Source organism: Methanolobus sp., from assembly GCF_016278365.1.
GTDB lineage: Archaea > Halobacteriota > Methanosarcinia > Methanosarcinales > Methanosarcinaceae > Methanolobus.
Window position 1 is genome coordinate 1 of record NZ_JADQBZ010000005.1, and the last position, 230,686, is coordinate 230,686.

At 45.3% G+C, this 230,686-nt stretch carries 232 protein-coding genes and 3 tRNA genes (1 of these 235 cut by a window edge); 101 read left to right on the plus strand and 134 right to left on the minus strand.

Features of this window, described 5'->3' with window-relative positions:
- Positions 1-70 precede the first annotated feature (70 nt).
- The 3 genes from QZZ22_RS05060 to QZZ22_RS05070 all read right to left on the minus strand — a co-directional run bounded on the left by QZZ22_RS05060 (position 71) and on the right by QZZ22_RS05070 (position 4,292).
- Positions 71-2,722, minus strand: coding sequence for a tetratricopeptide repeat protein (locus tag QZZ22_RS05060; RefSeq protein ID WP_292463183.1), 2,652 nt, complete (start codon positions 2,720-2,722; stop codon positions 71-73).
- A gap of 248 nt (positions 2,723-2,970) precedes the next feature.
- Entirely contained in the window at positions 2,971-3,627 is a 657-nt protein-coding gene (locus tag QZZ22_RS05065) for an alpha/beta family hydrolase (protein WP_292463184.1), read from the minus strand.
- 2 nt (positions 3,628-3,629) lie between these two features.
- Entirely contained in the window at positions 3,630-4,292 is a 663-nt protein-coding gene (locus QZZ22_RS05070) for a phosphoribosyltransferase (RefSeq protein ID WP_292463185.1), read from the minus strand.
- A gap of 250 nt (positions 4,293-4,542) precedes the next feature.
- On the opposite strand from QZZ22_RS05070, the gene QZZ22_RS05075 reads away from it, so the two are divergent.
- The 9 genes from QZZ22_RS05075 to comE all read left to right on the plus strand — a co-directional run bounded on the left by QZZ22_RS05075 (position 4,543) and on the right by comE (position 13,853).
- Positions 4,543-7,737, plus strand: coding sequence for a tetratricopeptide repeat protein (locus QZZ22_RS05075; RefSeq protein WP_292463187.1), 3,195 nt, complete (start codon positions 4,543-4,545; stop codon positions 7,735-7,737).
- A gap of 53 nt (positions 7,738-7,790) precedes the next feature.
- Positions 7,791-8,462, plus strand: coding sequence for an HAD family phosphatase (locus QZZ22_RS05080; RefSeq protein WP_292463188.1), 672 nt, complete (start codon positions 7,791-7,793; stop codon positions 8,460-8,462).
- Positions 8,463-8,479: 17 nt separating this feature from the next.
- Entirely contained in the window at positions 8,480-9,211 is a 732-nt protein-coding gene (locus QZZ22_RS05085) for a hypothetical protein (RefSeq protein WP_292463189.1), read from the plus strand.
- 210 nt (positions 9,212-9,421) lie between these two features.
- The gene (locus QZZ22_RS05090) at positions 9,422-10,678 is read left to right on the plus strand and encodes a cysteate synthase (RefSeq protein ID WP_292463190.1); all 1,257 of its coding nucleotides are present in this window, start codon (positions 9,422-9,424) and stop codon (positions 10,676-10,678) included.
- Positions 10,675-11,439, plus strand: coding sequence for an ATP-binding cassette domain-containing protein (locus QZZ22_RS05095; RefSeq protein ID WP_292463191.1), 765 nt, complete (start codon positions 10,675-10,677; stop codon positions 11,437-11,439). Before QZZ22_RS05090 ends, QZZ22_RS05095 begins: the two co-directional genes overlap by 4 nt.
- Entirely contained in the window at positions 11,436-12,134 is a 699-nt protein-coding gene (locus QZZ22_RS05100) for a GTP-binding protein (RefSeq protein ID WP_292463192.1), read from the plus strand. Before QZZ22_RS05095 ends, QZZ22_RS05100 begins: the two co-directional genes overlap by 4 nt.
- A 3-nt stretch (positions 12,135-12,137) precedes the next feature.
- A complete protein-coding gene (locus tag QZZ22_RS05105) occupies positions 12,138-12,770 on the plus strand; it encodes a (Fe-S)-binding protein (protein ID WP_292463193.1) in 633 nt (210 codons plus the stop codon).
- The gene (gene comD / locus QZZ22_RS05110) at positions 12,764-13,282 is read left to right on the plus strand and encodes a sulfopyruvate decarboxylase subunit alpha (protein WP_292463194.1); all 519 of its coding nucleotides are present in this window, start codon (positions 12,764-12,766) and stop codon (positions 13,280-13,282) included. The genes QZZ22_RS05105 and comD overlap by 7 nt, the downstream gene beginning before the upstream one ends.
- Positions 13,283-13,289: 7 nt before the next feature.
- Positions 13,290-13,853, plus strand: a complete 564-nt coding sequence (comE, locus tag QZZ22_RS05115) for a sulfopyruvate decarboxylase subunit beta (RefSeq protein WP_292463195.1) — start codon at positions 13,290-13,292, stop codon at positions 13,851-13,853.
- Here comE and QZZ22_RS05120 read toward each other — a convergent pair.
- From QZZ22_RS05120 to mdh, 6 genes are all read right to left on the minus strand, one after another.
- Positions 13,822-15,117 carry a methanogenesis marker 16 metalloprotein gene (locus QZZ22_RS05120; RefSeq protein ID WP_292463196.1) on the minus strand — a complete coding sequence of 432 codons (1,296 nt, stop codon included), beginning with the start codon at positions 15,115-15,117 and terminating at the stop codon, positions 13,822-13,824. The genes comE and QZZ22_RS05120 overlap by 32 nt on opposite strands.
- 62 nt (positions 15,118-15,179) lie before the next feature.
- Positions 15,180-16,313 (minus strand): hypothetical protein, encoded by a 1,134-nt coding sequence (locus tag QZZ22_RS05125; RefSeq protein ID WP_292463197.1) that lies wholly within the window; start codon positions 16,311-16,313, stop codon positions 15,180-15,182.
- 91 nt (positions 16,314-16,404) lie between these two features.
- Positions 16,405-17,355, minus strand: coding sequence for a tyrosine--tRNA ligase (locus QZZ22_RS05130; RefSeq protein ID WP_292463198.1), 951 nt, complete (start codon positions 17,353-17,355; stop codon positions 16,405-16,407).
- A gap of 78 nt (positions 17,356-17,433) precedes the next feature.
- Complete coding sequence (locus QZZ22_RS05135) at positions 17,434-18,210, minus strand: tRNA(His) guanylyltransferase Thg1 family protein (RefSeq protein ID WP_342765079.1); 777 nt, start codon at positions 18,208-18,210, stop codon at positions 17,434-17,436.
- Positions 18,167-18,436 (minus strand): PRC-barrel domain-containing protein, encoded by a 270-nt coding sequence (locus QZZ22_RS05140; RefSeq protein ID WP_292463199.1) that lies wholly within the window; start codon positions 18,434-18,436, stop codon positions 18,167-18,169. Before QZZ22_RS05140 ends, QZZ22_RS05135 begins: the two co-directional genes overlap by 44 nt.
- Before the next feature lie 105 nt (positions 18,437-18,541).
- Positions 18,542-19,456, minus strand: coding sequence for a malate dehydrogenase (mdh, locus tag QZZ22_RS05145; protein ID WP_292463200.1), 915 nt, complete (start codon positions 19,454-19,456; stop codon positions 18,542-18,544).
- 148 nt (positions 19,457-19,604) lie between these two features.
- On the opposite strand from mdh, the gene QZZ22_RS05150 reads away from it, so the two are divergent.
- The 4 genes from QZZ22_RS05150 to QZZ22_RS05165 all read left to right on the plus strand — a co-directional run bounded on the left by QZZ22_RS05150 (position 19,605) and on the right by QZZ22_RS05165 (position 23,784).
- A complete protein-coding gene (locus tag QZZ22_RS05150) occupies positions 19,605-20,360 on the plus strand; it encodes a ribonuclease H-like domain-containing protein (RefSeq protein WP_292463201.1) in 756 nt (251 codons plus the stop codon).
- Between the two features lies 1 nt (position 20,361).
- Positions 20,362-22,164, plus strand: a complete 1,803-nt coding sequence (gene uvrC / locus QZZ22_RS05155) for an excinuclease ABC subunit UvrC (protein ID WP_292463202.1) — start codon at positions 20,362-20,364, stop codon at positions 22,162-22,164.
- Between the two features lie 75 nt (positions 22,165-22,239).
- Positions 22,240-22,974, plus strand: coding sequence for a glucose-6-phosphate isomerase family protein (locus tag QZZ22_RS05160; RefSeq protein WP_292463203.1), 735 nt, complete (start codon positions 22,240-22,242; stop codon positions 22,972-22,974).
- A 57-nt stretch (positions 22,975-23,031) separates the two neighbouring features.
- Positions 23,032-23,784, plus strand: coding sequence for a DUF128 domain-containing protein (locus QZZ22_RS05165; protein WP_292463204.1), 753 nt, complete (start codon positions 23,032-23,034; stop codon positions 23,782-23,784).
- A gap of 47 nt (positions 23,785-23,831) precedes the next feature.
- Here QZZ22_RS05165 and QZZ22_RS05170 read toward each other — a convergent pair whose 3' ends face one another.
- Both QZZ22_RS05170 and QZZ22_RS05175 read right to left on the minus strand, forming a co-directional pair.
- The gene (locus tag QZZ22_RS05170) at positions 23,832-25,214 is read right to left on the minus strand and encodes a DHH family phosphoesterase (protein WP_292463205.1); all 1,383 of its coding nucleotides are present in this window, start codon (positions 25,212-25,214) and stop codon (positions 23,832-23,834) included.
- Between the two features lie 21 nt (positions 25,215-25,235).
- Positions 25,236-25,721: a hypothetical protein gene (locus QZZ22_RS05175; protein WP_292463206.1), complete on the minus strand. Its 486-nt coding sequence runs from the start codon at positions 25,719-25,721 to the stop codon at positions 25,236-25,238.
- A 97-nt stretch (positions 25,722-25,818) separates the two neighbouring features.
- Between QZZ22_RS05175 and QZZ22_RS05180 the strand changes: the two genes are divergently transcribed.
- Positions 25,819-25,998, plus strand: a complete 180-nt coding sequence (locus QZZ22_RS05180; RefSeq protein ID WP_292463207.1) for a hypothetical protein — start codon at positions 25,819-25,821, stop codon at positions 25,996-25,998.
- A 14-nt stretch (positions 25,999-26,012) separates the two neighbouring features.
- Positions 26,013-26,438 (plus strand): secondary thiamine-phosphate synthase enzyme YjbQ, encoded by a 426-nt coding sequence (locus QZZ22_RS05185; protein WP_292463208.1) that lies wholly within the window; start codon positions 26,013-26,015, stop codon positions 26,436-26,438.
- Between the two features lie 78 nt (positions 26,439-26,516).
- Here QZZ22_RS05185 and QZZ22_RS05190 read toward each other — a convergent pair whose 3' ends face one another.
- A complete protein-coding gene (locus QZZ22_RS05190) occupies positions 26,517-26,918 on the minus strand; it encodes a DUF1699 family protein (RefSeq protein ID WP_256622472.1) in 402 nt (133 codons plus the stop codon).
- A gap of 551 nt (positions 26,919-27,469) precedes the next feature.
- On the opposite strand from QZZ22_RS05190, the gene QZZ22_RS05195 reads away from it, so the two are divergent.
- On the plus strand, positions 27,470-28,216 hold the full coding sequence (locus QZZ22_RS05195; protein WP_292463210.1) for a hypothetical protein: 747 nt from the start codon (positions 27,470-27,472) through the stop codon (positions 28,214-28,216).
- Between the two features lie 25 nt (positions 28,217-28,241).
- Here QZZ22_RS05195 and QZZ22_RS05200 read toward each other — a convergent pair whose 3' ends face one another.
- The 6 genes from QZZ22_RS05200 to QZZ22_RS05225 form a co-directional block, all read right to left on the minus strand.
- Complete coding sequence (locus QZZ22_RS05200) at positions 28,242-28,997, minus strand: ParA family protein (protein ID WP_292463212.1); 756 nt, start codon at positions 28,995-28,997, stop codon at positions 28,242-28,244.
- 113 nt (positions 28,998-29,110) lie between these two features.
- A complete protein-coding gene (locus tag QZZ22_RS05205; RefSeq protein ID WP_292463214.1) occupies positions 29,111-29,461 on the minus strand; it encodes a helix-turn-helix domain-containing protein in 351 nt (116 codons plus the stop codon).
- A gap of 65 nt (positions 29,462-29,526) precedes the next feature.
- Positions 29,527-31,200: a tRNA uridine(34) 5-carboxymethylaminomethyl modification radical SAM/GNAT enzyme Elp3 gene (locus QZZ22_RS05210; RefSeq protein ID WP_292463215.1), complete on the minus strand. Its 1,674-nt coding sequence runs from the start codon at positions 31,198-31,200 to the stop codon at positions 29,527-29,529.
- Positions 31,201-31,231: 31 nt separating this feature from the next.
- Positions 31,232-32,260: an AAA family ATPase gene (locus tag QZZ22_RS05215; protein WP_292463216.1), complete on the minus strand. Its 1,029-nt coding sequence runs from the start codon at positions 32,258-32,260 to the stop codon at positions 31,232-31,234.
- A 31-nt stretch (positions 32,261-32,291) separates the two neighbouring features.
- Positions 32,292-34,001, minus strand: a complete 1,710-nt coding sequence (locus QZZ22_RS05220; protein ID WP_292463217.1) for a preprotein translocase subunit SecD — start codon at positions 33,999-34,001, stop codon at positions 32,292-32,294.
- On the minus strand, positions 33,998-34,900 hold the full coding sequence (locus tag QZZ22_RS05225) for a protein translocase subunit SecF (protein WP_292463218.1): 903 nt from the start codon (positions 34,898-34,900) through the stop codon (positions 33,998-34,000). Before QZZ22_RS05225 ends, QZZ22_RS05220 begins: the two co-directional genes overlap by 4 nt.
- A gap of 104 nt (positions 34,901-35,004) precedes the next feature.
- Here QZZ22_RS05225 and QZZ22_RS05230 point away from each other — a divergent pair, with 104 nt between their 5' ends.
- Complete coding sequence (locus QZZ22_RS05230; RefSeq protein ID WP_292463219.1) at positions 35,005-35,454, plus strand: cytidine/deoxycytidylate deaminase family protein; 450 nt, start codon at positions 35,005-35,007, stop codon at positions 35,452-35,454.
- Here the strand turns inward: QZZ22_RS05230 and QZZ22_RS05235 are convergent.
- From QZZ22_RS05235 to QZZ22_RS05245, 3 genes are all read right to left on the minus strand, one after another.
- Entirely contained in the window at positions 35,451-36,212 is a 762-nt protein-coding gene (locus QZZ22_RS05235) for a coenzyme F420-0:L-glutamate ligase (RefSeq protein ID WP_292463221.1), read from the minus strand. The genes QZZ22_RS05230 and QZZ22_RS05235 overlap by 4 nt on opposite strands.
- A gap of 220 nt (positions 36,213-36,432) precedes the next feature.
- Entirely contained in the window at positions 36,433-36,894 is a 462-nt protein-coding gene (locus QZZ22_RS05240; protein WP_292463222.1) for an Hsp20/alpha crystallin family protein, read from the minus strand.
- A gap of 168 nt (positions 36,895-37,062) precedes the next feature.
- A complete protein-coding gene (locus QZZ22_RS05245; RefSeq protein ID WP_292463223.1) occupies positions 37,063-38,265 on the minus strand; it encodes a cofactor-independent phosphoglycerate mutase in 1,203 nt (400 codons plus the stop codon).
- A gap of 387 nt (positions 38,266-38,652) precedes the next feature.
- Between QZZ22_RS05245 and QZZ22_RS05250 the strand changes: the two genes are divergently transcribed.
- From QZZ22_RS05250 to QZZ22_RS05260, 3 genes are read left to right on the plus strand one after another with little or no spacing between them, the layout of a single operon-like run.
- Positions 38,653-40,059, plus strand: coding sequence for an aspartate kinase (locus QZZ22_RS05250; RefSeq protein WP_292463224.1), 1,407 nt, complete (start codon positions 38,653-38,655; stop codon positions 40,057-40,059).
- A gap of 2 nt (positions 40,060-40,061) precedes the next feature.
- On the plus strand, positions 40,062-41,063 hold the full coding sequence (gene purM, locus QZZ22_RS05255) for a phosphoribosylformylglycinamidine cyclo-ligase (protein ID WP_292463225.1): 1,002 nt from the start codon (positions 40,062-40,064) through the stop codon (positions 41,061-41,063).
- A 15-nt stretch (positions 41,064-41,078) separates the two neighbouring features.
- Complete coding sequence (locus tag QZZ22_RS05260; protein WP_292463226.1) at positions 41,079-41,360, plus strand: DUF1894 domain-containing protein; 282 nt, start codon at positions 41,079-41,081, stop codon at positions 41,358-41,360.
- A gap of 25 nt (positions 41,361-41,385) precedes the next feature.
- On the opposite strand, the gene QZZ22_RS05265 is transcribed toward QZZ22_RS05260, so the two are convergent.
- The 11 genes from QZZ22_RS05265 to QZZ22_RS05315 form a co-directional block, all read right to left on the minus strand.
- Complete coding sequence (locus QZZ22_RS05265; RefSeq protein WP_292463227.1) at positions 41,386-41,949, minus strand: hypothetical protein; 564 nt, start codon at positions 41,947-41,949, stop codon at positions 41,386-41,388.
- A gap of 92 nt (positions 41,950-42,041) precedes the next feature.
- The gene (mtrH, locus tag QZZ22_RS05270) at positions 42,042-42,998 is read right to left on the minus strand and encodes a tetrahydromethanopterin S-methyltransferase subunit H (RefSeq protein ID WP_292463229.1); all 957 of its coding nucleotides are present in this window, start codon (positions 42,996-42,998) and stop codon (positions 42,042-42,044) included.
- 19 nt (positions 42,999-43,017) lie between these two features.
- Positions 43,018-43,266 carry a tetrahydromethanopterin S-methyltransferase subunit G gene (gene mtrG, locus QZZ22_RS05275; protein WP_292463230.1) on the minus strand — a complete coding sequence of 83 codons (249 nt, stop codon included), beginning with the start codon at positions 43,264-43,266 and terminating at the stop codon, positions 43,018-43,020.
- Between the two features lies 1 nt (position 43,267).
- Positions 43,268-43,495, minus strand: a complete 228-nt coding sequence (locus QZZ22_RS05280) for a tetrahydromethanopterin S-methyltransferase subunit F (protein WP_292463231.1) — start codon at positions 43,493-43,495, stop codon at positions 43,268-43,270.
- 5 nt (positions 43,496-43,500) lie between these two features.
- A complete protein-coding gene (gene mtrA / locus QZZ22_RS05285) occupies positions 43,501-44,226 on the minus strand; it encodes a tetrahydromethanopterin S-methyltransferase subunit A (RefSeq protein WP_292463233.1) in 726 nt (241 codons plus the stop codon).
- Between the two features lies 1 nt (position 44,227).
- Positions 44,228-44,542 (minus strand): tetrahydromethanopterin S-methyltransferase subunit B, encoded by a 315-nt coding sequence (locus QZZ22_RS05290; protein WP_292463234.1) that lies wholly within the window; start codon positions 44,540-44,542, stop codon positions 44,228-44,230.
- The gene (gene mtrC / locus QZZ22_RS05295; RefSeq protein ID WP_292463235.1) at positions 44,539-45,384 is read right to left on the minus strand and encodes a tetrahydromethanopterin S-methyltransferase subunit C; all 846 of its coding nucleotides are present in this window, start codon (positions 45,382-45,384) and stop codon (positions 44,539-44,541) included. The genes QZZ22_RS05290 and mtrC overlap by 4 nt, the downstream gene beginning before the upstream one ends.
- A gap of 1 nt (position 45,385) precedes the next feature.
- Complete coding sequence (gene mtrD, locus QZZ22_RS05300; RefSeq protein WP_292463595.1) at positions 45,386-46,096, minus strand: tetrahydromethanopterin S-methyltransferase subunit D; 711 nt, start codon at positions 46,094-46,096, stop codon at positions 45,386-45,388.
- A 5-nt stretch (positions 46,097-46,101) separates the two neighbouring features.
- Positions 46,102-47,013, minus strand: coding sequence for a tetrahydromethanopterin S-methyltransferase subunit E (gene mtrE, locus QZZ22_RS05305; protein WP_292463236.1), 912 nt, complete (start codon positions 47,011-47,013; stop codon positions 46,102-46,104).
- Between the two features lie 245 nt (positions 47,014-47,258).
- Entirely contained in the window at positions 47,259-47,654 is a 396-nt protein-coding gene (locus tag QZZ22_RS05310) for a DUF5402 family protein (RefSeq protein WP_292463237.1), read from the minus strand.
- Complete coding sequence (locus QZZ22_RS05315) at positions 47,651-48,682, minus strand: peptidase U32 family protein (protein WP_292463238.1); 1,032 nt, start codon at positions 48,680-48,682, stop codon at positions 47,651-47,653. The genes QZZ22_RS05310 and QZZ22_RS05315 overlap by 4 nt, the downstream gene beginning before the upstream one ends.
- Positions 48,683-48,767: 85 nt before the next feature.
- On the opposite strand from QZZ22_RS05315, the gene QZZ22_RS05320 reads away from it, so the two are divergent.
- Positions 48,768-49,580 (plus strand): sugar phosphate isomerase/epimerase family protein, encoded by an 813-nt coding sequence (locus QZZ22_RS05320; protein WP_292463239.1) that lies wholly within the window; start codon positions 48,768-48,770, stop codon positions 49,578-49,580.
- Here the strand turns inward: QZZ22_RS05320 and QZZ22_RS05325 are convergent.
- Positions 49,577-49,999: a universal stress protein gene (locus tag QZZ22_RS05325; protein WP_292463240.1), complete on the minus strand. Its 423-nt coding sequence runs from the start codon at positions 49,997-49,999 to the stop codon at positions 49,577-49,579. The genes QZZ22_RS05320 and QZZ22_RS05325 overlap by 4 nt on opposite strands.
- A 75-nt stretch (positions 50,000-50,074) precedes the next feature.
- Between QZZ22_RS05325 and QZZ22_RS05330 the strand changes: the two genes are divergently transcribed.
- Positions 50,075-50,560: a DUF5806 family protein gene (locus QZZ22_RS05330; protein ID WP_292463241.1), complete on the plus strand. Its 486-nt coding sequence runs from the start codon at positions 50,075-50,077 to the stop codon at positions 50,558-50,560.
- A gap of 39 nt (positions 50,561-50,599) precedes the next feature.
- Here the strand turns inward: QZZ22_RS05330 and QZZ22_RS05335 are convergent, their stop codons facing one another.
- On the minus strand, positions 50,600-50,860 hold the full coding sequence (locus QZZ22_RS05335; protein ID WP_292463242.1) for a hypothetical protein: 261 nt from the start codon (positions 50,858-50,860) through the stop codon (positions 50,600-50,602).
- Between the two features lie 105 nt (positions 50,861-50,965).
- Here QZZ22_RS05335 and QZZ22_RS05340 point away from each other — a divergent pair, with 105 nt between their 5' ends.
- Positions 50,966-51,262 (plus strand): signal recognition particle protein Srp19, encoded by a 297-nt coding sequence (locus tag QZZ22_RS05340; protein WP_292463596.1) that lies wholly within the window; start codon positions 50,966-50,968, stop codon positions 51,260-51,262.
- Between the two features lie 128 nt (positions 51,263-51,390).
- On the opposite strand, the gene QZZ22_RS05345 is transcribed toward QZZ22_RS05340, so the two are convergent.
- The 6 genes from QZZ22_RS05345 to QZZ22_RS05370 form a co-directional block, all read right to left on the minus strand.
- The gene (locus QZZ22_RS05345; protein ID WP_292463243.1) at positions 51,391-51,570 is read right to left on the minus strand and encodes a preprotein translocase subunit Sec61beta; all 180 of its coding nucleotides are present in this window, start codon (positions 51,568-51,570) and stop codon (positions 51,391-51,393) included.
- A 94-nt stretch (positions 51,571-51,664) separates the two neighbouring features.
- Complete coding sequence (locus tag QZZ22_RS05350; RefSeq protein ID WP_292463244.1) at positions 51,665-52,684, minus strand: S-methyl-5-thioribose-1-phosphate isomerase; 1,020 nt, start codon at positions 52,682-52,684, stop codon at positions 51,665-51,667.
- Between the two features lie 240 nt (positions 52,685-52,924).
- Complete coding sequence (locus QZZ22_RS05355) at positions 52,925-53,479, minus strand: DUF308 domain-containing protein (protein WP_292463245.1); 555 nt, start codon at positions 53,477-53,479, stop codon at positions 52,925-52,927.
- Between the two features lie 191 nt (positions 53,480-53,670).
- Positions 53,671-54,165, minus strand: coding sequence for a DUF1269 domain-containing protein (locus tag QZZ22_RS05360; protein WP_292463246.1), 495 nt, complete (start codon positions 54,163-54,165; stop codon positions 53,671-53,673).
- Positions 54,166-54,221: 56 nt separating this feature from the next.
- Positions 54,222-55,022 (minus strand): hypothetical protein, encoded by an 801-nt coding sequence (locus tag QZZ22_RS05365; RefSeq protein ID WP_292463247.1) that lies wholly within the window; start codon positions 55,020-55,022, stop codon positions 54,222-54,224.
- Positions 55,022-55,648 (minus strand): LURP-one-related family protein, encoded by a 627-nt coding sequence (locus QZZ22_RS05370; protein WP_292463248.1) that lies wholly within the window; start codon positions 55,646-55,648, stop codon positions 55,022-55,024. The genes QZZ22_RS05365 and QZZ22_RS05370 overlap by 1 nt, the downstream gene beginning before the upstream one ends.
- A gap of 602 nt (positions 55,649-56,250) precedes the next feature.
- Between QZZ22_RS05370 and QZZ22_RS05375 the strand changes: the two genes are divergently transcribed.
- From QZZ22_RS05375 to QZZ22_RS05390, 4 genes are all read left to right on the plus strand, one after another.
- Complete coding sequence (locus QZZ22_RS05375) at positions 56,251-56,598, plus strand: LEA type 2 family protein (RefSeq protein ID WP_292463249.1); 348 nt, start codon at positions 56,251-56,253, stop codon at positions 56,596-56,598.
- 96 nt (positions 56,599-56,694) lie between these two features.
- A complete protein-coding gene (locus QZZ22_RS05380) occupies positions 56,695-57,228 on the plus strand; it encodes an LEA type 2 family protein (RefSeq protein WP_292463250.1) in 534 nt (177 codons plus the stop codon).
- 48 nt (positions 57,229-57,276) lie between these two features.
- On the plus strand, positions 57,277-57,657 hold the full coding sequence (locus QZZ22_RS05385; protein WP_292463251.1) for a hypothetical protein: 381 nt from the start codon (positions 57,277-57,279) through the stop codon (positions 57,655-57,657).
- Positions 57,658-57,845: 188 nt separating this feature from the next.
- Positions 57,846-59,432: an MFS transporter gene (locus QZZ22_RS05390; protein ID WP_292463253.1), complete on the plus strand. Its 1,587-nt coding sequence runs from the start codon at positions 57,846-57,848 to the stop codon at positions 59,430-59,432.
- 37 nt (positions 59,433-59,469) lie between these two features.
- Here the strand turns inward: QZZ22_RS05390 and QZZ22_RS05395 are convergent, their stop codons facing one another.
- Both QZZ22_RS05395 and QZZ22_RS05400 read right to left on the minus strand, forming a co-directional pair.
- Positions 59,470-60,510: an AI-2E family transporter gene (locus QZZ22_RS05395; protein ID WP_292463254.1), complete on the minus strand. Its 1,041-nt coding sequence runs from the start codon at positions 60,508-60,510 to the stop codon at positions 59,470-59,472.
- A 102-nt stretch (positions 60,511-60,612) separates the two neighbouring features.
- Positions 60,613-61,128 (minus strand): DUF308 domain-containing protein, encoded by a 516-nt coding sequence (locus QZZ22_RS05400; protein ID WP_292463255.1) that lies wholly within the window; start codon positions 61,126-61,128, stop codon positions 60,613-60,615.
- Positions 61,129-61,570: 442 nt separating this feature from the next.
- On the opposite strand from QZZ22_RS05400, the gene QZZ22_RS05405 reads away from it, so the two are divergent.
- Positions 61,571-62,179, plus strand: a complete 609-nt coding sequence (locus QZZ22_RS05405) for a hypothetical protein (RefSeq protein ID WP_292463256.1) — start codon at positions 61,571-61,573, stop codon at positions 62,177-62,179.
- A 5-nt stretch (positions 62,180-62,184) separates the two neighbouring features.
- Here QZZ22_RS05405 and QZZ22_RS05410 read toward each other — a convergent pair whose 3' ends face one another.
- The 7 genes from QZZ22_RS05410 to QZZ22_RS05440 all read right to left on the minus strand — a co-directional run bounded on the left by QZZ22_RS05410 (position 62,185) and on the right by QZZ22_RS05440 (position 69,983).
- On the minus strand, positions 62,185-63,279 hold the full coding sequence (locus tag QZZ22_RS05410) for a mechanosensitive ion channel family protein (RefSeq protein WP_292463257.1): 1,095 nt from the start codon (positions 63,277-63,279) through the stop codon (positions 62,185-62,187).
- Positions 63,280-63,321: 42 nt separating this feature from the next.
- Positions 63,322-64,623, minus strand: a complete 1,302-nt coding sequence (locus tag QZZ22_RS05415) for a cation:proton antiporter (RefSeq protein ID WP_292463258.1) — start codon at positions 64,621-64,623, stop codon at positions 63,322-63,324.
- A 129-nt stretch (positions 64,624-64,752) separates the two neighbouring features.
- On the minus strand, positions 64,753-65,661 hold the full coding sequence (locus QZZ22_RS05420) for a bile acid:sodium symporter family protein (RefSeq protein WP_292463260.1): 909 nt from the start codon (positions 65,659-65,661) through the stop codon (positions 64,753-64,755).
- Between the two features lie 36 nt (positions 65,662-65,697).
- Complete coding sequence (locus QZZ22_RS05425) at positions 65,698-67,236, minus strand: arylsulfatase (RefSeq protein ID WP_292463261.1); 1,539 nt, start codon at positions 67,234-67,236, stop codon at positions 65,698-65,700.
- A gap of 45 nt (positions 67,237-67,281) precedes the next feature.
- Entirely contained in the window at positions 67,282-68,661 is a 1,380-nt protein-coding gene (locus tag QZZ22_RS05430) for an anaerobic sulfatase maturase (protein ID WP_292463262.1), read from the minus strand.
- Positions 68,662-68,878: 217 nt separating this feature from the next.
- Complete coding sequence (locus tag QZZ22_RS05435; RefSeq protein ID WP_292463264.1) at positions 68,879-69,367, minus strand: DUF1269 domain-containing protein; 489 nt, start codon at positions 69,365-69,367, stop codon at positions 68,879-68,881.
- Positions 69,368-69,416: 49 nt separating this feature from the next.
- The gene (locus QZZ22_RS05440) at positions 69,417-69,983 is read right to left on the minus strand and encodes an LURP-one-related family protein (protein WP_292463266.1); all 567 of its coding nucleotides are present in this window, start codon (positions 69,981-69,983) and stop codon (positions 69,417-69,419) included.
- A gap of 311 nt (positions 69,984-70,294) precedes the next feature.
- Here QZZ22_RS05440 and QZZ22_RS05445 point away from each other — a divergent pair, with 311 nt between their 5' ends.
- Positions 70,295-72,121, plus strand: a complete 1,827-nt coding sequence (locus QZZ22_RS05445; protein WP_292463267.1) for an HD domain-containing protein — start codon at positions 70,295-70,297, stop codon at positions 72,119-72,121.
- A 12-nt stretch (positions 72,122-72,133) separates the two neighbouring features.
- Entirely contained in the window at positions 72,134-72,886 is a 753-nt protein-coding gene (locus QZZ22_RS05450; RefSeq protein WP_292463268.1) for a tRNA (adenine-N1)-methyltransferase, read from the plus strand.
- A 9-nt stretch (positions 72,887-72,895) separates the two neighbouring features.
- Here QZZ22_RS05450 and radB read toward each other — a convergent pair whose 3' ends face one another.
- Entirely contained in the window at positions 72,896-73,564 is a 669-nt protein-coding gene (radB, locus tag QZZ22_RS05455) for a DNA repair and recombination protein RadB (RefSeq protein WP_292463597.1), read from the minus strand.
- A 378-nt stretch (positions 73,565-73,942) separates the two neighbouring features.
- Between radB and QZZ22_RS05460 the strand changes: the two genes are divergently transcribed.
- The 6 genes from QZZ22_RS05460 to QZZ22_RS05485 all read left to right on the plus strand — a co-directional run bounded on the left by QZZ22_RS05460 (position 73,943) and on the right by QZZ22_RS05485 (position 83,401).
- Positions 73,943-74,194, plus strand: coding sequence for a glutaredoxin family protein (locus tag QZZ22_RS05460; protein ID WP_292463270.1), 252 nt, complete (start codon positions 73,943-73,945; stop codon positions 74,192-74,194).
- 127 nt (positions 74,195-74,321) lie between these two features.
- Positions 74,322-76,625 (plus strand): anaerobic ribonucleoside-triphosphate reductase, encoded by a 2,304-nt coding sequence (gene nrdD / locus QZZ22_RS05465; protein WP_292463598.1) that lies wholly within the window; start codon positions 74,322-74,324, stop codon positions 76,623-76,625.
- A 5-nt stretch (positions 76,626-76,630) separates the two neighbouring features.
- Positions 76,631-77,419, plus strand: coding sequence for an anaerobic ribonucleoside-triphosphate reductase activating protein (locus QZZ22_RS05470; protein WP_292463271.1), 789 nt, complete (start codon positions 76,631-76,633; stop codon positions 77,417-77,419).
- 63 nt (positions 77,420-77,482) lie between these two features.
- Positions 77,483-78,334, plus strand: a complete 852-nt coding sequence (locus QZZ22_RS05475; RefSeq protein WP_292463273.1) for a DUF4349 domain-containing protein — start codon at positions 77,483-77,485, stop codon at positions 78,332-78,334.
- Positions 78,335-78,468: 134 nt separating this feature from the next.
- Entirely contained in the window at positions 78,469-79,458 is a 990-nt protein-coding gene (gene thiL, locus QZZ22_RS05480; RefSeq protein ID WP_292463274.1) for a thiamine-phosphate kinase, read from the plus strand.
- A 49-nt stretch (positions 79,459-79,507) separates the two neighbouring features.
- Complete coding sequence (locus tag QZZ22_RS05485) at positions 79,508-83,401, plus strand: S-layer protein domain-containing protein (RefSeq protein WP_292463276.1); 3,894 nt, start codon at positions 79,508-79,510, stop codon at positions 83,399-83,401.
- A gap of 23 nt (positions 83,402-83,424) precedes the next feature.
- Here QZZ22_RS05485 and QZZ22_RS05490 read toward each other — a convergent pair whose 3' ends face one another.
- On the minus strand, positions 83,425-83,952 hold the full coding sequence (locus tag QZZ22_RS05490) for a helix-turn-helix domain-containing protein (protein WP_292463277.1): 528 nt from the start codon (positions 83,950-83,952) through the stop codon (positions 83,425-83,427).
- Positions 83,953-84,103: 151 nt separating this feature from the next.
- Between QZZ22_RS05490 and QZZ22_RS05495 the strand changes: the two genes are divergently transcribed.
- From QZZ22_RS05495 to QZZ22_RS05505, 3 genes are all read left to right on the plus strand, one after another.
- A complete protein-coding gene (locus tag QZZ22_RS05495; protein WP_292463279.1) occupies positions 84,104-85,117 on the plus strand; it encodes an ABC transporter substrate-binding protein in 1,014 nt (337 codons plus the stop codon).
- A gap of 82 nt (positions 85,118-85,199) precedes the next feature.
- The gene (locus QZZ22_RS05500) at positions 85,200-86,027 is read left to right on the plus strand and encodes an ABC transporter permease (protein ID WP_292463280.1); all 828 of its coding nucleotides are present in this window, start codon (positions 85,200-85,202) and stop codon (positions 86,025-86,027) included.
- Positions 86,028-86,786: an ABC transporter ATP-binding protein gene (locus QZZ22_RS05505; protein ID WP_292463282.1), complete on the plus strand. Its 759-nt coding sequence runs from the start codon at positions 86,028-86,030 to the stop codon at positions 86,784-86,786. It begins immediately after the preceding gene.
- A 13-nt stretch (positions 86,787-86,799) separates the two neighbouring features.
- On the opposite strand, the gene QZZ22_RS05510 is transcribed toward QZZ22_RS05505, so the two are convergent.
- Entirely contained in the window at positions 86,800-87,228 is a 429-nt protein-coding gene (locus QZZ22_RS05510) for a polymer-forming cytoskeletal protein (RefSeq protein WP_292463283.1), read from the minus strand.
- Between the two features lie 240 nt (positions 87,229-87,468).
- Here QZZ22_RS05510 and QZZ22_RS05515 point away from each other — a divergent pair, with 240 nt between their 5' ends.
- A complete protein-coding gene (locus QZZ22_RS05515) occupies positions 87,469-89,472 on the plus strand; it encodes a PAS domain-containing sensor histidine kinase (protein WP_292463284.1) in 2,004 nt (667 codons plus the stop codon).
- Here QZZ22_RS05515 and QZZ22_RS05520 read toward each other — a convergent pair.
- The 4 genes from QZZ22_RS05520 to QZZ22_RS05535 form a co-directional block, all read right to left on the minus strand.
- Entirely contained in the window at positions 89,447-90,166 is a 720-nt protein-coding gene (locus QZZ22_RS05520) for a hypothetical protein (RefSeq protein ID WP_292463285.1), read from the minus strand. The genes QZZ22_RS05515 and QZZ22_RS05520 overlap by 26 nt on opposite strands.
- Before the next feature lie 91 nt (positions 90,167-90,257).
- Positions 90,258-91,091, minus strand: coding sequence for an Mrp/NBP35 family ATP-binding protein (locus QZZ22_RS05525; RefSeq protein WP_292463286.1), 834 nt, complete (start codon positions 91,089-91,091; stop codon positions 90,258-90,260).
- Positions 91,092-91,181: 90 nt separating this feature from the next.
- The gene (locus QZZ22_RS05530) at positions 91,182-91,493 is read right to left on the minus strand and encodes a DUF134 domain-containing protein (protein ID WP_292463287.1); all 312 of its coding nucleotides are present in this window, start codon (positions 91,491-91,493) and stop codon (positions 91,182-91,184) included.
- 83 nt (positions 91,494-91,576) lie between these two features.
- Positions 91,577-92,377 carry an undecaprenyl-diphosphate phosphatase gene (locus QZZ22_RS05535; protein ID WP_292463289.1) on the minus strand — a complete coding sequence of 267 codons (801 nt, stop codon included), beginning with the start codon at positions 92,375-92,377 and terminating at the stop codon, positions 91,577-91,579.
- 402 nt (positions 92,378-92,779) lie between these two features.
- On the opposite strand from QZZ22_RS05535, the gene QZZ22_RS05540 reads away from it, so the two are divergent.
- The 6 genes from QZZ22_RS05540 (at position 92,780) to QZZ22_RS05565 (ending at position 96,537) form a co-directional block, all read left to right on the plus strand.
- Positions 92,780-92,959 carry a hypothetical protein gene (locus QZZ22_RS05540; protein WP_292463290.1) on the plus strand — a complete coding sequence of 60 codons (180 nt, stop codon included), beginning with the start codon at positions 92,780-92,782 and terminating at the stop codon, positions 92,957-92,959.
- An 80-nt stretch (positions 92,960-93,039) separates the two neighbouring features.
- Entirely contained in the window at positions 93,040-93,393 is a 354-nt protein-coding gene (locus tag QZZ22_RS05545) for a DUF1622 domain-containing protein (protein ID WP_292463291.1), read from the plus strand.
- Positions 93,394-93,505: 112 nt separating this feature from the next.
- On the plus strand, positions 93,506-93,928 hold the full coding sequence (locus tag QZZ22_RS05550; protein WP_292463293.1) for a metal-dependent transcriptional regulator: 423 nt from the start codon (positions 93,506-93,508) through the stop codon (positions 93,926-93,928).
- Positions 93,929-93,992: 64 nt separating this feature from the next.
- Entirely contained in the window at positions 93,993-94,955 is a 963-nt protein-coding gene (locus QZZ22_RS05555) for a zinc ABC transporter substrate-binding protein (RefSeq protein ID WP_292463294.1), read from the plus strand.
- Complete coding sequence (locus QZZ22_RS05560; protein ID WP_292463295.1) at positions 94,956-95,705, plus strand: ABC transporter ATP-binding protein; 750 nt, start codon at positions 94,956-94,958, stop codon at positions 95,703-95,705.
- A gap of 13 nt (positions 95,706-95,718) precedes the next feature.
- A complete protein-coding gene (locus tag QZZ22_RS05565; RefSeq protein WP_292463296.1) occupies positions 95,719-96,537 on the plus strand; it encodes a metal ABC transporter permease in 819 nt (272 codons plus the stop codon).
- Positions 96,538-96,562: 25 nt separating this feature from the next.
- Here QZZ22_RS05565 and QZZ22_RS05570 read toward each other — a convergent pair whose 3' ends face one another.
- Together QZZ22_RS05570 and QZZ22_RS05575 are read right to left on the minus strand one after the other, a co-directional pair.
- On the minus strand, positions 96,563-97,240 hold the full coding sequence (locus tag QZZ22_RS05570) for a TfuA-related McrA-glycine thioamidation protein (protein WP_292463297.1): 678 nt from the start codon (positions 97,238-97,240) through the stop codon (positions 96,563-96,565).
- A complete protein-coding gene (locus tag QZZ22_RS05575; RefSeq protein ID WP_292463298.1) occupies positions 97,237-98,514 on the minus strand; it encodes a YcaO-related McrA-glycine thioamidation protein in 1,278 nt (425 codons plus the stop codon). The genes QZZ22_RS05570 and QZZ22_RS05575 overlap by 4 nt, the downstream gene beginning before the upstream one ends.
- 212 nt (positions 98,515-98,726) lie before the next feature.
- On the opposite strand from QZZ22_RS05575, the gene QZZ22_RS05580 reads away from it, so the two are divergent.
- The 3 genes from QZZ22_RS05580 (at position 98,727) to QZZ22_RS05590 (ending at position 101,346) form a co-directional block, all read left to right on the plus strand.
- Positions 98,727-98,882 (plus strand): hypothetical protein, encoded by a 156-nt coding sequence (locus QZZ22_RS05580; RefSeq protein WP_292463299.1) that lies wholly within the window; start codon positions 98,727-98,729, stop codon positions 98,880-98,882.
- 41 nt (positions 98,883-98,923) lie between these two features.
- Positions 98,924-100,105, plus strand: coding sequence for a cysteine desulfurase (locus QZZ22_RS05585; RefSeq protein ID WP_292463300.1), 1,182 nt, complete (start codon positions 98,924-98,926; stop codon positions 100,103-100,105).
- A gap of 125 nt (positions 100,106-100,230) precedes the next feature.
- Positions 100,231-101,346 carry an ORC1-type DNA replication protein gene (locus tag QZZ22_RS05590; RefSeq protein WP_292463301.1) on the plus strand — a complete coding sequence of 372 codons (1,116 nt, stop codon included), beginning with the start codon at positions 100,231-100,233 and terminating at the stop codon, positions 101,344-101,346.
- An 18-nt stretch (positions 101,347-101,364) separates the two neighbouring features.
- On the opposite strand, the gene QZZ22_RS05595 is transcribed toward QZZ22_RS05590, so the two are convergent.
- The 10 genes from QZZ22_RS05595 to QZZ22_RS05635 all read right to left on the minus strand — a co-directional run bounded on the left by QZZ22_RS05595 (position 101,365) and on the right by QZZ22_RS05635 (position 113,160).
- Positions 101,365-102,090, minus strand: coding sequence for a SprT family zinc-dependent metalloprotease (locus QZZ22_RS05595; protein WP_292463302.1), 726 nt, complete (start codon positions 102,088-102,090; stop codon positions 101,365-101,367).
- The gene (locus QZZ22_RS05600; RefSeq protein ID WP_292463304.1) at positions 102,087-105,287 is read right to left on the minus strand and encodes a type I restriction endonuclease subunit R; all 3,201 of its coding nucleotides are present in this window, start codon (positions 105,285-105,287) and stop codon (positions 102,087-102,089) included. The genes QZZ22_RS05595 and QZZ22_RS05600 overlap by 4 nt, the downstream gene beginning before the upstream one ends.
- A gap of 12 nt (positions 105,288-105,299) precedes the next feature.
- Entirely contained in the window at positions 105,300-105,830 is a 531-nt protein-coding gene (locus tag QZZ22_RS05605; protein WP_292463305.1) for a hypothetical protein, read from the minus strand.
- Positions 105,831-106,072: 242 nt separating this feature from the next.
- The gene (locus tag QZZ22_RS05610) at positions 106,073-107,053 is read right to left on the minus strand and encodes a restriction endonuclease subunit S (RefSeq protein ID WP_292463306.1); all 981 of its coding nucleotides are present in this window, start codon (positions 107,051-107,053) and stop codon (positions 106,073-106,075) included.
- 69 nt (positions 107,054-107,122) lie between these two features.
- Positions 107,123-107,500: an ORF6N domain-containing protein gene (locus QZZ22_RS14070; RefSeq protein ID WP_342765081.1), complete on the minus strand. Its 378-nt coding sequence runs from the start codon at positions 107,498-107,500 to the stop codon at positions 107,123-107,125.
- Entirely contained in the window at positions 107,490-108,530 is a 1,041-nt protein-coding gene (locus tag QZZ22_RS05615) for a virulence RhuM family protein (RefSeq protein WP_292463307.1), read from the minus strand. The genes QZZ22_RS14070 and QZZ22_RS05615 overlap by 11 nt, the downstream gene beginning before the upstream one ends.
- Entirely contained in the window at positions 108,527-110,095 is a 1,569-nt protein-coding gene (locus tag QZZ22_RS05620; RefSeq protein WP_292463308.1) for a type I restriction-modification system subunit M, read from the minus strand. The genes QZZ22_RS05615 and QZZ22_RS05620 overlap by 4 nt, the downstream gene beginning before the upstream one ends.
- Entirely contained in the window at positions 110,079-110,678 is a 600-nt protein-coding gene (locus QZZ22_RS05625) for a restriction endonuclease subunit S (RefSeq protein ID WP_292463310.1), read from the minus strand. The genes QZZ22_RS05620 and QZZ22_RS05625 overlap by 17 nt, the downstream gene beginning before the upstream one ends.
- 462 nt (positions 110,679-111,140) lie before the next feature.
- On the minus strand, positions 111,141-112,790 hold the full coding sequence (gene thsA, locus QZZ22_RS05630; protein WP_292463311.1) for a thermosome subunit alpha: 1,650 nt from the start codon (positions 112,788-112,790) through the stop codon (positions 111,141-111,143).
- Positions 112,791-112,986: 196 nt separating this feature from the next.
- Positions 112,987-113,160: a DUF5350 domain-containing protein gene (locus QZZ22_RS05635; protein ID WP_292463312.1), complete on the minus strand. Its 174-nt coding sequence runs from the start codon at positions 113,158-113,160 to the stop codon at positions 112,987-112,989.
- 166 nt (positions 113,161-113,326) lie between these two features.
- Here QZZ22_RS05635 and QZZ22_RS05640 point away from each other — a divergent pair, with 166 nt between their 5' ends.
- Positions 113,327-114,085, plus strand: a complete 759-nt coding sequence (locus tag QZZ22_RS05640) for a YkgJ family cysteine cluster protein (RefSeq protein WP_292463313.1) — start codon at positions 113,327-113,329, stop codon at positions 114,083-114,085.
- A gap of 38 nt (positions 114,086-114,123) precedes the next feature.
- Here the strand turns inward: QZZ22_RS05640 and QZZ22_RS05645 are convergent, their stop codons facing one another.
- The 8 genes from QZZ22_RS05645 to QZZ22_RS05680 all read right to left on the minus strand — a co-directional run bounded on the left by QZZ22_RS05645 (position 114,124) and on the right by QZZ22_RS05680 (position 123,648).
- Positions 114,124-115,230, minus strand: coding sequence for a TIGR04013 family B12-binding domain/radical SAM domain-containing protein (locus tag QZZ22_RS05645; protein ID WP_292463314.1), 1,107 nt, complete (start codon positions 115,228-115,230; stop codon positions 114,124-114,126).
- A 1-nt stretch (position 115,231) separates the two neighbouring features.
- The gene (locus QZZ22_RS05650) at positions 115,232-115,645 is read right to left on the minus strand and encodes a DUF126 domain-containing protein (RefSeq protein WP_292463315.1); all 414 of its coding nucleotides are present in this window, start codon (positions 115,643-115,645) and stop codon (positions 115,232-115,234) included.
- Positions 115,635-116,822, minus strand: a complete 1,188-nt coding sequence (locus tag QZZ22_RS05655; protein ID WP_292463316.1) for an aconitase X catalytic domain-containing protein — start codon at positions 116,820-116,822, stop codon at positions 115,635-115,637. The genes QZZ22_RS05650 and QZZ22_RS05655 overlap by 11 nt, the downstream gene beginning before the upstream one ends.
- A 28-nt stretch (positions 116,823-116,850) precedes the next feature.
- Positions 116,851-118,113, minus strand: a complete 1,263-nt coding sequence (locus tag QZZ22_RS05660; protein ID WP_292463317.1) for a UbiD family decarboxylase — start codon at positions 118,111-118,113, stop codon at positions 116,851-116,853.
- 133 nt (positions 118,114-118,246) lie between these two features.
- A complete protein-coding gene (locus QZZ22_RS05665; protein WP_292463318.1) occupies positions 118,247-119,059 on the minus strand; it encodes an ATP-binding cassette domain-containing protein in 813 nt (270 codons plus the stop codon).
- Between the two features lie 93 nt (positions 119,060-119,152).
- The gene (locus QZZ22_RS05670) at positions 119,153-120,445 is read right to left on the minus strand and encodes a TIGR00341 family protein (RefSeq protein ID WP_292463319.1); all 1,293 of its coding nucleotides are present in this window, start codon (positions 120,443-120,445) and stop codon (positions 119,153-119,155) included.
- A 68-nt stretch (positions 120,446-120,513) separates the two neighbouring features.
- Positions 120,514-122,949, minus strand: coding sequence for a PAS domain S-box protein (locus QZZ22_RS05675; RefSeq protein WP_292463320.1), 2,436 nt, complete (start codon positions 122,947-122,949; stop codon positions 120,514-120,516).
- A gap of 177 nt (positions 122,950-123,126) precedes the next feature.
- A complete protein-coding gene (locus tag QZZ22_RS05680; protein WP_292463321.1) occupies positions 123,127-123,648 on the minus strand; it encodes an N-acetyltransferase in 522 nt (173 codons plus the stop codon).
- Positions 123,649-124,058: 410 nt separating this feature from the next.
- On the opposite strand from QZZ22_RS05680, the gene QZZ22_RS05685 reads away from it, so the two are divergent.
- Together QZZ22_RS05685 and QZZ22_RS05690 are read left to right on the plus strand one after the other, a co-directional pair.
- A complete protein-coding gene (locus QZZ22_RS05685) occupies positions 124,059-124,250 on the plus strand; it encodes a CxxC-x17-CxxC domain-containing protein (RefSeq protein WP_292463322.1) in 192 nt (63 codons plus the stop codon).
- Between the two features lie 153 nt (positions 124,251-124,403).
- Positions 124,404-124,592 (plus strand): hypothetical protein, encoded by a 189-nt coding sequence (locus QZZ22_RS05690; RefSeq protein WP_292463323.1) that lies wholly within the window; start codon positions 124,404-124,406, stop codon positions 124,590-124,592.
- An 86-nt stretch (positions 124,593-124,678) separates the two neighbouring features.
- Here the strand turns inward: QZZ22_RS05690 and QZZ22_RS05695 are convergent, their stop codons facing one another.
- The 5 genes from QZZ22_RS05695 to QZZ22_RS05715 all read right to left on the minus strand — a co-directional run bounded on the left by QZZ22_RS05695 (position 124,679) and on the right by QZZ22_RS05715 (position 129,460).
- Complete coding sequence (locus QZZ22_RS05695; protein ID WP_292463324.1) at positions 124,679-124,873, minus strand: YwbE family protein; 195 nt, start codon at positions 124,871-124,873, stop codon at positions 124,679-124,681.
- 35 nt (positions 124,874-124,908) lie between these two features.
- Complete coding sequence (locus QZZ22_RS05700) at positions 124,909-125,697, minus strand: helix-turn-helix domain-containing protein (RefSeq protein WP_292463325.1); 789 nt, start codon at positions 125,695-125,697, stop codon at positions 124,909-124,911.
- 25 nt (positions 125,698-125,722) lie between these two features.
- Positions 125,723-126,808 carry a hypothetical protein gene (locus QZZ22_RS05705; RefSeq protein WP_292463326.1) on the minus strand — a complete coding sequence of 362 codons (1,086 nt, stop codon included), beginning with the start codon at positions 126,806-126,808 and terminating at the stop codon, positions 125,723-125,725.
- Positions 126,805-129,105 (minus strand): RND family transporter, encoded by a 2,301-nt coding sequence (locus tag QZZ22_RS05710; protein ID WP_292463327.1) that lies wholly within the window; start codon positions 129,103-129,105, stop codon positions 126,805-126,807. Before QZZ22_RS05710 ends, QZZ22_RS05705 begins: the two co-directional genes overlap by 4 nt.
- A 100-nt stretch (positions 129,106-129,205) precedes the next feature.
- On the minus strand, positions 129,206-129,460 hold the full coding sequence (locus QZZ22_RS05715) for a hypothetical protein (RefSeq protein WP_292463328.1): 255 nt from the start codon (positions 129,458-129,460) through the stop codon (positions 129,206-129,208).
- 263 nt (positions 129,461-129,723) lie between these two features.
- Here QZZ22_RS05715 and QZZ22_RS05720 point away from each other — a divergent pair, with 263 nt between their 5' ends.
- A complete protein-coding gene (locus tag QZZ22_RS05720; RefSeq protein WP_292463329.1) occupies positions 129,724-129,939 on the plus strand; it encodes a CxxC-x17-CxxC domain-containing protein in 216 nt (71 codons plus the stop codon).
- Between the two features lie 404 nt (positions 129,940-130,343).
- On the opposite strand, the gene QZZ22_RS05725 is transcribed toward QZZ22_RS05720, so the two are convergent.
- Positions 130,344-130,417, minus strand: a tRNA-Thr gene (locus QZZ22_RS05725).
- 101 nt (positions 130,418-130,518) lie between these two features.
- Here QZZ22_RS05725 and QZZ22_RS05730 point away from each other — a divergent pair.
- From QZZ22_RS05730 to hisC, 9 genes are all read left to right on the plus strand, one after another.
- Positions 130,519-131,073: an aldolase gene (locus tag QZZ22_RS05730; protein WP_292463331.1), complete on the plus strand. Its 555-nt coding sequence runs from the start codon at positions 130,519-130,521 to the stop codon at positions 131,071-131,073.
- Between the two features lie 66 nt (positions 131,074-131,139).
- Complete coding sequence (locus QZZ22_RS05735; RefSeq protein WP_292463332.1) at positions 131,140-131,793, plus strand: CDP-alcohol phosphatidyltransferase family protein; 654 nt, start codon at positions 131,140-131,142, stop codon at positions 131,791-131,793.
- A gap of 43 nt (positions 131,794-131,836) precedes the next feature.
- Complete coding sequence (locus QZZ22_RS05740) at positions 131,837-132,268, plus strand: archease (protein WP_292463333.1); 432 nt, start codon at positions 131,837-131,839, stop codon at positions 132,266-132,268.
- A gap of 172 nt (positions 132,269-132,440) precedes the next feature.
- Complete coding sequence (locus QZZ22_RS05745) at positions 132,441-133,907, plus strand: RtcB family protein (RefSeq protein ID WP_292463334.1); 1,467 nt, start codon at positions 132,441-132,443, stop codon at positions 133,905-133,907.
- Between the two features lie 391 nt (positions 133,908-134,298).
- Complete coding sequence (locus tag QZZ22_RS05750; protein ID WP_292463335.1) at positions 134,299-134,733, plus strand: PUA domain-containing protein; 435 nt, start codon at positions 134,299-134,301, stop codon at positions 134,731-134,733.
- 77 nt (positions 134,734-134,810) lie between these two features.
- Positions 134,811-135,731 (plus strand): polymer-forming cytoskeletal protein, encoded by a 921-nt coding sequence (locus QZZ22_RS05755; protein ID WP_292463336.1) that lies wholly within the window; start codon positions 134,811-134,813, stop codon positions 135,729-135,731.
- Between the two features lie 53 nt (positions 135,732-135,784).
- On the plus strand, positions 135,785-136,129 hold the full coding sequence (locus tag QZZ22_RS05760) for a hypothetical protein (RefSeq protein WP_292463337.1): 345 nt from the start codon (positions 135,785-135,787) through the stop codon (positions 136,127-136,129).
- Between the two features lie 124 nt (positions 136,130-136,253).
- Positions 136,254-137,429, plus strand: a complete 1,176-nt coding sequence (locus tag QZZ22_RS05765; RefSeq protein WP_292463338.1) for an acetylornithine transaminase — start codon at positions 136,254-136,256, stop codon at positions 137,427-137,429.
- Positions 137,416-138,507, plus strand: coding sequence for a histidinol-phosphate transaminase (gene hisC / locus QZZ22_RS05770; protein ID WP_292463339.1), 1,092 nt, complete (start codon positions 137,416-137,418; stop codon positions 138,505-138,507). The genes QZZ22_RS05765 and hisC overlap by 14 nt, the downstream gene beginning before the upstream one ends.
- On the opposite strand, the gene QZZ22_RS05775 is transcribed toward hisC, so the two are convergent.
- From QZZ22_RS05775 to artA, 4 genes are read right to left on the minus strand one after another with little or no spacing between them, the layout of a single operon-like run.
- Complete coding sequence (locus tag QZZ22_RS05775) at positions 138,496-138,861, minus strand: dihydroneopterin aldolase family protein (RefSeq protein ID WP_292463340.1); 366 nt, start codon at positions 138,859-138,861, stop codon at positions 138,496-138,498. The two genes, hisC and QZZ22_RS05775, sit on opposite strands and share 12 nt — an antisense overlap.
- On the minus strand, positions 138,858-139,559 hold the full coding sequence (locus tag QZZ22_RS05780) for an archaetidylserine synthase (protein ID WP_292463341.1): 702 nt from the start codon (positions 139,557-139,559) through the stop codon (positions 138,858-138,860). Before QZZ22_RS05780 ends, QZZ22_RS05775 begins: the two co-directional genes overlap by 4 nt.
- Positions 139,560-139,564: 5 nt before the next feature.
- Entirely contained in the window at positions 139,565-140,293 is a 729-nt protein-coding gene (locus tag QZZ22_RS05785; RefSeq protein WP_292463342.1) for a phosphatidylserine decarboxylase, read from the minus strand.
- Positions 140,294-141,115, minus strand: coding sequence for an archaeosortase A (gene artA, locus QZZ22_RS05790; RefSeq protein WP_292463343.1), 822 nt, complete (start codon positions 141,113-141,115; stop codon positions 140,294-140,296).
- A 64-nt stretch (positions 141,116-141,179) separates the two neighbouring features.
- Between artA and QZZ22_RS05795 the strand changes: the two genes are divergently transcribed.
- From QZZ22_RS05795 to priL, 4 genes are all read left to right on the plus strand, one after another.
- Positions 141,180-141,596 carry an NUDIX hydrolase gene (locus QZZ22_RS05795; RefSeq protein ID WP_292463344.1) on the plus strand — a complete coding sequence of 139 codons (417 nt, stop codon included), beginning with the start codon at positions 141,180-141,182 and terminating at the stop codon, positions 141,594-141,596.
- Complete coding sequence (locus tag QZZ22_RS05800) at positions 141,574-141,894, plus strand: transcription factor S (RefSeq protein ID WP_292463346.1); 321 nt, start codon at positions 141,574-141,576, stop codon at positions 141,892-141,894. Before QZZ22_RS05795 ends, QZZ22_RS05800 begins: the two co-directional genes overlap by 23 nt.
- A gap of 152 nt (positions 141,895-142,046) precedes the next feature.
- The gene (locus QZZ22_RS05805) at positions 142,047-142,784 is read left to right on the plus strand and encodes a DNA polymerase sliding clamp (RefSeq protein WP_292463347.1); all 738 of its coding nucleotides are present in this window, start codon (positions 142,047-142,049) and stop codon (positions 142,782-142,784) included.
- A 7-nt stretch (positions 142,785-142,791) separates the two neighbouring features.
- Complete coding sequence (priL, locus tag QZZ22_RS05810; protein WP_292463348.1) at positions 142,792-143,859, plus strand: DNA primase regulatory subunit PriL; 1,068 nt, start codon at positions 142,792-142,794, stop codon at positions 143,857-143,859.
- A gap of 20 nt (positions 143,860-143,879) precedes the next feature.
- Here the strand turns inward: priL and QZZ22_RS05815 are convergent, their stop codons facing one another.
- Positions 143,880-145,196: a cobyrinate a,c-diamide synthase gene (locus tag QZZ22_RS05815; protein ID WP_292463349.1), complete on the minus strand. Its 1,317-nt coding sequence runs from the start codon at positions 145,194-145,196 to the stop codon at positions 143,880-143,882.
- Positions 145,197-145,279: 83 nt separating this feature from the next.
- On the opposite strand from QZZ22_RS05815, the gene moaA reads away from it, so the two are divergent.
- On the plus strand, positions 145,280-146,215 hold the full coding sequence (gene moaA / locus QZZ22_RS05820) for a GTP 3',8-cyclase MoaA (RefSeq protein WP_292463350.1): 936 nt from the start codon (positions 145,280-145,282) through the stop codon (positions 146,213-146,215).
- 2 nt (positions 146,216-146,217) lie between these two features.
- Positions 146,218-146,367 (plus strand): hypothetical protein, encoded by a 150-nt coding sequence (locus tag QZZ22_RS05825; protein ID WP_292463351.1) that lies wholly within the window; start codon positions 146,218-146,220, stop codon positions 146,365-146,367.
- Positions 146,368-146,422: 55 nt separating this feature from the next.
- Here QZZ22_RS05825 and surE read toward each other — a convergent pair whose 3' ends face one another.
- From surE to QZZ22_RS05840, 3 genes are all read right to left on the minus strand, one after another.
- Entirely contained in the window at positions 146,423-147,211 is a 789-nt protein-coding gene (gene surE, locus QZZ22_RS05830) for a 5'/3'-nucleotidase SurE (RefSeq protein ID WP_292463353.1), read from the minus strand.
- Positions 147,212-147,288: 77 nt separating this feature from the next.
- The gene (locus tag QZZ22_RS05835) at positions 147,289-147,705 is read right to left on the minus strand and encodes a hypothetical protein (RefSeq protein WP_292463354.1); all 417 of its coding nucleotides are present in this window, start codon (positions 147,703-147,705) and stop codon (positions 147,289-147,291) included.
- A gap of 42 nt (positions 147,706-147,747) precedes the next feature.
- Positions 147,748-148,041 carry a hypothetical protein gene (locus QZZ22_RS05840; protein ID WP_292463356.1) on the minus strand — a complete coding sequence of 98 codons (294 nt, stop codon included), beginning with the start codon at positions 148,039-148,041 and terminating at the stop codon, positions 147,748-147,750.
- A 280-nt stretch (positions 148,042-148,321) separates the two neighbouring features.
- On the opposite strand from QZZ22_RS05840, the gene alaS reads away from it, so the two are divergent.
- The 4 genes from alaS (at position 148,322) to QZZ22_RS05860 (ending at position 154,033) form a co-directional block, all read left to right on the plus strand.
- Positions 148,322-151,099, plus strand: a complete 2,778-nt coding sequence (alaS, locus tag QZZ22_RS05845; RefSeq protein WP_292463357.1) for an alanine--tRNA ligase — start codon at positions 148,322-148,324, stop codon at positions 151,097-151,099.
- An 8-nt stretch (positions 151,100-151,107) separates the two neighbouring features.
- Positions 151,108-152,448, plus strand: coding sequence for a gas vesicle protein GvpD P-loop domain-containing protein (gene gvpD, locus QZZ22_RS05850; RefSeq protein WP_292463358.1), 1,341 nt, complete (start codon positions 151,108-151,110; stop codon positions 152,446-152,448).
- A 92-nt stretch (positions 152,449-152,540) separates the two neighbouring features.
- Positions 152,541-153,599, plus strand: coding sequence for a response regulator (locus QZZ22_RS05855; RefSeq protein ID WP_292463359.1), 1,059 nt, complete (start codon positions 152,541-152,543; stop codon positions 153,597-153,599).
- A 59-nt stretch (positions 153,600-153,658) separates the two neighbouring features.
- Positions 153,659-154,033 carry a response regulator gene (locus tag QZZ22_RS05860; protein ID WP_292463360.1) on the plus strand — a complete coding sequence of 125 codons (375 nt, stop codon included), beginning with the start codon at positions 153,659-153,661 and terminating at the stop codon, positions 154,031-154,033.
- Between the two features lies 1 nt (position 154,034).
- On the opposite strand, the gene QZZ22_RS05865 is transcribed toward QZZ22_RS05860, so the two are convergent.
- Positions 154,035-155,051, minus strand: coding sequence for a methyltransferase domain-containing protein (locus QZZ22_RS05865; protein WP_292463361.1), 1,017 nt, complete (start codon positions 155,049-155,051; stop codon positions 154,035-154,037).
- 451 nt (positions 155,052-155,502) lie between these two features.
- On the opposite strand from QZZ22_RS05865, the gene QZZ22_RS05870 reads away from it, so the two are divergent.
- The 6 genes from QZZ22_RS05870 (at position 155,503) to flaJ (ending at position 161,884) form a co-directional block, all read left to right on the plus strand.
- Entirely contained in the window at positions 155,503-156,816 is a 1,314-nt protein-coding gene (locus tag QZZ22_RS05870) for a FlaD/FlaE family flagellar protein (RefSeq protein ID WP_292463362.1), read from the plus strand.
- Positions 156,806-157,237, plus strand: coding sequence for a hypothetical protein (locus QZZ22_RS05875; protein WP_292463363.1), 432 nt, complete (start codon positions 156,806-156,808; stop codon positions 157,235-157,237). The genes QZZ22_RS05870 and QZZ22_RS05875 overlap by 11 nt, the downstream gene beginning before the upstream one ends.
- Positions 157,238-157,324: 87 nt before the next feature.
- Complete coding sequence (locus QZZ22_RS05880) at positions 157,325-157,831, plus strand: flagellar protein G (RefSeq protein WP_292463365.1); 507 nt, start codon at positions 157,325-157,327, stop codon at positions 157,829-157,831.
- A gap of 11 nt (positions 157,832-157,842) precedes the next feature.
- On the plus strand, positions 157,843-158,538 hold the full coding sequence (locus tag QZZ22_RS05885; RefSeq protein ID WP_292463367.1) for an ATPase domain-containing protein: 696 nt from the start codon (positions 157,843-157,845) through the stop codon (positions 158,536-158,538).
- Positions 158,539-158,557: 19 nt separating this feature from the next.
- Positions 158,558-160,219, plus strand: coding sequence for a type II/IV secretion system ATPase subunit (locus QZZ22_RS05890; RefSeq protein WP_292463369.1), 1,662 nt, complete (start codon positions 158,558-158,560; stop codon positions 160,217-160,219).
- A 9-nt stretch (positions 160,220-160,228) separates the two neighbouring features.
- Entirely contained in the window at positions 160,229-161,884 is a 1,656-nt protein-coding gene (flaJ, locus tag QZZ22_RS05895; protein WP_292463370.1) for an archaellar assembly protein FlaJ, read from the plus strand.
- Positions 161,885-161,954: 70 nt separating this feature from the next.
- Here the strand turns inward: flaJ and QZZ22_RS05900 are convergent, their stop codons facing one another.
- The 21 genes from QZZ22_RS05900 to QZZ22_RS06000 all read right to left on the minus strand — a co-directional run bounded on the left by QZZ22_RS05900 (position 161,955) and on the right by QZZ22_RS06000 (position 185,233).
- Positions 161,955-162,956, minus strand: a complete 1,002-nt coding sequence (locus QZZ22_RS05900; RefSeq protein WP_292463371.1) for an isocitrate/isopropylmalate family dehydrogenase — start codon at positions 162,954-162,956, stop codon at positions 161,955-161,957.
- Positions 162,953-163,843 carry a hypothetical protein gene (locus QZZ22_RS05905; RefSeq protein ID WP_292463599.1) on the minus strand — a complete coding sequence of 297 codons (891 nt, stop codon included), beginning with the start codon at positions 163,841-163,843 and terminating at the stop codon, positions 162,953-162,955. Before QZZ22_RS05905 ends, QZZ22_RS05900 begins: the two co-directional genes overlap by 4 nt.
- 34 nt (positions 163,844-163,877) lie before the next feature.
- Positions 163,878-164,366 (minus strand): 3-isopropylmalate dehydratase, encoded by a 489-nt coding sequence (locus QZZ22_RS05910; protein ID WP_292463600.1) that lies wholly within the window; start codon positions 164,364-164,366, stop codon positions 163,878-163,880.
- A 119-nt stretch (positions 164,367-164,485) separates the two neighbouring features.
- On the minus strand, positions 164,486-166,993 hold the full coding sequence (locus QZZ22_RS05915) for an oligosaccharyl transferase, archaeosortase A system-associated (protein ID WP_292463373.1): 2,508 nt from the start codon (positions 166,991-166,993) through the stop codon (positions 164,486-164,488).
- A gap of 79 nt (positions 166,994-167,072) precedes the next feature.
- Entirely contained in the window at positions 167,073-167,942 is an 870-nt protein-coding gene (locus tag QZZ22_RS05920; RefSeq protein WP_292463374.1) for a glycosyltransferase family 2 protein, read from the minus strand.
- 56 nt (positions 167,943-167,998) lie between these two features.
- Complete coding sequence (locus tag QZZ22_RS05925) at positions 167,999-168,934, minus strand: GDP-L-fucose synthase (RefSeq protein ID WP_292463376.1); 936 nt, start codon at positions 168,932-168,934, stop codon at positions 167,999-168,001.
- Positions 168,935-168,952: 18 nt separating this feature from the next.
- Positions 168,953-169,903: a GDP-mannose 4,6-dehydratase gene (locus QZZ22_RS05930; RefSeq protein ID WP_292463377.1), complete on the minus strand. Its 951-nt coding sequence runs from the start codon at positions 169,901-169,903 to the stop codon at positions 168,953-168,955.
- Positions 169,896-171,032, minus strand: coding sequence for a glycosyltransferase family 1 protein (locus QZZ22_RS05935; protein ID WP_292463378.1), 1,137 nt, complete (start codon positions 171,030-171,032; stop codon positions 169,896-169,898). The genes QZZ22_RS05930 and QZZ22_RS05935 overlap by 8 nt, the downstream gene beginning before the upstream one ends.
- Positions 171,029-171,817, minus strand: a complete 789-nt coding sequence (locus QZZ22_RS05940) for a class I SAM-dependent methyltransferase (protein WP_292463379.1) — start codon at positions 171,815-171,817, stop codon at positions 171,029-171,031. Before QZZ22_RS05940 ends, QZZ22_RS05935 begins: the two co-directional genes overlap by 4 nt.
- Positions 171,818-171,865: 48 nt before the next feature.
- A complete protein-coding gene (locus tag QZZ22_RS05945; protein ID WP_292463380.1) occupies positions 171,866-172,666 on the minus strand; it encodes a hypothetical protein in 801 nt (266 codons plus the stop codon).
- 209 nt (positions 172,667-172,875) lie between these two features.
- A complete protein-coding gene (locus QZZ22_RS05950) occupies positions 172,876-174,105 on the minus strand; it encodes a hypothetical protein (RefSeq protein ID WP_292463381.1) in 1,230 nt (409 codons plus the stop codon).
- A 15-nt stretch (positions 174,106-174,120) separates the two neighbouring features.
- Positions 174,121-175,236, minus strand: coding sequence for a glycosyltransferase family 1 protein (locus QZZ22_RS05955; RefSeq protein ID WP_292463382.1), 1,116 nt, complete (start codon positions 175,234-175,236; stop codon positions 174,121-174,123).
- 120 nt (positions 175,237-175,356) lie between these two features.
- The gene (locus QZZ22_RS05960) at positions 175,357-176,127 is read right to left on the minus strand and encodes a class I SAM-dependent methyltransferase (RefSeq protein WP_292463383.1); all 771 of its coding nucleotides are present in this window, start codon (positions 176,125-176,127) and stop codon (positions 175,357-175,359) included.
- Positions 176,124-177,311: a glycosyltransferase gene (locus QZZ22_RS05965; RefSeq protein ID WP_292463384.1), complete on the minus strand. Its 1,188-nt coding sequence runs from the start codon at positions 177,309-177,311 to the stop codon at positions 176,124-176,126. Before QZZ22_RS05965 ends, QZZ22_RS05960 begins: the two co-directional genes overlap by 4 nt.
- Positions 177,301-178,362, minus strand: a complete 1,062-nt coding sequence (locus tag QZZ22_RS05970) for a hypothetical protein (protein WP_292463385.1) — start codon at positions 178,360-178,362, stop codon at positions 177,301-177,303. The genes QZZ22_RS05965 and QZZ22_RS05970 overlap by 11 nt, the downstream gene beginning before the upstream one ends.
- A gap of 13 nt (positions 178,363-178,375) precedes the next feature.
- On the minus strand, positions 178,376-179,278 hold the full coding sequence (locus QZZ22_RS05975) for an FkbM family methyltransferase (protein WP_292463386.1): 903 nt from the start codon (positions 179,276-179,278) through the stop codon (positions 178,376-178,378).
- Positions 179,279-179,355: 77 nt separating this feature from the next.
- Positions 179,356-180,666 (minus strand): flippase, encoded by a 1,311-nt coding sequence (locus QZZ22_RS05980; RefSeq protein ID WP_292463387.1) that lies wholly within the window; start codon positions 180,664-180,666, stop codon positions 179,356-179,358.
- A 74-nt stretch (positions 180,667-180,740) separates the two neighbouring features.
- A complete protein-coding gene (gmd, locus tag QZZ22_RS05985) occupies positions 180,741-181,778 on the minus strand; it encodes a GDP-mannose 4,6-dehydratase (RefSeq protein ID WP_292463388.1) in 1,038 nt (345 codons plus the stop codon).
- Positions 181,779-181,806: 28 nt separating this feature from the next.
- Positions 181,807-182,733 carry a UDP-glucuronic acid decarboxylase family protein gene (locus QZZ22_RS05990; protein ID WP_292463389.1) on the minus strand — a complete coding sequence of 309 codons (927 nt, stop codon included), beginning with the start codon at positions 182,731-182,733 and terminating at the stop codon, positions 181,807-181,809.
- Positions 182,734-182,744: 11 nt separating this feature from the next.
- A complete protein-coding gene (locus tag QZZ22_RS05995; RefSeq protein WP_292463390.1) occupies positions 182,745-183,755 on the minus strand; it encodes a sugar phosphate nucleotidyltransferase in 1,011 nt (336 codons plus the stop codon).
- Positions 183,756-183,859: 104 nt separating this feature from the next.
- Positions 183,860-185,233: a mannose-1-phosphate guanylyltransferase/mannose-6-phosphate isomerase gene (locus QZZ22_RS06000; RefSeq protein WP_292463391.1), complete on the minus strand. Its 1,374-nt coding sequence runs from the start codon at positions 185,231-185,233 to the stop codon at positions 183,860-183,862.
- Between the two features lie 325 nt (positions 185,234-185,558).
- On the opposite strand from QZZ22_RS06000, the gene QZZ22_RS06005 reads away from it, so the two are divergent.
- The 8 genes from QZZ22_RS06005 to QZZ22_RS06040 all read left to right on the plus strand — a co-directional run bounded on the left by QZZ22_RS06005 (position 185,559) and on the right by QZZ22_RS06040 (position 198,132).
- A complete protein-coding gene (locus QZZ22_RS06005; protein ID WP_292463392.1) occupies positions 185,559-186,401 on the plus strand; it encodes a sulfide/dihydroorotate dehydrogenase-like FAD/NAD-binding protein in 843 nt (280 codons plus the stop codon).
- Positions 186,401-187,774 carry an NADPH-dependent glutamate synthase gene (gene gltA, locus QZZ22_RS06010; protein ID WP_292463394.1) on the plus strand — a complete coding sequence of 458 codons (1,374 nt, stop codon included), beginning with the start codon at positions 186,401-186,403 and terminating at the stop codon, positions 187,772-187,774. Before QZZ22_RS06005 ends, gltA begins: the two co-directional genes overlap by 1 nt.
- 113 nt (positions 187,775-187,887) lie before the next feature.
- Positions 187,888-189,882 carry a phosphoadenosine phosphosulfate reductase family protein gene (locus tag QZZ22_RS06015; protein ID WP_292463395.1) on the plus strand — a complete coding sequence of 665 codons (1,995 nt, stop codon included), beginning with the start codon at positions 187,888-187,890 and terminating at the stop codon, positions 189,880-189,882.
- Positions 189,883-190,010: 128 nt separating this feature from the next.
- The gene (locus QZZ22_RS06020; protein WP_292463397.1) at positions 190,011-191,102 is read left to right on the plus strand and encodes an AI-2E family transporter; all 1,092 of its coding nucleotides are present in this window, start codon (positions 190,011-190,013) and stop codon (positions 191,100-191,102) included.
- A 110-nt stretch (positions 191,103-191,212) separates the two neighbouring features.
- Positions 191,213-193,123: a threonine--tRNA ligase gene (locus QZZ22_RS06025; protein WP_292463398.1), complete on the plus strand. Its 1,911-nt coding sequence runs from the start codon at positions 191,213-191,215 to the stop codon at positions 193,121-193,123.
- Positions 193,124-193,144: 21 nt separating this feature from the next.
- A complete protein-coding gene (locus tag QZZ22_RS06030; RefSeq protein ID WP_292463399.1) occupies positions 193,145-193,447 on the plus strand; it encodes an acylphosphatase in 303 nt (100 codons plus the stop codon).
- Between the two features lie 47 nt (positions 193,448-193,494).
- Positions 193,495-194,667 carry a tRNA uracil 4-sulfurtransferase ThiI gene (thiI, locus tag QZZ22_RS06035; RefSeq protein ID WP_292463400.1) on the plus strand — a complete coding sequence of 391 codons (1,173 nt, stop codon included), beginning with the start codon at positions 193,495-193,497 and terminating at the stop codon, positions 194,665-194,667.
- A gap of 696 nt (positions 194,668-195,363) precedes the next feature.
- Positions 195,364-198,132 carry a FlaD/FlaE family flagellar protein gene (locus QZZ22_RS06040; protein ID WP_292463401.1) on the plus strand — a complete coding sequence of 923 codons (2,769 nt, stop codon included), beginning with the start codon at positions 195,364-195,366 and terminating at the stop codon, positions 198,130-198,132.
- Positions 198,133-198,236: 104 nt separating this feature from the next.
- Here QZZ22_RS06040 and QZZ22_RS06045 read toward each other — a convergent pair whose 3' ends face one another.
- Positions 198,237-198,815 carry a hypothetical protein gene (locus QZZ22_RS06045; protein ID WP_292463402.1) on the minus strand — a complete coding sequence of 193 codons (579 nt, stop codon included), beginning with the start codon at positions 198,813-198,815 and terminating at the stop codon, positions 198,237-198,239.
- Positions 198,816-198,989: 174 nt separating this feature from the next.
- Positions 198,990-199,775 (minus strand): transcriptional regulator FilR1 domain-containing protein, encoded by a 786-nt coding sequence (locus QZZ22_RS06050; protein WP_292463403.1) that lies wholly within the window; start codon positions 199,773-199,775, stop codon positions 198,990-198,992.
- 550 nt (positions 199,776-200,325) lie between these two features.
- Between QZZ22_RS06050 and QZZ22_RS06055 the strand changes: the two genes are divergently transcribed.
- Complete coding sequence (locus tag QZZ22_RS06055; RefSeq protein ID WP_292463404.1) at positions 200,326-201,621, plus strand: Fic family protein; 1,296 nt, start codon at positions 200,326-200,328, stop codon at positions 201,619-201,621.
- 468 nt (positions 201,622-202,089) lie between these two features.
- On the opposite strand, the gene QZZ22_RS06060 is transcribed toward QZZ22_RS06055, so the two are convergent.
- Positions 202,090-202,587: a type IV pilin N-terminal domain-containing protein gene (locus tag QZZ22_RS06060; protein WP_292463405.1), complete on the minus strand. Its 498-nt coding sequence runs from the start codon at positions 202,585-202,587 to the stop codon at positions 202,090-202,092.
- A 25-nt stretch (positions 202,588-202,612) separates the two neighbouring features.
- Complete coding sequence (locus QZZ22_RS06065) at positions 202,613-202,819, minus strand: DUF5371 family protein (protein ID WP_015054337.1); 207 nt, start codon at positions 202,817-202,819, stop codon at positions 202,613-202,615.
- A 447-nt stretch (positions 202,820-203,266) separates the two neighbouring features.
- Between QZZ22_RS06065 and QZZ22_RS06070 the strand changes: the two genes are divergently transcribed.
- From QZZ22_RS06070 to QZZ22_RS06080, 3 genes are all read left to right on the plus strand, one after another.
- A complete protein-coding gene (locus QZZ22_RS06070) occupies positions 203,267-203,545 on the plus strand; it encodes an ACT domain-containing protein (RefSeq protein WP_292463407.1) in 279 nt (92 codons plus the stop codon).
- 16 nt (positions 203,546-203,561) lie between these two features.
- A complete protein-coding gene (locus tag QZZ22_RS06075; RefSeq protein ID WP_292463408.1) occupies positions 203,562-204,923 on the plus strand; it encodes a PFL family protein in 1,362 nt (453 codons plus the stop codon).
- A 73-nt stretch (positions 204,924-204,996) separates the two neighbouring features.
- Positions 204,997-205,506: a shikimate kinase gene (locus tag QZZ22_RS06080; protein WP_292463409.1), complete on the plus strand. Its 510-nt coding sequence runs from the start codon at positions 204,997-204,999 to the stop codon at positions 205,504-205,506.
- 202 nt (positions 205,507-205,708) lie between these two features.
- Here the strand turns inward: QZZ22_RS06080 and tsaA are convergent, their stop codons facing one another.
- The 5 genes from tsaA to QZZ22_RS06105 form a co-directional block, all read right to left on the minus strand.
- Entirely contained in the window at positions 205,709-206,116 is a 408-nt protein-coding gene (gene tsaA / locus QZZ22_RS06085) for a tRNA (N6-threonylcarbamoyladenosine(37)-N6)-methyltransferase TrmO (protein ID WP_292463410.1), read from the minus strand.
- Between the two features lie 103 nt (positions 206,117-206,219).
- A complete protein-coding gene (locus QZZ22_RS06090) occupies positions 206,220-207,056 on the minus strand; it encodes a class I SAM-dependent methyltransferase (RefSeq protein ID WP_292463411.1) in 837 nt (278 codons plus the stop codon).
- Positions 207,057-207,103: 47 nt separating this feature from the next.
- The gene (locus QZZ22_RS06095; RefSeq protein ID WP_292463413.1) at positions 207,104-207,856 is read right to left on the minus strand and encodes an ABC transporter ATP-binding protein; all 753 of its coding nucleotides are present in this window, start codon (positions 207,854-207,856) and stop codon (positions 207,104-207,106) included.
- Positions 207,853-208,923 (minus strand): iron ABC transporter permease, encoded by a 1,071-nt coding sequence (locus QZZ22_RS06100; protein WP_292463414.1) that lies wholly within the window; start codon positions 208,921-208,923, stop codon positions 207,853-207,855. The genes QZZ22_RS06095 and QZZ22_RS06100 overlap by 4 nt, the downstream gene beginning before the upstream one ends.
- A gap of 22 nt (positions 208,924-208,945) precedes the next feature.
- Positions 208,946-210,037, minus strand: coding sequence for an iron ABC transporter substrate-binding protein (locus tag QZZ22_RS06105; RefSeq protein ID WP_292463415.1), 1,092 nt, complete (start codon positions 210,035-210,037; stop codon positions 208,946-208,948).
- A gap of 225 nt (positions 210,038-210,262) precedes the next feature.
- Here QZZ22_RS06105 and QZZ22_RS06110 point away from each other — a divergent pair, with 225 nt between their 5' ends.
- Complete coding sequence (locus QZZ22_RS06110; protein ID WP_292463417.1) at positions 210,263-210,400, plus strand: hypothetical protein; 138 nt, start codon at positions 210,263-210,265, stop codon at positions 210,398-210,400.
- Positions 210,401-210,420: 20 nt separating this feature from the next.
- Positions 210,421-210,660, plus strand: a complete 240-nt coding sequence (locus tag QZZ22_RS06115; protein ID WP_292463420.1) for a hypothetical protein — start codon at positions 210,421-210,423, stop codon at positions 210,658-210,660.
- Positions 210,661-210,700: 40 nt separating this feature from the next.
- On the opposite strand, the gene QZZ22_RS06120 is transcribed toward QZZ22_RS06115, so the two are convergent.
- The 4 genes from QZZ22_RS06120 to QZZ22_RS06135 form a co-directional block, all read right to left on the minus strand.
- The gene (locus tag QZZ22_RS06120; RefSeq protein ID WP_292463422.1) at positions 210,701-211,339 is read right to left on the minus strand and encodes an FmdE family protein; all 639 of its coding nucleotides are present in this window, start codon (positions 211,337-211,339) and stop codon (positions 210,701-210,703) included.
- Positions 211,340-211,480: 141 nt separating this feature from the next.
- Positions 211,481-212,137: a DUF2284 domain-containing protein gene (locus QZZ22_RS06125; RefSeq protein ID WP_292463424.1), complete on the minus strand. Its 657-nt coding sequence runs from the start codon at positions 212,135-212,137 to the stop codon at positions 211,481-211,483.
- Between the two features lie 186 nt (positions 212,138-212,323).
- Positions 212,324-212,398, minus strand: a tRNA-Glu gene (locus tag QZZ22_RS06130).
- Between the two features lie 93 nt (positions 212,399-212,491).
- A complete protein-coding gene (locus QZZ22_RS06135; RefSeq protein WP_292463426.1) occupies positions 212,492-213,730 on the minus strand; it encodes a proteasome-activating nucleotidase in 1,239 nt (412 codons plus the stop codon).
- A 545-nt stretch (positions 213,731-214,275) separates the two neighbouring features.
- On the opposite strand from QZZ22_RS06135, the gene QZZ22_RS06140 reads away from it, so the two are divergent.
- The 4 genes from QZZ22_RS06140 to uvrB all read left to right on the plus strand — a co-directional run bounded on the left by QZZ22_RS06140 (position 214,276) and on the right by uvrB (position 217,851).
- A complete protein-coding gene (locus QZZ22_RS06140) occupies positions 214,276-215,184 on the plus strand; it encodes a hypothetical protein (RefSeq protein WP_292463428.1) in 909 nt (302 codons plus the stop codon).
- Positions 215,185-215,209: 25 nt separating this feature from the next.
- A complete protein-coding gene (locus tag QZZ22_RS06145) occupies positions 215,210-215,449 on the plus strand; it encodes a DUF131 domain-containing protein (protein ID WP_292463430.1) in 240 nt (79 codons plus the stop codon).
- Complete coding sequence (locus QZZ22_RS06150; RefSeq protein WP_292463432.1) at positions 215,449-215,751, plus strand: DUF131 domain-containing protein; 303 nt, start codon at positions 215,449-215,451, stop codon at positions 215,749-215,751. Before QZZ22_RS06145 ends, QZZ22_RS06150 begins: the two co-directional genes overlap by 1 nt.
- Positions 215,752-215,868: 117 nt before the next feature.
- Positions 215,869-217,851, plus strand: a complete 1,983-nt coding sequence (uvrB, locus tag QZZ22_RS06155) for an excinuclease ABC subunit UvrB (RefSeq protein ID WP_292463434.1) — start codon at positions 215,869-215,871, stop codon at positions 217,849-217,851.
- A gap of 13 nt (positions 217,852-217,864) precedes the next feature.
- On the opposite strand, the gene QZZ22_RS06160 is transcribed toward uvrB, so the two are convergent.
- On the minus strand, positions 217,865-218,866 hold the full coding sequence (locus tag QZZ22_RS06160) for an ATP-binding cassette domain-containing protein (RefSeq protein WP_292463436.1): 1,002 nt from the start codon (positions 218,864-218,866) through the stop codon (positions 217,865-217,867).
- A gap of 100 nt (positions 218,867-218,966) precedes the next feature.
- On the opposite strand from QZZ22_RS06160, the gene QZZ22_RS06165 reads away from it, so the two are divergent.
- Positions 218,967-219,038, plus strand: a tRNA-Gly gene (locus QZZ22_RS06165).
- Between the two features lie 401 nt (positions 219,039-219,439).
- On the plus strand, positions 219,440-220,063 hold the full coding sequence (locus QZZ22_RS06170; RefSeq protein WP_292463438.1) for a hypothetical protein: 624 nt from the start codon (positions 219,440-219,442) through the stop codon (positions 220,061-220,063).
- Between the two features lie 35 nt (positions 220,064-220,098).
- On the opposite strand, the gene QZZ22_RS06175 is transcribed toward QZZ22_RS06170, so the two are convergent.
- The 4 genes from QZZ22_RS06175 to QZZ22_RS06190 all read right to left on the minus strand — a co-directional run bounded on the left by QZZ22_RS06175 (position 220,099) and on the right by QZZ22_RS06190 (position 222,493).
- Entirely contained in the window at positions 220,099-220,371 is a 273-nt protein-coding gene (locus QZZ22_RS06175; protein ID WP_292463440.1) for a hypothetical protein, read from the minus strand.
- Between the two features lie 404 nt (positions 220,372-220,775).
- Positions 220,776-221,462, minus strand: coding sequence for a hypothetical protein (locus tag QZZ22_RS06180; RefSeq protein WP_292463442.1), 687 nt, complete (start codon positions 221,460-221,462; stop codon positions 220,776-220,778).
- A gap of 2 nt (positions 221,463-221,464) precedes the next feature.
- Entirely contained in the window at positions 221,465-222,184 is a 720-nt protein-coding gene (locus tag QZZ22_RS06185) for a hypothetical protein (RefSeq protein WP_292463444.1), read from the minus strand.
- A gap of 111 nt (positions 222,185-222,295) precedes the next feature.
- Positions 222,296-222,493, minus strand: a complete 198-nt coding sequence (locus QZZ22_RS06190; RefSeq protein WP_292463446.1) for a hypothetical protein — start codon at positions 222,491-222,493, stop codon at positions 222,296-222,298.
- A gap of 611 nt (positions 222,494-223,104) precedes the next feature.
- On the opposite strand from QZZ22_RS06190, the gene QZZ22_RS06195 reads away from it, so the two are divergent.
- The gene (locus QZZ22_RS06195) at positions 223,105-223,308 is read left to right on the plus strand and encodes a hypothetical protein (RefSeq protein ID WP_292463448.1); all 204 of its coding nucleotides are present in this window, start codon (positions 223,105-223,107) and stop codon (positions 223,306-223,308) included.
- A 186-nt stretch (positions 223,309-223,494) separates the two neighbouring features.
- Here the strand turns inward: QZZ22_RS06195 and QZZ22_RS06200 are convergent, their stop codons facing one another.
- From QZZ22_RS06200 to QZZ22_RS06215, 4 genes are all read right to left on the minus strand, one after another.
- Positions 223,495-223,950 carry an SRPBCC domain-containing protein gene (locus tag QZZ22_RS06200; RefSeq protein WP_292463450.1) on the minus strand — a complete coding sequence of 152 codons (456 nt, stop codon included), beginning with the start codon at positions 223,948-223,950 and terminating at the stop codon, positions 223,495-223,497.
- Positions 223,951-224,488: 538 nt separating this feature from the next.
- Entirely contained in the window at positions 224,489-225,016 is a 528-nt protein-coding gene (locus QZZ22_RS06205; RefSeq protein WP_292463452.1) for a nitroreductase family protein, read from the minus strand.
- A gap of 223 nt (positions 225,017-225,239) precedes the next feature.
- Positions 225,240-226,238, minus strand: a complete 999-nt coding sequence (locus tag QZZ22_RS06210) for a PHP domain-containing protein (protein ID WP_342765087.1) — start codon at positions 226,236-226,238, stop codon at positions 225,240-225,242.
- Between the two features lie 228 nt (positions 226,239-226,466).
- Positions 226,467-227,456, minus strand: coding sequence for a PHP domain-containing protein (locus tag QZZ22_RS06215; RefSeq protein ID WP_292463456.1), 990 nt, complete (start codon positions 227,454-227,456; stop codon positions 226,467-226,469).
- 385 nt (positions 227,457-227,841) lie between these two features.
- Here QZZ22_RS06215 and QZZ22_RS06220 point away from each other — a divergent pair, with 385 nt between their 5' ends.
- Entirely contained in the window at positions 227,842-229,218 is a 1,377-nt protein-coding gene (locus tag QZZ22_RS06220) for a deoxyribodipyrimidine photo-lyase (protein WP_292463458.1), read from the plus strand.
- A 129-nt stretch (positions 229,219-229,347) separates the two neighbouring features.
- Positions 229,348-230,686: the 5' portion of an MATE family efflux transporter gene (locus QZZ22_RS06225; RefSeq protein WP_292463460.1), read on the plus strand. The gene runs 17 nt beyond the window's last position; only the first 1,339 of its 1,356 coding nucleotides appear in the window; its start codon is at positions 229,348-229,350; the stop codon falls past the right edge of the window.

Sequence of the window (230,686 nt, forward strand, 5' to 3'; positions counted from 1 at the left end):
TGCCGGGGTTATTGTCAACATTGCGATTATAGTCAGTCCCTCCGTTTCGGGGAAATACAGGGTGGTAATCTCAATTACCACTCAGTTCCCTTGCTTTTTCGTACATCCAGAGTGCATCCTCTTCTTTTCCGATGTTTTCAAGTATGTAACCAAGATTGTTCAGGGTACATGCTGCACTTTCCCTGTATGAGAGGTTATCAGGCTCCTCTTCAAGGATCATGGCATATCTTTTGAGCGCATTCTCATACAAGGGTTTTGCCCTCTCCAGCTCTCCTTCTTCAAGTAAGAAATACCCCAGGTTGTTAAGTATATACGCTACGTTCTGATGATATCCTATATTGTGGCTGTCCTCTCCGAGAAGTGTCTGGTATTCCATAAAAGATGCTTCAAACAACCCTCTTGCCTCTTCCACATGTCCCATGTCCGTCAGTAAGGCTCCTAGTTTGCATCTTATAGATGCTGTCCTTTCCAGGTAGAAAATATTCGAAGTGTCCTCTGCAGCCAGTTCTCCATAGGAGGACAGTGCGCTTTCATAGTACTTCTTCGCCTCGTCCATGTACCCGTTCTCATCAAGCAGGAGCGCCATATTTTCTAGTATCATAGCGCTGTCTTTCCCAATGTATGCATTGCCGGGATCCATTTCTGCAAGTTTTTCATACAACCTGAGCAACATGTCGTATCCTTTGATCCTCTGCTCAAAATCCTCAATCTCCGGAACGGATATCTTCAAGTTTTCCAGCATGCGCGCGACTTTTAAGCGATATTGTGAATTCTTACCTTCCCCCAAAAGAAGTTTCAGATAGATTTCCATCCCTTCTGCGACCTGACCTTCATCGATCATCAGATTTGCTATCTCTTCCCTGAGGCTTCGTATGTTCTGGAAGTATCGCAGGTTATCTGGTTCTATGGCAAGTAGTTTTTCACGCATTGCAAGTATCTTCTCATATTCAGCGATCAGCGTCCCCCTGTTGCCGGCATCAAGGGGAGTTCTCTCCATGTTCAGGAGGATGCTGTCAATTTCATCTCTATGACTTTTAACAGAAGGCTCCAGATCACAGAGCTTGAAATATATATCAAGAGCTTTGTCATTTTCTTTCAGCCCTATCAGGACACTGCCGAAAGATTCAAGAGCAGAAACAAGCTTTTCACTGTATTCTTCGTTGCTACTTTCTATGGATAGCAATGACCCATACATTGCAGAAGCCTTCTCAAAATGTTCCGCAGCTTCCGTGTGCATTCCCATGTCCAGCATAAGTTTTCCGGTCTCACTCTGCAAGCCTGCAATATCCTTTTTAATTCCGGCATCATCTGGCATGATCTCCCCAAGTCTTGTAAGCTTGTCAAGTGTTGCACTGCAGGCTCTGATCTTTTCCGTACTGTCATGTATCCTGTCTGTGAGCTTGTGCAGGTGATCGACGATGGATATGGCGCCCGACTGGAACATCTCATCCGATGCTTCCGCCTCAAGAGCTTCCAGTGCAATGTCAGAAGCCCGGACAAGGTCCTGCAGAGCCACGCTTTCTTCATGAAGTTCCTCAAAGATCGTTCCACGGATGTCCAGAGCAAAAGCAACATTCAGCCGATAGGACATGTTGGAAGGATCGATGTCCTGTAGCAGCTCGCATGTTGTGAGTATTAGTTCATGGTCCCGCAGTTTTTCCTGTGAGCTCTCTTCCGGGTCTATCATCTCATTAAGTTCTCTGAGCGCAGAGATGATCCCTGAGCGGTATTCCTGATTCTCAGGGTCTTTTTCAAGTAACTCCCGGAGGGACTGCAAAGAATTGATGAGCTTCTCTCTTCCACTTTCCAGATCATTTGATTCTGCAAAAGGTTCTTGATTTTGTTCTTGATTTATATCTTCTGATGGTGTCCCTGCAGTGCTAGTTGAGCCACCATCATTCCTTTCTGCAGCAAGGCGTTCCTCTATTGACTGTGCCTCCCCGTACAGGGCTTCTGCATCACTGGTTTTACCGGCAGACATAAGCATATCTGCATAGCCCTTCAGGGCAAAGGCGAGCCTCTCGACATAAAGTGCTGTGGGATCCATTTCGATAATTTTGCGGTAGGTATCCACTAGTTGCCGGTACTTCTCCTCCGAAAGATTCCCCGATGAGCTGTCTGTTTCGAGGTTGAGAAGATTTTCAAGGATAGTTGCCATCTTGAATTGCATGGTTGTAGCCCTCATAGCTTCCTCCGGGCTTTCCCTGAGTATGCGTAAAGCCTTTTCAAAGCTTTTTTGTGCAGCTTCCTCTTCCCCCTCTTCTGCCAGCAGGGCACCAAGGTTATTCAGCGTTGAAGCAGCATTTGACCTGTAAGTCATGTTGTTACTGTCACTTCCCAGAAGTTTATCATAAGCATGTATAGATATATCATAATTTTTTCTCGCCTCTTCGCTGTATCCCTTATTTTCCAGGATACCGGCCAGATTACTGAAAATACCTGCCCTCTGTTCATTGTTCACATAGCCCTTGTCCGAAAGTTCATTGCTGATATCGACAGCACTCCTGTATCTTTCAAAAGCATCATCCTCATGACCTGTGGAAAGCAAAAGATCTGCGTATGTCTGCAATACAGTGGCATGGATATCGGGCGATTCAGCCTCTATTACATTGTATTCTGCCAGCTCCAGGGCATGAAGCGCATCTGCATATAGCCCTTTCTCTATGAGGGACACCCCTTTGTTCAGGTGTCTGACTGCTATATCTCTTGATCGTGTGGACATAGGTGGTATTTCTCTGGATAGTCAGTTATGATAGTGAGGGTTGGTACTGATTGCTAGTCAATTGATTCTATAATCCAAAGCAACAGTTAACATAGTATTATATTTTTCTGCCGGAATGTTGCTAGTTGCATTACATTATTTAAAAATGCACCTATGGGGCAGGTATAAGCAAAAACAGCTTTTGGGAAGGATGGGTCACGCATCCTGTCCTGTGGAGTTCTATCTTCTATCGATCATTTCATCTATGTTCACTTCAAGCTCTCTGTGAACCATTCTCCTGCGATTGCGGCAACTTCTTCCAGTTTGCCCGGTTCCTCGAACAGGTGTGTTGCCCCCGGAACTATTTTCATTTCCTTTTGTACGTTCAACCTGTCCAGAGCCCACCTGTTCATCTCTATGACAGGCGTGTCCCTGCCTCCCACAATGAGCAGCGTGGGAGCTTTTACATTTGCCAGGGACTCCTTTGCAAGGTCTGGCCTGCCTCCCCTGGAAACCACGCTCATGACAGCTTCAGGCTTGCGGGCAGCAGCTATAAGAGCTGCAGCGGCGCCTGTACTAGCTCCAAAGTAACCTATCTGGAGATCTTTCGTAGCCGGCTGTTGTAACAGCCAGGCCGTGGCCGCGACAAGACGGGTGGCAAGCATTTCTATATCAAAGCGAAGATGTGCGGTCACTGCGTCCATCTCCTCTTCCTCCGGAGTCAGCAGGTCAAACAGCAATGTTGCAAGTCCTCTTCCCTGGAGGTGTTGTGCGACAAACCTGTTCCTCGGGCTGTGCCTGCTACTACCGCTGCCGTGAGCGAACACCACAATGCCTGTCGCACCTTCAGGTATGCTCAAATCTCCTTCAAGAGTGATCGGACCCATCGGGATGTTGACAGGCTCTTCAAGCATTGGCACCTTCATCTCTAATCCTCATCCTTTCGATTCATTCCTGCAGCTTCCTCAAGTAAGTTGCAAACCTCTTTGTCACTAGTCTGAGAAAAATCCACATACCAGGCACCCACTCCATAGAAAGGTTCAGGGGTTGTCAGGCATATTGCTTCATCAACTTCTTCTTCAAAACCTTCGCATGTATCTTTTGCAGCAGTGGGAACTGCCACTATCAGATGTGCAGGTTTCTGGGTCCTCACAGCTTTTACTGTCGCATTCATAGTAGCACCTGTAGCTAATCCGTCGTCTACCAGGATAACTGTCCTGCCTTCTATGCGCGGCTCCTCTTTTCCTTTACGATATAACTGTTCTCTTCTCTCCAGTTCCACCTGCTCCGCAGCAGCGACAGCAGCGATTGTATCATCGGAAATTCCCAATGATCTGACCACATCCATATTCAGCACACGGATGCCTCCACTGGCAATGGCTCCCATCGCAAATTCCTCATGTCCCGGAACTCCCAGTTTCCTGACAATGAAGACATCAAGCTGTGCTCCCAGTTTCTTTGCAACCTCAAAAGCTACCGGCACTCCTCCTCTTGGCAGTGCAAGCACAAGCAGGTCCCTATTCCCTGAATACTTGGAAAGCCTCTCTGCAAGCTTTTGACCTGCATCAATTCTGTCACTGAATAAACTCATTGTTCCTTCCCCTGTTTTATAATGTCCTTAATTACTATTTTACTTATGCGCATGAGAGTACTGCAAGTACCAATGTCACTCGAATCTCCTGGGAAGGATAATCAGTAGCTGTATTGTGTTTCCTGTAGCTGGGATTACAGTAGAATACTTATATTTGATAAGGATGATAATTAATTAACTAACATTCGTTATCGGTATATATCTTCAAATCTATCCTCGAGTAACTACATCCCGCTAAAAAATGATTCCCATGAAAACGAAAAGATATGTGCTTCCTTTTATATTCATGCTTATTGCAACATCTCTTTTTAGCCCTCTGGCTGTCAGTGCCGCTACTGACGCAAAGGATTTCAATTCACATGCTGTTGCTCTCACAAAAGATGGAACTTACGACCAGGCACTTGAATATTATAACAAGGCCCTTGCTCTTGACTCCTCAAATACCGAAACACTGGATAATAAGGTCTCAACTCTGTTCCTCTCAGGGCAGTATCAGGAAGCTTATGACGTAAACAAAGTTCTGCTTAACAGATATCCAGGCTCTCCTACTGCACATTTCAAGAAGGGACTTATCCTTTCTGCGACAGGGAATTATGAGGATGCTATAAGTTCCTATGACACATCCCTGAACATGCTTACAAAAAGCGGTTCTGATTACGATAATGGCTTTGACATCGGTAGCATTATGCTGTCACAGGGAAACGATATATCACAATTGACGGAGTTTGACTCACGGGCCGCTACCATATTGTATCACAAGGGCAAAGCACTTGAGAAGGCTGGCAGATACGAAGAAGCTTTGGTGTGCTATGAGAATGCCACTGCACTCACATCGTTCTATGCAGATTCATTGCATAAAAAGGCCCTCCGGTCTTATAGCTCCGGAGAGAATGACAAGGCTGTTCAACTGTTAGACACTGTCCTCTTAATCGAACCTTACAATGCCGTAGTATGGTATGAAAAAGGACTTGCACTTGATGCAATGGGGAATCCCGGAGATGCTATTGGTTGCTACAGTCAGGCGATAGAGCTTGATCCTTCATATGAGGACGCTCTTTTAGAGAGAGCAAAGGCATGGGAGAAAGCAGGTGATATCGGATCAGCAATAGAGGATTATAATCTTCTGCTTTTGGCTAACCCTTCCAGTTCAGAAGCCTGGTATGGCCTGGGGCGCAACTATGAAGGACAAGGAAATTACGAGTATGCTTTAAGGGCATATGAGCAGATTCTTACCTATGACCCCTCCAATAAGGAGATCTGGTCAAAGAAAGGCTTCCTGCTGGATTCCCTGGGTATGTACGATGAAGCTATACTGGCATATGATATGGCCCTTCAGCTTCAGAACCAGCGCAGGCCTTCAGTTTCAAACGAGGTTACTGCATCGGATATATTCGCATCAGATGTCGATATGATGGCTTCCTATGATGAACAACCTGCGTTCACATCGGATACCGCCGGGATATGGTATAATAAAGGACTGGCCTATGACAGGCTTGACAGGCACAAGGAGGCTGTCGACGCCTATGACCGGGTGCTGGCCCAAGAAAAAGGTTTTGCCGTCGTGTGGTATAAGAAGGCTGTTGCGCTGGACAGTTTGCAACAATACGAGAAAGCCATTGATTGCTATTCTCATGCCCTCAAAATTGATTCATCCTATCCCCGGGTATGGTATGAGCTAGGTCAGGACTATGACCGGCTTGGAAAAAGCAGTATGGCGCTGAAATCTTATTCAAGTGCTCTCAGTCTGGACCCGTATTTTGCAGCTGCGTGGTATGCAAGTGCTGCAGATCTCTCACGGCTCGGAAAACACAGCGATGCGATTGAGTATTATGATGGGGTTCTCGAACTTGAACCCGGCTTCGTAGATGCCTGGTTTAAAAAAGGCAGTTCTCTTGACAGTCTGGGGAGATATGAGGAAGCTATCGTTTGCTATGAACAGGTGCTTGAGCTGCAGCCCTCACATCCTGATGCGACAGAGAAGATGAATGCCGGAATGCAGAGACAGAACGGTACTTCAAACACTCTCATAGGGTCGATGACCGTTACGAACAATAGCAGGCTGGCAGGGAACGCAGCTAATGACATGCTGTTACCTAATGCTTTTGTCCTGTACAACAGCTTTTCACCTGCACCCGCATACAGTGCAAGGAAAGCGGCTGGTATTTCTGAGATGCTTGGCATGCCCGTAAACCTTGATCAGCTATGGGTTAGCAAAGGCGATGCTCTCAATGGCATGAACATGCCCGAAGATGCCATGGCCTGCTATGATAAGGCATTGATGTTAAACAGTGATTCAACTGCTGCATGGTCCGGCAAAGGCTTCTCTTTCGACCTGTTAGGTATGCATGAGGAAGCACTTGGACTTCATGAAAAGGCTCTTCTGGCACAGCCTAATGATCCTGAAGCCCTTTTAAGAACAGGGATCTCACATTATAGGAATATGGATGAATGGACCGCACTTGAATATTTTGAGAGAGTGCTGCAACAGGAACCTGGCAACCAGGAAGCTCTATCCTATAAGGCATCTGTCAGTGAGAGCCTTTCACTGTATTCTTACGCCATAGAATGTTATGATGCCATGCTCGCAGAAGATCCTCAGAACACCGAAGTATTGTATAAGCTGGGACTAGCGCAGTACCAGGCCTACAGGTATGATGATTCACTGAAATCCTTTGATAAGGTTCTGGAGCATGATAATTCAAATGTGACTGTACTTATGTACCAGAGTATGTCCTCCGCGCAGATGGGCAACTATGACAAAGCTATCCGCTACCATGAACTTATACTTGAGATACATCCGGATGACACTGGGGTACTTTTCACCATGGGAGCAACCTACGAGAAAGCCGGCCAGTACTCAATGGCTATTGGGACATACGATCGGATACTTGAACTTGAGCCTGAGAATACCCGGGCATGGAACCAGAAGGGATTTGCCTACTATCTCATGGATGACCCTGCAACAGCAGCAGATATGTTTGACAAGTCAATATCAATTGATCCGGGGAATCCATCTGCCTGGTATCACAGAGGTATGCTGGCTTATATGCTCAGTAGTCCAAAAGGTGCTGTATATTATTACGACAAGGCACTGGAGCTGGATCCTGCCTGTATAACTGCATGGTACAACAAGGGATTTGTCCAGAATGTCCGGGGAGATACGGAAGGTGCAATTGTGAGTTATGACAGGGTACTGGAATTGGATCCCGCTTCCGTCTCAGCTATGTACAACAAGGAATTTGCCCTGTATCGTCTGGGTAAGTCCTCGGAAGGCGCTCAGTTACACGAAGTGATAGGGCTCATAGATCCTGAGTTTGTTGCCTCTTTGCAGGACCGGGGCACAGCTTTCTTCCTGCCGACAGCCTATAGTGACACACTTGACTATGAGCTGCCGGTAAGATGGTACAATGGCACCACCGAGTATATCCAGGTGAGTGAGAAGTAAGTTGCAGGGGTGGATATCACAAACTTTATCGTGCATATCCTCCTTTTCTTACCATGCTAAAATCCCTTATTTTTGATATGGATGGCGTGCTGCTGGACTCTATGCAGTCCCATGCCGATGCATGGATACAGGTTTCCCGTGAATGGGGAGTTCATGTCAGCAGGGATGATATCTACGAGATAGAAGGAGCTAATCACGTACTGGGTCTGCAGTGGCTTTTCCAGAAAGCTGGACGGGATCTGGCTCCCGAGCATTACGGCCCAATTCTTGCCAGAAAAGTGGAGATATTTTCCAGCATGGCTCAGGTGAGGCCTTTTGAAGGAATCCACGGTTGCCTTGAAAAACTCGGCAAGTTGTTCGATCTTGCCGTTGTGACAGGCTCCGAGAGAGTAACAGTCATGCGATTACTGGATGAGTTCTTTCCGGGCACATTCGATGTGGTCGTATGCGGGGATGATGTGCAGCGAGGAAAACCCTTTCCTGATCCATACCTGAAAGCTGTGGAAATGCTTAGTGTCCTGAAGGAAGAATGCATCGTCATCGAGAATGCTCCTATGGGAGTTGAGGCTGCAAAGAGTGCGGGGCTTTTTTGCGTGGGTGTTCCAACTTACGTTGCTGCCGATAAGTTATCAAAGGCTGATATTGTTCTGGACAACCATTCATCTCTCTCCGACTACCTGTTGCGGATGGTGCCAGACCATCTTTCGGAAGGTTTTAAAGCGTAATTTCCTAATATGTAACTATGGACAATACGGCAGATAACACAGATCCAAGAGAACAACTTCAGGAAGACCTGAAAAACCTGAAACAGGATTTCAGCAAAAATCCCGGCATGGACAACCTGTTCCAGATTGTCGTTATCTATGACGCACTTGGGCAGACCGAACGCGGCATAGGTTTTGCAGAGGCTTTCCTCATGCAGATAGAAGATGAAATGGAAAGGCTCGTAATGAGTACAATGGTCCTTAGCATGGTGGATAGGGATGATGAGGCAGTTAAACTCCTGGGAGAAGCAGAGGAAAAGTTCCCGGAGGACATCCGGCTGAAAAGATACCGGGGCATGCTACTTAACAAGCAAAGAAAGTTCCCGGAAGCTGTTGATGCATTTAAGGTCTTGCTGGAAAAAGATCCGGGTGACCTTGAAGCGGTATCAGGGGAGATCATAGCTCTCCTTGGCCTAAAAAAGCATGAACTAGCTATGAAAGCATACCAGAGCTCCATCAATATAACCCCCCGGGAAGCTCCGCAATGGCATTTCAAGGGCATGCTTGATGGCCTGATGAGTGAGCATCTTTCTAAAATGCAGCAGGACAGTCCGAATGAAGACCGTGATAAGAAGCTTTCTGAGAGCTTCATGCGCATCAGTAGCCTGATTGATAGTTTCGGCCCGGATGTCCGTAACTTTTACAGGATGGGACAAGTTGCAGGGAAGGAGGCTTACCATCTGACAATGGATGATGCAGAGAAAGAATAAGTTACTTTAACAGGAAACATTCTCTTTCCTTCTCTTTTTCATTTCCTGATTCCCGTTCATCTTTTTGGATTTGCAGGTAACACCATCTATTTACATCTCCTCATTATATGTCCTATGCAGGCATATATCTCTTCTATATTTGTCCTATTAAGGTAAAATATGCTCAAATCAGGGATAGTTTTATAACTTATTTTTGTCCACTTTGAGTTAATGAATAAGTACACTGTCAGATGCTTGCACTGTGGAGAGGCCCATGAACCATATTCACTGAACTGCAGGAATGGTGACGACGCTCTCCTGCGTGTCGAGTATTCAGCCAGGCAGCTTCATCCTGCGGACATGCCCGGTATATGGCGGTATAAGGAATGGCTGCCTGTACAAGGCATCATCGAAGAAGGTTCGGGAAAGACTGTCACTTACAAAAGTGAAAAGCTTGCCTCGGAATTGGGGCTTAATGACCTGTGGATCGCCTTCAATGGTTACTGGCCTCAAAGAGATGCCAGGATGATGACCTGCACATTCAAGGACCTGGAATCATTCCCGACCATGCAGCGACTGAAGGAACAGGATGAGGTAAGGATAATGGTGGTTGCATCTGCAGGCAACACCGCAAGAGCCTTTTCCCATGTGTGCAGCATCACCGGCCAGCCTTTGCTTCTGGTTGTTCCGCAGGAGAGCTCACACAGGTTATGGACGACTCATGAAGACACCTCCGCGGTCTTCCTGGCTACAGTGGAAGGTGATTACTTTGATGCTATTTCCCTTGCAGGCAAGATTGCCTCAAGAGAAGGGTTTGTAAATGAAGGCGGGGCCAGGAACGTCGCCAGGAGGGATGGCATGGGGACTGTTATGCTTGATGCCGTCCTCACGGCAGGTTCACTTCCCGACCATTATTTCCAGGCGGTGGGAAGCGGTACAGGCGGAATATCTGCATGGGAGGCATCCATGCGGCTGATAGAGGATGGCAGATTCGGCTCAAAGCTCCCGCGGCTTCATCTGGCACAGAGCCTCCCCTGTGCTCCGCTGTACTCTCTTAAGTATGGAACTGATGCTGTTGCACCAGAATGCCCCGGGGGGATGTATGATGACGTGCTGTTCAACCGGAAACCCCCGTATGCGATAAAAGGGGGCGTCAGGGACGCGCTCGAAGCTACAGGCGGAACTGTATATGCAATAAGGAATAAGGAAGCGGCTGAATCACAGTCAGTATTTGAAAAAGAAGAAGGCATAGACATAAATCCTGCTGCTGCGGTGGCTGTTGCAGCGCTGGTGAAAGCAGTACAGGAAGGCAATGTCCAGCCCGACGACCGGATAGTCCTGAACATAACCGGCGGCGGTCAGAAGAGGCTGATGCAGGACTATCCCGTAAAGATAATTGAGCCATCTGTAAAGGTATCTGCAAAGGACCCCAATGCAGAGGATATGATTGTAACTATGGTACAAAATGTGTTTGGTGTATATAAATGAATGAAGAACTGACTCTAACAATACTTGGCGGTGTCGATAAGGACGGGGTACCGGAACCTGTGAAATTCCTGGAAGTAAGCAAAGGCGAGATCATAGGAATTGTGGGGCCAACCGGTTCGGGCAAGAGCACCCTCATAGATGATATAGAACAGCTTGCCCAGGGAGACACGCCTACCGGCAGGTCCATACTTATCAACGGTAAAAGACCGGATGCTGGTATCCGTGTAGACCCGCGGAAAAAACTTGTGGCACAGTTGTCCCAGAAGATGCATTTCCTGGCAGACATGACAGTTGTGGATTTCCTTCACATGCATGCGCGCAGCAGGGGTAAGGGGCCTGAGCTCGTAGACAGGGTCATCGAACTTGCCAACACACTGACAGGAGAGCCGATATCCCCTGACCATTACCTGACAGTTCTCAGCGGAGGCCAGTCACGGTCCCTGATGACAGCAGACATTGCGGTCATAAGTGATTCTCCTGTAGTCCTGATAGACGAGATCGAGAATGCAGGTATTAAGAAACAAGAGGCTCTCCGGCTGCTTTCGGGTGAGGGGAAGATCGTTGTTGTAGTCACTCATGATCCTGTCCTGGCACTGATGGCATCCCGCAGGATAGTTATCCGCAACGGTGCAATGATGGACATTATCACTACCAGCAGGGAGGAGCAGGATGTGTGTGGCAGGATCACTCAGGTGGACAACTGGCTCATGTCCCTGAGGGATACCATTCGCAGGGGAGAGATCGTAGAGGAGCTGGCATGAAGCTGGTGGTACTTGCGGGTACTCCCGGTTCAGGTAAAACCTCCGTGCTGCTCCATACCATCAGGTCGCTTATTAAAAGCGGAAAGAAACCGGCTGTCGTTAAGGTCGATTGCCTGTGGACAGATGACGATCAGCGCTTCAGCAAGCTTGGCATCCCGGTACATGTGGGTCTTGCAAAGGACATGTGCCCCGATCATTTCACTATCTATAACACCGATGCAATGCTGGATTGGGGGGCATCAAATGGCGCTGACATCGTTTTGAACGAGACTGCAGGACTGTGCCTTCGATGTGCGCCATACCCGGACGAATGCCTGGCCATTTGCGTAATCGATGTCACAACCGGACCTAACACGCCCCTGAAAGTAGGCCCCCTGCTCACAACTGCGGATATAGTCGTTATGACAAAAGGCGACCTGGTTTCCCAGGCTGAGAGGGAGGTATTCAGGGAGAGGGTGCTTGATGTCAATCCTGGGTGTATCATAGTTGAGGCGAACGGCCTTACCGGAAAAGGGGCTTTCGAACTTGCTGAAATGGTCACCGAAGGTCCGGATGTGTGTGACAACATGGTGTTGCGATACAATCCGCCGCTTGCCATATGCTCGCTGTGTACAGGAGAGACCCGTGTGGCGCGCAAGCATCACATGGGAGTGCTGAGACAGCTTGATGGTTTCATGGAGTACAGGGGTGAGTGAACATTGACCGATATCCTGTCACTCCTGCCTGGGTATAATTGCGGAAGTTGTGGCTTCAGGCAGTGCAGGGATTTTGCTGCGCAGCTGAAAAGCTCGGAGGATCTCCAGCGATGTCCTTTCCTCGAGAGGGATACTTTCCGGGAAAATCTCGAAAAACTGACGGCTCTTGTAGGTATCGACACATCTCAGGAAGAAAAGATAATAGGCATTATCGACGGGCTTGAAGCGGATTTCATGCTGGCTCCTCTCAGGGACGAATGCTCCTGCAGGGAGTTCATCCATCCCTTTGATGGCTCAGTTGAGGTACAGGTCGGTGATTTCATCAGATACAGGCCACTTGCCTGTCCAGTCACTCATTTTGCAAAAGTGATCGATATAGATCCTGGCATATACACTATACACCTTGTGGGCCCCTTGCACCGTTTGGGCAGGGAGGACTTCAAGTTCAAGGATCTTGGTCTTTGCATGATACTTGCCTTTGAGGGCAAAATTTCCAGAGGGCAGCTTCCAAAGGTCGGCCAGACAGTCAAATTCATCCCGGAATACTGTATGATGCAGAAAGTCCACTCCGGCATGGTCGTGGGTGTAGAGGGTAAGGATATACGTATAGAGGGTATAGACCTGAAGGTATGGTGAAACCTTTGCCGGTGGATGTAACCTCTCCGGAGGCTGTGTACCAGGGTATGAAGAGAGCAGGCATTGACTTTGTAGTCAGTGTGCCCTGCCTTAACCTGAAGGAAGTTATCCCAATGGTGGATCGGGACCCTGATATCATCCATGTGCCTGTGACCAGGGAGGAAGAGGGTGTCGGAGTATGTGCAGGCGCCTATATGGGAGGCAAAAGGCCTGCCATGCTGATGCAAAACTCGGGGCTTGGGAATTCTGTCAATGCGCTTGCCTCTTTGAATCAATTGTACGGCATTCCTCTTGTAATGATAATAAGCCACCGCGGGGTTGAAGGTGAGCCTATATGTGCCCAGGTGCCCATGGGGGAGCTGACTACGCAGTTGCTGGAAATACTCGAAATCCCTTATTTTATTCCGGATTCAAAGGCTGATGCAATAGAGAAGATACAGGTAGCCTGGAAAACCGCACTTGAGGGAAGGAGACCTTCTGCAGTGCTTTTGCCAATCCCTTTCTGGAGGTAATATAAGTATGCAACGTATCGACGCTATCAGGGACATAGCCCGAAAAGCAGGGCAAGATGATGCTCTCCTTGTATGTAATATCGGTATACCCTGCAAGGAACTCTACAGCGTATGCGATACTCCTGGCAATTTCTACATGCTCGGTTCCATGGGCCTGGCCTCGTCCATCGGTCTTGGCCTTGCACTTTCCCTTCCCCGGAGGATGATCATAGCCATTGATGGCGACGGCTCTGTACTCATGAATCTTGGGAGCCTGGCAACCATAGCCACACAGGCCCCGGAAAATTATCTTCTTGTCATAATTGATAACGGCTCTTACGGTTCCACAGGCGATCAGCCTACAGCAACATCAAAAGGAGCTGATCTGGCAGAGATTGCAAAGGGAGCCGGCAATAGCAGGGTCTGCCGGACCGACAGTCATGAGAAACTGAAACATATCCTGCAGGGTAATGATCACGGTATTGTCGTTGTGAAAGTGGATCCCGGGAATGCAGATGTTCCAAATATCAGCATGTGTCCGGGAGATATAATGCGCAGGTTCATGGCCGGATCGTATCAACCATCTGACTAATCCTAAAAGAGCCTTCAAGTATCATTCTTTTGAGCTTTTCCTCAAGCTCCAACGCTCTTTTCCGGTCAGACTGCCTCAGCACTATTGGAACCTCGTGTATCCTGCCTTCCATCTCGAACCTGATGCTCCCAAGCTCTGCGCGGAATACATTTCCGGGACATTGGGTAGTACACAGGCCACAGTTGAAACACTGTTTCATGTTCATGACCGGCCTGTCATTATTGTAATGTATCGCATCCATAGGGCAGCACTCTGCAGCACTGCATTCTTCGCATTGGATACATGATGAAGGCCTGAACTCCACGGAGATGTCGGTGCCCCTCCAGCCGTCTGCATAACTGGTACTGCCAATCGTCACGCGCCTGTCCACGTCCATTACGGGCATCGGTACATCCGTATCTGTCACAATGATAGCATCAAGCACTGACTGGCTGACAACGGGGATAGGTATCGCCCATGAGACTATGCACTCGGGCCCGGCAGAAGTGGAGAACCCTCCCATGAGTGAGGGGTCCATATCGTGCATATCTGCAAATCCGGTGAGGTTTGGCCTTGCCGGACTGCTGCGTGTCCCTTCTCCGATGACAAAACCCTGTGCACCGTTCATGAGCATCCGTGTGCCTATTCCGATTGTTTCAAGCTGCGGGTCATTCTTCAGAGGATTGATCTGGCCGCATCCTGAAAATGTCGCAGTCTTCATATCGGGCTCGAGTTCCGTGGCGTGGAATATCGTGCCTACAGGTTCCCCGGAACAGTTAACGAATGCGGCATAGTTCTTGAATGTGTGCCTGGTGGCAAACAGTTTTGCATGTGGTATCCCATCCAGTGTGATTTTTGTGTGGAAAGTCTCGTTTCCTTCAGTGGTTACTGCAACATCTATTGGCTTCTTCTCTGCCATCTCCCGGAAAAGATGGCCTGCGCCGTATCCGGGAATCGTGTGTGAATGTGCTGTTCCGAAAACCACCAGATCGAGCATGCTGAGGCTTTCGTTCGGACAGGGTCCTACATGTGCGGTTACTCCGTTAAGGAAAACCTTTGACGCTCTCTTGAAGGGAAAAGGAGATTCTACCGGGAAGGAAAACACGGCATAGGTCCCGCTCATTACCGCTCGTGTAGCGGTGGTCACCACATCAACATCTCTTATGGTGATATTCTCCCCTTTGTCCACAAGTTCGCAGATCTCCTGCGAGGTCATCACTACTGCATCGTTACTGCTGATCTTCCTTTTAATATCTTCAATTGAACGCTCCACGATATTACCCATGTATCCACTCACCGGATGTTCTAAAAGAAGATAGGTAACGGTATTTAATTTAAGTTTTGCTATCAGTCCAGACCGAGGATACTTGCCAGCTCAAGCCCTTCGCTTCCGATCTCGGAAAGCCTGTCAAAGGCCTCTTGCTTGGTTATGTATTTCTCGGTACGTGTGCCATCGGAAGATTCTACCTTGATGGTAATCTCGTTCTTGACATAACCGCGCTCGAAGGATTCCCTGACAATTTCCCCATACTGCTGAGCTATCAGCTTGAGGCAGTCGAAAATCTCATTATTGCGAACAGCATCTCTTCCGTCAAGCATTACCTGGGTAAGGGTCTGTGATCGTATGAACAATTCTACATATTTACGCAGTTCGCTCATAAGGTCCTCGATACTTTCCAGCTTAACTGACTTTATGAGGGTCTCATCAGCTGTTATATCTGTTTCGCCTAAGTTGATCTGGCAGTTACCTGCATTGCAGCTGATCCTGAACTGATGTTCTTTCTTCTTTGTCTCGAATGTAGCATCGATATAGTCAACGCCGTCATAATTCACAGAGGCGATAAGATATTCGGATACATCGATCATCTTGACCTTGTTTTCCTTGTGGATCAGGCCGGATTTTGTCCATGTAGGCAGGAACAGGTCTCCATATGCTTCTTTGATGGTAAGTGTCTCATGGGAATAAGTTAATTCGGATGTATATTCCATACCAGAGAAAACGGCTTTCATTGTGCCACTGAGGACACCTTCCTTCATGGAAACATGATACTGGTTAGTTGTCCCGTATATGCCTGATCTGAAAAGAGGATTCAGAGTGGCAAGGATCTCTTTCTCCAGTTTATACAATCCGCTTTCAGAATCGTTCCTTATAATGTCCAGTCTTTGGTTGAGACTCTTGAGCCCTTTTGTGGAGCTAGTGATACAGGCATCCATAACAGCGTTACGGCATTCCAGTATTTCTTTTTCCCTTGCATCCCTGGAAAGGTGATCTACATAAGCCTGGACATCCTTACTGAATTTATCCAGCTCCATTATCCTTGATTCGAGGGAGGATATCTCCTCGGATTCATCTTCGCTAAGCTCAATGGCAGAATTTTCCAGGGGAATGACTTTCTTGGCAGTTCCTATAAAGTCATTCAGGTCCTGAATAAAATCCCTTTGCAATGGTAATGCAGTTGAGTCCTGGAATGTGTATTTCATCCAAATCCCTTTTTGAAATATACTTCTGTTAGTATTATGCCCTCATTTCGATTATATATATTTCGATTTAAGGGTCTGGTAGTTTCCGTGATTATATCACGGATCTTACGCTTTCCAATATCATGTTCATATAGCGTGCAGCGCCGTTCTTCAGATCCATAGGGTGAAGCTGGCCGCTTGCATAAATTTCCTGAAGTCCCTCATAACCTTTACACTTGAGGTCCCCTCCGAATTTTTCAGGCCGCTCAAACACGATCTCTTCATAACGCGGAGAAATATGATACCTGAATAGTTCCAGCACAGGGTTGTTCTCAACTTCTCCCGCTGGACAGAATGCTTTTTTCATCTTGGCATTGATCTCTGCCTCGGAATCATCAACAGAAATGAAATTGTCATTTGATGAGGACATCTTATTGCCGTCGAATCCGAGTATGATGGGTGTGTGTATGCACAGCGGGGCTTTAAAACCCAGTGCAGGAAGTCCCTCTCTTGCAAGCATGTGGATCTTGCGCTGGTCGATACCACCAACAGCAACATCCACTCCCAACATTGCAATATCTATTGCCTGCATGATGGGATAGACCATCTGGGATACCTTTGGGTCATCCATCTGCCGCCCTACCTCGTCCATGCTCCTCCTGGCCCGGTTCAGGGATGTGAGGCGTGTAAGTCTGAGAACGTTAAGCATGTAATCCGGCTTGAGCTGGTAATCTGACCCGTAGACGAAGTTCGTCTCTTCAGGGTCCAGCCCCAGGGCAATGAAACAACGCTTGTTGTAGTCAGCGGTCTCGCGAACCTGTTCAAGCGTTCCCTTCTGGTTAAGATATGCGTGGACATCTGCCAGCAAGACGGTTATCTTGAAGCCCGCTTTCTGCAGGTCAAGGAGCTTGTTGACAGTCAGCACGTGGCCCATATGGATCTTGCCGCTAGGTTCGTACCCGACATAAGCAGTCGGATGCTCTTTTGTTTCCAGGAGTTTCGTCAGCTCTTCTTCTGTTACTATTTCCTGTACGTTCCTTTTTATAAGTTCAAGTCTGTCCATAGGTTCACCGTTGCAATCGTGTGCTGTATAATTGCCTATCTCCTTAAATGCTTTTTCTTACAGGCCGTTCTGGTCATTTCAGCCAAGCAGTTCATCAATAAGATCCGATCCATCTTCAGATTTGAAAAGTGGCAGCTCCCAGTCCTGTTTTACCCGCGTGCGAATGGCGAGCGTTTCCTCCTGCATGTATGGGTTAAAGCCCTCAACTTCGTATTTCTCCCGGAGTACCATTATTCCACGCCTCTGCCAGGAGGGCACAGCCGCTATATTTATACCCCGCTGAAAAAGCAGTTCATGCATCTGGCCTGATTTTTTACTTCTCAGAAGTTCTGAAACACCTTTTTCGTCTATTCCTTCTCTAAGGAGTGTATAATATGCATGGGAGTTGATACAGTTACGCCATGCTTCAGCCTGCCTCCACACCAGGTATTCCCCAATGAGGTTTTCATTTACGGGTATGATCCTTGAATCAAAGGAGAGGGGCTCTCCCGGCTTGAGGAGTAATGTAAGCGCACTGCTGATGAATGAAGCTATCACGGAATCAAGTTTCTCTATCCTGCCGTCAAAGGGTAATTCATTGAAATATAGACTAATCTCGTCAGAAAATGTGTAAGCAAACACCGGACTCAGGCCACTATGCCTGAAAAAGAGCTCAACAGCATCTGCCATTGCAGATGCGAACACCATATCATATGGTTTTTCAAATCCCATGCGAGACAGCACATGCCTGAAGTTGCGGCCATCAACGCGTACAATAACAGGCGGTACACAGTAAAGATCTGAGTAGATCTCTCGCCTTTTCATAGGCAATTCATTCTTCAGGCTCTTGCTTGGCTGGCTTTCTGAACCTGTCAACAATGTTCCTGATAAGAACTATGTCGCCTGTTGTGACTACCCATCTGTAGGGTATTATGACACCTTTTGAAGTGACGTCGAATATGTCCTTGTTTATGGAGGAAACTGCTATTCCTTTTACGGTCCTTTCATCAATGTCCAACACAAGATCGGCAACCTTGCCTACATATGTGCCTGTATCGGTGTAAATGTTCAATCCGAAGAGTGAGGTTATGTCTGCACGCATGGTATCCCTTCTTACTTAGATTTTACTTATATATCAATATTTGTATGTAAGTGCCGGTGCCTTATTTACCGCTTTTGCTAATACCTAATACCGACATCATCATATTTATATTTTTAATATGCTCTGGTGCACATCCTCTGCAGATTGCTTCAATGCCTGCTCCTGCTCCTTAGTAAGTTTAAGCTCGATGATTTCTTCCGCACCATTTTTCCCTATCTTTACGGGGACTCCCAGACAAATGTCCCTGAGGCCGTACTCACCATCAAGATAGACGGAGGCCGGTACGATCTTCTTTGTATCCTTGAGAATTGCTTCGGTCATTATCGCAATCGCTGCAGATGGTGCATAGAATGCACTGCCTGTCTTCAGGTAACCTACTATCTCCGCCCCGGCATTGACCGTCCTTTGTACCAAGCGGTCAATAGTTTCTTTTTCCATCATTTTGGTTAGCGGTATTCCTGAAACGGTAGTATACTCCGGCAAGGGTATCATTGAATCTCCATGACCTCCAAGGACCATCGCATTGACATCCCTCACGTTGCATCCGATCTCTTTTGCGATGAAGGTCGCAAACCGGCTGGAGTCCAGGAGTCCGCTCATTCCGAAAACTCTTCCCCTTTCCTGCTGCATGCACTTTACAGCCGCATATGTTGTCACATCAAGGGGGTTTGTAACTGTCATGATGATAGCATCGGGTGTCTGCTCCTGTATATGGCTGCAAACTTCCCTGGTTATCTTTATGTTCGTTGCAAGCAGGTCATCCCTGTCCATCCCGGGTTTTCGGGCGATACCCGCAGTTACAATAACAATGTCAGAACTACTGATGTCCCTGTAATCATTAGTGCCTGCAACATCCACATTATATCCCATGACAGGTGCTGCCTGGGCGATATCCAGTGCTTTGCCCTGTGCCAGGCCTTCCACTACATCCAGCATCATGACATCCGCAATATCAAGTTCTGCAAGACGCTGCGCTGTCGTGGCTCCCACATTTCCGGCTCCAATTATTGAGACTTTCATAAATTATCCCTGTTTAATTATCAAGTCATACCCTTAAGCCTTTATCCATGGCCGGGGTGCATTATATAAAGAATGATCGTATTTGTAAATTTCCCGGTGGAACGTTATGATTTATCATATATCAGACCTAACAGGTTAAGTGAAACAAATGCTTACCAGTACATACATTCATATTCCCCGGGTAGGGACCACGGTGGAGAAAAAGATATGGTCAAGTGGCATCAGGACCTGGGATGAGTTCCTGGATAAAAAGAGCGACCTTCACATACCACGTTCCAAGATGGAGCTTATTATTCCCGGAATAGAGGAATCCCGCGAACGGTTGATGTCCCGTGACTGTGAGTTCTTTGCAAGATCACTCCCAAGTGCGGAACACTGGCGGGCTTTCCCTGAGCTAGGTGATAAAGTGGCTTATGTTGACATTGAGACCACAGGTCTTTCACCCTGTCATTCGCACATAACAGTCATCGGTATATATGATGGAAAAGAGGCAAAGACGTTTGTCCGGGGCATAGATATGGACGACATAGTGGAGGAGTTTGAGAAATACGATTTCCTTGTAACCTTCAATGGTGCAAGGTTCGATCTTCCATTTATCAAGCGCGAGTTCCCTCAGGTTGACCTGAATAAACTTCATGCAGACCTGATGTATCCTCTGAGGCGCGTATCTCTTACAGGCGGCCTTAAAAAGATCGAAGTGGAACTTGGCATCACCAGAAGCGAGGATGTTGCGGGAATCTCCGGTTTTGACGCAGTGCGCCTGTGGCATCAATACGAAAGAGGTGATGAGGAGGCACTTGAACTACTCCTTGAGTATAACAGAGCCGATATAGTCAACCTCGAAACGATAATGCAGATGACCCTTCCAAGATTTATTGATAACAAGTTTGCAGAATGCAGATGATATGGTTCCTGATCTAAGCAAGATACCTGATTCTCCCGGTGTATATCTCATGAAAGATGTATCCGGGGATATCATCTATGTCGGAAAGGCGAAATCCCTTTCCAGAAGAGTGCGTTCTTATTTCCAATCATCTGCCGGTCATACGCCCAAGACAAAGGTGCTTGTCAGGCATATAGAGGACATCGAGTTCATACTGACAGCTACTGAAATAGATGCTCTTGTACTTGAGGCCAACCTTATCAAAAAGTACAAGCCTCGCTATAACGTGCGGCTGAAAGATGACAAACGTTATCCTTATGTCAAAGTCACTGTAAATGAAAAATATCCGCGCATATTCCTTACACGCAGAAGGTTGATGGATAATGCTCTCTATTTTGGCCCTTACACTAATTCCAGGGCTATTCGCAGTACTCTGGAACTTATATCGAGAATATTCCAGTTGCGCAAATGCCGAAAACCCATCGTGGCAGGAAGGACAAGACCCTGCCTCAACTACCACATAAAGTTATGTACTGCTCCGTGCAGGGGCGCAATGGAAGAGAGTGAGTACAGGGCACGTATCATGGAGGCTGTGCGCTTTTTGAAAGGTGATACCTCCGGCCTGCTGAGACAACTGGAAGAGAGAATGCATCTGCTTGCACAGCAACAGGATTATGAATCCGCTGCAGAGGTGCGTGACCAGATAGAGGGAGTGAGATGCCTCAGCCAGCAACAGATAGCAACCTCGGGCACAGACGACAGGGATGTCATTGCAGCGGTATCTGACGAGACCGTGGTATTCCTCCAGATATTCTACATAAGGCATGGAAGCATGGTAGGGAAGGCCGATTTCTCTCTTGTCGGGGCTGAAGGCTCCAAAGAGATACCCGAAGCCCTTGCCACATTTATCAAACAGTATTATCAGGACTCTCCCATCCCTCCTGAGATACTTGTACAATATGAGGTGCCTGAGAAAGAACTTATCATGACATGGCTTAGCGGCAGGTCCGGCAGGGAAGTCAAATTGCATGTGCCCCAAAAAGGTGATAAGAAGAAGATGCTTGAAATGGCTGTCCGTAATGCGGAAATGGCTATGAGGGTGGCTGAGCTGAGACCCAGTCCGTCTGTTGCTGCACAGGCTGCGCTTAAAGAGCTTCAGGAAGTGCTGTCGCTTGAGAAACTGCCTCAGCATATAGAGGGCTTTGACATATCCAATATCTCAGGTACCAATGCAGTGGGATCGATGGTGGTATTTGAGAATGGCCTGCCTTCAAACAGCAAATACCGCCAGCATAATATCAGGACAGTAAAGGGAATAGATGATTTTGCAATGATGGCCGAGGTGGTTGCCCGCAGGTACACACGCCTGATAAAGGAAAATGCACCTCTGCCGGACCTTGTTCTTATAGACGGGGGGCCGGGTCAGGTAAGTGCGGCAAAGTCTTCTCTGGATTCCCTAGGGCTTGATATTTCTATTATAGGACTTGCAAAACGCTTTGAGCATATCATAACTCCCAGGAAAGGTCCTGAGGAAGTGATCATCCTTCCCAAGACCTCTTCCGCGCTCAAGCTCTTGATGCATATCAGGGATGAAGCCCATCGTTTTGCTGTCACATCCCATCGTCGCAGGAGATCCGCGACACTGACTCATTCCGAGATCGATGCAATACCTGGAATCGGTCCCGGTAAAAAGAAACTATTGCTCGAACACTTTGGTTCGGTGGATAACATAAGGTCTGCATCCGTCCAGGCCCTGACAGAGGTCAAAGGGATAAACAAGAAGATTGCAGAGTCTATTCATGCATATCTTAAGACCCAAAATTAAAATATCTTGTGTCCCTACCTTCTTATAGGAAGTTTGAAAGTTAATCTGAGTTAGTGTTTTAAGGGTGAGTTGAAAATGGGAAATGAACTTGATTTTTATGGCAACATCAGGACTCCTGATGTCAGGATGCTTTACGATATGTCCGAGGTTCTCTTTGACAGGGAATGGCTCATGTCCGCTGAAAATATGGAGTTGTACTACATGTACAGGAACCTTTACAGGAACAACTCCGAGCATGAGCTCATAAGCAGGCACAACCTAAGATATGATATCACGATAATACCTCCCCGGATGCTGGGAAGGGAATATATAAAGACCGCCGGTCATTATCATCCCCATGTTCCGGGAACTGAGCTTTCATACACTGAAGTTTACCAGGTGCTTGAGGGTAAAGCTACTTACCTGCTGCAGAAGCAGGAAGGTGACATGATAACTGATGTAATGGTCTACAACGCAAAGAAGGGAGATTGTGTGCTCATACCTCCGGGATACGGGCATATAACCATCAACGCTACAGGTGAGATCCTGAAGATGGCAAATTGGGTGTACAGGGATTTTTCCTCTATATATGGGACTATCAAGGAACTTTCAGGAGGGGCTTATTACCTGCTTGTGGAAGGATTCGTCAAGAACTCTCAATACAAGGATGTTCCGCCCATTCGGTTCATGGATGTCAGGGATTATCCGGAACTGGGACTTTTTGCAGGGAAAGATATGTATGAACTTGTAAATGATATATCCCGACTGGGATTCCTGGGAAATCCGCAGGATTACTCGTCGGTATTTGAGAAAGCTATTGCAGGAAAGTAACTTTTCTGTGCGAACATATAAATGGTCCAAGCTATTAGAACGGTTAGAGGTGTGTCATTGCAAAAAAATAGTCGTATCCAGTTTACTTCTGCCAAGATAGAGGACCTGATGTTCAGGACTACATTTGACCCCAGGACCCGTCAGGGGGATGTGATAATTAATCTTTCCCTTATCAGCAGCAAAGATTATGATGATGTTATCAAGATATTCAGTATGGCGATGAATAGCGGCCTCACGGTGAGCCCTATGATAAAGGTCTTCCGTGAAGGAGATGCTATAGGGAACATAATCATAGGGAAGAACGAAGTCGGTTTTGCAACGGTATGCAGTATAACTATCGACGGCATCCTCCTTAAATCCGGTGTGATGATAAAACCTAAATTTGGCGGTCTGGTGGAGATCAGGGAAGGCCTGCCTGTACGCTTTACCAATGTGCTCACCTATCAAAGCACTACAATAGACCCTCTGGAAGTACTGATGTCACAGGAACTCACATCTGTCATGGAAATGCTCAGGACCGGGACGGGCAAGATACTTGCGAACTTAAGGGAAGCCCCCATGATTGCACGGGACATCATCGACAGCACTCTTTCCGATATGGTCGAGGCAGGCATAACAGGCATACTTGAGGTGGGCGAGCCCAATACGAGGATACTGGATATACCTGTGGAAAGGGACCATCTGGGAATCGTGGTCATAGGGGGCACGAATCCCATGGCTATTGTCCAGGAGCACGGTATTCCCATCAGGACCAATGCAATGTCCACTCTGATGAGCTTCAGTGAAATGAAACATATAAGGGAACTGTAAGCATCTAAGCGATGCAATGTATATTTTTCCAATGCGCCTTGGAAATATCAGGTGCGACCTGCTATCTGTCTGGCTATGAGCTCATTCAGCCTCTCAATGAATTCCTCTTTTTTACCATAGGGCACTGTTGCACCCGCAGCAATATCATGTCCTCCCCCGGCGCCTCCGACCACCTGGCACACCTGGCTGATAGCTTCTGAAAGATTGAGCCCTTTGTTTACCAGTTCCTGTGTGCCTCGTGCAGATACCTTATGGCCATCTTCCTTGTCGGCAAATGCTACAATGGGGAGATGCCGGTTGCTGGATGCATGGCTCATGCCTGCAACGATTCCCACAATAGTTTCCGGTATGGAACCGCCTGCATCGAAGTATTGGAGATTCGATAACTGGGTTACTCCTTTTTCCCTGACAAAGTTAAGCCCTTCCACAAGGTTCTTACGGTGCTCGCCCAGGAGTCTCTTAGAATCCTCATATGCTTCTTCCCTGTCCCCCATGCAGACAGCCATTCCGATATCTGCTTTCATATATCGGCCTGTGGCATTGAGGAGAGTGGCATACTCGCTGGCATCTCTCATCTCTGTCCCTTCCTTCTCCCGGAGGAGTATGTAGCACTCGCTCACCAGGCGGTTGAGACTGTATGATGAAAGACCGTTCTGCACAGAATATTGCAGAAGGGAAGAAGTCACCTTTATTTTCTCTTCTTCTGTAAGGTCTATCCACCTGCGCCATCGTTCATCTTCCGCACAGCGAAATCCTATCTTCCGGAGAAAATCTATGCAAGCATCTTCATTGCCTGTAAGCCCTGGCAGGTAAGGATCTGAAGAGTACTGCAGCATTTTGTAAACAGGCCTTGTCTGCTTACCGAAGAGGGATATATCTGTCTTTGCTGCTATTGTGTCCGGATTGTTGTCAAGTATCTCCCGGTTGAGACTTACGAGTTTGCCATATTTGCGGTATTGCATATCTCCAATGCACCCTACGATGGCAAGGTCTGCAAGATCCCTGTTACTTCCCAGCTCTTCCGCAAGCAGGAATGCAGTTCCTGAACCGCTGATCTCAAAGGAACCATTGGCCCCGAAAAGATGAGGGTTGAGGTGCATTTCCAGGTCTCCCTGCGGACGATGATGGTCAGCAATTACTGCATGCAGTCCGTAATTGTTAATATGTTCTATCTGCCCGCTGCCAAGGTCTGTAAATATCACAAGTTCGGGGTTCTCGTTTGCAAGCTCCCTGACAATCTCCTCATCAAGCTGTTTCACAAAGAGCATCTCGTACTCGATACCCGCTCTCTCCATCGATCTGGCAATGATGGCCGCAGAACTTATCCCATCGGCATCTATATGTGACACCAATTGTACTTCCTTGTACTTCTTTATCTCCTCTGCGCACTTTCTGGCACGCTGAGCCATTTGTATCATGGTTTCTGACATTTTTCCTCATCATATTGCCCTTTAATTCCTCTTCCATCCATGTGGGTCAATAACGTATTTGTTTCCTGCTCTTTCCATCCTGCAGAACTCCTGGATCTCTTCTATTGTGAATTTGGTCATATCGTCCTGGTGGAACCTGGCATCAAGCACGTCCCAGGGAAGAATATAAGCTTCCCTTGAATGTCCGACCCCCATTTTCAGTTCCACAGCAAGAAATCCTGTTCTTCCGGAGCGTTTCAGGAAATCTGATATCCTGTCTATCTGGTGTGAACCGTTCTTGTCTGTAGTGAAGTGCTGAGTGAAATACAGCGCTTTTGCCCCTTTATCGACAGAGATACTCTTGCACTCTATGCCCAGGTAGTAGTCCGGATTGAGTGAATCTACAAGCACATCAAGGAACTGCGCAGTGAATCTGTGCTGTTTCAGGCGGTGAGCGATGCCTTTAATATTTTTTTCTTCAAAATATTTATTGAATGATTGGACAAGTACTCTTTCGAACTCTGTCATACAAAACCTGCTTTTTAGGGATAAGATAATCCTTATATCTTAAAAATACTGTGTCCCTGCGTTAACTTGATGTAGTTTATGCTTCAATTATCCCGGGATGAATAAGAGAAACATGGAAATACTATCCTCGGTAGGCTCTGTGATCCTGCTGGCAATCCTTTTCATTCTGGTCCACCAGAATATCCCGCAGTCCCAGGAATATGGTTTTGTTGCTGCGCTTGTTGTCTTTATAGTAGTTGTTTCCTTGATGGGTCTTAAACTGACCAGGATGGAATGAAGCCGGGATGTGTAATGGCGGTATTTACTGGCTATCTGGATTTCGATACTAAAGGGAACACTGATATCATAGATGTAACTTCCCGTGTCGCAGGGATTGTTGCCTCATCCTCTATCACTGATGGTATTGTTCTGGTATTTGCACCTGGTTCCACAGCTGCAATAACCACACTTGAATATGAGTCGGGTCTTGTTTCTGATCTTCGGGAAGCTCTGGACCGCCTTATTCCTCCGGATATGTACTATAAACATCATGAAAAGTGGCACGACGGGAACGGACATTCACATATAAGAGCTTCACTGCTTGGGCAAAGCAGATCTTTCCCTGTGATCGAGGGGAACATATTACTTGGTACGTGGCAGCAGATTATTTTTATCGATCTTGACAATCGTCCTCGCTCAAGAAGAGTAATAGTTCAGGTATGCGGGGAAAGGGCATAGATACCGGAAGATAAAAAGTTTATAATATAATAGAAACCCTGATTCCGGAAATCAGGATTTCTTTTGTGGATACTTTTTTCAGTTATTCTGCTTGACAAGGAATTTAACAAAATCCGGGCTAAGCCTTGTTTCCCTGACCATCTTGTCCTCGATCTCATCGTCTGAGAGTCCGTCTGCCCTGTACTGGTCAATGCGGTCATAGACACTCTGTGAGACCTCGGAGTATTCATTGATATCTTTGCGGTGTCCCCATACATCGCCTTCAAGAAGGTCGATTCCCTGCATTTCCAGGTACATCCTGGCTGAGTTTGAGATGGTCCTCTTGTATGAGCTTGGTATGTGCAATGCCTTTACGTTGGGGCATTTCATGACAAGGGAAAATATATCAGTGTTAGATGGCCTGAATGCAAGGTGTACGATTTCTTCATTCGGTCCAAGCGTGTTAATCTCATCTTTTGAACTTACAACTCTTATTTTCATTTTTAATCACCTTATTTTAATATGAACATATTATTTTACCAAAAACTGTGCAGCATTTTACCCAGTAATAAATTAGTGTATATACAAAGTTTTATTTAAAGGTTCCTAAACATATAAGATTATACTCATAGTATAAATTAGTTTAATCGTATAATCTCTCTTTTTATTTAGACTGACTTTGCTTTATAAATAGCCGTTGGGGACAGTGCCCTTAATAAGTTTGTGTAAATCTAATGAAATGCACAATTTTTAATATCCATCGTTTTATATTCTAATTGAAGCTTTATTGTATGTTGATCCTATTATTTATTGCTTGACCCTAATTTTTATTTATTGAACGCCAAATATAATCAAAGTATTGTATACACATAAAGTAATTTGTATTTAAATTTTCTCATTTTAGATAAAAAGTATATATCATCTTTCGCAGGATACATTTCTTATGTAAATCTATTTATAAATAAACTGATATCTCCTCTTTTGTTATGCCTCCACACACAGCAAACCTCTGGACTAAAATGAATATTCGATTAAGCTATCTTTTTTTCGGTGTGGCCCTTACTTATTTTTCAAGTTACCTGCCTGATATGTCCGGGGTGGTGGGCATAGAAGGAACGAGAATAAGCTCCCTGGTTGCATTTGGCTCATTGAATGGAATGCTTTTCGGCCCTTTCTGGGGCTCTATTGTTTCAGGTACTGGTATGTTCCTTCATGAGCTCAACACTCCTGGCTATCTTAGCAAGAACGCTTTTAGTATGCTCTCCCTGTTCTTTGTAATGCTATGTTCCTTGGTTTCAGGCCTGATAATTCAAAGGCAGCACCGGTTGGCTATTGGCATCTATGGATTCCTGTTACTGCTGTGGTACTCTATGGATGTCGGCAGGGAAGCTTACTATTACCCCTGGTTCCATATAATTGCATTAATAGCGTTCCTGATAGTCGGCAAATATGTTGTAGAGTCTATCCACTCAAAAGCGTTTATTTTTATATATTTGTTCTTTGCAGCCCTGTTAGGTGTCCTGTCAGATCATATCGCAGGCTCCATTGCCTATTCTTATATTTATGGCCTGCAAGCATCTGCATTTTCTTCCGTAGTGCTGCTCTATCCCCTGGAACGCATCATACTGGCAGTGAGTGCCACTCTCATTGCGTTTTTCATTCTGGCTATCTACAGGGATGTGGTCCTGTCTTCCAATAACTTTAAAGAAGATGTTGACAGGCTCAAATCACAGGAACTGGAAGAGTATTTGAACCGCGATGTAATGCAGATAATTGAAAACGAGGGGCACGGACGCTGATAAGACTGCTTTTCCGGCCAATGGTCTATTGAAAACGTTCCAGTTTATGCTTCATGCAGGAGATGGCCCTGGAAAATTCATGTTCACGATCTGAAAGGACCAGTATATCCTGGCTCCTTGTCGCAATATTGCACATACACGGTATTGTCACAAGCACAGGTATATCGTAACGCTTTTGCTCCAGAACATTCCCATCAACAGAGCAGTGGTGCATATTGTCGACTATGGCGCATTTCTTGTTAAGGGACTTGTAAACACCATTAACAAGCTGTTCAGTACAATCAGAGCAGGCTTTAGTAGGGCTCTGCACTATCAGGACAACGTCAGAGGCTGCAACAGCATTGATCGACTCGTACTCTACCCCGGGGCCCGTATCAAATATTATTACATCTGCCCCGCTACTTATAAGTTCTTTTTTCCCAATGATGATATTCTTCAGTGCATTGGACTGCCATTTCCTGTCTTTGCTCGCAAGCTCTCGTATCTCATTTATGTCTGCCTTGGAATAGCCAACAAGGAACTTTCCCTGAGTTCCAAGTTCCCCACTTACGTCCAATATCACTTCATCTATACCCCTTTTCCCGGAAAGCAGGTCATTGACCCAGTAGGGTATGCCTGATATGTCATGTTTGAAGAATGTACGCAGAGATGGCCCTCTTACATCCATATCCAACAGGCATACATTATTTCCATCGAGAGCGTAGGCTGCGGCAAGATTTACTGCGATACTGGTTTTCCCTGTTCCGCCTTTTGCTGAATGTACTGCTATTGTGAATGTCATGGTAACTCAATGTTCCTAAAAACCTTAGAGTAATTGAACTTTATTACAAGAAATATATATCCTTTCCAATGTGGATAATGAGCAACAATGGCATGTTATAACATTTCAGGGTATCAACACATATTGTTGTTGATATGAAAATACACTTTCCTTCCTTCCCTGTACTTCTCAACATGTTCCATTCGTACAAGCTGATTGAGGTAATTGCTTTCAACAGCTCTTTCCTTTCGGGTTATTTCCGCAATATCTTCAGCAGTTGCGGGTCCGATCTCAAAAAGAGTGGTTGCTGTAGTGCGTAAATGATCAGGTAGGGAAAGCAGCATCATAACATCCAGTGAAGTATTCATATTCATATTTTCACTTGGAAAAGGGGATACCTCTCCTTTTGACAACAGTCTGTCTAATTTGACATTAATCTCTCTAAGATTATACAGTATCTCCTCAAGGATTTCGTTTTCAAGCATTATGTTACCTTTTGTTTTTATCTGCTATTTAGCATGCTTATCCAGTATTGATCAAGTTTATCGGTTTAATCAAAATAAATGTTTTCATTTCTATCCTGATCAAGTTTCCTCGACATATATACCCCATCGCGTTCATAGCCAAGCTTACGATAATATCCTCTCACACCTATGCCACTAAGGATTGCCAGCTTGCTATAACCTGCATTAAGTGATATCTCCTCTGCACATGCAACCAGTTCCCTTCCATATCCCCGATGCTGCCAGTCGCACTTTCCGGCCCTATCACCGACAGCTACCATGGAACCATATACATGCAGCTCTCTTCCCAAGGCAGCATTTCCAAGTTCTTCCCGATGCGGCATGTCGGGAAAGCGCAGCCTCATAAAGCCTATGAGTATGTCCTGAACGGTGTCCTCAAAAGCAATAAAATGCTCTTTTCCTCCGCAACACTCATAGCTTTCAACTGTGAGTTCGATATGTTCCTCATCAGGCTCTCTTCCCTTAAGGATATTGTGTCCTACTTCGCGGCACCTGATACATCGGCATCTGCCTCCATGCCGCTCCAGATAGTCCTGTGCAAGCTGCCTTACATTGCTTTTCCTGACGCCTGAAAGTATCTGGGGGGCAGGGATGTCTCTCTGTATACGCTGCAAGCGGACCCATTTTGGTACAAATGATTTGATCTGTGCCAAAAGCCCCACTGCGTCTTCATCGGTTATCGCGCTATAATCTCCGCTTTCCCACATTTTATGCAGTTCTGTGCCTTCTGTGACAAGTGTGGGGTATATCTTAAGATAATCCGGCATGAACTTCGGGTCAGTGAACAGTCTCTTGAAATTCCTTATTTCTCTCTCCCCATCCATGCCCGGTAGTCCTGGCATCATGTGGAATCCCACTTTAAGGGCGCTGTCTCTCAGCACCCGGTTGGCCTCAATGCTGTCTGCAACGGTATGTCCCCTGCGCATTCTGGAAAGCACGAAATCATAGGTGCTCTGGACGCCTATTTCCACCTTGGTGGCTCCAAGTTCCAGCATCCTGTCAACATGTTCAGGTTTTGTCCAGTCCGGTCTGGTCTCAAAGGTAATACCTGTATTCCTGACATCTGCGGTCTCATTGGCTTTATGCACATCTTCCAGAGTGACATAAGGGTAAGCTTCTCCAATTGTACTTACATCATTACGCCAATCACTGCCATAAAAATCATTCATTGCCTCAATGCAACGTTTTGCATACCATTCCTGGTAGTCTATAGACCTTGCGGAAAAAGTGCCACCCATAATGATGAGTTCAGCTTTCTTAATCTCATGTCCTATATCCTTAAGTTGCCCAAGCCTTGCCGTGACTATCCTGTAGGGGTCGTATTCGTACTGTATCGCACGCATGGTGGAAGGTTCCCTGCCCATATAACTCTGGGGAGAATTGAACTGCGAATCCGGCCCCCCAGGGCAGGGCAAGCATATCCCGTGAGGGCAGGGGGCAGGTGATGTCATGGCTGCTATGACTGCGACTCCTGATATGGTACGCACCGGTTTACGCTGAAGCAGATCCATCGCCTTCTTCTCTTCCTCGTTACCTGCCCTGATAATGTCTGCATTTCTTGGAAGACTGGCAAGCCTGTAGCTCTTTGCTGTTCTTTTCTTTGCCTGGTTCAATTGGCGCAGATCGGTGATCTCACCGTCGATGACCATCTCAAGGATCTCTCTGCATGCTTTATTATAATCAATATCTTCCACTGTCATTTTTCTAAGCCGTATTCTTTCTGGCCTTGCATTACTGGCAAAAACCTGCTACAAGAGCTTCCAGTTGTATTCGCTCATTGGATGCGTCTGTCATGCAGAGATCGGCATCAGATATCTTTATTATCCAGCCTGCAATAGTTGCATCACTCTCGTTGCAGGATGCTGTCATTGCATGTAACTGCAAGAGGATCTCCTGGCCCGACATTCCATCTTCCAGGATAAGATCATCTATAGCCTTACGGGCTTCAATGATATCTTTTGATATGGCAGCCTGTAGCAAGTGTGTAATGTTCTCTGATCTTTCCTTCAGAGTGCAGTCGTATATTTCCTGTGCTCCTATGACGGAATCCTGGAATTGCAGGGAAACCATCTGCAGGGTATGAAGCGCCTTGGCAACGTTCCCGTTTGCGTGATAGCCAAGTGCGTCAATCCCGTCATCTGCTATTGACAGATTTTCATTGTCAGCAACCTGTCTGATAAAAACTGCAAGCTTGTCTACCGACACATGCCTGAAGAACAGCTGAAGGCCCCTTGACCTCAGGGGTGCTATAAGTTTTGAAGGCTGTGTCGTGGAAAGTACAAACCTGCAGGTATTTGTGTATTTTTCCATTATCCTTCTCAGGGCGTGCTGGGAATCGGAGTTGAATGCTTCTACGTTATCAATGAATATTATTTTAAAGTCCGCATCTATGGGCCCCATACTGGCATACTCATTAATGATCTCCTTAAAGATGGAAATAACACTTTTTGTTATCTTTGAAGGGTCATCAGTGCCTATGATGCGTAAGAATCTCTTGTCTCGCACAAGGTAACGCTTTCCCTGCTCAAAGAAATCCGATGCGTTAAAGTAAGTAAAGTTGCGCTGGTAGTCCTCTCCGTATATCTCGTGCGCCATTGCAAAGGCCGTCGAAGATTTGCCTGTGTTCTCAGGCCCGTGGAGGACCAGATGAGGAAGATTCCTGGAGCGGACCAGCCTGCGAATCATATCTATGGATTCTTCGTTGCCCAGCACTTCATCCAGATTCGAAGGTCTGTATTTTACCGTCCAGAGATCTTTCATTTTCCTCACCTGATCATATGTTTATTTTTGTTCACTCTGCCTTCTTGGCAGCTTTTTCCGCACTTGCCTCAAGTACGCTGTGGATGACCCTGCCATAAACTGGCCTGGCTATCAATATGCCTATCAGGACACCTACGATGGTTGTTATTGCGAACCCTTTGAGGGCACCGAATCCCATCACCACCAGCGGGGACATTGCTATCACGGTTGTCGCTGCAGCAGCGAATATGATGGCAAATGCTTTTGTTATCCTGGCCAGATATACTTTTCTTGGAGGAAGCTTGCCTTCATACAATACCTCATCAGTGATAATCACGAGATGATCTATACCAGTCCCCATGACAGCTATGATACCTGCAATACTTGGAAGGTCGAGCTGCCAGCCAATGGCACCGGCGAAACCAAGGATCATTATTACCTCACTGACAGAGGTGCCTATCATTGGCAGGAGTATTTCCGGTTTCCTGTACCTTCTGTAAACGACTGCTGCAACAGCAAGAAGGGTCAGCAGTCCGGCAAAGATGGCCTGGCTCCTGAACTGCTCACCCAGGGAAGCATCTACCTGCCCTGAGCCTATTATCTCCACTTTGACAGGAAGTGCCCCGGCGCGCAGGTGTATCTGCAGTTGCTCAGCCTTCGCCCTGCTCTCTTCATCTCCTCCTGTGGATGCCTGCCAGGAGTATATCGGATACTGAGATAGTGTTGCTGCCGCAGAAGAACTTAGGGGTGCACTGTATACCTCGCTCTCATCGAGGTACATTATCAGGTTATGGGACATAGGGTCAGTTGTTGCCCCCGTTTCAATGGCTGCTCTCTGCAGTGCAAGTGCTCCGGCATCGGTCAGGGTAAATGGGGTGTACCATTGCCCGTCTCTGTCATTGTACCCTGCTATTCCTACATTCTGGATCTCATCACCATAGAGCACATGTCTGCTGGCATTGCCCTGTGTCGCTATTCTGATCTCGAATTTTCCTGGTTTTGATGCAATATCCTGAGCAGTGGCAAGATCCATTCCAGCAAAATCGATAAGGATGTAATCATCACCTACCACTCTCACGGGTATGTCCTTGAGTCCGAGGGTGTTCAGTTTCTCACTCAGGATGTCCTTTGTCAGGTCCCTTGTTTCTTCCCTTACACCTTCACGGTAGATGGGTGTGCCATCACTGTCGCGGACTATGTACCCGCCCACATTGGACGTGATCCTTTCCAGATCTTCCTGGGATACAGCAGTCCTTATCTCATATTCAATGCTGCCTGAGTCGGTCCTTTCGGGGATGACTTCTGCTTTGAGGGTGTTACTGAGGTAAGATGTGATCAGCGTTGATTTGGACGTATAGAAAACAACTTCTGTTAAGTTATTCTCCCGGGTAACAGTCGACTGCCCCAATCCCAGCTGGTCCATTCTGGTAGTGGTAAGCTGCTCGGTAGTTGTAAAGGTGACAACAAGCTGCTCGTTATCCGTATTAACACTCACGATATTGATACTATCGCCGATCTCATTCCTGAGTACTGCGGCGGACAGTGCTTCGGCATCAGCGTCAAGCTGCGCCACAGCTCCCTGGAGCTTGACCTGCAGCCACGAACCTCCTTCAAGGTCAAGTCCGTAATTGAGTCCGGTAGTGAAACCTTCTTCAGAGGAGTATCCTGGCTGGATGAAGATAATCGAGGCAAGTATGGCAATTATGAAAACTATTACCCTGAAGTCCCTGAATAGACTTTGCTGTTCTTCATCTTCTCTCATGCTTTTCTCCTCCTCTGGCCTGAGCCGGCTACATACCATCTGAGGATCGATGTGTTAAGCAGCCATGTGTTTATCATGTCAGCTATCAGTCCGAATATCAGTACTATAGAGATGTCTGAAAGCAGTGTTATCTGTGAAAATGACGGGATGACAAGGTATGAATATGTTGAGACCACGTACATCACAACAAGTGCTGCAAGTGTTGTTGTTGTCATTGTTATGCCTGTCGGCATTGCATTGGATATGTTCTCCTGGACCGTGCCACGCCTTTTAAGCACTCTTGTTGTGAGCAGGATGTCACTGTCCACTGAATAACCTATAAGCATCAGCAGGGCGGCAACCGTGCCGAGTGAAAGCTCGATACCTGCCACATTCATGAATGCGGCAGCTATCAGGATGTCTGACATGGCTGAGAGCACTACGGCCCCGGATGGCACAAAGGTCTTGAATATCAGGAATACGACTGCAGCCATTCCTATAAATGAAAGGAGCACTGCTGTCAGTGCTTGTTTCTGAAGGCTCTCTCCGTATACAGGTCCTATCTGTTTTATCTCCACGCCCGTGTATGCAGATGTCACTTCCCTTGTGAGCTGGCTCTGTTCTTCATTGCTCATAGGCCCGAATTGCATCACAATGCGTGAACCCGTTTCGCGGGCATCGATGATGGGATAGCTGGAAAACTGATCCTCAAAAGACTCCGCACTCTGAGTGGTCGCTACTGAGATTAATGTTCCGCCCTTGAATTCCATTCCAAGTTGCACAGGTGAGCCCGTGCTTGCAAAAGTAATTCCCAGTACGATAATAGATACGAGGAAAAGGGCAAGGGGTATTGCCGCAAGCTGGCGGTTACTGTGGCTTTTAACAAATGAATCTAAACGTTCGGTTAAACCGACTTCCATGTTTTATACTCCAAAAAACTTTTTTAGCCCTCTTGGTGCTAACAAAGTAGTTGCTATTCATACACTACAACTTATATATACTACTTGCCATTTCTTCTAAACGAATGACAGACAGACCAAGCGTTGATGAGTATTTTCTTGAGATTGCTACTGTAGTTGCCAAACGTTCCACTTGTCTGAGGAACAAGGTTGGTGCTGTTATTGCCAGGGACAAAAGGATACTATCCACAGGTTACAACGGTGCGCCGCGCAACATGCAGCATTGCCTCGATATCGGCTGTATAAGGGAACAGAACAATATCGAATCAGGCACTCGTCATGAGAAGTGCAGGGCCGTTCACGCAGAACAGAATGCCATACTTCAGGCTGCGCTCCATGGTGTGAGTACCGATTCGGCGACTATCTACTGCACACACCAGCCATGTATCTTATGTGCCAAGATGATTATAAACGCTAATATCAAAAGAGTGGTCTATATTCAGCCCTATCCTGACACTGATGCACTGAGCTTCTTTTCAGACGCCGGTGTAGAGGTCGTGATCATGCCCTTTTAGGCATGTCTGAGACTACAAAGCCCTTTCCTGATAATGTCCTGACTGCTGTTCCGATACATCTCTTTCACAGATGCTTTGTCATCGGAGCGTAGTTCCATACCCCTTATGATCACTATCGGGTATCCGCTACCTCCTTCTCCCATTAGCAGATTTGCTGTTCCTGCTATCTCGTCAGCAATCGATTCCTCGGTGATCTGTAGTATGTTACCGAAAAGGTCCTTTTCTCCTTTCCAGTCCTTGATCGGGTGGATACGATAGAGGCCAACAGCAACCCCGGTTTGCCCTATCTTGAACGCACGGCCATTGGTATCGGTTATGATAACACTGATCTTCCTGCCTGTGATGTCCTCGATTCTCTGTCCTATATTCTCAGCACTTGCATCAGGGTCTGCAGGGAGATCTACAAGGAATCCCCTGTCTACATTCGATGCGTCAATACCTGCTTTTATACATACGTGCCCGTTGTTTGTCTCCACAAGAAATATGGGTGATTCGAGCAATATGTCGCGGCTCCTGTCAAGCACTGCCTGTACAAATAGGGGATCTGCCTGCTGTTTCTGTGCTATCCTGGCAGCTTCCTCGCTTGCTTCGATTTCCTCAAGCCTGAACATCCTGCCTTCGGCTTTAGATACTATTGTTGAAGCAATGATAATAATGTCATTATCCATGACATCTGCATTCTGGCAGATGATAGATGCGATGTCATCCCCCGCTTTGATCAGCGGTACGTTCTCGACAGTAAATGCTTCCATTTTCACAGGCTATTCCTCAGGTGAGTAACAGGAGTAGGCATAAATAATAGTATCGTATAAAAGGAAATCGCGGCGATGATGATAGTTACCCCCACTGAGCAAAGGATGATGATTACTCTAACTGATGCCGCTCTAACACTGTATTTTTGAAAAAGGTGAAAACAGGAAAATGTCCACTTCCCCGTGGACATTCAGATAACACTGCAGAATACTCTGGCTGCAGGTTTTATTCGATCATTATCTTGTGCTTTTCTTCCTCTTCTGCCTTGGGAAGTGTAATAGTGAGCACGCCATCTTCCATTTTGGCCGTTGATCCCTGTTCGGTTACAGAAGCAGGCAGGTTTAAGGATCGTGCAAACTTCTTGAATGAGCGCTCTTTCATCAGATAGCCTTCTTTTTCCTCCTCATTCTCTCTCTGTGTATTTGCGCTGATCCACAGCCTGTTCCCCTTGACATCAATATTCACATCTTTCTTCTCGATGCCGGGAAGGTCGGTGGTGACGATTATATTGTTATCCTTCTCTTTGATATCTGCAAGAGGGCGGAATGTGTCGAGGTCCATCCAACTTCCTCCGGTTTCGCTCTCCCCGAACAGTTGGTTCAGGCGGTCTTGCATACTTCTCATTTCTTCGAACGGGTCCACTCTCTCCACGGCAGAAGGGCTCCATCTTGTAAGTCCAAATCTCATTATGTCCACTCCTCATCCCTATTTCTATATTCACACGGAAACGCTTGCTTCCGGCGTCTCCACTACCTATATTTGAAGATGGTCCTATTTAAACTTGATTAAAGGAGAAAGTCAATAGTAACTGAATTTAGAATGAATAAGGAGGGGGATGCCTACTCCTTTTCCATGTTACTGTTGACCAGACCTGATCAACATTCCCACAAGATCTGCAGCGTATACTGTTCCAAAAGAGCCCTTCTTTACTGACTCCTCATCGAAGGCCTGAGCATCATCCGGCTTATCTCCGGCGGTTGAATAAACCGCAAAGGGTATTGGCACTGAAGTGTGCGTCCTGCGCGCTACAGGAGTTGGATGGTCCGGCAGTACCATTATAGTAACAGCTTCGCTATATTCCATGGCTGCTTTCAGGACTGTGCCGACAACCTTCTCATCGAAGTCCTCTATGGCCTGTATCTTGGCTTTCAGGTTACCCATGTGTCCTGCCTCGTCAGGTGCTTCCACATGCACGAATACGAAGTCATGGTCATCAAGGGCTTGAATCGCGTATTCTCCCTTCCCTTTATAATTGGTATCAAGATAACCTGTGGCTCCGGGAACCTGTATGACATCCAGCCCGGCATATATGCCGATACCGTTCACAAGGTCCACGGCTGATATTATGGCTCCCTTAAGCCCGTAGAGCTCACTAAAAAGCGGGAATGCAGGTGCGAAACCCTGACCCCAGAGCCAGATGGAGTTTCCGGGGTTCTTGCCTTCCTTTATTCTTTTCTCATTGACAGGATGGTTTTCCAGTATTGGCATCGAAGCCTCGATGAGTTCGCTCAGTACTTCGCTGTCCTTTCCCTTAGGCATGTGAAGAAGCCGATCCTGGTCTATAACGTCGTGTGGAGGCGTGCATTGGGTCTCAGCTCCAAGCGCTCCCTTGCTAACCAGCAGATGGCGATAGCTGATTCCCGGATAAAAACTGAAGGTTTCGTTGCCCAGCTTCGCATCCACGGCCTCGATAAGACCCTTAGCCTCGGCGTTTGTGATATGGCCTGAGCTATAATCCGTTATGAGCCCGTCATTTATAGTAATGAGGTTACATCTAAAGGCCACATCATCTCCAGCTATCTTGATTCCCATGCTTGCAGCTTCAAGCGGCGCCCTGCCGGAGTAGTACTTCTTCGGGTCATACCCTATAATGGACATATTTGCAACATCACTACCTGGATGCATGCCTTCAGGCACTGTCCGGGCAAGTCCCGCGCGTCCGTTTCTTGCTATATGATCCATGTTTGGTGTGTTGGCTTTCTGAAGGACTGTCTTTCCTTCCAGTTCCTCAAGGGGCTCATCAGCCATACCGTCTCCGATAAGTACTACATATTTCATGTTTTAACCTCAGTAAGACTCCAATAAACAGGAATTAATTAGTAACGTTCCCTCAAGTATGTTTACTTTGCCGTTGTGGTCATAACCTGAAATAAGCATATATCAAAAAATGCTTTGAATCACACCGTTACTCCTTTGTATTCTTGCATAATGGCAGATTCTCAGAAAACTGTATCCGGGCATTACAAATTCTTTTCCCGGCCAAGGTTACAATACCGGGATAATGTACGCTGCTTCGACAAAATAGTATCTCCCAGGGTTACTTTCTTAGGAGATTGGTCAGGAGGTTATTTAATCATTCTTTATCATTTTTGGTGCTCATAATCTTTATATCAGTCCATCTCTTTATACTGGCAAAAGCGGTATTGATCAAAACGTGGTTTAACTATGAGAATCGTAATGAAATTCGGCGGTACGTCGGTGGCCAACGGCGAAAAGATCCGTCATGTTGCAGAACTCCTAAAGAAGTATTATCAGGGCGGCAACGAAGTTATAGCAGTGACCTCCGCGCTTGGCGGTGTCACAGATGGCCTGCTCAGCACAGCAAATGAGGTATCTGTCAGTGGAAAGGTAACGCATGTAAAAGAATTCATAGCCGATCTGACAAAGAAACATTACGATGCTATTCATGCAGCTGTCGATGATGAAGCTTTCCAGGCGAAGTGCATAGGATCACTTGACTGTCGGCTGGATGAACTTGAAAAGGCTCTTATCGGTATATGTTATCTAGGTGAGCTGACACCACGCTCTATTGATTACATCTCATCCTACGGTGAGCGCCTTGCAGCTCCCATCATCAGCGCCTCTATACGTTCCCTGGGCATAATGTCCAGTTCATTTACAGGTGGTGAGGCGGGTATTGTAACAGATTCCAATTACGGTGATGCGAAACCTCTTGAACAGAGTTATTCCCAGGTAAAAGAAAGACTATGTCCTCTTCTGGCAGATTCCATATCAGTGGTCACTGGTTTTATTGCCCAGAACCAGCAGGAGATAATTACTACATTGGGACGCAGTGGTTCTGACTTCTCCGCGTCCATCCTCGGAGCTGCAGTGGGTGCAGGCGAGATATGGCTCTGGAAGGAGGTCGATGGGATAATGACAACAGACCCCAAGATAGTTCCGGAAGCGCAGTCGATTCCCCTTATTTCCTATATTGAAGCAATGGAGCTTTCTTATTTCGGCGCCAAAGTCCTCCATCCTCGTACAATAGAGCCTGCTATCAGGCACAAGATACCTGTTCGTGTGAAGAACACCTTCGCTCCTGAATTTGAAGGCACCCTCATAGTCGCCGAGCAGAAGCAGAAAGAGGATGTCGTAAAAGCTGTAACACTTATCAAGAAAGTTGCTCTTATAAATATCTCGGGTGCCGGTATGATGGGTACCATAGGTACTGCAGCAAGGGTATTTTCCTCACTGGCCAGCGAAGGGGTCAATATTATTATGATAAGTCAGGGCTCCTCTGAGGCCAACATGACCCTTATAGTTAATGAAGATCATCTTGAGAAGGCAGTGACTGCCATCAGGCGTGAGTTCAGCAACAATGTAGTCGGGGATGTGGCCTATGACCGGAGCGTGTGTGCTGTAGCTGTCGTAGGTGCAGGTATGGATGGCATTCCGGGTGTCGCAGGTAAGGTATTCAATGCCCTTGGGAAGGCAGGCATCAATATTATTATGATAAGCCAGGGCTCTTCACAGCACAACATATCATTTGTTGTCAGCTCGGAGGACGCCATTGAGGCTGTAAGGGTCCTACACAAGGAATTTGAACTGGACCGCCAATGCAGGGATTAACAATGAGTTACAAGCACCTAACCTATGCAGAGTCAGGAGTAGACATCGAAGAGGAAGAGAAGACCATAAAAGCTCTCACGAAGGGTATGACCTATAAGCGCACGGGGCTCGGTGCGCCGCTGACTGACATAGGTCATTATGCCGGTCTTATAGACTTCGGGGAATATGCACTGGCTCTAGCCACCGATGGGGTGGGTTCCAAGGTTCTTATAGCGAATGAGATGAAACGCTGGAACACAGTTGGCATCGATTGCATAGCAATGAACGTCAACGACCTGCTGGCAATAGGCGCAGAGCCCATATCATTCGTTGATTATCTTGCACTGGAAGAGCATGATGAGAATTTCGCCTCCCAGATAGGCGAAGGTCTCAGGAAGGGAGCAGAGTTCTCCCGCATGTCTATTGCGGGAGGGGAGACTGCCACTCTGCCCGATATAATCAACGGTTTTGACCTTGCAGGCACATGTCTGGGGATGGTCAGGAAAGAAGATATTATCAGCGGTGAAAAGGTTCGGCTCGGGGATGCCATTGTAGGCATACCCAGTGCAGGCGTCCACAGTAACGGGTACACTCTTGTCAGGAAGATCATTGAGAGCTCCTCATACTCATATCATGATCCTTTCCCCTTCAACCCGTCAACCACAATAGGTGATGAACTGCTTACACCTACTCGTATTTATATGGAGATCCTTGATGTCATAAAGGAGTGCGATGTTCACGGGCTTGCCCATATAACAGGCAGTGGTCTTTTGAAGCTGAAGCGTGTGACAAATCTGGGATTTGACTTCTACGACCCCATTGAACCCCATGACATCTTCAAGCTACTCCAGAAGGAGGGTAACGTTGATACCCTTGAAATGTACAGGACATTCAATATGGGTATGGGTTTTGTCATCATCCTCCCGCCAGAGCAGGCAGAGAAAGCGGCTTCCATGACTGGTGGCAAAGTCGTTGGCAAAATAGTGGAAAGTGGTATAAAGGTTTCCGGCATAGTTATTGTATAATTAACGAGGAAAACTATGGCCTGTATTGATGATATTCCCTACGAGATAATGCTTAAAGGCACCACGCCTGCGGAAAGTGAAGCCTTCATCCGGGAGAGATGTGACGAGGTCTACCATGTTGAAGGAGGATACACTATTCATGGCGTCATGCTCAAAGGTGCCTCTCTCCCGATAGGTGTTAAAGGAGATGAGATATTTTTTGTGTACATAAAACCCTGCTTTGGGCTCTTTGTCCTCAGGCTTCCCGATGCTGCTGATGAGATTGCGAAGCTGCGCTCTAAGTTCAAGAAGAAGTAATCTCCTGACATGTCGCATGCAACTCTCAGAGCCTTGTGCTTTTTGATCTTTCTACCATCCATTTCAGAAAATTTCCTGAAGGAAATTCGTGAATGGTTGTTGCAATGATCATTCCTTCTCCTATTTTTTTGGATACCATCAAAGCATTCCTGTCTTTGTCCGTGAGAAGTATTTCTCCCTGCACATCAATGAAATAACCGTCAAACTCTACTTGCTCCAACTCATCCATTATACATTGGATATTATGCTCATCAGTTTTACATACATCCGCAGACATCTGTTTTTGCACATATTTGAGTCTCACGGGGAGCCAGCTGAAATCATGTCCGTCCGCCATTGGGCCGAATACCAGCAGAGTCCCACCTTTCTCCACGAATTTCTCTATCTGCTTTTTGTTGCGTAAGAGACCTTTCAGAATTTTTGTATAAGCCGGATTTGCAAAACCCGTAGGAATGACCAGGCATCTGCATGGTGGCAGAAAAGGGGTGCCGATGCTTTCTGCGCTTATTCTCTGGCATTTTATACCATGTTCAGTGAACAGTTTCTCAAAAAGCAGGGGACTATCCCATAGCAGCATCACATCTGTCATGATGTGGGAATACTACCTTTAAATTTAATTGTCTTTCCGGTACTTGGGTAAAGACTTCAGGGAAATAAAAAAAGAAAAAGGAAGCTGGTGATTTAAACCAGCTTGAAGATGGGGTGGTTCGGGTCCTGTATCTCGATGCCAAGTTCCTTTGCGGTCTCAGCCATCATGATATCGACCATTGCTGTTGCAGGGAACACCTTGTCAGTGTTCTCTATAGGCCCGAAGAGCTGGAAGTTTGAACCGAGTACCTGTGGTACAAGGTTTGTTCCTATGTCTGCAGGCATATAGATTGCTTGTCTCTCTTCCTTTGTCTCAAACTTCTTCTTGTAGTTTTTCATCCAGTCCCATGCGGATGCCATGTTGTGGTATCCTCCGCCAACAGGCAGGCCAAGATGACCCTTGATGGCGATGACTGACCTCATGGATGCGCCTGAACCAGCTCCAAGGGGAGTTGCTGCAACATCTACAAGGGGCTTTGTGATGCCACATTCCCTTGCGATCTCAAGCATACCCTTGCTCTGTCCGGTACCGCCTGTCTCGAGGATTTCCAGTTTTCCTTTTACACTTGGGTCGGTTGCATTGAAAGCGAGGACGATGGAGCAGTTGATGTCACTGTTCGTGATGGCCTCTATCTCATCTGCGTGTACACTGGCGTTGATGGAGTTGTAGATAGCCCTGTTGGCTACACCGATCTCGGTCACGTACTCCGCTGCAGCTGCGCGTACTTCACCGGCTGAGGAGTCAATAAGGAATGGTGTTTTGTCATCAAGCTCGACGAACCAGTCAATATAGTTCTTGATAGCTTCCGGTGTCTCGCCCACTATCTGGTTAACATAAGGATTACCTGTGATGCTTCCCATCTCGACGATACCGTTCCAGAGCTTTTCTGCCGCAGCCTTGTCAAAAATACCTTTGTCTTCATCAGTCACGATCTTATGCCTGTTATAGAACATTGTTCCTACAAGCACTGTCGGATATTCGCCGGGCTGTCCACCGAACTTGACGCCTCCAACTTCGAATACTTCTTGCTTCTTATCATATCTGAACATATGAATAACCTCTTATCACTTAGATTATGATTCCTAGACTTGCCAGGTATGGTGCTATGAACAGGACGTATAACAGGAATATGATTATCCCGGTCACTGCTCCGTACAATATACCTATGTCTCTGCCTACTTTCTTACCAATGCGCTGTGAGATTTCACTGTTTACGAACTCAACCTTTTCATCTATTATGTTAAGTTTTTCGAGAACAGCGTTGAAATCTGTAGGATCAACGACCACACTTGGTATTTTGTCACTTTCATTGCTCATCTCAGATCACCTGCCAGATAAACATTGGAAGTATGATTGCCATGAACAATACAAAGACAAAACCGGCGATAAATCCGGAAACGCCTGTTGCGGAAACTCCTGAATCCAGCTTCTGGTTCCTTGCGATAAGCTGAGCTCTGTAGCGGATATCCTCTATAACTGCTTCGATGGATCCCATCTGTGGGTTGATGACCGTCGGAACTCCTTTTCCATTTTCTTCTTCTGCCATGTCAATTACCTCCCGAACAATAACATTCCAAGCAGTGTAAGAGTGATGGCAAGACCTATCATTATTCCTTCAACTTTGCCTGCATGTATGCCAGAGTGGAACTTGTTCAGGTTACCAATGTACATCATTTCCCTGTCGATGTCCAGTATTCTGTTCCTGATGGTAGCCATCTCGGCTGCCATGGGTTTAAGCCCGCCGACCTCTGCGCTTTCCTCTTCACTGCCTCCGCCAACTTCAACGACCATTGGATCCGCATCAAAGGCTCCAGGGTCCTTTGCCGCATATTCCTTGATCTTGGCAACTATGGCATTCATATCTTCAGTACCGATGAAATCTATACATTCCACCTGTTCCTGGAATCTTTTAATGATCGCCTCTGTCAGGTTCTCAATATATGGGATTGCACCAGTTGCGCCAACGATCCTGTTGTCCTTGACACCACCGCGGTGCAGTGCTATCATTGCCTGTCCGGTGATGTGTCCCTTTACTTCAGCTCCGGTAACGATCAGGAACCTTATGTTAGGGTTTGAGATTATGTGTGCAACTACTTTCTCAATACCCAGGTTCTCTGTCTTACAGGGGCCTGAAATGGCGGCACCTGCCTCCAATTGGGGTCCGGATGCAAGGTGTGAGCCACAGGTAATTACAGCTACACAGTTCTTGATATCACCGACGTCATACTCTCCTTTGAGTATTGGCCAGTCAGGAGCTGCTTCTCTTTTTGTAACCATTTTATATGCCTCCGAGTGCGCTCATCACAAGCAGCAGCAGTCCGGCGACTCCCAGGCCAACTACGATCCCATAGAAGGCATTGCCATAGAAACCTGCTTGCATGGAAGTATTTTCACGTCCTGCGAATGAGCTGAGCAATGGCTTGTCTGGCGAGAGAGAATTTACAAGATCGTCTGCTATCTTATCCAGTTCATCAAGCTGTACCATGATCGGATCCATGGAATATGCTATGATATCCTCTCTCTCTGCAGCGAGCAAAGATGTGAGGGGATCCAATACAAGATGTGCCTCTGGGGCTACGTGAATCATGCTCATTCCAGTTCCTCCTTGGAAGGCAGAAGCCCTGAACCTGCTATCCTGTAAGCATCTCTCTTTACAAGCTTGTAGAATCCGCTAAAGGAAACGTACCATATAGCAACTCCTATCAGGATTGTAAGTGATCCGGACGCAAATGGGGTAATGGTAGCGACTATTCCTGCAACTATCATTGCAATAGCACCTTTCTCGAAAGCACATGCAAGTGTACGGTCCTGTTTCTCATCAGGTCCGAGATTTGCATTGTATGGGTGCAGAATTGCAAGACCGCCTGCAATGAAGATAACTGCTATGTATCCTGTTGTCATGACCCCGGTTGCGACTCCCTGGGCGACGACCACGCCGTTGACTACTTCGTCAAAGAACATGAATGTCCCGATCATAGAAGTGCTGAGGCCTACAATTGTTATGGCACCTGCAGCTGCAATTTCGGTCATTGACTGCACCATGATAGGTATTCCCATGTTGAGTACCTTATTTGCCAGGACACCTACTACGAGTCCTATCAGGGAAGCAAAGACAATTGCAATCACAGGTCCGGCTATTCCGCCTATGGCAAGTCCAAATGTCGATGCAATTATACCAATACCAAGAGCGAGCATGCCTATTGAAGGTACTCCCGTACCCAGACCGTAGTTTGCAACCCTTCTGACTGCTGCAGCGCCCCATACGATACCGCATATCGCACCAAGGGCACCTAAGAATGACATGTACGGTCCTACAATGTCAACAAGGAAATAAGCTCCATATATTCCTAAAAGGCCTCCTACTATTCCGAAGGCGATTATGTTATTCTGGGGAATTGCCGCATGGGCTCCTCCTCCTCCTCCTCCAGCTGACATTTTACATACCTCCGATTGCTACTACGCCCATGATGGCAGCTAAGAATGTTGTAACAAAGGATGCGACCACAGCTTTTGGGAATCTCTTGAACTTGGGGTCATGGAAACCTTCGATGGTTCCTCCTATGTTATATGAGGGTATGACCGCATTAACAAAGAAAAGACCAATTGCAAAAATGCTTGCAATACCTATGAAGTCTACTTCAGGAAGACCATTCTCAATGCTGAGCAAGGAATAATATATCAAAGACCCGCCAAATCCTCCAAGTCCGGCACCTATGATGCCGCTTATGAAAGATGCTGTCGGTATTGCGTGACCCTCTGTACCCTGTGATACATAGAGGTCCTGCCTGTCCTTGGTTATCGGATCATACTTGACCTTTGCAGATGCTGCCGGGCAACCAACTCCATAAACATAAATCCACTGTCCTACTAACATTGTGACTGATATCATTATCATGGCACCAACAGTTCCGGATGCTATGATAAGTCCCATGCTGTCAGTGACATTCATCATGAAGCCTGCTGTTACAAGACCTGTGAGGCCTGCTCCAGCAGCAAGTTGAACTGTACCGGTGCCCACTCCTGTTGCCTGTGCCATAGCTGCCGGGGCTCCACCCACAGGTATTAAGTGGACACCTAACGAAATAAGTACACCACCGAGGGTAATTAGAAGTATATTAAGAATATCCTCTGTTATGATTCCTACAATATCTATCAAGCTGCCACCTCTGCTTCCTCATCTTTTTTATAAGGCCCATATGCATTACGAGCAGCCACTTCGATCTTCCTGTTCCATATAGCCAGCAACAGTACAATGACAACACCTGCTATGATGGATTCCCATCCAAGGGATTCATTGATCGAAGGATCGAATACTGCAGTTATCCATCCGCTGAGGAAAACAACCATACCGAAGGCGATCCCTGTGGCAGGTCCTCCGAACTTAGCACAGAACCATGAGTTGTCGATACCGTTCCTTATGCCGGATTCTGCTTTCCTTACGATGTTTCCGGAGTTGGCAGCGTTCAGGCCTGATCCGAATTCTACGTTCTGGAATTCACGCTCTGCACCATAGTGGACGTCACCTGTGGAAGAGCCTATCGAACCGACAGTGATTCCCCAAATGAATGCCATCAGTGGCAGTGAGAACGGGTGTCCCATAACCGTTGTCATAAGATACGATACAACAAGTATACAGAAAGTGGTAATGAATGCGTATCCCATAATTACAGGGGTGTGTGATTGTACGATGTCCAGATAAAGTGGCTGTTTGAAACGTTTTTGGCTTGCTACTCTACCAAAATAACCTGTGACTGAATAAGTACCGTGTACAGCTGCTCCGACAATGGCTCCTATGGCCAGTGCCAGAATAACAGATGCGCCGGTGCTCATCAGAACAGCAGCAACAGTTCCACCGATAGCACACATAAGTGCATTCGATGGTGGTTCGCCAGAAATAGCTTTGTTATAGATCCTGTGTGGATACATCATCTGGGGCGCTAATTGCACTTGGGAGTTCGGGTTACTCTGGGACCCTACATCAGATTCAAGGTCCTCTGAGGCACCAGCAATAGTTGCTGCAGCTCCGATCAGTGCCATTACGCCCATACTTGTGAGCGGTTCCATTCACATTTCCTCCTTTTTATTTATCATTCTTATAGGGTAAGTCGCACCAGAAATACAACAATATCTGTTCTATCTCCTATCATAATTGATATGGCGTAAACTAACGTCAGGTGCTTTGCATTATCTTAAATACTTATTAAACCTTTCGAATGAAATCCGATGAAAAACCCTTGGAACCTATCAAAAGCACGTATTAATGAGTATACAAAAAATATAATTTCTCATCGATATAATATTTTGATTACTTAACTCGTGCATTCCCGCCGGTCAAAGTTAAGTATATATATGTCTGGCCTGGGCATTTTACCGCTGCCTCTGGCAAAATCCATGTAACATCTGCTGCATAGCAGGCGGGAGTTAAGGGAAGCTATCTCTGCGGTGCCGGGCACAAGTCTTGCAAAAAGGAATGATGGTTCTACTTCAAGATCTAAAGATGCGGCTTTAAGGTACTCTGTTATGTGCTCCTCGAATATCTCGAGGTCGTCCGCCTGGAGTCCTCTTGTATTAATAGTAACACCGCAGCAACCGCAGGGAAGTGCAAAGATATCCTCCTCGATGAGGAATACAGGCTTGGCAAGGATATTCCTTAATTTGTTCTCAAGCTGCCCACGGTTCTTTGATAGTCTGTCTGTTATTCTCATGTCCGTTTCTCCGTATTCAGGGGCTGAAGCATCTGTTGCGCACCCTCGGAAGAGTATACCTGAACAACTTTTTCCGTGAGCCTTTTACAATATCCGCACCTAATGCAGACCTTATCACAACGCTTCCATTGAGATATAGCGCCTTCAAGTTCCTTGTTAGGTATGTAAAACAGGTCCCTTATGTCCTTAGGGCAGTCAAGCAGGTCCATCAGATTGCCATCGTAGTGCTGTTCTGCATATGCTTTGACGTTGTTTAGTATCCAGTTTGGGAAATGCGTCCTACCGCCAATCTTGAATGTATCCGTTATATGCTCGTACTCCTTGAGGTCCTCAGGCCTTATCCAGGGTGATTTTATGAGCTGCTGCGGGTCGTTGACCCTGATAGAGAGGCACTTGTAATAATAGTAATCGTCAAGGACGTTCAGTTTTGGTCCCGGACCATTGGCATGTGAAAAGAAGTTGAAGTGTGCGTACCTGAAAGGGCACTGGTAGAGGCAACCCTCATTAACTAACAACTTGAGTCCGCAGGAAACTGATTCCTTGATGGCTTCAAGCTTTGGGAAATCCCTGTTGACCGCAGGATCTATAACAATAGTGTCTGCTCCCAGTTCCTCGTAGAATACTGCCTTTTGCGGTGAGTCCACAAAGGAAAGCACTGACACGACCACTTCCATATCGTACTCTCTTGAGAGCATTTCTACAAAATAAGGCTCGGCAACTGTAATGGAGTCAATACCTGATTTATTCAGCTGGTCAAAATACCAGTTGATCTTGTTGAAACCCTGAGGAGTCAGGTGCTGTCCACCCATACATGAGCTGTTTAGAACCACTTCCATCTTCACGCCCCTTTCGTGCGCATACTCGGTCTGCTCGCGTATTTCCTCAAGCCCGGGCGCGCTTAGATTTGTCCGCCCGGTTCCAACATAGTCGGGAGTTCCCGCCATATATACTGCATAAATGTCCTCCGGGCAAGCTAACAGGTCCTGCAGTCCTTCCATATGCCCGGCATGCGGTACGTAAAGTTTCATTGCTTGCTGGTAAGCCTGAATTAAGATAAGTATTTTGGTGTGTGAAGCCAAAAGTATATCATGTTTCAACCATTTTTTATAATCTATGATACTGGGAGCTTCCTCCTTTGCAGGCAGTTTTTCGCAGATAGCATCAGAAGTGGAATCCATAGAACTCTACATTCCCAAGATGGGACTTTACGACAATGCGATGCTCCGGAAGGATCTCCTTAACAGAATGATCGATGAGCTATCCACATTTGACCTGTATACTTCTTTGCATGCGCCTTATTTTGCCGTTTCACACACTTATCCGCGAGATGTGCTGGTGGATACCGGGAACATGGACGATGTCGCTTTCCGGCTTATAAGGGAGTCCATAGAGATTGCAGCCAGCCTCAGCTCGCGTGTTGTAGTGCTGCATCCGGGGAGAATAAATGGTGACAGGGATAAGGCTTTCTCCTCAATGGTAAGCAATCTCGGGTTACTTGCCCAAACAGCAGGAGAACATGGTGTGATCCTGGGTCTTGAGAACAAAGAAGGCACGGATCAGGGTAATTTATGCACCGGCTCCGCAGAGTTGATAAGGGCAATAGAGGAAGTCAATTCCGACAACCTGGGAATAACCTTCGATATAGGGCACGCCAATCTTACATGTGGGGGCAATATGGTGAAACTGCGCGAGTTCGCAGCCGCAATAGCTCCGTATGTAGTTCATGTGCATGTACACGATAACAGAGGCATATGGCTGGAGCACTACGATGGTGACGAGCACCTCGCACCCGGGGATGGTATAATAGACTATAGTGTCCTCAATGAACTGACAGGTTACAGAGGCATCTATAACATGGAAGTGTTTTCCATGGAAGATGTCGTGAAAGGAAAGGGTACTATCCTTAATGCTATTCGTATCCCTTAGGGATCTGTGGGCACATTGTAGTTGGGAGGGACCACGAGAACCAGCACATCGGATGACTGTAATACTTTTTCAGTTACAGTACCGACAAATTTCTTGATCCCGCTCTTTCCCTGCGTACCCATTACTATCCTGTCCACGTTAAGCTCTTTTGCTATCTCTACTATCTTTTCAGGGGCGTTACCATCTGCTATTAGCGTTTCGATGAATTCCTCCTTGCATCCCATTTTCATAAGTGTGTCTTTGATGGCCTGAAGTGCGTTTTCAGCACCTTCCTTACGCCACGTCTTCCTGGTGATTCCCTTGTCGGGTACCACATGAAGCACTATTAACTGGTAGTCGTGTTTTATTGCGATCTTAGCTGCAACCTTTGCAGCATTCTCCGCATATGCCGAACCGTCTGTTGGGATTAAAATTTTCATTATTTTGCGATATGTCGCGCAAATATTAAATATTTGGGTTTGTAATGTATGTATTACAATGGCTGCAATACTATTTTGGATAAAGGAAGTGTACAGGTGAACAAATACCAGAAATTCAAGAAAATGGATACTAAGAGTTATTCAGATGTGACCCGCTTCCTTAAGCAGACAACGCATCTGACAGCAAGGGAATGGGTGACTGCCCGCCTATGTGCTGATTTCAAGAACCTTTCCAACCAGTCAGAAATGACTTGGATCGGCGAAAAACTTCCAGAGCTTGTCCCTTTTATGGAAGAGACATACACCCGGCAGGAAGTTTCCAATGCGCGTGCAACCTTCAAGAAGAAAGTCCAACGAAGCGGAACTACTTTTTTCTATGCATACTATGCAGGCCTGATCACCCAGGAAGAGATGCTTGGAATTATTCATCATATCGTCATAGATATCAAAAAGCTCATGGTTACAGAAGGCAGCGAAGTCCCTGAAGAACATGCAACTGAGGTCCAGTTATTGATCGCTGAGGTGCTTCGCAGAATAAATGAGTCCCTGGACGAAGATTAATTGGAAGACATGGGTTTGTTTGTTTAAGACAGGATTTGTTTATACTTGCCGTAGTGACCGGCGATACCTTTCGATCATCCTCATCTCTATCTGTCTCAGATACCTTGCCTGCACCCCTGATATGTACAGAGTGCTGTCACCCATTTTCACAACTATGTCCGACTCCTTCGGAGCGCTGAACTCTACAGGGTATATGGCAGGTCCTCCGCATGTCGTGCATAACCTGAAGTCCTTGCCAGACTTTTTTATAAATTCTTCCACTTCTTTCTCTATCCGGATTTGTATTGGATTGTCTGTCATTGGACTAAACCCGTCTTTTCACTACTTAAGTTTTATTCTCCTTCCGGCAGCAGGCTTTCCCGGGCAAATTTAAATTTAATGAGTTCCAATGTATGCTCCATGTTAATGAAGGATAAGGGAAAACTCGTTATCTGGCCTGCGTATATCGACAAGACCAGATCAAGAAGTAATGGTCGTATTATCTCTCGGAAGTCCTCTGTGAACGAACCCAGCATCCAGGAAATAGGCCTTGCAGCCCAAAAGCTGGGATTGACCCCGGAAATTGAGGCTGATAAAGCTTATCCGAAGTCCTGGTGGGAGTCTAAAGGCAGGGTCCTGATAGACAATACTGCGCCCAAGACCGCGCTAGCCAGAAAGATAGCTTCAACTATCAAGGATATGCGTTCCGGCCAGACAAAATAACCTATACCGAGCAATTCTTGCTGGAAAACCAATCAAGAAGTTGGGAAAATAATAATCTCTGGATGAAATATATAAAGTAAAAATATAAAGTAAAAATATTAATAAAAATATCCTGCTCCCTGAGGTTCTCAGGGAAGAGGCCATATTCCAAAGCTGGCATCCAGTATCATTATTATCAGGCCTATTACTATGCCCGTGGCAACAACTGTCTTTGGATCGACGTGTATTGCTCTCTTGTCAGCCTCGTAATAGCGCATGAGGCCGGCGGATGACATCAGCCCGCTGCCGCTAGATTTCTTTTTTGTCATTATTATCTCCGTATGCTTTTATGCAGTAATATATAGGTTATTATATTAGTTATTTGCCGTTACTGATGTACTTATTGATTTAAAAGATTGTGCCTCAGGAAAGGACTTCTTCCAGCAGGAAAGGCGGGTGGAACACACCATTCTCAGTGATTATGCCGCTGATGTTTTCCATTGGGGTCGCGTCAAAAGCGGGGTTGTACACCTTTACATCTGCCGGCGCAGTCTGGGCTCCTCTGCAGAATCTGAGTTCATCTTCATCCCGCAGCTCTATGGTAACAGTATCTTCCCAGCCCTCAAAGTCAAATGTCGAGACCGGGGCCGCAACGTAGAATGGTATTCCGTGTTCTTTTGCCAGCACCGACAGGGAGTAGGTTCCGATCTTATTGAACACAGCATCCCCAGTTATCCTGTCTGCTCCGACTATTATTTTATCTACCATACCTTTTCTCATCACATGCCCGGCCATAGAATCGGTAATAAGCGTCACCGGAATATTGTCCTGCATTAATTCCCATGTGGTGATCCTGCTGCCCTGATTAAGAGGACGGGTCTCGCAGGCCATCACATTGATCATTTTTCCCGCTTCCACTGCCGAGCGCACCACACCAAGAGCGGTTCCCCAGTCCACACATGCCATCCTTCCGGCGTTGCAATATGTCATAACAGTATCGCCATCCTTGAGCAGTTTTGCCCCATGCTTGCCTATCATCTTATTAGTAGCCACATCTTCATCTGCGATGTTCTTTGCTTCTGAAAGGACAATGTCCCTGATGCCTTGCACATCGTAGGCATCTGATGTTGCATCGATGACCCTGTCAACTCCCCATGCCAGGTTCACTGCGGTAGGACGTGTGGCCTTGATGGTCTTTGCAGCTATGTCTATGTCCCTTATCAACGCATCCATGGTGCCGGCACTGCTCAGCATGGCTGAAAGCGCTACTCCGAAACCACCGGCTGCACCAAGGGCCGGCGCTCCCCTTACCCGAAGGGACCTGATGGCCTCGCAGAGGGAGCTCAGAGTGTTGCACTCAATGACTTTATATTCCACAGGAAGAAAGGTCTGGTCAATTATTACAATAGAATTTGATTCATCATTCCAGTCTATAGTTCTCATAATATCTATCCGAATAAAAGACAAGCCTTAGATAAAAATGTGAAGGTTGATTCATGTGTGTACGGACATCTGCTTGGTATGAGGTGCTTTCAACGCAAGGCCGCCAAGACTTGGAGAATCCCGGTCTTGTATTTTTATAGCACGATGCCTTTGCTTTTTTTGTAAAGTGCCGGCAGATCTTTAGAAATAAGGTGTTGCCACAGAAAAAAAAGATATGGAATTTGGATCTCCCTTAAAAAATTATGCCCTCGAGTGAGTTCCTCGGGAGACTACTTCTTTACCCTTATATGCCCAATATATACCGGTGATCCCGGAGATAATCATCAGGAGGGCTATTCCCCACACCAGTACCTGAGCACCTACCCAGGCGTTGAAGATGAACATCAGGCCGATGAGGATACTGACAATTCCCAATATCCCGGTCCCCCAGCCATCGCCTGCGAAGGCAGCGATGACAGCTATAATCCCCATGCTCATGCCCAGGATCCCAAGAATCAGCGCGAGGGTAGCTGGTACTATCACGGCTGCCTGAAGCGGATGCTGTAGTACAATGATGCCTGCGATTATACCAATAATACCGCCCAACAGTTTCCAGATCCAACCTGATCGGTCCAGAAAAATGGAGAATATCATGGCTATTCCCTGGATCAGCCACCAGAGGCCGACCAGCAGCATGATCACGGACAGTGTAGCTCCAGGCCAGCTAAGCAAAAGTATGCCGAAAATGATAGAAGCAATTCCCCCCAGCAACAGTGACTGGCTGTTTACTGTGTCTAGATAGTTTGTATTTACCATTTCTTTCCCCCTTACTTTGATCCACTTATATCAGCATCTCACAAATGCCCTTGCCGGAAAAATCAAAAAAGGGATAAAAAAGCTTTGGCAGGGCGCTCTATCAATATGTTTCCTGCCCAAGCCGGTTCCCTGTTATATGTAAGAAAGCGGACCCGAACCAAGTAATAACAATGTTTAAATTTTCTACCCGATCACTCCTCTGCAAAGGCCTCGCGTAATTTCTCTTCCTGCTCCTTTGTAAGGTTGGAAGCAATGATCTCGAACTTGAAGTCTTTCATGGTTTCCACAACCTTGTCCATCACCGCACCGCTGGTCATAAGGAACAGCGCGGAAGTGCCTTCTGTCACCTTGCTTCTGACCGATTTTATGAATTCATCACTGATTCCCACATCTGCCATGGAACCTGCCAGTGCACCCATAGCTGCTCCGACCGCCATGCCTAAGAACGGGACGAAGAACAACAATCCAAAAAGTATTCCCCAGAAAGCACCACCCAATGCACCCGCGCCAGTCATACTGGTAAGCTGTCTCGTCTTTGGTTTCTTTTTTCCTTCCGGCCATGTAACGATTGCTGCATCGTGCAAAGTGATCAGTTGTTTCTTGTTCAGGTCTTCGATAACCCCAAGAGCTCTTTCGGCATCGTACGCGTTTTCGAATTTCAGTACGGTCAAAGTAGTCATTGCCATATTCAATTCCCCTTAAAATCTCCCCATTCTACTATCGATCTATAATTGTTGTTTGATTAGGCTTCAGCAGTCTCTTTCTCAGCTACCTTCAGTGCAGCACTCTCTACCAGCCCGGCCTGGACCAAGGCATCTATCGCTTCCCTAGTAGCTGCTTCTTCTATCAGGCCCGCGACAACCAAGGTCCTCACAGCCTCGGCCACTGCTGCAGTCCTGACCAGATCCATCTCTACTACTGTTTCAGCGGCTTCTTCAATGGCAGCCTCTTTAAGCTCTTCGGCCGTATCGATAGTTGACAGCACATCAAGCAAGGCAGCACCTTTGATGGCCTCGGATACCTCAATGGCTGCTTCGGCCTCGGCAATGGCTTCAGTTTCTTTACCGATCATCAGCATTGCTTCGGGTGTAAGGAAACCCTGTGCAATGGGATGCCCTCCCGCTTCCCGGATAGCCTGTTTCAGGCCGGCGGCCCATACATGCTCAATGAGAAGCAGAGCGGCTGATGTACCGGGTTCTATTCTGTCAACAACTTCCAGAATGTCCTTTATAGCGAGACCATAACTGTTCTCAGTACCTGTGGGAATATCTGCAGATGCTTCCTGTGAAGAGCTTAATGCTTCACTTTCCTTCATACCCAACATCTTTTCAATCACTTTGCCTAATTCCACTTCCTCATCAGATGTAAGGTCTGTGTCTTCGATAGAAAAGATGTTCCCTTCCTCGTCCTTCATCACAAAAAGCATATCAAGCAGTCTTATTACTCCCCTGCTGCGTACCTCGTTCAATTCCCTCAGGCTGTCACCTTTGAACCTTTCGTTCGTTTCAAAGCCTATAGCCAGTAATTGTATCGGGCCTAACATTACTCCCCACTCCCTTCTAATCCCTTTGTTTCTCTTTTAACGACCTTCGTACGACATAGTATCAATAACAACGGTAATGGCCAATACAGTAAGGCATCTTCGCCTTCACGCACGTCCACACCGTAGGTGTCCCGGACCCTAAACCAATTTTTAGAGACATTTCCAATTACCTGGTCGCCTCTGAATATCTTATATTCATGGTTCAGGATATTGCCCTTGGCAGTCAGGTCCTCGCCGTCGGGAACATCGATACTCCAGCGGTCGCGTAATGGAGTTATCAGAGCGTTGTGGACCTTAGCAACAGTGTGGCCATCTTTTTCTATCTCCATAGTGTCACGTACGCGTGCCACTTTTTCTTGGATCTTGTATATGTCATTCCCCTGCAGATCCTGGAAAAGCAGCGTTTTTCGCACACGAATTACTTTGTTCTCTATCTGGAATGCCTTATCTCCTTTCTCGTTCTCTATAAAGAAACGGTCTCCGATAGTGAAGAAACGCTGGCGCATTTTGAACCGGGTCCCCAGACTTTCTCCTTCTCCAGTGGCTGCAGGTGTACCAGTTGCAGGCGAACCTTCGCTCCGGCGTCCTTCGGAACCTCCTAAAACTTCCCCTCTTCTCCTTAACATTGAAACCCCCCTAGGTCAGATTAATGGAACACTGTTCCCTCAGTGCTCTTCTGTTTCTAATACAAAACAGCATCTCTCATCAATCTGCTGTAGATTGCAGTATCTTTCAGCAATTTGTTGTACATTGATAATCTCCCTAAATCAATATAAATTCTTATGAAACTAAAAAACCAATGAATTTATATCAACTACTTAAGTATGATTCCAGCATTTCAAAAGACTGCTATCTGTAAGTAATCCCGTCTGAACAACTTTTTGTGAATTATACCTTGAGAAGGATGTTTTTCTTACTTTTTATCCTGAAAATTCCTTTTCTTTTGAAGGAAAAACGGCAATAGTATTCAACCCGGATAATCCCTGCTACTCTTGCATCCCTGAAGTCTCAATGGCTCACAGAAGTTACTATTAAAGTTTCCTATTGAGTTTTAAGCGGAATAATCAATTTCTTTATAATAAGGGGTTTAAGGGGGAGTCGGGGTTCCGCATTAACAAACTTTGGATAGCTGCAGGGGTGTTCGTTCTCCTATTTATTGCAGGCTGGAGCTTCTTTGAAACAAGGATAGGCCTTAAGATATACAGAGATCTCACTAAGTGGTATCGAGGTGAACGGGATCAGTTCGGAAGCGATCGATCTGAATCTCACTCTGGATATCTATAATCCCAATGACGTTACCGCCAGGCTTGAGCGAATGGACTATACTGTCTATGCGAACGATGTACGTCTTGGTGGCGGCAGCTTTGAAGAATCTGTCGAGATCCCTCCGAACGAGAGAAGAAGGACATCGACAAACTTTGTAGCACAACCGACCTCCGTACCTTCTGCCGTCCTTAACGCTCTTGTGACCGGTGAAGCCCTGTGGAGCATTGAAGGGGTGGTGTACTTTGATACACCTTTGGGAGCGATCGAGCAGTCGTTCGCTGTAAACAGCTCTGAAGAGAGTGATCCATGACAGAGGTTCAGCAGAGACCGAGAAAAACAGTTATTGTTTACAAAAGAACATGATGGTTTCAACTGAAAAACAAACCGGACAAGTGAGGGTTGATTTATGGGAAAGCAACTGATTATATTTACGGGAAAGCAATTGATGATATTGTTCACAGTGTTGTTAGCTGTATTCATGGCCATAGGGTGTACAGCACCAGATACTGGAGTAGTTGAAGAAGAAAATGTGACTGTAGAAGAAAGTGCTCAGGCGGTAAGGGACACAGATCTCAGGGTAACCGGCATTGAGGTAAATGAAGCTAGCTCGGATGTGGTCGATGTGACTTTTACCATGACAGTCTATAATCCTAGTGATACCACAGTAGAGCTTGAGAGAATGGAGTATGAGGTCTTTGCGAACGATGTGAGGCTGGGGAGCGGAAGTTTCGAGGAACCTCTCGAGATACCATCCAATCAGCAAATAGAGACGTCGACCAACTTCGTCGCACAGGTATCAACAGTCCCTCCGGCAATTATCAATGCTATATCTGAAGGGGAGGTAACCTGGAACTTAGAAGGGACGATGTTCTTTGATACGCCGTCAGGAACTGTCGAACAACCCTTTTCCAGGGAGCTAGAGAGAGAAGAGGGGCAGTGAGGTTTTTATTTTTGGAGTAACAAGTGCTAATAAGGGAGTGAAGTAAATATGGAAAGACCGATAGGTGTAACGCTCCTGGCAATCCTGGCCGGGATTTTATTTTTGTTGAATCTGATCATAACTCTCCGGTTCCTGGGTTTTTTGCCTTTTATAGGTCCCCTCGACATCCGTGTTTTCAATTTGTGGTACGCTCTGCTCTACGGGCTGCTGGCCTACATCTGGTTCTGGGTGGCCAGGATGCTCTGGCAGGTGGAACGTGAGGCATGGACATTCCTGCTATTTATAACGGTCCTGAACCTGAGCTTCGCTTTCATTACAATGATAACAGGCGGTTCATGGTATGACAACAGCGCCGCCGTGTTGCTCAATGTACTAGTCCTCGTCTACATCATGCTGCCCGGAACCAGGGAAGCCTTCGGAACAGACTGATATCTTTGTAGGACTAATGAGTTACGAACTTCAGGCATTCATCTTTAAATAACAATGTATCGGAAAGCCTTAAGTCATAGATTACAGACGAATCGGGGTATGGTTTTGGGTTGCACTCATAGGAACAATGTCTCCTGGGACTTCAGTCCTTGTTTACGTGCAGGCCAGGGTTGAAGAGGTCAGGTATTATGAGTAAATGGACGGCGCTGATCGCCCTTTCAATGGCTATGTTCATCATAGTCATTGACACGACGATAATGAATGTGTCAATATCAGCTTTGATCGTCGATCTGGACACCAACGTGAGCGGTATCCAGAGCGCCATCTCGATCTATGCCCTGGTTATGGCTTCCTTTATACTCATAGGCGGTAAGCTGGGAGACATCCTGGGCAAGAAAAAAACTTTTATGATAGGCTCAGTTCTCTTTGGTATAGGTACTTTTACGGCTTCCATAAGCCCTAGCCTGGGTGTTCTGGTCCTGGGATGGTCTATCGTCGAGGGCCTGGGTTCGGCGCTGATGCTTCCCAATATCCAGACACTGCTGAGAGACGAGTATCAGGGTAAAGACCTGGCTTTTGCCTATAGCATAGTCAGCGCCATCGGTGCAGTAGCAGCGGCCGTAGGACCCATTGTAGGTGGTTTTCTGACGACTTTCTATACATGGCGCTTGGCTTTCCTTGGGGAAGTGTTGATAGTGATTACAGTGCTGGTTCTCAGTCGCAGCATCAAAGCCGATGTGCCCCTTCCAAGCAAGCCGAAGTTCGATTTTGCAGGGGCATTTCTATCAGTTCTGGGCTTGTTTTCCATTGTCATGGGTATTTTGCTGGGACAGACATACGGATTCTGGCTGGCCAAGCAGCCGCTGATGATCGGATCATGGGAAATAGCTCCCTTCGGTCTCTCCGTAACCCCTGTCCTGATAGGGCTGGGTGCGCTATTGATAATGTTGTTGTTCAGATGGGAAAAGAGGCAGGAAGAAACAGGCGGCGATGGACTGTTCAAACCATCGCTCTTCAGCACTCCGGGACTTATGTCGGGATTCATTGTCCGTAATCTCCATATGGCCATTATGGCAGCCTTCCTTTTTACATTCCCGCTGTTACTGCAGCTGACATTCGAGTTCTCTGCCTTACAGACAGGGTTTGCCCTTCTTCCCTTCTCGATAGTTGTACTGATATCTGCCATAATCGGAGCCAAACTGACAGGCCGGTTCATTGCAAAGCGTATTATCCAGGCAGGATTCCTGCTGGTCATCCTAGGCCTGGGAATAGTTGCATGGGCGGTTAAGCCTGATGTGCAACCCTCCGATATGAGCCTGGGGGTGGTATTCGGCGCAGGCGTGGGATTGATAGCTTCCCAGATACTGAACCTTATTTTCTCCTCGGTAGATGAGAAGGACACTCCTGAGACCTCAGGTCTGAACGGCACCTTCGAGCAGCTTGGTAATTCAATAGGTGTGGCCCTGGTGGGTACTATTATGCTGAGCACACTGCTTATCGGTTTGCAGATGAGCATTGAGGAAAGCACTGAGATTCCTGAGGAATATAAGCCTGAACTGCTTGCGGCTGTGGAAAGTAGTGTGGAGCTGGTTTCGGACACCCAGCTACAGTCGATGCTGGAAGCATCAGGTACTGATACTGCAATGCAGGCAGAGCTCATGGATATTTATGCTCAGAGCCGAACGAAGGCCTTTAAAATAGGGATTGTTTTCCTGATCTTCCTGGCTATGGTGGGCCTGGTGTCCACCGTCGGGTTATCGAATAGGAAGCTCTGAGGATTAAATATGAGGATGCCCAGGAAGAAAGGCATCATCATTTGTTTTTGCTCTCTCCCATAAGCTCAGCTATCCAGTGTGTATCTTCAAAACTTCCCAGGACAGTCCTCACCACCATTGTGAGAGGAGTGCTGATGAGCGCTCCTGCCGGTCCTAATACAAAACCCCAGTATATGAGGGACAGGAATACGACGGATGGCGATATTTCCAGTCCCTTCCCTGCAAGTGAAGGGAACAGGAGATTCTCAGAAAGACCGTTTATGATCAATATGGCCACTACAATAGCCAGGGCGCCCAAGGGGCCGTACTGCAACAGCGCAAGGATCGCCGGAGGGATAACGGCCAGTGTCAGGCCTATATATGGGATGTAGCCTAGCAGGAATGCTAAAAAACCCCAAAGGAAGGCAAATTCAATATTTGCGATGAGCAGAATGATAGTAGTTCCAACGCCCATCACAAGATTTGTTTCTGTACGTATCAACGCATAGTCCATTACCTGGCCGCCTAAATTCTTGATGTTTACTGCAAGTGCGAAACGCTCTTCTACTTCTCTTTGAACCTTCTTGGAAAGTCCTACTGCGTCTAACAACAGGAATGCAGTTGTGATTATTATGAGCCCGACTGTTGTCGCAGCACTCACAGTTCCTGAAAATATTGATGCCAGAGAAGCCAGCAGGAAAACTCCCACATCGCGGGCGATAGACCCCAGGGAGATATCGAGATTCTCTATAGGTGGAATATATTCCATAAGGCTGTCAACTCTCGTTGCCAGATTGCTCTGGTAGACAGGGGTCAGTTCATTGAACTGCAGTATAGCACTGACTGTGAGGATGCTGACAACCACAACGATCAACAGGAATAGCAGGATGACAAGGGCGATACTGATCACGGGGTGTACTCCTCTTTTCTGGAGTTTGTATATCAAGGGAGCAAATATGAGTGTTGCAAAGAGTGAGAACAGGATGGGTATCAATATTGATGCGATTGTCCGCATTCCAATTGTCAGAAGTACCAAGGCAACGATAATGAATAGAAGCTTTGCGGGCGCGGAAAATGTGTCAGTTTGTAAATTTCTCATGCACAGTACCTCTCGGATATTCATCAATATCTATTATCCATATCTTTCATTATATAAGTCCTAATCTGCCTGTTTTCTATCCATTTTGCAAGAACCTGCACATCATTTGTAAGCCATGTAGATTGCCACCACTCCCTCCAGAATAAGCAAACCAGCTGTGATCCATAACAAAAATTGAGCACCTATTATTACATTCGTTGCCAGGGTTACCCCTATTATTATACTGATGATTCCGAAAGCTCCGATGCCCCAGCCCTCACCGCCAAAAGCAGCTATCAGGGATGTGATGCCTATGACTATACCCATGATCCCAAGAATGAACACAAGGGTCGCAGGCAGGATGATAGCGCTCTGCAAAGGGTGCTGCAAAACCAGGATGCCTGCAAGCACACCAATAATACCACTAAGGAGCTTCCATATCCATTGAGATCTGTCCTGGAAAACATTAAGTATAAGGAATAGTCCCTGTATAAGCCACCAGAGACCAATAAGCAATGTGATCACGGTCAGGGTGGCTCCTGTCCACGTCAGCAACAGTACTCCAAATATGAGGGAGGTTATACCTCCCAATAGCACTGCTTGATTGTTAACATTATATTCATCGATTGTAGTTTCCATTCCACTCCCCCTAAAAAACTCGATTTAATCCCTTTTTGATAATCTTTATATATGTTCTTCTTATTCTTTCTCAAGAAAATCGAGATAGTCTGTCACTTATCTTCGATAGCAAATCCTGTTTTTATCCTCTTCTTCTCTGCTTCTATATCTCTTTTAAAAGAATTATAAATTATTTGAACCTATGTGCAGAAACAGAGTTCCATAAGCTTCTGAAGGCATATATCCGTTAAGAAGAACCGACTTTAGTAAGTCCCATGATCTATCACTATGTAACATTGTGTCGAAAAGTCTAAATCATACGATGCAAACAAGGTTATGGGGATTTGTTTTTGACTTGTATGTTGCATTCATTGTCGGCGTGACTTCAGTTTGTTTTGTTCTTGCTTACATGCAGGCCATCTCATGAGGGTCAGGTACATGAAGAAATGGATGGGAGTTATAAATGTTTGAAATACCAATAGAAAAAAAGATTAAGATTCTTTACGCGGTCACGCTCATCAGAGCAGGTCTCGCACTTACCCTGGGTCTTGCAGTGATATTCATTTTCCTTCCCGGGGAACAGGTGCCAATGTTGGTCGACTTTATGGGGATATTCTGGCTAATGAATGGTATTATCATACTGCGTTGGGGGCTGCGCATGAGAAAAAGAAATATAATTCCGATGTTAGCTGGAATCTGTGGTATCCTGACAGGTTCTCTTGTATTGATCGGCTGGCCATTTCCCAGAGCATTGGGTATGTTTGTACTGGGAACCGTAATCCTGATGACCGGCTTTTTACGTGTGATTGGTGGTTTTTCCATGAAAGAGGAAGAATTCCTTGAAACGTCAAAGAGTATCATATCCTTGGGCCTCTTCGAGATTGTTCTGGGTATATTGCTGATGTATATACGTGCCAAGTACGATTACAGATTATATCTGGTGGCAGGCCTGTGGGCCATGTTTGGCTGTATTGTCCTTTTCAATGATGCGATGAAGCTGCGCCAGCAGCTTCGACAGCAGGAAACCAGTAACATCAATGCAGGACCTGACCAGATGACAGGTCACGAATGATTCACTCACTCCTTCCTGGGAATTGTCCTGTTATCTTGATGATCGGCGAAATAGACGACAAGATCCGAGGACGGCATAGCGATCCTTTTGTTTATAAGAGCTTTGTAGATGGCAGTATTGAGCCTGTCTTCCGAGATGCGGATTTCCACATAGTCCTCTATCCAGCACCTGACCCTGAACTTAACCCCCGATTCGGTGAATTCAAGCAGTAATGCCTGTACAGGTTTATCCTGCATGATCCATTTCTCTTTTTTCAGGGCACTCAGGATAAGACCTCTTATGTACTCTATGTCCGGTCCATAGGAAACAACCACATCGCTCTCTACACGAAACATCTTTTCAGGTATTGAGTAGTTTGTAATCATGTCTGTGCCGATAATCGAGTTGGGGATTACTACAAGCCGGTTATCCCTGGTCAGAATGCGTGTTGATCTCCAGCCGATCTCTATCACATCTCCCCAGGTGTCAAGTTGTTCGATGCGGATGCGGTCCCCTATCCTAAAAGGACGGTCTATAAGAAGCACTACTCCGGTAATGATGTTGCTGATGGTGTTCTGGGCAGCCAAACCTACAATTATTCCTCCAATTCCCAGTGCAGCAAGCATTGCAGTCAATGTAGTCCCGGTGATCTCGAAATAGTCCAGGAGTACAAGAAGAGCAAAAAAAGATACTGTAACCATAAGGATATTTCTTATGGAGTAAATCAAACGCTTGTCAATGGTTCCACGGCCCCTTAGGGGTACTTTGGAGAGATACCAGTTCGAAACGATCGATATTATCCGGAAGCTGATAAAGATGCCAATGGTCCAGTATATCAGGAAGAAAATATCATCCGTGAATCCCTCATAGATTCCAATGTATTCTTCCAGCAACCGGATCATCGCCTGAGTACCAAGAAGGATGATAGTTATCAGCAGGAAACTCTCAAAAAGGTGAAGGAGCCTGTCATCAAGCTCTGTTCCGGTCTTTCGGACCCTGGGCCATAATAAGCGCTTCATTATTAGCCTGCTTACAAGTATAGCACTCACTGAGAGTGCGATAATACCGACAATCCTTATGAGGACATTGCCGTTTGTCATCACGGTATCAGTAGTTATCACCAGATCTTTCCTCTCTTCATTTTAAATATACTTTTGAGCTTTTCAATAAGACTTCTCACGAATATTCTCAGTAGTCTCAGTGCCGTGAAATACCGTCAATTCCTCCACACTCTCCTTTTCAGGAGCATCAGGCGGGAGCGCTGCTACTATCCCGGCATACCAGTTGCTTGCAGGACCCGAAGTGATCCCGTGCGCAAATACGCTTATAATAACGGTTGTTATTACAACCAAGCCTATGGTTCCAGAAACATTTATCCATTCCAGTCTTTCGATGGCGATGACCATAAGGACAACAGATGCAAGACCCCTTGGACCAAACCAGCCCATGAATAGGCTGGTCACAATGTTAAAATGACTGCCAATAAGTGAGACAGCCACAGGAATCATACGGAATACCGTAAGGCTGAGAATTGCATATGCAAGTATCTTCAAGTCTACAAGGGGAAGATACTCTACAGACATGACACCCAGAGTAAATAAGACCGCAAGATTCAGTGTATTCCCCTCAGCTCTTGGAAGGATCATTTCCTCTTCGGTGATTTTCCTTCCTGTCGTCCTGGTGGCAAGGCCTGCAAAGAACGCTGCAACGAATCCGTTTCCTCCCATCTCTTCTGCCACGATCCATGATATCAGGGCCAGTGTTACAAATCCAGTCCTATAGTAGACATTTGACATAGACCCGGTCATAAAGGCCCTGCTTAATAACCACCCTCCTGCAAGGCCGATGACTATGCCGACAAGTATCCCGAACCCTATCTGTTCAAGCATGATGGCAAGGAATGTTCCCAGTGGCTTGTTCAGTTCCTCAACTGCTTCAAACGCAATGACAAAAATGAATAATGGCATGACAGCTCCATCGTTAAGTCCGCTCTCTATAATCAGGCCCTTCCGAATCAAAGTCGGTACCTTACGTTCTTCCACCACTTTCTGAGCAAGTGAGACATCCGTAGGTGCAAGGATGACTCCTAGAAGTGCTGCCTCTATAATGGTAATGTCTGCAAAAAGCAGAGCTGCAAACGCTGCTCCCAGGCAGATCGTAAGTGGAAGTCCAAGAAAGAGCAGTCTTCCTGAAAGCCGCTCTTTGAGAAACAGTGAGTGTAACCCGATAAGTGATGCATCTGAAAAAAATGTCAGTATCAATGCAACCTTGATTATACCCAGAACAAGTCCGCTTTTCGGGGAGAGAGAGATCAGATTGAGTCCTGCCGGACTAAAAAGCATCCCAGCTGCAAGGAATATCATCTGGTCAGTGAGGAAAGTCCCTGCGATTTTCCTGGAAAACAGACCGATAACAAATAGTAATGTTCCGAATATCAGGACAAAGGTCGTAAGCTCGCCAGCCATTGATTTCACTGTCTCCCGTTAATGTCTCACAAAATGTATACAAAAGTGTTCGGTGCCTTCCGAATGCAAAATCCTTGCATTTACCTACTATCCAGAAACTCTAATCCTGAGATTTTTACAATCACCTTCTTACGGATGAACTTTTTCACTCCACACACCTTCTGGATTTATTTGTTCGGTCTTTTCAGCCCGCTTCCCAAGCTCTCCGCCCACAATCATCAAAAGGACAAGACACACCAGCCCCACCACCAGGATCATGACCATGACTTCAGGGTCGCTGAAGTTGAGTGCGGAGATCGCCAGTGCCGCTGAAAGGTTCCTCTGTGCAGTTCCTACAGCAAGCACTCTTTTTGTTCCTCCACGGGAGCCCCCGAGTATATAGCCTATAACAAGCGAGATAACCAGGAAGATCACTGCAACAAGGATACCGTTGCTGCCTATGACGCCAACGAGATCGTTAAAGTAAACCACAAAAAAGGCCACAACAAGGACCAGAAGTAAAAGATTAGTTGCCTGTGCCATAAGAGGCAGCAGACCATTCACAACTTCTTCGTAACGTGCGCGCACCAGAAAGGCGATAGCTAACGGAATAAGCATCAAGAAGATGAGGAACCTGGCGATAGCCCAGGGGTCGACAGTGATCCCTGTAAGCAAGAATGGCAGGACTATGGGCATATACACGATTGTTACCACCATCAGGAGCCCCATCATGCCCACAGAAAAAGCCATATCTCCTTTTGCCACCTGGGCAAGTTTCGGAAGGAATGGTGCCCCTGCGGCAGTTCCAATAAGGATAAGTCCTATTGAAAGTCCTTCCGAGAGTGGTATAACAAATAGAATCAAGAGTGACAGGAGTGGGACTAGCACAAAGTTGGCTACCAGTGTCAGGATCAGCAGCCGTGTGTTTTTCAGAGGCTCGATGATCTGCTGCAGTGTGAGGGAGAATCCCATTGCAAGCATGCTGGTGAGTACAAAGATCACCGTTGCAAGGATTCCGATGGTCCCGAGGAATTCTGTAAAAGATACTGTCTCTACCATGTCGCCACTTCTGTCCTCTCTAAGTTACTGAATGTATCAGGTGCTGCCGATACCCTCCAGTAGCTTTTCCATAACCCTGTCTATTGTAAAGCTGGCCGCCTTCTGACGTGGCGGGAATCCTACAAAGGTTGATAAAAAATCACCAACTATGCTTTGGGCCGGCACCAGGAGGAAAGCGTGATCAAGCATCCAGTCGTAGTATGTATTGGATGTCGTGTCTGCACGTTCATACGGATCGGTGCGCAGATTGAATATCTTCGGGACACGCAGTGATATGAAAGGCTCAATCCATACCTGCAGGGTCCCGACAGTACGCTGCTCCATGAACACCAGTTTCCAGTTGTCATACCGTACCGCAACCAGATCCCCGTCGTCGGAGAAGTAGAAGAAATCAATGCGTGGGGAATTTTCCTCCTCGCCTGTCAGATAGGGTAACAGATTGTGGCCATCCAGATGAACCCTGAAGTTCTTCTCCCCGGCCTTGTATCCTTTCTTTAGCTTCTCTCCTATATCCGGCACCCCTGCCGCGGCAAGGAAAGTGGGCAGCCAGTCCGTGTGACTGACAATCCCGTTGGATACCACGCCTGCAGGGATCCTGCCTGACCAGCGCAAGACCTCAGGAACGCGGAAAGCCCCCTCCCAATTGGAATTCTTCTCGCAGCGGAATGGAGTCATAGCCCCGTCAGGCCATGAATTCATGTGGGGTCCGTTGTCTGTGCTGTACATGACAATAGTATCCTCTGCAATACCCAGTTCGTCAAGCAGATCCAGCATCATGCCCACCTGCCTGTCATGTTCTATCATCGCGTCGTGATACTCCGACTGCCAGCGTCCTGCCTGACCACGTATCTCTTCAGGGATATGCACCCTGAAATGCATCCAGGTGGTATTGAGCCATACAAAGAAAGGCTTACCGGCTTCCTTCTGGCGTTTGATGAAATCAATGGCGGTATCTATGAATTCCAGGTCGACCTTTTCCATACGTTTCCGGTTCAGCGGCCCGGTGTCCTCTATTCTTTGCCTGCCTACACGCCCCCATCGCGGATTCTCTGTGGGATCATCCTCGTCTGTTGCCCAGGAGTGTATCACTCCTCTCGGGCCGAATCGTTCCCTGAAACGTGGGAAATCCTCTTCAGGCGGATAGTCGGGCAGTTCCGGCTCCTCCTCGGCATTCAGGTGGTACAGGTTCCCGAAGAACTCATCAAAACCATGGGCTGTGGGCAGGTATTCGTTCCTGTCGCCGAAATGGTTCTTTCCGAATTGTCCCGTAGCATAACCCTCTGCCTTCAGCAGTTCGGCAATGGTGGGGTCTTCATGCTGAAGGCCTGTCTTTGCTCCCGGCAGGCCAACCTTGCTCAGTCCTGTCCTGAAAGGGCTCTGGCCGGTAATGAACGACGCACGTCCGGCTGTACAGCTCTGTTCCCCATAGGAGTCTGTGAACCTCATGCCTTCATTGGCTATGCGGTCTATGTTCGGTGTTCTGTACCCCATCAATCCGTCGCTGTAGCAACTCAGATTGCTGATTCCTATGTCATCTCCCCAGATGACCAGAATGTTCGGTTTCTTTTCTCCCATTGTTCAATCCTCCCGGATTATTGATCATTTAACTATCAAAATCGTTTACTGTCGATATGTTCCAGGCCCAGCCTCTCTGAAAGTCATTGCTTCTTTCGGTATTTTCTCTTGTGACCTGTATTCCTTGTTTCCGTGACAGCGTTTGAACTTGAGCCCGCTGCCACAGGGACAGGGCTCGTTGCGCCCGACCTTCGGGAATGCCTTCTCCCGAACAACCTTCTCCCTGGACAGGATATGCATGACCTCCGAAGCCGGATATCCGCGCTGCATCAATGCAACCATCACCTGCATGGGATAATCGATGTGACGGAAAAAGGCCTTCCAGCCATCACAGAGGTAGTTCAGTTTTCGCTCACCATCAGAGGTCTTCAGGAAACGATTCTTCGGACATCCGCCGTGGCAGGCAAAGTATACGTCACATTCCAGGCATTTCCGGGGCAGGGAATCCTTCTTGTCCCTGCCGAAGCTGTACTGCCTCTCAGACGCTGCCAGGCTGGCAAGTTCGTTCTCCATTATGTTGCCTAGCAGGTATTTTGGCTCTACAAAATGGTCGCATGAGTAGATGTCACCATTGTGTTCCATAGCAAGGCCCGTTCCACAGGTCTCATCGAAGACGCACATGCCCGATGAAGGCAGTCTCATCCAGCTGCGTGCTGCGGCCTCGAATGTCTGGACGAATATCTTTCCTACGTCATTGTGCACCCACTCATCAAATATAGTTATGAGGAACTTGCCCAGTTGTTCCGGTCTTACGGAACGATCCGTCACCCTGTCCCCTTCCTGGCAGAGTGTGCTTCCGTCCCTGTTGACACGCTCCACTATCGGGATGAACTGTATCCAACTTGTCTTTGCCTCATCCCTCAGGAAACGATAGACTTCCAGCGGATGGTCGGCATTGACACGATTGACAGTTGTCAGGATATTGTATTCTACACCGTGCTTCTGCAGGAGGCGCAGCCCGTGCATGACCATGTCAAAGGTTCCCTTTCCTTTCCTGTTCACCCTATAGGCATCGTGCAGTTCGCGCGGACCATCTATACTGATGCCGATAAGGAAGTTATTCTCCCTGAAGAAGCGGCACCATTCGTCATTCAGCAAGGTACCGTTGGTCTGCATGGTATTCTCGAATGTCATCCCAGGTTTGCGGTACTTTTCCTGCAGTTCGATGGCATACCGGTAAAAGTCGATGCCCATAAGTGTAGGCTCTCCACCCTGCCATGCAATGGTCACCTGCGGAGTACTATGGGCTTCGATGAGCTGCCGGACATATCTGTCCAGAATCTCATCCGACATACGGAAATCGCTGCCCGGGTAAAGTGTTTCTTTACTCAGGAAGAAACAGTATTTACAGGCCAGGTTGCAGACTGCTCCGGTTGGCTTGGCCAGCACATGGATACGGGAAGGCAGGTGTTCGTGCTGTTTCATTCAGTGCTTCCTCCCAGAATCAGGAGCCTATCTCATCTTATTATGTTCGAACTTGAAATGTTCCAGCCCTGGGAAACAAAATAGAAGGGTAAGTACTATATCTATCAGGGTCTTACCTGAAAAATCCGTTTTACCCCCGTCAGTTTCCTGAGATATAAAAGCATGCTGTGTAGCATCAATCCAGTGTTTGTGTCCTTCAATGCTGTTGATTCCGGCCTTATTCCTCCGCAAAGGCTTCACGTAGTTTCTCCTCTTGTTCCTTGGAAAGATTGGAAGCGATCAGTTCGAACTTGAAGTCTTTCATCGCCTCGACAACTTTGTCCATCACAGCATTGCTACTCATCAGGAAGAGGGCAGAGGTTCCTTCGGTCACTTTGCTCCTGACCGATTTGATGAAATCACTGCTGATACCCACGTCTGCCAGAGAGCCCGCCATAGCACCCATCGCTGCCCCAAATGCCATGCCCAGGAAAGGGACCAGGAATATCAGGCCAAAGAGCATGCCCCAGAAAGCACCGCTTAAAGCGCCTGCACCTGTCATATTAGCCAGATGCTTTGTTTTTGGCTTCTTTTTGCCTTCGGGCCATGTAACAATAGCTGCATCATGCAAAGTGATCAATTGTCTCTTGTTCAGGTCTTCGATTACCTCAAGAGCCTTTTCTGCGCCATCTGCGCTTTCAAACTTCAGAACTGTTAAAGACGTCATAGTCATATTCGATTCTCCTCTTTTATATCCAATTCTCCTGTGTCCCCTTTTACCTTCCTTCATGTGCCATGCTGTCAATAACCACGGTAATGGCTAGGATTAGTAAGGCATCCTCATTGTTGCTCACATCTACGCCATAAGTATCTCGTATGCGGAACCATTTTTTGGAGACGGCTCCTATCACCTTGTCCCCCCTGAGTATCTTGTATTCATGATTGAGGATATTGCCCTTTGCTGTTAGGTCCTCACCGCCGGAAACCGAGATCTTCCAGCGGTCACGTAGTGGTGTTATCAAAGCATTGTGTACTTTAGCTACTACATGGCCATCCTTCTCGATATCCATTGTATCACGTATGCGCGCTACTTTCTCCTGGATCTTGTAGATATCATTCCCCTGGATATCCTGAAAATTCAGCGTTTTTCGCAAACGTAGTACCTTGTTCTCAACCTGGAAAATCCTGTCTTCATGCTCATTCTCTATGAAAAAACGGTCCCCAATTGTAAAAAAACGCTGGCGCATTTTGAATCGTGTACCTAGCTGTTCTTCTTCTATAGTGGCTGGAGGCGTATCCCTATTTTGACTTATATCCTTGCCTCCGGCTAATTTGTCCCTCATCCTCAACATTAGAATTCTCCCTATAGTTGTATCAAGGGCAGGCTTATGCAATCCCCATACCCATCTGACTTCTTTTTGCAAGATCCAGTTTCACTTAATACTTTCACTTAATACTTTCACTTAATACTTTCACTTAATAGCTTACCTTATGAAGATATTTGTTCGGAATGGATAAAAATCCTATGAACTAATATGCAGAAACAAAGTTTCTATCAGTGCTTTATTCTGGATTTTCTCTTTGGAATAGCCACTTTCAGGAAATTCAATAAACTTCCTATGTTTATATATCCTTACATCTGTTATTATCTGATATGCAGAAACCCATGCTCATCCATGATCCTGTACATAAGACTATCCTTCTGGACGAGTTCGAGCAGATGCTTGTTAATACTAAGCATGTCCAGCGGCTCAGGAACATCCAGCAGCTCGGTCTTGTGGACATTGTATATCCCGGTGCTAACCATACTCGTTTTGAGCACAGCATCGGGACAATGCACATGGCATCTGTTATCGGGAATTCCCTGAACCTGAGGCCTGATGATATTCGCAAAGTCAGGGTGGCGGGGCTTTTACATGATGTGGGACACTCTGCTTTCTCCCACGTGGTGGAGGGTGTGTTGAAGAGAAACCCGTCTTTGCAACCAAATAGTAATGGCAGCCGAATTACCAAACATGAGGCTTTTACGCGGGATATCATTTCCTATGGCCTTCCGGAAGACAATTTCATTGCGCGGTATGTGGAAACAAATTTCGGGACTGATCCTTATGAGTTCTTCGGAGAGATAGCAAAGATTGCTACAGGTGACACTTCAATTAAAAAGCCATACCTTGCACAGATCATCGCAGACGACGTGGATGCAGATCGCATCGACTTCCTGCTCAGGGATTCCTATCATACAGGTGTATCTTTCGGGATGATAGACGTAGACCAGATAGTGCGCAGCCTGGTCATCAGGAATGGGAACATTGTCCTGGGCAGCCCGGACGGTTCTGGCTATGGCGAGGATATGGCTCTTACGGCAGCTGAGTCCTTGCTCATATCCAGGGCCCATCACTACACTGCTATCATCCATAACCCTAAGACACAAGCATCACGTGTCATGCTCTTGCATGCGCTTGAGGACGCCCTTGGAAGTTATGAGAAAAAGGCAGGAATGGAAAAGGCAAAGGAAGAAGTCGTACTCTTTTTCAAGACCTATAATGACAGCGACCTTCTTGAATTCATCAGATCTCATGCATCAGGAAAATCCCTGCAACTGATTGCTGAGCTCCGTGAAGGCAGTATCTATGCTCCGGTCGCAAGGCTCAGCCAGAAGACTATTCCGCCATCTGTCAGGATGGCACTGGCCACCATAGCCCGTCATGGTATGGCTACAAAGAAACTGGAGAGTCTGCTGGCAAGGGAGCTTGGGGATGTACTTGTGGATCTGAGTGTTGCCTCGGGGGTTCCTAAGAGCATGCGCATTTCCCTGGGCGAAGAGGATGCCTTCTTCTATGACGAATCAGCTCTTGCTAATGGTCTTGTACGGGCGATATCAAGGCAGCTGTCCCTCACAGCTTTTGCTCATCCTTCTGTTGTCACGAATATGGACAACAGCACAGTATCATTGAAGCTAAGGGAGGCTGTCGATACGCTGTCTCCGAAACTCCTTCATTTTATACGCACGGAACAGTACCTGCCCATAGAAGGTGTGCTACTGCTCTTTTACGGGGTTCACAGTCTTTTCGAAAATGAGGAGGATGGCTTTGTATCCATTCCCCGCCTGAGGCATATCACCTGGCTGTACCGCACTATCAGGATTCTGCGTGATTCTGCAAGGCTTAGGAATCTCTTTGACTACTCCTTTCATGAGAAGTATGGGTTCCCTTACAGCGACCGGCTCTTTGAGGACATACAGATACTTGTTGCCATGGGCATAGTCGATGAGGATCTCAGGTACTATGAGAAAGGAGGCAGGTTCCGGCAGAGTTATGAATATGTGCTGACATGGGATGGTGTCGAATATGCAAGGATGCTTGCGGACGCTTACCAGCCGGAGTTCGGGGAGATAAGGGAATATCTTGCAATGAACAAGCACTCCATCCCCAGGGACATTGTTACTATCCCGGCTAACAGATACGCTTCTAAAAAACGCTAGAAAGGTGTGAAAATGTTATCAGGCGAATTGGTCATGCTAAAAACCTCCCATCGCGGAAAGGTTCGGGAGTTCATCGTGAATGTATCTGAAGATGACTTTCATACGGATTTCGGGAAAATAGACCTGTCCGTACTCATTGACAAAGAACCCGGCGATGCTGTAATCTCACATATGGGACAGGAGTTCACTATACAGCGTCCACGTATGCCTGATTTCTTCAACCATGCGAAACGTTCGGGCGCTCCGATGATGCCAAAGGACATCGGCCCCATAATTGCCTACACCGGTCTCAATAAGCAGGATAATGTACTCGATGCGGGTACAGGCTCAGGTGTGCTTGCTATGTATCTGGGTTCGATCGCAAAACGTGTGCTCAGTTATGAGATACGTGAGGACTTTGCACAGATTGCCAGGCAGAATGTTCTCAGCGCAGGGCTCGATAATGTGGAGATACGTTGCGGGAACATTATCCAAGAGATAGCTTCCCTCGATGAGAGCTTCGATGTGGTTACTCTGGATACCCAGGATTCAAGACATGTCATCCCTCACGTCAGAAAAGTTCTCAACCCAGGGGGGTTCCTGGTCACTTATTCTCCATTCTTCGAGCAGACAAAAGATATCCGTGAGGCAATAGAAGCTGCCCATTTCTATGATGTAAGGACCATGGAGTTCTCAGAACGTGAGATTTCCTTTTCGGACAGGGGTACACGCCCGGCAACTGCAAGGGTGGGGCACACCGGTTTCATAACAATAGCACGAAAGTAGAGTTAAAACTTACCTGAGGCCTTCATTGGTTATTCTGAAGTCACGTGCCCTGCCTTCGGGAAGTGAGCGATGCTTCCACAGTTTCGCCCGCCTTGTGCCTTCTCCTGTCTTTTCCAGCTGGATGATGGTCTTGGATATGTGTTCTATCCCGCTGCCCCCGATAGGTTTCAGGTTGCCTGATGCCATATCGCTGTAGACCTGGTTGCTTATGACGACTGCAAGCCTGTACTTACGGGCAATTCCGTGCAGGAAACCTATCTGGTTTGAGAGCTCCCTTCTGGATCGTATGCTGGACTCATCCTGGTCAAGCTCGAAGCGATAGAAAGAGGTTGCGGAATCAACTACTATCAGTCCTATCCTGTCAGAGATAAGCTTCTCGATCTCCTTAACTGCCGAATACTGCTCTTCAAAACTAGTTGGTTCGAAGATAATTATTTCCCGGGCTATTTCTTTTGCGTTCTCTCCGGCTATCTGCCTGAACCTCTGGGGTGAGATGGCTTCAGTATCTATATATATGACCTTCTTGCCATTCTTCACGCATTCCACAGCCAGCTGCATACAGAGGTTGGTCTTGCCGCTTCCGGCTTCTCCAAATACCTGTGTCACAATGCCTGTTTCAAATCCTCCTTCCAGGAGTTCATCGATAGGCTGACAGCCTGATAATATCTGCTTGGTTATTGTTTACACCCCTTACCTGAGATAATTGCTTATAATGGAGTTCTTAATATACATCTTTTGGCAAAAACATCTGTATTCAGATACATTATCAACTCGGATTAACAATATTTACCATTATTGATACATATTGTATGGGATATATTATCCGTTAGGCCATACTACAATCCTTTTTGTTATCATGGTAAATTTTTCTGTTACCAGATGGAGTCTGAAAAAGCATTATTAAGCTGGAAGTCATTTTATAATTTACCTCACGGTGAAAAGAACAAGTCAAAATGCAATGCCAACTGACTCTTATTTTTTCAGATGGCATTGCAGTTCCTCTCCGGAGTACACTAATATAATAATAGATTTATGTCATTGAAGGGACGCGAGATTATGGCTGAAGTAATTATATACACAACAAAAACATGCCCGAAATGTGAGCAGTTGAAGAAGGTATTAGAATCGAAAGGTATTCCTTTCAAAACATCAGATATGTCAACACCTGAAGCACTCACAGAACTGAAGTTTAACGGGGTGTTCACCATGACCGCACCAGTCCTCCAGATCAACGATGAATTTTTAACCCATAAGGACCTCTTCAAGGGTCCTGATGTTAATCTGGAAGCGCTGAGCAGCCTGCTCTGATATCATGGTGTGAGGTGGGAAAATGGAAGGATGCACTACTGTAACTAAAACTACTGCCGGGGAAACAGAATACGAAAACGTCGATCAGGCCTGCGACACACAGATTCAATCCGGGGAAAAAAGAGGGATGCCGATAAGTATGACACAGACCAGTAAGCCACTTGCGATTCAGAAAACGCTTGATGGTCACACTATATCCATATTGCCCAAGGTACGCACCACTGCCGGGCATATGGTCGAGTGGGACCGTAATATCATTATCAATCAATTGTTAAAAGAGACAAAACTCTCAGAAAGGTTCCACGGAAAACCCGGCATAGAAAAAGAAGAAGCCCATAATATTGCAAAAGAGGTTGAGCACCGTATCAGGAGTCTTGAACTTAAGTTCCTTTCCGGGCCCCTTATAAGAGAAATTGTCAACATAGTGCTTCTTGAGAAAGGCCACCTAGAATGGAGAAATATCTGTACAAGAGTAGGTACTCCTGTATATGACGCGTGCGAGATAGATCTTGGAAGCGGTTTCGAGGCAAAGGACAATGCTAACCTCCAGGAGAACGCCGAGACCTCTCACAAGAAAAAGGCGGACAAGATATCCAAAGAGCAGTACCTGCTCTTGCTTCCTCCGAAGATAGCAGACTTGCACCTGGACGGTGACATCCATATCCATGATCTTGAATACCTTGGTACCCGTGCATTCTGCCAGGACTGGGATCTCAGGTATTTCTTCTACTATGGGCTCATGCCCGACGGTTCCGGCGCAAAGGCAAGTGTTGCAGGCCCCGCTATGAAGGCGGAAGTAGCCATATTGCACGCAGTGAAAGCTCTGGGAAGCGCCCAGACCAACTTTGCGGGTGGACAGGGCTTTTACAATTTCCTGACATTCCTTGCTCCTTATCTTGAAGGCAAGAGTTACATCGACATAAAGCAGCTCATGCAGATGTTCGTGTATGAGATGACCCAGATGATGGTTGCCCGTGGAGGGCAGGTCGTATTCTCCTCTGTCCAGCTTTCCCCGGGAGTGCCAAAGCTCTGGAAGGATAAGCCTGCAGTCTTTAAGGGCAGGGTACATGACGGGACCAATGGCACCGAGAAGCGTACCTACAGCGAGTTCGAACGTGAAGTGCGTCTGTCATTCAAGGCTCTTATGGATGTAATGATAGAAGGTGACAACTGGGGCAAACCTTTCAATTTCCCCAAGCCCGAAATATCCATTGAGCCTGATTTCATTGAAGAGGATGACTTCTTTAACAGGGCCCACCCGGAGCTCCCTACTTACGAAGAGCTCTATGACCTGACCTTCGAACTGGCCGCTAAGTTCGGAACGCCTTACTTTGACAACCAGCTTCCAGAGTACAGGGGCGCAGGCGAGGGCATATCATGTTATCAGTGCTGTGCATACCAGTTCTCGGCAAATGCTGACGCTGACGACAGTTTTGATGATAAACTCCTGTTCAAGGACGGAAAGCATTTCTCAATGGGTTCCTGGCAGGTTGTGTCCCTTAACTGTCCAAGGGCGGCATACAGGGCTAAAGGAAATGACGAAGCGCTGTTTGCAGACCTGAGGAATCTCATGGACCAGAGCATCAAGCTCTTCAAAACAAAGCGCAGCTGGATGGAGAGTATTATCGAGAACAGCAGGATGCCTTTTGCTACTCAGAGGCCAAAGGACCCTGTTACAGGCGAGAAAGGTGCAATAGCTGTTGATATAGGTGCACTTGTCAACACAATAGGCGTGATTGGAATCAATGAGATGGTGCAGTACCATGTAGGTTCCCAGATACATGAGTCAAAAGAAGCGTTCAAGTTCGCTATCCGGGCAATGACCGAGATGGAGATGTACGGCAAAGAGCTCAGTCGTAAGCACGGCATGGAAATAGCTCTTGCACGAACCCCTGCTGAAACCACGTGTCAGAGATTTGCAGTGTCCGATATGCTGCACGACGAATATAAGGATGCTGTCCTGCAGGTTGTCAAGGGTGACAAGGAAACCGCTCTTGCAAATATTAAAAGGACCCACGACCTGCCTGTCTATTACACTAATGGTACCCATGTTCCTCCGGGTGCCCGTATATCCCTGGTAGACAGGATGAACATAGAGCATGTGTTCTTCCCCATTGTTGACGGCGGTAACATCTGCCATATATGGATGGGTGAAGGAGCACCGGACGCAAAGGGGCTGAAGGAGTTTGCGATGAACATTGCAAAGAACACCCAGATCGGCTATTTTGCCTTCACTAAGGATATGACTGTTTGCCTCAACGATTTTCACATCATGTCCGGCCTGAAGGAATGCTGTGAGAACTGTGGTTCCGAAGATGTAGAGCAGGTTTCAAGGGTAACCGGTTATGTGCAGGCTGTCAACGGCTGGAACTCTGCCAAGAAACAGGAGCTTGCAGACAGGATGCGCTACAGTTCAAGCGATATGATCTGATGTCAATGAAAGTTAATTACGGTAGTTGTGTTCCCATTTCTACTGTGGACTGGCACGGTCATGTGTCAGTCGTCCTTTTTTTAAGAGGATGTCCTTTCAGGTGTCCCTATTGTCAGAACCATGAGATCCTGGATAGTTCAGACATAACACATATCCAGGTACTTGAGGGTGCCATTAAGAAATCAAAGCCTTTTGTGAGCAGTGTCATCTTTCTTGGGGGAGAGCCTCTTATGCAGAAGCAGGCGGTGATACATCTGGCAGGGTTCGCAAAAAAGAATGGTCTGCTTGTGGGAGTACATACCAATGGTTTTTATCCGCTGGCTCTTGATGAACTGATAAAGGAAAAGCTCCTTGACAAGGCCTTTATAGATATCAAGGCTCCTCTGGATGACAGTGATGCATACGGCAGGGTAATTGGCTGCGGCACTTTTTTGCAGGTACGGGCAGACCCTGCAGATGCGGTCAGGAGAATAAGGGAATCAGTACTGCTTACTCTTGAAAGTGGTGTGGAACTGGAGTTAAGGACCACTGTTTTCAGGGGATTTATGGGTGATACGGATGATGTCCGGAAAATAGCCACTTCCATTCTTTATCTCACAGGCGACAGGAATGTACCTTACGTACTCCAGCAGGGACTTGCGGAAAACGCGGCACTTGCAAGCATGCGGGGTATCAGGCCATTCAGCAGGGAGGAAATGCTTGGGCTAGCCTCGTCCGCTCACGAGTCTCTGGATAATGTATGGATTCGGACAAAGGAACGTGGTAACGAGAAAGTTAACTTCGAACCGGTTTGAAGCTTAAACAATTTTCTTATAGGTGTGGTGCATCATTCAACATACTAAAAGGAGTATCTCCGAATGAAAAAAACACACCTTCTATGCGCACTAATGCTCTTGATATCTGCTGTTGTTGTCAGTGGATGCATGAGTCTGGATAAAGATGCTGATTCTTTATCTTATACTTCCAACGAAAAGGCTGTATCTGGCTATGACTCTGCCACAGAGGATTCCGTAAGACAGGTTTCCTCAGGCGGGGCGGGTACAGTTTCAGTGGACCGGAAGACTATTACTACTGTCGATATGACCTTAGAAGTGGACGAAGTCCCTGCAGCCATCGAACAGATATCTGCCTCCGCAAGAGCTTTCGGTGGTTATGTCTCCGGTTCTTCGGTATATTCCCATACCTATGATTCAGGCACCTGGAAGGATGGCTATATCACTGTAAGGGTGCCTGAAGCAGAACACCCCCTGTTCCTGGAAGAAGTTGGAAAACTCGGGGAAGTCACTTCAAGGAGTGTAAGTGGCCAGGATGTTACTGAGGAATATATTGACGTCACTGCCCGTCTGGAAAACCTGAAAAAGCAGGAGCAGCGCCTCCATGAGGTTCTGAACATGAGCAGGACAGTCGAAGAAGTACTGAGCGTGGAGAAGGAGATCGAGCGTGTCAGGGGCGAGATTGACAGCCTGACGGGTCGCCTGAACTATCTCAATGACAGGGTCGAGTATTCGACCATCAGCATCCGTCTCACAGAATCGGACCGTGTGGTTTATTCATGGGGGCTTGGGGATGCATTGTCCGAGTCAGTCAGAGGTTTCATATCGATGATTAATGCACTGATCATACTTGCAGGTTATATGCTTCCTATAATCATTCTTCTGGCCTTGTTCGGAGGCCTCTTCGTAGCGCTGAGGAGAATGGCACGCCGGTGATACATACGCCTGAAGTCTGGATGAAGGTGAAATGCCTTCATTCATATAGTTCTATAAACCGGTCATTTTAAATAAAAAAATATTGTTAGTACATAAGTGCATAATGTTATAAACTGACCTTGCAATGTGAAAGTATGATATCCAGACCTGTATCAGAAATTGGGGAGCGCCCTCTTATTGGCATTTTGACTGGTATATTTAACAAAACCAGAGATTCTCGTCTTATAGTCGGCCCTGGTCATGACGACTGTGCCGTGCTTGAAATGTCTGAGGACGAATATCTTGTGGTGACAACTGACATGCTCCACAGGAAAACGGATTTCCCTTCGCAGATGACCGGGTGGCAGATAGGCTGGATGTCTGCTGCTGTCAACTTAAGTGATATCGCATCCATGGGTGCAAGTCCTGTAGGATTCCTCTCGGCTATCGGTCTTCCAAAGGATACGGATGTTACTTTCGTTGAAGATATTGCTCACGGAATGGCAGACTGTGCAAAGGCCTGCGGTACTTCTGTGATAGGCGGTGATATCGACACGCATGATGAGCTAACTATCACCGGCACTGCTCTTGGAATAGTCCCGAAGCACGAATTGCTCACCAGAAAGGGTGCTAAGATAGGAGATAAAGTCTGCGTCACTGGCTTTACCGGCTCCGCCGGCGCTGCGCTGCACGCCATCGAGAACAACATCTCCGTACCTGACAGATTGCTAAAGGCACTTCTTGAGCCATATCCCAGAGTCGCTGAAGCAAGGAAACTCGCACGTTCCGGCCTCGTGACCTCCATGATGGACACAAGCGATGGCCTGGCCCTGTCACTCCATGACCTTGCTGACCTCAACCAGGTCGGTTTCCTTATATACGAATCCAGGCTCCCGATACATGATGACGTCAGGAAGCATGTGACCACAGATCCCAATGAGCTCACAGACCTCGCACTCTACACGGGCGGTGATTTCGAATTGCTATTTACAGCCTCTCCTGATATACTGAACCAAGTATTTCCAACATTTAATTTAAGTATAATCGGCGAAGTAGTTGAACAATCAGCTGGTATGCGCATTGAACGAAATGACGGGACAAACTCGTCGATAAATCGAAAAGGTTATCTACAATTAGGGAATTAGATTTACACAAGATTAGATTACACTATTAAGGAAAAAAGGATGATCAAAAATGAATAAAAACATTCGGCTGCTTTTATTTGGACTGATATTGCTCATGTTCACAGGTGGTGCAATGGCTGCACCTTCTCTTTCTGATGAAGGTCTTTCTCCGGGAAGCGGTACTGTAGAAACAAACTTTATTTTTACAGTTACATACACTGACCCTGATAATCTCAGTGCAAGTTTTGTTAACGTTACTATAGATACTATTCCTTACCCAATGACAGAAGTTGACCCCTCAGATGTCAATACTGTTGATGGGAAAGCTTACAGATTCGAAAGATCGGGCTTCTCTGTAAATCCAGCTCACAGTTATGCTTTCTCTACAAGTAATTCAAACGGCGCAGTTGATCCTTATGGGGCAGGCACCTTTGCTGTCGCAAACACTGCACCGGTGCTGTCTTCTCCATTGGTCACTCCAAGCAGTGGTTCACCTGCAACTGAGTTCGTGTTCACGGTGACCTACACGGATGCCGATAATAACAGCGCGAGTTATGTAAATGCCGTAATTGACGGTATTAACTATCCAATGACAGCCACCGATCCTGCAGACACAAATACGGCTGACGGAAAAGGTTACACGCTCTCCAATTCAAGCATTGCTGCAGGTTCTCACACATACAGTTTCACAGCATCAGATGGTACAACCACAGCTACTCCTACCTCTGAGGGCACTTTTCCTGTAAACTCTGACTCCTCACTGTCAGGAACTATTTCTTCTGTTAGCGGCACTCCTTCTACAACATTCGTCTTCAACGCAATTTTCACGGATGCCGATAACGACGCTGCCAGTTCTGTGACAGTCACTATCGATGGCACTGATTATGGTATGAGTGAGGTTGATGCAACTGATGTAACTACAACTGACGGGAAAGAATATACTTACAGTGATACTTTCTCTGTTGGAAGCCACTCATACAGTTTTAAGGCAACAGTGGGTTCAGATAACATAGGCCCGGTGGGGGCAGGTACTTTTGATGTAGATGTTTCAAATCATGCTCCTACTCTTACAGATGCTTCTGTTACCGGGGCTAACAATTTCATTATCGGTGGACTCATTTATTTCAATGTTACTTACACAGACTCCGACAACCAATTGCCGACATACAGTTATGTCCAGATAGATGGTGTCAACAAGACAATGTCTAAGGTCAATAGTGCAGATAATGATGCAACCAATGGTATAGAATATACGTATAATACTACACTTGCACAGGGGAACCATACATATGCCTTTTATATGTCTGATGGGACCAATCCTGTAAGCACTGCTTCTGCAACTATCATCATACATCCAAAGACCTACTTCACAGGTGACCGTATATGGGATGAGGATGCAGGTCAGTCAACAACCTACAAATGGGATGCAAGGAGCTTCTCCGGTTTCTTCTACGACCTGGAAACCGGTTTCAGCTCGGAGACAATGAATATCACTGATATTTCACGGACCATAGATGATGGAAATCTTGTGTACGAAACAAGGCCTGTTGATAGTAACTTCGAGCATTCTGCATGGGGCAAGTATCAGGTTATCGGTTTCATGGCCGAGAAGTATTTTGCAGGGTATAAGTCCTCAATAACTAATATCAATGGTGTCAGCACTGTAAGTTTGATATCTTCCGGACAGCTTTCCAAGGTCCTGATTGACAATGATGACAAGAAATCCGTATATTCAGGTTCCTCACTAACCCTTGAGGACGGCTATAAGCTCAACATTGTCCAGGTTGACAAGAATGGTGATAAGGTCTTTGTGACTCTCACAAAAGATGGTGACGAACTTGACAGTGAAATTATCAGCGGAAGCGGCGATTATGTCTATGAGGCAGACTTGGGAGACAGCGATGATGTTCCTATAATAATTGTCCATTTTGACTCCATATTCAGCGGCACAGAATCAAATGCTGTATTCATTCAGGGTATTTTCCAGATATCAGAGGATTACGTAGAGCTGGAAGATGGTGGAAGTTACGGCAAAATGGAAATCACAGGCTTCAGCGACGATTATATCCAGATGAAGAACGATGGCTCTATTTCTCTTTCTAAAGGAAAGACCATTGATATCATGGGTAAAATCAAGTTCATAGTAGCCGATTCGAACACCCTGCGTTTTGCACCATTTGTGGACATGTCCTCTCCCGGTACATATGAGCTTCGTGGTACTGTGGCAGAAGGTGCCGAATTGCTCACGTGGACACCCCTGAACTTCGAAGGCTTCTATTATGATATCGATGAAGGTATACAGACAGAGAAGCTTGAGCTCAAGGCCATCAACGGCAGGACCATAGATGATGGGGATCTGGTATATACCACCACTCCGGAAGAAGTTTCATTTGAGCACTCTGCCTGGGGCAAGTACAATGTCATCGGTTTCATGGCCGAGAAATACTTCGCAGGATACCCCTCAGGTGCTTTCGGTAGCAGCAGCAGCGTGGATATCATTTCTGATGGTTTGCTCTCCAAGGTTCTTATTGATGAGGATGACAAGAAATCCGTGTATTCCGGTTCCTCACTCATTCTTGAGGAAGGATATACTCTTAACATCGTCCAGGTTGACAAGAACGGCGACAAGGTGATGGTGACACTTACAAAGGACAGTGATGAAGTAGACACTTCAATTATCAGTGGAAGTGGCACTTACATCTATGAGACAGATCTTGGCGATTCCGATGATGTTCCTCTAATTGCGATTCATTTCGATTCAATATTCAGTGGAACAGAATCAAATGCCGTATTCGTAAAAGGTATCTTCCAGATATCGGAAGATTATCTTGAGGTTGAAGATGGCGATACCTTCGGCAAAATGGAAGTCACAGGTATAGGTGGCAGCATAACAATGTCCAACAAGGATTCCATTTCCCTGTCAAAAGGTAATTCCATAGCATTAATGGGTGATGTCAGTATCAATGTCGCTGATGACTCCAATACTGTGAGGTATTACCCTTATGTGGAAGTCACTACTACACCTTCCCAGTCACTGAGTGTGAGCCTTGACAAGTCCATTGCAATAAAAGGTGACAAGGTCACAGTCACTGTCACTTCTCGCGGTGCAGCAGTAAGTGATGCCACTGTGAAGGCTGGCAGTTCCACAATCGGAACAACTAACGATGAAGGTAAGATCACATATACAGCTTCAACTATAGGGAAGCTTCAGATCACAGCATCCAAGGACAACTATGCTTCAGGAAGCAGTGAACTTGAAGTAATATCTCCGGACGATGATTCAAGAAAGATTATTATCGAAGTCTCTCCTGAAGAGGTATATGAAGGATCTTCAGTGACCTTCTTTGTACTCAAGGCAATAGGAGGAGATCCTGTTGAAGGTGCTACGGTATCTTATGATGGTAAGTCAATTGGCTCTACATCATCCGATGGAACGATTGCTTATACTGTAACTGACCCTGGTATGCACAAGCTGACAGCAGTGAAGAGTGGATTCATTGATGCTTCAATGAATCTGGATGTCAAGGAGATTGCAGCAAAATTCGAGTTCACGAGCCTTTCTATAACTCCGCTTGATATTAAGCAGGGTAAGGAGGCAACCATTAGTGTTAATGTCAAGAATATCGGTAATGCTGCAGGAAACTATACTGTTGACCTCAAGGTGAATGACACTGTTGTAGGTACCAGAACTATTAGCCTTGGAACCGATGAATCCGAGGTTCTTGAGTTCAAGCATGCGGAGAAAGAACCCGGCACTTATGTTGTGAAGGTCGCTGACCTGACCACGACCTATGAGGTATTCGAGAAGTCGGGAGTTATCTGGTATGTGCTTGGAGCCATCGCAGTGGTTGTTGTAGGTGGTCTTGGATACCTCTTCACCGCTGGAGGCTGGACTGCAGAAATTGCCCAGGCAAAGGTGGACGAAGCAATACAGACATTGCAGGAGCTTATCAGCAAACGCTGATAACTCCAAATCTCTTTTTATTTTTATTCTAAACTGATCTTCTTGGCCACCAGTTCTATCGCTTCTATAAGACTGTCTTTTGGCATTATCGTGGCAACAGGAATTCTTAATATCTTCTCGACAGTCGGGCTTACGATAGGTGCGCAGACAAGAGCCTTGGCACCATCCCTTTCAGCCCGCACTGCTGCAATGATGGCTTCTTCCATGGAGGTTGCCGAATATTCCCTGATGGTGCAGAGATTCCCGCATATTTTTCTTTTCGTCTCATTTATATTGTCAAGCACAGGCCGCGCAGCTATTACGGCGATGAAATTCCCCTTCTCCGACCCTTCTATCCTTTTTATAGTTTTAACTATCTGGCGAAGGGTTTTCATATTTGGCTCTCTTTTTCCGGACATTATCTTGTAAAGGGTGCTTTGGGGTATCTCGGCCTTTTCTGCAAATTCCAGAGCAGTAAGGCCAAGTTCATCCTTTATGACCTTTGAAAGCACTTCCCTTAGCCTTTCGTCAGATTCAAAGACAGCATCAGTTACTTTATCAGCGGCATTCATTTGTCCCACACTACTGTTATGATTAAAGATATATCCTTTAAAGGCAATGTAATGTGATATATTAATACCTTTGGGTCATCTACATGGACTTAACGGTAATATATATAATCTATATTGTCATGCTTTCCAAAAACGGAACAAAGGTGATAACATGAATTCCAAAAGGTATACAAAGCCATTTGCTTTTTTGCTTCTTATTATTTTTATTACGTCAGCCGTAATTATATCCGGCTGTACCGAAAGAGAGGCACAGACAGGAGAGGAATTGACGCAACTTACCTTCGGGTACCAACCCAGCACTCATCAGATCGCCTATCTTACTGCAGAGGATCAGGGATGGTGGGAAGAAGACCTTTCTCCGCTAGGTGTGCAGACAATTAACGACCGGCTCTTCCCAACAGGAGCTCCTGAGATGTCCGCGATGCTTGCTGGAGAGATTGATGTGGCTTATGTCGGTGCTGCACCTGTAGTAGCAGCCATTGCCAGTGGGCTCGATGCCAAGATTGTTGCTGCTGCTCAGATACAGGGCTCTGATATTGTGTTGCGCAATGAACTACCCTATGAAGGTCCCCAAGACCTAATAGGTCTCAGGATAGCCACATTCCCGCCGGGAACCATACAGGACACACTTTTGAGGGAATGGCTTGCAGACAATGGTATCAACCCTGATACAGATGTCACGATCCTCCCCATGGGTCCCGCAGACGCAGTAACGGCACTTTCTGTTGGTCAGGTCGATGCAGTGTTTCTGCCGCACCCCTCACCAACTGAGATAGAAGTGCAGGGTATCGGCAGGTCAGTAGTTCAGTCGGGGGAGATGAAGGAAGACCATGCATGCTGTGTAGTTGCAGTCAGTGGCAGGCTTATTCGCGACCATCCTGATGTAGTACAACAGATAGTTGCAACTCATGTACGTGCAATCGAATACGACAATGAGAATGTTGCTGAAGCAGCCGCTGTTTTTGCTGCTGATCAGGACTGGGATGTTCAGGTTGTGGAAAAATCCTTGGCAGACTGGGATGGCACATGGGTGGCAGACCCCGGTGTCATCGTGAACTCCACAGTTGAGTATACGCAGGTTCAGTACGAACAGGGAACCATCAACAGACAACTCACACAGGACGACCTTTTTGATCTGAGCTTCTATGAAGCTCTTGATCAATAATTTTTATGGATAATGAGTTTAATACTGTTAAATACGATAAGATAACGTTCACTTGAATACTTTTCAATTATGCAGAGGAATCATGGTCAGAGGAAACTTTCAAAGATTAAAGAATAACAGTGTGGAATTATTATCTGTGGTTTCTGCGCTGATCATCTGGCAGGTGACGGCTGTCTATATTGTACAGAACAAATTTTTCCTTCCCAGTTTTACTGATGTTGCTGCAGCGTTCATTATTACTGTTTCAAGACAGGGTGTATTCCCTTTCCTCTCTATGAATCTCGAGCTCCCGGTGCTGCTGGTTGACACTCTCTATAGCCTTATGCACTTCTTTATCGGTCTTATAGCCGCTCTGGCCATAGGTATCCCGGTAGGTATGCTCATGGGCTGGTTCAAATCTGTTGAAAGAGTTTTTGATCCATTGATTGAGATAATACGTCCCATACCTCCTCTTGCATGGATACCCTTTGCTATAATCTGGATAGGATTAAACCCATTTGGCGCAGGATTTGTGATATTCATTGGCGCTCTGTTCCCTATAATAATCAACACATTCACAGGCTTCAAAAGTGTTCCAAGGATATATGTTGAAGCTGCAAAGGTCCTTGGATGCAACACTGACCGTGAACTTATGAGACGTGTTGCCATACCCTCCGCTCTACCTTCAATAGCAGCTGGTGTCAGGATAGCTATGGGGGTAGGCTGGATGTGTCTGGTTGCGGCCGAGATGTTTGGGGTGAGCAGGAACGGTCTTGGATTCAAGATATGGCACAACTATTATTTACATCACATGGATTTTGTGCTGGTTTATATGCTTTTCCTGGGATTCCTGGGGCTTTTGATAGACCGGCTCTTAAGGTCATATCTTGAGGACAAGTTCTTTAAATGGCGAACAGGAGTGGTGATGTAAATGGGCAGGGTAAGTATAAGGGGTGTGTCCCGGAAGTTCGTGAAAGATGACATAGTACGGACCCTGGCCCTTGATAACGTAAGTCTGGATATTGGGGATAAGGAGTTCGTATGCTTCATAGGTCCTTCCGGGTGCGGGAAGACTACTCTGCTCCGGATAGTTTCCGGGCTTGACTATCCCGATGACGGTGAAGTTTTCGTTGACAATGAACGTATAAAAGGTCCGGGACCTACAAGAGGCATGGTATTCCAGGAGTATTCCCTTTTCCCCTGGAAGACCGTTATAGATAATGTGATATTCGGTCCCCAGATGAGGGGGGTGCAAAAGAAGGACGCAATTGAAGAGGCACAGAAGTACCTGGAACTGGTTGGCCTTGAACAGTTCAGGGACAGCTATCCCCATGAGCTCTCAGGCGGTATGAAGCAAAGGGTTGCAATAGCTCGTGCCCTTGCAAATGAGCCCGAAGTGCTTCTTATGGATGAACCTTTCGGGGCCCTTGATGCTCAGACTAGGAATTCATTGCAGCATGAACTGCTGGATATCTGGCAAAAAAAGAACATAACTATCCTTTTTGTCACACACAGTGTGGATGAGGCCGTTTTCCTTGCGGACAAAATCGTAATAATGACCGCACGGCCCGGAAAGATTAAGGAAATACTAAAAGTCGACATCCCTCGGCTACGTGACAGGACAAGCATGGAAGTCAATCAATTGCGTAACCGTGTTCTGAAACTGCTGGCAGAAGAGCAGAAGAAATAATGGTTTTTCGGTCTCACTCCGAGCGTACTATTATCTTCGTGCCAGATTCTATTTCTTTTATATTCACTTTCCCTATCAGTTCAAGCGTTGCATTGGCTCTGGCAAATCCCAGGGAACATCCTGGACGTATCGAAATGGTCCCGCCTGCGATTGCTAACCCGTTTACAGTTACAGAATCAAAGAGTTTCAGATCGCTATATGCTTCAACATTACCATTGATCTCACATCCGGGTCCGATAACGATGTCATCAGCTTTGACATTTCCCCTCACGGAAGATTCTTTTCCAAGTTTGAGAGTTCCCTTTACACTGAGGCCTTTCCAGAAAGAGGATGCTGCTCCGGCAATAAAGTTCCCGTCAATAATGACATCATTCTCAAAGTAGGACCTCCTCCTGGCAATATAAGTGTTTGATGCCTTATGATATCTAAGATCTGAACTCATCTAATTCACCTGAACTTACTCTATAGTTTCGTTGATTATAAATTGATTGTATCTGGTCATCCTTCACGGGTACTTATGAAGTGGTTTAGAATCAATATCTGCTCTTTTCAAAAATAAGTGCGTATGGCTTACTCTTAATGACAAGTATTATATATAATAGCATATATACAATTGTATATTTCTGGGCCTTTATATAATAATTTGGACATCTGGTTGGTTTTTAAGGACCGGGGTGCATGTATGGTCAACAGTAGTAATGAATACCAGTCTACAGGCAATGCTTATTGCTCCACAGAACACGGTCCTCTTTATGTACTGGAAAGCAGGCTCCTTCCCGGAAAATTGGAACAGGCCAGGACTTTTTTCAATTCGTTGAACTTTCTCATACTTACAACAGATTGTGAACACAGGGTACTTTCTATGAACAGCATGGCTGAGAACCTGCTGGGCTATACGGTTGACGAACTTAATGGTAAGCACTGGATCAATGTGCTGGTTCACGAGAAATCCGTGGATCTGTTAAAAGATACATTTCTTGAAATTATCTCCGGGCACACTGTTATTACAGAATCTTTGCATTCCAGGGTAATCAGAAAGGATGCTTCGGAACTTTTGATATCCTGGAATGTCACATTAATGAAAGATGATGATGGTTCACCCACGGGTTTTATACTTGCAGGCAGCGACATCTCCAGACAAAAAGCAATCGAACTGAATTACATACAAGAAAATGAAAGACTGCTATCCTATCTTCGCTCTGCCACATATGCGGTAATCTTCTCTGATCACTCTGGAAAAATATCTTTCTGGAATAAAGCGGCAACTGCTCTTTTTGGCTACGGGGAAGCCGAGATACTTGGTGAGCCTCTTACGGTCATTATGCCAAAGTGTTACAAAAAAGCACATGAGGGATGGGATCAGATAATTTCCATCGGTAAATCACCCGTGATGGGCAGGATCTTTGAAGCTTCAGGCCTCAGGAAGGATGGAAGTGAGTTCCCTCTTGAGATTGCCGCCAGTACTACTAGGATGAATGGCAAGGTCTTCCACGGCGCTTTCCTGAATGATATTTCCAAACGTAAGATGAAAGAACGCCTGACTACCATTTCCAAGAACAAATATCGCATGATCTTCCAGAAATCCCCTCTGGGTATCTTCCATTTTGACGAGAAAGGGGTTATTACGCAATGCAATGAGAAATTCGTAAAGATAGTCGGTGCTGCTCATGAAAATGTTATAAGCACAATTATAAACTTCAACATGCTGGAATCCTTTAAAGATGAAGCTATGGTGAGGTGTATAAAACAGGTGCTTTCAGGAATACCGGCCAGGTATGAAGATGATTTCATATCTCCTTTCTCTGACAAGGTTGTGCCTATAAAGGCGGAGTTCAGTCCTGTTATATCTGAAGAAGGCAAGCGCATGGGTGGTGTGTGCGTTGTTGAGGATTTCACAGAGCGTAAAAATGCAGAAAAAGCCCTGAGCAAGTATGCAGAAGATCTTGCAAAGGCAAATACCGAGTTAAAGTCCCTCGACCGTATGAAGGATGAGTTCCTTTCCAATCTTCGGCACGAACTGAAAACCCCTCTCATTCCAATACGCGGATACAGTGAGTTAATGGCCGAAGGTGATCTTGGTGAGCTTAACGAGCGTCAGAAAGATGCTATGGAAAAGGTGCTTCTAAGCTCTGAGAGATTAAAAAGGCTTATAGACTCTCTTCTGTATGTCAGCATTACTGAAGGTGGCAATGCTGAGTATACATTTGTTCTTCTTCGGGTGGCAGAGATCCTTGAATCTGCAATATGTGACCGTTCACCGGAGATGATAAGTAAGGGTCATACGATTAAGAAGGATCTTCCTCGTGACCTTCCTCTGATAGAAGGTGACCTCGAATGCTTAACTGATGTATTTGTGAATATAATCGATAATGCTATCAAGTTCACACCTTCGGGAGGGAATATTAGTATTTCTGCAATTGTGGAAGATGGCAACATACATGTTCAGATAGCTGATGACGGGATTGGTATCGAAGAGGCAAATATGCCAAAGATATTCACTCGCTTCTACCAGGTGGATGGCTCATCAACACGTAAATATGGAGGCAACGGGCTTGGCCTCTATATATGCAAAAAGATAGTTGAAGCCCATAAAGGCAGTATCCGGTTGGAGAGCATCCGGAATAAAGGCACTACAATTCATGTATACCTTCCAGTGACTCCTATTCCTTCAGGTTCTCCTCTCTGAAGTAAGCAAGAGTTATCAAAGACAGGGACGTCGCAGTAATGTCTCCTGTGCCTTTCCCCCATGACCCATTTGCATTCCTGCCGGAAATGAGCCACAGTTTCGCTTCTTCCAGCTGTCGGGAGTATCCTGCAAGCAGCAAAGCCTGCATGACCAGGTTACTTGTGGCGATAGGTCCCCATGCTTCTCCTATGGTATGCCGGGAAAGCAGCCATCCTGCACGCTCCTTTATGAATTCCTTCCAGTCGGGAGTATCATTGTCTTCCAATCTCCCCTGCGATATCAGAGCTTGCAGTATAAGGGCTGTTGTTCCGGGATGTTCCCAGGCTGGTCCATAGGTGTCAACCAACCATGAGCATCCTCTCTCGTTCGCTATTCCCATATCTGCAAGGGTGATAAGTGCATAGGCTGTGTCGTACACTTCTTCATTCCATGAGTTGCCTTTCTGCTTCGACAGTATCCATGCGCTCACATCGGGGTAAACAATGCCAATAGCTGCAAGAGCTGAAGCTGCCCTGGCTGTATCTCTCAGGGAATGATTCCATGAATCTCCGGTTTTCAACCTTATCAGCCTTGGTACCAGGTCGCTCTTCATATCCCAGAGGTGGCATGCAAGCATGGCGCGTGAAAGTTCCTTCACCTCATGGATGTTCCTGGAAAGGAGCCAGTTAAAGGATATCTCACTTTTGAAGTACATATCGGCATAGATGCCAGCCAGTTATTTATTGTTTTGCAGGAGACCATATGTATAAAACAGGAAATAAGGGGGAGATATTCTCTCCCTCATATTATTGTTTGAAATTTTCCACACTGTCAACAATGCGGTTAAATTCCCTGAACCATTCTAAGTCTGAATCACCTTCAAGATGTACTCTGCCGTTATCTTCCATTGTCGCTACTGCTGGGTCAATTGGCAGTTCTCCCAATACTGGTACATTGAAATCTGCTGCGGCCTTTTCGACGCCTCCGGTTCCATAGATGTCGATCTTCTCATTGCAGTGGGGACATTTCATACCGCTCATATTCTCCACGATGCCAATGACCGGGACCTTGAGCATGCTGGCAAAGGTGAGTGATTTCCTTACGCTGAGCAAGGCCACATCCTGTGGGGTTGTCACAACCACCGCACCGTCAAGTTTCTCTATCAGCTGGGCAATGCTCAGGGGCTCGTCTCCAGTTCCGGGGGGCAGGTCAATGAAAAGGTAATCCAGTTTGCCCCATGAGACTTCCTGCAGGAACTGCTTAATGGCTCCCATCTTTGCAGGTCCTCTCCATATAATGGGGGAGTCCCTGTCTTCTACAAGGAGCGCTATTGACATAACACTCAGATTTTCAGTAACCTGTATCGGGACTATGCCATTTTCATCAACGCTGGGTTTTTGGTCTTCGATACCAAACATCTTGGGGATACTGGGTCCATGTATATCCGCATCAAGAAGGCCTACCTTATATCCACGATCTGCAAGGCGCGCAGCAAGGTTGGCGGCAACAGTGCTTTTGCCTACGCCTCCTTTTCCACTCATGACCATTATCTTCTTTTTGATCGACCTCATCTGTTTTATAAGCCTGGATTCCTGTGGTTTCTGTAACAGGTCCTGGGGGCTCTGTATTGTTTGTGCCATTTGGTAACCTCTTTGATGATTATATGATTGGTATTAGATGCTAAGTATAAATTCTTCTGGAATGCAATATATGAACCGGAAGCAGTGCTACTATTCACCTGTATGGATGTAGCTGCCACCTGATATCTCGATCGCCTTTCCCGTTGTCAGCGCTAAAGCCACTTTTTTCCTTGCGCTCTGCAGATCTTCCCAAAATGCCCGCCTTGAAATGCCCATCCTGAAAGCTGCTTCTTCCTGCAATGCTCCTTCCAGATCCACAAGTCTTAACGCTTCCAGTTCTTCAACTGCAAGAGCTACAGTTTCAAGTTCACTTAACGGTACTCCCCTCGGTTTGAAATAAAGTACTTCCGGAGAGCACTCTACTCTTCTTGGGGATTTTGGTCTCCCTCTGCATTTCATCACTTATATTCATGGATATTCCAATATTTATTATTTGCCGGTAAGGTTCATATATTTCTTCCCAAATGGGTATATTTTAGGAAAATTCAGATGAAGTATGCAAATAAAGTTATTATTCCAAGCGCTATGCAGAATTTACCAAAATCAAATTTCTGTGCTATCTTTATGAATAGATCGATCGTAATGAGTCCAAAAAAGAAGGCAAAGAGCATTGCAACTACTGCGTTCAGGTCAATTGTCAACATTCCCATGGCTGCTATGCCTATGTCTGCCACGAGGACTGCGGGTATACTCATGAGGAAGCTCAGCTTAACAGCATCCACGGCATGGAAATTTCTCAAAAGCAATGATGAGACTGTAATGCCGGACCTGCTGATGCCTGGCAGTGCGGCGAAGCCTTGTGCTATCCCGGTTACCAGTGAATCACTGAATGTAGGTGCTTCTTTTTTGAGCCCCTTTCCAAGGGCTGTTTTTTGCAGAATGCCCGTGAATATTAGCAGCAATCCTATAAATGCGGTTGCTATCTTACCTGAGAACTCTGTAAGGCCCGTGGCAAATATCACAAGCGGGAGGCCTACAATTCCGGTTAACAGCGTTGAGATCGTCAGGAAACTTATGACTGCATGACCTTCTTCCTTGCGGGAGCCCATACTCCGGATATAATGGGGTATATTTTCCAGAATGCCTTTAATATCTTTTCGGAAATATATCGATGCTGAAAGAAGGGTTCCTGTATGCAGCCATAAAGAGATAGGAAGGGCTTCACCAAGTGTCTTATCAAAAATATTTATCATCACAAGGGTAGTCATGCCCTCGCTGCTTATCGGAAGCCATTCGGCTATCCCCTGGACTGCTCCGACCACTACTGCCTCATAGAGTGTTAACATTCTGCTCTTATCTGATTTTTTTGTATATATATATTGGGTGGTCTTTATTGATTTATCTCATATGGGTGAAACTATATACTAATATTCACAAAATTATTCATAATACCTATCGTCAATTTCTAAATCCTTTTAAATTAATCAGCAGTTAACATAAGGATCCTCTCAAGTAGGCGTATCATCAAGTAGAGTGACGGGCTGGGGAAAAATGCACCCCTATTTAAGGAATGCTCCGGTTTACAGGATTTGTGTGAGACATCCTATTCTGACTGGGCAGCAATATCTCGGGAGGTAATTTTTTGATTTTGGTTCTATTCTGTCAGTTTTTGGCAAATATAATTATAAATAGTTATAGAACTCGCAACTCTTTTATTGTAGTAGAACAGAACTTTATCTGGGATAGTTATGTCACAATCGGCTAACAAGAGCTCAGGCGTCTTTGTGCATGCTTTGCAATCGATCCCTGATTATTCCGAAGTACTTGTGATGCTTTTGATATTAGCTTTGATGTCGATGTCTTCTGATGAGATTGCGGATTTCCTTTCATTGGTGCGCGAAGCATTCATTTATCCCGGATTTCCCTGAGTGTCCTCCTTTGTTATGTAGGAATGTCTCTATAAATATGTATTAATATAAAAGAACATTTAATCTTAATGGGACACTGTATGATAGTTGGGACAGAATCTTTAATGGAATGGGGGTCTCTGGGCCTTGGCCTTTTTGAACTGTTCTTTGTTATGGTAGGCTTGGCGATGATCATTTATGGTGGCATTGTCTCTACTATTGAAATTCTTCTCCATGAGGTGCAGAGGGCCAACTATACTTATGCGCACATCAGACACCATTTCACAGATAAGATATTGTTCGGCCTGGAGTTCCTGATTGCCGCAGATGTTATCCGGACTGTGCTGGATCCCTCTGTCGAGGAGATTCTGACTCTTGGTGCAGTCGTTCTGATACGGACTATAATGGCTTATTTTCTCAGTAAAGAGGTTGAAGAATACTCTTTCCAAGAGTAACCTTTCATCTATTCCCTGGCTTGTACAATACTTGGAGTGTATGCAAACTTAATCCTTCTTTTTGGCTGCAAATCCAAACAAATATATATGTCCTGTTTGTAATTCCAAATGCATGCCGGATATCACAGGGCTTGAGCTTTCTCCAAAGAAAGTAGAGTATTTAAAATTCCTCTTTAAGAAAGGAGGACTTGTACGAACTACAGATATCTCTACCCAGTTGCAGGTGGATCCTTCAACATCTACCAAGACTATCGTGGATCTTGCTGAGACCGGGCTTGTGGAGCATATACCCTACAGAGGTGTAAGACTGACTGAAAAGGGCCTGAAGTATGCTGAATTCCTTGTCAATCGGCACAATATACTGAGCCTGATGCTTAGTCATTATGGTCTGTCCGCAGAGGAAGCATGTCAGGAAACTTCTAGGTTCGAGTCCCTGGTTTCAAAAGCCGCAATAGATAAGATATGCACTTCTATGGGTCATCCTATGGCAAGCGTATGTGGAAAGATACGCCATGTGTCCTGTGGGGTTCCCTGATTTATGCTCATATGTTTGGTATGTGACCAACATATTTGGTAGTATTGCTAAATGGAGGTATGAAATGAATAAATTAATTATGTTATTAGTAGTGTTCCTATCTTTAGGACTTGTAATCACGAGTGGTTGCGTTGACAATCAGGAAGTATCTGCCTCATCGGACAAACCGATAGTTGCTGTGAGCATCCTTCCGCAGGCCGAATTCGTGGAAAAGGTTGCCGGGGATCAGGTCCAGGTACTCGTTATGGTTCCCCCGGGTGCAGACCCTCATACCTATGAGATCACCTCGGGACAGCTCAGGGACCTGAGTAAGGCTCAGATGTATGTGAAAGTAGGCTCAGGACTGGACTTTGAGAACGTATGGATGGACAGGCTGATTGCCCAGAATCCAGATATGTTGATAGTTGATTCGTCAAGCGGTATCAAGCTCAAGGCAATGGAGGCTCATTCCCATAATGATGAGGAACATGACGAAGAAGGGCGTGATGAAGAAAATCACGATGAAGAAGATGAAGGTGGAGACCATGCAAATGAAACTGGCGGGAAAGATCCTCATATCTGGACATCTCCTATGGAAGCAAAGATAATGGTCAACAATACCTATTCAGGTCTTGTGGAGATAGACCCGGATAACAGGGAGCTCTATGCTCAGAACCGGGATGCCTATCTTGCAGAACTGGATGCTGCAGACGCCATTATCAGAGAAACCCTCGCCGGGAAAGAGGGTAGCAGTTTCATGGTATATCACCCTTCCTGGGGCTATTTCGCAGACGAGTATGGTCTTGTGGAGGTTTCCGTAGAGATGGAAGGTAAGGAGCCCAGTGCAAAGGATATGCAGCACCTGATAGATACGGCGAAGGAGAAAAATATTACTGTAATATTCGTACAGCCTGGTTTCAGTGCCACAAGTGCTAAGTCTATAGCCTCTGAAATAAATGCAGAAGTAGTGGCTGTCGATCCCCTTGCAAAAGATTATATAGATAACCTTGCAAAGGTATCCGAAGCGTTTGAAAAAGGATTGGCTTAAATGGTTGAAGTGATCGATCTCAAGGATGTATGGGTAAGTTATGGCAACGTTCCTGTGCTTGAAGCAGTGGACCTTGTAGTTGAGGACCGGGATTTCCTTGCCATAATCGGCCCCAACGGAGGTGGCAAAAGCACCCTCCTCAAAGTTATCCTGGGATTGATCAAACCTGATCGTGGCTCGGTCAAACTTCTGGGGGACGATCCTAAAAGGACTCGCAAGTATGCGGGTTATGTGCCCCAGTATATCTCTTCTAATCTCGATTTCCCCATCAGTGTATGGGAAGTTGTTCTCATGGGTTGCTTAGGGCATAAAGGTCCCTTCAGGGGATATAATGAAAGTGACAAGAGAGCTGCCTATGAATCCCTTGAAATAGTCGATATGCTTGATTACAGGGACCGCCAGATCGGTGAACTGTCGGGCGGACAGAAACAGAGGGTCTTTATCGCCCGGTCGCTTGTGACACATCCCAAATTGTTGATCCTGGACGAACCTTCAACCGGGATAGATTCAAAACGCCAGAAGGAGTTCTATGAGCTTCTTAACCGGCTTAAATCGGAAATTGCTATTCTTCTTGTCACTCACGACATGAGCGCTCTGTCGGTTTATGTTGACAAGGTCGCCTGTCTGAATCGAAGGCTGCACTATCACAACTCAAAGGAATTGAGCCCTGCTGATCTTGAGGCGGCATACCAATGCCCGGTAGAGCTGATAGCGCATGGTGTTCCTCACAGGGTCTTGAAACTACATTGAGGGGAAACGTTCCATGCTCGAAATACTGCAATATGGTTTTATGAGGAATGCTATTATGGCAGCAGTCCTTGCAAGTATCGCCTGTGGAATCATCGGCGTGTATGTTGTTGTCAAAAAAGTTTCCTCTCTGAGTGGTGGTATTTCCCATGCTTCGTTTGGAGGGGTTGGCCTGGGGTACTATCTTGGTGTCAACCCTATGTACGGACTGATACCTTTCAGCTTGCTGGCAGCTATTGCCATGGGACTCGCAAGTAAAAGAACAAAGGTTGCCGAAGATACTGCAGTTGGCATACTGTGGTCACTGGGAATGGCTATAGGTATCATTCTCATTTATCTTACTCCCGGATATGCTCCCGACCTTATGACCTATCTTTTCGGTAATATACTTACAGTACCGCTCTCGGACATCTACCTGATGCTTGCGCTTGATGCGGTGATTATCCTTGTAGTATATGCCTATTACAAGGAATTCATGTCCCTGTGTTTTGACGAGGAATTTGCAACGGTCGCAGGTATCAATGTGGAGCGCCTTTATTTATTATTACTTTGTCTGATAGCGTTAACAATTGTCCTTCTCATCAAGGTTGTGGGGATCATACTCATTATAGCACTGCTTACTATGCCTGCATCCCTGAGCAGCCATTACACGAAGAACCTGAGAAAGATGATGTACATGTCCATCCTCCTTGGCGCGTCCTTCAGTATAATGGGGTTGGCACTATCCTATAGTTATGATGTACCTTCAGGTGCGACAATTATCCTTGTAATGTCAGCAGCATACCTGCTTCATTTCGTGTACAAAGCAGTCAGACCAAAAAGTGTAACCAGATGAGCCGATAACTCATCTGCACGTTTACTTATGAAATACTGTTTTCGAGCAGCAGCTCCTTGATCTTATCAAGGACGAGCACCGCATCCTGCCTCTTTATGTCTGCCTCATGCTCTCTGCAGTAGTTGAGAAGCTCTGCAGCCTTTTCTGCCGGTATTATCTCCTTCCGGATGGCTTCTTTTGTCAATCCAAAATAGCTCCTTTCAGTGTAATGTGTCTTTTTGGCAAGTGATATCAGGGCGATGCAGCTTTCTTCATCAATTATATTATTACTGGATGCAGCAAGGAGGGTTTCTCTCATATTCACCATTGGGCTTGAAACAGGTTCGAATGTGTCCGGATTGGTTGCCACCGCAACCTCGTCATCATCTTCAATGATTCCATCCCTGTACCACTCATAAATTCTCCCAACGCCAATCATGCCGTGGACATCAAGTTCACAAGCACGCAGGGCGCCCATGCTGCCTCCGCCCACAACAGTAACTCCTGCATCTATCGCCCGGACTATCTCCTTGTGAGCAACGGCCGCCCTGCTGAAAAACACTCCGTCAATAATGCCAATTAAAGTATAACCTGCCATGACTGCGTTCTCTATATTTCCCCGGAATACGGGAGGCTGGTACTCGACATCGAGTCTCTTCCTTGCATCTTCATGGCTGATGCTCGTACCTGTGAATACTAACGCCTTGCTTGCTTTTGCATTCATTTTCTGACCTGTCGTCTCCAGGGACGCTCATCAGGAGCCATTTTCTGTTTCTTTCCGGCTCTAAGCCTGTTTCCCATGCGCTCTCTGTCGAGGGAGTACATCTCAAAGGCTGGTATGATAACCCTGATAACAGAAACTGGTATATTCTCCCTGGAGAGATCCACGATTATGGCGCTGTCCACGACATGACTGAGTTGCTTGAGGGTAGTTCCGATATTTTCTGCAGGACTGCTTCCCGAAAGGTCTTTTATTTCATCCATCGTGACCTTTTCCCCCTCCTCGTACCAGTACTTGTTCATGCGCCTCACTCTGTCGTAGCCTATCTGTCTCACAAAGCTCTCACGGTCAGTGTCTTCCCTAGCACCGTGTATCTGAACGACCCTTGACTGGGCCGCCTCGGTGAGAGCCCTTTTTACTGCTATCTCGGGTTTCAGGTGGCTCCCTGCCCCCATAACAAGCAATGCCGGGTCCTTCAATCTCAAGTCATCCGTAGCCGCAACAACAGTTGTTATCTCTGTATCATGCGGCAGAATCCATAGTTTAACATCAACATCGTTATCGAGGAACCTTCTCAGCAGTTCATAGTTCTCTCCATCTCCTGCTGTCAGGACTATCTCTTTGCCAGGGAATCTATTAAATTCAGCAGTACTTAAAGCATCTCTCTCAATAACTTCAAGCAATCCATGAAGTATTGCTTCTTCAGGTATGTTGCCGGCAGCAAGTCCATTTGTATTGGACCTGAAAAGTTTCGCTGCCCTGCCAGGTGCGTTATACGGATGGAATATTGCATTTGCCAGAACAGCTACTTCTTGTTTTTTCAACATGTCCCATCCGGTAGTCCACTCTATCAGGTGCTCCGGGGAATATGTTTCGGATAACAGCAGGGTTGCAGGGTCTACTGCCGGGCCCCGGGCAAATGCATTATCAAAAGTATCTATAAAGTACGATGCGGAAATCTCCTCTTTTACATCCTTATTCTGGCCGCTTCTCTCTGCGAGGCATCTCTCATAACTTTCCATCATTGCCGAGATGCGTGCCTGCTTTTCTGTGCTACCTTTGCCTGAATATATGGAAATCGCTCCCTCTGCGGCACTTGGCCTCACCGTTGTGATAACAGGTACCCCTATCCTGTCAAGATCCGTTATGTCGGCAACCCTGGTGACTCCTATCCTGTTGAGGCTGTTTTTTGCCCGCTCAAGGGTGGCTTCTTCTTCGAAGACTCGCTGTGTCCCCCTGATATATAAAAGCGATTTGTCTATAATTATCTCTGGCATGTTTAGGCAAAGTCTCCTGCATGTATTAAATTCTTGCGACAATGTTATCTCTTACTTATTTAAAGGTTAATTCCGATGACTCCTTCTTCTAACAACAACTATATATATATGTTCCACCAATTGTAGTGTTCAATCGGATAGCAACATAAAGTATGCAAAATATATATAAAGTGCTTATCTGGTTAATCTATAAATGAGAGACAGGAGGAATTATGAGAGACCAAAGGAAAAATAAGACCAGATCTGACGATGTCGGCTGTTTTATATCCAATTTCCATACAGTTATCGCCGGGATTTCATCAGATGATCTCAACGACGAGGATATGGATCTCTGCCGCTTCATGGTGGGCGGACTGCAGGCAAAATAGGCCTGCAAAACTATTTTTATTTTCTTGACGTAAGGACTCCTATGTACGATGTCCACTCCATCCGGGAAGACTTTCCAGTGCTTAAAGAAGTTATCTATCTGGATAATGCAGCCACCACACAGACTCCGGTACCTGCGGTCCGGGCTATGGAGGAGTATTTTTTTAAGTATGCAGGTAATCATGGCAGAGGAGCCCACAGGCTTGCCCGTGAGACCACAAACCATTATGAGGATGCAAGGGAATGTGTCGCAGCTTTCCTGAATGCAGATGTAAAAAAGACTATATTCACAAGGAATGCAACAGAAAGCATAAATGTTGTTGCACGAGGTTTTCCCTGGGAGGCTGGCGACCATATGATAGTCACCCTTGTGGAACATCACTCCAATCTTCTTCCCTGGATGCGGCTTAAAGATGAGGGAGTGGACCTCACAATTGTAAAACCAGATATTACCGGTGTTGTTAATCATGGGGACATAAGTTCTGCAATCACCAGCCGTACGCGCTTGATAGCAGTCACTCAGGTGTCCAATGTATTTGGTTCCATACAGGATGTAAGCAAGGTTATCAAAGCCGCTCACGGGGAAGATGTCCAGGTGCTGGTGGACGGGTCCCAGTCTGCAGGGCATATGCCCGTAGACTTAGATTCTATGGCTCCTGATTTCTTTGTGACCCCGGGTCACAAAGGCTTACTGGGGCCACAGGGTACTGGTGTGCTGTATATCAGAGAGCCGGATATGATCGAGCCGTTGTTCCTTGGAGGGGGAATGGTCCGTGCGGTGACCGATTCAGGATATGAGATCGAGGCGAGCCCTGCAAAGTTCGAGGCCGGTACTCCCAATATGCCTGGAGTCATTGGTCTTGGTAGGGCAGTCCAATATGTGAGGGATATCGGGGTGAAGGATATCGAAAGACATGAAGTGCTGCTTGCCCGGGATGCTGCCCGCAGGCTTGCAGGGATAGACGGGGTGGAAGTTTACGGACCAAAAGAGCGGTCATCTGTTGTGCCTTTCAATGTCGCCGGTATGAATGCGCACGATGTTGCCATGATACTTGACCAGACCAGGAAAATATGTGTGCGTAGTGGTTATCATTGTGCTATTCCCGGGATAGGGTTCCTCGGAGTGGATGGCACCGTGAGAGCTTCGTTCGCATTGTACAATACACAGGAAGAAGTTGACCAGCTTGTTGATACTGTCCTCAATATCGCCGCATTCGTTGCGTGAGGCATTGTTGAAAGCTGGCTGTAATGATGAAAGCAAAAAGTTATTATGGGCAGGCTATATTTATATAATTATAAAGCTGGATTACGGAATAGTATTATTTTTATATGCAAAAGAGAGGCTTACAAGTGACCAAGGACGTGCTTCTGTGGGATGAGACTATATTCAGGAATGGTGAGGTTCTTGAGCTGGATTACCTCCCGGAATATTTCGCACACAGGGAATCCCAGTTACAGGCTCTCAAGTTCAGCCTGAAGCCCGCCATGCGTGGAATGAGGCCGGTGAACTGTCTTGTCAAAGGCCCTCCTGGTACCGGGAAGACCACTGCAGTCCAGAAAGTATTCAATGAGATGAAGGAACATACGGATAATGTGGTCTTTGCAAAGATAAACTGCCAGATGGATTCCACACGTTTTGCGGTAGTTTCCCGAATCTACGAAAAACTGGTCAATATCAAACCGCCTACATCAGGTGTCGCTTTCAGAAAACTCTTTGAGAAGGTATTGAAGCATCTTGTGGATTCCAATAAGATACTGGTGGTTGCCCTTGATGACATAAACTATCTTTTCCATGAAGGGCATGCAGATGAAGTGATGTATTCGCTGCTGCGGGCCCATGAACAGTACCCAGGTGCAAGGGTTTCTGTAATTGCTATTATTAGTGATGTGGGCACTTCTTACAATTTCGATCCCCGGGTAGGCTCTGTATTTTTACCGGAAGAGGTAAATTTCCCTCGATACGGTCCGGGTGAGATAGGGGATATTATCCGTAACAGGGTACAACATGCATTTTATCAGAACGTAGTGCCGGATGAAGTGCATGAGCGCATAGTGGAACATGTGAGTGCTACAGGCGATCTGAGGGTAGGTATCGATCTGCTCAAGCGTTCGGGATTGAATGCAGAGCGCAGGGCAAGCCGCACTATCTCTGTTGAGGATGTTGAAAAAGCCTATGATGCGTCCCGCCTAACATATCTCTGCCGCAGCATTCGCTCTCTTACCGAACATGAGAGGACTTTACTTGGTCTGATAGCAAAGGGAGGGGACCTGCAGGCCGGGGACCTTTACAAGTCCTTCCATGAAATCACAGGACTTGGATATACGCGCTTTTATGAGATCATCGAAAAGATGAACTCCTCTCAGTTCCTGGATGCAGACTTCTCGGGCAAGGGCATGCGTGGCAGAACGCGGGTTATAAAAGCAAGATACAACTCTCAGGATATCCTGAAGTGTCTTGAACATTAATTCATTGGAGTTTTGTTTCTAAGCCATGCTGAGCTCGAGTTTATGCTTTATTTTCTCCCAGCCCGGCATCAATGAATCAAGCATCCTGTAATAATCGGGACTATGATCATGATACTTTAAATGGCATAGCTCATGGATAACAACATAATCAATGCATTGTTTAGGAACCTTGACAAGTTCCGTGTTCAATGTCATAGTACCTTTTTCAGACAGGCTTCCCCATCTTTTTTTCATGTGTTTTACAGAAATTGAAGGTTTGCCAAAGCCCAAAAACTTAAATTTTGGCCAACATCTTTCAATACTTTCGGCAAACTGAATATTTGCCTTCTCTGAATACCATTTTTTCATAAGTCGTTTTACCAATTCCGGCTTAAGTTCATCTCTGCAAGTGATCTGAAAAACTCCCCTGGAAAGTTTGACGCTATTTTTCTGTCCCTTGATAACTTTTAAACGATATTGTTTTCCAAGATACAGATGTGTCTCTCCACTGATGTAAAGTCGCTCTGGTGTTTTTGGAGTGAACTGCCGGAAATAATCCACCTGTTTTAAGATCCACCGCGCTCTTTTATGTATCTTTTTCTCAATTAGTGAAATTTCAGAGCCAGCCGGCGCTTTAATAATTACAGTACTGTCTGGATGGACTGCGATTTCCAGTGTTTTCCTTTTTGCGTAAATTAGCCGGTATTCAATTGTTTTCTGACCGTAGATAAATGACCTGTTTTCGCAATTTGTTGCCCCGGTCATCTATAGCTCCTGTGCTTTGCAACCTGCAGGACTTTTTCGATAATCCTGTCCATTTGTTCGGGTGATAGATCGATACCTTTTCCGTTCTTTAGTTCATCGTAGAAATAGTCGTCAATTTCATTTTCAGTCTGTTTTTGAGCATCTTCATCATCCCAGAAATTGACCTTGCTGTGTTTTTTAATGATTGCATGAATGGCTACAGCCGTATCGGCGGTAATAGCTTCAAGCTCCTTCCCGTCGGGTCCATGGTTTTTAATAAGTGGTTTTATCACTCCGTAGTAAGCCATAGCATCTTCATTATCAGTCAGCTGAGGTGGCACTTCATCATGTACTTTTCCAACGACTTTATTCCGGATATCTGTGACTTTATTCAAATAGTCCATATCTGAGATTCTCTTTGCTCTGAAATCTTCTATGGCCTGCTGGATGAGCTTTGAGAACTTTTCATAGAATGCGGGGTCTGTGTCCATTTTCTCAATGATTACTTTTTTGGTTGCATGTGCTATGGTGTCAGCTCGGGAGGAAGCAGTCTTTTTTGTTTCGTATATTCCATGTTCTTCCTTTATCTGATCGAACATTTCATCATCGAAAATATTGACGGGCTTGTTGAGCTGTATCACTTCATTCGCCTGTATGTGGGTGTCCAGAAGCTTCTTAATTCTTGGCTCGTAATCCCTGTAATCGATTGCTTCGGCATATCGCAGTTTGACTGAATTTTTCAGAGACTGGAACTTTCGCAGGTCGGCTTTGTATCTGGATAGTGTCTGTTCGTCAATTTCTGATAGAAAGCGGTCGGAAGACAGGGCAATTGCGAGGTTTCTGGAATACTCGGAAAGGCGGGCGTAGAATTCTTCCCTGAGCTGTTCGTCTGCCAGCAGAAGTTCGTATTCTTCCTCATCATAGGCATGTTTTACTGTTTTGAAGAGGTCCCATAGGTCAGAGTATCTGCCTGGCAGTTTTTCGATTTCCCTGTTTATCGAACTGAGTGTGCCTGCAAGGTCCGACTCGTCGAAGCCTCCAAATGCATTGTACATGGTCAGTGCTTTGTCCAGTTCTCCGAGTATGCTTGCATAATCTACGATGAAGCCAAACTCTTTCCCCTCGTGAATGCGGTTGACCCTTGCGATTGCCTGAAGCAGGGTGTGCTCTCTTAATACTCTGCACAGATACAACACGGTATTTTTCGGAGCGTCAAATCCTGTCAGGAGTTTGCTTACCACTATCAGTATTTCCGGATCGCTGCCGTGTTTGAACTGGTTGATAAGCTGTTTTGTGTATTCTTCCTCGCTCCCGTAACGTCTCATCATTTTTTGCCAGAACTTGACAACCTCGTCGGTTGCTTCGTCATCGGTCTCATCGTAACTTTCACGCATGTCCGGCGGGGAAATGACGACCTCTGATGAAATTATGCCTATTTCGTTCAGGTAATTGTGGTATCTCAGGGCGGCAGGCTTGCTGGGAGCGACAAGCTGGGCTTTGAACCCGGTCCCCTGCCAGTTTGCACGGTAATGCTCGCTGATATCGAACGCCCTCATGTAGATGACCTGATCGGCTTTGTTCAGCATTTCCGCCCTGGCATATTTGCGTTTGAGGTCGGCTTTCTGTTGGTCAGTGAGTCCCTGAGTATGGCGCTCGAACCAGAGATCGACTGCTGCCTGGTTCTGTGTCATTTCCACATGCCTTCCTTCATAAAGGAGTGGCACTACAGCACCGTCCTCAACGGCCTGTGTAATGGAGTAGTGAGGTTCAAGCAGTCCGCCGAACTTGGTGAAGCTGTTCTTTTCCTTTTTCATCAGGGGGGTTCCCGTGAATCCCAAATAGCATGCATTGGGGAACATCTGCCTCATGCGTGCGGAAAACGATCCGAATTGGGTGCGGTGACTTTCATCGACCAGCACGAAGATGTCAGGCGAGTCATCCTGATATTTCCCGGCGGCATAGGCTTTGTCAAATTTGTGGATCAGAGTGGTTATGATGCATGACTGTTTTTCAGTGATAAGCTCCAGAAGGTTGCGCCCGGAGGTGGCACGTTCGACTTCAAGGCCGCAGGCTGCAAATGTGTTGCCGAGCTGCTTATCCAGATCGTCCCTGTCTGTTACCAGCACTATCCGGGGATTTACTATTTCGGGGTCAAGGGCAAGAGTTCTTGCCAGCATGACCATTGTCAGGGATTTGCCTGATCCCTGTGTGTGCCAGATGATTCCGCCTTTGCGCGATCCGTCTTCGTTGAATTGTTTTATGCGCCTGAGGGTTGATCTTGTTACAAAATACTGCTGATACCTGGCGATCTTCTTGATGCCTGCATCAAATACGGTGGATTTCCATGCCAGCTCCAGCAACCTTTCAGGACGACAGAGTGAATATATCGACCTGTCCTGTTCGGTGACGAGGCGTTCTTTTTCCAGTATTTCGGGTTCTGCGTTGAGGGTGGTTAATATTCTGGAGATGATATCTTTTTTCAGCGGCTTGCTGACCAGCTCCTGCAGTTTTTCAAACTCCTGGGTTCCTGCCTGCGTCTGTTTTTCTTTCCAGATGCTCCAGAACTTTACAGCACTTCCGACTGTTGCATACATAGCACTGTTCTTGTTTATGGCGAGAAGCAGCTGGGCATAAGTGAAGAGTTTTGGAATGTGTTCATCTGTCTGGTTCCTGATGGATTGTGATACGGCCTGCCCGATATCCACCTGCGGGGCCTTGCATTCTATTACGCAGAAAGGAATTCCGTTGACAAATAGCACGATATCCGGGCGCACGGTCTCGGTGCTTCTGGAGCGCTGGACGCTGTACTCAACGGTTACATGGAAGCTGTTCTTCTCGGGGTTGCGCCAGTCGATGTAGTTCAGGTTAAAGCTTTTGGAGTTGCCTTCGATGGCCTGCTCCATTGCCGTCCCGAGGGTCAGGAGGTCATATACCATTTCATTGGTCTTCAGCAGTCCGTCATACCTGATGTTCTTCAGCTTCTCGATGGCAGACTGGATGTTCTCTTCGCTGAACAGGTACTCATTTCCCCTGTACTGGATGCGGTTTATTCTCTTCAGCTGGCTGCGCAGGATGCTCTCAAGGAGTACATTGGACGTGCGGCCCTGCCTTTCCTTCAGCGCCTCGCCCGGACTTAAATACTCATAACCCAGGTTTATGAGAAGCTGTACTGCCGGAATATGGGAAAGGGCCTTTTCGTTTGTCTCGAATGTATCCATGTTTTTTCCTCCTTATTCTGCATCCTTGTTTTCAAAGTATTCTGACCAGAGACGTGACAGCTCGTCGCCGTATCCCCAGCCAACATTCTTTGCTTTTAACATGACCTCATGCAGGCTTTCCCTCAGAAGTGTAATGTCGTGCCCCTGCTTTTGCGCAGCAAGAACCCATTTTGCAGCGTCTTCATAGAAATCTTCCATTGAAATGTAGTAGTCTTGGTCAATATCTCCCAGTTCATCGGTAATCCTGTGCCCCTGTACCACCGTATGCACATAAACGTCCGCCCTGATAATCGGATCATCGGTGGCCTTCTCAAGATACCGGATAATGCGCCCCGCCTCTTTAAGGTCCCAGTCTTTCGTTCCCCGCATATTGTAACTCAGGGCACGGGATATTTTCTTCTTATACTTCTCCACTTCAATATCTTCGGCATCTGCAAGCGCCGACCTGACAAAGAGCTTATTGTCAGCAGACAGTTCCATCATGTCCTTCACCAGGGCGATAAGTTCTGTTTTTTCCAGGGAATTCAGCCTTCTTCTTGCCATAGTCACGCCCCGGAATACTGTCTGATTATCTCTTTCTTCACCCGCCACTCGCCCGTAAGCATCTTCTGCATCAGGCCGCGTTTCTGAGTTTTGTATCTCTCTGCCAGTTGTTTGAGCAGGTCGATTTCTTGTTTTGCCGTGAATACATATTCAGAGGCGGTTTTTTGAGCTTCTTTGTCTAAAGGCAGATACAGTTTCTTACTAAGGAATGTTTTATTTGTGATTGCGATAGTGTTTTTTGCTCATTTTTGAATAATCGGAAACAAATAATTCCTCGCTCGTGTTGGTGAACTGAAGTAAAAATCGATCATCACCCCTAATGAAAAATCAATAGGAGTAAACACTCCGTAGAGTGGAGAAACGATGACATCTTCTCTTGTATGACTTTGTTTAACTATGCCAAATGGAAAATCTCCTGTAGGACTCTTTGTATAAACAATGTCTCCGTAGTGAACTTGATTATAATGTCCTGTATTCGTTGCAGAAACCGATCTACCTAAGTGTTCAACTTGGTTAACAAGACCTTTATTGATTGAAACAGAATAAACTTCTTCATCCCCATTGCTTTTGTTCTGATGTTCTGTGAGAATATCTTTCAGTGCAATTTGTTTCCAACCATCGAGTTTTCCTTCATTTTTTAGATCAAAGAGTTCTTTTCCATAAGCATTCAGTCGTTTTTCCTTCGCCCGAATCAGCCTTTCAGTTTTCTCGATGGCTTCATCCCATGTGAAGAGTAGGTCAGCAATGGCTTTTTGTTCAGGGAGGGGAGGAATTACATGTTTAATTTTTATAAAGTCATTGAAATATAATCGTAATCTATCTCCTGTTAAACCGTAGGAGTATGCCCAAAAGAAATAGATCATTCTTGGAGATTTAAACAAGTAAAAGGCAAATTTAGAGTCAACGCGATCTGTAGGGGATAGTACCACATATGCAGGACTTACCAATCCGTCATAATCGGCCAGTCCAAATGCTCCCTGCCACATGCGCATCGTATTATATGCTAAATCACCTTTGCGAATTAGCAAATGCTCCTGCGGAGAAAGGTTTGTATCTGTTTTCTTTTCAGTTGAAGAACGATCTACTAAACCATTGTTTATGGTGACGGATAAAGTGGGTAATCCTTCAATTCCTTTCTCTTTTCGGGATGAGAATAGCTCTCCCAAATGGTGCATTTCCCATCCATCAGGCAATATAATTTTTCCGGTAATCATCTGAATCATCCTTAAAACTTCGGGGGTAACTTCAGGGGTAACATAGGGGGTGACTTCGGGGGTATGCAGTTTCGCTTTTCAATACCGTAGACAGCATTGATAGCCCTGTTCTGTAAAGGCGTAAGGTAAATAGTGCCATCCTTCGCGTTCCGAACTTGAGGTAACAATCTGTGACCTCAAAACCTTATATTCTTCCGCAGTTAACTGGAATCTAAAATCAGAGTTATTGTTTCCTGAACCGGTAGCAAACTGCGACCAGCTTAATTGTCGTGCCAGTGGAACGATAATCTTATTATCAGGGGACGATTCAGCAAACAGCATCATGCACCTCAGGTTTCTGGTTTCAGCATAATTCGTTAACGTGTTAATCTGATTCTGACTCATGATTCCAATTCCGGATTTTGTGATTTTGTTTGAGGTAATTTCATCAAATCTTCCGTACCTGTTATTCCTCATACTTTGGATTGTTTGGCAAATCCTTGATCATTCTGTCAAAATCTGATTCAAACATCTGATCCTGCACAATGCGGTATTTTTGGAACTCACTTTCAGCATATTCTTTAGCAGCATTGGAAGTTATTTTTCCACTGTCATGAAGAATATCCCGATCATCAAACTCAAGGAACTTATCCAGACGTTTAGCCCAATCTTCCATTGTCATTGGTATTCTTCTTCGTGCCCTTTCCTCTGCCAGATCCAGATAGGCGTTAACGATACGTCCTAATGATTCCAGTTCACCTTTTGCAAGATAATTTTTCGCAACTGAAACATCGCTTTTCAAAATCTTACCATCTGGTGCATTTTCCCAGGTACTAAGCCCCATGTTAGTTTTAGTACTGTCTGCTCTCTCCACAATAAGTTCGGCTGCTGTGTGTCCATGTATGGCAAAATGCAACTTGTTCTGTACTCTTGCAAAAAATGCCTTAGTTGTAGGTGCATTCTTATTGTAGTCCACACTGGTGGCGTAAATATCTGTAATTTTCTGGTAAAACCTGCGCTCACTGAGTCTGATCTCTCGAATTTCCTCAAGAAGATGCTCAAAATAATCTTCGTTAAGGAAGGAACCATTTTCCATACGCTTCTTATCCAGCACATAGCCCTTGATGGCAAAGTCGTGCAAAACTCTCGTAGCCCATTGACGAAACTGTGTTGCACGTATCGAATTAACCCTGTATCCTACAGAAATTATAGCGTCAAGATTGTAAAAATCGACCGATCTTTTGACTTCTCTTGAACCTTCAGTTTGAACTATCTGGAATTTCCGGATGGTTTCATTTTTATTAATCTCAGACTGTTTGTAGCAATTTATCAAATGCTCACTTATTGTTTTGATACTCACTTCAAACAAAGTTGCAATCATTTTCTGGGATAGCCAGATAGTCTCATCTTCGTATCTCACTTCAATGCTCTGTTCGCCAGCCTGCCCTGTAAAGATGAGAAATTCCGCAGTGCTGTTGCGGATTAATTTTTTACTACTCTCGCTCATCGCTGAATCTCCTTCAGCTTCTCAGCCATCTTTATCCGAACCTCTGCCAGCTCCCTTTCCAGCTCGTCGATCTCTCTCTGGACAACATCGATATCGATCTCCTCTTCTTCCTCGAAGGTGTCCACATAGCGGGGGATATTCAGGTTGAAGTCGTTCTCCTTGATCTCTCCAAAATCTGCCGTATGGGCATACTTATCCACATCCTTCCTGGAATCGTACACTTCCATGATCCTTGCCAGATGCTCGTCCGAAAGCGTGTTCTGGTTCTTCCCGGACCTAAATTCCCGGCTGGCATCGATGAAGAGCACACCCTTGCAGTCCTCCCTGGCTCCTCCATTTTCCCGTGAGCGGTCAAATACCAGGATGGCTACGGGAATATTGGTGGTGGGGAACAGGTTTCCCGGAAGGCCGATAACTGCGTCAAGCAAATTTTCCTCGATCATCTTCCGGCGGATCTGGCCCTCCTGAGCTCCCCTGAATAAAACTCCGTGGGGCACAACCACAGCCACACGTCCCTCCTTTTCCAGTGCGATTTCAACCATGTGGCTGATGAATGCCCAGTCTCCCTTGCTTTTTGGGGGGACGCCACGCCAGAAACGGTTGTACTGGTCGCTTTCCGCATTCTCGGCACCCCACTTGTCCAGTGAGAAGGGCGGATTGGCAACAACACAATTGAACTTCATCAGGCGGTCATTCTCCACCAGAAGCGGGCTGTTCAGCGTATCACACCACTCAATGCGGGCACTGTCAAAACTGTGCAGGAACATATTCATCCGGCATAGTGCCCAGGTACTGCCATTCGACTCCTGCCCGAAAAGAGCAAAATCCCGGCTACTTATCTGTCTGGCAGCTTGGACCAGAAGGCCGCCGGAGCCACATGCAGGGTCACATATACGATCTCCCGGTTTTGGCCTGGCAAGCCTGGCAACAAGTTCCGTAACCTTTGGCGGGGTAAAGAACTCCCCTGCCTTCTTACCGGAATCCGAAGCAAAGCGCTCTATCAGGTATATGTAGGTGTTCCCGATCACATCCTCCGAAACAAGGCTTGGCTTCATATTCAGCTGTGGTTTGTGGAAGTCTTCCAGAAGCTGCTTCAGGCGCCTGTTCCTGTCCTTTGTTTTTCCCAGGTTTGCCTCGCTGTTAAAGTCAATGTTGCGGAAAACTCCCTCAAGCTTACTCTTGTTTGACTCTTCAATATGGTCGAGCACAATATTGATCAACTCGCCGATGTTTGCGGCAGCCCTGCGGTCATAGAGGCTGTAATAGGTGGCAGGAAACTCATCCAGCAATGTTTCTTCGCCTGTCTTCTCATCGGTTTCGATCAACCTTACAACCGGAAGAACAAACCGCTCACGTTCCAGCTTGCGTCTTATACGCTCATCATCGTCTCCATATTGCTCCCGGTATGATTCGTAATGGTCCTGCCACACATCGGATATGTATTTCAGGAACAGCATAACAAGAATGTAATCCTTGTATTGTGCCGGGTCAACAACTCCCCTGAACGTGTCGCACGCCGCCCAGGCTGCATTGTTGATATCTTTCTGGTCAACTTGTTTCATCATTTTGATCCTCTTTTGCAAGCTGCATTAACAGTACGGAAATGTATCTCCCTCGTTTTTCAGCCAGTGCGCTCAATATCATCCGCTCCCCGGCGGATAATGCTGCCAGCTCGACAATATTATTCTGCATTTTCAAAGAAGGCAGGTGAACAGGCATCTCTTCCAGCTCTTTGCTCCTTATCATGTTAACAGATGTTCCTGCCTGCACGGAAGTCAGATAGCGCTGTGCATCCGCTTGGCTGATGTACCAGTTCAGGTACTCCGGAAGAACATTTTTAAAATTTGTAATTCTGATTCTTAGCAGGGGTGCAGCAATAACAGATTTTCCAGGATTATCACGGATAACTGCAGAAGTATTTACTTGGCCCCTGGACCTGAAAACCAAGTCCCCTCTCCGGACAAAATGCTGCTCTTTCAGATTATGCATATCGATTCTCATCAACCCACTGAAGTCCACACTGTTGTCATCAAGCAGGTCCTTCATCTGGATGACTGCAATATTTCCGTTTTCAGAGGCTTCAAGCCGGGACCTGAATGAGTACCCCATTTGCACTGTTGCTATATCACTAATTATTGCCGTGCTCACATATTGCAGTAATGCCATTTCTGTATATTAAACTGTTGTTAAGTAATTTCTAAAATTGCAGCTATACAATTATCTCGATTTACGGTTCATTCACTCTGCATCAGGACTTCCTACGGATTATGGTTCTGTAGAAACTATTAAAATCAATAACTATAATCCAAATTTGGCAAAAACAATCCCCATCATGTATCATATTTAAGAGTTCTGTGTGTACTCTTAATTATTTGATTATAAGGGGGTTTCATTTAGGGCCTTGGGACGCGTAGGATGCCAGTTAGATTCACTAACGTTAGATTGAAAAAGGCAAACATGTTTAACTGGTGATGAGACAAAATCATCATTTAACCTAAATGTAATTAAAAATGCTATAATGGCGTAAACATATTTAGTATAAATTTAGTATAAAAAAAGGATGCAGCGCAGAACTATTCTGCGCCCTGTATATTTTCAGTTTCCTGATATTTACATATCTTCCATGCCGGGCATTCCGCCTGGTGGCATGTTTGGTACCATGTCAGCACCGGATGGTCCGCCAGGTCCCTGTCTGGATGCGATGATGTCGTCGATCCTCAGGATCATGACTGCGGATTCTGCAGCAGCGTTGATAGCCTGGGTCTTTACCCTGAGTGGCTCAACTACTCCGGCTTCCCACATGTCGATGACTTTACCTTCATATACATTGAGTCCGGCTGTTTTCTGGCCCTTTTCGTGGTGTGAGCGCAGTTCCATAAGCATGTCTATGGGGTCAAGACCTGCATTTTCTGCAAGGGTCCTCGGGATGATCTCAAGAGCATCTGCGAAGGCCTTTACAGCAAGCTGTTCTCTACCGCTGAGGGTTGATGCGTATTCCTGGAGCCTGAGTGAAACCTCAACTTCAGGTGAACCGCCGCCAGCTACAAGCTGCTCGTCCTCTATGACTACACCGACCACTCTCAAAGCGTCGTGAAGCGCCCTTTCAATGTTGTCGATAACATGCTCTGTGCCGCCGCGCAGAAGGATAGATACTGCTTTTGGATTCTTGCAGCCTGTGACAAAGGTCATTTCGTCGCCACCGATTTTCTTTTCCTCTACGAGTGCAGCGTAACCGAGGTCTGCCTGAGTGATTTCATCAAGGTTTGTGACAAGTTTGCCGCCGGTTGCCTTTGAAAGTTTCTCCATATCGCTCTTCTTGACACGTCTTACCGCAAATATGCCTGCTTTTGCAAGGTAGTGCTGTGCCATGTCATCGATACCTTTCTGGCAGAAAGCTACAGTTGCACCACTCTTAACTACTTTCTCGACGATGTCCTTGATCATCTTCTCTTCCTGATCAAGGAATGACTGGAGCTGCTCTGGTGATGTGATTGATATCTCTGCATCAACCTCTGTGTCCTTGAGCTCAATAGCAGTGTTAATGAGTGCTATTTTTGCATCTGCGACCTTCTTTGGCATGTTGGTGTGTACACGTTCCTTATCGATGATCATACCCTCTATGAGCTTTGATTCTTCGATGCGTGCGCCTACCTTCTTCTCAACCTTGATGTTGTCCATGTCGACCTTGTTGTCTTCATCAACAATGCTTATCATGGCTGAAACAGCGATTTCAGAAAGTATGTCTTTGTTTGCCTCTGCTCCCTTGCCTGTCATGGCAGTGCCGGCAATGTTCAACAGTACGCTTCTGTCATTCTTTGTAACTGACTTTGCCAATGTCTTGATAATCTCTGCGGCCTTCTCGGAAGCAAGCCTGTAACCGGATGCAATAATGGTGGGGTGGATGTCCTGGTCGATAAGTTCTTCCGCCTTCTTGAGCAGTTCCCCTGCAATGACTGCCGCCGTAGTGGTTCCGTCTCCAACCTCATTATCCTGGGTCTTTGCAACCTCTACGATCATCTTTGCTGCGGGGTGCTCGATGTCCATCTCTTTGAGAATGGTTGCACCATCGTTTGTGATAACAACATCTCCAAGGCTGTCAACAAGCATCTTGTCCATTCCTTTGGGACCCAATGTTGTCCTAACAGCTTCAGCGACTGCCTTTGCAGCCATGATGTTATTGCTCTGTGCTTCTCTGCCTCTAGTTCTCTGGCTTCCTTCTCTTAATATGAAAATCGGCTGTCCAGCCATCTGTCCTGCCATTTATTTCTATCCTCCTGTTATTGGAAATTATGGAATAATTCTAAATTCCTGACGTTTTCTAATGAATGTTGTTCTATATAAGCGTATCGATGAACGTGTGCTATTCTTCAAAAAAGCAGACTTAACAGTAAATAGCGAAACAACTCGGGAAAACACGGGAATTTATAAAAAACGAAGAAAAAAGGGTGAGACTAACTCACCTTACAATTGCTTTTGGAGATCTCTGCATGAATCTCCTTTTGGTGCCGTTTGAGGAATACCTCTGTGCCGGACCCGGATGAGCCTTGATCCCTTTGGACTTCTGTACTTTTATTGTTCTACCCTTGCGGCCTTTTACCTTGACCCATTCAATACTGCCAGTTTTACCCATTATAAATCCTCTGTGAAATCTGATTATAAGATAAACAAGATAAGCAAATGATGCCCAATAACGCCAGCATTCAATACGGCTGGTCATTCTCGTTCTAAGTTTACCTTTAGATGTGATGCTTGTTATTAAACCTTACGGGAAATATAGAGGTTGACTGAGACCAAAATTGCTTTTAATCCGAACCATCTATGCAGGTATGCATACACAGGAGTTGATAACCTTAAGCAAAGCAATAGACATACAGATGGAATCGGCCGCCGAGGAGCTAAAAGCATTGCAGGCTTATCCCGATGAAGAACTCATCGCTATTATAAAAGAGGTTGGTTTCAAATGTGATCTTTGTGCGCGCTGCTGCACACAGGAATTCAATGACCATGTGTTCCTGCTGGATGAAGACCTGAAGTCCGTAAGAGAGGCAGACCCAAACGCAGTTGAACCTGCACCATACTATGAGTTATGCGATCAACATGGGAACTTCTATGTATCGGGCTATGCGCTGAAAACACAAAAAGATGGTTCATGCATCTTCCTCCGTGAGAAGCGTTGCACTATCTATGACAGACGCCCGTTCATATGCAGATTGTATCCTTATATGCTTCATATGGAAGCTGATGAAAAAGGCAATATCGGCTGGAGGCAGATCAGCGGGCTGGACCTGCACGGCTGCTATCATGACGATATAAGCGATGAAGAGTGTAAAACGCTAGCAAGGGAAATAAAAACTTATGAACAGGCCTTCTTGGTCCAGAAAATAGCCTTTTTAGAAAAATCAAAGCAGCATTTTGAGAAGAACAAACTGAAATATGTCCAGAGTGTGTATGACCGGGAAATGAGGAAATTCAACAAAGGTGGTCAAATAAAGGTATTTGTCTTTTTCAACGGCGTATTTGAAGATAACAACGTCGGAAATAATATCTCATTATAACTCCTGTATTCCGTTGGGGAAGCCAGCCTGTTTTTCTATCATCCCCACGACCCTGTGGCTTTCCCTTCCATTGCCAGTTTCCCAAGCACACGTTTGAAACTGTCATTGACAGGAGAAGGTACAGCATTTTCATAGGGCGTCCCGGGCAGGGGAGTAAGGTAATGCGCATGTACCGTGCCACCTTTCCTGCATATCCATTCTATCATTTCCAGGCTCTTGTTCTGGTCGTCTTCTGTCTCATCCGGGAAACCTACGATAAAGTCTACTACAGGGATGATGCCACTATCAAAACACAGTTCGATTCCCCTGTACGTATCTTCTACAGTGTGACCTCTCAGGATATCCCTCAAAACGTCTTCACTGCCGGACTGTGCACCAAGGTTCAGCCGTGTATTGTCACAATATTTGGTGATAAGTCCGATAGACTCTTTGGTAATGAACTCCGGTCTGACCTCTGAGGGAAATGTGCCGAAGTAAATGTTCTTGCCTTGGATACTGCGCAGCTTTGAGAGTAATTTCTCCACCCGGTCAAACCGTGGATGGATTCCGTCACTTCCATATGCAAGCGCGTTGGATGATGTGAATCGCATGTCCTTGAAGTATTTTGCCCACTCCGCAATCGAGTCGATACTTCTGTGCCTGAGCTTCCCTCCGAATATACGCGGGGTCTGGCAGTATTTGCATCTGAAAGGGCACCCTCTGCTTATCTCCATGGGGGCCATGGCGATACCGGGATCAAAACAGGGATATTTATCCAGGTCAACAGGCTCCCTGCATGCTGTGAAAACAGCACTCCCTTTGTTATCCCTGTATGCGATACCCTTCACCTCAGATATGTCTTCACCGGTGATGATCGCTTTTATAAGCTCGGGCAGGGTCTCTTCTCCTTCTCCTACTACCACGTAGTCAAAATGGCGAAGAGTTTCTTCAGGTGCGCCTGAAGGGTGAGGTCCTCCTGCTATGAAAACCGAATCAGTATCTGCTCCGGTGACTTCCTTAAAAACAAATTCCTTCTGCCTGCTTGCAAAACTGTAGATCATTATCCCGTCTCTGGGACCTTTAGATTTCTGTGCCCCGGGAAGAAGGGGTGCCAGTGCAGCAAAACTATAGGAGTTCTTATTATCCCAGCGAAGATTGATGTCCATGTTACAATTCTGATCCTTCAGGAATTTCCACCAATCCGGAAGTGCCGTCAACCCTGGCAATATCTCCGTTCTTCAGGACCTTGAAAGGATCTTGCTCCATCCTGTCAACAAGAGGTATGCACGATATTATCGCCCCTACTGCGACTATAGGTTCGGACTCTACATTTATCATAGCAGCGGGTGAGACATTGTTCTTTATTAGCTGGTAAAGTACGTATGAACCTACTGTAGACCCTTTCCCGTGAGGGAACACAAGTACTCTATCCTTGATACACTGCCCGAAAAGTTCGTGCTTTTGCTCGACTATGATTCCTGTCTTAGGATCAACATTGCCAAGGAATGATATCGCTTCTTGTGTAAGTAGCACCTGCCCCTCTGCAACACCCCTGGAAATCTTCCTGCATTTAATTATCATGCACCGCCTCCCTGATGCACTCCTCAATACTTCCGTACCTTGAGGCAACACCGCACATGCTGGGGACGTATGCAAGAGCCTTCCCGGAGTTGACCATCATACACTGGTAATTGTTGGTAGCAGGGGACACCACCATGCAGGTATCACACACTACTTTTGCTCCGCTTTTCTCGATATCTTTCACAAGGTCAGGATATCTTCCCGCGACCTCCCTTGAAGTGCATACCCACATCTCCTTGCTGACCTGCTTACCGGCAAGCAATCCTGCAATGTTCTCCAGTTCAGCGGGTGAGCAGTGCGGGCATCCCAGAGTGATTATGTCAGTATCCAGCGAGCTTCCTCCGCTTTTTCCGGTTTCGTAAACTTCCAATATCTGTTCTTTCTCAATCGTGAGATTTTCATCAGGCCTTTCATACTTATACCTGATCGCGTCGGGTGTAATGCCTTCCACATGGTAAAGCGCAACTGCTCCTGAAGCTGCAAGCGCGGCGCCAAGCGACTTCATCTCATCTTCTGATGGTTGCCCTTTCAGATAGAATATTGGCACCCTGTTCCCGATGACCTTTCCGGCCACGTATCCAAGTGCACCATAATCAGCCCCCGAAAGTTCAAAGCCAACTGTGACAGATATGACCGGCTCCCGCAGCTCCTCAAGATGATATCCATAATTAGCAGTCTTGCCCACAAGAGCTGCTGACAGTGCAGAGGGTCCACCTTCCCTGTTTGTTCTTGCTCCTATCACTGAATTTGCGTAGCAAACTGCTGAAGATTCGCTCCACGCCAAGTGGTCACCGTAGCCAACATCAAATCCTTCCAGGTAGTATGGTGTGCAGGTGCATTTTGTACGGATGCCAAGACTCTCATAGGCAGCAATGATGTCCTGCTGCTTTTTCGCAAAGTCCGCTTCAATGCCCATTTCCTGCCAGCGCATCATGTCCATGCCTGCAGGGTTGAGTATCGCAGGTATCCTGGCTTTCCCCTTAAGATCGGATATCCATTCCAGTCCGGCATCGCCTATTGTCTTATAGGATACTCCGGCTATCTGGGCGCTCCTGACTGGTATCAGGCTGTCGGCACCGTATATCTCGCCTAATGCCACAAGGATCTCCATGGCCTTGCGCAGCGTCTCGCCATACTCGCCCTCCAGGGTCTTTTCTTCTTCTTTTGTAAGATACATGGTAATCTTTCACGCAGTTATTATATGATTATTGCGGAGGCATTTCCGCTCTTTCGAAGTTTGCCGCCTCTGCCAGTACTTTTGTCGCATCGATGCCGACTTTTGTTGTTGTGCCGTCCGGCGCTCCCCTTGGATCAAGAGAACTGCCGCGAACATGGGGTATTATCATAATATCCATGTCTCCCTTTACCCTGGTGGCTATGGCGAACTCTACATCCTTAATGTCAAATATATCTATATCCTCATCCACCACGACCACGTGCTTGAGGCTGGTGTGGCTGGCAAATGCCGCCATGATGGCGTTCTTACCATCGCCTTCTGTCTGTTTCTCTATCTGGACAACTGCGTGCAAGTAACAGCACCCGCCTTCTGTGAGGACTACGTTCTTCACAGTTGTGACCTCGCTCACTGCCTTGTATATCCTGGGCTCGTAAGGTACTCCCATCATTAGCAGGTGCTCAGGTCCTGCAGGAAGGATGCCGTGGTATATAGGGTCCTTACGGTGCAATATCCTGGTTATGTGGATGACAGGCTCTTTTCGCACAAGGTCGTAGGTGCCGGTTATGTCGACGAATGGACCCTCATCAACACGTTCTTCCGGATCGATGTACCCTTCAAGCACTATCTCGGCGTGAGGAACCTTTATACCATTACTGCATTCAAAGACCTCGAGTGGCTTGCCCATAAGCGCCGCAGCATAATTGAACTCTTTTCCCGAAGGCACCCGTGTGGTGGAAGCATAGGTAACCGCCGGATTGGCGCCGATGACTATTGCCACAGGCAGTTTCTCTCCCTTCTCGGCAGCTTTCCTGTGCATTACATAGGTGTGCCTGGGGGCCACCAATCTTGCAGCGATCCTGTTCTTATCCACCACAAGAAGCCTGTGAATTGCTGCGTTCATGACACCTCCGTACTCAGCAACAACCACGCCTGCAGTAATATAGGGCCCTGCATCCTTCTCAAAATGCGTCATAATGGGGAGCTTCGTGAGATCCACTTCGGTTTCCACCACTTCCTTTGTGGGCGAGTCCTTTACCAATACGACTTCTCCGTCAGGGCTTATCTCAGAAAGTTTCTGTATAATCCTGTCCTTATCCACGCCGAACATCGCCGCAAGTTCTTCCCTGGAACCAAGGACATTCATTATGGCCCGACTTCCGCTGATGTCATGGAAAAGCACAGGGGCAGGTGTCTGCTTTGCTATCCTTGGAGCCTCGAACACCTTTGAAACTGGACGTGTGATCTCGACAAGCTTCCCTGTCTCTTTGAGTTTTTCGATGAATTCCCGCATAGTATCATCCGTATTACGATTATGGATAGATAATGGGAATTGTGCCTTAAATCATTATCTTAAAAATGGAAGAATAGTAAGACCGCGCTTTTCCAGGAAAAACCTTCTTTTGGGTGACGGTACAGCTCAAAGGTCAATATATCGCATGATAGTAGCCGTTGTTCCTTGCAACCTTCACAGGAAGCCCGAAAAGGAGCGACAGATTCTCTTCGCTAAGAATTTCATCCTTCCCTCCGTCTGCAAAGACCTTTCCATCCTTCAGGAGTACCACCCGTTTTATTTCGGGAATTATATCTCCAAGATCATGGGTCACAAGAACAATGCTCTTACCATAGGAGGCTACCCGGCGGGTCAGTTCCCTGAACTGGTGATGGCTTTTCATATCCAGGCTATTTGCAGGCTCATCCAGCACAAGGATATGCGGGTCATGGACGAGTGCCCGGCCTATAAGTATTCTCCGTGCTTCCCCGGTGGACATCTCCGATATGAGCTTGTCTGAAAGGTGGGATATTTCCAGGAACTTCATTACCTCGTAAACCGTATGTATCATTTCCGGCTTCACTTTATGGTTGGAGTAGATTCCGATACTGCTGAAGAAACCCGAGAGTACGACTTCAAAGCCACTGATGTCCCTGTTGTAATCGAGCTGAAGATCTCCTGACACAATTCCCAGAAGGCTTCTGAGGTCGAACAGGTTCCAGGTTTCTTTCCCCCTTATCCTGAAAACCATGTTCCTGTTGTCTGCACGCGGACGGTAATCCCCGGTGATCACCTTGACGAGGGATGATTTCCCCGAACCGTTAGGTCCTATTATAGCAATGTTCTCTCCCTTGCATATCTTCAGGCTGATGGAATCCAGTATCTTCCGATCATTTCTGGATACTGTCACATTCCTCATTTCAATAAGTGGTATTTTCAGGTCTGCTGCTATTTTTGTTGAAGGCATCTTCAATCACACGGTTCTTTGAGGATAGGATTCTTTTTCCTGTTAACCTGATTCACACTAATAAAGTTTTGCAGGAAAGCATACCTTGTTATTTCAGGCTGTCTGCTGTGATTCTACAAATCCTACCCTGACCCGGACATCCCTGCCGGTGGCACTGGTCAGGTGTTCATCTACACGGCTGGCTATGTCAGGAGGGATGACCTGTCCGGCCTGATAACCCATGATAACAGTTACTATGGGTGGATTGTCAAGCAGGAGGTCGGCAGGCCTGTATTCAACATTGATATTTGAGAGAATAACTCCCTGTCCAGCATAGCCGGATTCCTCATACATGAGCTTTATTTCCTGCTTTGCCTGTTGTTCAAAAAGATTGGACTGGTAGGTGGAATAGGTGACCAGTCCAAGGACAATAGAGAGGATAGCAATGGCGACAACAAGGGTAACTGAGCGGACTATCACGGCTGAACGTGCACTTCCGACAGCAGTCACTTCCATCGGTCTGTAGCCTGAGATCCAGAAAAGGATCAGTGCAGATACATTAATGGCAAGAAGGTTCACAAGCACCAGCACGGAAGCAGTGACAGCAACTCCCGGAAGACCCCATGCAATGCCAAGTCCTGCAGTTGCAGCAGGTGGTATGAGAGCCACGGCAATGGCAACTCCTACAAGAGCAGATCCTGCATTACGCATGATACTGAGGGCACCGGCGAGTCCTGAGCCCAGGGCAAGGAAGAGGGACAGGAAATTCGGGCTTGTGCGCTCGGCTATCTGGGGCACTTCACGGATGTCGAGTCCGGGAGCTACAAGGATCGTATTCTGGATGATAATCCCGATAACTGCGGCAACTGCGATCGCTGCAAGAAGGCCGGTAACCTGCAACATTATCCCTCGTGATGCAAGCTCTCGGTTATCCAGGACAGTTCCTACACTGGCAGAGACAGCCGGTCCCATAAGAGGAGCAACGACCATAGCTCCGATAATGGTTGCAGCTGAGTCGAGCAGCAGTCCTCCGGTGGCAATAATAGTGCTAAGAATCAGGAATGCAAAAAATGTAGAGGTTGCAGGTGCCAGCTCTTCTGCGCGTGCTGTAAGTTCCTCCCTGGCTATGCGTTTACCTGAATAACGCTTTTCCAGTGCTTCGATGCGTGTGGAAACAACCATCTCGGGAGAATACACAATAGTATATGTGTCCCTGCTGACACCGGCCTTGCGAAGCTTATCAAGTACAGGTTCAACGCCTATAGGTGGCACCGGGAACTGCACAAGGGCCTCAAAGTCTCTCCTCCCGGTCTCTTCCCACACTGCATAATCGATATTCTCCTCATCCAGTAAAGCCAGTACAGGCTCCCGTTTTCCATTAGGGATAAGTACCTGGACTATTCGCATATTTATACTGTGTCTGAGAAAGATATATTCTTACATGAAACATTGTTAAGCAAGAAAGATACTTTACTTTATGCTTTTTTTGCTGATGAAATCAGAGGTATAGTAAAAGCAAAGGTACTCCCTTCCCCTACTTCGCTCTCAACACTGATATCTCCTCCATGCAGTTCCACGAGTTTCTTTACAATGGATAGTCCAAGTCCGCTACCATTATACTGGCGTGAGAGTTGGCTGTCGATTTGTTTGAATGGCACAAAAAGCTGATCCAGATCCTCTTCAGATATGCCGATGCCAGTGTCTCTTACGCATATCTTAATTCTATTGTGGTTTACTGCTGCCAGGAGGTTTACTTCTCCATTGTCCGGAGTGAATTTTATGGCATTGCTGAGAAGATTGTATATTATCTGTTTAATCTTGATCTTATCTGCAAAGAGTTCAATGTTTTCTAATTTCTGGATTTGTAACTTGATATTCTTCTTCCTGGCCAGATGACCTGCCAGTTTTTCAGCATCCTCAAACACTTCATCCATGGTGAAATGTTCAAGCTCCAGTTCCATTTTACCGTTCTCTATCTTGGCAATATCAAGTATGTTATTAATGAGTGTGAGCAGATACTTTCCGCTTGTTGAGATATATTGGGAATATTTTCTTTGAATTTCACTAAGAGATCCTGCGTAGCCTTCTGAAAGCATGTCTGAAAAGCCGATTATGGAGTTAAGGGGGGTGCGCAACTCATGGCTCATACTCGCAAGGAATTCGCTCTTGCTACGGTTTGCAGATTCAGCCTCTATCTTTGCCAGGAGCATGATCTCTTCTGCCTTTTTGCGTTCGGTGATATCTCTTACAACTGCCTGGGCAGTGTCCTCGTATCCTTCCAGCACTGATGCACTGATCTCTACATCTAGGACATCACCTTTTGAGGTAAGATACCTTGTTTCACCCTGCACGTACCTTCGTTTTTTAAAAGTCTCCAATACCTGTGATCCATTTTCCCTTTCATCCGGAACCATCAGGTCAATGACTGACATCTTCTTCAGTTGTTCCTGGGTATACCCCATCATCCTGCAGGCTCTGCTATTGACTTCGATGATCTGTCCATCCAGCTTGTTTATGAAGATTGCGTCATTTGATTGTTCTATAAGGGACCTGTATTTTCTTTCACTTTTGCTGAGTTCTTCTTCTGCGACCTTCTGCTTTGTTATGTTGCGGGTAGTGCCAAACAACTGTATGTTCCCATCTTCCAGAATACAGGCAGTTGCTGTGGAGTTCATCCAGAAGATATTGCCATCACTTCCGATGAGCCGGTAATCCAGATTCTCTGTGGTTCCTGTGTTGATGGAATCAGACCCAAGAAGGCTTAAAAGTATATTTCTATCCTCCGGGTGTATTGATGAGAAATATTTGTACCAGTTCGTTCCGATAGAGTCTCCGGGAAGCCCGAGTATCTTATCTGCAGGCGCGGAAACATAAGGATTAATGAAATTTCCTTCCCTGTCAACATCTGTCTTCCAAATGATGGTATCAATGGAGTTGATTACCTTTCTGTAATCTTCCTCTTTACTTAACAGTCGGCTTTCCGTAGATTTGCGTTCAAGAAGGCTTGTGATCATCTCCCCGATAAGTTTCAATAAATAAAACTCGGATTCATCCCATTCCTTTTTCTTGTTTACCGAATCTATTCCTATAAATCCTTTAAATATACTTTTATAGAATAGGGGTACCATTACAATTGATACTATCCCCATCTTTTCAAATTCTTCTTTTATCAACTTGCCTTCATCAGGAAATTGCTTGACATCGGGAACACTGACAATCAACTGTTTATGAAATTGCTCTGATACCCATGTATTCTTTTTTATCGTTTCTTTTATTCCCACATATGAATGGAGACATTCAGCATGCCATTCGTGGGACTTTGTCATATAGTCTTGGTCCTTGTTATCTGAGTACAGGACAGCACGTTGCGCATCAAGGAACTTAGCCATCAATTCAAGAGAATTACTGATCTCGAGATCAATATCATTCAACGTGCTGTTTATGAACCTGCCGGATATATATGAGATAAGTTTTTCTTTCCGGAACTTTTTTTCAAGAGCTCCTTCTGTTTCTATTGCTTTGGTTGCGTCTTCCACTATGCTATAGCAGCCGATGATATTTCCGGTGGAATCAAAACGGGGGACTACCTTAAACCGAAGGAACAGGCATTTCCCCCATCTTGAACAATATGATGTTTCAATAGGGGTAACCATCCCTTTTTCGAAACATTCTTTAATAGTTGCTGATATGCCTGATGCGACAAGTGATGGGAATGTCAGCATATTGATTTGTTTTGTGGCTTCTGCGGAAGGGGAACCTAATAAGGTCAGAAGGGCTTTGTTCACATCGATGATATTCCCTTCTATATTGCATGAAACTATGCCGACAGGTAATTCGTCCAGAAAGCTTCGATATTTATCCTCTTCTGCAGAATGAGGCAACAGCAGTCTCTCGATTTCGTAAGATGTCATGATCCGGTTCATAGAATCAGCATTTTTATGACGGGATACCCGCAAGAACTGTATCTTTTATAGACTCTAATATGCACTATGTTTGTATTTGTATATATTTATAATTTAACATTAAATACTCTTTTGTTATAATACTCTTTTATTACTTTTGAACCCTACAATTGAGAATTGGGAGACTTATAGATGCTTGCGCATTACAATTCCCTCACTTCCGTTATCAAAGAATCCGGGAATCCTGCACATTTCTTCAAAACCATTCTTCTCATAAATTCTCCTCGCAGCACTCCAGTTTGCAGAGACAAGCAAAATGATGCTTGAGATTGCATATTTTTCAATCATACGGCGTGACAATTCTGATAATAACAGATTTCCATAACCTTTTCCACGGTACTCCTCCAGGATGCCGATGGAGGAGATGTAAAGTTCTGAGCCTGTAGTGGTATGAATCTCACTCAGCTTGTGGTTCAAAATGAAACTCGTAGCAGTGATGTCCTCTGAGTAGTCCCATATTTCCGAAGAAATATATCCACAAGCATGGTCATCTATTTCCAGGACCAGGAATCCTTCCCGGAAGAATGCTATCCTCTCCAGGAAAACTGATCTGTTTTCACGGATGGTCTCATGGAACGAGCTGCTTTCTATGAGCATTATCTGCTCGATGTCTCCGGGTCCTGCGTTTCGGATAGTTCTTTTTTCCATCGGATTACCTGAGGAACTTAAATTGTAGCTCCCTGGAAAGTTAATACTCTTTGTAAGTAAATGATTTTTATGTCTGGACGTCCAATCTTTATGAATTCCAATTACCGGCCCTGGCCGATTATAATATTTCTGTGAATTTCAGTTGGTTAGTTTAAGTGCATGACACATTTTGATTGGGGGCAATTACTTTATATATTATGGTGTTGTTTATTACCTATCAGTTCGATTGCTCAACGATTTAGTAAAGAATTATCATTATTATGTGCTTCTTTTAGTGAATTGCTTGGACAGTGAAGAGTAAACCGTATCGAAAGGTAGATTTGGTTAAAGTCAAATCGAATTCGTCATGCGAAATTTCTCGATCCCGATAACTTTCGGGGCGAACTAGAACAAAATAAAGGAAATCAAATATGAGATTCGATAACAGAAGCGGAGACAGCAGAGGCGGCAGCGGTGGATTCAGATCAACCGGTCCAAGAGAGATGCACAAGGCAACTTGCTCAGACTGCAAACAGGAAACAGAAGTACCTTTTGCCCCAGCTGCAGACAGACCTGTATATTGCAGGGACTGCTACCAGAAGCACAGACCAGCAAGATATTAGAGTTCATCCTCTAATTTATTTTAAATATTGGGCAGATATCGAGGCAGAATCTCTGATTCCTGATCTTCAATTTGCCTGAATGCCTTTTTTAAGTATCTTCCTTTTATGATACTACATTAACTTACATGGTTTAATAAATCAAGGAAATGCGGAATGAAAATTGAAAATGTATTATGCCCGGGATGCGGGACCCAGATCCTTGCGACAATACCTTCGGGACAGCGTATCGTCTGTGTTTCAATGGATTCCCAGATTCCGGCTGATTTTGGAGCAACCTATAAGTCTGCATCCAGATGCACCAGCTGCAAAAAGAGTTTTGCCTGCTATACTACAAATGGATAGGCCCTTATAAGGCTACTAGTGTAAACTGTGCACAATATCGTTTGATTAGCGATGCTGCTATTTCAAAATAGAGTGCTTCCACATTCTCAATATATCTCTTTCACTCTTCCTATACTTCCATTTTCCAGTTCGACTTTTATCCCATGTGGATGGGTCGGTGAATTTGTTAAAATTCTCTTTACAATACCCCGGGTTATCTTCCCGCTTCTCTGGTCCTGCTTGAGAACTATTCCCACATTGGATCCTATCTTGATATTGTTCCTGGCAGTACCGCTGTTCATAGTACAATGTAATCACATGACTATTATAAAAGCATTCATCCATGCTCTATCGGGCTGGATGTTTCCCATTCGACTTCGATGAAATGCTTGAAAATATGGACCTGTTCTTTCCCGTTGTACCAGGTGGCCGCGATGTTCAGGGGAATACTCTCATCTTTTATGGTGATTATAAGAATCTCCGTGTCATCGACAACAAGTATCCCTCCTTTCAAAGGGTGTGATTTCTCTGCCTCATATACTCTTACCTCCGCACCCGGGAACTCTTTTTCAATATCACCTATCCAACTTCTATTTCGTGCGGTTAGCTTTACCTTTACTCCCTCTTTGATTTTATTCTGAATTGTTTGTTTTATACTGTCCATTATAGGATATACTTCAATAACTCTATTCAGAGGGGTATATGAAGATGCAAATATGATTTCTTTCTGGGCTGACTCCAGCATCCGGATTATTTTGTCATTGACATTCTTCACGCCGTTGATATTCCATACTGCATCCTCTTCTGCCTGTCCGTCCTCTGCATGATATATTTCTTCAAGTTGTTCCAGGGAATAACGGACTGCCTTTTCATAATCTTCTTTCAGCATGTCAATAACCTTGTCAGGGGCTATTGACTTGTAGCGCATCGGCTTGGTATTCTGGGTCTCGATTATTCCTTTATCTTTGAGCTTGGTGATAACGCCATATACAGCAGAGCGCGGGATACCTGAAAGTGCATGGATATCTGCTGCAGTTCCGCTTCCATACTGTGTAAGCGCAATAAGCACTTTTGCTTCATAGGAAGTCAGGCCAAGTTGCTGAAGTGACTCTATCAATGCGTTCATTATTCTACTATAACGTATTACTCACTTATTTATCATTTCTCTTTTTTTTCTTGGAGATCATATATGCCGGTGTGCCGATAATGCCCACCATGAACAGGAGTCCGATTATAACGGAAGCATTATCTTTCACTTTTTCTCCTGGGGGAGTGGCAGGCCCGATATCCACAGCCACTTTGAGCCCCTCCGAATACTGGCTTTTGTCGTGCACATCCTTGTATTTTATTTCACTGCTGATGGAATACGTTTTTGCAGTTGCATCATCTGCGACTTTCATATCAAATGTTGCATTCTTTGATTCGCCGGGGTACATATCTCCGAGGTAGGCCTGATCGTCTGTGGTAGTGAAAGGGTCCACAACACTTATCCTTGCAATACATTCACGTGCTACCTGATCTCCGGTGTTGATGTATGTCACCGTAATTCTTTCCTTGTCGCCTGCCTGCAGATCTGCTTCAGTGTTCATCACTTTGAAATAGGACTCTTCCTCAATAACGATCTGCACATACATGGTTTGATTCAGATCCTCGTACCAGTAGTAAGTATCACCATACGGAGGAGTGACAGCGGAATCCCTCTGGTGCCTGTAGGATACATCAAGCTGGAGGTTGTAAGTGCCTGCTTTTGCATTGTCATATATCTCAATGGGGAAAGCTGCGGGTGATGAAAGGGACTTACCTGTACTCAATGAACCCATGAGCAAAGTATCAAGCTTTATCTTTATAGGGGCATCCGGGTCAACAACTGAAAGTCTTGCCGTAATGGAGTCTGCCGTTGTGATAGCCCTGTCGGAAAGAAGCTCGTTTGCCATAAATGATCGGGTAAGGGTTTCACCATACTGGGCAATATCGTCATCTATTTCTTTATCGTTTGCCTCATATCCTGTGATCTGTCCGTCATTCATCATATTTACATAAAGGGTGGCTGTTTCCCCTCTCTCGAATACCTTGTCGCATGCGAGGTTTGCCTCCAGGTGAGGGGCTCCATAAACATCGTAGTAATCGCTTGCAATTTCGGAGACCACTTCCTCGTTTATACCTGCAGATGCTATTTGCATACAACTGAGCAACAGGATTGTGATCGTAAGCAACTTTACATTCTTCATAGTTATCATATACTCACCTTATTATTTTCTACATGTTTTTCTGATGTTTTGCGTCCTTCTCTCCATCTGTCCAGGTTGACCATTATTGGTGGCAGGACAATGATCGTGCTGAAAAGGGAAAATGCCACAGCTATTACTGTAACGATTCCAAAATCACGTATCATCGGGAATGATGAGATCACAAGGGCTGAGAAACCGAATATTACGGTGAAGCCGGATGCGAGGATTGCAGGTCCGACCTTGGACGCAGCCGTCTCCATAGCGTCAAAGGGTTCCAGTCCTTTCTCACGTTCTTCGAAATATCGTTCTAGCATAAGTATCGTAAATTCAGCACCTATGCCGATTGCAAGAGCACCAAGCGTGGCGGTCAGCGGATTGTACTTCATATCAAGGAGGAACATCACGCCTCCAAGCCATCCCGTGACCATCACTATAGGCAGTATTGTTGCTACGGACTTTATCCAGTCTCTATAGATGAACAGCATGCCGATGAAGATGATTGCCATCCCCAGATAGCCCATGGCAGTCCTGCCTGATGTAAGGGCACCTATAATAGATGTTGACATTACATTGGATCCCGTAACGGTTACCGCTACTCCCGGAGGTGGCGTGTACCACTGCAAATCGCTCTTGATTTCTTCAATAGTACTTGCCATCTGATTTGTTGTAAGATCACTCTTCAGTTTCAGGTTAAGAATGCCAAGGTTCCTGCCTTCTATGTACTGGCCAGTGATAATGGGGGACATGCTATCGGTAATGGAAACTATCGTATCTGTGTCCAAAGGTACTGATCCATAACCGGAGTAAATCAATGATCCAATGCTGTTCGATCCGGTGATGTGGTCGTGACGTTGCTCTTCGAATTCTCCAAAATCGACCATCCATTGTATCATGCCAGGGTCCATGATGTCGTCGGCCCTGATGATAACATTGATCTGGTCTGTCCCTCCCATGACCCGGTTCAGTTTGTTCAGGTCCTGTAATGCCTTCATGTCCTGCGGTACAAAGTCCTTTGTATCGGTCTGTACTCCCACATGCTCGTCAGCATACAGTCCTCCAACTGCCAGGATGGATGCAAGCGCAATGACAAATATGGGATGTCTTGCAGTCAGCATGGATGTCCTGGCAAGAAACTTCCCAAAGGAAGAGCCTTTTCCTTCGATTTGCTTTGTAGTGATCTTTTTTCCCTTGCATTCCTTATTCACAGCCCGTCTGTCAAGAATATATAATAAGGGGACGAGAACGAACATGGAGACAAGGTAACAAAGGATAACTCCTACAAGGCTCATCTTTCCGAAGTCCTGTATCATAGGGACCGGTGAAATTAAGAGGGCGATAAAGCCCAGTGAGGTTGCCACGACAGCTATGCCTACTGCAGGGCCGGTGTGCTTAATGGTATTAATAATGGCTTCTTCGGCACACTCGCCCTTTGCAAGTTCTTCTTCCACGCGGTTATGGAACTGGATCGCATAGTCTGCCCCCAGGCCTATAAGTATAGGGAATACTGCCATTGATGCCATAGTCATAGGGATGCTCAGGAATCCCATAGCACCAAAAGTCCAGATAAGTCCTATAAGGACTACGGGTATCGGAAGCAGGGACCATCTGACATGACGGAACACCATGAGAAGGGCGAATATCATTAGGATGAATGCGAGGACTAACATACTTGTGAGACTTGAACTCATCTCCTCTGACATTGCTATTATGAATGCAGGCTCACCTGTGGCTGTAACCGTGGTGCCTGCCGGGAAGTCCACAACTTCCAGGGTCCTTTCAACTTCTGCCAGAAGCCTTTTCTTGTTTGTTTCATCGATGTTTCCCGGCATCTGGATCATAATCATGCTGTGCTGGTCATCGGGCATCAATTGTTCAACGTATGCCTGTGGCAGTTTACCGATTAGTGCATCTATGGTGGCCTGGCTGGGTATTTCGGAGCGGCCTGTTGCAGAGTAGGCTGCACTCTTGAGAAGTGTTGCCATACTCATTACGGCATTAACATCTTTGTCTCTTTCAATAATATGGTCAAAGTTGTCAATAGCCTTCAGTATCTCCGCGTCTCTTATGTCCTCCGATTCAACCATAACGATTATGACTTCGCTGCCAAAGTTCTGCTTGTACAGGTGATCGTAGTTCTGATAGATTTCCGAGTCCTTTTCCACAAAAGTATCGGTCCCGCTCTTGTGTTCTATCATGCCTGCACCGTAGAGTGACACAAACATCATGACGATAGCTAGCAAAATAATTGCCTTGGGCCATTTTTCTATCAATGCCCCTAATTTTTTATATATTACTTTTGCAGACATGATAATGTTAGTAATACAATACTAACAATATATCTACCTTGTGGATAATAACAGATGTGAGGTATTTTCAAAATTAATACCATCTCCAGATTGTATATATCTAGACTATGTTTCCCCGGATATCTTCTATTTTCATAAATTGCTCGCTGGTAACAAAATATTCTTCGCCGGGTATGTTAAGCATTAGAGGTTTTGGTACGGTTGCGATTGCAATGCAATTTGTTCTGATCCTCTGGTCCCCGACTATCCGGGTGGACTCGCTTGTAAAGCGTACTATTCCATGGTGCGTTTCTATGCCCGCATTTTTGGAACACCTTCTCTCAGGCACAGGTTTCTCCATATTCTCGGCAGTCAACTATTGCCACTTTTATCAGGAAAGATTATTGATGGCATCGGGTTTATATAGTATGGCGTGTTTGATACAGCTAGTTCGATTGGTCAAGGATTTAATAAAGAATTATTCATCATTGTATGCTTCTTTTAACAATTGCTCGGACAATTAGAGTTAGTCGTATCATAATGAGGTACCTGGCTAATCCCAGGTAAAACTAATCATGCGAATATTCTCGATCTCGGCTTCTGCTGAGCGAACTAATAAAATCAAGGAGAAATAAAATAATGGGATACGATAACAGAGGCGGAAATAGCAGAGGCGGAAGCAGCAGAGGCGGAAGCGGTGGCAGCGGTGGATTCAGGCCAAGCGGCCCAAGAGAAATGCACAAGGCAGTCTGTGCAGACTGCAAACAGGAAACTGAAGTGCCTTTCGTGCCATCCGGTGACAGACCTGTATACTGCAGGGACTGCTACCAGAAGCACAGACCAGCAAGATACTAAGTTATAGTACTGCTATAATTTATAGCAAAAAGGTAGATGCTAAGATCAACTCCGGCTGATCCGTATCTGCCTGATGAACTTTTTTGGATTTGTTTTTCTGAACCCCGTTTTTAACTATCACTAATTCGTCTACTGGTTGATACTATATGAATTAAAAATATGGTATTTTCAAGTTTTCAAAAATTATATAATTATCTGGATCTGTTTTATTCAGAATCTTTCTAAAATGTAAGGTCAGAATATCTGTTTTACTTACAGAAGGGCCAAATAAGGCAAGAAAAATCAAGTAAATCTCTTTTCAAGTACTAGCTTTACATCAATAAGTTGCTATATGTGAGAATTTCAATTTAACCAAGTAGTCTTAATCAAAATTACAGGAATGGTTTTCTTTAAAAAAAATTAGAAGCCCCGGGCGTGATTTGAACACGCGGCCTAGTGATTACAAGTCACTCGCTCTGCCGGGCTGAGCCACCGAGGCATTCTGTGAAAAATATGCTCCGCACTTATTTATGCGATGTACTCCCTTACATAGCATGATAGCAGATAAATTTTATGGTTATCCGGGACCGGAGGTGTCCTATGTGGCGTGAGATATCGAGGATCGGTAAAAAACTTGTGGACAGCGGGCTTGTGGAATCCCATTTCGGGAACATCAGCGTGAGGGTTGGGAACATGATGGTTATTACTCGCAGTGGCAGCTCTCTGGATGAGATAAACGAGAACAATGTCGTTGAAGTTCTTCTTGGCGGGACTTGTGCACTTGATGTCATAGCATCCTCCGAGGCTATCGTGCACAGGGCTATCTATAAGAGCACTCCGGCACTTGCTATTGTACATGCACATTGTCCGTTCGCGGTCACCATGTCCCTGCTTGCGCGAGGGGAGGTAATCGAGCCGAAGGACAGTGAAGGACAATATTTCCTGGGCGAGATTCCCATAGTGAGGGGTGGTATCGGCTCTGAAGAGCTTGCGACCAACATGTCCCAGGCGCTCGCATCATGTAAGGCGGCTATCCTGTACAGCCACGGAACATTCGCTATAGGGCGTGTCCTTGACGAGGCATACGTTCTGACGACCCAGGTGGAGCACTCCTGCAAGATAAAATACTGGTACGATCTGGCGAGCAGGCACTGAACATGTTTAGAACTCCCTAACTCTGGAAAGGATTAAATTGGAATAGAAGACATTTGGTACGTATTCATGACCTCAAACGCCCTCAGACCGCTTGCCCTCAAATATCTGGAACCCCTGGCAAAGACTGCAGCAGATGTAGGCGTATCTCCCAACACTGTTTCCGCTTTGTCTCTTGTGTTTGCAGTTTTTTCGGGCCTTCTTTTCTATTACTCGGGACGTGAGCCTGGATACGGTCCACTGATTGTACTTGCCGCAGGCCTGATGGTAGCCCTGAACTCTCTGCTCGATGCAATGGATGGCGTCATGGCACGCTACCTGGGCATATCAAGTGCCAAAGGTGATTTCCTTGATCATGTCATCGATCGATATGCTGATTCTTTCATAATCTGCGGCATATTCTTCGGCGGCCATGTCCAGTGGCAGATAGGGGTAATGACAATAGTAGGTGTCCTGATAACAAGTTATCTGGGGACCCAGGCCCAGGCCCTTAATCTCGGGCGGTACTATGGTGGCATTATCGGGCGTGCAGACCGCTTGATACTCATTATACTGGCCACGGTGGTGTATGCCATATATCCTTCACAGGTCTATGGCTTATCTTCTCTTGGGTGGATCATACTGATAATTGGCGTAGGAAGCCACATAACGGCATTCCAGAGAATCTTTCATATCTGGAAACAATTAAATGTCCCCTCTGCCGATTCCGATAAAGACGATTGACTCGGTAATAATGTCATGCAAATTGATAAGGAGCGTTTTTCTGATGGATAATAGATTCGAATATCTGGAACATACTGCAGATGCTAAGTTCCGAGCTTATGGAAAATCTCTGGAGGAGGTTTTTGAAAACGCTGCATTTGCAATGTTCAATGTTATGATTGACACCTCCACAGTGTCAACAAAAATTTCCCGTGAGATCGAACTGAACTCCGAGGATATGGAAAGCCTGCTTTTCAACTGGCTTTCTGAGATATTATTCGTTTTTGAAGTGGAAAGTATTGTCTTTGCAAAATTCATAGTGGACAAGCTTGAACAGGACGAAGACGGTTGCCGCCTATTTGCAAGGGCTGTGGGCGAAGAGATAAATCTTTCCAAACATAAGTTTGGCACCGAGGTCAAGGCGGCCACATATAATGGCATGATGATCGAAAAAATGTCTGGTGGATGGATGATACAGGCAACGGTGGATACCTGATAAATGCGGTTTTGTCAACCTGGCAATAAGATATTGCCTGATTTCGCCTGCGATGGACTTCTGAACTTTCAGAGCCCTTTGTTCGGAATTGTCTCCTTTCACTATCATCAACATGTTCATACGCTCACAGCATATAGTTCAAATTACACAAATTCATCACGAGGAATAATCAATGTCAGAGGAAAATGAGAGTTCTGTCTTTAATGTGCTTAAAAGGATAGACGACAACATATGGGAAGTACCTATAGACTACATGCCGGGAATGCGTGTTCCCGGACGAATATTCGTTTCAGAGCACCTGTTGAGCATTCTGGAAAAAGAAACTATAGACCAGGTGGCAAACGTTGCCACGTTGCCCGGGATACTGAAATACTCCATGGCAATGCCGGATGCACATCTGGGTTATGGTTTCTCTATAGGGGGAGTTGCTGCATTCGATAAGGAGACGGGAGTCATCAGTCCCGGTGGAGTGGGATTTGATATAAACTGTGGTGTGCGTCTCATACGCACCAATCTCTCGGAAAATGATGTTCGTCCTAAGCTTTCAACACTTCTGGATGATCTATTTGAGGCTATTCCCACTGGTGTAGGTTCCAAGAGTCGCATCAGGGTTTCTGACGCTGAACTGGATGATATCTTTGTCAATGGAGTTCAGTGGGCGGTGGACAATGGGTATGGGGTAAAGGCGGATGTTGATAACTGTGAGAGCGCTGGAAAGATACCCGGTGCGGATCCCTCCAAAGTAAGTATCAAGGCCCGTAAGCGGGGAAGACCGCAGCTAGGGACACTGGGAAGCGGCAATCATTTTCTGGAAGTGCAATATGTAGATAAGATATATGATGAGGAGGCAGCTTCTGCCTTTGGCCTCAGGGAAGGGCAGATCACTTTTATGATCCATTGCGGCTCACGTGGTGCCGGTCATCAGATATGCACAGATCATCTGCAGGTGCTGACACAGGCTTCAAGAAAGTACAACATTACTCTGCCTGACAAACAGCTTGCATGTGCTCCTGCACAGTCCCCCGAAGCCCAGGATTACTTCAAAGCTATGCTATGTGCCGCAAACTATGCCTGGGTGAACAGACATGTGATCATGCACTGGACACGTGAAGTATTCGAAAAGACATTTGCAGAAGAATTTGGCGATTTGGGTATGGATCTTGTCTATGATGTGGCGCATAACATTGCCAAGCTTGAAGAACATGACGTAGACGGGAGAAAGACCGAAGTGTACGTACACCGCAAAGGTGCAACCCGTGCTTTTGCTCCGGGCCATCCTGACCTTCCCGAGGTTTATCGTACCATTGGCCAGCCTGTGATCATCCCCGGGAGCATGGGCACCGCTTCCTATGTGCTGCGCAGTACAAAGGAGTCAATGGATATCAGCTTTGGAAGCGCATGTCATGGTGCAGGTCGTGTAATGAGCCGCAAGAGTGCAAAAAGGGATCTACAGGGAGAGCAGATCCGTGAAGAACTAAGCCTGAAAGGTATCCAGGTCCGTGCTTCGCAGCCCTCCCTTATAGCCGAAGAGGCTCCTGAAGTTTACAAGTCCAGCAGTGAAGTAGTGGACGTTGTGCATGAGCTTGGTATCGCAACAAAGGTTGCAAGACTCCTGCCAATGGGAGTGATCAAAGGTTAACGGGCTATAGGGACAATACTTTTTCTTTTTTACTATTTTCACCGGCTGGGGCCAGATTGGCATATCCTGTCTGCAAAGCCGATGCTCTTTGAATAGTAAGTTTAAAAGAAGCCACATATTGAGCAATGAGGAAACGAGATGTGTTTGAGGGGATGAATGGTTTTGCTTGGTTACAGTTACTATACCTTTGAATACAGCTACAAGCAGTTTTCTCGTTTCCTCAGGATATAATTGGTCATTATTATATATAAATCTGTTCGATATTCTTTATATACTATTTTTGTTTTTCCCGGGATGTCTTCTCCCGACTGACCGCTATGAATTTAAGACTTATATTTTATTTATATCACCTATGCAGACAAGCGATAAAAATATTACCCGAGTTCGTATAATGGCAGACTTCCAGTTCGGAAAAGGCTGTGGGAAGATTCTTTTCCCGGAAGGTGTCACTTTTAAGTTGTCAAAGACCAAGCGTGTAAGGCAGGTATTTAACAATAACAACCATGTCGCAACAGTACGTGCCAGCGACGGCATGTTTACCCTTGGTATGGAGGGTGCACGTTTATTACACGGTCTCTTCCCAATGCCTGAAAAAAGAGTTGTGGTGTGTGAAGATGCGGTCCCATTCGTCTCCCAGGGAAAGACTGCTTTTGCAAAACATGTAATTGGCATCGATTCCGAAATGAGGGCGGGTGACGAAGTGATTGTTGTGAATGAATCAGATGACCTGCTTGCAACGGGCCAGCTTCTTTTATCACCTGGAGAGATCATTGTTCTTGACAGGGGAATGGCCGTTGATGTCAGAAGGGGCAGGGACCAGGCATAAGGGTATGTTAATATACTATCTGTATTAAATATGAGAAAAATAATATAAGCAGGAGCTTATATTATCCACTACGACTCATGACCCCGACAGAATCAAGCCAGTCTCCGGAACGCGAGAACATAGAAGAGGATGTTTTTAAGACATTCGTGGTTCCTGATAAGACCAGAATGGAAGAGCACACCATCGTAGTAGACGGGGATGTGATCGTAGGTAATCATTCCGATATCAGGTATGGCATAATATCCAATTCCTCTATACTAGGAGAGAGGGTAGAGGTAGCGGGAGACCTGATTTCCAGGTCCGATGTGAGGGTTGATATCTGGTCTCGTATAGGAGGTAATCTCAAAACCGATACCAATGCCTATATCGGTGAGTTTGTCACTATAGAGGGCAAGCTAGTGGTAAAAGGGGACCTTGATGTTGGTAATGATGTCAAGATCAACGGAGGTTTTGAGGCTAAAGGCTGGATCGTGGTGCGTAATCCTGTACCTGTTATTGTCTATCTTTATCTTTACATTAGTGAGTTGTTACGGCTTGGCAAGGACGAGCAAGTGGAAAAAGCCCTGAGCGAATTGTTCGAGGATGATAAGGAGACTGTCAGCATCAATAGCATGATCATTCCAAATGGCTCCAAGATATCGATGGATTCCATCAGGGTGCCATCAAAAGCTCTTATCGGGAGTGGTTGCAGGCTGGTAGGTAATATCCGCGCAACTTCTCTTGAAATGGCAAATGATACAATTCTTTATGGCAGCATCCGCACTATCCATGACGTTATGCTGGGCAGAAATAATATAATCCATGGAAATATCGTTTCAAGAGGTAATGTGTACATCAGTGAAAAGACCCATGTGCTGGGTGAGATCAATGCACAGACCATTAAGATACACGAGAGCGCCCGCGTAGACGGTATTATGCGTGCTTCCGGTGGTATCGTGTTCGAACGGGAAGATGAAAAAGTTCTCAATGAAAAACAATTGATGCAACTTAATATTTGAAATATGATCACAATTTGGCAATTCCATGTTAAAAGGACTGCGGAGGGCTGTTTATGAGCTCCATTGAATTATTCGATTTTCTTGACCTTGTACTCCGGTTGTGCATTTTTTTAGTAGCGCTACTGATATCGAGCCTATTGGTCAGGATAGATGCTGATGTCATTCGTTCAAGGATATATGTATCCTTCAGGAAACTGAAAGGGTCATTCGTATTGCTTACAGCCGGATTTATGTTCTACCTTGGAGAAACCTTTGTAGGCATCAGTGGTCCTGCAATATCTGAGGGTGGTAATGTCCTGCTCATGGGAATACTATCTCTATCTTTCCAGATGCTTATTCTATTTTTCCTGTATCATCTGTACGTGGCCATAAGAGTTCCGGACAGACGAATACTCTGAGAGCCTGTAACAGGGCTTTTCTTTCTTTCATTACTTGAAGTTGAATAACATTTTATAGAAATGGATTTTATCCATAGCCATATTTAAAATAAGTTTACCTAATATAGGCACACAAGGTGTATACATGACAGAACAGGTTATCTCACGGTCATCATCTCAAGAGGCTGTGATCCAAAAAGACGCAAAGTACGTAATGCAGAACTATGGTCGCCAGCCCCTTGTACTGGAGAGCGGCGACGGTTGCATAGTCCGCGATATCGACGGCAGGGAATATATAGACTGTGTAGCGGGCATAGCAGTGAACAATGTCGGGCACAGTCACCCAAAACTGGTAGAAGCTATAAAGAAGCAGGCAGAAAAACTGATGCATGTTTCCAATCTCTACTATACTGTGCCCCAGGCTGAACTAGCTGAGAAACTCGTAAAGATTACCGGCATGTCCAGGATATTTTTCTGCAATTCAGGCACAGAAGCAGTAGAAGCTGCAATGAAGCTTGCACGTGTCAAAACGGGGAAGACTGACTTTGTAGCGGTCGAGCACGCATTTCACGGGCGTACTATGGGTGCCCTGTCGCTCACATACAAGGAAATGTATCGAACTCCTTTTAAGCCGCTAGTGCAGGAGGAAAAATTCGTTCCATGCAATGATGCAGAAGCAATTGCTAACGCAATCACTGATAAGACTGCAGCTGTCATCATAGAACCAATCCAGGGTGAGGGAGGCATCAATATTCACTCAGATGCGTATCTGAAGGAAGTCCGCAGGATATGTGATGAAACGGGAACCCTGCTCATCTTTGATGAAGTGCAGACCGGATTTGGAAGGACAGGTAAATGGTTCTGTAAGGAACATTTCGGCGTCGAACCGGACATAATGACCATGGCAAAAGCAATGGGTGGAGGTTTTCCGATGGGTGCCATCGCTGCACGTGAAGGTATCGCCTTTGAACGTGGTCAGCACGCAGCCACCTTCGGAGGCAGTCCCCTTGCATGTGCCGCAGCCCTGGCTTCCATTGATATTATAGAGAAAGAAGATCTCCTCCGGCATGCAACGGAAATGGGCGATTATTTCATGAGCCGGCTCAAAGATATCTCCCTGAATGGTGTTGTAGAAGTACGTGGTCGCGGGCTTATGATAGGGGTTGAACTGGACCGCAAGTGTGCAGACATTGTGGACTTTGCCCTGAAGAATGGAGTACTTCTCAACTGCACATCCGAGAAAGTACTGCGTATCGCACCGCCTCTGGTAATAACTAAAGAGCAGATCGACTCGGTGGTGGCTGTGCTTGAGCAGGCCTGAACTGGTTAAAAAGGAAGTCTCCGGGATAGCTGAATATGTTCCTGGCAAGTCTATTGAGGAAATAGCCAGCAAATACGGCCTTGACCCGGCATCGATCATAAAGCTGGGTTCAAATGAGAATGTGCTGGGGCCATCTCCCAAAGCCATAGATGCAGTCATAGCTCATGTAAGTGGCATCAACATATACCCTTCAGCAGACGCTTCCGAGTTAGTCGAGGCGATATCTGTCTATACTGGTTTCCCAGTGCAGAATATATGCGCTTCGGGCCCTGGTATGGATGGCCTGCTGGACAACCTTATGAGGCTGCTGATATCAGCCGGTGATGAGGTCATACTTCCCCTTCCTACATTCTCTTACTACGAGATCGCAGCCCGCGCCAACGGTGCGGTCCCGGTCTATGTAAGCTCAGGTCAAGATCTTGCTTTTGATATTGACGGTATAATGAATGCAGAATCCGAAAGGACAAAGGTCATATTCCTGTGCTCTCCTAACAACCCCACGGGCAGGCTTGTAAGCGAGGCCGACCTGCGTCGGGTACTTGAACACACAAGAGGCCTTGTTTTTGTGGATGAGGCCTATGTGGAGTTCTCAGACTGCAATCTGGCCCACCTTATATATGAATATGACAATATTATCGTCGGAAGAACATTCTCTAAAGCTTTCGGCCTTGCAGGCATGCGTCTGGGATATGGCCTGATGCCTGCATGGATCAGGTCCGAGTACATGAAAATAGCAACTCCTTTCAACATCAGTGTACCTGCGATAGTTGCAGGTATCGCTGCACTCTCGGATACTCTCTATCTCCGGAAAAGCATCAGGTGCGCAAGAGAAGGGCGTGATTTCCTGACAAAACATATCCCTTTCAGGGTCTATGATTCCCAGGCCAATTTCGTGCTTGTGGACGTTGCCCCTCTAAGATCCAGGGATATCAGCGAAGCCCTGCTGAAAAAAGGCATCATAGTACGGGACTGCAGGTCTTTCAGGGATGCAGGTGAGACCCTCATCCGCGTAACTGTAGGCACGCCTGAACAGAATGAGAAGGTTGTTGCAGCTTTTAAAGAAGTTTCAGTTGCCTGAACTGTAAACCTTCTCTATTTTCATGAGCGGGTAGTCTAGCTCAGCATTATATGCAAGACTTACATCCGCAAGGGCTGAATTATATCTGACGGTTATTCTCACATCCAGCATGCGGCCCTCAAGCTCGCAGTAACCGAACTCACTATTCAGCTTTGAGCGGATAATCTCTTTGTCGATAGAAACCCTGATATCCTTTACAAAGGGCTGGGCTGCAATACTCTCCTGTATTGCTTTCTCCAGGCTGTCTGCATTTTTCAGGTTAATGGGTGATCCGGTGAACTGGTGGTAGAGGGCACCAAGCTTGATGCCTGCTTCAAAGAGCACATTGTCCCTGTCTGTGATATTGCTGTTCATTTCAATCCCTTTTCCACTCTCTTCAAGGAGCCAGCTCTCCGTATAATTGGTGAGGTAACGTAGAGGATCATTATGGCCAGTAAGAAAGATGCAAATATGTGGGTATAATTTATATTAAATGGGTAGGACAGGACAGTGATGACGAAAAGCAAACCTATGGGCAATACATGGCCGGGTTTTTTCGCCTTCATGTACGTGATCTTACTGATCATCAGGAGTCCTACAACAAATGAAAGCAGGATCATGAGTCCGCTATGGAAGTATCTCTCTCCGGTCAGCACATACGCTGAGAGAATTATTCCTCCTGCTGTGATGGGTAATCCTTTGAAAGACGGAAGTCCCTGATGGACCGTGTTGAACCTTGCCAGCCTGAGAATACCGCAAAAGAAGTAGAAGCATAGCGCTGCAAGTAGCAGGTTTGATGCCTCACTGCCGGCTGCAGCGTATACAATAACCACGGGTGCAAGTCCGAATGAGATCACATCTGCAAGGGAATCCAGGTTGGCCCCAATCTCGCTTCCGGAGAACATTCTGGAGAGGTAGCCATCAACACCATCGGCGACAGCGGCTGCCAGTATCAGTGCGGGCGCAAGGTATGTAAAACCATTCTGGACAAGTATCACAGCTAATAACCCAAGGAGGGCATTGAGCAATGTTACAATGTCCGCTAATTTCAATGTTTGGAATATGGTGCTCACTTCCGCTATTCTTTCCCGTAACTTACACTCGTACCTGCAGTAATTATACCGCCTTTGCTGCAGAGGATGTCAAAGCTCTCGGGAACTGTTAAAAACTCAACTTCCTGGGTATTGTATTCATTAGCGTTTCTTTTTCGGGCTATTACTGTCATTCCTGCAGTGACCTTGTCACCTTTAGTGCAGAGGATGTCGAAATTTTCAGGTATCGTCACATCCACCCTTGATCCAAAGCGTATCATTCCGAATCTTTGTCCCCGGACCATCTGGTCACCTACCTGTACATATGAGACTATTCTTCTGGCAATCGTCCCGGCTATCTGGATAACTTCCACTATGCCATGCTCAGTATCAATGAATATGTGGCTGCGTTCATTTCTTTCAGAATCCTTGCAGAATGCAGGCCTATATCCTCCTTTCTTATGCTCTATGGCGATAACTGTGCCGGTGAGTGGTGCCCTATTGACATGAACATTGTGGACATTCATGAAAATGCATATCTTACGTCCTCTTATGTCTACGATCTTCCCGTCAGCAGGTGCTGTCATGCTACTGCAGCAGTGCTCTGTTTCCCTTTCAGGGTCTCTGAAAAAGAAGATAAAGAATATCAGTCCTGCCAATCCCAGGAGTGCAATTATACCTGTATAAGGCCAGTATACTGTAATGTGTGCGATTGCAGCAAGTGTGCTGATCGCAACCAATGTCAGTAACCATGGAGCAGAACCTTTTGCAAGCATTTACTCGTTCCTTACTTTCTCATATATGCTGTAAACATATTCTGTTACCATTTTCCATATTCCTTCTATAAGGTCGACAAGTTCGGGCAAGATTCGCATAACAATATAGGCTATGCCAAAGAGGGCAACGCCAGATCCGATCTTTGCAATTGTATGATGGGCTATCTCAAAGCTATTGGGGCCAAACCATTGATGGGCATAAGCGACGATCACGAATACATCTCTTATTATATTCAAAGTATATATAATCGGCACGGAAACCATAAATGCTGAAAGCAGTTTTTTCAAAGGTGCATTAACAGAGGCAATAAGCCCTATGAACAAAGCGATACTCTCTATGGCAGTACATGCAAGTATTATCTCTACCTGGTATCCATTAAGAGCAATTTTATTCCATTCCGCCATTTCGACAGGTTGTCCCAGTGCCTGAAGTGTCCAGAACACATTGTCTGTTACCAGTGATATGATCCATACATTGAGTGAATCCATTTGGGCAAAGGGGAAATAGAATAAAGATGCAAGAGCTGTCGCAACAGTTGCCATTGATGTCACATCAACGGATCCGCTGCCTGGCAACTTCATGGATCTGTATTCCTTGAGCATGTTGTAAGCAAGTATAAGACAAATGATACCAACAACGATGACCAGTACTACATTCACATAATCCCTTATCTCAATAAAGTGCATTGGCTGGTAGAACCAGTGTATAGAAAAGAATCCCCATCCTATGGCCCCTAGCAATTTACGTATTTTAATTCTTTTAGGTATCAGTGAGCAAGCAAGCATTAATGCCACTGCGACCCATAGTACATTTTCTATCATTTACAAGCACCTTTAATAGGTATGCCTGTATATATCAAATGTAGTGTATTAATCTTTTGTTCGTATGTATGCTGATACTCCAAAACTGACAGTGGATGCTGTTATCCTTTATAATGGCAGGATTGTTCTTATCCAAAGGAAAAACCCCCCTTTTCAGGGAAAGTTCGCTTTGCCCGGTGGTTTCGTAAATATAGGTGAAACTGTGGAGGATGCGGTTGCCCGTGAAGCATGCGAGGAAACCGGCCTGTCAATAGAAATTGTTAAGTTGCTTGGGGTGTATTCTGACCCTCTGCGCGATCCAAGGGGACATACGGTAAGTATATGCTACCTGTCATTAGGTCAAGGGATCCTGAAGGCGGATTCGGATGCAAAAGATGTATTCCTGTTCGATGTTGACAGTTTGCCTGAAATGGCTTTCGATCACAACAAGATATTGGAGCAGGCAAGAGGTGAAGTCAATGGAATTTTGTCCAAAATGTAAAAGTATGATGGTTCCGGTAAAGGGCGTATCCAAGTGCAGGAACAGCAAATGTGGATATGTAAAAGAGAAAGAAGCTGATCAGGAATCACTAATGTCAAAGGCAGCACGTTCGGAGAGGGAAGTCACGGTGCTTGAAGGCAATACTGACCAGGGTCTGCCCACTACCGCAGTCCGATGTGATGAATGCGGTCATAATGTCGCATACTGGTGGTTACGTCAGCTCAGGTCGGCGGATGAATCCGAAACACGCTTCTTTAAGTGTACAAAGTGCGGTTTAACCTGGCGTGAGTATGATTAAAAAATACTGGTATAATTTGTAGAATTATGGTGTCATATAATACATGGCTATAAATGCGTATCTTTACAGGCTTTCTGTTTATAAAAACAAAGCTTTTATTAGTTAGTGGATATAATGACCTAGAAATCCAATTTATTTAGCGGAGAATCCAGATGTTCAAGGCAATAATCGATGCAGATATCTTAAAGACTTCCATAGAGACACTTTCAGTCCTTGTTGATGAAGCAAGGTTCAAAATATCTCCTGAAGGCATTACTGTCAGGGCCGTTGACCCTGCTAATGTGGCAATGGTCAGTTTCGAGCTAAGTTCCGAAGCATTTGATGAGTACAATGCCGATGATTGTGAGATCGGCCTGGACCTATCAAAGATCAATGATATATTCAGTGTTGCCGGGAAAGAGGACAAACTGAGCCTGGAACTGGATGATTTGTCCCAGAAATTGTCTCTTCACATTGGTGGTCTTTCCTATACCCTTGCATTGCTCGATCCTTCTACCATCAGGGCTGAACCAAGGATCCCACAGCTTGAACTTCCAGCCGAGGTTGTCCTCAATGGCAAGGATCTCCTCAAGGCCGTAAAAGCCGCTGAGAAGATAAGTGACCACATGCTGCTGGGTATTGAAGATGATACATTCTATATGGAAGCCGAGGGAGACACTGACCGCGTTAGGCTGGATATCTCCCGTGACCAGTTGATCGATCTGAGGGCAGGTGATGCGCGTTCACTATTTTCACTGGATTACCTTTCCGATATCGTTAAACCTGCATCCCGGTCCAATGAGGTCACAGTTGAGCTGGGCAAGGATTTCCCCGTAAAGATTGGCTTTACGATAGCCAACGGCGCAGGTAAGGTAGGATATCTGCTGGCCCCGCGTATTGAATCTGATTAAATTGTCTATGGATAATAAAGATCTTGCATTATATCCGTACGTTGCAGAGGCTTCCCGTTATGTGGAGAGCCTCGACTTTTCTCTTGATAGCCTTATATCTTCGCGTGCCATGGATTCTGCAAGAGCGCGCGGCAAGGAGCGGGTGCTCCAGTCAATAGCCGGAGAGATCGTCAAACCGCCCCTGTCTAATTCGGATGACAGGAAGATTCTCATTGAGCTTCTATCATATCCTTTCTCCAGGATACTGGTCTCGTGCATCGATGATCCTTTCCTGACAAGGCGTTACTCTCTGGCTGAGGCTGTCGCATCCTACAAGTCTCTTAAAGTCATGGATATCGCCTTCCTTGGGGAATTCTCTCTTGATTTCAATATCCATGCCGAAAAGAAAGAATCTGCCGCACGGATTCATTTTACGGATTACATCCGGCTTGCCAGTTCCCTCAAGGCTATGGAATGGAAACTTGTGAACCGTAAGATGGACCATGGATATGTGACCGTATCAAGGGAAGAATTCGCACGTCTCCTGCAGGAAGGTGTGAGGCACAGGATAGAAGGCTCCCTTCCTATGAAGGTACCTGGGGAGGTATGCCTGTCCTGCCAGCCCTATATTGCAGACATCATGACTGCACTGAACGAACGCAAGAGCCGTTTCGAAAGCTCGGAGTTCCAGACTGTTGAAGCAGGCCTCTTCCCTCCGTGTATCACCCGTGCCATATCCCAGTCACAGGCAGGTGTTAACCTTGCGCACTCCATGAGATTTGCAATGACCTCTTTCCTGCTTGGCATCGGTATGTCAGTTGATGATATCATGAACCTCTTCACTTCCTCCCCTGATTTTGATGTCGATAAGGCACGATACCAGGTGGAGCATATCGCAGGCTCATCAGGCACAAGCTATAAGCCTCCTTCATGTGCAACCATGCAGACCTACGGTAATTGTTACGCGCCGGATGAGACCTGCAAAAGGATAAGCCATCCTCTTAACTACTATCGCCGCAGGGTATGGTTCAATAACAGGGATGTGCAAAAAGAAAAAGAAGAACAGCCTTCAGATGATCCTGCCCCGATCCCTTGATATTGCTTACAGTTACAGTTTTATCTTCGCTTATATTCCCTGCATTTCTCTACAAAGCTCTTCACAGGGAATGAAGCAGGATGCGCATGGGTGTAACTCGCAAGTGAATTATGCTCGGTGATACCATCCTTCCCGTCTCTGATGCCCTTGCCTCTTTTCATCTCATAGGCCAGTTTTGCATCGCTGGCACAGTTGGTGACAGAATAGTGGAACTCATGCCCTCTGATGGTTCCTTTGATGAAGTCTCCTTTTGCTGTCCCTTCGGTATAGCCGAGTGCCTGGAGCTTCTTTGTCATGACGGTCTCTGCAGGGAACAGGTCCGCTGTCCTGTAGATCTTGTCTTCCACTTCGTAAGATGTGGAGAGATACTGGAGCCCCCCACATTCTCCGTATATGGGCATTCCATCTGCAGAAAGATTCTTGAGAATCTTTGTAGTTCTTGAATTCTCGAGTTCCTTCAGATACAGTTCCGGATACCCGCCACCAAAGTACATGCCGTCAACCTCTGGAACTTCTCCTTCTATGGGGCTGAAGGGAACGATCTCTGCACCCGCTTCCCGGAAAGAATCGAACATCTCCTGGTAGTAGAAACAGAAGGCACCGTCCATCGCCACACCAATCCTCACGTCCGACTCCGGTAATTTTTCTTCCATGGCGGGTTCTATATCGGGTGCACTTTCAGCAATGGAAATTATGGTATCAAGGTCGATGTTCTGCTCTATGAAATCGGCAAGTCTGGTAGCATCAAAATCCTGCTCGTGGGCCATGTAGAGACCCAGGTGGCGGGAGGGCACACTAATATCCTGGTTGCGCGGGAGAGTGCCTACTATAGGTATGCCGGGAATGCAATCTTTAATCATCTTTGCATGCCGGGGGCTTCCTACCCTGTTGAGTATCACTCCTGCAATATTGACATCTCTGTCAAACTCGGAGAATCCTTTTACAAGAGCCGCAGCGCTGCGTGACATCCCGTGAACATTGATCACAAGGATGACAGGCACCCCGAGTGATTTGGCCACGTGTGCAGAACTGGCTATTTCCGTGGAATCCATCCCATCAAAAAGTCCCATCACTCCTTCTATTACATTGATGTCATTGTTCTTTGCATGCCTGGAAAATGTGCGCCTGACACCTTCTACCTGCATCATGAATGTGTCTAGGTTCCTTGAAGGTTTGCCGCAAATGGCGGTATGGTAGGTGGGATCGATATAGTCCGGCCCCACTTTATAAGGCTGGACATCCATCTCTCTCTTTTTCAGGGCTGCCATTATTCCCATGGACACAGTAGTCTTCCCGACACCGCTGTGTGTCCCGGCGAGCAGTACAGTTTTTGTCATGCTGGGTAGTTTGTCAAATATGTATATAGTATTATTCCCGCGTTATTCAAAACGGTTAAATAAAGAATGTATATCTACCTACTATGAATTCCTCCGGATCGCGCAGGACACTTACTGATCCTTTCGGACGTACGGTAAAAAGTCTGAGGATGTCCATTACCAACAGGTGCAATCTTAATTGCATATATTGCCATAACGAGGGTGACTATGGCAGCACCGGGGAGATGTCGGTCGGAACCATTGTCAATATTGTAAAAGCTGCCGCAGAGTTCGGTGTGGACAGGCTCAAGATATCCGGAGGGGAGCCTCTCATAAGAAAGGATCTCGAGGAGATCATCTCTGCACTGCCTCCACTGAAGGATGTATCCCTGACGACCAATGCGACACTGCTGAAGGGCAGGGCAAGATCATTGAAGGAAGCAGGACTTGACAGGGTGAATATAAGCCTGGACACCCTTGACCCGGGCAAGTTCCGGATGATCACCAATTGTAAGCGGGATATTCTCCCGAATGTTCTCGAGGGTATTGATGAAGCGGTCCGAGCCGGGCTTACACCTGTAAAGATCAACATGGTGCTCCTCAAAGATATCAATGAGGCTGAGATAGAGAGAATGCTCGAATTTACAAAAGGTTACAAGGGTGATGTCATCCTGCAGCTCATTGAACTGATGAATTTTAAGGGCGCAGCTCCCTATCATGTGGATGCGGATCTTGTGGAAAAGGAACTTCTGCAACATGCCACGGATGTCAGGACACGTATCATGCACCACAGGAAGAAATATATTATCAACGGTGCAGAGGTCGAGTTCGTCCGCCCCGTGGATAACACGGAGTTCTGCGCAAACTGTAATCGGCTGCGTGTAACTGCCGACGGCAAACTCAAGCCGTGTTTGCTCGTTAACGATAATCTTATAGATGTTTCACATGCAAGCCCTGATGAGCTGCCCGGGCTACTGCAGCTTGCTGTGAGCAAAAGGGTGCCATTTTACAGTCATGATACTTACGGGCAGGAGAAATAAAAATGGAAGTAGAACTGATAGTTGATGGGAAAGTGATCGAGATCAACCGTTTCGTTCAGGAGATACTGGGAAGTACTGTGCTGGGTGCCGCAGGAACCCTGCGCGGGGTTGAAGAAGATTGCAAAGAGATCAGGGTAAGCATTAAAAAATAATTAATTAAGATCTGCTTTTGGTGCAGCGGCTATCTATTTCCAACCCTGGTCCTGCTCAGATAAGGCGTTCTATCTCTGAAAAGTCAATGGGTGATGTCGCGTCCAGCGATAGCGGTGTCACTGAGATATGTCCCTTCTGTACCAGCGCATTAACATCAGTGCCCTCATCATCCATTATAGAAAGATCACCGGCTATCCAGTAGTAAGGCCTGCCCCTCGGATCATGCCTTTCTTCTACTTCTGTCCTGAAAAGTTTCCTGGCAAGGCGTGTGATCTCTATCTCCGTATCCATTTCCACAATATGCGGTATATTGACGTTCAGGACGTCTACCTTGTCAGGAAGGCCAAATTTGAGCACGTTCCTTGCTATCCTGTTCACTACCTTGATAGCGACCTCAAAATCATGCTCATAATCTCTGTTGTCATCGAACTTCAGGCCTTCTTCTTTTACCTGGATGGAAGCTGCTATAGCAGGAATACCATAACTTGCGCCCTCAAGTGCCGCACCGATGGTGCCTGATGTTGTCACGGTATCAGTGCTGATATTCTCTCCAATGTTAAAACCGGAAAGTATGAGGTCCGGCTTTTGTTTCATAATGGTGAACATACCTATTATCACAGAGTCGGTAGGCGTTCCTCCAACTGCATTGACTTCAATACCATCCACTTTTGTCTTGGTGACCCTCAATGGCTCAAAAATGGATATGGAACGTCCGACACCGCTTTGTTGCATCATGGGCGCGGACACAGTGACGTCACCAAGATCGGACACACTTCTGTAAGCAGCCCTTATTCCTGATGAGTATACGCCGTCATCATTGGTAAGAAGGATTTTACTGGACATGACCTATCTTCTGCAGATATGGGTCTTAAAACTAATGGCTAAAAAAACAAAAGGATTAGTGGAGGTCATTACAGGGTCTATACGTTGGCAAATAATCTCTTTTTATCTTTGGAGTATAAGCAGGCATCAGAGCCTTCAGGAAGGTCTGAAAGAGCTTTTACCTTTTCGATGACTTCAATGTTCTCACTCATGTCATCAAGTTTGTTTATTATGTCAATGATGGTCTCGTTCTGTTCGTCGCTCAGGCATTTATTATCTCTCATGATCTCAAGCAGTATCGAGGCATCATCCAGTACCTGTGCAGCGATTGTCCTCTCCATGTATTGCTTGGCGATTGCGGAATCATTCCCTTTAAGTGTCAGGTTGAACTCATTGAGCTGAGTTTCAAAAAGCCCGACATCATAATGGGCACTCCTGAATATCTTTTTAACGTAGTCTTCCCTGTAGACTTGCTTCGAGTTTTTCAGGATTTTCAAAAATTTTTTGTAATCCATTATCTCTCATCTCGTTTTCAAAAAAATGCTAACAGGCACTTTTCAGATACTTTTACTAAGCGATCTGCGCTTGAACTCCAGGTTTATCTCAGATTCAACAGAAACTGTCGTGATGGTCTGAAGTGCATTATAAGTTTCACTGAACTGTCCACCATTAACGTCATAGTCACTTTCAATGTCAATCCCATAGTTTTTATCATCTTCTATGATGGGATCGCAAAGGTATACCTGCAGGCTGCCACCCGCATCCATGAAAACAGAAGGTCTAGCTCCGGAGTTGTTGTACTCTTCGACCAATCCCCTAAAGATTAAAGACATGTACCTCATTGATTCCATTAGGTCATCACCAGTTATGCAATTTCCTGACCATGCATTTATAGGTAATGTCATTGTTTTTCAATTTATGTATTTTTATTCAGTACTTTGTGTTCATAACATACTTACTAAACTTTACTTTTTATTATATATTCGGTATCATGCTCAGTAAGAGGGGATGTATATTTATATTAGTGCTCTTATTATTCATCCCGAATCTGTTAATAAGAAATGTTTTTAATCATTAGGGTGTACTTGGAAGAATATATTTCATTAAACAATCATCTACGTTGGAGTAATTATGCTTGAGGATGAGTATCAACTTGATTTTTTTTCCGAAAACGGTTTTGTCCGTAAGCAATGTTCAAAATGCGGAAAATTCTACTGGACACGGGACCTTGACAGGAATACTTGCGGGGATGCTCCATGCGACCCATATTCCTTCATAGGGAACCCTGTTTTTAACAAGAAGTTCGACCTTGCTGAGATGAGGGAGTATTACCTCAAGTTCTTTGAGGATCAGGGCCATACGAGGCTTGAAAGGTACCCTGTTGTAGCCAGGTGGAGGGACGATATCTATCTTACTATAGCGTCTATAGCAGATTTCCAGCCCTTTGTCACATCAGGACAGGTCCGCCCTCCTGCAAATCCCCTGACCATTTCCCAGCCCTGCATACGCCTCTCAGATCTTGATGCAGTGGGAAGGAGCGGGCGCCACCTCACAACCTTTGAGATGATGGCTCACCACGCTTTCAATAAAAAAGGCGAGGAAATATACTGGAAGGACCGGACCATGGAGCTGTGCGATGAGCTTTTCAATTCTCTTGGAGTTGACCCCTTGGCTGTCACATATAAAGAGGAACCCTGGGCAGGCGGCGGTAACGCCGGCCCCTGTGTTGAGGCTCTCATAGGTGGTCTTGAGGTTGCAACGCTGGTCTTCATGGATATGGAGCAATCCAGGGATGGTACGATCCCTATCAAGGGTGAGAACTACCGTAAGATGGACAATTATATCGTTGACACAGGATATGGCCTTGAGCGCTTTGTCTGGGCTTCCAAAGGCTCACCTACAATATATGATGCAGTATTCCCTACCATTGTCAATGAGCTAATGCAGCTTGCAGGTCTTGAACATCAGATAGACGATCCGGAGTATGCCAACATCCTTTCCCAGAATGCGCGCCTTGCAGGGCTAATGGATGTGAGCGAGAAAGCAAACCTCCTTCAGCTTCGCAAACAGGTGGCTTCCAGCATCGGGACAAGTGTGGAAAAACTGTCGTCCATCATGGAACCTGTAGAGAACATCTATGCTATTACTGATCATACCCGGTGCCTGACATTCATGCTAGCTGACGGCATCATTCCTTCCAATGTGAAAGCAGGTTACCTTGCACGCCTTGTGCTGCGCAGGACCCTTCGTATGATGAAGGACATGGACATCAACACCTCACTATCCGATATTGTGAGGATGCACATCAAGAACCTGCCGGAGTATCCGGAGTTCTCTGAGAAGTTTGATGTCATAGAGGACATTCTTGCTCATGAGGAAAGGAAGTTCGATGAAACTCTTGAGCGCGGCAGGCGCATGATCCAGAAATCTGCCAAGCATTACAAGTCCACAGGCGAAAAGATACCTCTGCCAACGCTGATCGAGATGTATGACAGTCACGGTATCCCTCCTGAGATCTCAAAGGAAGCCGCATCCGAAATGGGTGTGGAGGTTGACCTTCCGGACAATTTCTATTCACTTGTGGCAGAGGGCCACAGCAAAGCCGAGCCAAAAGAAGAAAAGGTTTTTCCATACATGGACCGTGTGGATAAACTGCCAAAGACAAAGCGCCTCTTCTACGATGAGCCCACGCGGATGAAATTCGAAGCTGTAGTGCTTGATGTATTCGATAAGCACCTGGTTCTTGACAGCACACTCTTTTATCCGGAAGGCGGCGGACAGCCTGCAGACCACGGAACCATAACAATCGATGACAATGTAATGAACGTTATCGATGTACAGGTGGCTAATGGTGTGATAGTGCACATAATCAATGGGATAGAGGACGAGCTTCACCTCCGCAAAGGTGACCTGGTCATTGGGAATGTGGATGAGGAGAGGAGGATGGCTCATGCCTGCCACCATACTGCAACACACATCGTCAACGATGCGGCAAGGAAAGTGCTTGGTGATCATGTATGGCAGACAGGTGCACAGAAGACCACAGATCGTGCACGTCTGGACATATCCCATTACAAGCGTATCACTCCTGAGGAACTGAACCGGATAGAACTGATAGCCAACCGTACAGTAATGGATAACCAGCGTGTTACGGCCGAGTGGATGGACCGGGTGGATGCGGAGAAAAAATATGGTTTCGGTCTCTACCAGGGTGGTGTCCCGCCAGGCAACAGGATACGCGTCCTTAAAGTGGCTGATGACATCGAGGCATGCGGTGGTACCCATTGCAGCAGTACAGGCCTTGTAGGCCCGATCAAGATACTCAAGACCGAACGTATCCAGGATGGCGTTGAGCGTATCGAGTATGCTGCAGGTCTTGCGGCTGTGAGGGCCACACAGAAGATGGAAACCTGCCTGAACCAGTCTGCAGAATCTCTCAGGGTTCTGCCGGAGCACCTGCCTGCGACCATTGACCGCTTTTTCAATGAATGGAAAGAATTCAAGAAGGATAATGAACGCCTGAAAGAGGAGCTTGCACACCTGCGCGTCAGCCGGATGGCGGACAATTCAACCATCATCGGTGGAATACGGGTTGTGGCTGAACAGGTCCCAAATGCGGATGCTGATGAGCTTGTCAAGATCGCAGGCGAGCTTGCCGGGAACAAGGATATCGTTGTCCTTCTCGCAAGTGACTGTGGTGGTGTCAAGATCGTGGCAGCTGCCGGTGAAGATGCACTCAAGGCTGGTGCCGATGCCGGAAAGATCGTCACCCAGATGTCCATGGTAGTTGGCGGTGGCGGTGGCGGTCGTCCGAACATGGCGCGTGGCGGCGGTACTGATCCTCTCAAGATCAGCGATTCGCTAAAAACCGGTATGGACTTGCTTAAACAGCAACTTAAGATCAACTGAGGTGAAAAATGATTCCAGGGGAGATAAGGCAGTTCTTCTCTTCTCAATTTGGGAAGTCCCTTGTCGTTAAAGGCAAGCCGGGAACTGGTAAAACCACTTTCGTGTTTGAGATACTGCATGAGTTATGTCCCAGTGGTAACTGCATTTACATCTCTCCCAGAATAGACAAATCTTCATCCTATGGGAAATTTCCCTGGATAGAAGGGGATTTCAACAACAATGAGGATTTCCTGCGGATGCTTGCTTCCCGTATCAAGGCTATATGGGAATCAAGCGACTCAAAACCGATGATAGCTGTTGATTCTATTGACTCACTGAGCATTGCAACCACAAGGTCGGTGCACTGGGGGGAAAACAAGTTCGAACTGGAACGCCTTCTCCTGGATTTTTCAAGAAAAGTGAATGCAGATATTGTGATGATCACAGAACAGACTGATATTGGCTCTCTGGATTACCTTGTTGATGGTGTCGTGTCGGTCGAAGCACTGGAGATGGCAGGAAGTGATATTCGCAAAACTCATCTTCTTAAGCTGCGCGGAGTCGGCATGTCGCAGTCCAGGTACCTGTTCACGCTGCACAAAGGGGTATTCACAAGTTTTGAGCCATTCAGGGTTTCCTATCCCGAGAACACCATAGTACCATCTCCGGTAACGGACCCTGCCCATAGCAAGATATCTACGGGCAGTCTTGACTTTGATGAAATACTGGGCGGGGGGTATCAAAAAGGAAGTTTCAACCTTTTCGAGATCACCAGTGGTGTCGGTGATTCATTTTACAGTATCCTGTTGCCGACATTCATAAATCACCTCAATATGGGCAGGGCCATGCTTAGCATCCCCACAGAGGGTACCAGTGTTGAGACTGAAAAAAGAATGATATCCCCTTTCACAAACGGGGATAATTTCCCAAAGCAGTTCAAGGGTTTTGAGATACGCGACCAGAAGGGCCGCATCCCTCCGTATGTCGAAGCATTCTCCGGAAATGTCTACAAAGACATGGAAATATTCTATCAGTCAAAACACGAGATGATGCGCCAGTACGGCTCTCCGCTGCTTGATTATATCGGGCTTGATAGCATGGAGTATAGTTATGGCTGGGAGAACATAGGCGCCGTCATAGGGCAGATCGCCTCCGTCACAAAGACGACGGAGAATGTTGTGGTTGCTGTTGCAAAACATGGTCAGAAGATCACTGATTCTGTTGCACATATGGCCACTACTCACTGGAAGTTTGAGAATGTTGATAAGACCCTTGTTATGTACGGTATAGTCCCCAAGACCGGGATGTATGTAGCCCAGCTGGATTTTGGTTCCGGATATCCTCAGGTCCGACTGGTCCCTATCAAATGATCTCCGATCTTGTTATTTTTCTTAGTATACCCCAAACATTAATAAGAATATAGGACTAATATTTACAAAACAAGTTTAAAAGGTAAATGATAATGGATGATCAGACTCAGGAAATTCTGGCAACTCTAAGGGAGGAGCTATCAGACAAAAGTTCATTGTTCTTTGCTCAGGTTGACAGTTCTGTCGAACGCCTGGTCTATCTTCATATCTACGATGTGCTTCTAAATGATGCTGACCGGAGTGTTGTATGGTTATGCCTGAATTCTCCGCGTGATAAGATCCTTGGGAAATTCAGGGATTTCGGGTTTGATATCAGCAGTTCCATGGACCGCTTTTTCTTTATTGATATCGAAGTGCCGGGTAAGCCCCCCCAGCAGGGGACCTTTTACTGCAGTTCTCCGGCAGATTACACCAAAATGGCATCCCATATCTCAAATCTTTTTGAGAGGAATGCGCGTACACTGCTGGTAATGGATAATATGAACGTTCTGGCCAGCGACACCATGCAGGTTGTCGAGACATTCATGCAGTTTGTCGAAAAGAAAGTGCATGAGCAAGAAGGGGGCATTGTCTCAGTGCTTCTGAGGGATATACTTTCCCCGGAAAACGAAATGCTGGTAAAGTCTTTTTTTGATGTTGTTCTGGATGTCACCAATATTGGTGAAGTACATGCCCAGATGGGGCTCAGGGACTTCGATTTCAGGTATCTTGTGGAAGATGGCTCCATCAGATTGGAGTATGCCCGAAAAAAAGTCAAAAGGGACAAATTGAAGATTCTCATAGTTGATGACGAACCTGACATCCCGGAGCTCTTGAAACTGTCCCTCACCAGCGAACCTTATGATTTCCTGGTCGCATATAATGGCGAAGAGGCAATCGACATCACCCTGAAGGAGCATCCTGACCTGATATTACTTGATATCATGATGCCTGACATGGACGGGTATGAAGTGGTGGAGCAACTCAAGAAAAGCAAAACTGCAAATGATATACCTGTAATAATGATCTCCGCAAAGACTGCGATAGAAGATAAGGTAAAAGGCATGGAGCTTGGCATTGATGACTACATAGCCAAACCTTTTGATAAAAGGGAGGTTAAGGCCAGAATTAAAATGGTCATGAGGCGGCTTGGCTGGTCTGTAGAGGAATAATTATATATCTCAATAATATACTCTCACTGTGTATATTATAACTTTTACAGGAGTATAAGATGCATCCGAAAATCATGGTTGTAGATGACGAGCCAGATACCATCGATCTTGTAAAGATCATCCTCGAGTCCGAAGATATAAACGTTATCGGTGCCAGTAGTGGGTTTGAATGCCTTGAACTGATGGAGCTGGAGAAGCCTGATCTGATTTTACTGGATATTATGATGCCTGATATGAACGGATGGGAGACCTTCCATAAGATCAAGGAAAGGAACCCTGGACTTCCTGTTGCGATGCTCACTGTAAAGAGTCAGGAATTCGATAAGATGCTTGGTCTCCATGTGCTCAAGGCAGACGACTATATCACAAAACCATTCAGCAGAAAAGAACTGATAAAAAGGACCAGGGACCTCTTAGGAATAAAGGCCCAGTGAGTCACAGAATCTCACAAAGGATGGCCTTTCTGTCTTTAAGGAAGAGGTGGGCTTTCCGGTCCCCGCTTAAATTATCTTCTAACCGGTTGCGTATATCCCAATACTCTTTTGGTTCCACCGCAGCTCTTAATATGACTGTTCCAAAACCGTTCTTCTTCAGGAAACTATTGATCAGTGCAGTATCAAAATCCAGAACATTCAACACCTTATACTTGTTCTTCAGCATTGGATGCTCTACGGGTAGTTCCGAAGTGAGGACTAACCGCTTACTATCAATTAGAAATAAACTTATATCGGGAGCTTGTTTTCCCAGATCATTTGCAAATTGCGAGAGAAGCCCCGCCCTTTCCACCGATTCCTCTGGTTCATAAGCAAAATAGGCAAGTCTCTCAGATGGTTCCAGGTTCTGCGAGTCTGAAACTGACTCGATGCGCGCACGGGATGGCAGCGCCACTGCTGAGGTATCACATTTCATGAGGCTGCCAAAGTAAAGGTTTAGCCTGTTTATTTTCCCGTCAAGGGACAAATACTCTTTCTCGCATTCAAAAGGTATTCTATCTGGAGTGAGCTGCGGAGGCGCCTCAAAAGCAAAATCCGATGCTATGGAGTTATATGAAGATATCACTTCAGGTATTGCAGGCCGGAGATTGCCTATGTCGCGCATATCCTCACTTGCAGGTCTTGCAGGATCTGAAAAGACAATATCTAACTCCGGTAATTGTCTGATCACCTCGGTTGACAGCGCATCCCCACAAATAAATTCAACGTTATCGATTCCAAGGAGCTTGCAGTTTTTTCTCGCATAGTCTATTTTCTTCGCATCTATTTCCACTGCATAGACCATGTCGCATTCCTTTGCGAAATAGATTGTCTGGCCTCCAATTCCGCAACTGATATCTGCGATAGTGCTGCATTTAAGTCTTGCAGCCCTGTATTTCGCAACATCTTCAGGTGTTGCGAATCTAGCTCCGTCCTTGTCAGAAACGATACTGTGCTCAAATCTCTTCTTACGTGGCAATCTTATCCCGGAAAAAAGGGATTTCAAATGATTTAAAGTCATCTGTGCAGAACAAGAATTGGTCCTCATAATAGCAAGTTAACACTGAGGTTATCCAATTAGAATTTTGATTTAAAAGCCTATTCATTTTTTCATTAAGACCCTCTGTTTTTTGAATTATTGTCTGAGACATGGATCTGCAAGATTAACAAGGATCTGCAAAAAAGTTGATCTTAGAATCCGGCAAAGATGGAATCCGTGTAGATTTGCGTTAATCCGTGTCTTTATATTTCAGGGATGAACGCAAATAGTGAAATATTAAGGAACGTCGTCAAATTAGAACGGGAGGGTTTCAGGAGCTAATTTGATAACCTCGCATTATAACTCTCTATTATTCAATATTTTTATATAATATCGCATGTATATTGAAGTATCTATAGATGTCTTACACTTTAATCCTATATGTGAAACCATGTCCGGCTTGAGCGATACTTTAAAAAAGGTGACAAACGGCATTCTGGGGAAAAAGAATGCTAAAGGCAGTAGCTCGCCTTTTGGTTCAGGTGACCTTCCATTTTCTTCCGGTATCCCTGATTTGAATTCTCTTCCGGACCTGTCTTCTGCCTTCCCTCCCGGCTCACAGCCTGGTTTCCCAGGCACAAAGTCCTCTTCTCCTCCTGGGATGGGCTCGTCTGCGGGCATGCCACCATCACCATCTGGGATGATGCCTCCTGGTATGGGTGCTCCCGGAGCTGGACAAGCTGCCAATGCTGAGCAGAAAGAAGCCATAGAAGTACATGGCAAGAAGATCAAGGATGTTGAAACGAAGCTCTCAAAGGCCGATGTAACTCTGAGCATGGTGCAACGTGATAATGAGGAGATCAGGAAAACAGTTGACAAGATCGACCAGAGCGTGCTAGAACTATTATCACTCTATGAGATCGTCTCCAACCAGGTAAACCCATTCGTGGGAGATGATATAGGGTCCCGTGCTACTATCGAGAGATTCGAGAAGACCGAGAAGAGGATCACTGAACTTGCGGACCTGCTTGTCATTTTTAAGAACGACATGGATACTGTCATTCATAAGCTTAACATGCCCGGCATTTCCAAAGAGATTGGTGCAAAAATGCAGGATGTCGAGTCCAAGCTGAACGCTTTTGCCGATGCGATGTCCATGATGCATGAGGGCATAGAGCAACTGTCCTCACGGACAGAGGAGCTCTCCGGCAAGACTGAGATAATTGACCAGAACATACTCGAACTGGCAGAATCTACAAGTAATATCTCTTTAAGAGTGGATGAGCTGGAACGGAAAAGTGCTCTGCAGTCTTTGAGTGATGCAAAAGAAGAAATAGAAAATGCTTCCGGGGAAAGATTGGAAAACAGGGAGCAGGATAGTTCCCGAACAAGGTCAAAGAAAGGCCTTCCTCTTGTACGCCTGGAAAACCTGAGGACCGATCCTACAAGTGTTGTAGTCCTGCTCAACTGGATAGAGTTCCTGATGGAACGTGTCGGCAGGAACAACCTGATGGATGCATTGGACTATTATGTGGATATAGGATGGATAAGTGAGGATGTCAGGTCGGAAGTCATGGCATATGCCCGTGGCATCGACTACTATGTAGAAAAGCCTACATGGCGCCTGCTCCCCGAAGATCACACCAAGTCACTTCTGTTCATAGAAAGGCTCTGCGGACGCAAGATCGATCGCAACATGCTAAGCTCCATAGACAGGGAAATGTCAAAGGTTAAACACGGGCTGGAGGAGCTTTATGGGATTTGAGGTGACGGTAGTCATTGCTATATTTTTTGTTTCGGCTCTTGTGGTTGGAACCTTTTCCTACACCGCGCTGAGTGCATCTTCTGATATTATAAACGATGCATCAGAAGATCAGCACCAACTCCAGAGCAAGAGGTTGCATACTTCTATTAATATTGATCACTCTGTCCCCGGCGCTTCGGGAAGCACTTATGATCTGACAGTAACGCTTACAAATAAAGGCAGTGAAACACTCCGTTTCGATGAGCTAAATGTCCTTATTGATGGGTATCTAGAACCTTACACTTTTAACGGATCTGCTGCTATCTGGGTTCCGGAAGAGACACGTAGCTTCACTGTGCCGGATCTTACGGGTGCCGGAACACACCGTCTCAAAGTCGTGACTGAGAATGGTATCTCAGCTTATGATACTTATCTGGTGTAAGCCAGGCGGTGTCATATTTATATACTATAGTCAATATATTATAATTCTAATTATATTCTCCAATTCACGACCAGACGGTAGGAAAGCATGAAAAACATCCACATTCTCACAATGGGAAGCATTTCCAGGTGCCAACGGGCAGAAACTGCCATAACGCACATGATCTTTTTCATTGTGGCTATCATTCTGGCTATGGGGGTCATCACAGTCCTTTCATCTGATGTGCAGTCTATCGTTTCATCTTCCTCCGTGAACAGCAAACTGGTAGCGCAACAGATGAGGACCGATATAACAATAGTGAACGATCCTTTAATGGTACCCTATGACACCTCCGGTAACAGTTATACATTCTATGCAAAGAACACAGGCAGGACCGAATTAACACCAGAGTTTATAACTGTGCTTGTAGACGGAATCATGGTTGCGTCGACAAATCTGGAAACTGAACTTATCGATGGTGATGTTGTGTGGAGACCCGGTGATGTCCTTGTGTTACGTGTGATTCCAAGCCCAAGCCCCCTTGATCCCGGGGACCATCGTATCCTTGTTGTCGCAGAGAACGGAAAGTCCGGCAGCATGAGCTTTAAAACGTAATGGAGAAAAAAATGGTAAAGATATGTTCATTCGACATTCCCAGAGACGAACTAAATGGGAAACTGGGCGGCGGTTTTCCTGTAGGTTCACTTGTAGTGATAGAAGGTGGAAGCGGTGGTGGTAAAAGTTCCATCTCACAACGCCTTTCATTCGGGCTTAATGAGAATAAAGTCAGTGTTACTGTCATATCTACCCAGATGACAACAAAAGGTTTTATCAATCAGATGTATTCCATGGATTATCCCATAGCTCCTTACCTTTTGAATGGTTCCCTTCTGTACATCCCGGTAATACCACTTGTCCAGGCAGCGAAATCCAGATTCGATTTCCTTGAGAGACTGATGGCTGCAGAAGAGCTATTCGAAAAAGATGTCATTATAATTGACACAATCTCTTCGCTCATAAAATACAGCGCAAATACGGAAAAAAGTCTTGACCTTATATCTTTTTTCAAGAAGCTTAATGGCATGGGGAAAGTGATAATCCTTACCATAGAGCCCAACCAGCTTGATGAGGATATAGCTTCTATGTTCAGATCTTCCTGCGATGTTTACATCACACTCAAATCGAGACCTCTTGGAAGTGAGGTCAAGCGTACGATTGTGGTGAACAAGTTCACCGGAGCAAAAGGACCGGTGGGCCAGATGATAGGTTTCAGGATAGAACCAAGGGTTGGCCTGGTAGTGGAGATAGCTTCTGTATCATAATGTCTGTAAAGGTGATTGAATGGATCTGGAGTTTGAGAAAGCCATACAGAGAAATCCGCATCTGGGTGAATATGTACGGAAGTTCATGCAGGAGAACGGTGCTGATGAACCCGTTTTCATGGTAAAGCTTTCCAAGGACATAAATAAGGAAAATGTCAATCTCATCCTGCCTGTGGGGGATCCTGTTTTCATTCATCTCTATGGCACTTCCGAAATTGGAGAGGTTCGCTATTACAGCATAGAACCATTGCTGAACGACCTGGAGAAACAAAAGTACGATATTATCCTGAGCATCATTCTTGAAAAGTCAGCTAGTGAAGCCCTGCCTGATTCCGAGAGCGAGTTAAAGGAACTTATAATAAGACTCCTTGACGAATCTGTTGATATCGGTGCCGGAGGGAATATAGAAGCTGATGATAAGAAAGGTAAGTTCGATATATTGAACAAGCTAATACCTGTGCAAAAAAAAGTTCCTTTAACCCAGAACGAATACAACAAGCTGCTTTATCATATAGAAAGGAACATTATCGGTTCCGGTCCCATAGAACCTGTCATCAGGGATCCCTATCTTGAAGATATCAGCAGCATTGGCGTGAACAATGTATTCATTGTCCACAAGATATTCGATACAATAAAAACAGACCTGAGCTTTGGGGATGAGAAAGGTCTTGATAACTGGCTCAGGAGCATGAGTGAGCGTATCGGCCGCCCTGTGAGCGATGCCCGCCCGATTGCAGATGGTGCATTGCCAGACGGGTCACGTATCAACATCATCTACAGTATTGATATCAGCAGACGTGGTAGCAGTTTCACGATGCGTAAGTTCAGTGAGGTCCCAGTCAGCATCATCCAGCTCATCAGCTGGGGTGCATTAAGTGCTGAAGCAGCTGCTTATATGTGGATGTGTCTTGAGAACGGTATGAGTGTCTTTTTCAGTGGGGAAACCGCCAGTGGAAAGACTACAATGCTGAATGCCTGCCTTGCGTTCGTCAACCCCAGAGCAAAGGTATTCAGTGCTGAGGATACAGCTGAAGTCCAGCCTCCCCAGCCAGTATGGCAGCAACTGATTACGCGTGAGGAAGGTCCCGTGGATTCCAGGGTGGATACGTTCACTCTGCTCAAGGCTGCTTTGCGTTCCAGGCCAAATTATATCATTGTAGGTGAGATCCGTGGAGCCGAAGGTAATGTAGCTTTCCAGGGTATGCAGACCGGGCACCCCGTCCTGGCAACCTTCCACGCATCTGCGGTCACTAAGATGATACAGCGCCTGACAGCCGATCCTATCAATGTCCCTGTGACCTTCATTGATAACCTTAATGTGGCAATGATATTATCCGCAGTCTACCGAAAGGGGAAATTCCTTCGCCGATGTCTTGCAGTAGAGGAGATAGAGGGATACTATGAAGAAGTAGGTGGAGTGGTCACCAGGGCAGTTTTCCAGTGGGATCCCGAAACCGACAAGCATAACTTCAGGGGCCTGAACAACAGTTATATCCTTGAGAACAAGATTGCCACAAAACTGGGCTATGAGGATAAGAGGCAGATATACCAGGACCTTTTCCTCAGGGCAAGGATACTGGAGGAGATGCGTTCACGGGGTATAGAGGACTACTATGATGTACTTGATATCATAGTGAAGTTCTATAAGCATGGCGTCGATGGCCTGCCTTTCAGTGTGTAGGTGAGCTTTATGAGTTATGAGAAGGCTTTCAAGAACCTTGGCATGGAACCTCTGGTTTACGCAAAGAAATTTGCCCTGCCTATTGTTCTGTTTGGCATTGTGTTCGCCGTTCTCATGTATACGTTGCTTCCCAATCTTTTCGTTGGTCCTGCAAAATACATACCTGTATTGGTCACTTTTGCATGTGTTTTCTTCGCCTTTTCATATCCTCTCTCCGTTCTTGCTGCAAAGGCCACGCGCATAGATAACAATATGCACTACTACATCACTCAGATGGGTTCCATAGCAACCGCGGAAACTCCCCGTCTCGACATCATCCGTATCGTTTCGGAGAATGACGACTACCGTGAACTTGCGACGGAAACAAGAAAAATATATGACCTTGTGACAGTCTGGCACATGAGCCTGGCTGATGCCTGCAGGTTCATCTCCAAACGTACTCCTTCTATCATTTTTGAAGACTTCCTCGACAGGTTTGCTCATGCACTCCAGTCAGGAGAGGACGTGAAAAGTTTCCTTTTCGCCGAGCAGAACGTGGTCATGAACGAATATGAATCCATGTACAATGGTGCTCTCTATGCAGTCGAGATAGTCAAGGAAATGTTCGTTTCCCTGGTCATGTCCCTTATCTTCCTGGCTTCTTTCGCAGTTATCATGCCGGTGATAACAGGCATGAACGCGGAACTGCTGATGTCAATCGTGGTTGTTGTCTTCCTTGTGACCGACCTTGTCATGGTCATGTTCACCAGGAGCAAAGTTCCTCAGGATCCGGCATGGAACAGGTCTGATACATTGACCAAGGATAAGCTGAGACTGTATCGTTCCATTCCAATCTCGGTCGGAGGCTGTATAATTGTAGGTATGGCCGTTCTCATGTATGGGAAGATCGAGACCCCTATAGCTGTTGCGATGTTCCTCACTCCTCTGGTTTATACGGGGCACGTTGCACGTAATATCGAAAAGGGCATTCGACGGAAAGATGAGAACTTTCCTGCTTTTATCCGTTCCCTTGGCAGCTCTGCGGGCGCCAGGGGAGGCCTGATCGATGATGCATTGAAAGCTTTACGGTCTCACGATTTTGGCCCTCTCACAACAGATGTGAACAATCTCTATAAGCTCCTGGCGACAAGGATCGATAAGTTTGCCTCATGGGACCATTTCTCTGCAAACATCGGGAGCAATCTCATCCAGAGATTCTCTGTGATGTTTGTCGAGGCAACTAACCTTGGTGGACAGCCGGATGTCATAGGTGACATTATAGCAACAAATTTCCACAGGATAGTCAACCTGAGGAAAAAAAGGACCCAATCTGCAAACAGCCTTGTGGGTGTCCTCTATGGACTTACGGGAGGCATCGGCTTTACCATGTACATTTCCCTCGGTGTCGTGGGACTGATGCAGGATATGTTCGCAACCGTGGAAATGCCTGCAGGTATGTCCATAGGGATGGTGCTGTACACTAATGTCGGGAACATTACCACTCTTGAGAATATGGTACTTGGAATAATGATCGGCCATTCCCTGATGTCTGCCATTCTCATAAGGATAGTTGACGGAGGCCACATGCTCAGCTCCACCATCGACTTTGTTATCATGGTATGGATATCAGGAGCAAGTGCAATCGTGACAATGGCAGCAGTGTCCTCGCTCCTTGGGATGACTTGACAGAATAAGATATCGAAAAGGAAGGGATTCAAGCCCTTCTGCCTGGCAGTGAAGGAGTGTCTTTTCCAGTCTATTTCCTCATCTCTTTTTTAATGTGATCTACAACTGCACAGGTCATCTCTTTAGTTGTATAGGCTCCGCCCATGTCGGGGGTAATTATGCCCTCAGTAAGAGCAGCATCTACGGCTTCTTCAACGAGTGCAGCTTCCGACATGTGCCCATACCATTCCAGCATCATCATAAGGCTCAGTATGGCAGCTATAGGGTTTGCTATGCCTTTTCCTGCGATATCCGGGGCACTTCCGTGAACGGGTTCGAAGAATGCATGTTTGGTGCCTATATTAGCGCTGGGGAGCAGTCCGAGGCTGCCTACGAGTGCTGCAGACATATCACTGAGAATATCCCCGAAAAGGTTAGTCGTGACTATCACATCGTATTTTTCAGGCGAGCTGATAAGTTTATAGGCCATTGTATCCACTAGCTCGTCACTATAGTCAACGTCATGTGAAGCCGCTGTCTCGCGGCAGACATCCAGAAAAAGTTTGTCGGATTTCATGACATTGGATTTATGGACAATAACGATCCTGTTCTTTCTTTCCTTTGCCAGTTTACAGGCGTAACCGGCTATCCTCTCCGAGCCCTTGCGGGTGATAACTCTTTTTGTCCAGGAGATATCCTGCCCGATTTCCTCTATCCCTGAATAGAGCCCTTCGGTATTTTCCCTGACGATCACAAAATTGAAATTACTCCTGTCAAGGATACCCCTGACAGTGGGCAGTGGCCTGATCGGGCGGATATTGGCATACATATCGAGCTCTTTCCGGATGGTCAGGAGCACACTCTTATAGTTGGGGTCAGGCGGGGTAGTGATAGCCCCAAAGAGTATGCAGTCACATCCTTTCAGGACTTCGAGGTCATCATCGGTAATAGCCTGACCGGTCTTCTCCCATTTGCCATATCCCAGTTCCACAGGCACTTTCTCAACATCCAGTCCGAGCGTGTCCAGCACCTCTACAGCCGCAGGAATCACTTCCTTCCCAATCCCGTCACCCTCGATAACAGCAAGTTTCAATCCATCACCTCAACATTATCTAAAGAGCTCTCCTGCTCCCTTAATTCCCTTACCAGATCCCACACAGCACTGGCCACGAAGAACTCGGATGCTCCCCAGTGTACCACAGCACCTTTGATACCTTTTATTGTTACAATGCCAGATTTTTCTGAGCGGCAGCATCTTGTTATAAAAGGCCTTGAAGGTTTAAATATGTCCGACTTAAAAGGGCAGATATTCACAAAAGAGTAATCGATTCCCGGGAATCTTGACTCGAAAAGGCTTCTCGATATTTCACATCCTACAAGCAGCGACCCATCCTCTGTGATCACATCCGAGTCAAGGCACTTACCCTCCAGTCCCGACGAAGAGCACGGGAATACCGTTCCTGCTCCTTCAAATCGACGCAGGTCTGTCAGGTTCTCCGAGAACTTCACTGCGAGGTCCCCGAACACCCCGCTTGCCTCAAGCCTCCTTAGAACACTTGAAAGCCAGGACGGCTCGGGTGGCACTACATCCACTATCTCAATATTGAGTATTGCTGAGAGATCCGGCCTGTGCACAAAGGTCACATGCATATCAATGCCTGTGAATATAACCGTGTTGACATTTCCCTTGCAGAGCTCATGCGCAGTCTCGATCAGAAGAGCGCGGTCCTTGATGTTGAGTTGCTTCCCGTACTTTATGACCTCCTCACCGCCGGCTATTCTCTCAAGAGAACTGACCTCCCTCAGGAGCTGGTCCCCTGCCTGGCTGACCCGGTACAGAGTGTATGTACCACTCTCATCACCACAGGAACAAGAGTTCTCTTCAATCATGTACTCAGTGAGGAAATAGATGCGTCTGTCAGCGTCTTCGGGAACTGGGCGAGTGACTCCCACATTCTTGTACTCTTGAGGAAAGATCATAGTCATATTGTAACTATCCGTGTCAGTTTAGATCTCATTCTTTTGCCGCAGCTTTCCTGTGCGCCACAAGTCCGCCATCGGTCAGTATTTCAAGCAGGAAGTCCGGCAGTTTGTTTCCATGACAGGTCCTTCCATTGACCCTGACAGTGCCTTCAAGGAGGTTAATCTCCATCTCGTCCCCTTCGTTGCACTCAACGTCCACCTCTATCAAAGGAAGTCCCACATTTATAGCGTTCCTGAAGAAGATCCTGGCAAAATACCTGGCAACAACGCAGGAAACGCCTGCATGTTTAAGTGCAAGGGGCGCCTGCTCCCTGGAAGAACCGCAGCCGAAATTATCTCCTGCGACTATTATGTCACCTTTGCTGACCTTGCGGGGGAACTCTGGGTCAATGCCTTCCATCGCATGATCAGCAAACACCTGCATGTCCGTTGTACGAAGGTATTTGCCGGGTATGATGACATCCGTATCGATATCGTTCCCGAAGATCCATACTCTTCCTTTGATTATACTGTCCAATATATCACCTTGAATTTAGTTTAACAATTCTGTCCTCTGATAAAAATGTGTTCCGGTGAATGCCTTGAAAACCAATTCAAGGAACTATGCAAAAAATAGAAAAAAGAAAGGTATGTGACAGATCAGACCTCTATCACATTTCCATCCAGTACTGCGCGCTCATCAACGCTGACCTGCTGGGTAACTTCCCCGTAACTTATCGTGTAAGCACCTGTGGGCCTTACAGCGAACTGGGTCTCTCCCGGGATTGGTCCCTCTGTTGAATAGGGCACCGTAAAGGAGTAAGTGCCGTCGGATGTGGCAGACTGGGAGTAGGTGAATGACCTACCCTGATTTGTCTGAATGGTGTTGCTGATGGTCACGGTCTCTCCCGCTGGTGCAGTGCCTGTAATGGTTGCGCCTTCGACATACTCGAATGTCTTGACGTAACCTGAATCTGTCAGGGGCAGGTTGCCGCCAAAGAGCACGTTATACACATTCTTATATCCCGTCTCGCTGGTGTGTCCTGTTGGTGCTGCAGGGGACTCATGCACAAGGCGATATTGTTGCAGGCCGCTGCCATCAAAGATGTGCAGCCTTGCTTCCATTGAGTCGTAATATCTCTGCCCGGGAACATGCTGAATACCGCTGTCTGTCTGCACTGACACATAGTAGCCCTCAGTGTCCAGTGTCCAGGCCGTCATAGCGTAGAACTTGCCCGTCGCCATCTCCACATCGGAGATTATGTAGCGTGCTGCAGCCTTGTCCGGATCCGGATGGATGGCATTAAGGACCGCCGTTGCTTCTTCCTCAGAGGATGCTGTGAAGAAGGTGGCTGAACCTGGCTGATTCACATCATCGATACTAACACGCCTTCCCCCAATACCTGCCTGGAATGGGTTGGCATTTGGCAATCGCCGTGCAATGGTCTCTATTTCATGACCGTAATCCCACCAGGACATCACCCCATATGCTGTGTCAGGGTACTCAAAGCGTTCTCCACTTTCAGGTGCTTCATATACCTCAAGGAAATCCATGCCCGGATCTGGTGTGTTGGCTTCCATCCAGAAGAGCGAGTCAAGCCAGTAGCCATTCACTCCGCTGGCATACTTTGACTGCTCCATGGCAAGGCTGTAACTGGGGTAGGCTACCAGCAGTAACAGCATGAATATGGTAATTAAATGGGCTGCCTTTATGTTCTTGCTCAAAAAGCCTGGAATCTCCCTTATGGATTTTACTTTGTCATGGTAGGCAGCCTCGATTTTCTTCCATCCTACAAGGTCCAGGACCTTTGCTGCGAAGTATCCTGAGAGTAATGCGACGTTGATTGCATAGTAATATGCAAAACGATTCTGGCCGTATATGGCAAGGAGCATTATGAAGGTCCAGACCAGAACAAGCGTCTCTTCCGGTCTTTTATCTTTCTTGACACTGTAGGCCAGCATGAACATCGCGATTATTGAAATGAAGAAGCCCATGGCGAAGTTGTACCAGACCGAGCTGAGGGTGAACGCGCCTCCGCGGTAGAAGATGGAGGAAGCTTCACCTACTGTCGACATCCCTCCGATATGTATCTGAAAGATTCCTGTAATAATTGAAGTAACCACACCGTAAGAAGAGGGAGAAGCCACTCTAAGAAGAATGAGTGCCATTACAGCTGTTGCAAGAAGTACCAAAGGATAATAGATGGGCTTCAAATGCCTTTTATCCAGCTGTTTATGTACAATGCTCATATAAACGAACGCAAGCACTGCTGCAAAGGCTGTCAGTACATGGAACCATGAGTAAAAGTAAGGGGATATCCCCATCTCCGATCTTATGAACGGAGAAACGAATATGAGGCCTACCAGAAAAGTGATTATGCCTACTATTCCTAGATAGTCGGTAGACTTGCCATTTAAATGGTCGACTGAATATTGGATTACAGCAAATATGACTACTATCATTCCGAACAAAGGCGCTCCTGGCCAGGAGAGCTGGAAAGCTGCATACATCAGACCTGCTAAGGCAGCACATAATATTGGTTTTACAGCCTGATTCTCTTTATGCTGGATCATTCTTATGGAAAGGTTTATTCTTTTTGCCTCGATGATTGCGAGCATAATGAATAAAATGAAGAGTGTGCTGAATAGAGACTCTGCCACATGATGGTCAGTAAATATGATCATGGAGCGGTTCAAAAACTGGCCGGGAGCTACGGCAATAAGAACAGCTGCTATTACACCTGTTTTTCTATCCTTTAGATGTTTGCCGAGGAAATAGACCGGGAATACTATCAGTGCACCCATTACTGCCGGGAAATAAGCTCCAATGACATTAACAAGTTCAGTACTTGGGTTTCCCAGCCCAATCGCTAATGCAGTCAGCGCTATCATGTGGTCGAAAAGTGGACCAAAGTGAATAAGACTGCCATAAGGGTAAACAGTCAATGGATTGTAAAATACTCCATGTGGATAATTATGTATTAACACTTCGACCATACGCATATGGTACAATGCATCGTTGCTGAACCTGACAAAGCCATTCGGTAAGAACACAGTTTCAGCAGGGCGTATTCTAATCCACAATGCAATAATAAAAGATATTGAAACTATAAACAGGGAAGTTAAATCATCTTTTACTCTGGCAAGCGGCAATCTCGCGTTGTTCATGCGTCCCTATTCCCTCATAAGAATATATATCTTATCACATAAGATTTCTATACAATACTTACTAATGATTGCGAAGCAATTATTGGCCTTTGTGCTCTCTCAGGATGATACTCTTCTTATGAGAGATGCCTGTGACAAGATCCTTTCCGAAATTCAGAAGAGATCTGGTATTTTTATCTCCAAATATTTTATACAACAATGGATAGGATATAGCCCAACTGTAGGATATAAGCCAAGGGACCGTAACTACCTTCAACTGGTTATTTCGCCGTGCTGCGGCAGTTTCCTTAACTAACTTGGTGCAGTTCTTAGTGATCCCGCCGGTTTGCATTCCAGCTATAACCAGCCCTTCTATAAAATAAGCATCTCCACCTTCTTTAAAAGCTCTGACAAGGAACTCATAATCGCCCGCAATCTTAAAAGATTCATCAAACTTTCCATAGACATCGAAAAGACTGTGGTGCTGGAACATACCCTGGTGTGTGAAAGCGCAAATCCCATCTACAATTATGCCTCTCCATGTGTGATTCCAAGAGCAGCCATCAATACAGCATACTTCCTTGTTTTCTGTGACTCTTGCAACCTGTCCGTAAACCAGTTTTATGTTCTCAGAGTCTGCTCTGACCAGGTGGGGAGCCAGTTCTTCAAATACATTATCCGTCCAAAGATAGTCATCACATCCCAGAAAATATATCCAGTCCCCGGTAATATGGTCCAGTGCTTTGTTCCATGCATTGTATATGCCCTTATCCGGCTCAGACTTCCAGTAGGTGATCTTATCATTGTTGGACATTAATATGTCTATGGTGCTATCTGTGGAGCCTCCATCTACAATGACCAGTTCCTTGTTCAGATATGTCTGAGCAGATACACTATCGATACAGCGCTGCAAGGTTTTGGAGCCATTATATACAGCTATAACAACTGAGATAAGGGGTGCTGAAATCATTTGTACTCGTTCTTGCCAATACTTGGTCATCTTCCACTCTTGTGTCTCTCTATGTTTCATCTGCTTTTTAGATACCATTCATAAGATTGTTGTATTCCCTCACTTAAAGAAATCCTGGCACTCCACCCCAGCTTATGCAGTTTGCTCACATCCAATAACTTTTGTGGCGTTCCATCAGGTTTTGTGCTGTCATACACAATTTCTCCTTCATATCCAATGATATCTTTTATTAATTGAGCTAGCTCATAAATGCTTAAGTCCTTTTCAACACCTATGTTTACAAACTCTCCTATATCATCAGCACTGCAGTTATCCATCAGATATACGCATGCATCCGCCATATCATCCACATGCATGAACTCCCGTCTTGGTTTCCCGGTGCCCCAAACAACAACCTGATGTTCGTTGTTTATTTTTGCCTCGTGGAACTTGCGTATTAACGCAGGCATAACATGAGAAGTCTGCAGGTCAAAATTATCTTTTGGGCCGTATAGGTTTGTCGGCATTACAGAAATGAAATTCGTTCCATACTGCTGGTTATAATGTTTGCAGAGCCGGATTCCGGCAATTTTTGCTATTGCATAAGCTTCATTTGTTTCTTCCAGTTCCCCTGTCAAAAGATATTCTTCCCTGAGTGGCTGCGGTGCAAATTTAGGATATATGCAGGATGATCCGAGGAAGAGAAGTTTCTTAACTCCATTTTTGTATGCAGCATGGATGACATTTGCTTCTATCATAAGGTTCTGGTAAATGAACTCAGCCGGATATGTGCTGTTTGCAAGGATTCCGCCCACTTTTGCTGCAGCAAGGAAGACGTATTCTGGGTTTTGCTCTTCAAAGAATTTGTTTACTTCCTGCTGGTTGGTGAGGTCAAGTTCTTGATGTGTATGGGTAAGGATGTTATGATAACCTTTAGATTGGAGGTTACGGTCAATGGCTGAGCCTACCAAACCACGGTGACCGGAAATGTATATTTTTGATTTATAATCCAAATAATCACCTTTAATAACTTAAACTAAATAATTTCTCCAATAATTAAGCAAATCACTTAACGTCTTATGAATTTCTATTTCTGGCATCCATCCTATTTCCGATTTAATTTTGGTGTTGTCTCCTTGCATTACTGGTAAGTCAGATGGCCTGTGCTTTGAGTAATCTATTTCTATACTAAGTTCTGCAGTCGACAGCGAAATTAATATGTTAAGTAAGTCTCTGAGACTATATGCTTTTCCTGAGCACAGGTTATATACTGTACCTGGTTTTGCATTTAATGCTACTTTATAGTATCCTTTCACAGCATCTCTAACGTCAGTATAGTCTCTCTTGACATCAAGGTTTCCAACTGAGATTACATTTTTCGACTTATTCTTTTCGATTTGCGCAATTTGGTGAGCAAAAGAACTTAGTGCATAAGTAGGAGGACGGCCGGGCCCTGTTAAATTAAAGGAACGTACTCTTACAATGTCCATGTTATAACTTTTATAATATTGATATGCTAACATATCTTGCGATACTTTACTTACGGCATATGTGCTAAGTGGATTAAAGCAGCATTTTTCATTCACTGGAAGATCAGATTCATTAATTAATCCATACTCTTCTGAAGAACCTGCAATAACAATTCTTGTGGGCAGTTCAAGTTCACGTAAAGCTTCGAAGATATTTATTTGGGATATTACATTATTATTCATAATGTTTATTGGACTTTTCCAGCTCGACGCAACCGAGCTTTCGGCTGCTAAATGAAATATGCATTCCGGCTTAATCTTTTTCAATATGTTGAAAACAGAAGTATGGTCGATGAGGTTGCACTGCTCATATATCACAGTTGGATGAGATATGGTGAGGATATCAGGAATGGAACGTGAAATGCCATAGACCTCATCATCTCCATTACTTAATAACTCTGCGAGATGTCTACCACAGAATCCATTAGCACCTGTTATAAGATATCTAGCCATTAGAATCACTTTCTTCACATGAGATTATGCTTTTATATATGCTCAAAGTTTCATTTGCCATTTTTTCCCAGCTGAATTTTTTTTCTTGTTCATATCCACGTTTTATTAAATCCTTTCTTGTATATTCATTGTATAGGGATTGTATGGACTGAACAAGTTCTTTTTCAGAATTAGGATCAAATAGTATAGCTGCATCACCCACAACTTCTGGAATAGAGCTTGTATTGCTTGCAATGACAGGACAACCCATTGACATTGCTTCAAGTGGGGGTATACCAAATCCTTCATAAAGAGACGGATATACAAAACAAAAAGCATGTTTGTACAATGAAGCAAGTAAATCATCCGAGCCATGTAGCTGGATTATATTATTGTCACTACTTTTCAATTCATTTGGTTTGAATTTCCCTCCACCAAAACAAACTAAATCAAAGTAGTTTGAAAGGTGATTTCTATAGGAATCGATCAATATTTTGAAGTTCTTATATGCACGTCTATCCCCAACGTACAAAATATATGGGCGTGTTATTCGATATGAAGCTTTTAACTCATCCGATTCCAGAGTATTTGATGAACGTAAAGAACTAGCTAAATATACAACTTTTGTTTTGCATTCGGGCACACCATAGATTTTGATCAGATCATTTTTTGTGTTTTCTGAAATCGCTATTATAATGTCTGCTCTTTCGATTGCCCTTTTTTTTGCTTTGATAACAAGTCTACTGTCTATAAATTGATCAGGATATAATTCATGAATCATGTCATATACTGTAATCACAATCGGCATTTTCATGACTTGCCTTAATCCTTTCATATAATAGGTTGGATGATATAAGTCGAAATTTGAGGAGCGCATATAAATCGCAAACAGTATTTTATTGGGTATTGAAAATAGGATATATATAATATATTTTAAAATAGTTCGTTTAGATTTTAATTTGTAGCTCCAGTAAGACCCGTAATTTTGCTTATGTTTAGAGAACGCATATTCATTTATATTGAAACCTTGAAATAGGCTTACATCCATATTTTCGGTTGTGGAGAGCCTCGTTATAAGCTCATAAAAATATCGAGAGATACCTCCATATCGCTGGAACTCAAATACTGTATGGTCGTAGAGTATTTTCATTTTAAGAACCTCTTGATCATCCCTCTGCTTTTTACTGTAATCTTTACAGGAATTGAGGATAGTGTAAGGCGCTTTATAGTTTTGATCTCGTTTTCCTTGCAAAGGATGTGGAGAAACGTATCATCCATCGATATGAATCTATATCCGTTCTTTTCACCTAGTAATGTCAAGCTTTTTTTTGACCAAATTGTGAAATGTCCTGCATCCGGCTCCAAATAGACCCATTCATTTACAGGTTCTGGGGCATTGTCGGTTAAGTTTGTAGTGAAGATTATCAATTTAGGATTATTAAAGTCACTTAAGATCTTATGGATTTCTTCAAATGCATTGGTCAAGTGTTCAAAGACCTCTACCATTAATAATACGTCTGCATCAAAGGGCTTATTGCAATAGTATGATCGGTCCAAGTATGTTTCTTCTTGAACAAACGGTTCATAGGCCAATACTTTGAACCCTCTTTTCATAAGGTCCTTACTTAAGTAGCCGTTGCCTGCCCCAAAGTCACAAATCCGCATTTTTTTAATGTGCACCCATATATTGATGTATTGCATGTAAATGGTCAGTATTCTTGCTCTCCCCTGCCATCCGTAATCGATGTTATTGAAATAGTCTTTATCGTATATTCTCTCCAACTTGTAATTCTTTGATTCTGGAGCCGTTATCATGCCACATGATTCACATTGAACATATTCTACACTATGGCCAAGTGCCTGAGAATATTTATTGTATTCCTTGAATTCTGTAGAATTACAAACGCATTTTCTTTCAGGGTTCATAACGATCATTCAAATACTTTTTCACGTGCTTGTAGTAATTGGCTGCCATGGGTTATTCTATTTTCTCAGAGTTCTATATATAATTCGCAATAACAATGAGCTACCTGAAAACATCTCACTCTGAAGTCTCGAATCTGCTTTTGAATCCTGCACTACATATTGGGGATGCAAAATTGGATATTTCATTTGTTCCGCTCTCATATCGGCGTACTTCTCTTTTATATTTGTATGCACTGCATTCTTTCCAAATCCAATATTTGAAACCAAATTCACACTGGGTATGACAGTCAAGGCATTTTGTGTCCAGCATGAAAAAGTCCACTGATAATCCCATGTGTCTTTTTTTCCGTTATATGCTTTTTCAAATATATATCTCCAATACCACACACTTTTTGTGCTTTTTAAAAGATCTCTCAACCATCCTCCATCACGGATCTCAGGCCACAACTTCATCTCAACATCGTAGTTCTTCCATGCACGCCGCCAAGATGCCCAGCCCCAAATATGCGGATAGCGAGAGAAATAATAACTGTATTCTGTTCTCCTCCTGCCAAACTGGAAGTTATCCCCGCTGATCATGGCAATACGTTCGTCATCCCTGTATTTCTCCAGCAACTCCTCGCAAAAGCGGAAAAATGTAGGGTCTGGCAGGCAATCATCTTCAAGAATGATGGCTTCTTCAACAGTGTCGAATACCCAGTCCAAACCGCTTGATATCCGGCGTTTACAACCCAGATTGACATCTGAATAGTTGGTCAGTACTTCGCAATCCCAATCAACTTTATTAATGATGGCACGGACAGCTCTACATTTCTCTGCCTCTTCCGGGCAATCAGCACGTGGACCATCAGCGATCACCAGAAGCTTCTGTGGTCTGGCTTTTGCTATTTCTGCGAATACTCTCTCGGTGGTTTCAGGACGGTTGAATATTATGAATGCTACAGGTGTTTTTAGTTGGTATTTTAGCATACTGTTCTTGTTTCCAAATATTGAGTTTAAACACTATATAAAAATTCCAAATGCAGGTAAAGGCAAACATGTATCAAGTTAATTCAACTTGAATATTTTCATTTATTCTCTTTAATTATGATGTTTAAATGATTAAATATACTGCTTCTGTTAAATTGTTGGTAATATTGGCTGACATTATTTGTATATTTCCCGTACGAATTTTGCATTATATATACTGCTTTTTTAAAATCCTCGTAGTCTCCATGTTTATATGTTATCCCGATATTGCTATAAAGTACTCTTCTAGCCATGAGCCCTATATCAGGGACAATAACGGGTTTTCCAAACTCTAAGGCTTGAAGCATTACTCCACTTGAGCTATAGTGGTCTCTATATGGCAAAGCAATAAAACATGCTTCATCAAATAGTTTCTTAGTTACTTTCGGACTCTTTATAAACATTGGAATGTTCAAAAGCTGCTTATTCTTTTCGAGGGTAAGCATATTATCTATAAATTCAGGACTTCTATCACTTTCTGACATTTCTCCTGCACGCAGTATTACAAACTGATTGTCATCTAACGCTAATTGTAGTAGGAAATCTAAGCCTTTTCGGACAAAATAGCTACCAAAAAATAGTAATATTTGTTTTCCTTTGTTCTGTTCTAAAAAGTTATCAATAAGTGCACATAATGTTTCTGTATCTTCGTCTGTATCATCCACATGGTTAAAACTTTTGGAGATATCGGGCAACCAATATGATTTTTTTATGTTAGTATCCTTAACAAAAAATTCATCCAACCAAAATGTGATATCAAAATGCTTTACTTTTTGCTTTAAAGAAGTTTTTAGCATATTTCTCTTAAGATAATTCATTGAAGGGTAACAGTAAGGAGAAATAAAAATCGCAATCCATTTAGATTTTAGCGGGTGTTTTTTGATAGTAAATATGTCTTTCAAAAAAGAGTATGGCGAGTGGTTAAACTCATCGCCAGATATTACAAAAATAAAATCAGGACTGTATTTACTCTCTAGATGCTTTAAAATACCTGAATCGCTCTTCACTAACGGGTTTTGTTTAAAGTTCAGTAAAGATATTTTATGATTAATCCTGTGTAGTTCACAACCTTCTATAAATACACCTGCATTATTTCGATATATCTCTATATAAGGAGAATATTTGTTACGAGAATTTTCGCTGTTACACCAATCTCTTCCAATATAAAATAGTACCTCCATACCGGAGTCTAGCGCCCAATCAGCAATTACATTGCAATAAACTTGTCTATGGCCGCTCATGTGGGGAGAATATATTAATATTTTGTTAGGTTTATTCTCTACGTTCAAATTGAATCACCTTATTCATCGCGAAACAATGCTTTTATATATGCTCAAGGTTTCATTTGCCATTTTTTCCCAGCTGAATTTTTTTTCTTGTTCATATCCACGTTTTATTAAATCCTTTCTTGTATATTCATTGTATAGGGATTGTATGGACTGAACAAGTTCTTTTTCAGAATTAGGATCAAATAGTATAGCTGCATCACCCACAACTTCTGGAATAGAGCTTGTATTGCTTGCAATGACAGGACAACCCATTGACATTGCTTCAAGTGGGGGTATACCAAATCCTTCATAAAGAGACGGATATACAAAACAAAAAGCATGTTTGTACAATGAAGCAAGTAAATCATCCGAGCCATGTAGCTGGATTATATTATTGTCACTACTTTTCAATTCATTTGGTTTGAATTTCCCTCCACCAAAACAAACTAAATCAAAGTAGTTTGAAAGGTGATTTCTATAGGAATCGATCAATATTTTGAAGTTCTTATATGCACGTCTATCCCCAACGTACAAAATATATGGGCGTGTTATTCGATATGAAGCTTTTAACTCATCCGATTCCAGAGTATTTGATGAACATAAAGAACTAGCTAAATATACAACTTTTATTTTGCTTTCGGGTAAACCATAGATTCTGATCAAATCATTTTTTGTGTTTTCAGAAATTGATATTATTGTGTCTGCTATTTTGATTGCTCTTTTTTTTGCTTTGATTACAGACCTACTATCTGCAAAAAGGTCAGGATACAACTCATATATCATGTCATATACTGTGATTACAATTGGGATTTTATTATTGTGTTTTATCCTTTTCATGTAAAATGTTGGATGATATATATTAGCATTTGATGTCATCATAGAGTATTCAAATAATATTTTATTAGATATCGAAAATAGCATGTGAGGTATATATTTTGAAATAGTTCGTTTAGATTTTAATTTGTAGCTCCAGTAAGACCCGTAATTTTGCTTATTCTCAGAAAAAGCATACTCGTTATTATGGAAGCCCTGAAATAGGCTTATATCTACATCTTCTTTTGTTGATATTCTTGTTATGAGCTCGTAGAAATATCTTGATATTCCGCCGTATCGTTGGGATTGAAATATGGTGTAATCATAGAGTACTTTCATTTGCATACCTACTTTGTATATTTCCTGCCTTCGAATAAACAACTCATTACAGTAGGATGTTTTGTTTCCAAGACCTAAATATTATTCTCATATTGTTTGACCCAAGTTCAATAATCAACTTTACTTAGACGAGATTATGTAATTCATGTCCTCGATAGCCTTACTCTGAGTCTTGATTCGAAAACTTTCGAGATAACTGGCTTTATACGCTGGTTTCAAAAGTGTTTTTTTCACAATACTTACTTTGTTCTCGGTCAACAAATGAATGTCACCTAGTGAATATAAATTCAAGCCATATTTATCTGCAATATATTGGAGTGTTTTTAAAGAGTAGAATGAAATATGTTGCCCGTGTGATAATCCGTAGTACCACCAATCAGATGGTGAAGGAACAGGAACTGGAAGAATTTCAGTTGAAAATAGGATATTCCTAGAAATACGTAGCATAGCCTCAATAGTAGTTTGTGGCTCCTCTAAGTGTTCAAAGCACTCAAAACAAGTTATTAACTCAATATCATCTCCTTGTTTATATTCGAAACCTCTGGAAAAAATATTCTCTGCATATTTATCCGTCCAATAAAAGTCATATCCGGTATCTCTCATTAATCTTGTGAAAATGCCATGACCTCCCCCATAGTCCAAAAACTGTCCCTGTTTATTGAACAATAGCCAGATAATGGCCGAAGTTATATTGCGCAGGCGAATATTTCTACTTAATATTCCCGTATCTTCTATATTTATAGGATTTATGTAGGCCCTGCCTAACCAGTAAGGTTCTTCGGTTTGTAGAAACCCGCAATTATCGCAAAAAAAGTAATCTATTTCCAAATCTCCAAGTATTATTGATTTGAAAGCCCAGTTGCTTTCACCATTACAGATTCTGCATTTCATTCTATTTCCTTCAATATATGTTCCAAATGTCCCTTTAACTCAGTATAATATGCTTCTATTGAATGACTTTTTCTAGTGTCCTCAAAACATTTTATAGATCTTAGTCTTAAATTGCTTTCTTCTGTATTTAAAGCTATACTTACTGTTTCATGGATAGAATCAATATCAATGCTTGGTATTAAATACCCAAAGTCTTTGATTCTGATGCCTGCGTTTTTTGTGACGACCGGTATTATTCCATTTGCCATTAAATTAACTATTGAGCTTGGCTCACCTTCAGAACAAGATGGAAAGATAGCAAATAAGCATTTTTCTATCAAATCTCTAAATAGATTCGATGTTATATCAATAAACCCGTATGTATGAATATTAGGGGTATTATAAAGTTCTTCATGGTATATACCTTGAAATCCAGGTTCATTGTCTATGGGCCCACATATGTGTAAATGTAAATCTGGATGTTGGTAAAAATATTCTAGTAATAGATCTAGTCCTTTATGTATAAGGCCAGAGCTTCCGAACCATAAAAAATGATATTTTGCATTTTTGTAGTCTTTTGTGTTTATTATATCCTCAACTTTTTTTGCTTCTATTACACTATAATATGTCACGGGTGTATTATATATTTCTCCTTCAAAGAATAATTTATAACTGTTCAAAACTTCCTCATTACCCAAAGTTATAATTGCATCTACTAGAGTTGTTTGAATGGACCATGCTTTATCTACAATCCTCCCGGATTCAGGCAACCACCTCTTTTTTTTCACATAAACTTCTTTAATACGGCTGAGAGAATTGTGATTTTGTGAACAGATATGCATGCCTGTGCCATAATAAACAGTAATAATTTTATTCTTTCTGCCGAAAAAACTTCCAATTAGAGGTTCTCCAAAACCAAAAACTACTGAATACTTGAAATAATTTATTTTACTTTCAAAGTCATAGTTATACACATCCACATTAAATCCCAAATCTCTAAAAACCTCAGCAATTATAATTGATTCATTAAAATTTGTGTGCGTGTAATTAGGAGAATCGGACTTAAATGGTGCAACAATATAAGACAGCAAAACATTTTTTTTAAAATCTGTTTTATAATAATTAATGACAGGCTTACATGTATACTTCAAAACTAACTTCTTGAGTGGCTGCGGCACAATTTTATTAAAGAACTTAATCTTCATGAATCCCTCGTAATTGCCTTATAGTTTTATTAAGTTTCACTTTTTTCAAGAAATCAGAAGCCAGACTTAGAGCGATTCCTCGATAAAGAGCCGGTTTTAATTTTTCATTAAATAGTTTCATATCGTACTCAGAGTATGGCATGAACATTTGAGAAATAGGTTTATGCTGCAAAACATCTAAAAACTCATGCTTATCAATAAAATGATTGTCTGTTGCTTGTCCACTAGCATGTGCTCCATCCACTCCAATGTTAGATATTAAATTCTGCGTAGGTGTAATGCAAAGTCTCGAGTTCATAAAGCAGTGATAAAACCACTGAATATCCCAAGTGTCCACATCTCCATGTTTAATTAAGTCGAATGTTCTTTTTAAATATAGATAAAATAAATAATTAGGACATTTGTATCTAAGCTGGTTTGGATTAAGTGTCGAGTATATCTTCATTTCTACATCGTAGTTCAGCCATGCTCTACGCCAACTTGCCCATCCCCAAATAGCAAAATAATTTGAATAAAAATAAGTCCCAGGCATTCGAAGATTGCAGTTTGTCATATAATTTGTGCCTGTGATCATTCCTATTTGTTCATTGTCTTTATACTTCTCCAGCAACTCCTCGCAGAACCAAAAAAAGCTCTGGTTTGGGAGACAGTCATCTTCAAGTATTATACCCATCTCTTCATTCTCAAAAAACCAGTCTATTGCACCGCTTACAGCATATTTACATCCCAAATTCTGCTCTCTAAAAAGTGTTTTTACTTCACATTCCCAATCTATATTGTTGATTATATGCTCTCTTACCTGCTTTACCTTTTCAGATTCTCCCGCTTTATATTTTCTAGGCCCATCAGCAGCTATATAGAGTCTGGGTGGTTTTGCTCTTTTTATCTCTTCAAATACTTTTTTTGTTGTTGTGGGGCGATTAAAGACTAAGAAAAGAATAGGTGCATTAAGGGAATGTGAAGATACAAAACTATTATTTTTCATCATATTACCTGTAATAATTATATAGACTAAAAACGGAAATGCGCTTGTTGTAATGCTTCTTTCCATTTTAGAGAAGTAATCATTTAAGTATTGTTTCTCCTTTTTTTATCGCTAGAATATTTTGATATCCATATAACTCGCATAAGATGGGCACATACGGGTCTAGCGGAATTAGCCCACATGGTAGTAACCTAAATAAACGGTAGCCTTCAAGGATTTTTGTAAACTCATAAAAAGTTGTTTTTGAAACAACGTTCATTTCATTAAATTCAAAGTGTATATACTTCACATTGTACTTTTTGATAGTCTTTAGAGCTCCTAGTAGAACTGCTTTTTCATGCCCTTCTGTGTCTATCTTTAACAAATCGACTTCTTTTACAGCGCCTATATTTGCGCTAAACATTATTTCATCTAATGTAAGCATTTGCACAGAATACTTTTTTGGTTCTTGTTTTGAGCAATGGATATCAACTATCACATCCTTATATAATGAGGCATGTTGACTTCCGCCTTCACAGTTTCCATAATCAAATATGTCTACAATTCCTTTTTCATCACTCACTGCCATGTTTAATGTTGTAACGTTCCTTGAGTCACTGTACTTGGCTTCAAGTCTTTTATATGTAATTGGGTGAGCTTCAATAGCAAAAATGACCGAAGTCGGATTGTTCTCCAACAAGAGATCAATATAACTTCCTTCATTCGATCCAACATCAATAACCATACTCAAAGACCCTATCTTTGCAAGTTTTCGTATAAGCCATTGCTCACCGGATACTTTATTGTTTTCATAATTAAAGATACCTATACCATTCAAGCTGTGAAGAAAGAGAAAACGATTAATTTTGTAAAAATACGGTTTTGCTAAATATATCTGGATAAGCCTTGTAATTAATCTCATCTGCCAACACTTCCATGTTTTTTGTTGCCGCTTTCTGCCCACCATTGTTGATGTTCTTGTAGCGTTTTCGTTTATAAACATTATTCCTTTAAGTTGTTAACAAAACAATAGATAAGTAATTATTTTGTCTTTATTGTGTTAACTGTTGTATTAAATATTTATCTTTCCATAAACACCCTCAATTTTCTGTAAGTACGAAAAGGATTTATTGAATTAGTGGATAACCACAAGTTTCTACGAAGAGGTTTCACGAATATCAAACTCAGATAACTTGCAATCGCATATGAAATCACTGTTGCTATTGCTGCTCCTTCTATTCCGAGTATAGGAATTAATAATGCATTCAAGGCGATATTGGAAATTGCACCTATGAATGTTCTATAAAAGGAGAACTGCATATAATTTTCTATTATTAGCCACTGAGAATTTGCTACACCCAAGAATACAAAAACTGCAGCCCATATATGTATCTTTAATACAGATGCAGCACCAGCATACTCAATACCATAAATCAATGTAATTATCCAGTCGCCTAAGAATGTAATGGGGATGGCTATGAATATAGCAATCCAAACAACAATCCCATATAGAAGTTCTAACCTTTCTTCATACAATTTATCTGATATTTTCTTACTTTCAACTATTGCTGGAAAAAAAGAACCCACAATTACAACTGGAACAAAATACCAAGCTTCAGATAATATTACAGCTGATGAATATAGTCCCACAGCTTGGGTATTCATCATTTCTTTAAGCATTACTTGATCAATTTTCATATAAACGCTAACAAATATTGATGAAAACATGAGTGGCCATGAACTTTGAATCAATGACTTTGCTATCTCAAAATCAAATACCCATGACAAAATATAATTTCCTCGCAATTTATAAACTAAGATGTATCCGAATGCGAGAAGTATGTTCTCAAGAAGAATAAGGACTGCGAACCATACGAGTGAAGCCTCTACAGACATTAGATATATTTTCAATGCTGCAATACCGATTGTTGACCAAAATCGAATTATGACTGTAAATTTTGACTGTACTTGTGCCTGAAAGTAGAAATCCACTACATTTATTGCTTGAAACAATGTTCCGACAGCTATAATAAATATCAGCAAATTAGTAAAGGAGTCATTGGATGTAAAATGGACGCCAATTGTCAAAAGTACTAGGACTAGAAATGCACCTGCAGCCTTAAGCCAAAAGGCAGTCCCAAGAAGCAAATCTTTTTTTCTATCATTTTTAATCAATTCTCTGATCACAATTTGTTCCATACCAAGAGCTGAAATAGCTGTAAAAAGAGCTACGAAACCTATTGAATAATTAAGTAAACCAAACTGTTCAGGACCCAAATATCGGGCAACATAAATACTTACAAAAAATGAAACTGAAAGTCTCACAACTTGTTCAAAAAAAAGCCAAGATGTATTAAAGAAGTACTTTTTAAATCCTTCCGATTTAAGCAATTGTTCCCCTCATTTTATCTATTGAAGTGAGACTTATTCAAAACCAGTCTTAAGAATTATAATTTTGAGCTAACTTATACAGTTTCTCCTAAATCAGCACTCATCATCAATCTGACCAGTTTTTCAAATCCTGTTTTTGAATTCCATCCCAGTTTCTCTTTAGCTTTCGTAGGATTCCCTAGCAAAATATCTACTTCAGTCGGCCTGTAATAACGAGAATCAATTCCAATCAAGACATTTCCACTTGCTTTATCGACTCCAACTTCATTTACCCCTTCGCCCTGCCACTTAATCTCAATTCCAACTTCCCTGAAAGCAAGCTCCACAAACTCCCTCACCGAATGAGTTTCACCCGTAGCGATCACAAAATCATCAGGTTCATCCTGCTGCATCATGAGCCACATGGCCTCAACATAATCGCCTGCAAATCCCCAGTCCCTTTTCGCATCAAGGTTGCCTAGGTATAACTTCTCCTGGAGTCCTTTCTTGATATTGGCCACAGCCATCGTGATCTTCCTTGTGACGAAGGTTTCTCCCCTGATTGGTGATTCATGGTTGAAGAGTATCCCGTTGCATGCAAACATGCCGTAGGCTTCGCGGTAGTTTATGGTGATCCAGTAAGCATACAATTTTGCTGCAGCGTATGGGCTTCTTGGATAGAAGGGAGTTTTCTCGCTTTGTGGGATTTCCTGTACTTTTCCGTAAAGCTCGCTGGTTGATGCCTGGTAGAATTTCGTTTTCTTCTCAAGACCAAGGATACGTATGGCTTCCAGAAGTCTAAGAGTTCCGATAGCATCGGAATTAGCTGTGTATTCGGGTGTTTCGAAGGAAACCTGCACGTGGCTCTGGGCGGCAAGGTTGTAAATCTCATCAGGTTGTGTTTCCTGTATGATCCTTATAAGGTTAGTTGAGTCAGTCAGGTCGCCGTAGTGCATGAAGAAGTTCACATTTCTCTCATGTGGATCCTTGTATAGATGGTCAATGCGTGCGGTATTGAAAGAAGATGACCTTCGTTTGATTCCGTGTACGATATATCCTTTGTTAAGCAGGAACTCTGCAAGATATGCGCCATCCTGGCCTGTAATTCCGGTAATAAGAGCTGTTTTAGTCATTAGTATTGCCTCAGTTGCTGAAACATCATTATTCGGTACGTTTAAAGAATTCTATGGTTTCCTTTAATCCGTCCTCTAATTTTACCTTTGGTTCCCAGCCCAAAACTCCTCTCGCTCTGGTAATATCAGGCCTTCTAACCTTAGGATCATCCACCGGTAGTTCCTCGTACACTATCCTGGATTTGCTTCCAGTTATTTCTATGATCCTCTCCGCAAACTCCAGTACGGTCATTTCAGTTGGATTTCCTATATTGACAGGATCCGTATATTCAGACATCATAAGTCTGAAAATTCCCTCTATAAGATCAGAGACATAGCAGAAAGACCTTGTCTGTTTCCCATCGCCGTAAACAGTGATATTTTCGTCCTTTAGCGCCTGATTGATGAAATTCGGGACCACCCGGCCATCGTTTGCCCGCATCTTGGGGCCGTAAGTGTTGAAAATACGTGCTATTCTTGTTTCAATGCCGTGGTGTGTGTGGTATGCCATGGTAATTGCTTCAGCATATCTCTTTGCTTCATCATATACGCCACGTGGACCGATGGGATTAACGTTTCCCCAGTAGGTTTCAGGCTGGGGGTTCACCAGTGGGTCTCCATACACTTCTGAAGTTGATGCCAGCAGGAGTCTTGCCTTATGTTCCTTCGCAAGGCCAAGCATGTTATAAGTGCCAAGAGCACCCACTTTTAGCGTTTGTATGGGCAGTTCCAGGTAGTCGACTGGTGAAGCCGGACTTGCAAGATGAAATATGTAATCTATCTTATCGCCGAAATAGACAGGTTTTGTAATGTCGTGTTTTAGATATGTAAAATTTTCGGATTTAATGTGTTCGATGTTCTTTGTTTTTCCGGTGACAAGGTTATCAATACATATTACCTTGTGACCTTTTCCTATTAACAGGTCGCAGAGATGCGAACCCAGAAAACCTGCTCCTCCGGTTACAATCGATCTCATATTATCACGCTTTAAAACTCAATAGAGGATGAATCCCCTATATTCAATGAATTGTGTTTTCCGATAACGTTTGCGTCATCGCCGACAATGGAAGATTGAAGGTTGACGCTGGAAAGGTGCGTTCGCGAACCAATGACTGTATTCGATATGATCGAGTTTTCGATGACCGAATCTTCTGCAATCGATGTGAACGGACCTACTACTGAATTCACTATTTTCACATTGGCTCCAAATATCACAGGTGGTATTATTACGGAACTGGTGCTATCATATACTTCCTGCTTACTTTCCTGTTCGCTGAGCAATATCCTGTTGGCTTCCAGAAGCGATGTAGCATGCCCGCAGTCATACCAGCTTGACACTTCAAACGTTTTCAGTTCACTGCCTCTTAAAACCATTTCCTGAAGTGCATCTGTTAATTGATATTCTCCTCTGGTCTTTACACCATTCTCTATCATCCACTCCAGTATATCCAGAAGAAGCGGTGTGTCCTTAATAAAATAAACACCTGCAATCCCAAGATTTGAAGATGGATTTTCCGGTTTTTCCTCAAGCCTCTCAATATGGGACGATTGCTCTTTAAGGTATACTATACCATATTTCCTGGGTTCCTCAACTTCTCTTACACCTATGGACGCAGAACACGCCCCGTTTTGACAGTATTGGTCATGAAAGTCCTTGTAACCGGATTTGAATATCATGTCCCCAAGGGCTATCATTGTTTCAGAGTCCCGGATGTATTCCTTTGCCAGGTATACTGAGTGTCCGAGTCCCATTCTGTTCTCCTGACAGACGTATCTTATGTTAAATATACTGCTGTAATATTTATCAACATATGATATCAGTTGCTCTTTTCGATAGCCCACTATCAGTATTATCTCTTCAGGATGAAGATCTATCATTCTGTCAAGTATGTGCCCGATGATTGGTTTACCAGCAATAAATACCATAGGTTTTGGTTTCGTGTGCGTATGAGGGAAGAGGCGTGTTCCGGCACCTGCAGCGGGTATGATGACTTTCATGTTTATTCTCAATCAACTTCTTGGATGTAATCTAAATGAGAGCTTTCTGTTGAAATATAATATTTATTTGACCCTTATTATTTTAAATGAATATAAGGGTTGTTTCAGGCTCGCCCATATTCATCATCAAATCTCACAATATCATCCTCTTCCACATACTCGCCCAGCTGCACCTCAATGATCTCCAGCGGGAGTCTCCCTGAATTTGACAGCCTGTGCTTCGAACCCGCCTTGATGAATGTACTCTCTCCTTGTCTCAGGAAGAATTTCTGCCCATCGTTCTCCACACACGCCATTCCCTTAACTACCACCCAGTGCTCGCTTCTGTGGTGATGGAGTTGCAGGCTTAGTTTCTTTCCAGGAAGGACCGATATGTTCTTTATCTTATGGCCGTCAGAGTTCTCAAGCAGCGTATAGGAACCCCAGGGACGATAAACGGTCTCATGGATGTTTATGCGCTCGTCATTTCTCTTTCTAAGAAAGCCTACCACTTCTTTAACCTTCTCGCTGCTCTTTCGGGGGCATATAAGTAAAGCGTCTGTAGTGTCAACAACTATCATCTCATTTATATCGATAAGTGAAACCAGCTTTTTAGAATTGGAATGCACAAAGTTGTTGCCGGAATCGACAAATACATTCTGGCATGAAAGAGTGCAATTATTGGACTTATCCTTCTCCCATTCAGCGTAGAATGCGTCAAAATTTCCAAGGTCGCTCCATTTACAGCCAAGCCTGACAACGCTGACCTTTGAAGATTTCTCCATGATGCCGTAATCAATAGAAATGTTTGGCATCTCTGCATATATTTCCTGTATGGACCCGGAGTTCTCAAAAGCGTTCCAGACATCCGGGGCTAATTGCTGCACTTCTTCTAAAAAGACTCCTGTGTCCATGAGGAACATGCCGCTGTTCCAGAGACAACCTTCTGAGATGTATCTTTGCGCATCTTCCTGGCAGGGCTTCTCCATGAACTCAGAAACCTTGTGACCGATCTCAAGCTCCTCTCCTGGCTTGATGTAGCCATATCCCGTATGCGGGGAAGAGGGAGCTATCCCGAAGGTCACCATGTATCCGGAAGTCAACTTTTCAGCGCCGGAAATGGTTTCCATTGCGATTGGGTCAAGCACATGATCTGAAGAAAAGACACCGACAACTGATCTTCCATGTGCTTTATCTATCTCTTTCATCCCGTAGCATATAGCGGGGAGAGTATTCTTTCCTTCGGGTTCAAGCAGCAGGTTCTCAACAGGGAGATCATAACCAAGCTCTTCCACCTGCCCGATCGCAAAATACTTGTGGACCTCATTTGTAACGACATATATCTCTGATATGTCTGACACTTGCAGGCACCGTGATACGGTATCCTGGAAAAGGGATCTGTCCTTTATCTTCAGGAACTGTTTAGGATAGAGTTCCCGGCTAAGTGGCCATAAGCGTGTTCCCGATCCGCCTGCAAGAATTATTGACTTTATGCACATTCCTCCGCTTTAACTAAGTGGAAATAGTTTGCTTTGTATAAATAAACATACGAAAATATAAGTAAATCACAGAGGGTAATCAGGTCCATATCTTTTAACTCTGGGTTAAAAATTTATTCCACTGTCATCATTCCTTGATCATACAGACAAGAATAGATAGGATAAGGGATCTATATCATTGGTACTGGACAATAAACGTTCTTTCCTGATAAACGGACAAGTCATAGTCCATTTCCTACTGCTCCTACTTAAATCTTAAGTACTAGAACTCTAATCATATGCACTATTTCTATCAATAATTATCAATCCCTAACAGTGTGATCACATGTCATATACAATTCTTGAAAAGAAGCAGATAGCACCCCAGGTGCATCTGATGAAGGTGCTGGCACCGGATGTAGCTAAGGCTGCAAAGGCAGGCCAGTTCATTATTTTACGTATCGATGAAACCAGCGAGCGTATCCCTCTTACAATTGCTGATTTTGATGCCGGCGAAGGTTACGTCACTATTATCTTCCAGGAAATGGGCAAAACCACAAAGCAACTAGCAAAAATGAGCGACACGGATGTATTGCAGGACTTTGTCGGCCCGCTGGGGAAACCTGCCGATGTGCAAAAACTGGGTACGGTTATCCTTGTGGGAGGAGGCGTCGGGATCGCTCCCGTATATCCTCAGGTCAAAGCCTATCGTGAAGCCGGGAACAAGGTCATATCCATCATCGGGGCAAGGAACAAGGACCTGCTCGTACTGGAAGATGAGATGCAGGACGCAAGTGATGAACTTTATGTGGCTACAGATGATGGCTCCAAAGGTCACCATGGCTTTGTGACCGAAGTTGCAAAGAAGATCCTTGACAGCGGTGAGAAGATCGCAAGGATAGTTGTTATCGGTCCTCCTATCCTGATGAAGGTGGCAGCAGGCATGACCGCCCCATACGGTGTGGAAACCATTGTCAGCCTGAATCCCATAATGATAGACGGCACAGGCATGTGCGGTGGTTGCAGGGTCTCTGTCGGCGGCGAGACAAAGTTCGCCTGCGTGGACGGGCCTGAGTTCGATGCACATAAAGTTGACTTCAATCTGCTTATGAGCCGCCTTGGCCTTTACAGGAGTGAAGAGGCGCAATGTCAGGAAGATCACAACTGCACCTGCAGGAGTGGTAACTGATGGTAGCAAGACAGCTAATGCCTCATCAGGACGCCAAAGAGCGGGCCCGGAATTTCGATGAGGTTGCACTGGGGTATACCAAAGAGCAGGCAATCGCTGAAGCTTCACGCTGCCTAGAGTGCAGGAATCCCAAATGTGTCCAGGGCTGCCCCGTGAACATTGATATTCCTGGTTTTATTGCACAGATAAAAACCGGGAACTTCGGTGATGCCATTGCCACCATCAAGCTGACCAATTCCCTTGCAGCGGTATGTGGCCGCGTCTGCCCTCAGGAAGTGCAGTGCGAGGAATTATGCGTGCTTGCAAAGAAGGGTGAGCCGGTGGCTATCGGCAGGCTTGAGCGTTTCTGCGCCGATCATGAGAGGGAAAAAGGTGTAGTTACTCCGGTGCGCACCCAGCCAAGCGGCAGGCGCGTGGCTGTAATAGGAGCGGGGCCTGCAGGGCTCACTGCGGCAGCAGACCTTGCAAAGGCAGGTCACGCAGTCACCATCTTTGAGGCTCTTCACGATACGGGAGGAGTCCTGACCTACGGGATACCCGAGTTCAGGCTTCCCAAAGCCATAGTCCGGGAAGAGGTCGACTACATCAGGCAGTTGGGTGTTGATCTCAAGGTTGACTATGTCATAGGGAAAATAAAGACCCTTGAAGATTTGAGAGGTGATTTCGATGCGGTTTTCCTTGGCACGGGAGCGGGTCTCCCTAATTTCATGGGTATCGAGGGTGAGAACCTGAATGGTGTTTACTCTGCCAACGAGTTCCTCACAAGGGTCAACCTGATGAAAGCTTATCTCTTCCCTGATCATGGCACTCCTATCAAGAGGGGCAAGCGAGTTATTGTGGTAGGTGGCGGCAATGTTGCGATGGATGCTGCACGCAGTGCGCTTCGCCTTGGAGCCGAGGAGGTAAGCATCGTCTATCGCCGCGGCGAGGATGAGCTTCCTGCCAGGAAAGAAGAGGTCGAGAACGCAAAGGAAGAAGGTATAGTTTTCAGGCTTCTGACCAACCCTGTCCGTATCCTTGAAGGCGAGAACATGACCGTAAAAGGCGTCGAATGCATCAGTATGGAACTTGGCGAGCCGGATGAGTCCGGACGCAGGAGCCCTGTTCCAAAAGAGGGATCTGAACACATCATCGATGCAGATATTGTGATCATTGCCATAGGCACTTCCCCCAACCCTATGATACTCTCCGGCTCCGATGGGTTGAAAGTAGGCTCTCGTGGCACGATAGTCGTAGATGGATCCGCAAGGACATCTCTTGAAAACGTCTGTGCGGGAGGGGATGCAGTTACAGGCGCGGCAACCGTCATCAGTGCGATGGGTGCCGGCAAGCTTGCAGCCCGGACTATTAATGACTACCTGATGAATAACTGAACCAGTGGAGTTAACCTGCCTTCATGGGCCCGACTGGCCTGAAGGGGTTAACTGCCTTCTATTTTACCGATGGGCTACGGCCTTACTTAGACAATAGTGAAATCCTGACTATAATGAACAAAAATAAATATTCAGTACAACCTCCAAAGCGAAAGGAACATACTCCTGAAGGCGGTAAAGGTGCAGTGGAAAAGGGCAGGACCAGTCCAAGGTATGCAAGTTATGAGAAGGACTATATCTTCTGGTGCACAACATGTAATGTCCCACTCATCGATACCAGATGTTGCACCTGCGGGCATGAGGGACAAAAGATAGTTTTATCCCAGCCGGCGGATGTAAGGTTCTGTTCACCCTATGAAAGATCAGTCCTGCGCGAACATCTCCTTAGATCTTACGGATGCGACCCTATAGGGGATCGTCTTGTACTGCTCAATAAGATACCCGGTGATGACAAGACTGATGAGGTAATCGTTGACGGCCTGTATTTTGGTGTGTTGAATTTTGACATGCACTTGATGGATTACCTGTTTGAGCCGATGGTTCAGGGTGCAAAAATACTGATAGAACATTCGCCCCAAAAGCTCGTGACATTAAAAAAGAGCAGCAGGCACCTGAACGGCAAGAAGGTCGATATCTCTGTGATCGAAAGCATGTCATCTGACATAAAAGAGGGTGACAGCGTTCTGATAATATCCGGTGCTCTTACTGGATTTGGAGTTTCGTACTGCAATGCGCAAGACCTTCAGGCTTGCGAGGGTCCCGCAGTCAGGGTACGCAAAATAGACTCTCAGTCTGTTTCTCTGCATCCGAAGATCTCCTCCATTGGTGATGCTGTGGCTGCGAACATCGAGCACCTGCGCAGCCTGGGAAAAGATGCTATCAACACAATCAAAGGAATAGCAAACCAGAAACAATACAAGGATATTCCGGTGCATGTTTCTTTCAGCGGAGGAAAAGATAGCCTCGTGATTCTGGACCTGGCCCGCAGTGCACTGAGGAACCGGGATTTAAAGGCATTCTTTCTCAACACGGGTATCGAATTCCCGGAGACTGTTGAGTTTGTGCATGAATATTGTGACGATAATAGTATAGAGCTTATTGAAAAGAAGGCCGGGGACAGTTTCTGGGACAACGTGGGAGCATTTGGCCCTCCTGCAAAGGATTTCAGATGGTGCTGCAAGATCTGCAAACTTGCCCCGGCAAATGCAGCCATTGAACAATGTCTGGAAAATGCCCCGGTGTGCCTGACTATTGACGGAAAGAGAAAACATGAGTCTTTTGCCAGGGCAAAGATCGCTGCCAGTGAAAAGAATCCTTTTGTTCCGGGCCAGTTGAATATATTCCCGATAAGGGACTGGAGGGCTATTGAAGTCTGGCTGTACATATATTGGAGGGGTCTGAAGTACAATCCGCTTTACGACATGGGTTTTGAAAGAGTCGGGTGTTATCTTTGTCCTGCGGCACTATCTGCAGAATACCAGCGATTCCGGGAACTGCACCCGAAGCTATATGGCAGATGGGACAATTTCCTCTCAGAATGGGCTAAAAAAGCAGGCCTCTCAGAGGAATTCATAACACACGGACTTTGGCGTTGGAAAGAACTCCCTCCCAAGATGATCAGACTTTGTGAAGAGATGGGCATATCCACATCGGGCCTGAACGAAATATCCCCTTTCAGTGTGGAGATGACTTCCGGAATATCTCCATGCAGGGCCGGCGGCTATTCTGTCGAAGGAGCCATACAGGGCCTTTCCATGAAGAAGGCCGGCAATATCTTAAACATTATAGGTGCCACAACTTTTTCAGAAGAACTGGGTCTCATACTTGTGAAGACCTCTTCATCCACAGTGAAGCTGTTCTCTTCAGGAAGCCTGGTGGTGAATGCAGAGAACCAGGGAGAGGCTGACAGGCTCTTTTTAGCGGTTTCCCGGCAGCTTCTGAGAAATCATAAGTGTACAGGCTGTGGGATATGCCTTAAGGCCTGTCCCGTAGGAGCAATAAGCCTTGATGGTGCAAACGGAGTGGTAATCGATGGAAGTTGCATTCAATGCGGTAAATGTACCGGTTCCTGTGTTATAATGAAGTATTCTGATAAAATGAAACTTTGAGGATCATGAGCGAAGTATGCGGTGTAATAATCGTCATGTTACGCTCATAACTTCATCATCGTGAATTATTAATACTCTAAGTATTATATTACCCCTTGAATATTTACTTTTAATTCTGGCTGATAAAAATGGTTCAAACTCAACAGGACGGGATATCCCGCATACTTGATTCAAAGTGGAGGATTGCAGCAGTAGCAGCAGTCCTGTTGCTTTTAATCCTTCAGGTCATTATATTCCTCCCTCTTGCCGATGGTATTATCCTTGGGCTTGTGTTTGCATACATATCAAGACCTATCTTCCTCAAAATGAACAGGTTTCCCAGAGTAGGTGCCTTTGTAGCAACAATGTCCATCATCGTGCCTGTGGTCTTTATTATAGGTTGGGGCCTTCTCGAGATTATTCGTAAGATTGCGTGGATATTTGAGAACCAGGCCTACGTGCTCAATATTGTGTTCGATTATTCAAGGACTATCAATATCCCGGCAGGTTATGGGGATGACCTGAACCAGTTAATCTGGAATATCTCCACTTCCCTCTTCTCTTTGCTCAGTAAGGCGGGTATATTTTCCTATGCTTTTGATATTATGATGTTTGGCCTAAATCTTGTGGTTGCAGTGTTCGTATGCTATTTCCTCCTTGCTGATGGGCACAGGCTCTATGTTGCGGTCGTGGATCTTTTCCCCGATGATAGCAAAGCTTCCGTGGTCAGGTATTTTCAGCATCTCGATGTTATTCTTCAGGGTGTTTTCATCGGCAACGCTGCAGCAGCACTGATCGTAAGTATTCTGGCAGTAATAGTATTCTACGCTTTCGGGCTCTCTAATATACTCGCATTATCGGCACTCATTTTCCTGGCATCCGTCATTCCCATGTTTGCTGGTTACACGGTGCTGCTGGCAATCTCTGCATATCGTTACTTTGAGTATGGCGCAGAAAGTGCTATCATTTTCTTTGTGGTATCATCTATAGTCATCTATGTGCCGCCTGAGCTTTTCCTACGTCCCTACCTTTCTGGTATAAAATCTCAGGTACACCCTCTTTTGATTCTCCTTACGTTCCTTGGCGGAGCATTTGTGGGTGGGATTGGAGGATTCTTTGCGGCACCTATACTGCTTGGTGCACTAATAGCAGCTTACAGAGTATACAGGAATGATGTGTCATATGCATACCTGTCTCCTGGCAAGGAGCCTGTTGCAGTTGAAGAGAATGTGCCCGAATAAAGGCAATTATCCTATGTAGGTTATATGGCAGGTTCCCTTTCCGGATAGAACTGAAAAAGATTAATAAGGACCTGCTGTAATTATGTTAGCATTATCTCAAAGGTGAACCAATGCAATTGTTATTAATCCATTCTGATTACATCGAATACGAAGTTAAAAAAAGTACTCCTGTAGCTGAGAAAATAGAAGAGTCATTCAAGACCGGACGGCTTGAGGAGGCTCTGACAGCTTTCATGGCAGTAGAAAAAGCAGATGAGTCCGATATCGATGGAATTATAAACAAGGCAGTGGGCGAGATCCGGAATGTGGCAGGCCAGGTAAAGGCTGCCAATATCATGCTTTATCCTTACGCGCATCTGAGTTCAGACCTCTCCTCACCCAAAGCTGCTGTAGCTGTCCTCAAGGGTGTAGAGGAAGCATTATCCGGTGACTATACTGTCAAAAGAGCACCATTTGGATGGTACAAGGCTTTCAGGATCAGCTGTAAAGGTCATCCCCTTTCAGAACTCTCCCGCTCTATAGTCCCTGAGGGCAAGCCCGCAGCTTGCGGAGAACCTGTTGTTTGCCAGGAAGAGAAAGAAGAGGTCGTATCCGAAGCATTGAAAGCAGAGAGCACTGCCCGCTCATACTGGCATATACTCACACCAGATGGGGAACTGCACGACACCAAAGGTTTTGATTTCACAGGACATGAGAATCTTCAGAAGTTCGTCAACTATGAGATATCAAAGCAGAGGGCAGTCGAGAGAGCCCCGCCTCACGTGGAACTGATGCGCAGGCTGGAGATCGCGGACTACGAGCCAGGCTCGGACTCGGGTAATATGCGCTATTATCCAAAGGGGCGGCTGATAAAATCCCTTCTTGAGGAATTCGTGCTGGAAGAGTCCTACAAGGTTGGCGCTATGGAGGTTGAGACTCCGCTGATGTACGACATGAATCATCCAACCTTGAAAAAATACCTTGACAGGTTCCCGGCAAGGCAGTATTCAATAGAGTCTGACAAAAGGCATATGTTCCTCAGGTTCGCTGCCTGCTTTGGTCAATTCCTTATGAACCATGACATGACCATTTCCTACAAAAGCCTGCCAATGAAGATGATCGAGATGACCCGGTACAGTTTCCGCAAGGAACAGCGCGGGGAGCTAGTCGGGCTCAGACGGCTGCGTGCCTTTACCATGCCTGACATGCACAGTCTTTGTACTGACATGCAGCAGGCTGTGGAACAGTTCGATGCGCAGTATAATATGTGTATATCAGTCCTGGATAAAGTAGGTATCAAGGTCGATGACTTTGAGGTGGCTGTAAGATTCACCAGGGATTTCTATAATGATAACAGGGACTTTATAACAAATCTGGCCCGGACCGTTAAAAAGCCTGTTCTGGTGGAGATGTGGGATACAAGGTTCTTCTATTTCGTGCTTAAGTTCGAGTTCAATTTCGTTGATGCTCTCGCAAAGGCAAGCGCGCTCTCGACTGTACAGATAGACGTGGAGAACGCCGAGAGGTATGACATCAACTATATCGATACCGATGGAGTGGCAAAGAAGCCGGTCATACTGCATTGCTCCCCAAGCGGGGCTATTGAGCGCTGTATATATGGCCTTTTGGAAAAAGAGGCCATGAGGACTGAGAATGGCGGTGTGCCCATGCTTCCGGTATGGCTCTCGCCGACACAGGTAAGAGTTATACCCATATCGGATAAACATATGGGATTTGCACAGCAGATCGCAGACCAGCTCCAATGCCGCGTTGATATTGATGACCGCGAGGACACCGTGGGTAAGAAGGTCCGTGAGGCGGCTCGTGAATGGATACCCTATATTGTCGTTATAGGTGACAAGGAGGCTGAAACCGGCAATATCAATGTGACCCTCAGAGCAGAGTCCCAGCCGGAGAAGCCAAAGAAGGTCGAAATGACGCCTGAACAGCTCAATGCCCGGATACTTTCCGAGACCTCCGGCATGCCTTACAAAGGGCTGCCTCTGGCAAAGATGCTGTCTGCAAGGCCAAAGTTCTTATAATCCGCAAACAAATATGGCCGTATGCATAATGAAAATACGGGTGCAGAGACACTTGCATCTGCTACTGTTATAGTTTCGGGTAAAGTTCAGGGAGTCTATTATCGGAAGTTTACACAGGAAAATGCGATCAGACTCGGGTTGGTGGGTTCTGCCAGGAACCTGCCTGACGGCCGGGTCGAGATAGTGACCGAAGGCCCACGGAATGCTATTGAGGAACTGATAGGTCTGCTTCAGCAAGGACCTGCTTTTGCCAATGTGGAAGGTCTGGATGTAAGCTGGTCCTCTCCTTCTGGTAAATTTCCAGATTTCAGAATAAAGAGATAGGCTTCAGGGCCTGGATTAAGTTTAATTAATATGCTTTGGATTGATGCATGATGAACGATGTAGTCATTGTCAGGTATGGCGAACTTGCCCTTAAGAGCAGCAGTGTCAGGAACTGGTATGAAAAGACCTTGATGAGCAATATCGAGGCAATGCTCCGGCAGTATAGTGTATCGTATTCAGCTATAAGTCGTGAGTGGGGCCGGGTATTCATTCATGGTACAGATCCCAACACATCAAGGGTAGTGGCAGATGTCTTTGGCGTGGTTTCTACCTCTCCTGCCAGAACAACTGAAGCAAGCATGGAGGCAGCCGCTAAAATGTGCGCGGAAATTGCTGATGGCTTCATCCGGGAAGGGGAGTCATTCGCTATCAGGACAAGACGTACCGGGAATCACGATTTCTCTTCCCGGGACCTGGGGATAAAGTGCGGTGACGCTGTATGGACAATGCTTGAGTCTCAAGGTATGACTCCATCTGTGGACCTGAGTGAGCCGGACAAGGAGATATTTGTAGAGATGCGGCAGAAACATGCCTACGTATTCACCCAGCATGTAAACGGTGTGGGTGGACTGCCCCTTGGCACACAGGGTAAGATGGTGTCTCTTGTATCCGGAGGAATTGATTCCCCCGTGGCGACATGGATGCTGATGAAAAGGGGTGTTGAAGTGATTCCTATCTACTGTAACAATGAGCCATACAGTGATGAGCGTGCAAGGCAGCGCACTATGGATTGCATCAACCAGCTTCAGAAATGGTGTCCTGGCCGGCCTTTCAAGGTCTATGAGGTCCCAAACGGCCAGAATCTCGGGGCATTCATAGATAATTGTAACCGTGCGAAGACCTGCGTGCTGTGTAAGCGCACCATGTACAGGATCGCACTTGAGATCATGAACATGGAACGTGCATCCGGTATCATTACCGGTTCTTCCCTAGGACAGGTTGCTTCCCAGACAGCAGCTAATATGCATGCTGAAGTCTTTGGCCTTTGTGCTCCCCTTTATCACCCACTGATAGGTCTTGATAAGGATGAGATCATTAACCTCGCAAAGAAGATCGGAACTTATGATATTTCGATAAGACCGGCAGCAAGTTGTGGGGCGGTCCCTCAGCATCCGGAGGTCAAAGCCAGGTTTGCTTCCCTTCCTGTTGAAGAAGATAAAGTGGATATTGAAGATATGGTGCGATACTCTGTGGCAAATGCCAAGGTTTCTAAAGTATGATCCCTGCACAATACGGTCTTCTAAAAGCCTCCCCTAATTTTCGAAAATGCCTGATGCGCACGCTTTTTGGCTCACGGATTCTCTTAAAGAAAGCCCGGATAGTACAAGGTAACTACCGGGTAAATGGGATACACAGCGAGAGTTTCCTGTTATGTTTTCCGTCTCTATCCTAAATCTCTATTCTCCGCGCTCTTCCTGGATTATGTGGTTGATAGATGAAAGGTGGGTTTCCTGCAAAGCCCGGCCTTGACCACTTTGGTAATTAACATATATAATAATATATTATTGTGAGGTAGTAACAATTTATAAGCACTCTTAAAAACCTATCTCCTCATAGCCTCATCATGTTTTTTGTTTTCTGGAGTGCCTGGAAAGGTTTATATATCTTTATTTCTAATGCACAGTTAGGCGCACAAACTCACAGCAATGAATTTTAGCACAAATTTCATCCCTTATCTCTCGTCCATTCCCTCAATTATTCCCGTGCGCCTAAACTCTTTTCAAAAAAGTATGTGCAGGCGTTCCAAACATTTTCTATATAATCATACTGTTCTCAGATGACTCTTTCTTCAGCACCTCGCTCCAGGACTAGTTTTGTTTTCATTGATGATGCCAAGAGCAAATCTTATATAAAAATGAAACATATAATATTTAATAATATATAATAATCTTCTTCCTCTTATATGGCTGGTTTCTATGACTGAATTCCCATGGGATGTTAAAAAAGGCTCCGATAATAAATCCCCTAATGCCGCACCATTTGCTCCAGAATTGCCCGCCTTCCTGACAGGTAAGGGCGAATCGGACGAATCTATTCCTTCGCCTGCAAATTCCATGCCTGATATTCTTGCCAGTGCATTTTCCGGGATGCCGATGGAAGAGATCAAGATCGAGATGCCCTCTTTCGAGAACAAGCCTGAGGGGCAGCCAGCGCCGTTCGCACCACCTAATTTTGGGAATATGAACGATCTCTCCGGAATGTTTAATCAATCTTCAAAGAGTCCGGAATCCGCTGAAGAGTTGAAACCGTCATTCAGTCCGCAATTTCCCCCGCAGTTCTCCCCGCAATCTTCTCCACAATCATCTCCTTCGGGGGATCTTTCCTTCCTGGAATCTCTGAAAACCGGATTCCCTGGTAATAATCAGGATGTGCCTCCAATGCAAGGAACTCCCGGTGTCGGTCAGCTTCCTTTAAATGATACAAAACTCCCTTCCGTGAGTACATTAACTGCTGTGCCTCCCCATAAAGTGGGTAAAAGATCTCCGCCACCCCTTTTCAAATTGCAGCTCCCGGACGAGGAAATACCGAACACTGAAGTTCCCGGTCTATCTGGTGAGGGTCTTACAGAAACAACTGTTTCTCCATTCTCTCCCAAACAGGCAGAATTGAAGGAGGAACAATCCCGCACTCCTGTTCCATTTCCGGGTGCTCTTCCGGAGAATCCCTTTTCTCCATTCAGTAATTCACTGCCTGACTATGTGGCTCCTTCCCCTGATCCGTTTACGGGTTTGGCACACCTGAATGAAGATCCTTCAAAGCCCCTGGAAGCAGACAGCATTTCTATTCCACCGATGCAGCAGCAAAGTCCGTTTGCAGGCCATGCAGACTTCAAGGCAGATCCATATAGCAGCCAGATGCAACCACCAAGTGATCCTTTTCCGGGGCAGGTAAATCCTCCGTTAAATCCTTTTGGTGACCCTACAACGCCATCTGCTAATCCTTTCCCTGATCCTGTCCGGCAGTCTTCGAATCCTTTTGCAACATCGCCTGGTGGAAATCCATTTCCAGGCGGTTCGCCCTCTCCTTTTGATCCGTTTACTGGAAGCACGCCACCTTCAGGTAATACTTTCCCTGGTCAGATGTCTTCCCCTCCCGGCCCGATATCTCCTAAGCCCCCGATACTAAAAATGGACGTTCTCCGGAAGAATCTCGATAGTGCCGGAACTGCGATGAAGTCACTATTAAAGGGTCTGGTTATGGGGAAAAGCCTCATTGAAAGAATGGAGGAGATAAGGGATGAACCGGTTCCCACAGATGCTCCGGTTTCCCAGTCGCCTTTCGCACCAGACGCTGTACGGGCAGATCCCTTTTCAGGCACAGGGGGGGCCGGTATCCGGTCCGGACCTGCCACTACAACAGATCCCATGGAATCTGCAAATCCTTTTGCTTCAAAAGGAGCTGATGTTTGGCAGGGGGCGCAGGAGCCGTCCATAAATCCTGGTAATGAGGACATAAGAAAGGTCATTCCAATAGAGGACCCTCTGATGGAACTAAAGGAGGAACATCGTTTCGATCTTTTCCCGGAGGAGGAAGTCAATGAGAAGTATGTTCCTGATCTTGACAATGATCTGTTAAATACAATACCCGTGGGAAATGATGATGTGGAGTCTTTATCCAAGACTTGTGCCGATAAGGAATTCCGGGATCCTGTGTTCCCGGAAGATGTGCTCTCCGGAGAGGGGCATGAGAAGATAAAAGAGCTTACATTGGAATTAAGGGATATGCGGGAAGAAATAGGGAATGCGCTATCCCGTTTTGCAGATATTGACAGCAATGTACTTGGCCTCTCAGCGAACATGGAAGAGCTTGGCTTTGCAATGGCAGGGCTTAAAGAAGGGGAGCAGCGTCTCGCAGATACTCCTGCACGGCTGGGTTTTCTGGATGAGAAGGTCGTCTCTATTGAAAACGGGCTTGTAAGTGTGCTTTCCGAGAACTCTGGTATCAGGGATGAGCTGACAAAGATAGAAGAGGGTATTTCGGAACTTGTCAATTCCTATACAGCCCTGCTGGTGCAGATGCATGAGTCCTCACAGGAGACCGACGCAAGGTTCTCAAGGCTTGAAGATGCTATGGCAATGTTCTCTCAGATGGAGGACCGCCTGTGTACTATGGAGAAATCCCACGGGGAGTCACAGTCCATGTCAATGGAACTTGCGAAGACGATATCTTCCCTGATGGACGGACTGGGAACAACATCCGGTGACCTTCGGGAGTTCAAGGAAGCTTCGGAGCTTAATAATGCCAGGCTCAAGGAAAATCTCAACCTTATGACCGAGTATGTCGAGTCCGAGCTCACAAAGATCGGGGCCCGAAGTTATAAGGGGTATGGCCAGAGCGTACACCTCTCCAGCATAACCAAGAATTCAACTAACATGAAGCTCTGCATGGAATGGCTTGAGTTCCTGATGGGACTCGTGGGCAGGAATAATCTCCCTGATATCCTTTCTTACTATGAGGAGCTTGGCTGGCTTACCGAACAGGTCAGGTCCGAGCTGATGCATTATGCGGAAGGCATCGACTTCTACATGGAAAAACCTGACTGGAAGCTCACTCCTGATGACCATGTCAAGTCTATCTGGTTCATCGAGAGCCTCGCGGGACTGAAGGTGGACAAGAACCGGCTGTCTGTAATTGACAGGGATATCGAGAGAGTTAAGAAGGGCACTGAGATATATGGAATATAAATAAATAAATAAATAAATAAATAAATAAATAAATAATGTCAAGAAAGTTTGTTTGCAGATGTGGAATCTGCAAACTATTTTAGATTAGTCTGCTTTTTGAGTTCTCATGCAACTGTAGTTGCAGAAGCATCTTCGATCAGGGCGGTCGTTCCTGACACTTCCATTGTTGCTTTTGCAAGGAATATCGTGGAGAGTGGTACTGTTACAAGCAGTCCTATGATAAGTGCTATTGCTCCGATCACGTTCAGGACAGCCATTATTATGTAAAGCACCAGGCTTTCCACCGGGTTTGCCTTTACAAGTTCAAAGGTCTCCTTTACAGCATCAACACCGCCGTATCCCTTGATCACAAGCAGGGGCATACCGAAGATGAAAATAATTCCCACGATAGTGCCCAGGATGGAAGCTATCTCGCTGGCTATGCCGACAACAATCAGGTATATCAGCATATATACCCAGCTTCTGACAAAATTGCCATTCTTAAATCCTTCGAAAACATCATTTATCTCTACAGGCTGGGATCTTGCACCCTTTACTGCCACATTCATAAGCCCATAATATAGCGGGGCTATGGTGACTATAAATATCGAACCAACAAACGCTATCAGCGTTGCAACTGCATAAACTACTATATTGTCCTTCTGGAAATTCCAGGAGCTTTTCAACAAACCTTCATAATTCACAAAACCACATCCTTTTGATTGGTTATATAAAAGGTGTTCTGTATAGTATATAATCTTTTTTAATATTTACTAATTAAAATAAAAATAACTACAGCAACATTTTCCTATATTTTTTGCTCATTCCGGGTTGGAGTTTCCCGGCGAGCTGCTCCGGGGGAGTGATCTGACCGGATGTTAAATTTTATCCACTGGGATGGATTGCTGCCTGTAATGCTCAAAAAGATCCTTGCCCCATTTGGTGGCACTCTGACTGGAAAATGTTATCTGTTTAAAATTGTATTCGTTTTCACATGAGAGCATCCTGAACTTGAGGCAGTGGCCATTTTGGGCGGATGACACAACTTCTATCTCATGAGGGTATCTGTAAAATTTCGACTGCAGGGAGCCTGCGAGTCTTTCAAGGTCCTGGGGTTTGTGTTGCAGGATGTGATCATATAGTTTAGCGGAAAAGATGACTGAAACATCCACTCCATTATCATTCAACTCTGCAAGCGTTTTCGCAGATTCCGGAAAGAGGGAAGAGGCGATGAGATGAAGAAATGCGGAATCCTTGGTCTGATCAATGAACTCTTTATTGGGTTCGTATATTTCCACAGGAGGTGGATGGATGACTTTACCAGGTCCCAGTTCTTCCAGCCGGGACAATAAATGGCCGGGAATGAAATCCAGTTTATGGTTACTGAAGTAGCTCCCATTCTGAATGACTATCTCCAGCTTGTCAAGCAGGGGAACCATTTGCTCGACCACCAGCTTCCCTATTGCCGTTAACGCATATCCGCCATCATAAGCACAAACCAGGTGCTTTCCCTCCAGCACCTGTAACTGTGGAAGCAAAGCCTGCGAGTCCGTAGCTAAACATTCTGACAAGGCATCCGCTTCCTTTGGACTATGCCTTAAAAGTAGAAGTATGTCGGTTGCATCTTCCATCTCTGTTATGGTTTTTATCAATGATTGATCCATGTGGGCACTTCCTTGATCGAAGTCAGTGCATTACCTGAATAAAATCAATATATGCTTTTGTAAAAGAAGCCAATTAAACCAAGTAGCGCAAATAATATTCCTATTATGTGCCTACTATGTGCTGTTATATATACATTTTCTTATTGATTTACTTTTAAGCCTTGCACAAATGTACGGACTTTTGAACATCTGGGACCTTTTAAGTCTCTGGAAAATTCAATGGTCCTGTTACTACAGTTCAACTAAGATTGTTGTGATAATTTAGAGGTGGTTAAAGAGCAAAATAGAGTTTATCTTTCCTAAAACATAGTGTTCATTAATGCTATGCCACACGCAAAAGAAACCCTGGTTAGTGGACTTACTGGTCGACCACTGAAATGACATACCTACGGAGTTCCAGGACCGTCTGGGATTAAAGCCCGGGCTGGTGAGAGGCTGAAGCAGTATGTGCCCCGGCAGTACCAATATCTACCAATATATACCAAATTGGTAGTAACGCTTTTATTTCAATAACTACCAATATCTACCTAAAAGTAACGGATTGGTAGTTATGAAGATACCACAGAAGGCGCCTGATATGTGGGAGATAGTCGGGAAGCATCCTGAGATGCTCCACATGTTTGTTGATCCGCAGATGCAGGAAATGGTTGCAAAGTACAACCGGGAATATATACACTGGGAAGAGCTCCGGCACCGCAAACTACCTGTGGAGGCCGAACAAATGTGGGCTCTGATCAAAAGCGCAAGGACACTGCAAGCCAGACGTGTCGAGTTTGGAGAGTGGACCTTCCGGTATGTCTTATCCGGTGATACGCTCAGGAGATTGCACCTGCTGGACACAAAAGGCGCCGGATATCTTGAAAGCGGGCCAGGAGGTGTGAGTGCTGCGGACAGGAAGCGGTACATTCTTAACTCGCTCATGGAAGAAGCCATCGCATCAAGCCAGCTGGAAGGAGCCGCAACCACACGGGAAGCAGCCAAGAAAATGCTGCGTCAGGAGCGAAAACCCAGGGACTACTCTGAAAAGATGATCCTCAATGGCTATCAGACAATGTGCAGGATAGCACAGATGAAAACAAAGTCCATTGATATGGAAACACTGCTTGAGATCCATAGGGAGATCACACACGACACGCTTGAAGATCCCGAACATGAAGGCAGGTTCAGGGATAACAACGAGATTGTCGTGGCTGATCCTCATGATGGCAGCAAGATCTATCATATCCCGCCTGACTACCGGAAAATCCCCTCGCTCATGGAAGAGTTCTGCATGTTCGCCAGCAACGATGAAGAGGATTTCATCCATCCCCTCATCAAAGGCATTATACTCCACTTCCTGATAGGTTATATCCACCCCTTCACCGATGGTAATGGGCGGTCTGCAAGGTCGATCTTCTACTGGTACATGCTCAGCCGGGGTTACTGGCTCTTTGAGTACATGCCGATATCCAGGATACTGCTGCGCTCCAAAACAAGTTATTCACTGGCCTATCTGTATACGGAAACCGATGAGAATGACCTTACATACTTCATAAACTACAACCTCTCAGCAATAGAAAAGGCATTGAATGATCTCGAGGAGTATATCGCTCTAAAAAAGCAGGAGAATTATGATACAATGCACATCATCGAAGCCTCTGAGAACCTGAATCTCAGACAGGCCGGCATACTCAAGAACCTGCTCAAAGAACCTGACAGGTATTTCTCAATTGCTGAGATCAAAGGAAAGTACAATGTTGCCTATGACACTGCAAGGACCGATATGCAACATCTCGTCAAACTGGGATATGTCCAGAGAATAGAAAGAGGCAAGAGTTATATGTACAGGTATAAAGGAGTGAAATGAGGAATTGAATACCAATAAATACCAATTTGTACTGGATTGGTAGTAAAAACCTCTATGAGGTTACCCAATTAGAATTATAATTTAAAAGTCTATTTCCTTTTTCATTAAGACTACCTGTTTTTCAAACAACTGCCTAGACACGGATTTACAGGATTAACACGGATTTGCAAGGACAATAGACTTTAAACCCCGCAAAAAATGAGATCCGTGTAAATCCCGTGTTAATCAGTGTCTGAAAATATCAATAAAAACGATCTAACAATTGCAAGTTAAGGATGATAAGACCGTCTGAATATCTAAGGCACGCCATTGCTAGTCTAAAACATAGCGTCCATTGATGCTATGCCACACGCAAAATAAGCCAAGTTTCATTATCTGGAATTCATTCTCCCATCAAGTTGCGGCACTCTCTGGAGTTATGTAAAAAAGATAAAAGAATGACGCACGAGGCGTCATAAGTATTTATATTTAGAACCTGACGTTCATGTCTGCAATCATCTGCTGGCTTGAAACATCGACAACTTTGACGTTGACTGTGTCACCGGTTGTGGCGATGTCGTCATCAACAGCAGTGGTGTTCTTGAATGTATCTACATAATATTTATCAGTGCTGTTGAACCAAGACACATACATTACGTTACCTGCATTAAATGTTGAGTTAGCTGGAGTAACTACGAGTTCAGCTACTGTTCCATCAACGACAACTCTGGTGTTAGCAGGTTGCAATACAAGTTCGCCGCCACCCTGATGTTCTATTTTAATCACGGAAAATGTGTATGAACCATCAGTAATTGTTGCAGAACTTGCTCTCAAGCTCGCCTGCGGTGCCTGCTCTGGTGGTCCCATGCCGAATACGAATGCAGCAATGACTGCTGCTAAGATGACAGTAATTGCGACCATCAGGATTACACCGATGACCGGGGATACTGCATCCTCTTCCTTAAGGAATTGGTTTGATTTGCTCATATATGTTCCTCTCTCATTCAAAAGTCTACACTTTCTTTTGCTTCTTTTTCTGGACTACTTTTTCAAGCTTCTTAGCCCACATTTTATCGTCGAGGTTAGTATACTCACACTCGAGATAATGTTGCACTGCTATACTCAGCGCTTCTTTCGTTGAGGACTCATTGCACTTCTTTTTTAGAGCTGCAAGCTCATCCTCGGTGAGTACAGTTTGTGCATGTACAATTTTTACCATTGTATATCGCCTAGTGTTCGACTTTGACTCATCTGACGGGCATTTCTGCCAATCTCATCATTATTATAATAATATCTTTTCTATATATACTTTTTTAATATAAATTTGCTGTTGCAGCCTGATATGGCTACTGCAGCTTTATTTTATATTAGTCAGCATACATTTCGGGCAGGGATGGCGCATCAGGATGTGCCAGATGCTTCATCCGACTAATCTCACATATATGAGCATTAAAATTAGTATCATTAATACTATATATAGTGTGCTGAATTCCTTCTCGCTTTAAACCGTCCGGAGATATCATATTCATAGAAGTATCGCAATTATCATCGAAAGTTCAGGACCGTTGGGAATTTGTTGAAAAATAGCTCATTTATAGGCAAAATCAAAATATGACCTCCTATATTATACATGCAAACATCACTTACATTCTTAAAAGGTAAGATCATGGTCCCAAGTCGTTTCGTAATAACAGTCATAGGTATCGACAAGGTCGGTATTGTAGCAGGCATCACACGGGTGATGGCGGATTTCAACGTCAATATCGTTGACATCAGCCAGACGATCATGCAGTCCCTGTTCACAATGATAATGCTCGCAGAGATAAAAGAAGATAACTTCGACCTCTCATCTTTCCAGAAAGCCATGGCAGCTAAAGGGCATGAGTTCGGGGTCGAGGTCAAAGTGCAACATGAGGACACTTTCCGCTTCATGCACAGGATATAAGCCCGGAGGCCTTTGAATGCTGATCCATCCCGAAGAGATCCTTGAGACCATCAAAATGGTGACCAATGAGAACCTTGACATCAGGACCGTCACCATGGGCATAAGCATGCGCGACTGCTGCCATCCCGATATCGACACTTTCAACGAGAACATCTATGAAAAGATAACCACCTGCGCAAAAGACCTGGTAAAGACCACCGACGATGTGCAGAGCCTCTACGGTATTCCTATCATCAACAAAAGGATATCCGTAACTCCCATCGCCATCGTTGCGGAAAGCTGCAAAGAGCCGGACCTCACCTCCGTTGCCCGGACACTGGACAGGGCTGCCCACGACGTAGGCATAGACTTCATAGGTGGGTTCAGTGCCCTTGTACAGAAAGGCATGACTCCGGGCGACCTGCGGCTCATTAACTCAGTCCCCCAGGCACTGGCAAGCACAAAGAAAGTCTGCTCGTCCATTAATGTCGCCACAACAAAGGCCGGCATAAACATGGACGCTGTGGCCCTCATGGGCAGGGTGATAAAGGAAACCGCCCACCTTACCCGCGACCAGGGGGGTATCGGTTGCGCTAAGTTCGTGGTCTTTGCAAACGCGCCCGACGACAATCCCTTCATGGCAGGAGCTTTCCACGGCATAGGTGAGCCCGAGTGCACCATCAATGTCGGTGTCAGCGGCCCCGGAGTGGTCAACTCGGCCGTGCGCGCCCTGGAGAACCCTTCACTTGGCGACATCTCGGAGTGCATCAAGAAGACCGCATTCAAGATAACCCGCGTAGGAGAGGTCATCGGCAAAGAGGTCGCCCGGCGCCTCAACGCAAAGTTTGGCGTTCTTGACCTGTCCCTGGCCCCGACGCCAGCCATCGGTGACAGTGTCGCCGCAATACTTGAGGCCATGGGTCTGGAAAGTTGCGGCACCCACGGCACAACTGCCGCACTCGCACTCCTCAACGATGCTGTCAAAAAAGGCGGCTCTATGGCCTCCTCCTCTGTCGGGGGCTTAAGCGGGGCCTTCATCCCGGTAAGCGAGGACGCAGGCATGATAGACGCAGTATTACGTGGCTCCCTCAGCCTTGATAAGCTTGAGGCGATGACCAGCGTATGCTCGGTAGGGCTTGACATGATAGCTATCCCCGGTGACACTCCTGCATCCACGATCTCTGCCATAATCGCAGATGAGATGGCCATTGGCATGATAAATAAGAAAACAACGGCTGTAAGGCTCATCCCCGTCCCGGGTAAGACCGTGGGTGACATGGTCGAGTTCGGTGGCCTGCTTGGCAGGGCCCCTGTCATGCCTGTGAACAGGTACAGTTCCGAGAAATTCATCGCAAGGGGCGGCAGGATCCCCGCACCCATACAGGCGCTGACAAACTGATGGCAATTCTTCCACAGTTTCAGATAGCCATCAGTCAGACCGGCGGCCGGGCAGGATATATTCAGGAGTTGCCATGATAATAACGCTGATAGGAATGCCGGGCGCCGGGAAAAGTTCTGTCGGGAAAAGGCTTGCACGCCTCACGGGGTATGCCTTTATCGACACTGACAATCTGATCATCCACGCAGCAGGCTCCCTGCTCCAGAAAATTGTGGATGAGCAAGGTGACATGGCGCTCATAGGTGTTGAGGAGCAGAGTATTCTTGGCCTTCAGTTAAAGGGCAACAGTATCATTGCAACAGGTGGAAGTGTGGTCTACTCCGAAAAAGCAATGCAATTCCTCAAAGCAAACTCGGTCGTTGTTTACCTCGACGTACCCTTCGAGACCATCGCCCGAAGGCTTTCCAATATTGATACAAGGGGCGTTGTAGGTCTCAAGGGCAAGGGCCTGCGGGAACTCTACCGGGAGCGTACAGGACTTTACACATTTTATGCCGATATGACCGTCAAGGTCGGTGCCAGGGATAAAGTGCAGGATGTAGTAACCCGGATTTGGGAAAAGGTACAGGATAAGAAACTCTGAATCTCCTATGCTTGCACCTCACAATATTCCTCTACAAAGATATACTACCTGGGGATCGTTTCCCTACTCTCTGTGGCCTTGTTGATGTCTGGCATCTTTGGGGAAAATGATTCGGACCCACGATATTAAAAAGAGTAGTAGGTCCTTTACACTCGACACAAACAAGTTGTCTCTGTCGACAAATGTGCAGCGATTATCCCTTTTAGATATTTTCAGTACCTTCTTTGGATGACATGTCAAAAGCAGGCACATATGGCTTTATGTCGATTACCGGTGTTTCATCCAGTGCATCAAGACCTTTGACCACCAGCTCTCTTCCTCTTCTTTCGATTAATTCTGCAACGGTAACTCCGATAGGGCTTGGCCTTCCCGGGGTCCTTGAGGCAAAGACACCTTTCACCCCTCCCACTCTTCTCTCTGCTATTAGCTCATATCCTTCTGACCTGTCAAAATAGAAAATCACCTGGATGTGTTTGTTTTCTTCAATTCTATACAGGCCGTCCTCATACTCCTCATTGACCACTATCACACTTATTGCCTTGCGCATCTCTTCCGGGTTTGCCGGTTCACTGAATGAGCTTTTTATCCTGCCTATGCATTGTACTTCCATTTTTACCACCTTTATTTATTACTTACACGTCACTCTTTTTTGGTACGGATGGAATATGAGGGGATACCTGGAAGAAAAATCGGACTTGCCGCTATTAATTCTCCTATGTGCGCCACCACATCTTCACCCTGGTGGAGCTTGCATCGTAGATATAGCCCCCGTTCTCCCTTTTAAGATTCTCTTTCAGGTAGTGCTCAAGTATTGCTTTCTGCTTGTTGTCTGCAAGTGAGAAATGGTTTGATAGCTGCTCTACTGCTTCATCAAGGGAGGAGTATGTTTCTGTGCGCCCAAGTTTGAAAGTTTCCACATCGGGATAAATACTCATGTTGTACAGTACATTGTAAAGCACATCGCACTTCGGCGTTATATGGTATTCAGTTCCATGAAGCTGTGGCCATATTTTCCTGGAATGTATATCCCATGATGTCTCACCGGCAAACCAGTAGAGATAGATGTATCCACAGGATACTGCCTGCATGTCCTCTATGGCCTTTCGGATGTTCGGCATCCCTAAGGAAAATGATGCGATTATCACGTCATAAGGTCCATCAAGGTCCTGCGAAATATCGATATCTTCCCATTTCTTCTTAACAACTGAGATATTGTCGCACCCATATTCGGCCATGTTCTCCTCAAGAACCTCTATCATGCCTTTTGAAGGCTCAACAGCAGTTACGGATCTTACCTTCTCTGCAAGCGGGATTGCGAGTGTTCCGGGGCCAGCTCCAATATCCAGGACTCTGGAGTGTGGTGTGATGTGTAGGGATCTGATGGTTTCCCGGGACCTTTTCTGGTTATCTCTTTGTGACATTTCCCAAAATCTTTTCGCACTCTCCTTTTCTTCCCATATGGATGCGCACTCTTTCCTGTTACTGCACTGCTGATGCCTTTTCATCTGCTCTATCCAGACATCATTCCAATCAATATTCTGAGAATTCATGGTGTTCCTCCTGAATCTTTATTTGCATGGGGTCATGTGGCCGGATCTCACACGGGTATTACTACTGATACATCCATGTAGTTCTGTATGGTGACAGGTACCCCGTAAACCTCTTCGATAGTCTGCGGCGTGATCTCACCCATACTGCCTGCCGCAAAGATAGTGCCGTTCTTCAGGAACAGGAACTTGTCAGCATACCTGAAGGCAAGGTTGAGGTCATGCATTGTCATTACTGCCGAGACATTCTCTTTCCTGACAACATCCCTTACGATGTTAAGTATCTCCAGCTGATTTCTAAGGTCAAGGCTGCTTGTTGGCTCGTCAAGCAGAAGCAGTTTTGGGTTCTGTGCAATGGCGCGTGCAATCCCCACTTTCTGGAGCTCGCCTCCGCTGAGCTCATCAATGTACCTCAGGGCAAGCTCCTCAAGATGCAGTTTCCTGATGGTTGCCTCAACCAGCATCACATCTTCAGTAGTGATGTTCCATTTTATATGTGGCATCCTGCCCAGCAGAATAGCATCAAAGGCTGTCAGCCTGGCACATTCACAGCGCTGGGGTACGTATCCCATGCGTCGTGCAATGTCTATCTGCTCAAGTTTGAGGACATCTTCCTTGTCCACGAGTATGGTGCCGCTCTTTGGCTTGAGGATGGCGTTCATACATTTGAGCAGTGTGGTCTTTCCCACTCCGTTCGGTCCCAATATGGCTAATATCTCGTTCTTCTTCAGGTGAAATCTTATGTCCGTGAGTACTTCTTTGCTACGGTACTGGAATTCCACTCCGTTGACTTCTAATATCATATTCTTCTCCCCTTGAGTATAAGATAAATGAAGGTAGGTGCTCCCAGGAATGATGTCAGTACGGCTACCGGAAGCTGGTATGGCTGCATCATGACCCTTGCCACGGTATCTGCACAGAGCAGCAGCAGGGATCCCATAACGATGCTTCCTGCTATCAGGAAGCGATGGTCATCCCCGATGATGCGGCGCGCCATGTGGGGACATATCAATCCGATAAAGCCTATAACTCCCAGGAATGCCACAATGATGGCAGTTACAAGAGATGACCATATCATTCCCCAGAGCCGGACTCGTTCTACGTTGACACCAAGACCTTTGGCGGTCTCATCTCCTGCATCAATGGCATTGTACTTCCAGCGGTTGAAGATGAAATAAACAATAGAAACCGCGACTATGGCAGTGATAAGCCCCAATTCCTCCCAGCTTGCCCTGGCCGTATCTCCAAAAGTCCAGAATACCATGGATGCCAGTTGCACATCGTCTGCAAAGTACTGGAGGAACATGGTCCCGGCTGTGAACAGTGAGCCCATCGCCACGCCCACAAGGATCATAACTTCAGGCGTTGTCCCCCGGATCCTGGCAAACATCAGTATGATTGCAGTCACAAGCATCGCGAACACGAATGCTGCCACGGTTGTCACATAGGGATTGTTGATGGTCACCGCGTCTCCGATCCGGCTGCTTGTGCTGCCTGCACCCAGGATTATGACAGAGAACGCTGCCCCGAAGGCCGCTGCATTGGATATTCCAAGTGTGAAAGGTGAACCCAAAGGATTGCGGAGTATGGACTGCATCACTACTCCCGATACTGCCAACCCGGCACCTGCAACAATGGCCGTCAGGACCTGGGGGAGGCGGACATTCCATATTATGCTGTCCCACGTTGTAGAAACACTGTATCCTGCAAGTGTCCTTACAACATCCATGGGTGGGATATCCACCGAACCTGTGGCTATTGATAGGATGGAAGCCACAAACAGGAGCACAAGTCCTGCAAGGATGTAGGTTCTTTTTCTGCCTGTGTGCTCCCTGTATCTTGCAGCTATGTCTCCTTCTTTACTGTTCATCCTTTCACCGTGTCCTTGTATCTCACACTTCCAGCTTCGTGAATGCAGGAATACTAAAGGCGTTCAGCATGTTGTCGTAGACATTCCTGCCTACATCCTCATCGCCCCTGCCAACAAGGAACGTGTATATCTCTGTTGCCTTATCCTCGAGTACCACATCCTCAAACCTGTCCGGGTACAGGAGCTTTCCGGCGAAATAGGCATCTACAAGCACAGAGCCCTGGTTTTGCGTGTACCAGTTATAAGGCAGCACCCCATATACTTCCCCGCTCTTCACCGCCCTGAGTTGCCTGTAGGAGTTGTCGTTCTGAAGCTGGTACAGGGCGCTGGACTTGTCTTCGGACTGGGTTGTCGAGAGGTCGACAAATATGACCTGCGGGTCCCAGCCAAGTATACTCTCTTTTGCAACCTCTGCTGTGCTGAGGTTCTTAGGATCGTATGCGACATTCTTTGCATTTACGAAATGGAACGGAGGATACGTGGGTTCTGTCGACTGGAATCCGTGCGGACCTGAGCGGGCTATGCCACCTACATAGCAGGTAATCTTCTCTTCCTCAGGCACATCTGCAGTACGCTCGTTCAGATCTGCGATGGTCGCCTCAAAGAAGGATACGAGCTCCTCTGCCCGGTTCTCTTTCCCCATTACCTCTCCCATAATGCGCAGAGACTGGTACATGTCTGCCTTGTTATTGACCATGTCTCCGTAGTTGAGGGCAATCACAGGTATCCCGGTTTTTTTCTGCAATTCTGCGGGATCATAGCCTGCCGTGGAATACATTTTGAAGATAACCTGTGGCTGTGGGTCAAGCATCAGTATCTTCTCGGGGTCATCATTTCCCCTGAATTCTCCAAACACAGGATAATCCTTGAACTGTGGATTTGCAAGTGCATATGGACGGGCATCGTATTTTGATTGCTGGGCTTCAATGCTGTCCACTGCAACAATCCTCTCCTGTGCCTCAAGATAAGTAAGGTAGCGTAAGGCACCGGAACCGGAGCATATGACGTGTTCCGGGGACTTGGGGACTTCCACGGTTCTGCCAAGGGCGTCTGTCACAGTTATTGTTTCTCCGGTACCGGACTGTGCATTTATGGCGGTTGAAGGTCTCTCCATACACCCTGCAGAGAATGTGATAAAGATTAGCATTGTGATAATCGATATGGCTAAAATCATATGTCTGTTTTTTTGCATTTCATATTCCCCTGTGCTAAATTATAATCTCAATTGCCACCTTTAGTATTAAAATTTTACTATTTATTCATACTTAATGTAACAATAAATCCTAAATATACTACTCTCGTGTTTGCATGATGCGTGATATGTGCAGGAAGCAGGGTCATGAACACCGGCGACGATGCCCTTGTAATGGCCAGCAGCAAGAGCATTTCCCTTAAGTCAAAACAGGGTCTCGATCTTCATGGCGGTATCAGTATCAAGACCGAGGACACAACTGCATCTGACCTGAAGTTCACCTGAGACAGAAGGTTACCATCAAGGTGGACGATTGCCCGGAATGTCCGGAGTGCCCGCAGGAAAATACCGGCTCTGGAAACAATGAGGCATCAAACACTTCTGATGCAGACATGCAGGCAATTCCTGATATAACTGGAACGGGATCCGCAGTAAAACAACCGGAAGCATACTCACAGGTTACAGGAGACTCTGTCGCAGCTCCGGGATTTGGGATATTATTCGCTTTGCGGGGAATAATTGTCGCAGCAAGGATAAAAAGATAAGTGCAGGTTGAGGTCCGGCCTCAACCATATATTTTAAAGATTACCAGCCTCTTGTGTACACTTCAAAACAAGGGATGCATACGAATTCCCCATTCTGCACCCTGGTGCGGGATTCAGCCATCATCTCTCCGCATTTTGCACATTTCAGGGAATTGAATATCCGGGCCTTGTGAGGTATCTCTGCATCCACGAATCTGATATCGAACATTTCCTCAACAGAAGTGTGCCTCATGGTGTGGGATATACCTTCCATGCGCTCTCTAAAGTCTTTTGCTTCTTCCTCGGTAGCCTTCCCTGACATTACCTTGGGGCGCAGCTTGTTCACTTCGGGATCGATGTTGTCTATGTTGAAACTTGCCTTCAGGGCAATCCTGACAGCCTTGCCGCTATCCCTGCATATGAATGTGAAAACTTGTTTTGCATGGTCCCGGTAGATGAGATTGCCTTTGCCTATGGTGCAGCCTGTAAGCACCTGCACGGTGTCGACCCCGCATGCATCGTTCTCTGCAATGGTGACGAGCTCCTCATCGATATCCCTCTCGGTATGAAGTTTTTCCAGGGCTGCTTTTGCGGCGATGTAGCCAATTGTGAGCCCGGGGCAGACATGGCCATGGAACTTTGCTGCCTCTTCGAAGGAAGGTATCTGCAAGGTTGTGGTTTCGGTTGAACTTTCCTGCATATTTATCAGGGATGATGGAGGGCAGTAATACTTTTAATACTTTTCGTAATATCAGATATTACTCTCGGAATGCTTCCTCAAACATCTATCCTACCTTCCGGTTTCATTTAATAAGAATATGCATCGCTATTATATGCTATCTCACTCCAGCAAGATGATTGTGTACTGGGAGGGAACTGCATCATTTAAGGGGAATTTTTGAAGGGGTGTCCCTAATCTATCCAATGTTTTGTCCAGCCGTATCCCAAGGCCCATAAGGCATGGTCTGCGAATTGTCGGGTGGTGGCATGGCCCTTTGGAGCCCGCACAGTTGACCTCGGAATAATCACTGGTGGCACACCATGTGCACATGCCCGGAAAAGTAGCAAGGGCAGTATTGTATCCCAGTTCCCAGGCAAGCTTCTCAAGCTCGATACTTCCTGGCTGTATCCTTTCCTTACGCTCTCGAATCACTGTTTTTAAGGTGTCCTGATGTTTCTCTTTTGTACCTTTATCTTCAGGTGGAATGATGCTGTATTTTACAAAATTCTCACTGATCTCTCTTGAAAAACAGTTATCGGATTTCCAGTCTACAAGCAGCACCCATTCATAATCATTAAGCATTTTCCTGAACTCGTCCACCTGGGGTATGAACGGAGGGCAGACCTGGCTGCCATAACCATTGCAACCAAACTCGCATTTCAGGATTGTTCTGTTCTCAACGATTAAATATTCAACAGGTATTAGTCTGATACTTTTTGCTCCCTGCTCTTTGGACTTCTCTTCCAGAAGTCTGTAATTCTCTTCGGTTATTCTCATCCTTATGTATACTTGCATGGGCGCAGATTTAGTTTCTGCTCTCATATTCTAAATCTCATACTCTAAAATTCTTTCATTAGAGCCGTTATAAATATCTGGAAAATCTGGAAGGGTACACTTATTTGTAGCCCTGACAAAGAATACTCTAAAAGGCTATTAAAGGCGACATAAAAAGAAGTAGTGAGGTGCTCCGATCGGGATTCGAACCCGAGTCGCAGGAGTGAGAGTCCTGCATGATTGGCCGTGCTACACTATCGGAGCAAGTTGTTTCGATTTGCTTTGGCTTAACAGCATCTCTGAAAGTAGTTTATAGAATATTAACCTTTCGTTAAATAATGGAGGGGTATGTTTGTTTCAGGCAAACATACCATGAGGGATATTGTTCTCTTCTTCCGAGACTACCTTATCGTAGGCGTCTGTCAGATCTTTCATGGTTATCTCTGTGCCACGCCTTCTCAGGACGAACATGCCGGCTTCCTTTGTGATTACCTTGATGTCTGCGCCGCTAAGGTTGACAGCCATTTTGGCGATACTCTCAATGTCTACGTCCGGGGCAAGTTTCATCTTGCGGGTGTGTATCTTGAAGATCTCTGTGCGGCCCTGTTCATCTGGTAGCGGAACCTCAATCACACGGTCAAAGCGTCCGGGACGTAGCAATGCAGGATCAAGCAGGTCTATCCGGTTAGTTGCGGCAATGATCTTTACGTTGTTTGTTGCATCAAATCCATCCATCTCGGCAAGCAACTGCAGCATAGTCCTGTTGACCTCTGCAGATCCCGTCGTGCCGTCGTGTGTGCGCATGCCACCCACTGCATCGATCTCGTCAATGAAAAGGATGGTTGGTGCTTTGTCGCGAGCCATCTGGAAAACGTCCTTAACAAGTCGCGCACCTTCTCCTACAAATTTCTGGATGAGATCTGAACCTGACATTCGTATGAAAGTTGCCTGTGCGCGGGATGCAACAGCCTTTGCGATAAGTGTTTTACCTGTACCCGGGGCGCCATAGAGCAATACTCCGGTGGGTGGCTCGATGCCTATGCGCTCAAAGAGTTCGGGCTCTGTCAGAGGCAGTTCAACGGATTCAATGACCTCCTTAAGCACATCATCAAGCCCGCCTATCATATCATAGTCTATACCGGGTGATGTGATGAGTTCCATGACCTGCGCACGAACATCGGCAGCCCTGCTTATTATAGATACTATGGAAAATGCGGCATTGACGCAGACTCTCATTCCTGCCTGTATCTCGCCTTGGAAATGAGTTGGGATCTTAGTCACAACTTCCTGGTTGTTCCCATGCTGCCTTATGAGTGCCATGTCCTTTTCGACTTCCATGACACTTGCGATGAACAGGGGCGGCCTTGTCAGTTGCTCGATCTGTTTTTTGAGTTTACTGGATTCATCGAGGTAAGTATTCGCCATCATGCTTGCTTCAAGGAGTTTTGCACGCATGTTCTCGTTATTTACCTTAAGTATCTCGATCTCCTGCAGTAATGACTCTACATCCTTTTTATTAACCTCATCTGGCTCAGACTGAGCGGCCAGCTTTGGATTCTTAGTGTCAGCCGGTGATTCGGCACTACTGTTAGACATAGGGGCATACTATACGCACCATCTAATATAAACTCAACTATAGGACAATCATAAATCAAGCCTCATGGGTTTGCACCACAAGGTCGGTGAAAAAAGTCTGCCAATATCCGGTCATCTTTGCTTATTTCTCTGTGGTCTGCCCTTTCACTTAAAACACTGTTTTTGACAGTATTTTTTGTTGTACTGCATTTTAAGGTACAATATGACTTTATTCTCTAATTAAAGGTTTGAATGCTGTATTTGTTTGTTAAATCCCTCTCTTAATACCTCTATAGTACAAAAAAGAAATATTTATCTAGCATGAATTGCAGTTATTAAATTGTTCACTGGATAATTTGGCTGTATTAATCTCTTAAAAATATGAAAGAAGGAATAATATGCCTTTAATTGTCCTTAAAACAAATGAGCACTAAAATAAAAGAAAAGATTTATATATTATTACTTCCATTTAAGTAATTGCAAGGCACAACGCAACAAAGTGTTCCGGATGTGTTAACGCAACAACAGATCAAGATTAAACGAGCAACCATTATCTGAGGGGATAAATGGTTTGTGAATCCATTATATCTGAGGGGATGAATGGATCTGCAAAAAGAGGCAAAAAGATGAAGGTTCGGCTTGAGATCATCGATGAAGATGGCATTGAGAGCACAAATGTCGAGTTTGGCGGGAAGCACTGGAAACGGTGTCTTCTTGCATTCATTGACTCTATCGAGGACGAGAACCCAAAACACACCGAACCTTCGTCTGCTTACTCACACACTAATGTACCTTCTAATTCTGTTAATTACAATGCTGTTCCAGGTCCGGTACCTGGTACTAGTAGTGTTTATGATCATGCTGCCCAGCCTGTAATGCCGCAGTCTTCCTTGCAACAGCAGCAAGCTATGCAGCAGCAGGCTTTCTTCCAGCAGCAAGCTCAGCAACAGGCCCAGTACCAACAACAGCAGTCGCCTTATCCGCAGCAGTCTCAGTATTATCTACCTCCTTCGGTGGCCCCGTATTATTACTTTGGACAGCCGGCTCAGAATGTATCATCTATTAACTCCCAACAACCACTCCACTATCCACCAGTCCAGCCGGCTGCTCATGGGGTAATGCCCGTCAGGCAGCGTGTCACGGGACGCACCACCAGCTTACAGGAAAGGATGAATGATTCTTCTCTAACTATCAATGAAAGGCTTGAGCTCTTCCTGAAGTATGAGTACCCGCGTGTCTGGTTTTCCTCGCAGGACATCCAGCAGCACTATGAGCGGATATACGGGGCAATAAAACAGAGCACAGTCTCGACCTATCTTTCAAGAATGTTCCAGAAGGCCCTGCTGGAACGCCGTGGCAACAGGACACAGCGCGAGTATAGGTATATTGGTGACGAGGTTACCAGCCCGCGTCAGACGGTCCCGGGCCCGACAGGTATTCCACAGTTTCACAGGAACTCCATGGAATATGGTTAAGACAGAAGGTAACGTATCCTGAAATATGAGTTTTTTTCAAAATGCCCTCAAAACCGGCATTATTTTCTTATTCCTCGGTTTTATACTTGTTTTCTTAGGCACACTATTCTCTTCAGGTGAAAGCAATAGTGATTTCGGAGGCCTTATTCTCATTGGTCCGATACCGATAGCCTTTGGCTCCTCTCCCGCAATAACTTCTACTATGCTATGGGTAGGTATTGTGCTAGCATTCGTTTATCTCTTCGTGTACAGGAGAGTTCGATAATGTCTTTGATTATTTCTGCAGGTATGTCCCTTATATTCCTGGGCTTCATTCTTATCGTCATAGGATGTATCGGCTCCTTTCTGATGAATATTTTTGATAAAGGAGACCTTAAAACAGACGAATCTGGGAAGAGTGGATCTAAAACCCGTGTAAGGGGCGGTGGCATCATAATGATTGGCCCTGTCCCTATAATCGCAGGTTCTGACAGCGGAAGCGTAAAGACTCTCATAATGCTTGCCATAGTTCTGATAACAATATATTTCGTGTTTTCCTTCCTGTTACCTTTCCTGTCAATCCGGTGATATGTTGTAGTGAGCATGTGATCGTGTTGGCCTGTTATAAGTGTGACAGGGAGCTCGAATAAACATGCTCTTCCGTTGTGAACATGTTTATACAGGTTCAGTCCAATATTAGATTTAATGCGCCAGTTCAAACTTGTGTCCGATTACGAACCAAAGGGTGACCAACCCAAAGCTATAGCCCAGCTGACAGAGGGTATCCGGAAAAACATGAGGCAACAGACCTTGCTGGGTGTTACTGGTTCCGGCAAGACATTTACAGTGGCAAATGTCATCCAGAATGTGCAGATGCCTACACTTGTGATAGCACATAACAAGACACTTGCAGCGCAACTTTACTCTGAATTCAAGGAGTTTTTTCCGGATAATGCAGTGGAGTATTTTGTGAGCTATTATGATTATTACCAGCCTGAGGCCTATATACCCACTACGGATACCTATATTGAAAAGGATGCATCCATCAATGAGGAGATAGACAGGCTGCGCCTCTCGGCGACAAGGTCACTGCTTGAGCGCCGTGATGTGATCGTTGTATCCAGTGTGTCCTGTATCTACAACCTGGGTTCCCCCGAAGAATGGCGTAAGATGTCAATTTTGCTGACCGTGGGAGATGAACTTGACAGGGCATCCCTCTTTGAGGATCTTATCAACATACAGTATGAACGCAACGACATTGAATTCACGCAGGGTAAGTTTCGCTCCAGGGGAGACACTATTGAAGTATATCCGGCTCAGGAGCGCCAGGGTGTCCGTATAGAGCTATTCGGGGACGAGATAGACCGCGTAGCTTACTTTGACCCAGTTAGCGGGAAAGTGCTCCATGAACTAAGGCCGGGCGAGAGCACCATGATTTATCCTGCCAAGCACTTCGTCATGTCCGAGGAGCACATGGCCGGTGCGCTGGAGTCAATCGAAGCTGAGCTTGAAGTTGAGTTGCCCAAGCTCAAGTCCCAGAACAAGCTGCTTGAAGCACAAAGGCTTGAGCAGCGCACCAGGTTTGACCTGGAAATGATAAGGGAACTCGGATACTGCAGCGGTATAGAGAACTACTCACGTCACTTTGACGGAAGAAAACCCGGGGAGCCGCCTTCTTCCCTGTTGAATTTCTTCCCGGAAGATTACATGGTCGTCATTGATGAATCCCATGTCACCATCCCGCAGGTAAGGGGTATGCACAACGGTGACCGCGCAAGGAAGCAATCTCTTATTTCCTACGGTTTCCGCCTGCCTTCTGCGTACGATAATCGTCCCCTGAGATATGATGAGTTCGAAAGGCAGCTTAACTATGTCCTTTACGTATCCGCCACGCCTGCCGAATATGAGCTTCAGAGAAGCAGCGCCGTGGTGGAGCAGATCATCCGCCCTACAGGTCTTGTGGATCCGGAAATCATTGTGCGGCCTGTGGATAACCAGGTGGATGACCTCATCGGGGAGGTACGCAAGGTGACTGCTGCAGGTTATCGCACACTTGTGACAACTCTTACAAAAAGGATGGCTGAAGACCTTACCGATTATCTTGTAGAACTGGGTATCAGGGTGCGGTACATGCATTCTGATATTGATACTCTTCAGCGGGTTGAGATAGTAAGGGACCTTAGAAAGGGGGAATTCGACGTGCTTGTAGGCATAAACCTCCTGCGTGAGGGACTGGATATTCCTGAGGTGGCATTTGTTGCAATTCTCGATGCTGATAAAGAGGGCTTCCTGCGTTCGGAACGCTCTCTTATACAGACTATCGGGCGTGCATCCAGGAATGTGGACGGGCATGTGATACTGTATGCAGGAAACATTACCGGTTCAATGGAGCGTGCAATAAAGGAAACTAACAGGCGTCGCAAAATCCAGGTGGAATTCAATGAAAAGCACGGTATCACACCTAGATCCATACAGAAAGCACTGCAGAAAGAGATGGTCGAGAGCAAGGAATATCCTGAAGCCTCTGATATGATGATGATTGCGGAAGACCTGTCTGCAGTGGAGCTCTCGGACATTGTCATTGACCTTGAATCCGAAATGCACATGGCTGCCAAGAACCTTGAGTTTGAAAGGGCAGCTGAGCTTCGGGACAGGATAAAGGAGCTTCGTGAGAACTATGCGATCTGATTTTCTTTCATGATCATCTTCTGAGTATGCGCCGTACCCTACTCTTTGGTCTGCCGGGAATGCCTTCTCCCTCCCGGATACCCTTTCCTGTATAATGCAGGAACACATCATCGAGTGTGGGTTTGTGCAGGTTGACGGACTCTATGGTCAGCCCGAGTTGTGCGGTGGTTCCCAGAATATCCGGTATCTCACGCTCTCCGTTGGCGGCTGTGATGCGCACCACGTTTTCAGAGGTGGATATAGTATTCACTCCCGGGCGAGTGCTGAACTGTCCCACGAGTGCTCTGGCATTTGCTTCTGAGGTGAGGCCGAGTGTAATGATATCTCCGCCCAGGGATGACTTTAACTCATGCGGGGTGCCAATAGTTATTATCCTGCCGTGGTCGATGATTGCTATCCTGTTGCAGAGCTTGTCGGCCTCTTCCATATAGTGGGTGGTGAGCACCATGGTAATATTCTTATCCCGGTTCAGCTCCCGGATGTACTCCCATATATGGTTCCTTGTCTGGGGATCAAGCCCGATGGTCGGCTCGTCCAGGAAGAGCAGGTTTGGGTAATGCATGAGCCCCCGGGCTATCTCCAGGCGGCGCATCATCCCGCCTGAATACTTCTGGACTATCTCATTTTCCCACTTTGACAGCTCCACCAGTTCCAGGACCTCTTTCATCCTTTCAGAGCGTTGCTTCTTATTGAGGCCGTAGAGCCTGCCATGCAGATCCAGATTCTCCCTGCCCGTCAGTTTCTGGTCAAGGGTCGTTTCCTGGAATACCACGCCGATGGACTGACGGACCTTAGTGGGATTCCTGCTGATGTCATATCCCCACACAGTAGCTTTGCCTGATGTGGGCCTGAGCATTGTGGAGAGCATGGATATAAGAGTGGACTTGCCTGCCCCGTTGGGCCCAAGAAGCCCGAAAAGCTCCCCCTTCTCCACAGTGATGTCAATATTGTCCACTGCCATCAGGTTATCATACTGCTTGGTTATTCTCTCCGTGTGGATTGCGGCGTCGCTCATTCTTACCTCTGGAATAATGGCTTAACGTTCAAATATACTTATGTATTCAACGCCGGGCGAAAACGTTATATTCAAAAACCCCCTCTATGGGTTGCAATTTGCGCCGATGGTCTAGTGGCTATGACTGGGGCCTTCCAAGCCCTAAACCCGGGTTCGAATCCCGGTTGGCGCACTTTCATAACTTTTCTTTCAATGTCCGTTTTTTCAGTTTACCGTTTTTATAATTTGGTCTAGTTAAAAATCTTCTATTGTTCTATGTAGATCTTATAGAAGTCTATTTTTATATGACAATTGTGTTAGGCTTACATAACCACCATGGACCATTGCACACCCGCTTACATCCCACTGCCTGCGCGGATTCTTCACCACACAGATGCAGATAGCAGGGATGCAGGAGATATACATAAACTGGCTTAGGGGCGATTCTCTGAAAAAGAAGACATGGGCAAATAATTATCTGGAATTTGACCCGGAGTTAGTGAGGAAGGAGTATTTGTCATGTGTTCTGGAGTTGGTACAGCATATTAAGATAAAATGAAATACTTTTTATCCATATATATCTAATTTTTAATTATGTCCCTACCACCAGGCTTAGAAATACCAACTAACGCAGACATCATAAAAGCGTGTAATGAGTTTGAAACATATGAGACTAGAGACGTCATGTACAAAGTCGCCTTGTCACATATGCAAACCCACTGGAAGAAACCAGAAGATATGGCAGACGCAATAGGGGTTCTGTTATTAACGTGGAACCAATCATTTTATAGATATCACGGAAATTTTGACATAAAAAGATTAGAAGATTGTATCATCGATAACATGGACCTTCTGACCGAATTCAAAGAGAGAACCATAAGTTCACTATGCGATGAAGATAATGAACAAATTAGAAAACTATTCAATGGATTCAATGAAGCTCTTCAAGGAGCTTCCAGCGTGAAAAGTGCCGTATCAACAGTTAAAACACTTCATCTGTTAGCTCCAGAGTTTTTTCCATTATGGGATAGAGAGATAGCAAAGAGATACAAGGTAAATTATGATCGAAATCCTGATGAGAGCTATATTCAATTCTGCAAATATTCTCAAACAATGCATGAACATATAAAACACTACAAATTACCACCACTCAAAAAATCGATACTAAAAATAATGGATGAGTACAATTATTGCAAATACACAAAAGGATGGATTTAACATAAATATTTAAAACAAAAATCAACGGCAAAATGTTATTTGATAAGAACTGTTGCACTGATTTCTCTGAATCCTTTTATAGAACATGGCCTTCCACGGACGATTTCATTAAAAGAAGCAGGAGAAAAATCAATTCCATTCTCAATTAGCATCGGGTACAACATTCGAATATGCAATTCATGCAATTTTTTGTTGCCAAAATCTATTTGTCGTTTGCCGCGTGCTTCTCCTCTGTTACAAACTTCAATATTGTAACCTATTTTTTCTGCATTTTTGAAAAAGTTATTTACGAAATCGTCAACATTCATATTTTTCACCATCTACAATATTTTCAAATTGACTTTTAAACCTCCGTGGTTATATCAATTTCCATTTTGTTCAAAACGACTTATGTTCAGCATAAATACAGAATTTGATAATCAAAGTCTAAATCAAGTTGCACCCATCTTTCATACGTCGCATTTTCCTTCGGTATAAGGAGCATAGGGGGCGCCCTACGACCGCAGGCCCAATGAATCTTAAAAGGCAATTCTTGTTTTCTGCAGATTTCGCTGCAGTTGTTCCATGCATCAGTTAAGAAACAAGGAAAAAAACATGCAATAGGCTATAGTACAAATAAAGTCATGTTTGGATATGAAATATATCTACTGTACAAAAAGGCAGATTATCCTCGTAATTATAGGATAAAACAAATTGAGTCATAAACGAAGAATCAGTTTTTAACTAAAACACAAATAAAAGAATCATCTTCTAATTCAAAGAGCTTAGCACATCTTGAATAACTTTTATTTATCTTTTTTACAAATTCACTATCGCCTGTGTAAAAATGAATTGGTGCGATGTCAGGTAGATTTGTCATTAACTCATGAAAAATCCTTTCATCATTCATATCTTTAAAATAAGTGTCCAAGGTTACTTCTTTCACAGCTTTAAGGTGTTTATGATTTAAGACAACCAAACTGCCGCTATTTGGATAAATCTCGTCTATTCTTTTATACAAAGACTGAGAATGCTTAACTGAAAGCTCCGATAAAAAAGAAGGCAGCTTGAAACTATCGTTGTCTTTCAAGAAATCATTAACTTCATCGTACACTAAATCTAAAAAATTGGATATTCCCGGGTTTTCTGATTTAATTTGTCTGAATGATGTTATCAAATGCTCTTGATATTCCATTCGATTTAATCTTTTATTTTGAAAATTAGGTAAGAGCCGAATTATTTCAACGACTACCTGATTTATTCGATTTCGAAATAGATTCTGAGATTCAGTTAAAACAGTTGAAGACAAAAAAAACTTACCATCTTCACGTTCTTTGAAAATCATAATCGATTTATGGTGAAGCCTATCCTTAGAATTAACTGAAGCGACTAAAATATTAGAATCAATTGAAAAATTCATTTTTAAACCACTAAAGTTTCGAAAATAGCATCGTTATCCTCTAAATTTTTATTTAGCATGTAATTGCATAAACTCAGGCGAGAAAGAAAACTTTGAAGATCATCATATGATACTTTGCTTCTGTGGAAAGCTTCGATATAGAGCAAAGAATATGCTAACAGATGACTAAGGTCATTAATCTCTTTTTGTTTGTTAGGTGGAAGGTCCAAAGCTTCATTTATTATTTCCTGGATCAAATAAAACAATTGATCTAATAACAATAACTGAGCAACATCCTCGCTGTCATCCCACATACTAGAATTTATTTCATCTCTTATAGAAACAATTCTTCCATTAAGTTTCCTCAAGGACAATTTAAAAACTCTATGCATCTGTTTTTGTTCTATGTTCAATTTTCTGTGACTGAGCTCTTTAAAAATCTCACTAATTTCATTGAAATCAGCTATTTTTTGTTCTAGCTCATTGATGAATTCGTCATCATATAATCTATCCACGACAAGATCAGTCAGGATATCCATGAATTTTTCACGAGTTTCAAAATCAAAATTTGAAATTTTATCTATTTCTTTTTGGAATAAATACGATTGATGCATGGACCGTAAGTAGTCAATTGCACCTACAACAGGACGCACAATAAAAGTGACTCCATCAAACATGTCAGTAGAAAAACTGTTTAGAATAGAGTTTACTTGTCCAAATTCATCAATGCGGCAATTTTCCATAACAAACATGTATTTAAATTTCACTAATTTATAAGTTTCGAACAATTAGTTTTATCGATAAATCTCAATTTTAGAGATTTAGCAAAAAATGAGGTTTTACTATTTATTCAGTCACTTTATAGAAAGATACATTTTAACAAATGGAATAATGGCCTCGTTCAAAAGAAGAGTTAAGCCCACACCAAAGATCATACCGGCCATGAAGTAGTACATGTAATTGGTGACTATCTGGAACATCAAAGAGTCTGAAAGGTAATATTGATCATTGATGTAGATGAGATATGAAGAGGATATGTTAAAATCAGTCACTATTTTGCTCCTGAGAGTTTAACAGGTTATCTTCCAAGTCTTCATATTGAACAGCCGGCCTTCTGCGAAGTCGAGAAGATACACGGGATACCAGGTGGTTATCCTAGATGAGAAGGCAGCCAAGAACTCATGGACAGGACCCATACTATTTCTTATTGATAATTCTGAATAAGTATTTATCCTTTTGACAAAAACTAATCATGCTTGTTTTCATACGTCTGCAGTTTCCACAAATCCGCATACAGACATCCTTTAACAAAATGCTCGTTCCCTCTCACCTTACACATATTCCGGAAATTCTGGATTCATAATATACACACCTCGTTGCTGCATACTGTCGCTGTTGCACTCTTTGAGTAGGACGCCTTTTTTCACAAGCCTTTGGCTGACCGGCCGGTTGGCCTGGCAGGACTCGATAGCATCCTAAAAAATGAAGGAATTTAATCTCTTCCTATTATACAAGCATGAAAATTTTATTTCCTTCTGTCTCACTAAACAGGGAAAAAAGTGATTTTTCAGAAATCCATTGGAATAATTTCTTTTATTTGTTGATTCAGATGACAAAATCATTATAACCGATCATTACTAATTAATAATGGGGAGTTATTGTAATGTCTTTGCTGATCTACATTGTAATTTCATTAATAGGAATAGGTATAGTTGGTTTAGGACTGGTCATTCAAAAAGCTACTTTTAACATAGTGGGATTACTGTCTTTATTATTAGGAACTTCTATTTCGATTTTATCTGTACTTCTGGCGGCTTTATTCCTTGAAACATACCCTGCATTTTTATTTATGCTTCCAGTAATATAATTCCAGCGCCAGAGTATTTTTAAATACTTTCCATTATCTGACGGACTGAGCGGTTGGCATGGCATACTCCGAATATATTCACTCGCTTAGGGAGTAGCTCAGATTTTTGGATTTCTTGAAGGCCTCAGTACTATTACTCGGGGCCTGTTGTTTCAGCACACAGATTTGAGCCAACGATGGCTGTTTTCATGCATTCTCAGCAAGTTGCTTGAGCTTTTGGAGTGCTTTAGGCCAGGTAGTTTGGAACATCTCTTCGTATTCTCCCTCCGCCGTGTCCACGTCTACCAGTACTTCTGTTCTGTCGCCCATTTCCTTAAACGTGTAGTTTTCAAATGCACCGGCCCATTCATTCACAGCTTCACTTGAAGTGTCTTCTTTTCCGTTTTGAACAATGCCGATGTGCTCGATAGATATGTACTCGTATGGCCGGTTCTCTCTTATCAGGCTCACCATGCCGGACATAGCACCTGTCTCTTCGGGTCCGAGGAAAAGCATCTTGCTTCCTTTGCTCCAGTCACCTATATAGTGTGAACCGGGTGAAAATACCTCCGTCCACTGCCGATAAGAATCCTTGCCAAGCATAGTGTCCCATACCTTTTCTTTTGGTGCGTTGATAACGATTGAATAATGCAGTTTGCGCATTCTATCTCCTCCTTTCATTTTCACTTTCAAATTCCCGTTGACTCTCAATTCCACTTCTATTCCATTCCCTTCCGACCATTGCCGGCAACAACACACCTACAATAAAAAGGGTATTGTACAATTTTAATCAGGGATTATGAAATAAATATCTATTGAATTTTGGTTCTGTAGTAGGCAAAAAGTGACGCACTGCGCCACAAATCGTTTCTTCTCCTCTAGTCACATTTAAAGGCTTCTTTAAATCTTCCCCAACTACGCCTATTAATAGCTAACAAACCTGCATACATCCCATCTTCACGAAATGCTCATTCCCTCCGGCCTTGTACATGTTCAGGAAATCCCTGGTGACTGGGCTCACGATGTAGACGTCTCGCTGTTCCAAGTAATAGCTGTCGTATTTTTTGAGGAGGGCACGTTTTTGGCAAGGCGCTGACAGACTGAGCGGTTGGCTTGGCATGAATCAAAGGCGCCGTAATCCTTGAGAGTATAGATTCGATCTTCAGATTCCTTGTAGGCTATGACTTGAAGCGGATTTCCTTCATCCTTCGTTATATATCTCGTACATCACAGTATCATTGAGCGGCTTTCGTTCTGTGGTATGGCGGTCGGCGCTCAGAAAATCCTTATCAGGATAGCCTAAGAGAAGTAATGCAGTGGGTTCAATGTATTCGGGTATGTTGAACTCTTTTCTGATGATCTTGGGGTCAAACAGTCCGACCATTACACTTCCGATGTTCAGTTCCCTTGCTGCAAGCATCATGTGATCGCAAACAATACCAATGTCCAGATCTCCTGAGCACTTTCCGTCAAATGGTCTTATCAGGGCATTTCTTTTATCCTGGCATACAATGAGAACACACTGAGAGCCGAAAGTCTGGTATGCTTTTTGGATTTTGAGGATATTATCCGGTTGCCGGACAACGATGATCCGCTGAGGTTGCTGATTGCAGGCGCTTGGAGCTACACGTCCGGCAGACAAAATACGGTCAAGATGGCTTTTGTCTATTGTTCTTTCTGTAAATCCTCGTGTAGTGCAACGCTGTTTTGCCAATTCTAAAAAGTCCATACTACAGATCTCTCCGTTCGCACACTATAACATTCACTTGTCCTGAAAACAAGTAGCTGAATTGTTATTCTTTACTACCTGTCCACAAACTTATACGTAATGTGGTACATAATTACTTACAGTTTACTATACTAATTTACCCGGGTACAATCCTCCCTTCACAAACTGTTCGTGATCTCTGACTTTATACACATTCAGGAAATCCCGGATAATCGGGCCCATTTCAGGCATTGATCAGCCGTGATATCCTTGAGACCTGGGGCTGCTTTGAGAGCATGTACATCAAAGCAGGCAGGCCGGAGCCTGATATGTGGTGGAGGAGGCTTCTTGTTCCATTATTTATCCGGGGATTCCTTTCCAATAAGTCGCTTCCCAGAAAGCGGAGGAGTCTGTCAAATGGTCTCATGCCTGTAGTAAAGCCGGCTTCTTCTCTGATATCTTTTCCCATGCTGAAGGCAAGTTCTATCCAGGAGTCCAGTTCTCCCGTGATATGCTTCAACACGGGCTGGTCTATAACCATACAGGAACGGCCTTTTGTGATGTTGGAAAAATAGTCGTGGAATGTATCGCCTTTGGCAAGGGTATATGCCTTGCCTATGCTTCCTGTATGGCTGTCAGTTGTAACAGCAATTCCTTTTCCGTACTTTTGTGCAAGTTCCATCGTTAGCAGGTTCTTCTGATTCAGGTCCTGCATATTGTATTCGATGACCGGGAAATGCTTTACAAGTTCAGGGATCGCAGGGATATTGGGTATATCGCCTCTCAGAAACCAGAAAGGATGATTGTAAATATATGGCAGTTCATTGCTTTTGAAATAATCTATAAGGCTGTAAATATCATTTTCCTGATTCGCCATGGCCTGGAACTCTGCATACTGCTCCCTTTCGAACCCAAAGACGTTAATATGTACGGTGTGCCCCACGTTAAGCGGATCGGTGACGGACAGTTCCACTCCCGGTATGAGGTTCTCCTGCTTCCACCCCATGATATCATGGGCTTTAACAGTGTCATGGTCCGTGAAGGTTATGAAATCAAGACCTCTGGCTCTTCCTTTTTGCAGGAGTTTTTCAGGATGCATAGATTCCGCAGACAGGACATCGTATGAACAGCATGTATGGACATGGAGGTCTGCTTTATGCCATCCTTTTTCCACAAGTTCAGCAGCCTTATCGGAAGAAATTATTTCTTGTTTACTGGAATCTTTTCCATGTGGCAAGATCATCACACTTGTTAAGTTGTCACCGATATCACAGCACAATAATCAATTGTACACTTATCAATATAACAAGGGCGAAGTAAATACTTTGTGTACTTAACTTATAGTCCTCGCATAAAATATATAAAAATAGTATGTAGTAGAATCTGGAATCGGATTTAAACCTGCACGTTTAAAGATTCTCATTATCTTCGGAGCACCCTCAGCAGATATCCTGTCATTTAAGGGATGATCTCAGGCGTTGACCATCCTTTCTATCCTGGTCACCTGTGACTTTTTGGAAAGCATGTGCAGGAATACCGGCAAACGGGAGCCTGCTACCTGTCTTGCCAGAGTTGCTGTTGCCTTATTTAATTTATTGCTCCCGTCCGGCATGTCTCTTGCCAGAGCGCTCATCACCCTGTCGACAGCATCAATTCCGGTGGAAAAACCAGTTTCTTCCCATATACCTTTATCGATGTTGAACAATAGCTCGATAAGACCTCCTAATTCTGCAGCAAAGTGTTTCCAAGCGGGCTCCTCCATAACCAGGTAAGAACGCCCCTTGCTGATATTGGAAAAGTATTCGCGGAAAGTATCTCCCTGTGCGAGTGTATATACCTTTCCGATATTCCCGGTATGGCTGTCAGTGTTAATTGCCATTCCCTTGTTATATCGCTGTGCCAGGACCATGGAGAAGAAATTCTTCTGCCGGAGATCCTGAGCATTATACTCCACCACAGGAAAATGCTTAACGAGCTCTGGCACTGCAAGTATATTTGGCTTTTCACCGAACTTGAACCAGAAGGGGTGGTTGTAGATATAAGGCAGGTCATTACTTTTAAGATAGTCAATAATGCTGTAAATGTTCTTCTCATTCTTTGCCAGAAGCTCTATCTCCTGATATTGCTCCCTGTCAAATGCGAAGGCGTTCATATGCACTGTATGTCCTACATTTTCGATGTCCTTTACGGATATCTCTACGCCTGGGGTCAGGTCCTCCCTGTTCCATCCAAGCATATCGTAGGCCTTTATAGTATCATGGTCTGTGAACGTGACATAGTCAAGTCCCATACTTTTCGCTTTCTCAAAAAGGCGGGCGGGGTGGGTCTGCCAGGCAGGAGGGACATCGTGCGAGCAGCAGGTATGTACATGCATATCAGCTTTGCACCATCCGTCCTCCATAAGTTCGGCTGCCTTTTCTGAAGAAATGATCTTATCTTTTATCTCGGAGGTCTGAAACAATTTATCACAGCGCGGTTTGTGGGTGGTGGTTATAAAGTACAATCTGTGAAACGGGATGGTATATAACTATATTCATTAATTACGTATTTTAAATACTAAATATATATCTGCACATACTGCTATGTATTATTTATTATTATGTTATTAGTGAAATAATATATGATTGTCATCTATTCCTTTCTGTCCGATTCTCATAGTTTGATCTGCTGTAATTATTCCTGTACTTATTCCTTATTTTTCCAGGTCATTTTTTGCTAAAGCCTTTAAATTTGCAGGTCTATTATCTTTTATGGTGAGATCAGGGATCGTTTCTGGGATGCTGGCTGCAGTCATCATGTTCGGGGTGTGTAAGAATGCAGAAGCAGGTAACTAATGAGGTTGGATGATGGTGAATATCAACAGATCGATCTTCGTTTTCAGGAGGGACCTGCGCATTGACGACAATCTGGGTCTCAGGGCAGCCGTGGAGTCTTCAGATGAGGTAATTACTTGCTTCATATTTGACCCGAGGCTCGCAAACTCCCATCGGCTTGGTTTCAATCCCAACGCCTTCCAGTTCCTGCTTGAGTCACTGGAAGATCTTCAGATGCAGTTCAAGGCAAGAGGCGGCAGACTGTATCTTTTCTCCGGGATAGCCGAGGATGTTATCGGCCAGCTTGCGGGCAAGCTAGGTGCGGATGCAGTCTTTGTCAATGAGGATTATACTCCTTTCAGCAGGCGAAGGGATGAAGCAATAAGGAATACATGTAAAGGTCTGGATGTTAAGTTCACACAAGTACATGACTGCCTGCTCAATGAACCGGGAACAGTTCTCACCCGGCAGGGACGGCCTTATGTTGTTTTCTCTCAGTTCTTTCGTGCAGGCTCAAAAAATAATATTGCTCTTCCTTCTATGATCACAGAAGGCAAGTTCTATTCCGGTGAACCGGGTATTGAAGAAACACCGGCTCCTGAGAAGCTGCTCCCGCTGAAGAACGAAAAGCTGTTTTCCCGCGGTGGGAGAACACAGGCCCTCCTGGTACTGGAAGACCTGTCACGATTTGAGAACTATGTCGCTGAGCGTGACTATCCTTCACTTCAGGGTACAACGGGGCTTTCAGCGCATAACAAACTTGGGACCATATCCATAAGAGAGTTTTACCATTATGTTCGAAATGAACTTGGGGAAGACCACCCGCTGATCAGGCAGTTATACTGGCGTGACTTCTTCACTCATATCGCACATCATTTTCCTTTTGTGTTCAGGCAATCTTTCAAGGAAAAATTCCGGAATATCCAGTGGGATTACAACAATTCCTTTTTCCACGCCTGGTGTTCGGGAAATACCGGCTTTCCCATAGTTGACGCAGGCATGAGACAGTTGAACGCGACTGGATTCATGCACAACAGAGTGAGGATGATAGTGGCATCTTTCCTTGTAAAGGACCTGCATATCGACTGGTATCCTGGGGAGAGATATTTCGCAAGCAAGCTCGTGGACTATGACCCGTGTGTAAATAACGGTAATTGGCAGTGGTCAGCTTCTACTGGTGCGGATTCGCAGCCATATTTCCGAATCTTCAATCCCTGGCTTCAGCAGAGAAAGTATGATCCTGAATGTGAGTATATCCGAAAGTGGGTGCCGGAGCTCAGGGAAATGGATGCTGCCGGGATACATGGTCTGGAAAGGAATAAGCCGCCGATTTCTACCGGATATCCGTCTGCAATAATTGACCATAAAGAAGAAAGGGACCGGACGTTGGCAGTGTTTGGCTCTCTGTAAATTCCAAGACTGCATTTGGTTGAGAATATATGTTTATTGCCAGCTCTATTGGAGAGTTCAATTTGATTGGATCAGGCTTAAATAGTCATCTTGACTAATCAGAGAGTTTCACTTAAGGTGCGGGGATAAATGGTAAGCGATGAAGAAATGCTGTCGGATAGTGTGTGGAGTCTCTTTCGCAGGTTCACTTTTCCTGCCATGGCCGGTATATTAGTGGCCGGTATCCAGACCATTATTGACGGTGTTTTCATCGGTAACGGCGTGGGAAGCGATGGACTTGCCGGAGTGACACTTGCCTTCCCTTTTGTGATGTTTATTGTGGCTGCCGGTATTATGATCGGCATGGGGTCTGCCAGCCTTGTGGCTCTTGAACTGGGAAGGTCGCACCGGGACAGAGCCAGGGGAATAATGTCCAATATCTTTCCTCTTGTGTTTGCAGCAGGCCTGGTTATCACAGTGATGGGCCTGTTCCTAGGACCATCGCTAATCGGCATGTTCGATACCAGCGATATTGTAAGGTCAATGTCGGAAGACTACATGAACGTGATATTCATGGGATCGGTATTCATCCTTCTTGCCCTGACCCTTGACCCGCTTGTGAGGAACGACGGCTATCCTTTGCTGGCAATGAGGGCCATGATCCTTGCTGTATTGGTCAACATAGTGCTGGACTACATTTTCGTCATAATGCTGGACATGCAGCTCTTCGGGGCGGCGCTTGCTACAGTTCTCGCCTTTGCTTTGAGCGCAAGCATCCTTTCAGTGCACTTTTTCAGCCAGAAGACCGGCCTTCGGGTGAGCTTTGGCACAATGAGGTTCCAGCCTCGTGAAGTGCTGAGAATAGTTGAGAGCGGCCTTCCTTCATTTGTGATGCAGCTCTCTGTGGCTGTGCTGTTCCTGGCTCACAATTTCGTGCTGCTGCAGTACGGAGACGAAGGGGTCATTTCTGCATACGGGATAATCGGTTATTCTTTTGCGATATTCTACATGATGTTCGAGGGCGTTGCTGTAGGTGTGCAGCCGATAGTGGGCTTCAATTATGGTGCAGGCCGGTACGACCGTGTGCGTGAGACCCTGAAGCTTGCCATGGCTGCATGCGTGGCCATCGGAAGCATCGGTGTCATTATTGTCTATCTGGCACCGGAAATGGTGGTAGGTATATTTAATCCGGACACAGAGGATATCCTTGAAACGACTGTGGTCGGCATGAAGATTATAGTGGCATCGTTGCTCGTCCAGGGTATCGTGGTGGTGAATGCCACTTACTACCAGTCCATAAACCGTGTCGGATATGCTCTGTTCATTCATCTGGGCAAGATATTCGTGTTCATGCTTCCCCTGTTGCTGGCCCTGCCAATGTTCTTCGGCCTGCGTGGCGTGTGGTTTGCAACCCCTGTAGCTGATTACCTGATGTTTGCGGTAGTGATGGTCATGTTCTATGAGGAGTTGAAAGTGCTAAAAGGAGAAA

Bases quoted from the DNA above. Each gene is read 5' to 3' on its own strand.
- QZZ22_RS06105 (WP_292463415.1), bottom strand. From the start codon at position 210,037: ATGGAGAGACCTTCAACCGCCATAAATGCACAGTCCGGTACCGGAGAA.
- QZZ22_RS05815 (WP_292463349.1), bottom strand. From the start codon at position 145,196: ATGACAAAAACTGTACTGCTCGCCGGGACACACAGCGGTGTCGGGAAG.
- QZZ22_RS05960 (WP_292463383.1), bottom strand. From the start codon at position 176,127: ATGAAATGCAGAATCTGTAATGGTGAAAGCAACTGGGCTTTCAAATCA.
- QZZ22_RS05905 (WP_292463599.1), bottom strand. From the start codon at position 163,843: ATGATCTTTCCTCAAGAGTACAAGAATGTGGGAGTCACTCGCCCAGTT.
- QZZ22_RS05975 (WP_292463386.1), bottom strand. From the start codon at position 179,278: ATGTTTATAAACGAAAACGCTACAAGAACATCAACAATGGTGGGCAGA.
- QZZ22_RS06200 (WP_292463450.1), bottom strand. From the start codon at position 223,950: ATGCGCAAACTGCATTATTCAATCGTTATCAACGCACCAAAAGAAAAG.
- uvrB (WP_292463434.1), top strand. From the start codon at position 215,869: ATGCGCCAGTTCAAACTTGTGTCCGATTACGAACCAAAGGGTGACCAA.
- QZZ22_RS05265 (WP_292463227.1), bottom strand. From the start codon at position 41,949: ATGACAGATGTGATGCTGCTATGGGATAGTCCCCTGCTTTTTGAGAAA.
- mtrA (WP_292463233.1), bottom strand. From the start codon at position 44,226: ATGGTTACAAAAAGAGAAGCAGCTCCTGACTGGCCAATACTCAAAGGA.
- gvpD (WP_292463358.1), top strand. From the start codon at position 151,108: ATGATTCCAGGGGAGATAAGGCAGTTCTTCTCTTCTCAATTTGGGAAG.
- QZZ22_RS05605 (WP_292463305.1), bottom strand. From the start codon at position 105,830: ATGGCAAGAAGAAGGCTGAATTCCCTGGAAAAAACAGAACTTATCGCC.
- QZZ22_RS06110 (WP_292463417.1), top strand. From the start codon at position 210,263: ATGAACACCGGCGACGATGCCCTTGTAATGGCCAGCAGCAAGAGCATT.
- QZZ22_RS05660 (WP_292463317.1), bottom strand. From the start codon at position 118,113: ATGCGGGAATTCATCGAAAAACTCAAAGAGACAGGGAAGCTTGTCGAG.
- QZZ22_RS05940 (WP_292463379.1), bottom strand. From the start codon at position 171,817: ATGATCGTTATGAACCCTGAAAGAAAATGCGTTTGTAATTCTACAGAA.
- QZZ22_RS05440 (WP_292463266.1), bottom strand. From the start codon at position 69,983: ATGAGGGACAAATTAGCCGGAGGCAAGGATATAAGTCAAAATAGGGAT.
- QZZ22_RS05635 (WP_292463312.1), bottom strand. From the start codon at position 113,160: ATGGGTAAAACTGGCAGTATTGAATGGGTCAAGGTAAAAGGCCGCAAG.
- QZZ22_RS05400 (WP_292463255.1), bottom strand. From the start codon at position 61,128: ATGGAAACTACAATCGATGAATATAATGTTAACAATCAAGCAGTGCTA.
- QZZ22_RS05060 (WP_292463183.1), bottom strand. From the start codon at position 2,722: ATGTCCACACGATCAAGAGATATAGCAGTCAGACACCTGAACAAAGGG.
- QZZ22_RS05750 (WP_292463335.1), top strand. From the start codon at position 134,299: ATGGCAGACTTCCAGTTCGGAAAAGGCTGTGGGAAGATTCTTTTCCCG.
- QZZ22_RS05340 (WP_292463596.1), top strand. From the start codon at position 50,966: ATGAAGGATAAGGGAAAACTCGTTATCTGGCCTGCGTATATCGACAAG.
- QZZ22_RS05745 (WP_292463334.1), top strand. From the start codon at position 132,441: ATGTCAGAGGAAAATGAGAGTTCTGTCTTTAATGTGCTTAAAAGGATA.
- QZZ22_RS05665 (WP_292463318.1), bottom strand. From the start codon at position 119,059: ATGCCTTCAACAAAAATAGCAGCAGACCTGAAAATACCACTTATTGAA.
- QZZ22_RS05430 (WP_292463262.1), bottom strand. From the start codon at position 68,661: ATGAAACAGCACGAACACCTGCCTTCCCGTATCCATGTGCTGGCCAAG.
- QZZ22_RS05585 (WP_292463300.1), top strand. From the start codon at position 98,924: ATGTACGATGTCCACTCCATCCGGGAAGACTTTCCAGTGCTTAAAGAA.
- QZZ22_RS05130 (WP_292463198.1), bottom strand. From the start codon at position 17,355: ATGGACAGACTTGAACTTATAAAAAGGAACGTACAGGAAATAGTAACA.
- QZZ22_RS05190 (WP_256622472.1), bottom strand. From the start codon at position 26,918: ATGAAAATAAGAGTTGTAAGTTCAAAAGATGAGATTAACACGCTTGGA.
- QZZ22_RS05525 (WP_292463286.1), bottom strand. From the start codon at position 91,091: ATGGCACAAACAATACAGAGCCCCCAGGACCTGTTACAGAAACCACAG.
- QZZ22_RS05370 (WP_292463248.1), bottom strand. From the start codon at position 55,648: ATGTTAAGGAGAAGAGGGGAAGTTTTAGGAGGTTCCGAAGGACGCCGG.
- thsA (WP_292463311.1), bottom strand. From the start codon at position 112,790: ATGGCAGGACAGATGGCTGGACAGCCGATTTTCATATTAAGAGAAGGA.
- moaA (WP_292463350.1), top strand. From the start codon at position 145,280: ATGAATTCCTCCGGATCGCGCAGGACACTTACTGATCCTTTCGGACGT.
- QZZ22_RS05730 (WP_292463331.1), top strand. From the start codon at position 130,519: ATGTGGCGTGAGATATCGAGGATCGGTAAAAAACTTGTGGACAGCGGG.
- QZZ22_RS05765 (WP_292463338.1), top strand. From the start codon at position 136,254: ATGACAGAACAGGTTATCTCACGGTCATCATCTCAAGAGGCTGTGATC.
- QZZ22_RS05220 (WP_292463217.1), bottom strand. From the start codon at position 34,001: ATGAGAGAAGATGAAGAACAGCAAAGTCTATTCAGGGACTTCAGGGTA.
- QZZ22_RS05935 (WP_292463378.1), bottom strand. From the start codon at position 171,032: ATGAAAATACTCTACGACCATACAGTATTTGAGTTCCAGCGATATGGA.
- QZZ22_RS05600 (WP_292463304.1), bottom strand. From the start codon at position 105,287: ATGGATACATTCGAGACAAACGAAAAGGCCCTTTCCCATATTCCGGCA.
- QZZ22_RS06040 (WP_292463401.1), top strand. From the start codon at position 195,364: ATGACTGAATTCCCATGGGATGTTAAAAAAGGCTCCGATAATAAATCC.
- QZZ22_RS05355 (WP_292463245.1), bottom strand. From the start codon at position 53,479: ATGGTAAATACAAACTATCTAGACACAGTAAACAGCCAGTCACTGTTG.
- QZZ22_RS05280 (WP_292463231.1), bottom strand. From the start codon at position 43,495: ATGGCAGAAGAAGAAAATGGAAAAGGAGTTCCGACGGTCATCAACCCA.
- QZZ22_RS05875 (WP_292463363.1), top strand. From the start codon at position 156,806: ATGGGATTTGAGGTGACGGTAGTCATTGCTATATTTTTTGTTTCGGCT.
- QZZ22_RS06125 (WP_292463424.1), bottom strand. From the start codon at position 212,137: ATGAGAATAACCGAAGAGAATTACAGACTTCTGGAAGAGAAGTCCAAA.
- QZZ22_RS05335 (WP_292463242.1), bottom strand. From the start codon at position 50,860: ATGACAGACAATCCAATACAAATCCGGATAGAGAAAGAAGTGGAAGAA.
- QZZ22_RS05175 (WP_292463206.1), bottom strand. From the start codon at position 25,721: ATGACAGAGTTCGAAAGAGTACTTGTCCAATCATTCAATAAATATTTT.
- flaJ (WP_292463370.1), top strand. From the start codon at position 160,229: ATGAGTTATGAGAAGGCTTTCAAGAACCTTGGCATGGAACCTCTGGTT.
- QZZ22_RS05520 (WP_292463285.1), bottom strand. From the start codon at position 90,166: ATGTACTTCAAAAGTGAGATATCCTTTAACTGGCTCCTTTCCAGGAAC.
- QZZ22_RS05955 (WP_292463382.1), bottom strand. From the start codon at position 175,236: ATGAAAGTACTCTATGATTACACCATATTTCAATCCCAACGATACGGC.
- gltA (WP_292463394.1), top strand. From the start codon at position 186,401: ATGGTAGCAAGACAGCTAATGCCTCATCAGGACGCCAAAGAGCGGGCC.
- QZZ22_RS05435 (WP_292463264.1), bottom strand. From the start codon at position 69,367: ATGACGTCTTTAACAGTTCTGAAGTTTGAAAGCGCAGATGGCGCAGAA.
- QZZ22_RS05225 (WP_292463218.1), bottom strand. From the start codon at position 34,900: ATGGAAGTCGGTTTAACCGAACGTTTAGATTCATTTGTTAAAAGCCAC.
- QZZ22_RS05860 (WP_292463360.1), top strand. From the start codon at position 153,659: ATGCATCCGAAAATCATGGTTGTAGATGACGAGCCAGATACCATCGAT.
- QZZ22_RS06170 (WP_292463438.1), top strand. From the start codon at position 219,440: ATGTCCCTACCACCAGGCTTAGAAATACCAACTAACGCAGACATCATA.
- QZZ22_RS05200 (WP_292463212.1), bottom strand. From the start codon at position 28,997: ATGACATTCACAATAGCAGTACATTCAGCAAAAGGCGGAACAGGGAAA.
- QZZ22_RS05205 (WP_292463214.1), bottom strand. From the start codon at position 29,461: ATGCTTGAAAACGAAATCCTTGAGGAGATACTGTATAATCTTAGAGAG.
- QZZ22_RS05395 (WP_292463254.1), bottom strand. From the start codon at position 60,510: ATGAGAAATTTACAAACTGACACATTTTCCGCGCCCGCAAAGCTTCTA.
- purM (WP_292463225.1), top strand. From the start codon at position 40,062: ATGAGTTACAAGCACCTAACCTATGCAGAGTCAGGAGTAGACATCGAA.
- QZZ22_RS05475 (WP_292463273.1), top strand. From the start codon at position 77,483: ATGAAAAAAACACACCTTCTATGCGCACTAATGCTCTTGATATCTGCT.
- QZZ22_RS05710 (WP_292463327.1), bottom strand. From the start codon at position 129,105: ATGTCTGCAAAAGTAATATATAAAAAATTAGGGGCATTGATAGAAAAA.
- QZZ22_RS05555 (WP_292463294.1), top strand. From the start codon at position 93,993: ATGAATAAATTAATTATGTTATTAGTAGTGTTCCTATCTTTAGGACTT.
- QZZ22_RS05515 (WP_292463284.1), top strand. From the start codon at position 87,469: ATGGTCAACAGTAGTAATGAATACCAGTCTACAGGCAATGCTTATTGC.
- QZZ22_RS05540 (WP_292463290.1), top strand. From the start codon at position 92,780: ATGTCACAATCGGCTAACAAGAGCTCAGGCGTCTTTGTGCATGCTTTG.
- QZZ22_RS05495 (WP_292463279.1), top strand. From the start codon at position 84,104: ATGAATTCCAAAAGGTATACAAAGCCATTTGCTTTTTTGCTTCTTATT.
- QZZ22_RS05930 (WP_292463377.1), bottom strand. From the start codon at position 169,903: ATGGCTAGATATCTTATAACAGGTGCTAATGGATTCTGTGGTAGACAT.
- QZZ22_RS06060 (WP_292463405.1), bottom strand. From the start codon at position 202,587: ATGAGCAAATCAAACCAATTCCTTAAGGAAGAGGATGCAGTATCCCCG.
- QZZ22_RS05360 (WP_292463246.1), bottom strand. From the start codon at position 54,165: ATGGCAATGACTACTTTGACCGTACTGAAATTCGAAAACGCGTACGAT.
- QZZ22_RS06185 (WP_292463444.1), bottom strand. From the start codon at position 222,184: ATGGAAAATTGCCGCATTGATGAATTTGGACAAGTAAACTCTATTCTA.
- QZZ22_RS06135 (WP_292463426.1), bottom strand. From the start codon at position 213,730: ATGTCTAACAGTAGTGCCGAATCACCGGCTGACACTAAGAATCCAAAG.
- QZZ22_RS06160 (WP_292463436.1), bottom strand. From the start codon at position 218,866: ATGAGCGACGCCGCAATCCACACGGAGAGAATAACCAAGCAGTATGAT.
- QZZ22_RS05755 (WP_292463336.1), top strand. From the start codon at position 134,811: ATGACCCCGACAGAATCAAGCCAGTCTCCGGAACGCGAGAACATAGAA.
- QZZ22_RS05365 (WP_292463247.1), bottom strand. From the start codon at position 55,022: ATGTTAGGCCCGATACAATTACTGGCTATAGGCTTTGAAACGAACGAA.
- QZZ22_RS05415 (WP_292463258.1), bottom strand. From the start codon at position 64,623: ATGGCTGGCGAGCTTACGACCTTTGTCCTGATATTCGGAACATTACTA.
- mtrG (WP_292463230.1), bottom strand. From the start codon at position 43,266: ATGAGCAATGAAAGTGACAAAATACCAAGTGTGGTCGTTGATCCTACA.
- mtrH (WP_292463229.1), bottom strand. From the start codon at position 42,998: ATGTTCAGATATGATAAGAAGCAAGAAGTATTCGAAGTTGGAGGCGTC.
- QZZ22_RS05800 (WP_292463346.1), top strand. From the start codon at position 141,574: ATGGAATTTTGTCCAAAATGTAAAAGTATGATGGTTCCGGTAAAGGGC.
- QZZ22_RS05350 (WP_292463244.1), bottom strand. From the start codon at position 52,684: ATGAGAACTATAGACTGGAATGATGAATCAAATTCTATTGTAATAATT.
- QZZ22_RS05785 (WP_292463342.1), bottom strand. From the start codon at position 140,293: ATGCTTGCAAAAGGTTCTGCTCCATGGTTACTGACATTGGTTGCGATC.
- QZZ22_RS05490 (WP_292463277.1), bottom strand. From the start codon at position 83,952: ATGAATGCCGCTGATAAAGTAACTGATGCTGTCTTTGAATCTGACGAA.
- QZZ22_RS05485 (WP_292463276.1), top strand. From the start codon at position 79,508: ATGAATAAAAACATTCGGCTGCTTTTATTTGGACTGATATTGCTCATG.
- QZZ22_RS05880 (WP_292463365.1), top strand. From the start codon at position 157,325: ATGAAAAACATCCACATTCTCACAATGGGAAGCATTTCCAGGTGCCAA.
- QZZ22_RS05775 (WP_292463340.1), bottom strand. From the start codon at position 138,861: ATGAACAGCAATATCACAGACAGGGACAATGTGCTCTTTGAAGCAGGC.
- QZZ22_RS05840 (WP_292463356.1), bottom strand. From the start codon at position 148,041: ATGGAATCAATGAGGTACATGTCTTTAATCTTTAGGGGATTGGTCGAA.
- QZZ22_RS06080 (WP_292463409.1), top strand. From the start codon at position 204,997: ATGATAATAACGCTGATAGGAATGCCGGGCGCCGGGAAAAGTTCTGTC.
- QZZ22_RS06180 (WP_292463442.1), bottom strand. From the start codon at position 221,462: ATGAATTTTTCAATTGATTCTAATATTTTAGTCGCTTCAGTTAATTCT.
- QZZ22_RS05690 (WP_292463323.1), top strand. From the start codon at position 124,404: ATGAAAATTGAAAATGTATTATGCCCGGGATGCGGGACCCAGATCCTT.
- QZZ22_RS06095 (WP_292463413.1), bottom strand. From the start codon at position 207,856: ATGATATTAGAAGTCAACGGAGTGGAATTCCAGTACCGTAGCAAAGAA.
- QZZ22_RS05825 (WP_292463351.1), top strand. From the start codon at position 146,218: ATGGAAGTAGAACTGATAGTTGATGGGAAAGTGATCGAGATCAACCGT.
- QZZ22_RS06020 (WP_292463397.1), top strand. From the start codon at position 190,011: ATGGTTCAAACTCAACAGGACGGGATATCCCGCATACTTGATTCAAAG.
- QZZ22_RS05965 (WP_292463384.1), bottom strand. From the start codon at position 177,311: ATGAAGATTAAGTTCTTTAATAAAATTGTGCCGCAGCCACTCAAGAAG.
- surE (WP_292463353.1), bottom strand. From the start codon at position 147,211: ATGTCCAGTAAAATCCTTCTTACCAATGATGACGGCGTATACTCATCA.
- QZZ22_RS06030 (WP_292463399.1), top strand. From the start codon at position 193,145: ATGCATAATGAAAATACGGGTGCAGAGACACTTGCATCTGCTACTGTT.
- thiL (WP_292463274.1), top strand. From the start codon at position 78,469: ATGATATCCAGACCTGTATCAGAAATTGGGGAGCGCCCTCTTATTGGC.
- QZZ22_RS05760 (WP_292463337.1), top strand. From the start codon at position 135,785: ATGAGCTCCATTGAATTATTCGATTTTCTTGACCTTGTACTCCGGTTG.
- QZZ22_RS06210 (WP_342765087.1), bottom strand. From the start codon at position 226,238: ATGATCTTGCCACATGGAAAAGATTCCAGTAAACAAGAAATAATTTCT.
- comD (WP_292463194.1), top strand. From the start codon at position 12,764: ATGGTGAAACCTTTGCCGGTGGATGTAACCTCTCCGGAGGCTGTGTAC.
- QZZ22_RS05070 (WP_292463185.1), bottom strand. From the start codon at position 4,292: ATGAGTTTATTCAGTGACAGAATTGATGCAGGTCAAAAGCTTGCAGAG.
- tsaA (WP_292463410.1), bottom strand. From the start codon at position 206,116: ATGGAAGTACAATGCATAGGCAGGATAAAAAGCTCATTCAGTGAACCG.
- QZZ22_RS06065 (WP_015054337.1), bottom strand. From the start codon at position 202,819: ATGGTAAAAATTGTACATGCACAAACTGTACTCACCGAGGATGAGCTT.
- QZZ22_RS06150 (WP_292463432.1), top strand. From the start codon at position 215,449: ATGTCTTTGATTATTTCTGCAGGTATGTCCCTTATATTCCTGGGCTTC.
- QZZ22_RS05450 (WP_292463268.1), top strand. From the start codon at position 72,134: ATGTTATCAGGCGAATTGGTCATGCTAAAAACCTCCCATCGCGGAAAG.
- mdh (WP_292463200.1), bottom strand. From the start codon at position 19,456: ATGAAAGTCTCAATAATTGGAGCCGGAAATGTGGGAGCCACGACAGCG.
- artA (WP_292463343.1), bottom strand. From the start codon at position 141,115: ATGATAGAAAATGTACTATGGGTCGCAGTGGCATTAATGCTTGCTTGC.
- nrdD (WP_292463598.1), top strand. From the start codon at position 74,322: ATGCCGATAAGTATGACACAGACCAGTAAGCCACTTGCGATTCAGAAA.
- priL (WP_292463348.1), top strand. From the start codon at position 142,792: ATGGATAATAAAGATCTTGCATTATATCCGTACGTTGCAGAGGCTTCC.
- QZZ22_RS06025 (WP_292463398.1), top strand. From the start codon at position 191,213: ATGCAATTGTTATTAATCCATTCTGATTACATCGAATACGAAGTTAAA.
- QZZ22_RS05685 (WP_292463322.1), top strand. From the start codon at position 124,059: ATGAGATTCGATAACAGAAGCGGAGACAGCAGAGGCGGCAGCGGTGGA.
- QZZ22_RS05385 (WP_292463251.1), top strand. From the start codon at position 57,277: ATGGAAAGACCGATAGGTGTAACGCTCCTGGCAATCCTGGCCGGGATT.
- QZZ22_RS05695 (WP_292463324.1), bottom strand. From the start codon at position 124,873: ATGAACAGCGGTACTGCCAGGAACAATATCAAGATAGGATCCAATGTG.
- QZZ22_RS05510 (WP_292463283.1), bottom strand. From the start codon at position 87,228: ATGAGTTCAGATCTTAGATATCATAAGGCATCAAACACTTATATTGCC.
- QZZ22_RS05185 (WP_292463208.1), top strand. From the start codon at position 26,013: ATGGCGGTATTTACTGGCTATCTGGATTTCGATACTAAAGGGAACACT.
- QZZ22_RS05575 (WP_292463298.1), bottom strand. From the start codon at position 98,514: ATGCCAGAGATAATTATAGACAAATCGCTTTTATATATCAGGGGGACA.
- QZZ22_RS05325 (WP_292463240.1), bottom strand. From the start codon at position 49,999: ATGAAAATTTTAATCCCAACAGACGGTTCGGCATATGCGGAGAATGCT.
- QZZ22_RS05505 (WP_292463282.1), top strand. From the start codon at position 86,028: ATGGGCAGGGTAAGTATAAGGGGTGTGTCCCGGAAGTTCGTGAAAGAT.
- QZZ22_RS05655 (WP_292463316.1), bottom strand. From the start codon at position 116,822: ATGTATCTTACAAAAGAAGAAGAAAAGACCCTGGAGGGCGAGTATGGC.
- QZZ22_RS05650 (WP_292463315.1), bottom strand. From the start codon at position 115,645: ATGATAATTAAATGCAGGAAGATTTCCAGGGGTGTTGCAGAGGGGCAG.
- QZZ22_RS05885 (WP_292463367.1), top strand. From the start codon at position 157,843: ATGGTAAAGATATGTTCATTCGACATTCCCAGAGACGAACTAAATGGG.
- QZZ22_RS05670 (WP_292463319.1), bottom strand. From the start codon at position 120,445: ATGCGAATAGTCCAGGTACTTATCCCTAATGGAAAACGGGAGCCTGTA.
- QZZ22_RS05550 (WP_292463293.1), top strand. From the start codon at position 93,506: ATGCCGGATATCACAGGGCTTGAGCTTTCTCCAAAGAAAGTAGAGTAT.
- QZZ22_RS06005 (WP_292463392.1), top strand. From the start codon at position 185,559: ATGTCATATACAATTCTTGAAAAGAAGCAGATAGCACCCCAGGTGCAT.
- QZZ22_RS05645 (WP_292463314.1), bottom strand. From the start codon at position 115,230: ATGGACATCAATCTTCGCTGGGATAATAAGAACTCCTATAGTTTTGCT.
- QZZ22_RS05215 (WP_292463216.1), bottom strand. From the start codon at position 32,260: ATGAAAGATCTCTGGACGGTAAAATACAGACCTTCGAATCTGGATGAA.
- QZZ22_RS05380 (WP_292463250.1), top strand. From the start codon at position 56,695: ATGGGAAAGCAACTGATTATATTTACGGGAAAGCAATTGATGATATTG.
- QZZ22_RS05085 (WP_292463189.1), top strand. From the start codon at position 8,480: ATGGACAATACGGCAGATAACACAGATCCAAGAGAACAACTTCAGGAA.
- QZZ22_RS05230 (WP_292463219.1), top strand. From the start codon at position 35,005: ATGACAGACAGACCAAGCGTTGATGAGTATTTTCTTGAGATTGCTACT.
- mtrE (WP_292463236.1), bottom strand. From the start codon at position 47,013: ATGGAACCGCTCACAAGTATGGGCGTAATGGCACTGATCGGAGCTGCA.
- QZZ22_RS05150 (WP_292463201.1), top strand. From the start codon at position 19,605: ATGCTTACCAGTACATACATTCATATTCCCCGGGTAGGGACCACGGTG.
- QZZ22_RS05595 (WP_292463302.1), bottom strand. From the start codon at position 102,090: ATGACCGGGGCAACAAATTGCGAAAACAGGTCATTTATCTACGGTCAG.
- QZZ22_RS05245 (WP_292463223.1), bottom strand. From the start codon at position 38,265: ATGAAATATGTAGTACTTATCGGAGACGGTATGGCTGATGAGCCCCTT.
- QZZ22_RS06140 (WP_292463428.1), top strand. From the start codon at position 214,276: ATGGTTTGTGAATCCATTATATCTGAGGGGATGAATGGATCTGCAAAA.
- QZZ22_RS05065 (WP_292463184.1), bottom strand. From the start codon at position 3,627: ATGAAGGTGCCAATGCTTGAAGAGCCTGTCAACATCCCGATGGGTCCG.
- QZZ22_RS05090 (WP_292463190.1), top strand. From the start codon at position 9,422: ATGAATAAGTACACTGTCAGATGCTTGCACTGTGGAGAGGCCCATGAA.
- QZZ22_RS06015 (WP_292463395.1), top strand. From the start codon at position 187,888: ATGAACAAAAATAAATATTCAGTACAACCTCCAAAGCGAAAGGAACAT.
- QZZ22_RS05615 (WP_292463307.1), bottom strand. From the start codon at position 108,530: ATGAGCGAGAGTAGTAAAAAATTAATCCGCAACAGCACTGCGGAATTT.
- QZZ22_RS05160 (WP_292463203.1), top strand. From the start codon at position 22,240: ATGGGAAATGAACTTGATTTTTATGGCAACATCAGGACTCCTGATGTC.
- QZZ22_RS06205 (WP_292463452.1), bottom strand. From the start codon at position 225,016: ATGGACTTTTTAGAATTGGCAAAACAGCGTTGCACTACACGAGGATTT.
- QZZ22_RS05290 (WP_292463234.1), bottom strand. From the start codon at position 44,542: ATGAGCATGATTCACGTAGCCCCAGAGGCACATCTTGTATTGGATCCC.
- QZZ22_RS05260 (WP_292463226.1), top strand. From the start codon at position 41,079: ATGGCCTGTATTGATGATATTCCCTACGAGATAATGCTTAAAGGCACC.
- QZZ22_RS05735 (WP_292463332.1), top strand. From the start codon at position 131,140: ATGACCTCAAACGCCCTCAGACCGCTTGCCCTCAAATATCTGGAACCC.
- QZZ22_RS05795 (WP_292463344.1), top strand. From the start codon at position 141,180: ATGTATGCTGATACTCCAAAACTGACAGTGGATGCTGTTATCCTTTAT.
- QZZ22_RS06070 (WP_292463407.1), top strand. From the start codon at position 203,267: ATGGTCCCAAGTCGTTTCGTAATAACAGTCATAGGTATCGACAAGGTC.
- uvrC (WP_292463202.1), top strand. From the start codon at position 20,362: ATGGTTCCTGATCTAAGCAAGATACCTGATTCTCCCGGTGTATATCTC.
- QZZ22_RS05560 (WP_292463295.1), top strand. From the start codon at position 94,956: ATGGTTGAAGTGATCGATCTCAAGGATGTATGGGTAAGTTATGGCAAC.
- QZZ22_RS05425 (WP_292463261.1), bottom strand. From the start codon at position 67,236: ATGGGAGAAAAGAAACCGAACATTCTGGTCATCTGGGGAGATGACATA.
- QZZ22_RS05120 (WP_292463196.1), bottom strand. From the start codon at position 15,117: ATGGGTAATATCGTGGAGCGTTCAATTGAAGATATTAAAAGGAAGATC.
- QZZ22_RS05500 (WP_292463280.1), top strand. From the start codon at position 85,200: ATGGTCAGAGGAAACTTTCAAAGATTAAAGAATAACAGTGTGGAATTA.
- QZZ22_RS05310 (WP_292463237.1), bottom strand. From the start codon at position 47,654: ATGAGAATAACAGACAGACTATCAAAGAACCGTGGGCAGCTTGAGAAC.
- QZZ22_RS06195 (WP_292463448.1), top strand. From the start codon at position 223,105: ATGTCTTTGCTGATCTACATTGTAATTTCATTAATAGGAATAGGTATA.
- QZZ22_RS05870 (WP_292463362.1), top strand. From the start codon at position 155,503: ATGTCCGGCTTGAGCGATACTTTAAAAAAGGTGACAAACGGCATTCTG.
- QZZ22_RS06145 (WP_292463430.1), top strand. From the start codon at position 215,210: ATGAGTTTTTTTCAAAATGCCCTCAAAACCGGCATTATTTTCTTATTC.
- QZZ22_RS05535 (WP_292463289.1), bottom strand. From the start codon at position 92,377: ATGTTAACACTCTATGAGGCAGTAGTGGTCGGAGCAGTCCAGGGGATA.
- QZZ22_RS05890 (WP_292463369.1), top strand. From the start codon at position 158,558: ATGGATCTGGAGTTTGAGAAAGCCATACAGAGAAATCCGCATCTGGGT.
- QZZ22_RS05080 (WP_292463188.1), top strand. From the start codon at position 7,791: ATGCTAAAATCCCTTATTTTTGATATGGATGGCGTGCTGCTGGACTCT.
- QZZ22_RS05565 (WP_292463296.1), top strand. From the start codon at position 95,719: ATGCTCGAAATACTGCAATATGGTTTTATGAGGAATGCTATTATGGCA.
- QZZ22_RS05580 (WP_292463299.1), top strand. From the start codon at position 98,727: ATGAGAGACCAAAGGAAAAATAAGACCAGATCTGACGATGTCGGCTGT.
- QZZ22_RS05610 (WP_292463306.1), bottom strand. From the start codon at position 107,053: ATGATTCAGATGATTACCGGAAAAATTATATTGCCTGATGGATGGGAA.
- QZZ22_RS05740 (WP_292463333.1), top strand. From the start codon at position 131,837: ATGGATAATAGATTCGAATATCTGGAACATACTGCAGATGCTAAGTTC.
- QZZ22_RS05170 (WP_292463205.1), bottom strand. From the start codon at position 25,214: ATGTCAGAAACCATGATACAAATGGCTCAGCGTGCCAGAAAGTGCGCA.
- QZZ22_RS05140 (WP_292463199.1), bottom strand. From the start codon at position 18,436: ATGCGTGCAGACATAACCTCACTCTTCGGATTGAACATTTACACCGAT.
- QZZ22_RS05835 (WP_292463354.1), bottom strand. From the start codon at position 147,705: ATGGATTACAAAAAATTTTTGAAAATCCTGAAAAACTCGAAGCAAGTC.
- QZZ22_RS05240 (WP_292463222.1), bottom strand. From the start codon at position 36,894: ATGAGATTTGGACTTACAAGATGGAGCCCTTCTGCCGTGGAGAGAGTG.
- thiI (WP_292463400.1), top strand. From the start codon at position 193,495: ATGATGAACGATGTAGTCATTGTCAGGTATGGCGAACTTGCCCTTAAG.
- QZZ22_RS06075 (WP_292463408.1), top strand. From the start codon at position 203,562: ATGCTGATCCATCCCGAAGAGATCCTTGAGACCATCAAAATGGTGACC.
- QZZ22_RS06175 (WP_292463440.1), bottom strand. From the start codon at position 220,371: ATGAATGTTGACGATTTCGTAAATAACTTTTTCAAAAATGCAGAAAAA.
- QZZ22_RS06055 (WP_292463404.1), top strand. From the start codon at position 200,326: ATGAAGATACCACAGAAGGCGCCTGATATGTGGGAGATAGTCGGGAAG.
- QZZ22_RS05320 (WP_292463239.1), top strand. From the start codon at position 48,768: ATGATACTGGGAGCTTCCTCCTTTGCAGGCAGTTTTTCGCAGATAGCA.
- QZZ22_RS05680 (WP_292463321.1), bottom strand. From the start codon at position 123,648: ATGGAAAAAAGAACTATCCGAAACGCAGGACCCGGAGACATCGAGCAG.
- QZZ22_RS05990 (WP_292463389.1), bottom strand. From the start codon at position 182,733: ATGAGATCGATTGTAACCGGAGGAGCAGGTTTTCTGGGTTCGCATCTC.
- QZZ22_RS05345 (WP_292463243.1), bottom strand. From the start codon at position 51,570: ATGACAAAAAAGAAATCTAGCGGCAGCGGGCTGATGTCATCCGCCGGC.
- QZZ22_RS06090 (WP_292463411.1), bottom strand. From the start codon at position 207,056: ATGAATTCTCAGAATATTGATTGGAATGATGTCTGGATAGAGCAGATG.
- QZZ22_RS06050 (WP_292463403.1), bottom strand. From the start codon at position 199,775: ATGGATCAATCATTGATAAAAACCATAACAGAGATGGAAGATGCAACC.
- QZZ22_RS05420 (WP_292463260.1), bottom strand. From the start codon at position 65,661: ATGGTAGAGACAGTATCTTTTACAGAATTCCTCGGGACCATCGGAATC.
- QZZ22_RS05390 (WP_292463253.1), top strand. From the start codon at position 57,846: ATGAGTAAATGGACGGCGCTGATCGCCCTTTCAATGGCTATGTTCATC.
- QZZ22_RS05125 (WP_292463197.1), bottom strand. From the start codon at position 16,313: ATGAAATACACATTCCAGGACTCAACTGCATTACCATTGCAAAGGGAT.
- QZZ22_RS05315 (WP_292463238.1), bottom strand. From the start codon at position 48,682: ATGAAACTTTACGTACCGCATGCCGGGCATATGGAAGGACTGCAGGAC.
- QZZ22_RS05920 (WP_292463374.1), bottom strand. From the start codon at position 167,942: ATGATTTCAGCACCCCTTATCTCAGTTGTTATAGCTGTATATAATGGC.
- QZZ22_RS05405 (WP_292463256.1), top strand. From the start codon at position 61,571: ATGTTTGAAATACCAATAGAAAAAAAGATTAAGATTCTTTACGCGGTC.
- QZZ22_RS05250 (WP_292463224.1), top strand. From the start codon at position 38,653: ATGAGAATCGTAATGAAATTCGGCGGTACGTCGGTGGCCAACGGCGAA.
- QZZ22_RS05445 (WP_292463267.1), top strand. From the start codon at position 70,295: ATGCAGAAACCCATGCTCATCCATGATCCTGTACATAAGACTATCCTT.
- QZZ22_RS05700 (WP_292463325.1), bottom strand. From the start codon at position 125,697: ATGAACGCATTGATAGAGTCACTTCAGCAACTTGGCCTGACTTCCTAT.
- QZZ22_RS05620 (WP_292463308.1), bottom strand. From the start codon at position 110,095: ATGATGAAACAAGTTGACCAGAAAGATATCAACAATGCAGCCTGGGCG.
- QZZ22_RS06220 (WP_292463458.1), top strand. From the start codon at position 227,842: ATGGTGAATATCAACAGATCGATCTTCGTTTTCAGGAGGGACCTGCGC.
- QZZ22_RS05100 (WP_292463192.1), top strand. From the start codon at position 11,436: ATGAAGCTGGTGGTACTTGCGGGTACTCCCGGTTCAGGTAAAACCTCC.
- gmd (WP_292463388.1), bottom strand. From the start codon at position 181,778: ATGACTAAAACAGCTCTTATTACCGGAATTACAGGCCAGGATGGCGCA.
- QZZ22_RS05570 (WP_292463297.1), bottom strand. From the start codon at position 97,240: ATGAATGCAAAAGCAAGCAAGGCGTTAGTATTCACAGGTACGAGCATC.
- QZZ22_RS05180 (WP_292463207.1), top strand. From the start codon at position 25,819: ATGAATAAGAGAAACATGGAAATACTATCCTCGGTAGGCTCTGTGATC.
- QZZ22_RS05545 (WP_292463291.1), top strand. From the start codon at position 93,040: ATGATAGTTGGGACAGAATCTTTAATGGAATGGGGGTCTCTGGGCCTT.
- comE (WP_292463195.1), top strand. From the start codon at position 13,290: ATGCAACGTATCGACGCTATCAGGGACATAGCCCGAAAAGCAGGGCAA.
- QZZ22_RS05805 (WP_292463347.1), top strand. From the start codon at position 142,047: ATGTTCAAGGCAATAATCGATGCAGATATCTTAAAGACTTCCATAGAG.
- QZZ22_RS05210 (WP_292463215.1), bottom strand. From the start codon at position 31,200: ATGACAGTGGAAGATATTGATTATAATAAAGCATGCAGAGAGATCCTT.
- QZZ22_RS05915 (WP_292463373.1), bottom strand. From the start codon at position 166,993: ATGAACAACGCGAGATTGCCGCTTGCCAGAGTAAAAGATGATTTAACT.
- QZZ22_RS05460 (WP_292463270.1), top strand. From the start codon at position 73,943: ATGGCTGAAGTAATTATATACACAACAAAAACATGCCCGAAATGTGAG.
- QZZ22_RS05675 (WP_292463320.1), bottom strand. From the start codon at position 122,949: ATGACATCTTACGAAATCGAGAGACTGCTGTTGCCTCATTCTGCAGAA.
- QZZ22_RS05095 (WP_292463191.1), top strand. From the start codon at position 10,675: ATGAATGAAGAACTGACTCTAACAATACTTGGCGGTGTCGATAAGGAC.
- QZZ22_RS05970 (WP_292463385.1), bottom strand. From the start codon at position 178,362: ATGGAAAGAAGCATTACAACAAGCGCATTTCCGTTTTTAGTCTATATA.
- QZZ22_RS05855 (WP_292463359.1), top strand. From the start codon at position 152,541: ATGGATGATCAGACTCAGGAAATTCTGGCAACTCTAAGGGAGGAGCTA.
- QZZ22_RS05720 (WP_292463329.1), top strand. From the start codon at position 129,724: ATGGGATACGATAACAGAGGCGGAAATAGCAGAGGCGGAAGCAGCAGA.
- QZZ22_RS05470 (WP_292463271.1), top strand. From the start codon at position 76,631: ATGAAAGTTAATTACGGTAGTTGTGTTCCCATTTCTACTGTGGACTGG.
- alaS (WP_292463357.1), top strand. From the start codon at position 148,322: ATGCTTGAGGATGAGTATCAACTTGATTTTTTTTCCGAAAACGGTTTT.
- QZZ22_RS05995 (WP_292463390.1), bottom strand. From the start codon at position 183,755: ATGAAAGTCATCATACCCGCTGCAGGTGCCGGAACACGCCTCTTCCCT.
- QZZ22_RS06000 (WP_292463391.1), bottom strand. From the start codon at position 185,233: ATGTGCATAAAGTCAATAATTCTTGCAGGCGGATCGGGAACACGCTTA.
- QZZ22_RS05075 (WP_292463187.1), top strand. From the start codon at position 4,543: ATGAAAACGAAAAGATATGTGCTTCCTTTTATATTCATGCTTATTGCA.
- QZZ22_RS06100 (WP_292463414.1), bottom strand. From the start codon at position 208,923: ATGAACAGTAAAGAAGGAGACATAGCTGCAAGATACAGGGAGCACACA.
- mtrC (WP_292463235.1), bottom strand. From the start codon at position 45,384: ATGTCAGCTGGAGGAGGAGGAGGAGGAGCCCATGCGGCAATTCCCCAG.
- QZZ22_RS14070 (WP_342765081.1), bottom strand. From the start codon at position 107,500: ATGAGGAATAACAGGTACGGAAGATTTGATGAAATTACCTCAAACAAA.
- QZZ22_RS05705 (WP_292463326.1), bottom strand. From the start codon at position 126,808: ATGATAACTATGAAGAATGTAAAGTTGCTTACGATCACAATCCTGTTG.
- QZZ22_RS06120 (WP_292463422.1), bottom strand. From the start codon at position 211,339: ATGCAGGAAAGTTCAACCGAAACCACAACCTTGCAGATACCTTCCTTC.